Raw genomic sequence first — 220,439 nt, 5'->3', positions numbered from 1 at the left:
GCCGTAGCGCAGGCCGCGCGAGAAGGTGACCTGCTCGCACAGCCGCGCGGTGCCGCCCGCGGTGGTGTCGTTGTCGGTGAGGCCGACCCGGACAACGTCGGATGGCGCGGCCGGCCACATCGGTAGGGGGCCGTGCGCGGAGGCTGCCGTCACGCCCAGGATCAGAAACAATGCGAGGAAATTCTTCATGTCGGTGTTGGCCCTGCGTGCCCTATATGGGCTCGCGCGTTTGGCCCGTCTTTTCAATTCGCCTTATTAGTTAGCTGGTCATGAGGCGATTTCACGGCACCATGGTTCTCTCGGCGCGTCCTCCACGCGTGGATCAATTTCCCGGCTGGAAGGTGCAATCCGCCCCGCTGCCGTCCTTTCGGCGGATGGCATTGGGGTCGATCGTGCAGCTCAGCTTGGTCAGGCTCTCGAAATTCGATCCTGCGGCGCCGTCGGGCGGAATGCCGGCCAGGGCTTCGGTGGCGAAGATCTCGCTGGCCGTGGAGCCATTCACTGTCCTGGTCTTCTTGCCGAAGGTGACCTCGCAGTTCCGCACGGTGATGTCGACATTGCCGGCGCGGCAGACGATTCGATCGGCCGTCACCACGATCGGCTTCTTGTAGGGAATGTCGCTGTTGGCGGCGAACAGCATCGCCATCGCCTTCTTCTCGGCGCCGGACAGGACCGACGACAGCGGCGCGATCACCCCCGCGAGCGCCAGCGCCGTCGAGCCCGAGACTTTTGCGGGCGTCGCGTCGGAGGCATCGGCGACGCCGGAGGCGGTAGCGACAACGAGGCCGCAGGCGAGGATCAATCGACCGGCTTTCATCTTGCCTCCCTGGACCTGCTATCGCGGCTTCCCCTTCGGGCGGCGCGTGGAACCAGTTTAGCATGTAAACGCGAATTAGAAGGCAAGTTCGCCGGGCCTTGCACCTTTGCGCGGTGCGGCTGTTTTGTCCCGAGGTGTCAAACGGTTATGGCGCGCGGCCGAGCCTCGCACCGACACGGCCGTTCTACTGTGCATGGGGTTGTTTTCGCGTTTTTTGTTTTGGCCCGCCTGTCAGGCCTGCTTCATCGTCCGGAAGGTGATGGAATAGCGGCGCGCCTCGACCGGTGGGATGCTGTGCTCCCATTGCGACCGCGCCTCGCCGTCCATCACGTAAAGCGAGCGCGGCCGGGCTTCGAGCGTGTGGCGCTCCCATTTGTCGCCGCTGCGGCGGCGGAAGCGGAATTTGCAGGACGAGCCGAGCGACAGGCCGAGGATCTTGTCGAAATGCGGCTTGTCGCGGTGCCAGCCGATGCCGACGCCGGCCTCGTATTCGGTGCAGAGCACCTGCCGCACGCTGCCGCTGGCGAGGCCCGCCCATGCCTCGACCTGCCGCGCGATGGGGAGGACCCAATCCGGGATCGGCTCGGCCTCGGCCAGCCGCTGCGCTGTGTAATCATAGCGATAGCCGAAGGACGCCACCCGGCGGTTGCCCTCGAAGGCGCCGAACTGGAATCGCTGGAGCGGCAATGCCGCGATGCGGCCGATGAGCGCCTGCTCGGCGGCGGCCTCGACGAAGTCATCGGCATAGCGAAGACCGGCGGGCCCTGCGTGCGGATCGGCGAACAAACCAAGCTGCGTCATTCCTCGCATTTCCGTGATGGAACCTAATGGTGGCTGATGCGACTTACATATGACGCGGAAAGTAACGTGCGAGGCTGTCATGGCAGAGAAGCATACCGCCGATCCGGCAGAGATCATGCGGGCGACCGGTCATCCTGAGCTGGAATACGCCGCCGGCTGGACCATCGCTGGTCTGGTCACCATCGGCACCATCGTGGCCGCCTGGGTGTTCGCGATCTAGCCCATTGGAAACTGCAGCTCGAACGCCGCGCCCTGCTCGGTCGGCTTGAGCCTGATCGAGCCGCCATGGCTCGCCATCACCGCGTGTGCGATCGCGAGCCCCATCCCGGTGCCGCCCTGGTCGCGGCGGGTGGTGAAGAACGCGTCGAAGATCCTGTCGCGGTTCGGCGCCGAGATCGGCTCTCCGTCATTGCTCACAGTCAGACGCAGGGTCGTGCGCTCGTCGATCGCCTCCAGCCTGATTCTCCCAGCCTTGTGCCGCATCGCATTGTCCGCGAGGTGCGACAGCACGATCAGCGCCTTCTCGGCCGACATGCCGATCCTCAGGTCGAGGCTGCCGCTGGCCTCGATCGAGCTCGCCGGAAACCGGCTCCTGAGATCGGCAATTACCGGCGCCAATTCCGTGCGCTCGTTTTGCGGCAGGCCTTCGGCACGCGCGAGTTCGCGCAGCCGCTGCGCCATCGCTTCCAGCCGCTTTGTGTCGGACAGGATGTTGGCGATGAACATCTCCTGCTCGACCAGCGTCAGGCTGCCCGCTTTGCCCTGAACCGAATCCTGCAACAGCTCGGCGGCGCCCTTGATCGAGGTCAGCGGTGATTTCAGTTCGTGGGTGAGGTGGGCCGAGAAGGTCGCGATATAGTCCGAGCGCCGCGCGAGCTGTTCGGCCATGCCGAGGAAACTGTGCGAGAGCTGGGCGAACTCGCGCGTGCCGTAGTGCCGCAACGGCCTGAACGCCTCGCGGTCGCCGCGGCCAATTCTGGTGGCGCGATCGATCAGCTCGCGCATCGGCAGCGTGATGGTGCGCGAGAATACGAGGCCGATCGCGATCGTGCCGAGAACCACGGCAAGACCCGCCAGCACGAACTTGGCCCGCTCCTGGTAGAGATGGTCGAAGATGTTGCTCGGTGTCCGCGTCGTGTAGATCACCCCTGCGACGCGGTTGTTGACGATAACAGGCATGGCCGAAAACACGTGGACGCCGAGGCCGCGGCTGAAGGAATAGATCGACGGCGGCGGCTTGTCGGGCACTCGGTTGCGCAGGGTGGCGCGGTATTGCCCATGCAGCGCGTCGGCGACCTCCTCGATATGGGCGAGCGATTGCCCGACCTCCTGCCGCCCGGCGATCACCACGCCTTGGGGATCTAGGATGCGAAAGCCTGCCAGCGTCACCTTCTGGGTCTCGCGGATGATCGGCGTCAGTCTTGCGCCGATCTCGACATAGACGGGCTGCGCCGGCCGGGTCGCGGCTAGCGCATCCGGCCGCCGCCGCAACAAATCGTTGGCGGTGAGGTCGAGCGCGGGGCGGATCGGGGTGACCTGGTCGCCGGGGTCGGGCAGCACGCCTGATGGTACCTCCGCGCCGAGCGTGAGGCCGCTATCGAGCCTTGCTATGACTTCCTGCGCGTAGATCGTCGCGAGCACGCGGCTCTGCGCGATCAATTCGGCCTGGGTCTGGCGGATCAGCTGGTTGTCGTAGAGACGGAAGAAGAACAGGCCGACCAGCGGCAGCACGCCGACGGTCGCCAGCACCGTGAAGATCACCAGGGTAAGCGATGGCCGCCATTTGTCGGGCGCCGCGCTCATGCCTCTTTCTCGCAGCGGCCGAGCTTGAAGCCGACGCCGTGGATGGTCTCGATGACGTTGTCGCAGGCCTGCGCCGCGAGCTTGGCGCGGATGTTGCGGATGTGGCTGTCGATGGTGCGGTCGGAGACCTGGATGTTGAGCTGGTAGGCCGCTCGCATCAGCTGCTCGCGATTGAACACCGAGGTCGGCCGGGTCAGGAACGCGCGCAAGATGCCGAACTCGATCGCGGTCAGCTTCAGCGGCGTTCCGGCAAAAGACGCGACATGCTGCTCGGGATCGACCATGAGGCCGCCTTGCGCGAGTGCCGACGGCCCCGCCTTGGCCTCGCCATTGCGCGAACCGAGACGGCGCAGGATGACGTTGACCCGCGCCACCAGCTCGCGCGGGCTGAACGGCTTCGTCACGTAGTCGTCGCCGCCGATCTCGAGGCCGAGGATGCGGTCGATCTCCTCGTCGCGGGCCGACAGGAACAGGATCGGCACGTCGGAGGCTTTGCGCACCTCGCGGCAGACGTCGAGGCCGTCGAATTCGGGCATGCCGATGTCGAGTACGATCAGGTCAGGCCTATCGGCGGCAAAGCGGGTCAGCGCCTCCTTGCCGTCGCGCGCCTCGATGACGTCCATGCCGGCTTTCCTCAAAGCGACGCGGATGACCTCGCGGATATGGCCTTCGTCGTCGACGATGAGAATGCGATGCGCCAAGAATCTCTCCGCTGCTTCGTCAGCCCGCCGACCGAGCTTTCGCCAGGGCGTCCAGCCTGCGCTGGAGCCGCCAGTTCCTGAAGCTCCAGCTCCGCCAGGCCAGATCCTGACGGTGGACTTCTACAAGCCGATCGCGCCGCGACACAAGGCAGTTGTCGCCCGGGCGATGAGCGATGACCTTGTCGAGGGCAGGCAGCGCCTGCGGCCCGAGTGTGAGGAGATAGTTGGCGTCGATGCTCAAGCCCTTCCCCGACATTTCGTTGCTGTGGCTCAGATTATAGTCGGCGATGAACGCGTCGAAGTTCACCAGCGAGCAGCCATACAGCGCGATCGTTAACGCGATCAGATTGGCGCCGACGAGCCATTGGTTGGACCTGTCGAGGACGATGCGGGCGACGATCAGGATCAGCCCGAGCGCCACCAGCCCCATCCAGATGAAGGCCGCGATGCGCCAATAGGTCAGCATGTAGATGTCGACGTAAAGGTCGAGGCGAAGGATGGAGGAGGCGACGAGCAGGACGTTCTGTCCCACCCAGAGATACACCAGCGGCCGGATGATCTTCGATTTCTCCGCCGGACCGCCCGGGCGCATCGCCACCAGCACGAAGGCGGCGGCGAGGAGCGCGGTCGCGATCAGCGGATAGGCGCCGCGATGGGCATAGGCCGCATAGGTCAAATTAGTCGGCAGCGCGACATGCCCCCAGAGATAGATACCGTCGAGGATCGATTGCGCAGCGAACAGCAGGTTGAACAGGATCAGCGAGCGCAGGATGGTGGAGGGGCCCAGGAACTGAGCCGAGACTTGGGACGGCAGCGGCGGCGGCACAAAGCCATCGACGACCGTCGTGGTGGGAATCGTCCTGCGCCGCCAGCGCACATGGATGAACGGCCAGACCAGCGCCAGCATCATGGTCCAGAACAGCACGCGCGGGATGCTGACATAGTCGAGGATGAGCTTTGGATCGAGCAGGAACACCCACTGCTCGATCAGCGGATTGGCTGCGGCGAACAGTGCGATGAAGACAGTGCTCAGCACTGCAGGCAGAAGCCAGAGTGCGATGCTCCGAGTGAGTGCGGACATGTTGAAGATTTGAAGTGCTTCGGGGAAGACCCTGAAGGGACCAAACAGGACAAAGTTTCGTAGCGCCCGGGCGCGGTCCGCGAGGTCCGTCGTCTTCGAATTAGTTGCGAGCAGCAGCGCCATCAGCAGCGCCGCGACGAGGATCAGGAAGGACAGCGTGTTGAGCTCCTCTGTCGCCGGCACGAGACCGGCGACGAGAATGGCCGTGCTGGTGATGCCGCGTCGCAGGTCCAGTGCCGCATGATTGAACAGCACCGACACGCAAGCCGTCGCGATCGCAAAGAGGGTCAGCGATAGCCCGATACGCGGGCCATAGAACAGCCAGTCGGCGAGCGCAACCAGTGCCAGTGCGAGGCCAAGCTTGGCAAGAATGGAGGAAGGCCTGATCGGCTGGAGGTCCGCTGCTATCGTCGAAGCCAGGCTCGTCATGTTCAAATGGCCTTTCGTGAATGGTGGCATCACGAAGTCTGAACGTCGTTTGTGCAGAAGGCGGGATCGTCGTCTGCATGGCTTCAGGAGTCTTTTGCAGATTATGTGCAGACGCGCTTTTGGTCCTTACGCGGCGCAGATCGCTTTGATAGGTGCGATGCACACATCACCTTGGGCGTGACGCATCATGCAGCTCCTCAACCGCACCGGTCTCATCCTGCTCTGGCTTGCCGCGCCTCTCGTCGCATTTGCGGCCGCGAACAAGAACGACCCCTATCTTCTCGTGCTGCGCGGCGTCGGAAACATCGCGATTGTCGTCACAAGCATCGTAATCGTCATCGTGCTGCTGCACCGCGGCCGTTGGCGCAGCATCCCGGGCAAGCTGCTCGTCATGCTCTGGTGCGTTCCGCCACTCCTGATGTCGGCGGCGCACCTGAAATTTGAACTGCGCAAGCACGATGTTCTTGCCGCCAGTGCGGCCGAGGCGCGTCAGCTCGGACCTCACTTCATGGTCGGCTATTCCTCTTTTGCCGAGGTCGCGCGTCTTGCCGAGCAGGGCTTGATCGGCGGCGTCTACGTCACCCGGCACAACATCCGGAGCCGGTCCGTCGAGGCGCTGCGTGCCGAGATCGCGGCGCTCCAGGGCAAGCGGCGAGCCGCCGGCCTGCCGCCGCTGGTCGTGGCCGCGGACCAGGAGGGCGGCATCGTCGGGCACCTTGCGCCGCCGCTGACGAAGCTGCCGGCGCTGGCGACGCTTGCCGGGCTTGCCCCCGATGACCAACAGGCCAAAGCGGCAGAGTTCGGCCGCATCCACGGACGTGAACTCGCCGGGCTCGGTGTCAACCTCAATCTCGCGCCGGTGCTCGATCTCAAGCCGCCGGGCCGGCGCAATCGTCTCGACTTCCACACACTCATCGGTCAGCGCGCGATTGCGACCGATCCGGCCGTCGTCGGCGCGATCGCGCGCGCTTATGTGCGCGGGCTGGAGCAATCCGGCGTCGGCGCCACGCTCAAGCATTTTCCCGGCATCGGGCGCGTGCGCACCGACACGCATCATTTCAGCGCCAATCTCGACACGCCGGTGAAGGAGTTGGAAGCAACCGACTGGCTTCCGTTCCGCGAGGTGCTGTCGCATTCGCGCAGCGCGCTCATGGTCGGCCACGTCACGCTCACGGCCGTCGATCCCGATCGCGCCGCCTCGCATTCGAAGCGTGTCGTCGAGGGGATCATTCGCGACAAATGGGGCTATCAGGGCGTCGTCATGACCGACGATCTCGTGATGGGGGCGATCTACCAGCACGACGTCTGCCAGGCCGTCGTGGAAGCCATCAACGCGGGGGTCGACCTGCTGCTGGTTGCCTATGATGGCGCGCAATTCTATCGGATTTTCGCTTGCGCCCTGGATGGATCGCAGCAAGGCAAGCTCGAAACGGCGATGCTGCGCGCGAGCGAGGCGCGGCTCGCGCGGGGGTTCCCGTCCGAGCAGGCGCGCGCCGCCTCACGCACCGTCAGCGTCGCCCGCCAAAACTAGCCCTTCGCGAACTGCCGGTAGTCAGGCTCACGATGAAACCAGAACTCGTAGCCGGTGATGGCCTTCTGCATGGCGACGTCGTGGATCGGCTGGTTGAGCGGAATGACGGGAACATCGCGCATGCAGAGCGCGATGAAATCCTTCACGGCCTTGTCGTACTCGGCAGCATCCGTGGTGAACCGCGCCTTGTCGATCAGCGCGTCCATCTCCTTGTTCTGGTACGAGGAGATGTTGAAGATCGAGTTGTTGCCGTGGAAGTTCCAGTAGAAGTAATACTCGGGATAATCGAGCCAGCCGCTGAAACGATTCAGCGCGAGCGGGAGCTCCTTCTTGTTCAGCGTCGTGCGCCAGTTCGCGCCGGGGATCTTCTCGATCGCCGCCTTGATGCCGATCTTGGCGAGACTTTCCTGGATCAGGATCGCGGTCGGCTCGCCGACCGTGGCGGTGCCGGTGTCGAGCGACAGCGTCGTCTCCAGTCCCGACTCGAAGCCCGCCTCCTTCATCAGGGCTTTGGCCTTGTCGAGATCGGTGACGTACGGAAACGCCTGCGGCCAGACCGGGTTCGAGACGTCTGCTGCTCCGCCATACATGGGAACGGCACGCCCGAAGAATGCGCTGTTCTGGATTTGCTCATACGGCATCGCCCAGGCGACGGCTTGGCGCAGTTTCACATTGTCGAACGGCGGCTTTGCCGTGTTCAGCGCAAGGGACCAGAGCGCATTCGGGATCGGCACGCCCGAGACCTTGACCTTGCCCTCCTTGATGATCTGCTCGAAGTCACGCGGCGCGAAGCCGCTGGAGATATCCGCATCACCCCGCTCCAGCATGGCGCGGCGGGTGCCGGCGGAGGGGACGTCGCGCGCGATCACGCGCTTGAGCTTCGGGAGAGGTCCACACTTCCAATCGTCGAAGCGCGCCAGCACGGTCTCGCTGCCCGGCTTCCAGCTTTCGATCCTGTAAGCGCCGCCGCCGGCCTCGTTGTTCCTGAGCCACGCCAGCGCCCACGGGTCTTCCGCCGTCGCGTTCTTTTTCGCGAGCTCCGCGTTGATGATGAAGGGCACGACCACCGCGACGTTGAACAGCAGCATCTTGTCCTTGCGCACATAGTCGATGCGGAAGGTGTGGTCGTCGACCACGACGAACTGCTCGGGCTTTTCCAGCGATCCCGCCGACATCTGGAAGGTCGGAAAGCCGCCGACCTTCACCGCGCGGTCGAACGACCATTTGACGTCTTTGGCCGTGACTGGCGTACCGTCGTGGAATTTGGCGTCCTTCCGCAATTTGAAAGTGCAGGACATGCCGTCTGCGGCAACCTCCCAGCTCTCGGCGAGTTCAGGTGCGAGCTTCTCGCGGTCATAAGACAGGGTGCCGTCCGGGAGGTTCTTGGAGGCGTAGCTCAGTAGGCGATCGTAGCAATTCCAGGACAGCCCGTTCACGGTCTGGTTGGAGCCGACGCCCTGCATGTCGAGCGAGTTTGGCCCGAGCTCCTGCACCACCAGCAGCGTCTCGGCACGACCCTGCGCCCGGGCGAGACGGGGCGCAACGGCCGCTATTCCGGCGAGGCCGAAGCCACCGAGCACGCTGCGGCGGTTTAGGTCGAAAGATGATGCGCTCATGGGTGCCTCACTCTTGAGAGATTTGCACCATAAAGAGGCAAGGCGCATGCCATCGGCCGCGCTTCACGGCGTCGGATGCTGCGCGGACCTTCAATTCTACGGCGTCACCGCTCCGCGGCCGACGGCGCGCGGGGCTGTCAGCTCTTTCCAGGTGGAATTGGCGACATGCACCGGCGAGAACGCCGGGCGCTCGACATAATGGCCGTCGCCGGCCTCGGCGCGCAGATCGCCATCCTTCCAGACGATTCGGCCGCGCGACAGCGTCGCCGCCGCTCCGCCGGTGCAGGAAAAGCCCTCGAACACGTTGTAGTCGATCCGGCTCATCTGCCGCTTCGCGCTGATGGTCCTGCTCGCCTTGGGATCCCAAACTACAATATCCGCGTCCGAGCCGACGGCGACCGCGCCTTTGCGCGGATAGATGTTGAGGATGCGGGCGATATTCGCCGAGGTCACTGCGACGAATTCTTCCTTCGTCAGCCGTCCCGTGGTGACACCCGCGGTCCATAGCAGCGCGAGGCGATCTTCGAGGCCGCCGGTGCCGTTCGGGATCTTTCTGAAATCGCCGAGCCCGAACCGCTTTTGCTCGGTGGTGAAGGCGCAGTGGTCGGTCGCGACCACCTGCAGCGAGCCGGCTTGCAGGCCGGCCCAAAGACTATTCTGATGCGACCTGTCGCGGAACGGCGGCGACATCACGCGCTGCGCGGAATGATCCCAATCCTTGTTCTGATATTCATCGGCGTCGAGCAGCAAGTGCTGGATCAGCGGCTCGCCATAGACGCGTTTGCCGGTTGCGCGTGCCCGCGCGATCGCCTCATGCGCCTCGCGGCAGCTCGTGTGCACGATGTAGACCGGAGTCCCCGTCATGTCGGCGATCATGATGGCGCGGTTGGTGGCTTCGCCCTCGACCTCCGGTGGCCGCGAGTAGGCGTGTCCTTCGGGCCCGGTGACGCCGCGCGCGATCAGCGCCTCCTGCATCAGGGCGACGACGTCGCCGTTCTCCGCATGCACGACCGGCATGGCGCCGAGATGGGCGCATCGGGCGAACGAGTTGTAGAGCTCGTCGTCGTTCACCATCAGCGCACCCTTGTAGGCCATGAAGTGCTTGAAGGTGTTGATGCCGTAGGTTTTGACCACGGTCTCCATCTCGTCATGGATCTGCTTCGACCAGGATGTTACGGCCATGTGGAAGCCGTAGTCGGAGGCCGCCTTCTCGGATTTGTGTCGCCACTCCTGATAGGCCGCGAGCATCGATTGGCCGGGATCGGGCAGGCAGAAATCCACCACCATGGTGGTGCCACCGGCCAGCGCCGCCTTGGTTCCCGATTCGAAATCGTCCGCGGTGACCGTGCCCATGAACGGCATTTCGAGATGGGTGTGCGGATCGATGCCGCCTGGGATGACGTAGGCGCCGCCGGCATCGATGATCTCGCTGCCGGTGGGCGCATCGAGCGACTGCCCGACCGCGACGACGGTCGCGCCGTCGATCAGCACGTCCGCCCGGCGCGAATGATCATGATTGACGACGGTGCCGCCGCGGATGAGGAGGGGCATTGGAGCTCCGGAGAGAGGCGTAAACCTCGCGAAGCTAAGCGCGCCGCATGCGATGCGACAGGTGAAATTTTAGTCAGGCGCCGCCGACAGTTGAGCCGTGTTCTCTCGGCATCTACGCCGCCCGCGCGATCAGTCCGTCGACCATCGCGCGCACCAGGCCCGCGATTTCCTTCCGGAGCGCCGGCAGCGGTACCGCGACCAGTTTCTGCTCCAGTCCCAGCGCCACCATGCCATGCACCGCCGAGAACAGGCTGCGCGCGGTGATGCCGAGCTCCTCCCGACTGCGTTTTGGAAACAGCGCAGCCAGCGGCTGGTAGACGTGGCGGAACAGCTGCAGCTGGTCGTCGATGGACCAGTCGGGGAGGGGCTTGTCGGCTGCCGTGCGATGCTCGAACAGCGCACGCCATAGTTCGAGATTTTCCGCGGCGAAGTCGCAATAGGCGAGGGCGATCCAGACCAGGGTCTCCTGCGGCGACGGCTCGCCCGCGCTTTCCGCCGTGCTCAGGGCCTCGTCGAGCCGAAGCAGCGTGCGCGAGCCGACGCGCAGGATCAGCTCGTCCACGTCGGCGACGAGATTGTAGACCGCGCCGTTGGCGCAGCCGATCTCGCGGGCGAGATCGCGGGTTTTCAGGCCCGCCAATCCCCTGTCGGCGATCATTCGTTCCGCCGCCAGGATCAGGTCGGATCGAAGTTTCTCTCGGCGTGCCAATGCCTTGGTCATTTCTAATCAAATTTCTGAGCGTTGCTCAAAGATTTCTTGAACGATGTTCAAGTTTTCTGCTACAAACCATGTGTGAGCAACGCTCATAACAGGGAGCTTCAGATGTTCAAGACCGTAGTGACACTTTTCCGCGGCAGCGTGGCCGCCGCGGGCGAGGAGCTGGAAGACCGGACGGCCCTTCTGATCCTCGATCAACAGATGCGCGACGCGGCCGCCGCCCTCGAGCGCGGCAAACGGACCCTGGCGCTGGCGATCGCGCAGGACCAGCAAGAAGGCCGCAAGCTCGAGGCGACCGTCGCCCGCATCGCCGATCTCGAGACCCGCGCGGTTGCGGCGCTCGACGGCGGCCGCGAGGATCTCGCCAACGATGCCGCCGAAGCCATCGCGGGCCTGGAGGCCGATCGCGATGCGGCGCTGACGGCACGCGCGCTGTTCGCAACCGAGATCGCCCGGTTGAAGCGGCACGTCGCAAGCGCGCAAGCCCGCATCACCGAGCTCGACCGCGGCCGCCGTGTCGCCCGTGCCTCGGAGGCGGTGCGCTCGCTTCGCCGCAGCGGCATCGATGCGGCACGCCCCTACGAATCTACGCTGCCGGAGGCGGAGAGCACTTTGAGGCGTCTTCGTGAGCGGCAGATGGAAGCCCAGGCCGCCGACGACGCGCTGGTCGAGCTCGATGCGGCCACCGGTCCGCTCGCCACCGCCGAAAAACTCGCCGAGCAGGGTTTTGGCCCCCGGCTCAAGACGACCGCGGACGACGTGCTGGCGCGGTTGAAGTCCAAGCGCACGCCGACTGTCTGATCCCAAACCTCATCATCGTTCGAACCAGCAGGAGACCATCATGAACCAGAATGGCCAGCCCCACAGCGGCGCCTGGGTGACTTTCACTTACGTGTCCTTCGCAGCCTCCGCCTTCCTCATCGCCATCGGCATCTTCTTCCTGCCGATCGACCTCTGGATGAAGGGTTATCTCACCATGGGCATCGTCATGCTGATCCAGACCTGCATCACCCTGACCAAGACGGTCCGCGACAACCATGAAAGCAGCCGGATGGTGAACCGCATCGAGGATGCCAAGGCGGAACGTCTGCTGATGGAAGTCTCCAAGGCGGCTTGAGAGGCATGACAATACGCAAGGAAGCAGCGGAGCAATTCGCTTCGCTGCTTCGGCGCCGGCACGTATTGCGCCTGCGAAATGCAACCGAGCCATGACGGATCGCGCGGGCGCGCGCCCTTGCGCACCGGCGGCGGCCGGAGCACTCTGCGCGAGCGGCACACAAAGAATGCCGCCAAAAAGATGTGCTTATAATTACCTTGGCGAGGAACCTTATGGCAGCGATGCGGATCGACTGTGACATCCACCCGGCGGTTGGTGGCACGCGCACGACGCTGCTGCCTTATCTCAGCGATCACTGGAAAGAGCAGGTCGTGAGCCGCGCCATCGACGGGCTCGACCTGACCTCCTATCCGCCGGGCATGCCGCTGGCGGGCCGCGCCGACTGGCGGCCGAAGAATGGGGCCAAGCCCGGATCCGATCTCGCGATGGTGCAGAAGGGCGCGTTCGACCAGCTTGGCGCGAGCCACGCGATCCTCAACGTGCTTTATGGTGCGCAGGCCGTGTTCGACCCCTACATGGCGGCCGACTTCTGCAAGGCGATCAACGACTGGATCGCCACTGAGTGGCTGTCGCGCGATTCGCGCTTGCGTGCCTCGATCGTGGTGCCGATGCAGGACCCGGAACTGGCGGTCGAAGAGATCGAGCGCCGCGCCGGTGATCACCGCTTCGTCTCGATCCTCGTGCTGGCGCAAGGCGAGACGCTGCTGGGTCGGCGGCATTTCTGGCCGGTCTATCGGCTCGCGGAAAAGTACAAGCTGCCGCTCGCGATCCACGCCGGCACGCAATATCGGCAGGCGCCGAGCTCGGCCGGCTGGCCGTCGCACCGCTACGAATATTACTTCGTCGAGGCGCAGGCGTTTCAGGCGCAGATCCTGAGCCTGATCTATGAGGGCGTATTCGGCAAGTTTCCGGACCTCAAGGTCGTGCTGATGGAATCCGGCGTGAGCTGGCTGCCGGCCTTCATGTGGCGCGCCAACAAGACCTGGCGCGGGGTGCGCGTCGAGGTGCCCTGGGTCGAGCGCGAGCCGGCTGCGATCATTCGCGACAATTTTCGCGTCACCATGCAGCCGTTCGACGCACCTGGCGACGCGAAAAGCGTCGAGGAGATCATCGAGCAGATCGGTTCTGAGAAGATGTTCCTGTTCGCGTCCGACTATCCGCACTGGCAGTTCGACGGCGACGATCCGATCCCGCCGAACCTGCCGAACAGCATCATCTCGAAGATGTGTGTCGACAACCCGCTGGAGACGTTTCCGCGGCTGTCGCTCGCCAACTGACTTTGGAGGTTCGCATGAGTGAAGTCATCGACCGCCCGCTGGGGGAAGACGAGAAGCCCGCCGCCTCGCGGCTGCGCATCGTCGATTGCGACGTCCATCCGAGCCTGCATTCGCCCGACGATCTCAACGAGTTCCTGCCAAAGCGCTGGCAGCAGCATCTGGAGGAATATGGCAGCCATTTGCGCACGCCGTATCTGTTCACCACGCCTTATCCTCGCTCCTCGCCGTTGATCGCGCGCCGCGATGCCTGGCCGCCGACGGGCGGGCCGCCCGGCTCGGATCTCGCCTTCATGCAGAAGCAGCACCTCGATCCGCTCGACGTCGAGTTCGGGATTTTGCAGGTGCTCGACCTCTTCATCTTCTCGCAGCAGAATCTCGAATTCGGCGCCGCGATCCAGCGTGCGATCAATGACTGGCAGTTGGCGTTCTGGTCACATCGCGACCCGCGCTTGAAGGCTTCGATCCTGGTCGGTCAGGATGGCGTCGATCTCGCCATTGCCGAGATCGAACGCTGCGCGAAAATCGGCGAATATATCCAGATCAACGTCTCGCCGCGCGCCAATGAGCCGCTCGGCCGTCGCCGCTACTGGCCAATCTACGAGCGTGCCCAAGAACTGGACCTGCCGCTGGGCATCCATGTCGGCGGCTATGGCGGGCATGCGCCGACCGGTGGCGGCTGGCCGTCCTTTTATGTCGAGGAGCACCAGTCCAACGCGCACACGATTGCGGCGCAGCTTGCCAGTCTCGTGATCGAGGGCGTGCCGGAGCGCTTCCCAAAATTGAAGTTCGTCTTCATCGAGGGCGGCTTCGGCTGGATCCCGTCCGCGGTGTGGCGAATGGACCAGCATTTTGAGCGCTTCCGCAGCGAGGTGCCGCATCTCAAGCGCAAGCCGTCGGAATACGTCCGTGAGCATTTCTGGTTCACGACGCAACCGATCGACGAACCTGACGAGGCCCGGCACCTGCGCTCGCTGATGGAATGGGTCGGCATCGATCGTCTCTTGTTCTCGTCGGACTATCCGCACTGGGATTTCGACGATCCGCGCTTCGCCTTCAAGACGCCGCTGACAGAAGCCGAGCGAAAGAAGATCTTCAGCAGCAATGCCCGCGCGGTCTACAATTTCTGAGAGGGGTCTGAACGGTATGGCCCGTCACATCGTCGCGTCCATCTCGGAGATCCCACCCGGTGGCAACAAGGTCGTCGATGTCGCCGGCCGCGACATTGTCGTGTTCCACGTCAATGGCGAGTTCTTCGCGCTGCTGAACCGCTGCCCGCACGAAGGCGCGCCGCTGGAGAAAGCGGCCTGCGTGGCGCGGCTGACCTCGCCCGAGCCGGGTATCTATCAGCGCTCGCGCGTCGGCGAGATGCTGCGCTGTCCCTGGCACGGCTGGGAATTCGACATGCGCAACGGCCAGTCCTGGTTCGACCCGAAGCGCGTCAAGATAAGGTCATATCCGGTCGCGGTGGAGCGCGGCGAGGAACTCCAGAAAGGTCCGTATGTTGCCGAGACGTTTCCGGTGCATGTTGAGGACAGCTACGTGATTGTCGAGGTCTGACCAGCCGTTTCGGATTGTGATTTCGCCGCAGGTGGGATAAGCCACGCCCGCATTTATCGCGGAGACGAGCCTTGTCGAAACAATCCCTGCGTGAGGAGGCCGAGCGCCTGATCCGCGAATCGATGGAAAAGAAAACCGTCGTCGTCAAGCAGGGCGATACCCGCATCGAGGCCGTCTGCGGTAAATGCGGCGCCCCGAACCGTGTGCAGGCGCCAAAGGGACAGACCCGCATCAAGTTTGCCTGCAAGAATTGCGGGCACCAGCAAGAGACGCTGTAGAGCGCCCCATGTGTAACCCCTCATCCTGAGAGGGTGAGAATCTTTCGTCTAAACGGGCATTTGCCGTAGCCGCTTTGCTATGATTCGATGACGGGGCGAAGCAGGGGCAGATGATGGCTGACGATCAATTGTTCGAAGACTTGCCCGAGCAGGATAAGCCACTACCCAAGGGACGCGGCGCGGTGCGGTTGCGAGAACCGGAACGCAGCCAGATGAGCATGCAGGTCGCGGCATTGGACGATCTGGTAGGGGATGATCATCCGGTCCGCGCGGTTTGGTCGTTTGTCGAGGGGCTGGATCTGTCGGCGCTGTACGACGTCATCAAGGCGCGGGAGGGCGAGCCCGGACATCCGCCGGCCTCGCCGAAGCTGATGCTGGCGCTTTGGCTCTGGGCCACGATCGATGGAGTGGGCAGCGCTCGCCAACTGGACCGGCTGTGCCGGGATCATCTGATCTATCGTTGGTTGTGCGGCGGAGTGTCGATGAACTATCACAGCCTGTCGAACTTCCGGATCGCCCATATGGCGGTTCTGGAACGGCTGCTGACACAGGGCGTCGCGTCGATGGTGGACGCTGGATTGGTGTCGCTCGACACCTTGGCGCAGGATGGTTTGCGGGTGCGCGCGGCGGCCGGGGCGGGCTCGTTCCGCCGGCGGCCACGGCTTGATGAGTTGAAGACGGCAGCGCAGACGCGGGTGGAGCGCCTGCGCTTTGAAGTCGAGACCGATCCTGCGGCCGATGATCGGCGTCGGCGTGCGGCAAAGGAGCGTGGCGCCCGCGAGCGTGCGGAGCGGATCGCGGCGGCGCAGGAACGCATGAAGGAGCTGGAAGCCGAGCGGGAGCGGCGAGAGAAAACCAACAAGAAAGAGGTGGCCAAGCAGAAGTCGCCGCGCGCTTCCACCACCGATGCCGACGCACGGGTGATGAAGATGGCCGATGGCGGATGGCGCCCGGCCTACAACACACAGATCGTATCGGCTCCGGAACACCAGGTGATCGTTGCGGTCGATATCGATACCAGCGGCTCGGATCGGGGCTTGGCCCAGCCGGGGATCGAGATGGTGCATGCCGAAGGCTACCAACCCTCCAACTATCTGGTCGATGGCGGCTTCACCAAAAACGAAGCCATTGAGTGGGCCCATGCCAACGGTATAAAAGTGTGGTGTCCGCCAGCGCAGACAAAACACGGCACCGACCCTTATGCCCCTAAGAAAGGTGACGGTGTTGGCGTCGCGGACTGGCGTGAACGCATGAAGAGCGACGATGGCAAGGCGTTCTACCGGCTGCGTTGCGAACACGAATGCATCAACGCCCATGCCCGACGCATGGGCCTGCGCCAGTTATCCCTGCGCGGCAAGATCAAGGCCCGCATCCACCTGTTGTGGTTCGCGGTCGCTCACAACATGATGCGCTTCTTCGCCTTACACGCCAAGGCGCAAGCGGCATAAATAGGCGAGCCCGCACCAATAGGCGCCAACAAAGCCCCCATCAGCGGGCCGGTTCAGCTGAAAACCTTGGGGTCACTGCTCTCCAGGCAATGCAAAGCTCTCTCGGCGGGAGCGAAACATTCTCAAGCTCTGAGGAGCCCGCTGCAAGCGGGCGTCTCGAAGGATCGAGGCCCCAACCGGGCCTGCATGGTTCGAGACGCGCGTTCCGCGCTCCTCACCATGAGGATCAACTACTCTCCCTTCACGAACCTCGCGAATGCATCCGCATAATCCGGGTGCCAGCGTGACAGCGGCGGGCGGTTCTCCACGATGTCGCCTGCGGCCCACAGCATGCGCTTTTCGTCGAGCGCGCGCGGAACGTCGTTGTCCGGGCACAGGATGTAGAAATCGCCGTCCTCAAGGCGCGCCAGCATGAAATTCACGGTCTGCTCGGCCGTCCAGGCGCCGGCCGGCTTCTCTGTCCGGCCCTTCGCGGTAAGCCCCGTAAAGACGAAGCCGGGAATCAGCAGATGCGCGGTGATGCGGCAGTCCGCAGTGTTGCGCAGCTCGTACTGGAGCGCTTCGGTAAAAGCCTTCACGCCGGCCTTGGAGACGTTGTAGGCGGGATCGCCGGGCGGGGTGGTGATGCCCTGCTTCGAGCCGGTGTTGATGATGAGCCCGGCCCTGCCGCGCGCGATCATGTTGGGCGCGAAGATGCGCGAGCCGTTGATGATGCCCCACATGTTGACGTCGATGATGCGCTGCCAATTGTCGGGTTCGCCGAACAGCGTGCTGCCGGGCTGGATGCCCGCATTGTTCATGAGGATGTCGGTGCCGCCGAAGCGCTCGCGCACGGCGCGCTCCAGTTCCGTCACGCCCTCGGTCTTGCTGACGTCAATCGCGAAGGTCATCACATGTGTGGCGGACGTGACGGATGAGAGTCTTGTCGCGGCGTCCGCCAGCCGCACCTGATCCACATCGGCGATACACACCTTCATGCCATCGCGCGCGAACGCCAAAGCCGCGGCGAATCCGATCCCGGACGCGCCGCCGGTGATTACGGCAACATTGTCTTTGACGATGGCGGGATGCGGCATGGATCCTTCTCCGGGGGAGGGGGCTCGGTCGTGCTATAACATGGCACTCGCGCGACCCTGCACAAGTCGGCATGGGAGGTCTTCGTTCCGCGCCGACTTTATGCCTTTCCTTTACGCCTGTCCGGCATCGCAGTATTCTATCGACCCAACGATCCCGCCCAGATCGAACCAATCAATCATTTGACAGGGAGTTCAGCCATGGCTGTGTCGCAGGCTATTCCGATCACGCGCCATCCGTTCGCCAATGGGTCCTACAAGCAGATGCTGATCGACGGGAGGTGGGTCGACGCTGCCTCAGGCAAGCGCTTCGAGACCCATAACCCTGCGACCGGTGAGCTGCTCGCAACCGTGGCCGAGGGCGACAAGGAAGATATCGACCGTGCAGTTGCTGCCGCCCGCCGCGCGTTCGAAGGGCCGTGGAGCAAGGTCAAGCCGTTCGAGCGGCAGAACCTGCTCCTGAAGCTTGCAGACCTCGTCGAGAAGAATTTCGACGAATTGTCGCAGCTCGACACGCTCGACATGGGCGCGCCGCTCAGCCGTACCCGCGCCTATCGCCTGCGCGCCGTCGGCATGCTGCGCTATTATGCCGGCCAGACCACCGCGATTCACGGCGAGACCATCGAGAACTCGCTGCCCGGCGAGATCTTCTCCTACACGCTGAAGGAGCCAATCGGCGTCGTCGGCGCCATCATTCCCTGGAACGGTCCGCTGACTGCGACGATCTGGAAGATCGGTCCGGCGATCGCGACCGGCTGCACCGTCGTGCTCAAACCCGCCGAAGAAGCGCCGCTGACCTCGTTGCGCATCGCCGAGCTCGCGATGGAAGCGGGCGTGCCGCCCGGCGTCATCAACGTCGTGCCCGGCTATGGCGAGACCGCGGGCGCGGCGCTTGCCGCGCACCACGACGTCGACAAGGTTGCCTTCACCGGCTCGCATATCACCGGCCAGTCGATCATCCGCGCCTCGGCCGGCAACCTCAAGCGTGTCTCGCTCGAGCTCGGCGGCAAGTCGCCGGACATCGTGTTCGCGGATGCCGATCTCGATGCGGCCGTGCCGGGAGCCGCGATGGCGGTGTTTGCCAATTCGGGGCAAATCTGCAGCGCCGGCACCCGGTTGTTTGTCGAGCAGTCGATCTACGAGGAGTTCGTCGGCCGCGTCGCCGAGTTCGGCAAGAAACTGCAGGTCGGCAACGGCCTCGATCCTAACACCCAGATCGGACCACTGGTGTCCGAGCAACAGCTCGAGCGCGTCACCAGCTATCTCGACATCGGCCAGAAGGAAGGCGCGCGGGCGCTCGCTGGCGGTGGCCGCGTCACCGAAGGCGCGCTTGCAAAAGGCTTCTTCGTGTCGCCAACAGTGTTCGCGGGCGTTCAGGACAATATGCGGATCGCGCAGGAGGAGATTTTTGGTCCCGTCATCTCCGCGATCGCGTTCAAGGACACGGACGAGTTGGTCAAGCGCGCCAACGCCACCACGTTCGGTCTCGGCTCGGGCCTGTGGACGCGGGACGTCAGCAAGGCGCATGCGGTCGCGAAGAGTCTGCGTGCCGGCTCGGTGTGGGTGAACTGCTACCAAGCGATGGACCCGGCCGTCCCCTTCGGTGGCTACAAGATGAGCGGCTACGGCCGCGAATCCGGCAAGCAGCACGTCGAGGAATATCTCAACGTGAAGGCTGTCTGGATCAAGACGGCCTGACGCGCCATCGCGTCCGGACTTCAGTGGTCGAGTCTTGCCTGCGGCGACGCGAGTCCGCTTGCGGCGACCAGAGGTTGTTGCCCGGACGCTACAAGCGGTTTGAAAGCGCGCGTCGTCCGCGATTTTGCAAGACTTGCTATCCCATTTCGAATGTCGGCCGGTTAGTTCTGGTCACCGTCAATCTTCGGAATTGGAATATCGATGATGCTTCGCTTTGCTCCGATCGTGTTTGTGGCTTTGGGCGTCGCCTCGGCGTACCCCGCGCTCGCGGCCGACATGACCGCACGTGCGCCGGCGTACAAGGCCTCGCCACTGCCCGTCGCCTACAACTGGTCGGGCTTCTACGCCGGCGTGAATGTCGGATATGGGTGGGGCGATGGTGCGAACGATCTCGCGCCGCATGATCCGGTCTTCACCGCCGGCGTGCTCGACGTCGCACTGGCGGGCGGCCTTGTCGCTGCCTCGCTCGCAACAAACGCGCGTGGCGTGATGGGCGGCTTGCAGGCCGGCTACAATGTGCAGACGGGCTCGTTGGTGTGGGGCGTCGAAGCCGATATCGCGGCGGCCGACATCAAGGGTAGCTCAACGGTGACCCGAACCTTGCCGGTCTTCCCGACGATCATGACCACGCAAGATCAGAAGGTCGACTGGTTGGGGACCGTGCGAGGCCGGATCGGTGCCACCGTCGTGCCCGACTTGTTGCTGTACGCGACCGGCGGTCTTGCCTATGGGCACGTCAAGGCGTCGACGTCGATCGTGGATCCCACGGGTGCGAGCGGCACGCCCTGCCTCAATGTGATCTGTAGCGCCGGCGCGGTGGAAAGCTGGCGCGTGGGCTGGACGGTCGGCGGCGGTGGCGAGTACCGCTTTGCGTCGAACTGGAGCGTCAAGCTCGAATATCTCTACTACGATCTCGGCAGCGAGAAATACACCATCTTCAATCCGCTGTTCCCGTTCACGCCCGGCCCGGCACGCGGCTTTGACTCAACCGCGAGTTTCTCGGGCCACATCGCGCGCGTCGGTTTGAACTACAAGTTCGGCGCAGGCGCGGTCGTCGCAAAATACTGACCTGCAATTCTGAACAGACTACAAGCCCCGGGCTCGGCCCGGGGCTTTTTTTATTCCCCGCCTCTTTTGGCTGGCCAGCCATTCCCCCATGCAGCTTCCGAGCTGCGAGCCTTTCTCCTATGATCCTCGTCCTCTCATCGTTCATTTTGGGGCCGGCATGAAATTCGAGGCGTTGTTTCAACCGTTGCAGGTCGGGCCGTATAAGCTCGCGCACCGCGTCGCGATGGCGCCGTTGACGCGCATGCGGGCCGAGCGCGAGAGCTTTTCGCCGCGGCCGCTCAACGCCGAATATTACGGTCAGCGCGCCACCCGAGGCGGCCTGCTCATCGCCGAGGCCTCGCCCGTGCTCTCGCACGGCCGCGGCAATCCGGCGACGCCCGGCATCTATTCGGAGACGCAGATCGCGGGGTGGCGCAAGGTCGTCGACGCCGTGCACGCCAAGGGCGGCATCATCTTTCTCCAGCTCTGGCATGTGGGCCGCGTCTCGCATTCCTCCTTCCACGGCGGGGAGCCGCCGGTCTCGGCCTCGGCGATCCCGATCAGGGCCGAAGGCATGAAGGCAATGACCGCCGACGGCAAGATCTCCGACTATGAGACGCCGCGCGCGCTGGAGACGGACGAGGTCAAGGGCATCGTCGAGGCCTTCAGGCAGGGTGCGAAGAACGCGCTGGCCGCCGGCTTCGACGGCGTCGAGATCCACGGCGCCAACGGCTATCTGCTCGAGCAATTCCTGCAATCACGCAGCAACCAGCGCAACGATCAATATGGCGGTTCGATCGAGAACCGCGCGCGGCTTCTGCTCGAAGTGACCCAGGCCGCGATCGACGTCTGGGGCGCGGGCCGCGTCGGCGTGCGGCTGTCGCCCCACGGCATCGCCAATGATTCCGGCGAGCCCGATCCGATGCCGCTCTACACGCACGTGGTGAAGGCGCTCGACAAGCTCGGTCTTGCCTATTTGCATTTCATCGAGCCGCGCTCCAGCGGCTCGGGGCGCGCAGAAGTCAACTGGCAGAACGTGCCGTCGGCAATGCTGCTGTTCCGCCCGCTCTACGGCGGCGTGCTGATGACGGCAGGCGGGTTCACGGGCGAGACCGCGAACGCCGCGATCGCGGAGGGACATGCCGACCTCATCGCCTTCGGCCGCATCTTCATCTCCAACCCCGATCTGCCGCGCCGCCTGCAGCACGATTACTCTCTCACGCCGTATAACCGTGCGACGTTCTACGGTGGCGAGGAAAAGGGATATACGGACTATCCCGCGTATGACGAGCTGACGCCGGTCTGACATTGCTGTAGCCCGGATGAGCGAAGCGATATCCGGGGCCTTCACCCAAGCTCTGGTCTTCCCGGATGTCGCTTCGCTCATCCGGGCTACGGAGTTATCGTGTTGCCCCGACGGACGCCACGAATTCCGTCATTGCGACCGATGGGGGAAGCAACCATGGCCAAAGCCGCAGCCGCCGCAGGAGTTGCAACCGGCCAATGCCTCTGCGGCAAGGTTACCTTCGAGATTGACGTCCCCGCACGCTGGGCCTGGCACGATCATTCCGCCGCCAGCCGTCGCGCCCACGGCGCCGCCTATGCGACCTATGTCGGAAGCTGGAAGAAGCGGTTTCGCATCACCGCAGGCAAGACGGCGCTGACCCGCTACGAGGACAAGGCAACGAAGACCGCGCGCAGCTTCTGTGCGCATTGCGGCACGCCGATCGTATTTGAGCGCCCGCGTGGGCCGCATATGGTCAACATCCCCCGCGCGCTGTTCAGGGAACGCACCGGCCGCCAGCCGCTCTATCACATCGCGATCGAGGAGCTGCAGGAATGGACCTATACCGGCGAGCCGCTGGTACCGCTGAAAGGCTTTCCCGGTGTGGTCTGGCAACGCTCGAAAAAGAAGAAGCGTGCGGGCGGCGAGGATCCGCTCGAGCAGGGGCGGGAGGAGATGTAGCGCTTCGCCCACGCAACGCAGCCATGACCGCGCTTCCTTGCGCGCCTCCCGCGATTTCGGTCATCATGCGCCCGTCCTTGCGGCAACGTCCGCCTCTGGAGGAAACATGAAGAACAAGATCACCGGCCGCTCCGCCTTTCTCGCGCTGCTCAAGGACGAGGGCATCACGCATCTGTTCGGCAACCCCGGCACCACCGAGCTGCCGATCATGCACGCGCTGAAGGACCATCCTGATCTCACCTATGTGATGGCGATGCAGGAGAGCCTGGTGGTGGCGATCGCGGATGGCTACAGCCGCGCCTCCGGAAAGCTCGTCGCCTGCAACGTCCATGTCGCGCCCGGCCTCGGCAACGCGATGGGCTCGCTCTACAACGCCCAGTTCACAGGCACGCCGATGATCCTGACCGCGGGCCAGCAGGAGCAAGGCCACGGCCTGATGGAGCCGGTGCTGTACGGACCGCTGGTGCGCATGGCCGAGCCGCTGGTGAAATGGGCGGTCGAGGTGACGCGGCTCGAGGATCTGCCGCGCATCGTGCGCCGCGCCGCAAAAGTCGCGACCACGCCCCCGACCGGGCCGGTGTTCATTTCGTTGCCCGGCGACATCCTCAACAGCGAGGCCGGGATCGATCTCGGCCGCTCCACTCGCATCGACGCCCGCACAAGGCCGTCGGATGAGGCACTCCAGGCGTTCGCCGCACGTCTGCTGAGGGCTGAGCGTCCCGTGATCGTCACCATGGACGAGGTGGTCAAAAGCGATGCGCTCAAGGAGGCCGCTGAGCTTGCCGAGCTATTGGGTGCATCTGCCTACCAATCCTCGACGCCCTATGGCTCGCACTTCCTCTCGGAGAGCCCGAGCTTCGTCGGCACGCTGGCACGTGTCCAGAAAGTCGCGCGCGAGACGCTTGCGCCGTACGACCTCTTGATCGCGCTCGGCGGCGATCCCTTGCGGATGTCGGTCTACAGCGAGGTCGATGCGCTGCCGGAGGGCCTTGGCATCGTGCAGATCGGTCTCGGCGATTGGGAGATCGCCAAGAACTACGGTGCCGAGATCGCGCTGAAGGCGGATTTGAAGGAAACGCTGCGTGCGCTGATCCCGGTGCTGAAGGAGATCGGCGGCGCTGCCCTGGCGAACCGCGCGAAGCAACGTCTCGCCGAGCTCGCGCCGAAGAACTGGACTGCGCGGCGCACCACGCTGGTCGAGCAGATCGGCAAGGCCGCCGACCGCAGCCCCATCGATCCGGACTGGCTGGTGCTGCAAATGGTCGAGGCCATGCCCGCCAATGCCATCCTCGTGGACGAAGGCCTCACCTCGAGCCGCCAGATCACGGCGCTCCGCGCGCACCGCGACCGCTTCGGCTATCACGGCCTTGCTTCCGGCGGCATCGGCTGGGGCCTGCCGGCTTCCGTCGGCGCCAGCATCGCTAATCCCGATCGCCCCGTGGTCTGCTTCTCCGGCGACGGCAGCGCGATGTATTCGATCCAGTCGCTGTGGACGGCAGCGCATCACAAGCTGCCGCTCAATGTGGTCATTGCCAACAATGGCGGCTACCGCATCATCAAGCAGCGTCTGCTCGCCTTCCATGGCGACGACAATTACGTCGGTATGGATTTTGTCGATCCGCCGGTGGATTTCGCGGGCGTGGCGAAGGCGTTGGGATGCGAGGCGATCAAGGTCAGCGACCCCCGCGAGTTGAAGGCGACGCTGGCGTCGGCGTTTGGCCGGCCCGGGACGAAGCTGATCGAGGTGATGGTGGACGGGAAGGTGTAGCCCTACTGTCGTCCTGGCGAAGGCCAGGACCCATACCGCGTGATCTATCGACTGCGGGTGGTGCCGGTCCCGAACGACCCGTCTTCGCCAAATTGCTTCCCGGGGTTATGGGTCCTGGCTTTCGCCAGGACGACTGCGGTGGCGCTACCCCTTTCTCCCCACCCTGAACCCCGCTGCCGGATGCGGCGCGCCCAGCCTTGCACGTCCGTCACCGAACAGCTTTTCCCGCAGCGTGCCCTTGGCATATTCCGCCTTGTACCGCCCGCGCCGCGTCAGCTCCGGCACCAGCATGTCGGCGATGTCCTCGAAATCGCCGGGCGAGATCGCGAAGGCGACGTTGAGGCCGTCGACATCGGTTGCCTCGAACCACGCCTCGATCTTGTCCGCGACCATCTCCGGCGTGCCGACCACGACGGGACCGGCGCCGCCGACGCCGACATGCTCGATGACATCGCGCACGGTCCAGACGCGATCGGGATCGGCGCGGGTGACGTTATCGAGTGCGCTGCGACCGGCGTCGTTCTGGACATGGCGCACCTGCTGATCGAGCTCGTAGCCGGAGAAGTCGATTCCGGTCCATCCCGACATCAGCGCGAGCGCGCCTTCCGGGCTGATGTGGCGGCGATAGTCGGTGTATTTTTCGTTCGCCTCGGCCTCGGTCCGCCCGAGGATGATCGTCATCATCGAGAACATCAGGATTTCCGCCGGATTGCGGCCGAACGCGGCGGCCTCCTGACGGATCGCCGACACGCGCGGCGCGATCACCTTGGCCGACGGCCCCGACATGAACACGCATTCGGCGTGCCGTGCCGCGAACTGCCGTCCGCGCGGCGAGGTGCCGGCCTGGTACAGCACGGGTGTCCGCTGCGGCGACGGCTCGCTCAGGTGGATGGTGTTGTTGATGCGGTAGTTCGCGCCCTCGTGGTTGACGCGATGGACCTTTGCGGGGTCGGTGAAGATGCCGCGCTTGCGGTCGCGCAGCACGGCGTCGTCCTCCCAGCTCCCTTCCCAGAGCTTGTAGACGACCTCCATATATTCGTCCGCGATCTCGTAGCGGTCGTCGTGCCCGATCTGCTTGTCCTTGCCGGCGCCGCGCGCGGCGCTGTCGAGATAGCCGGTGACAACGTTCCAGCCGATCCGTCCCTCGGTGAGATGATCGAGCGTCGACATCCGCCGCGCGAACGGATAGGGCGGCTCGAAGGAGAGATTGCTGGTGACGCCGAAGCCGAGATTCTGCGTGACCGCGGCCATTGCCGACAGCAGCAGCAGCGGATCGTTCGAGGGCGACTGGGCTGCATTGCGCAAGGCTGCGTCAGGACTGTTGCCGTAGACGTCATAGACGCCGAGCACGTCGGCCAGGAACAGGCCATCGAAACGGCCGCGCTCCAGCGTTTTGGCAAGATCGATCCAGTAGGGCAGGCGATTATATTTGGCAGTGCGGTCGCGCGGATGGGTCCACAATCCCGGTGATTGGTGTGCGACGCAATTCATCGCAAATGCATTGAGCCTGATCTGCTTGGCCATCATGGTCCCCCGGCGCCCTGTACCGGGCACTCTTCGAATGATAGAGCTGCGCCCGAACTTGGCGAAGTTCTTGCATATAGCGCGACGTTGGCAAGGCCAAAATCAGCGGCGCTGCCGCGCTTGGCAAGCCAATCTCAAGAGAGCAAGGACGAAATCCCAAGACTATCGAAGTCCCCGCCACTTTCGGAGGCCTCCCCGTATCGGGTATGCTCCTTCGCCTCGCAACCTAAAAAGAAAATAATGACCAGAGCCGATGCCATCGCCCGCGCCCGCGACGATTTCAAGTCCGGCGCGTTCCTCGCCGAACTCGACCGCCGCGTCGCCTACCGGACCGAGAGCCAGAATCCGAACCGGAGTGTCGAGCTGCGCGCCTATCTGGAACAGGAGATGGTGCCCGCTTTTGCCGCGCTCGATTTCGAAAGCCGGATGATCGAATCTCCCAGCGGCAAGGCGCCGTTCCTGTTCGCCGAGCACCACGAGAGCGAGACGGCGCCGACCGTGCTGATCTACGGCCATGGCGATGTCGTCGACGGCATGGAAAGCGAGTGGCGCGACGGCCGCGATCCCTGGCGCACCACGGTTTCGGGCACGCGTGTCTACGGCCGCGGCACCGCCGACAACAAGGGCCAGCACAGCATCAACATGGCCGCGCTTCGCGCGGTGCGCGAGGCCCGCGGCGGCAGGCTCGGCTTCAACGCCAAGTTCATCCTTGAGATGGGCGAGGAGATCGGCTCGCCGGATCTTGGCAAGATCTGCGATCTCAATCGCGATGCGCTCAAGTCCGATCTGTTCATGGCCTCCGACGGGCCGCGCCTGTCCGCCGACCGTCCGACCCTGTTCCTCGGCTGCCGTGGCGGCATCCGCATTCATCTCGATGTGAACCTTCGCGACGGCGGCCATCACTCCGGCAATTGGGGCGGCGTGCTCGCCAACCCCGCGACCATTCTGGTCAACGCGATCTCGACACTGGTCGACGGCCACGGCCGCCTTCAGCTGGACGCGCTGAAGCCGCCGCGCCTCACCAACCAGATCCGCAGCTATCTTGCGGACGTGCAGGTGGTGCCGACCGAGGACGAGCCGGCGTTGGCCGAGAATTGGGGCGAGGAGGGTCTTTCGGCGGCCGAGCGGCTCTATGCCTGGAACACGCTCGAAGTGCTGGCGATGTCGTCGGGCAATATCGAGAAGCCGGCCAACGCCATTCCCGGCCACGCCAATGCCGTGCTGCAACTGCGTTTCGTGGTCGGCACCAAGGTCGACGGCCTGATCGAAGCCGTCCGTGCGCACCTGGTCGAAAGGGGTTTTCCGATGGTCGAAGTGCGGGCCGCACAGAGCTTCGCGGCATCGCGCACCGATTTCGATAGCCCCTGGATCACATGGGCGGCGAATTCGGTGAAGGAGACCACAGGCAAGCCGCCGGCCGTGCTGCCGAATTTCGGCGGCTCGCTGCCCAATGACGTGTTTTCCGAGATATTGGGCCTGCCGACGATCTGGGTGCCGCACTCCTATCCCGGCTGCTCCCAGCATGCGCCCAATGAGCACATCCTGCTGCCATTGACCGAAGAGGCCTTGACGGTGATGGCCGGCCTGTTCTGGGATCTCGGGGAATTGCCAAGCGCGCTAACAAGCCCGCTAACGCGCCCGCCGGCCTGAGCCGTTAACCGGAGCCGTGATCCAGCCAAAAGTCACATTCTATTCCAATCCAATTTGTGCTTGCATCCCGCCGGCATCATCCTGAAAGGGGACCAAAAAGTGAAACATTTCCGTAGCATCGGCCTCGCGCTCGCCGCGACCTTCGCCGTCAGCCAGGCCGGGGCCGAGGAGCTGACCGGTACGCTGAAGAACATCAAGGACACCGGCGCCATTACGCTCGGCTTCCGCGACTCCTCGATCCCGTTCTCTTATCTCGACGACAACCAGAAGCCCATCGGCTTCGCGATGGACATCTGCTACAAGATCGTCGACGCCGTGAAGAAGGAGCTCAAGCTCGACAAGCTCGAGGTCAAGCTCAACCCGGTGACCTCGGCGACGCGTATTCCGCTGATGGCGAACGGCACCATCGACCTCGAATGCGGCTCGACCACCAACAATGCCGAGCGCCAGAAGCAGGTCGCCTTCACCAACACCCATTATTTGACCGCCAGCCGCTACGTGTTCAAGAAGTCGAGCGGCCTGAAGGCGATCGACGATCTCAAGGGCAAGACGGTGGTCTCGACCGCCGGCACCACCAACATCAAGCAGCTCACCGAGGCCAATGTTGCAAAAAGCCTCGGCGCAAACATCATCCCGGCCAAGGACCACGCCGAAGCCTTCCTGATGGTCGAGACCGACCGCGCTGTGGCTTTCGTGATGGATGACATCCTGCTCGCGAGCCTCGTTGCCGGCTCGAAGTCGCCCGCTGACTACGTCATCTCCAAGGACGCGTTCTCCAAGCCTGAGCCCTACGGCATCATGCTGCGCAAGGACGACGCGGCCTTCAAGAAGGTTGTCGACGCGGCGACAGCTGCGCTCTACACCTCCGGCGAGGGCCAGAAGATCTACGACAAGTGGTTCACGCAGAAGATCCCGCCGAAGGGCCTGAATCTCAACACGCCGATCTCGGCCGAGCTGAAGAACGAATTTGCCAAGCCGACGGACTCGCCGAACCCGGACGATTATAAGTAAGCTACAACCGCGATCTTTCGATCCGGATCGTGTCCGGCCATCTTGACTCCAAGGTGGCCGGACATTTGCATAGGCGCTGGGACATCGATGGCTGGCGCGTTCGCGCGGGGGACACGTGAACTATAACTGGAACTGGGGAATCTTTTTCCAGCCGAACCCGATGGGGACCGGCACCTATCTCGACATGCTGTTGTCGGGCTTGGTGCTGACCCTCAAGACGGGTGCGCTCGCCTGGATCATTGCACTGATCACCGGATCGATCGTCGGCGTGATGCGCACGCTGCCGTCGAAGGGGGCGTACTGGTTCGGCTTTGCCTATGTCGAATTCTTCCGCAACATGCCGCTGCTGGTGCAGCTCTTCCTGTGGTTCTTCGTGCTGCCGGAACTGCTGCCGAGAGCTGCCGGCCTCTGGCTGAAGCAGCTGCCGAATGCGCCGTTCTGGACGGCCGCGATCGGCATCGGGTTCTTCATGTCGGCGCGCGTCGCCGTGCAGTTGCAGGCCGGCATCGGATCGCTCCCGCGCGGGCAGAAGATGGCGGCGACCGCGCTCGGCCTGACGACTTTGCAGGCTTATCGCTACATTTTGCTGCCGATGGCGTTCCGCATCATCCTGCCGCCGCTGACGTCCGAGTTCCTCAACACCATCAAGAACACGGCTGTGGCCATCACCATCGGCTTGCTTGAGTTGACCGGACAGGCGCGCTCGATGCAGGAATTCTCGTTCCAGGTGTTCGAGGCCTTCACGGCCGCGACCCTTCTCTATCTCCTCGTCAACGCCGTCGTCGTGACCGCAATGCGCTTTCTCGAGCGCTACGTCGCGATCCCCGGCTACATCACGGGGAAATAGCACCATGTTCAGCAATTTCGATTTCGAGGTTATCCGTCGCGCACTGCCCTATCTGTTTTACGAGGGCATGACGTTCACGCTGATGCTCACGGGGCTTGCGGCGCTCGGCGGCCTGATCTTCGGCACGGCCATCGCGCTGATGCGGCTGTCGGGCTTCAAGATCCTGGGCCGCATCGCCGGGATCTATGTCGACTTCATGCGATCGCTGCCGCTGGTGCTGGTGATCTTCTGGTTCTACTTCCTGGTGCCCTATATCGGGCAGTGGGTGACCGGCGCGTCGCGCCCGATCAGCGTCGGCGCGTTCGCATCCTCGCTCATCACCTTCATCATGTTCGAGGCCGCATACTTCTCCGAGATCATGCGTGCCGGCATCCAGTCGATCTCGCGCGGCCAGCCGGCCGCAGCCAATGCGCTTGGCCTGACCTACGCCCAGACCATGCGCTACGTTGTGCTGCCGCAGGCCTTCCGCAACATGCTGCCGGTCCTGATCACGCAGACCATCGTGCTGTTCCAGGACACCTCCCTGGTCTACGTGCTGTCGATCACCGATTTCCTCGGTGCGGCAAGCAAGGTCGCGCAGCGCGACGGCCGTCTGGTCGAAATGTATCTGTTCGCAGCAATCGTCTACTTCACCATTTCCTGTGTTGCGTCCTTCGGCGTTCGCCGCCTGCAGGCGCGCATCGCCATCATTCGATAGAGTCTGTCATGATCGAGATCAGCCACGTCGACAAATGGTACAGCCCGAGCTTCCAGGTGCTGACCGACTGCACCACGAGCGTCTCCAAGGGCGAGGTGGTCGTGGTCTGCGGCCCGTCGGGATCAGGCAAGTCGACCCTGATCAAATGCGTCAACGCGCTGGAACCGTTCCAGAAAGGCGACATCAGCGTCGATGGCACCAAGGTCAACGATCCCAAGACCAATCTGCCCAAGCTGCGCTCGCGTGTCGGCATGGTGTTTCAGCACTTCGAGCTGTTTCCGCATCTGAAGATCATCGATAATCTCTGTCTCGCACAGCAGAAGGTGCTCGACCGGTCGCGCGACAAGGCGCTGGCAAAAGGCATGCAACTGCTGGAGCGCGTCGGCCTGAAGGAACAGGCGCAAAAGTATCCCGCGAACCTGTCCGGTGGCCAGCAACAGCGGGTGGCGATCGCTCGCGCGCTCGCAATGGATCCCATTGTCATGCTGTTCGACGAGCCGACCTCGGCGCTCGACCCCGAAATGGTGAGCGAGGTGCTCGACGTCATGGTGGACCTCGCCCATGAGGGCATGACCATGATGGTAGTCACCCACGAGATGGGCTTTGCCCGCAAGGTCGCAAACCGCGTGATCTTCATGGACCGCGGCGAGATCGTCGAGGACGCCCCCAAGGACGATTTCTTCGGCAAGCCCCGCAGCGACCGCGCGCAGAAGTTCTTATCGAAAATTCTGTCGCATTAATCCTGTCGTCACTCCGGGACGCGCCTCTTGGCGCGGTCCGGGAATCCATATCCCCGACTGGTGGTTATGGATTCTCAGATGCGCAATTGCGCATCAAAGCTCGTCGCTTCGCGCCGCCCCGGAATGACGAATAGAGGGGTGATCGGCCGCGGCAACTGGCGTATAAGCGCACAAAATCTTTTCCCCCAGGAGACCTGCCTTGGATCCGATCGCCTATGTCAACGGCTCATTCGTCCCGCTCTCGGACGCCAAAATTTCGGTCCTCGATCGCGGCTTCCTGTTTGCCGACGGTATCTATGAGGTCTCGGCCGTGCTCGACGGCAAGCTGATCGACAATGCCTCGCATTTGACGCGGTTGGAGCGCTCGGTCGGCGAGATCCGGCTGAAGCTGCCCGAGACGGTCGAGCGCATCACCGAACTCCAGAAGGAGCTGATCGCGCGCAACAAGGTCGAGAACGGCCTCGTCTATCTCCAGGTCACCCGCGGCGCCGACAAGGGCCGCGACTTCGCCTTTCCCAAGGGCGACGTCAAGTCGAGCCTGGTGATGTTCACGTCGGAGAAGGACATCATCAACGCAGCCTCGGCCAAGACCGGTATCAACGTGATCACCGTGCCCGACATCCGCTGGGAGCGGCGCGACATCAAGAGCGTGGCACTGCTCGCGCAAGTGCTGGCGAAGCAGGCCGCGGCCGAGGCCGGCGCGGGCGAAGCCTGGATGCTGGAAGACGGCTACGTCACCGAAGGCGGCTCGTCCTCGGCGTTCATTCTCACCAAGGACGACGTCATCGTGACCCGCAAGAATTCCAACGCGATCCTGCCGGGCTGCACCCGCAAGGCGGTGGTGGCGCTGGCGGAAGAGCGTCAGCTCCGCATCGAGGAGCGTTCCTTCACGGTCGCCGAGGCGCTCGCCGCCAAGGAAGCCTTTGCCACCTCGGCATCGCTGTTCGTCCAGCCGGTGGTTGCGATCGACGGCAAGAAGGTCGGCGATGGCAAGCCCGGCCCGATGGCGATGCGGCTGCGCGAGATCTACGTGGAGTTCGCCAAGGCGACGGCGGTTTAAGCCACACGCTCGGTGTCATCGCCCGGCTTGACCGGGCGATCCAGTACTCCGTGACGGGAGTGCTGGACTTGAGAAGCCGCGGCGTACTGGATGCCCCGGTCGAGCCGGGGCATGACAGTCGAATGTATTGAGGCAGTTTGGCCTCATGCGTCAGCACCTCACGCCACCGATGCCTTCACCTTCACCGGATGAACCGCACGGAACGCGATCGCGATTCTGTTCCAGGCATTGATGGCGCCGATCAGCATGGTCAGGTTCACCGTCTCCGCATCGGAGAATTGCGCGCGGACCTGCTCGTAGACGTCATCAGGTGCATGCGTCTCGGAGATCAGCGTCACTGATTCGGTCCAGGCCAGCGCCGCGCGCTCGCGGTCGGTGTAGAGCGGAGACTCGCGCCAGGCGTTGAGCAGATAGATGCGCTGCTCGGTCTCGCCGCGCTTGCGGGCGTCCTCGGTGTGCATATTGATGCAGAAGGCGCAGCCGTTGATCTGCGACGCGCGGATCTTGACGAGCTCGATCAGCGATTTCTCCAGGCCGGTCGACTGGATCTGCTCTTCCAGTGCCATCAGCGCTTTCATCGTGTCGGGTGCGGCCTGATAGAAATTCATGCGGGGTTTCATGGTCGTTCTCCTTGCTTGCTGGGTTGACGTCAGTGGGCGCCGCCGGCCGAGGCGTGGCCGGCCTTCTTCAGGAAGAGGGTGGCGAACAGCGCGACGATCAGTGCCACGCCGAGCAGATAGAAGGTGTCGCTGAAGGCAAGGATATAGGCCTGCTTCTGCACGATGTGGCCGATCGCGACATAGGCGCGATGCGATGCATCCGCCCGGTCGAGAATGCCGTGATTGACGAAGTATTGGGTGAGCTGTTCCAGCCGTGTCCGCGTCGCCTGCTCGAACAGCGAGACCGACTGCATCAGAACGTTTGAGTGATACTGCTCGCGCTTGGTTAGCAAGGTCTGTAACAACGCGATCCCGACGGCACCGCCGAGATTGCGCATCATGTTGAAGAGGCCGGAGGCTGAGCCCGCGTTCTCCGGCTCGATGCCCGCGGTCGCCACCGCAGATAGCGGCGCCATCACCAGCGCCTGGCCGATCGCACGAACCACGTTGGGCCAGAGCAATTGATCGGCGGCATAGTTGCCGGTCATGGTGATGTTCATGAAGTTGGAGGCCGCGAACAGGACGAAGCCGACGCCGATGATGAGCCGCGCATCGAGCTTCTGCATCAGCCGCGGCACCATGGGGATCAGCAGGAGCTGCGGCAGGCCGGTCCATGCCAGCACCATGCCGATCTGCTCGGCATTGTAACCCTGGATGCGGGCCAGATATTGCGGCAGGATGAACACCGAGCCGTAGAGCGCGATTCCCAGCAGGAAATTCGCGAGCATGCCGAAGCCGAAATTGCGGCGGACCAGCAGTCGCAGATTCAGGAGTGGCTTCTTCACGGTCAGCTCGATGATCAGGAAGGCGGTCAGCGCCACGGCCGCGATGACGGACAGCTTGACGATGAAGGGCGAGCCGAACCAGTCGTCCTTGTTGCCTTCCTCGAGCACGGTCTGCAGTGCCGACAGTCCGATCGCCATGGTGATGATGCCGGCCCAGTCACCGTCGCGCAGCAGCGACAGCTTCATGGGCTTTGCATCCAGCGCGTACCAGAGCATGCCGATCATGATCGCGCCGGGGACAACGTTGACGTAGAAGATGTATTGCCAGCCAAAATTCTCGGTGAGATAGCCGCCGATGGTCGGGCCGATCGCGGGCGCGAACGTCGCCGACAGCGCGAACAGCGCAAGGCCCACGGGTTGCTTGGCGCGCGGCAAGAGCGTGATAATCAGCGTGAACGCCATCGGAATCAGCACGCCGCCGGTAAAACCTTGCACTGCGCGCAGCACGATCATCTGCGGCAGATCCTGCGCCAGAGCACAGGCGGCCGACAGGACCAGGAACAGGACCGCGTTGGTGAGGAGATAGATGCGGATCGAGAACACCTGCGCCAGCCAGCCCGAGAGCGGGATCACCACGATCTCCGCGATCAGATAGGAGGTCGAGATCCAGCCGCCGTCATCGATGCCGGCGCCTATCGCGCCCTGGATATCGGCGAGCGAGGCATTGACGATCTGGATGTTCAGCACCGCCATGAAGGCGCCGAGCGTCGCGCCGATCACGGCGATCCAGGTCTTGGCCGAGACGGCGGGCGTTGCGGGGGCCGCGACTGGAGCGGGGATATTGGCCGGGGAGGCGGTATTGACGGTCCGTTGGAGCGTGCTCATGGAAGCCTCGTCTCGGTTACGGAGACAGGATGCATTAGGCGGACGGTTTCGATAATCGACGAAGTTTGGGAAGGATCATCCGGCCTGATTTGATAATCCCGCCGGACCTTTCCGGCTTCAACCGCCGTTCGGACGGGCCGCGTTGTCGGCGAGATGCTTCGCCGTCTCACGCTCGGCCAGCACGGTCTGCTTGGTGTCGACGGTCGGCACCGCGGACATGCCGGGGCGCAGCAGGCCGGTCAGGCTGCGGTCGTCGAGCACGATCTTCACCGGCACCCGTTGAACGATCTTGGTGAAATTGCCGGTGGCGTTGTCGGGCGGCAGCAGTGCGAATTCGAGCCCGCTCGCCGGCGACAGGCTATCGACGTGGCCGCGCAGGGTCTGGTTATGGAAGCTGTCGACGTGCAACTCGACCGGCTGGCCGGCGCGGACATGGGTGAGCTGCGTTTCCTTGAAATTCGCCACGACATAGACCGCATCGAGCGGCACCACTGCCATCAATTGCGTGCCGGCCTGCACGAACTGTCCCACGCGCAGTGAGCGGGCGCCGACCGTGCCGTCGACCGGCGCAGTGATCTCGGTGTAGGAGAGATTCAGGGTCGCCTGCTCCGCGACCGCGCGCGCGTGTTCGAGCTGGGCTGTAGCCTGCGCGCGCTGGGTGGTGAGCACGTCGACCTTGCGTTGCGCGGCCACGAGGCCCGACCTGGCATGTTGCAGCTGCGCGTTGCTGGCGCGCAACGCAGCGTCAGTCTGTTGTGCGCGCTGAATCGTGCCGGAGCCCGACTTCATCAAATCGTCGTAGCGGGCGCGCTCCTCCTGCGCAAATTTCAGATTCGCGTCCGCAGCAGCGACATCGGCCATGCTCTGCTCGATGAGCGGCTGCTGGAGTTCGAGCTGGGCGTCGAGGTTGCGCACCGATGCTTCCGCCGCAGCGACATCGGCGCGGGCCTGGTCGAGCGCCGCTTTGAAGTCGCGGTCGTCGATCTTCGCCAGCACCTGGCCCGCTTTGACCTTTTCGTTGTCGCTGACCAGCACCTTGGCGATGTAGCCCGAGACTTTTGGCGCCACGATCGTGGAGTCGGCCTTCACATAGGCGTCGTCCGTTGTCTCGAGATAACGGCCGTTGACCCAGTAGTCGTGTCCGTAATGGACAATCGCTGCCGTGCCCGCGAGGAACGCGAGTACCAACGCCGCCCGCCGGACCATATTCCGAGCCTGACCACGCACCGGCGCCGTGAGGGAAGCTTGAGTTATCTCAGTCGCTTGCTGGAAGTTTTCGGTGCGGGGCATCTCGGACATGGCAGTCTCCTATCGGCTGGCTGAGACTATCGGTCTTCTTCGCTCGATCGATAATCGGCGAAATACCGGAAGGATTATCCGTTGGGAGTGGATGGTCCGGCCATCTCGCCTTCGCCTAGGGTTTAAGGAGCCGGAGGTCCGGCTGCCCCAGAGCAATTGCCGCGTCTGTCGAGGAATTGCGGCTAACCCATCCGCCATGCGCGGATCAGATGATCTGATGGATAATCCGAGGGAAATCCTTGCGATTGTCGATCAAGAGCGGATAATCAGTCGGCATGGACCGATTGACCAGTCTCGAAGTCTTCAGCCGGGTGGTCGAGACCGGCGGCTTCTCTGCAGCAGCCCGCAAGCTCAACATGTCGACCACCATGGTGAGTAATCACGTCCAGGCGCTGGAAGACCGGCTCGGGGTGAGGCTGCTTCAGCGCACCACGCGCAAGGTCAGCCTCACCGACATCGGCAAGGCCTATTACGACCGCTGCGTCCAGATACTTGCCGAGCTCAAACAGGCCGACGATATCGCGAGCGAATTGCAGTCGGTGCCGCGTGGCACGCTACGAATCCACGTCGCCACGCACATGGTGCCATTCGTCGCGCCGGTGGTGGCGAAACTTCTGTCGGCCTATCCGGAGCTCAAGATCGATCTGCGCATGGGCGAGGCCGACATCGACCTCATCGAAGAAGGCTATGACGTTGCTCTGCGCATGACCTCGCCACCGGATTCGAGCCTGATCGTCCGCAGCCTTGCCACCTGGCGTCACGTGCTGTGCTGCTCGCACGACTATCTCGACAAGCACGGTCGCGTGCAGAAGCTCGGTGAGCTCACCACACACAATTGCGGGCGCCATTTGAATTATCCGTTCGGCGACGATTGGCGCTTCTTCGATCGCAAGGGCGCACCGGCATCGGTGCGCATCTCCGGTAGCTTCATCACCAACAGCGGTGAGGCCTTGCGAAAGGTGGCGCTGGAAGGCGCTGCCGTCTGCCTGATGGCCGGATTTCTGATCCGCAACGATCTCGAGGCCGGTCGGCTGGTGCGCCTCTTGCCCGAATATCGTCCAGTCGAGATGTCGATGAACGCCGTCTATCCACACCGCCATCATCTGTCGGCCAAGGTCAGGACCTTCATCGACATGCTGGTGGAGTACAGCGCCGAACAGCAGAAGCTGATCAATCCGTATTCATGACGGGCGCGGCGGCGGCAATCGCCCGAACACGGCGTCGAGCGCCAAGCCGATCGCAAGCAGCCGGCGATCGCTTCCGGCCGGGCCGTCCAGCTCGAGGCCGACAGGCAATTTGCTGGTGGCGCCGAGCGTGATCGGAATCTGGATGCCGGGAATGCCGGCATTGCTGCCGGGATCGGTGTTCTGGATGAACAGGCCGAAATTATCCAGGCTGCTGGAATCGGGATTGGAGGCAATAGCGACGCGCGGCGTGGTCGGGAAGGCGATGGCATCGAGCCGGTTGTCGGCGAAAGTCCTGCTGTAGAGCGCCTGCAGGGCGGGACGCGCGGACCTGATGGCAGCGTCATAGATCGGCTCGGCATCGACCAGCGTATTGTCTGGACCAGGCAGCTTGCGCGGGATCACGAGGCCGTCATAGGTGCCCTTGACGTCGGGGCTAGCGATCTCCCGCGCCAGTGCGTCGATGGTGATGCCGGTGCCGGTGTGAGCGAGATAGGCCACCATGTCGTCATAGGCCTCGTACAGCGCGACGGGAAAGCCGACCTGGCCGTTGAGTTCGGCCAATTGCGGCATTTCGATCTCGACCACCGTGACGCCCTGCGCCTTCAGTTTCGCGACCGCCGCCTGGAAGGCGGTCTCGGTGTCGGTATCGAGATTGATCAGCATCGACCGCACGATGCCAATTCGCATCTGCTTCAGATCGGCTGCCTGAACGGCTTCGGCACCCGCAATGACGCGGTCGAGCAGCTCGACATCCGCCATGGTCGCTGCCATGGGCCCCGCGGTGTCGCGGGTGTGCGAGATCGGCGCGATGCCGGCTTGCGGGTAGCGTCCGACCGTCGGGCGCAGCGACGCGCATCCGTTCAGTGCGGCGGGGACCCTGACCGATCCGCCAGTGTCGGTGCCGAGCCCGCCCGCGACGATCCGCGCGCCAATCGCCGCGCCCGTTCCGGAGGAGGAGCCGCCCGCGATCAAGGCGCGGTCATAGGCGTTGCGCACGCCGAATTCCGCGCCGGTCTTGAACGCGGTGTTGTAGCCGGAGATGCCGAAGGCGAGCTCGTGCATGCTGGTCTTGCCGATGATGACCGCGCCCGCCGCGCGCAGCTTTGCGACCACCGGCGCGTCCGCCTTCGGAACGTAGTGCTGCAGCGCTGGCGTTCCTGCGCTGCAGGGGAGCCTCGCGACCTCAATATTGTCCTTGATCACGATAGGAACGCCGCCGAGCAGCTTGTCCTTGTTGTCGGCCGCGTCGAATGCGGCCGCAGCCTTCAGGGCACCGGCCTCGTCCAGGGCGATGAAGGCATTCAGATCGGCATTGGCCTCGGCGCGAGCGAGAGCTTCCGTCGTGAGCGCGGTGCTCGTGATTTTTCCGGCGCGGAGGTCGGCCACAGCCTGGGTCAGGGTCAACTGGTCGAAATCCATGAGGCGTCACCCGGTTGCAGGAGCGCCATCAGGGCGCGCCTCGGCTCCAGAGGCTGAAGCCTCGTCGGCGCCCCGTCAACCGTAGGCGCGCATCTTTGCAGGTGATGGCGCATCGAGCTCGGCGAACAGCCGTTCGACCTCCGCCTTCACCTTCCCGATCGCGGCGTCCTTAACCGGCCCGTAGCCCCGGATATCCATCGGCGCTTTTGCAATGGCGACCAGACTTGGCAGATGCGCCGCGTCGAGCCTCCGGAGCAGCCGCTCGACGACGCCATCATACCAGGTGATCAGTTCCCGCTCGGCGCGCCGTTCCGCCGTGTAGCCGAACGGATCGAACGGCGTCCCGCGCAATCCCTTCAATCGCGCCAGCAGCGCAAGCGGCATCTGGATCCACTGCCCGAAGCTGCGTTTGCGCGGACGGCCGCGGGCGTCGCGCTTCGACGGCAGGAACGGAGGGGCAAGGTGATATTGGATGCTGAAGTCGCCTTCGAATTCGTCTTTCAACTCGTCGAGGAACCCACCCTGCATGTGCAGCCGCGCCACCTCGTACTCGTCCTTGTAAGCCATCAGCTTGAACAGCGCGCGCGCGACCGCCTCGGTCAACGCCTCGCTATTCAGTTTGGCTTCGGCATTGCGAACATTTGCAACGAGCGCTCGATAGCGCGCTGCATAGGCATCGTTCTGATAGGCCGTGAGGAAGTCGGCGCGGCGGTCGATCAGCTGGTCGAGGGTCTCGGCCTTCGGCGCTCCGTCCACCTTCGGCAAGAAGTCAGGATCGGCGGCCGCAATCCGGCCCCAGGCAAAAGCCTGCTTGTTGCTGCCAACCGCGACACCGTTGAGCTCGATCGCGCGCAACAGCGCCGACAGCGAGACCGGCAGCAGCCCGTGCTGCCAGGCAAAGCCCAGCATGACGATGTTGGCATAGACGGCATCGCCGAGCAGGCGCTCGGCCAGCGCATTGGCGTTGATGGTGTCGAGATTGCCGTCGCCGATAACCTGGCCGATCGCGCGCAGGCGGGCGGGTGAGGCGAGATCTGCATCGCGGAAGCGGACGACGTCGCCGGTCGGCATCTCTGCGGTGTTGACCGCGGCGCGCGTGCCTTTCCGATAGGTGCCGGACGCCTTCGGCGAGGAGCTGACGACGAGGTCGCAACCGATCAGCGCATCGGCCGCGCCCTGGTCGATACGGACCTGATGCAACGCTTCGGGCGAGGCGGCCAACCGGATGTAGCTCAGCACCGGCCCGAATTTTTGCGCAAAGCCGGTAAAATCCAGCACCGAGACACCGTTTCGTTCGATGTGCGCCGCCATGCCAATCAGCGCGCCGACCGTGATCACGCCGGTGCCGCCGACGCCCGTGATGAGCAGATCATAGGGACGGTCGAGCGTTGCGGGCGCGGGCAAGGGAAGCGTGGCCGCGTGGCCGACCGCGTCGATCCGGCTCGCGCCCTTCTTCCGGCGCTTCGCGCCCTCGATGGTGACGAAGCTCGGGCAGAACCCGTTGAGGCAGGAGAAGTCCTTGTTGCAGGATGAGAGGTTGATCCGGCGCTTCCGGCCAAAGGGCGTCTCCTTGGGCTCGACACTGAGGCAGTTGGATTCGACCGAGCAGTCGCCGCAGCCCTCGCAGACGAGATCGTTGATATAGGCGAAGCGTTTGGGGTCGGCCATCTGTCCACGCTTGCGGCGCCGCCGTTTCTCCGTCGCGCAGGTCTGCTGATAGATAAGCACGGAGACGCCGGGGATATCGCGCAGCTCGCGCTGCACGCTGTCCATCTCTTCGCGCGGATGGATGGACACGCCGACCGGAAGATCGCCTGGCGAAAATTGCGCTGGATCGTCCGACACCAGCGCGACGCGCGCAACGCCCTCGGCGCGGACGCTGTGCGCGATAGCGTGGACGCTGATCGGGCCGTCGACGGGTTGGCCGCCGGTCATCGCGACGGCATCGTTGAACAGAATTTTGTAGGTGATGTTGGCTTTGGCCGCGATCGCCTGCCGGATCGCCATCGAACCCGAATGATAATAGGTGCCTTCGCCGAGATTCTGGAAGACGTGCTTGTTGCCGGTGAAGCGTGACGAGGCGGCCCAGTTCACGCCTTCGCCGCCCATCTGGATCAGGGACGATGTCTCGCGGTCCATCCAGCTCGCCATGAAATGGCAGCCGATGCCGGCCAGCGCCTTCGATCCCTCCGGCACTTTCGTCGATGTGTTGTGCGGGCATCCCGAACAGAAATAGGGCGTGCGCGTTGCACCAGAGACGTTGATCGTGCGCGCGGCCTCGGGCATCAAACCGGCTGCGCGTGCGGCGAGATTAAGGCCTGGGAACATCGGATCGAGCCGGCGTGCGAGTACCCCGGCGAGCGCACGCGGCGACAATTCCCCGATCCAGGAGATCAGCCGTGCGCCGGTCTCGTCGTGCTTGCCGACCATGCGCTCGGGCTTTTCGCCCGGATAATCGTAAAAATATTCCTTGAACTGGCTTTCGATGATGCCGCGCTTCTCCTCGACCACGAGGATCTCGCGCTTGCCCTTCACGAACGCCATCGCGTCATGCAGCGCCAGCGGCCAGACCATGCCGACCTTGTAGATGTCGATGCCGATGCTGCGGCAGGCCGCTTCGTCAAGACCCATCAGCCGCAGTGCTTCCATCAGATCGAGATGTGCCTTGCCTGTGGTGACGATGCCGTAGGTGGCGCCCGGGATGTCGTAGATGTGACGATCGATCGGATTGGCCTTTGCGAAGGCATAGACCGCATGCTTCTTCGCCTCCAACCGCTCTTCGATCTGTGGGCCCGGCAGATCGGGCCAGCGATAGTGCAGGCCGCCTGGCGGCGGCGCGAAGTCCGGCGTGTGGAAGACGCGCGGCGGGCGCAGCGCGACGGAGGCGCCGGATTCCACGATCTCCGAGATCGCCTTGAAGCCGACCCACATGCCGGTGAAGCGGCTCAGAGCGTAGCCATATTCACCGAATTCGAGGTACTCGCTGACGCTTGCGGGGTGGAGTGTCGGCATGAACCAGCTCATGAAGGCGACGTCGGACTGGTGCGGCATCGAGGACGAGACGCAGCCATGGTCGTCGCCGGCAACCACCAGAACGCCGCCATGCGGCGAGGAGCCGTAGGCGTTGCCGTGTTTCAGCGCATCGCCGGAGCGATCGACGCCGGGGCCCTTGCCGTACCAGAGCCCGAACACGCCATCGACCTCGCGGTCAGCCTGCGTCTCGACCTGTTGCGAGCCGAGCACGGCGGTTGCGGCAAGGTCTTCGTTCACTGCGGGGATGAATTCAATGCGGTCCCGCTTCAGTCGCTCCTGGATGCGCCACAGTTCGAGGTCGATGCCGCCGAGCGGCGAGCCGCGATAGCCCGAGATGAAGCCCGCCGTGTTCAGTCCGGCGGCACGGTCGCGCCGCACCTGGTCGAGCGCGATGCGAACGATGGCCTGCGTGCCCGTGAGGAAAACGCGGCCTTCTTGGCGATCGTAGCGGTCGGAAAGCTCATAGGCGTCGAGTGACGATTTGGCGTCCATGCGGACCTCCCGCGGCATCCTTGCCGGATGGGAGAAGGGTAGGCCTGGGCGATTGGTAGGTCTTACCTATCTTTCCGAACATTGCGCCAATTATGGTAGAATTATCCGATCTAATATATATTCAGGTTGAATAATCCATTTTGGTGGTTTCCATGATCGAAGACCAGGATGCGCGGATTCTCGCCTTCCTTCAGAAGGACGGCCGCGCCACCAACCAGCAGCTCGCCGACGCGGTCGGCATGTCCACCTCGGCATGCTGGCGCCGGGTGCGCGCGCTGGAGGAGAGCGGTGCCATCCGGGGCTATGCGGCCCTGGTCGCGCGCGAGCAGGCCGGCTTTGCGATGTCCGCGATCCTCCATGTTTCGCTGGAACGGCACGACGCAAAATTCGTCGACGAGTTCGTCGGGCGGGTGACCACGCGGCGTGAGGTGCTGGAGTGCTTTGCGACCACGGGCGATGCCGATTACCATTTGCGCGTCGTCGTGCAGGACATGGCGGCCTACAACAGATTCCTCGACGACTTCATGTTCCGCATTCCCGGCATTCGTTATGTGAGAAGCAATGTCGTGCTGAAAGAGATCAAGACGGGCGTGGCCCTGCCGTTTTGAGCTGCGACGTGTTCAAATCTGCCGCCTCACCCTGAGGAGGCCGAGTAGCGGCCGTCTTGAAGGGGGAGGCCACAACCGGGCCTTCATCCTTCGAGACGCTTGCTTCGCAAGCTCCTCGGGATGAGGATTACCGCTCTTCCCGCACGAACCTGTTCCGCAGCGTCCCGATACCGGTGATGTCGATCTCCACGACGTCGCCGTGCTTGATGTCAGGCGAGGCTCCGTCCGTGCCCATCCAGATCACATCGCCCGGCCATAGCGTAAAGTATTTGGTCAGCTCGACCAGGAAGGGCACCACGCCAAAGATCATGTCGTTGGTGTGGAAGCGGTTGGTCTCCTTGCCGTTGACCCGGACGATCGTTTCCATCTTGTCGAGGTCGGCTTCGGTCTCGATCCACGGGCCCATCGGCTTGAACGTGTCGGCGTTCTTCGAGCGCCACAGGCTGCGGTCGGCCTTCTGCCAGCTGCGTTCGCTGACGTCGTTGCCGATGGTGTAGCCGAACACGCAATCCATGGCATTCTGTTTGGTGAGATGCTTGACCTTCTTGCCGATGACGACGACGAGTTCGCCTTCGTAGTGGATCTTGTCCGTCGCAAAGGACGGGATCACGACCTCCTCGTCATGTGCGATCAGCGCATTCTGGGCGCGATAGCCGATCTCGGGTCTGTCCGGCACCGCTGGCACCTCGCCGCGCTTGTCGGCGGCCTCCTTCAGGTGCTTCAGATAGTTCAGGCCGACGCAGTAGAAGGTGCGCGGAATCAGCGGCAGCTCGATTCTAACCTGCGACAGCGGATGCGTGCGCGAGGTGCGCTGCCATTCGCCTAAGGGATCGCCATCGACGGCGATGACCTGGTCACTCTCGACGATTCCCCAGGACATCTTGTCCGCGGCGGTGAATTTCAGCCAGCGCATGCCGTGTCTCCGTTGTTATTCCACGGCATCGCGCGGCTCCACTTTCCAGTCGCCGGCAGCCGGCCGCTTGAGCCCGAGATTTTCCCGCAGTGTCTTGCCGCGATATTCCTTCTGGAACAATCCGCGCCGCTGCAATTCCGGGACGATATGTTGCACGAAATCGGCATAGGAGCCGGGCACATAGGTCGCGGCGATGACAAAGCCGTCGCAGCCGCGCTCGACGAACATTTCTTCGAGCTTGTCCGCGATCTCCTTGGGGCCGCCGACCATCGCATCCTGGACCTGGCCGCGGCCGGAGAAGGTGACGAAATCGCGCGCGCTCGGATTGCTCTTGCCGGAGTTCTTGAGCACGCCGTCGCGGATGCCCAGAATGCCCTGCATGCTCTTCAACTCTTCCGTCGTCAGCGGCTCGTCGAGATCCTTGGAGGCGAAATCGTAATTGAGCGCTTCGGCCAGTAGCGACAGCGCGTCGATCTGCAGCGGCAGCTTGTTGACCAGCGCCATCTTGTCTTCGGCCTCGGCCTTGGTCGCGGCGCAGACCGGTGTCGTGAGGTTGCAGAGGAACATCGCCTCCGGATCCCGGCCGGCTTTCGCGGCCTCATTACGCACGGACGCATAGCCTTCCTTGGCGGCGGCGAGGTTGCGTGCGGCGGTAAAGATCACCTCGCCCCATCGTCCTGCAAAGCGTTGCCCGCGGCCGGACGCACCCGCCTGGATGATCACGGGATGGCCCTGATCCGAGCGCGGCACGGTGAAGGGACCGCGCGACTTGTAGAATGGGCCCTTGTGATCGAGCCGCTTCACCTTGGCTGGATCGGCGAAGCGGCCGCTCGTCTTGTCCATTATGAGCGCGCCGTCTTCCCAGGTGTCCCAATGGCCGAGCACGACCTCCATGAACTCGTCGGCACGGTCATAGCGGGCGTCGTGCTCGGGATGAGAATCCCGGCCCATGTTAAAGGCCTCGCCGTCGTTGAGCGAGGTGACGACATTCCACCCGGCGCGTCCGCCGGACATCAGGTCGAGCGTTGCGAAGCGGCGGGCGATGTCGAAAGGTTCGAAATAAGTCGTCGAGCCGGTCGCCCCCAACCCGAGCTTCTCTGTAACCATGCCCATCGTTGTCAGCACGATCAGCGGGTCCATCTTCACGCAGCGGATACCGTATTCGACGGTGTGGGCGTGATCGTTGCCGTAGCGGTCCGGCATCGCCAGCCGGTCGTCGAAGAAGGCCATGTGGAACTTGCCGGCTTCGAGGATTTTGGCGATCTCCTGATAGTAGTCCGCCGACATCGAATCGTCGCGCGAGTCCGGATGGCGCCATGAACTCGGCAAATTCGTGCAGTTCTGGGCCTGAAGGAAGCCGACCAGTACCATCTGCCGCGTCATGCTGCTGTTCTCCGAATTGCGTCAGGCCAGATCAAGGACCGTATCCAGCCTGTACTCGCGCGCCAGCGCGCGCAGTTTTTCCCACGTCGCATCCTCGATCTCGATGCCGTCGCGCCGGCGCTGCTGCTCGCGCACGCCCTCGATCTCTCCGGGATAGAACACGCCTTTGCTGCCCTCGGAGGGCGGGGTCGATTTGAGATAGTGCGCGAACTCGGCAACCTCGCGCTTGAAGTCTTGCAACGGGCGAAATGCGGCGACGTTGAACACGGCCATGAAGCAGCCGTCATTGTGCCGGCCCGTGGGCTCGACGCCGAAACCAAGGCCGGTGAGCAGGCCGCACAGGACCTCGACCATGGCGGCGAGGCCGCTGCCCTTGTAGCCCTCGGTTCCGCCGAGCGGCAGCAGCGCGCCGCCCTTGCGGTATTGGGTCGGATCGGTGGTGTGTCGTCCTTCGGCATCGATGATCCATCCTGTCGGAATCTCCTCGTCGCGGGCGACCGCGAGCTGGATCTTGCCGGCCGCGACCGCAGAGGTCGCCATGTCCAGATAGAACGGCGCATCGAGATCGGACGGCACCGCTATCGAGATCGGATTGGTGCCGAGCCGAGCCTCCTTGCCGCCGAACGGCGCCACGTGCTTCGGCGAGCGGCCGGAATCCGCCGTTGCGATCCCGATCATGCCTTCGCGCATCGCCATCAGCGGATAGGCGGCGAGGCGGCCGACATGGCTTTGCCGGAACACGGTGCAGGCGGCGACATTCGCTGTCTTCGCTTTCTCGATCGTCAGCGCCATCGCCTTGGCGTTGACGTGGAAGCCAAAACCCCACTGGCCGTCAATCACGGTCGTCGTCGGGGATTCCCGGACGATGCTCCATTTGGCGCCGGGCACGATATGGCCGGCCTTGATGCGGTCGATGTAGGTGGGTACGGCGATCACGCCGTGGGAATCGTGGCCGGCGAGATTGGCTTTGACGCAGCCGCCTGCGACCGCGTCGGCCTCTTCCTCGGAAGCTCCGGCGGCACGAAGCAGCGCGGCGCTGATGCGCGTGAGGCGGTCGGCCTGGACGATCGGCATGGCGTTTCCCCGGCTGGTACCCTTAACAGGCTGCTTGTTGGGAGCCATGGTCTCAAAGCGCGGCTGCGATATCAATCTCCCGTAAACCAATACAGGGCTGCAAATTCGTAAACAGAACGCGTGGTCGGTCGAAACTGCCATCCCGTACAGCGGGATTTCGCGCCGGTTGTTCGCAGCTCGTTCACTTTGATTGACGGTTTGCGGGAACCAATAACCCCCACTTAGGCCATCCGCCCTCATAAGCTATCCGGGATAAAATGGCAGAGATGCCGGGGGAGTGAGATCGTGCAGAGGACCCTCGCGCGCACACTTGCAGCGTTGAGCGACATCAACGAAGCGATCCTTTACGCGAAGTCGCCGGACGAGCTGTACCAGAAGGTCTGCGACGCCGGGTTTTCGAGTGGGGACTTCATGGCCGTCGCCGTCTTCCTGGCGGAGCCGGATGGCCAGCGGCTGCGGTTTGCGGCCGGCTGCGGCGACGACGTTGCGCGGCTGCGTGCGATCAAGATCACCACGGCGGCCGGCACGCCGGAGGGATCGGGCGTCGGCGGCGAAGCCTTTCGCAGCCAGGGGATCTGCATCAGCAACGATTACCTGAACGATCCGCGCTCGCTCGCGTGGCGCGAGGGCGCGGCCGGGGCGGGTGTCGGCGCAGCCGCGGCGCTTCCCCTGATCTGCGGCGGTCGCAGTATCGGCGTGTTGTATGTGACCCGCTCGGGGGCAGGCACGCTCGACGAGGCGATGGTCTCGCTGTTCGAGCGGATGTCGAGCAATATCTCACATGCGCTGGAGAATTTCGCGCGCGAGACAGCGCGCGTGGATGGCGAGCGGGCAGTGCGGCGGCTCAACCGCATGTTCGGCGCCCTCACCGCGACCAATGAAGCAATCCTTCACGCGGGCACCGAGCAGGATCTGTACCAGCGGGTCTGCGATGCCGCTGTGTACAGTGGCAAGTCGCTTGCAACTTTCGTTCTGCTGCGCGAGCCGGATTCCGAATGGCTGACGCCGGTGGCAGCGACCGGACAAAATCTGGATCTGATCAGACAGTCGCGCTACTCGATCGATCCGGAGAGTCCCTACGGCAAAGGCATGTCCGGCGAGGTGTTCCGGACGCAGAAAGCGGTCGTCGAGGACGACCTCGTCAATCGTACCAAGGGGACCACCTGGGAGCAGGCCAACGTCAATGCCGGCGCCGTCGCCTGCGTGGCTGCTCCCCTGATCAAGCGTGGTACCAGCATCGGCGTGCTGTTTTTCTTCGTGAGCAAAGCCTGGGCGAAAGACGAAGGCATCGTCGCACTGTTGCTGCGCATGACTGAAACCGTATGCTTTGCGCTCGAGAATTTTGACCGCGACAAGGAGAAGGCCCAGATCGCGCTGGAGGAGGAACGGCTGGCGCGCATGTACGCGGCGCTAAGCGCGACCAACGAGGCCATTCTGCGGGCAAGATCCCGCAGCGAACTGTTTGATCTAGTTTGCGAAGCCACGGTGCAGGGCGCGAAGTTCGCCTCGACCTCGATCGCATTGCTCGACCGCGACACGGGACTGCTTCGCATCGTCGCATCGTTCGGACCGAACGCCGCTGAGGTACGAACCTTCAGGTTGCCGGTCAGCGACGAGGTGCCGGAGGGACGCGGGCTGACCGGCACTGCGTTCCGGACGCGACAGCCTTGTATCAGCAACGACATCCTGGCCGACACTCGCCTCGAGCCTTGGCACGCCAGCGCGCGTCGCAACGGTATTGGGTCGTCAACCGCGCTGCCGCTGTTCAACGGTGACAGGGTCGAGGGCGTATTCCTGTTCAACTCGCGCGAGCGCGGCACTTTCACGGACGAGTTCGTCGAGCTCCTGCGCAAGCTCCAGGCCAACGTCGCCTTCGCGCTGGAGAATTTCGATCGGGCCGACGAAAAAGCGCGGGCCGACAAGCAGCGTGATCGCCTGAGTGGCATGTTCGAGGCGCTGAGCGCCACCAATGAGGCCATCATGCGCGCCAAGACGCGCGAGGAGCTGTTCGAGGTCGCGTGCCAGGCCGCCGTGCTCGGCGGGGTGTTCGCCTCCGCGACAATCGGCACTTTGGACGACAAACGTGAGCTTGTCCGGGTGGTCGCCGTGAAGGGACGCCTGCAGGAACGAATGGTGGGACGCACCTGCCTCGTTTCCGCCGACCATCCTGAGGGCCAGGGGATCATAGGGATATCGCTGCGGACCCGCCGGGCCAGTGTCATCAACGATTATCTGAATGATCCGCGATCGGTGCACTGGCATTCCAAGGCGATCGAGGATGGAACCCGGGCTGCTGCCAGCTTCCCACTGCTGAGGGCCGGCCAGGAGCCGATTGGCATCCTGCTTTTCCTCGCACCAGAAGAGAATACGTTCACACCCGATCTGGTCGAACTGCTCGGACGCCTCGCTGAAAACGTCTCTTTCGCCCTCGACAATTTCGATCGTGCCGAGGAGAAGGCCCGCACCGAGGCGCAGAAGGAACGCCTGACGCGGATGTTTGCGTCGCTGAGCGCCACCAACGAGGCGATCATGCGGGCGAAGTCGCGCGCCGAACTGTTCGACCTCGTCTGCCTTGCCGCCTCGAATGGCGCAAAATTCACCTCGACCACCATTGCACTGTCGAGGGCCGACAGCGACCAGCTGGAGATCGTGTCCAGTGCCGGACCATCGTCTGACACCACGCGCAATGTCCGCCTGTCAATCGACCCCGAACGTCCCGAGGGGCGCGGAATGAGCGGCACGGCGTTCCGCACCCGCCAGCCCTGCATCAGCAACGACTATCTCAACGACGATCGCGTTCGCGCCTTCCATGCAATTGTCCGCAACGACGGCGCGCGGTCGGGCGCGGCTTTTCCGCTCGTCGCGCACGATCAGGCCGTCGGCGTCATGATCTACATGTCCACCGAGCCGGGCACCTTCACGGCCGAGTTCGTTGAGCTGTTGCAGCGCCTCGCCGACAACGTCTCCTTCGCGATGGAGAATTTCGACCGGGCCGACGAGAAAAACGAGGCCGACGAGCGGATCGAATACCTCGCTTCGCACGACAGTCTGACCGACCTGCCGAACCGCGAGACCTTCAACGCGCTGCTGCATGAGGCGATCGACGAAGCGCAGCGCCACGACCACCGCTTTGCGGTGCTGTTCATCGACCTCGACCGTTTCAAGGTCATCAACGATTCGCTGGGCCACGAGGCCGGCGATCTGCTCCTGCTCGAAGTGGCCAACCGGTTGCGTGGTGCGCTGCGCGCAAGCGACGTGGTGGCGCGGCTCGGCGGAGACGAGTTCGTGGTGATCCTCGACCAATGTGGCGAGATCGATGACGTGCAGCGCATCGCGAACGAGCTGTTGACGGCGCTTGCCGAACCGATGGAGCTGGCGGGGCATGAGTGCCACACCACGGCCTCGATCGGCATCGCGATGTATCCGACCAACGGCTCCGACGCACAGACACTGACCAAGAACGCCGACATGGCGATGTATCTCGCCAAGGAAGACGGCAAGAACGGCTACCGCTTCTTCTCCAAGGAAGTGAAGACGCAGTCGATCGAGCGGCTGTCGCTGGAGAGCGCGCTGCGCCGGGCGCTGGAGCGCGATCAATTCACTTTGAACTACCAGCCCAAGGTGGACATGGAGACCGGCCAGATCACGGGCGTGGAAGCCCTGCTGCGCTGGACGCACCCGGATCTCGGCAGCATCTCGCCGGCGCAGTTCATTCCGCTTGCGGAAGAGACCGGATTGATCGTGCCGATCGGCCGCTGGGTGGTGAAGGAGGCCTGCGCGCAGGCCATGGCCTGGCAGCGCCGCGGCCTCTTGCCGGTGTCGATGGCGGTCAACCTGTCACCGCGGCAGTTTGTGGACGAGCATCTGTTGCAGGACGTCGACGAGGCGCTGGCCGCCAGCGGCATGTCACCCGTGCTGCTCCAGTTGGAGGTCACTGAGAGCATGATGATGCGCAACGTCGGGCGCGCGCTCAAGGTGCTCGACGCCATCCAGAGCCGCGGCATTCGCTTGGCGATCGACGATTTCGGCACCGGTTATTCGTCGATGTCACTGATGAAGCATTTTCCGATCGACACTATCAAGATCGACCGCTCTTTCGTGCGCGACTTGCCGCAGGACGCAGAGGATCAGGCGATCGCGCAGGCGATCATCAGCATGGGCAAGGCGCTCGGCATGACCGTGGTTGCGGAAGGCGTCGAAAACGCCGAGCAGGAGGCGTTCCTGCGCACCCATGGCTGCGACGAGATGCAGGGTTTCCTGATCTCCATGCCGCTGCCGGCGCGGGAGATGGCCGAGCTGCTGCGGCCGATGGAGCTGCCCGTCGCGCCGCCGCTCCAGCCGGGGCCGGACCATGTCGCCACCGAGGCCGCGGCGCTACGCTTGAAAAGCGCTGTCGTCTGATGGCTGCGGGTGCAGTTCGCGGACGTCGTCTTCCTTGATTTGCACCTTGCGCGGAAAATCATCCGGCCAGGTCAGCGAGGTTTGCTTGGCGAACAGGGCGAGCAGGGCGTGCGCGCCTTCGGCAAAGCTCGAGTCCTGGCTCAGACCGAGTTCAGAACACCAGGCCTGTCGCATCGGCTCGTGCGTGTCGAGCACCGCCATCGCCGGACCCCACCACCAGGCAGGCGCCGGCGATCGTTCGTCCTCCGGCACGGCATGCCAGAGGACGAGCTCGTCCATCATGCGCTCGAATTGCAGGCTTGCGGCCTGATGCATTCGTTCCGTGCTCCCTTGGGTCGCGCCTGAAAGCAGGCCGATGCGCGGACTCGATCGTGGCCTTCGCTGTGAAAAGCTGGCTCGCACTACTGGCTGAGCCGATTGTGCCGCTTGTGTCAGCGGCCATACAAAACATACGGCGGCCGGGAAAGTTGCCGGCGCCGACCGTGACAGTCTCTTTAGCCGCTTATGAGCCCGACCCGCAAGGCGCAATACCGGCGCCGCTGGCGTTGAGATGGCGCAGTCGGGGCTGATGACCGGCGGGGGTCATGTCGTTCTCTACTCAGCGATTGAAGGGCCGGTTGCGGCTGAACAGCAGATAGATCGCGCGTGGGTTGGTGGTCAAATAGCGCCAGAACAGGCGGCGGGGCTCGAGCAAGGTGCGCCAGGCCCATTCGAGCCCGACCTTCTGCATCCATCGCGGCGCGCGGGCGCGGCTGCCCGACAAAAAGTTGAACAGGCCGCCGGATGTCTTGATGACGCCGACATTGGTGAGATGCGGGGTGAATTCCTCGACGAACGCCTGCTCGTTTGGCACGCCCAGCGCAACCCAGAGATAATCCGGCGCTAGCGCGTTGATCTCGTCGACCTTCGCGCGCAGCGCATCGCCACGGAGATAACCATGGCTGTAGCCGACGATCTTGAGGTTTGGATACATCTTCCGAACGTTCTCGACCGCAGCGGCGTTCTCGTCCTCGCTGGCGCCGAACATATAGAAGGTGCGGCCGACCGCCTCAGCCTTGCGCGCGACGACGTGAAACAGGTCCGTCGTGGCGACGCGCTCGGGCAACGGAAACCAGGATTGCAGCCTGGACGCCGCGACCAGCGGCTGGCCATCGGCGTTGATGAGGTCGGCGCCGCGGAACAGGCGCTCGGTCTCCGGTTCGGTCGAGCACCGCGCCAGCACCTCGCCATTGGCCGAGGTCAGGTGCAGCGGACGGCCGATGCGATGGCGCGGATCGGTCGCCTCGATCATGAAATCTGCGGTCGCTTCCAGGTCGATCGCAGCCATGCGGAGGCCGCCAATGGTGATCCGCGGCACGTCGGCGGTTGCGGCCCGGCCATCGAGATTGATGCGGCGCTCAAGCATATTGTCTGCCTCGTTGGCGAGCTTGGGCCATAGGGGTGAGTTCGTCGAGCACGACGCCGACGAGCTTGCGCTCGGCGCGGCCGAGTGTGCTCAATATCTCTTCCAGGCCGTCGTTGATGTCGAGGCTGGTCGGCAGCACCGCCACCAGCGCGTCGGCATCATCGAGCAGCTTACGGCTGCCGGCCGTGAGTGACGCCGCGGGGCCGTCGAGGACCACAAGGTCATAACCGCCGGCGGAGCGCGCCTGCGCGATGGCCTTGCGGATGGCGTCAGTGGCCTTGGTTGCGTCGCCGTCGACGGCCGGCAATACCGAGATGCCGTTGAGTGTCTTGATCTCGCGTGCGGCCTTGCTGCCGATCGAAAGCCATCCGACCTTGCTCGGCTCGCTCTTGCCGGGACGGTTGACCTTGTTCGAGAGCGGGTGCGCCTGATGGTCGGCATCGATTATCAGCACCCGGGCGCCGTCGCGCGCGGCCGCGAGCGCGAAATTCAGCGCCGTCACGCTGCGCCCGGTGGTCTCGCTGGCACCGACGAGCGCGATGACCGGCATTGTCTTTCCGCCGGCGCGCCGGGCCGCCGTAGCGCGCATGTCGCGCCAGGCGTTGAGCAGCGTCGTCAGTGGAAAGCCGGGGCGCAGCGTCGGCCAGCCCAGCCGGGTGAGGTCGATGCCGCCGCCGCTGGCGAGAATGGCACCGAGCGTGTGGATGACGTCGGCCTCCTGGAGGCGCGCGATCAGCGGCTTTTCGATCAGGGGCTTCTCGACCATCGAAGGTTGCAGCGGCGGGGCGGCGAGTTCCGGCAGTGCCTCCGCGACTTCCGGGGCTCGCGAAACTGGCTGAGGCCGGGGAGTTTCCGGCGCCCTCGAAGGCTCTGGAGCTCGCGGAGCTTGCGGCAACGGAGTGCGATTGGCACGGGCCGGCGCCGGCGCGAACGCACCGGCGAGCAGCAGTTCGGCCGCGACGAACCAGCTCGATGCAGCGATTGCGCCGAAGATGAAACCGATCATGGCGAACAGGCTCATCGCCGGCGGGAACGAGCGCCGCTGCGGCACCGTCGCCTCGCCGATGATTCGGGCCGCCGAGGTGTTCAGCGTCTCCTGCTCCTCGGTCTCGCGCGAGCGCTTGAGGAAGGATTGATAGACGTCACGGCTGGCATCGGCTTCACGCTCGAGCTCGCGCAAGCGCACGGCGGCCTGGCTGAGCTGGACACTCTGCCGCTTCTGCGCCTCCAGCGCCCGGCTGAGCGAGGCTTCAAAGTCGCGGGCGCGCGTCAAATCGTTCTTGGCGGACTGGGCGAAGCGGTCGATCTCTTCGTTGATGGTGCGCTTGAGATCCTCGACCTGCTTCTCGGTCTGGCGCAGCGCCGGATGACGCGGACCGAGCTCGCCGGCCTGCTCCGCATATTTCTTGCGCGCGTCGGCATATTGGGCGCGCAGGTTCGCGATGGTCGGCGATTGCAGCGCCTCGGAGTTCGCGCCTGCATCTGCCGTCGTGCGTCGGCTCGCCTCGATCTGGTCGAGGCGCGCCTGCGCGTCCATCGTCGCGGCGCGGGCGGCGGAAAGCCGCTGGTTGCTGGCGGAAAGCTGCTGGTCGCTGATCAGCGCATCTTGCGTGCCGACGAAATTGTTCTGGGCCTTGTAGGTCGCGAGCACGGTCTCGGCGCTGCGCAGCCGCTCGCGCAGCTCCTTCAGGCGACCGGAGAGGTCGTTGGTGGCGCGCCGGGCGGCGGACGCCTGCGAGTTGCGGGATTCCGCGAGGTAGGCGCTGGTCAGCGTGTTGGCGAGCATCGCCGCTTTCGCCGGATCGGTGGACCAGACCTCGATGTCGACGATGAAGCTCTTCTCGGTCTTGCGGATCGTGATGTGCCGGTTCAGCGCCTCGAGAGCGGCGAGCTGAACTTCCTTTTTCTCCGTGGCGGAGGGCGCGTGGGGCTGAAGGCCGATCAGGCCGAGCAGCGACGACATCACGCCTTTGCCGTCGGCGCCGCCGCCGAATTCGGGATCCTTGTCCAGATCAGCCTGCTGGATCACCTGGAGCAGCACGCTGTTGGAGGTGATCAGGCGCGCCTGGCTCTCGACCACCATCGACATGCCGGAGACGTCCTGCGCGCGGGGCGTTAGCTCGCGGTCGACGAGCTGAAGCTCGCGCGGGTCGACATAGAGCTGGGCGGTGGCGGTGTAGCGGGGCGTCAGGCTCTTGCCCACGGTGACGGCAAGCGTCGCACCGAGCAGCGCGGCAACGGCAATCGCGATCTTCCGCCGCCAGAGCAGGTTGACCAGCTCCAGCACGTTGAAGCCGGCCTGAGGCCGCTGCTGCGGGGCCTCCGGTCTGGCCCGATCTATCGGGTGGTTATAGTCAAGCATGATCCCCAGCTTTCATTCCAAGTGCCGCGTGCTGAGGGGGTACTCTTCGCTCTACGCCACGCACCTCACATATAGGTGCCCACTCAACGCAACAGGGAAAATTAACCATACTCATTGAGGGACTATTCACCGAAATGGCAAACAAAGCGTTTAAGCGCATGCCGCTCTTCGACGCGTCGCCGTGACGCGTGCGATGGCGCGGTCCCTCAGAGATTAACGGTTCGTTACCCCGTGCGGCGTGGCCGCGAGGCTTCGCCGGTCTTGCGATCGGCCGCGCGCGCACCATGGCCGTCAGCTTTTCCGCAGGATGACGTGATAATCGCCGCGGCGGACGTCCGTCCCGCGCGGGAGCACGGCGTTGAGCACGGCGGCAGCGGCGTCGACCAGGGCTGCGAACAGCGGCTTGCGCCGGCGCATCTCGGGATAGCGCGGGCTCTCGACCTCACGGCGGTAGATCATCTCGAGGCCATTGGCGCCGGCGAACGCTTCGAGCCTCGGCAGCGACACCAGGGGATGGAAGAAGGTCGGGAACGGCGGCTCGCCCGGCAAGCCGGCATCCTTGATGCCTCGAATGTGCCGGTAGAACCAGACGTGGAACCAGTGCGGCGAGTATTTGGTGACGACTCCGGACAACGAGCGCGGATTGGGCGCGCCGATCAGGATCATCCCGCCCCGCTTGAGCGCATCGCGGAAATTCAGGAGTGCGGCGTCGACGTTGGGAAGATGTTCGATCACGTTGTAGCAGATCACCAGATCGAAGGTCTCGCGCCCGAAGCGGTAGGTCTGGACGTCACCGAGGATCGCTTCGTCGGCATAGCTGTTGTTGCGAACCTGATCTTCGTCGATGTCGACGACGGTGACCTTGCTGCGGCTCAGCAATTCCGGTGGCAGGACGCTGCACGAGCCGCCTCCGGCTTCGTAGGTGGCAAGCTGGCCTTGCGGCAGTTCGCGACGCAGTACGTCGTGGACGGCGAGCAGGCTGTCGCGGGCTTCACCGGGGACGAGATCGTGCAGCGCCTGAGTGTGTGCAATGGCCGCGGGAATTTGGACCGCCGTGGCTGTCGCGAAATCGATCGTGGCTGGCTTGTTCATTTTTTTCCGACCGCGCTTGTTCGACTTAAATTTACAGGAAAAATCTCGTGTACCCGTAGAGCAAATCCGATGCCGCGACGCTTCACCCGTCGCAGTGCTTACGGTCGGGTTAATGAGCATGTGCGTTAACTACGGTATCTTCCGCGCCAGCCGCCGTCGGCACGGTGGACCGCGAATTGCAGTATCACGCGCGCAAGGTTTGGCAGCAGAAACACCCGAAAGCAGTTAAGTGCATGGATGGCGGAAAATCGGCGGCGTTGTGCCGTCGCGAGGCTCAAACCGGCCGTTCATTTTGGGACGTGCCTGTCCCGCGGCGATGTGCCGTCGCGGGACGACGCTGATCCCCGGGATCGAAGCAGGGCTTTTTCAATCTATCTCGGACATCTAGAACGTCATGACATTGATGCTGACAGACCTGTCCGCCATGCGTATCTCGGATGCCGTGCGCGATCCCAACCGGGAGATCGCGGCCAGCTCCCGGATCATCGACCTGTCGGTTGGTATCGTCGTCTGCATCCCCTGCTTCCGCCGCCCGCAGCATCTGCGGTTGACGCTGGACTCGCTCGCGAGCCAGCGCACCCCGCGCTCCTTCGCCGTCGTCATGGTCGAGAACGATGCGGTCCGGCGCGAAAGCGCGCCCGTTGCCGCGGAATATCTCGCCGATGGCAGGCTTCAGGGTGTCTGCCTGGTCGAGAAACGGCAAGGCAACGTCCAGGCGATCAACGCCGCGTTCGAGACCGCGCTGGCGCTGTTTCCCGCCGCGACCCGGTTCCTGATGATCGACGACGACGAGATCGCCTCGCCCGATTGGCTCGAACTGATGGTCCGCACCGCGGAGGCCACCGGCGCCGATCTGGTCGGCGGGCCGGTGCTGCCGGTCTTCGAGGACCACAGCATGCCCTGGCTTTCGCGCCACCCCGTTTTTTGTCCCGCCTATGATTACAGCGGCGCTGTGCCCCTGATCTACGGCTGCGGCAATTGCCTGATCACGCGTGCGGCATTCGAGAGCTTCGCCCGTCCCGCCTTCGACCCCCGCTTCAACTTCCTCGGCGGCGGTGACTGCGATTTCTTCGTGCGCTGCCGCGATGCCGGCATGACGTTCCACTGGACGGCGGAGGCAGTCATCACCGAGACGGTGCCGCAAAGCCGCACCAGTTTCGGCTGGATCGTGAAGCGCGGCCTGCGCATCGGCGCGATCAATTATCGTGTGCAGTCCAAGGCCGCGCAGGGGGCAGCGGCGCGAGTGTGGGTCTTTGCGCAGATGCTCGCAAGGTTGCCGCTGGCGCTGGTGCGCGCGGCCGGTCTGCTGAAATCGTCGAAGGCCGTCGTCGCGATGCATCCCGTGATGGTCGCGCTCGGCTCGCTGCTCGCCGCGTTCGGCATCGAGCCGAAACCCTATGAGGCCTCGAAAATCGCGTCCTGACGCCGAAGCGGCGGGCTAAATACCAAAGCAGGCGAGGGCGACCCTGACCGCGGAGCGCGGCAGCGATTTGAGCGAGCGGCGCCCGACCATCCCGAGATAGGCCAAGGCCTGGCGATATCTGCCGAAGCGGACCGCTTGCATCGCCGAATACGTGACGAGATGAACCTCGGCGGCCTGGCGCAGTGCGGCCGCCATGCCCGCGGGCAGTCGTGCCATGATCAGCCCGTCGTCGAACACCCGCGCGATGGCCGGAAAGAAATCCTGTGGCGTCCGCACCGCAGCGTTCATGGTGTTGGCCGTATGCAGGCGGTAGTCGAGCAGAAGGTTTGGCGCGAACTCGAATTCGCCGATCGCGGCAAGGCGGCACCAGCAGTGCCAGTCCTCGCAATATCTGAGCGCGACGTCGAAGCCACCGATGGCGCGGAAGGCCTCTGCACGTGCCAGCGCAATGCCGCCATTGACGATGAAGTTGCCGGCCGCGAGGCGCGCCAGTACGTCGCCGGACGGTTTGCGGCGTCCCTTCAGCAGATCCCGACGGCCGATCTGCCGTCCCTCGCTGTCGATCGTGTTGTAGTCGCCGTAGACGAGAACCGCTCGCGGCGCACCCCTCGCAGCCGCCAGCAGCGCCGCGACCGCGCCGGGCCGCAGGCGATCGTCGGCGTCGAGGAAGAGCAGCCATTGGCCGCTCGCATGCTCCGCGCCGAGATTGCGCGCTGCCGATACGCCGGCTGCGCCGTTGGTCATCAGGCGCAGTCGCGGGTCACGAATGGCATGGACGATGGCGGTGGTGCCGTCGGTCGAGCCATCGTCCACGACGATCACTTCGCTGACCTCGGCCTGCGCCAGTGCGCTGGCGAGGGTTTCGCCAATATAGGCCGCAACATTCTTGGCCGGAATGACGACGGACACTGATGTGGTTGAGCCGACCTGCAGCGGGAGGCGCGCCGCTGGAACGACGCGCGATGTGGCGGGCAATTCGAGAATGTCTTCCGCGGTGATCAAGATACGACTGGCCTTTAACCGTCTGTTAACCAGGGCGCGTCTGCGAGTTGGCAATGCGATCGAGCGCAACCTTGGCCGTCGCGAATAATACTCGCATTGGGAAAAAAGCGTCGCCACGAAGGCTGCCGCAGCGTTGGTTTCGTCAATTAGCGTTAAGCCGCCGGCATTAAGCCTGTGGCAAATTTGGAAGAGTGCGACAGCGGGTCCCATGCGAGAATGCGCAACCTGGCTGCCGCGGATGGACTCAGTGCCCGCAAAGACATTCGACTACGATCCCGACGACATGGTCCTCAACCTGTTCTACGAGGACAAGGACGATCGCTGGTTTCCCGGCGATCGGCATCTGCGGCGCATGGCGCGTCGCATGCTGCTCGGCGAGCCGCGCATGAGCGGGCAGCTCCGCGTGTTCCTCAATCTCTGTGCGGGCCTCGATCGGCTCGGTATCCGCTATCGCGTCAACGACTACGGCTACATCGCGCGGCATCCGGGCGAACTCGCCTGCATCATCGGCCGCACCTTCCTGCTCGACAAGTTCGCCTGGAAAAATCCGATCCTGCTCGGCGTCGCCGCCCACAATCATCCGCTCGACGATCCCGACCTGTTCAGGCGCCTACCGGTCAAGAAGGTCGTGGTGCCAGGTCCATGGTACGCCGAGATGTATCGGCCGCATTGGCCCGACACGGAGGCCTGGCCGATCGGCATCGACACGGATCTCTGGGCACCGTCGCCGACGTCGCAAAAGAGCGTCGACGTCCTGATCTACGACAAGGTGCACTGGGACCGCGATCGCTACGCGGCGGAGCTGATCGAACCCGTCCGCGCCCGGCTCACGAGGGAAGGCCGCTCGTTCACCGAGCTGCGTTACGGCAGCTACAAGGAAGAAGACTATCGGGCCGCGCTCGCGCATTCGCGTGCGATGATCTTCCTGTGCCAGAACGAGAGCCAGGGCATCGCCTATCAGCAGGCATTGTCTTGCGGCGTGCCGGTGCTCGCCTGGGATCCCGGCGGCCCCTGGCGGGACCCCGATTATTATCCACATCGCGTCCAGTTCGCACCGGTGTCGTCCGTGCCGTACTGGGACGATCGTTGCGGCGCCAAGTTTGCCGATATCGCGGGATTCGAGGCGGGTTGGAACGAGTTCTGGGCCGGGTGCGCCGCCGACACGTTCGACCCACGCGGTTTCGTGCTCGAAAATCTCACGCTGGAACAGCGCGCGCTTCAATATTACGAGATCGCGCGGAGCATCGTGCGGGAGCAGGCGGTGCCGCAGAGCCCCGCCGGACTGGTTGACGAATGCTTAACAGGGATCGGCTAAGAGTTGGAGCCTCCCCCGGCTTCACCACAGCCTCGAGCCATGGATCGCAGCGGCACTGACATGACCGACGTCGAGGCCCGATCGTTCGGCGACGTCCTGCGCGATGGGTTTGCGGGGGTCAACGCCGTGCGGGCGGCGCGCTGCCTCGTCGCAGTCGCAGCCCTGCTCCTCGTGCTGGTGACGCTCGATCCGTTTCCTGACCTGCGCAACGAGGATGTCACCACCGTCGTCGGCGGACGGATGGCGCTCACTTATGTCTCCTGGGGCCTGCTGGCCGCGATCGCGGTGCTGTTGGTCGCCGCAACGGATGCGCCTGCGCTGAAGACCCTGGTGACGCCGCTGCATCTCTGTTTGGTCGGCTGGCTATTGATCAACATCGCCTTCTCCGAAAATCGCGGAGTTTCGATGCAGCGCTTCGTGCTCGCGGCCAGCGTGATGTCGCTTGCGGTGCTGTTGCCGTTGCTGCCGCCGACGCAGCGCAGCTTCAATCTGTGTCTTGGCGGCGCCGCGCTCGTATTGCTCGCACTCTGCTATCTCGGCGTCATCATGGCCCCGCAATACTCGATGCACACTGCACTCGACGTCACCGAGCCGCAGTTGGCCGGCGACTGGCGCGGCAGCTTTGGCCACAAGAACATCGCCTCGCCGGTGATGACCATCCTGGTCTATGTCGGCATCTACCTGTCCGCCGTCGGTTCGTTCGTGATGGGCCCGGCCATCGCCGCGCTGGCCGGAATCTTCCTGATCTTCACCGGCGGCAAGACGTCGTCGGTGCTGTGTCTTGCAGTCTACGCGCTCGCCTCACTGGTCTGCGTCACGCCGAGCGTGTGGCTGAAGCGGATCATCTGCTTCGTGCCGCTGATCGTGATGAACCTGCTGACGGTCGGCAGCGTCCTGAGCCCGGCGCTCGGGGCGATGACGCGGCTGCTTCCGCTCGATCCCACTTTCACCGGCCGTTCCGCCATCTGGGAGTTCGCGCTTGCAGCTGTCGCCGACAAGCCGATCATCGGCCACGGCTACGCCGCGTTCTGGGACGACGTGACCGCGCGGCAGACCGCGCAGGGCGCCGAATGGGCGACGAGCGCGGCGCACAGCCACAACAGCTATCTCGACCTCGCGGTGACCATCGGCGTGCCGGGGCTGTTGCTGGTGATCCTCATCTTCGTGCTCGCGCCGCTCGGCAATTTCCAGACGGCCCGAACTCACAACCGCAGCGGTGCGTTGGCAAAGCTGTTCCTGACCGTATGGCTGTTCGGCCTGTACTACGGGGCCACCGAGACCTTCCTGCTCGAACGGCAGAATCCGATCTGGTTCATGTTCGCCGTTGCCGTGGCCGGCCTGTACTTCCTGGCCAGGTTCCAATGCGTCGCGGAAACGGAACCGGATGACATGTCGCAGCCGGTGCCGCCGCAGTGGCATCGGCTTAACGATAAGCGGTGAGGTCAGTTGTGGCCGCGACCAAACATAATCTATCCGGAAGCACCCAGTAATCGTATGTCCCGCGGATGACGATCCTCAGCGTCGAGCAACCAGATGGTCTTGCGTCCAGCACGTCGGGAATCGCGGTCGATTTCGTGCGTGACTGGCAGCGGGCCGCATCGCGCCTGAACGCAGGCCATCGCACTGTATTCCAGCATGGCTGCTGGCTCGGCGCCTGGTACGAGGCGTTCCACGATCTCTCGCCGCTGATTGCATTGATCTCCGATGCCACGACCGGCAGGGACATCGCAATGGTGCCGATGATCAGCCACCTCAGGCGCGGCATCCGCATCGTCGAATTCGCCGATTTCGGCGTCTCCGACAACAACGCGCCGATCCTGGCGCTCGATGCCGCGTTGGACGCGGCGGCGGCGGATGCGATCGGTAAGGCGCTGATCGACGCATTGCGCGCATTGCCGGACCGCTTCGATCTGCTCCGCCTGAAGAAGATGCCAGCCCAGATCGGCGGCAGGCCGAACCCGCTGGTGTCGCTCGGCCGGATCGGATCCTGCTCGCTCAACGGCAACCTCGTGCTGACCGGCGACGACTATGAAGATTACCAGGCCTCGATCAAGCGCATGCAGATGCCACGCTGCTGGCGCGTCTTCAATCGTCACGCCGGCGCGCGATTCGAGATCGCCACCGGTGTCGCGCGTGCGCGCGAGCTGCTGGACGTGATGGATGTCCAGCAGCAGGCGCGCATGCGAAAGCTCGGCTCGCGCTTCGTCCTCAACGACGAAACCCATGCGCAGTTTTATCGCGAGGTCGCGCGTCGGGGCGTCGCGAACGGTTACGCCGTCATTTCGGCGCTGGTCTGCGACGAGGCCGTCGTCGCCACCACGCTTGGCGTCAGGTTCGGTGCGACCTATTTTCTCCTGCGCATCAGCCACGCCGGCGATTCATGGTCGAGCTGCTCGCCGGGACTGCTCGTGACCGAGCGCACCATGGCGGCCCTGCATGCGGACGGCGTGCGCCGTTTCGACCTCAGCATCGGCAACCAGGATTACAAGCGCCGCTTCGGCGCCGAGCCGCTGCCGCTGACCGATGTCAGCGTCGCGCTCTCCTGGCGCGGCATGCCCTTCGCGTGGCGTGACCATGTCGCGCAGGGCCTGCGCCGTCACCCCAGGCTTGCCGCCTTTGCGGCGCAGGCGATGGGCAAGAGGGCGCGCTGACGCGCTGCCCTGGATTGTAGGGTCACTCGATTATCGCAATCGCTGTGTTATCGTCGCCTGTTTCCCGGAGGCGACATGGAAGATCGTTCGGCAAAATATCGCGCATTCTATGCGCAATTGATCTGCGCCGCGGCGAGGGCCGCGGACCCCCGTATCGAGGAAGCCTTTCGCACCGTCAGGCGCGAGCCGTTCGTCGGACCTGGACCGTGGTCGATCTCTCTCGGCGGTCACCCCTATGTCGTGACGCCCGATGATGATCCCGCCTACCTCTATCAGAACACGCTGCTTGCGCTCGACAGCACGCGGAGTCTCAACATCGGGATGCCCGGCGCGCACGCCTATTGGCTCAGCGGTTGCGCGGTAAAGGAAGGCGAGACCGTGATCCAGATCGGCGCGGGGAGCGGCTATTACACCGCGATCCTCGCGCATCTCGTCGGCCCCGGCGGCCACGTCCATGCCTACGAGATCGACGAACGTCTGGCGGGACTCGCGCGCGAGAATCTGAAGGAGATCGTTCATGTGGATGTGCGGGAACGTTCGGGCGTGGCGTCCGTTCTGCCCAAAGCCGACGTGGTCTATGTCTGCGCGGGCGCGGCGCAGCCGGCCACCGAATGGCTCGATGCCTTGCTGCCCGGTGGGCGGCTGGTGTTTCCGCTCGCGCCCGAAGGCATGCTCGGCGGCATGCTGATGATCACGCGCCCGGACGACGGTGCGGTCTGGCCCGCCAAATTCCTCGGGCGTGCCCAATTCATCGGCTGCGCGGGGTTGCAGGATGCGGATGCTGCCCGGCGACTGGCCGAGGCGTTCGCAAGGGAATGGGAGGGCGTGCAGTCGTTGCGGAGAGAGGGCGCTCCCGACGAGACGTGCTGGTTCGCCGGTGAAGGCTGGTGGCTGTCGACGGTACCGGCGCCTGTCGCGACTGCGCCCATCAAGCCCAACGCGGACATCACGCAGGCCTAGTGGCTAGAACATCATGACTTCGCGCAGCCGGCACAGTGAAAGCGGCCGCGTGAGGCCCTGAACAGGCTGCGGCAATACCAGCGCCGCGCCAGCGCCTGAGCGGGCCTGCGGATCATCTGCGCGATCAACAAGAGTTCGAAAGCCATTCGTATCGCTTGTCGTGAAATATCCTGGCCACAGAGATGGGCCGGCATCCCCAGAAGAGAGTGCCGCCCAGATCGCACCTGCCATGCAGTGGTTCGGACGTAAAGCTTAACCGCGCTCAGCCGTGCAGCTTCTTGGCTGTCTCCGCGATCTGGCGGCCCTGATAGCGCGCACCGGCGAGCTCGTTGGCGCTGGGCTGGCGGCTGCCGTCGCCGCCGGTGATGGTGGTGGCGCCGTAAGGCGCGCCGCCGGTGACCTCGTCGAGCTTCATCTGGCCGGCAAAACCGTAGTTCAGGCCGACCACGATCATGCCGAAATGCAACAGGTTGGTGATGATCGAGAACAGCGTCGTCTCCTGGCCGCCATGCTGGGTCGCGGTCGCCGTGAAGGCGCCGCCCACCTTGCCGTGCAGCGCGCCTTTGGCCCAGAGCCCACCGGCCTGGTCCAGAAAGTTCGCCATCTGCGAGGCCATGCGGCCGAAGCGGGTGCCGGTACCGACGATGATCGCGTCGTAGTTTGCGAGGTCCTCGATCTTGGCGACGGGGGCGGCCTGGTCGAGCTTGTAATAGGACGCCTTGGCGACCTCGGCCGGCACTAGCTCGGGCACGCGCTTGATGTCGACGGTGGCACCGGCTTCGCGGGCGCCTTCGGCAACGGCATTGGCCATCGCTTCGATGTGGCCATACGCGGAATAATACAGGACGAGAACTTTGGTCATGATGGTCTCCGTTGGATCCAGATTTGATGCGTCGGTGTCGGGAGCGTCATGCCGGGGCAAGCCCGCCATGACGAAGGTGTTGCTAAGCCGCGTCGACGAGCACGATCTCGGAATCTTCCAGTGCCGTGATCTTCAACCTGTCCTCGTCGCGGATCGCGGCGCCGTCGCGGGCGTTGACGCGCACACCGTTGATCTCGACTGACCCCGCCGCGGGCACCAGATAGAGGTGCCGTGACTTGTGCGGCACGTATTCCGCGCTCTCGCCCGCCTTCAATGTGGTGGCGAGCACCCGCGCATCGGCGCGGATCGGCAGCGCGTCCGTATCATGCTCGAAGCCGCTCGCGATGGTGACGAGCTTGCCGGAGCGATCTCCTTTCGGAAACGGCTTCGAGCCCCAGGTCGGCTGTCCCCCGCGTGCGGTCGGCTCGATCCAGATCTGGAAGATGCGTGTCTTGGTCGGCTCGAGATTGTACTCGGAGTGGCGGATGCCGCTGCCGGCGCTCATCACTTGCACGTCGCCCGCTTCGGTGCGTCCCTCGTTCCCGAGGCTGTCCTGATGGGTGATCGCGCCCTCGCGCACATAGGTGATGATTTCCATGTTGGCGTGGGGATGGGCTGGAAAGCCGGTGTTCGGCGCGATCTCGTCGTCGTTCCACACCCGCAAGGCGCCGTGACCCATGTTGTCGGGGTCATAATGGCTTGCGAAGGAGAAATGATGCTTGGCGTTGAGCCAACCGTGATCGGCGCCGCCGAGCTTTGCGAAAGGTCTAAGTTCGATCATCTGCGTGATTCCTTATATTGGGACGGTTGCGCCTAGGCGCCGAAACCGCCGTCGACGTTGAGCACCGTGCCGGTGACGAAGGAGGCTTCCGGGCTTGCGAGGAAGACGATTCCGGCGGCGACTTCCTCGGGGCGACCGAAGCGCTGCAACGCGTGCTGCTTGCGCTGGGTCTCGGCGAACTCGCCGCCGTCCTTCGGGTTCATGTCGGTGTCGATCGAGCCGGGCTGCACCACATTCACTGTGATGCCGCGCGGGCCGAGGTCGCGCGCTGCGCCCTTGGTGTAACCGACCACGGCCGCCTTGGTGGCGACGTAGTCCGCAAGGCCGGGGAACGAGGCGCGGTCGGCGAGCATCGAGCCGACGGTGACGATGCGGCCGCCTTCGCCCATCAATTGCGAAGCGGCACGGATCGCTGCGATCACGCCATGCACGTTGACGGCGTCCTGGCGGGCGAGCGCCTCGGTGTCGGCCTTGGCATCGTCGATCGCGCCGCCGCTCGCGACGCCGGCATTGTTGACGAGGATGTCGAGATGGCCGAACTCCTTTGCGACATCGTTGACGAGCTGCGTCACGTCCTTGGCCGAAGCCTGGTCCGCCCTGAAGGCGCGGGCCTTGACGCCCCGGGCCTTCAACTCGGTGACGACCGCTTCCGCCTTTTCGGGAGAGGCGACATAGCTGATGGCGACATCAGCACCTTCATCGGCGAGGGCGCGGGCAGAGGCCGCGCCGATACCGCGCGAGCCGCCGGTGACGAGGGCAACCTTGCCTGAGAGCTTCTTGGTCATTGGATTTCTCCAGTCCTGAATTTCTGATGACCCTTGGATAAGCCTTCGCCTGTGGTATAGAAATAGAAACTGTCGAAACGCATTGTTTCCTTAAGCAGCCCAATTGGATCCGCTTTCATGGCCAAGCTCCCCGATTTCGAGGCACTCGCGATTTTCGCAAAAGTCGTGGAATTACGGTCGTTTGCGGGGGCCGCGGGCGAGCTCGCGATGTCGAAGGCGACGGTGTCCAAGGCGGTTACGCGCCTCGAAGAGCGGCTCGGCGCCCGGCTGTTCAACCGCACCTCACGCCGGCTCGCGCTGACCGACGCCGGGCACAAGCTCGCCGAGCGTGCGACGCGACTGCTGTCCGACGGCGAGGCGGCGGAGAACGAGGCGCTGGCGCAGTCGGTCGCGCCGCGGGGCCTGGTGCGGCTCGCTGTGCCCATGTCGTTCGGGATCAAGGCGGTGGCGCCGTTGCTGCCGGGGTTCTTCGAGGCTTATCCAGAGGTCTCGGTCGATCTGCATCTGAGCGACGCGACCATCGATTTGATCGGCGAGGGCTTTGACATGGCAGTGCGGATCGCACGGCTACCGGACTCCTCGTTGATTGCGCGGCGGCTCTTCACGATGCCGCGCTTTACGGTAGCTGCGCCGTCCTATCTGAAGCGCGAGGGACGACCGACGCATCCGATGCATCTGGCCGCGCACAAATGCTTCAGCTATACCTATCTCTCTACGCCGAACGTCTGGCACTACACCAATGCGGCCGGCGAGCAGGCGAGTGTACGCCCAGGCGGCCAGCTCCGCGTCAACAACGGCGAAGCGGTGATGCCGGCGCTGATCGCCGGCTTCGGCATCGCAGACCTTCCGGAATTCATCGTCGGTGACGCCATCTCCTCCGGCGACGTCGAGGTGATCCTGAAGGACTGGAAGCAGGCCGAAGGCGCCGTGCATCTGGTGACGCCACCTGGCGGCCCGCGCCCCGCACGCGTCGAGGCGCTCGGCGATTTTCTTGCGGCGAAGCTGCCCGGTACGTGCAAGCAGCGGGCAAAGAAGAGCGAGCGAACAGCGTAGGTGCCGTAGGGTGGGCAAAGCGAAGCGTGCCCACCAATTCATGCGAGGGACCGCAAGTGCCTCAGTATCGCCGAGCGCAAGGCAACATGTTCTTCTTCACCGTCGTGCTAGCCGATCGGTCAAGTACGCTACTCGTCGACCAGGTTGATCGCCTACGCCAGATTTACCGAACGGTCGTGCAACGCCGGCCGTTCGAGACCGTCGCTATCTGTATCTTGCCGGACCACCTCCATGCGATCTGGGCGTTGCCTGAGGATGACGCCGACTTTTCGTCGCGATGGAATCTGATCAAGGGCAGCTTTTCGCGAGGCTTGGAGATCGGCGAGCGTTCAATCAGTAAATCGAGGAAGCGAGAGAAGGGCATTTGGCAACGCCGGTTCTGGGAGCACGCAATTCGCGACGATGCTGACTTGGAGCGGCACGTTGATTACATACATTTCAATCCTGTGAAGCATGGCCTCGTCGCGCGTGTGCGCGATTGGTCTTTCAGCAGCTTCCATCGCTATGTTGATCAAGGCGCCCTTCCTATGGATTGGGGAGGGGATGCGCGTGACATCGCAGGACACTTCGGCGAATGATTGGTGGGCACGGCGCTTTGCGCCTTTGCCCACCCTACGGCATATCGCCCAGTAGTACGACTAAGACACCTTCACGCCATCCTTCGCGACCACGCGCAAGCTCGGCTTCAACGTCTCTTCCAGTTGCGACTTCAATTCATGAACACGCGGGTCGCTCGATCTCTTCGCGCAGACCGCGTATTGATGCACGGATTGCGCCAAGGCGCGGCGCGCTTCCGGCGTTCGCGTCAATTCGGGCTTTGAAAGCCGCAACACGATAGCGGCGAGATTCACCAGCATCTCGTCCAGCGCCACGTCAATGGTCTGAAGTCTATTCATCGCTTCACTCCCTGGGAGGCAACGGTAGAGTCCGGGGGGCGTTCCTGACCGGGCGGAACATGGCTAATGCTTGGTTAATCCCGCCGCGCGGCTTGTTCTTGTGGACGGTCACGCTAGGCTGGCAGCGACACAAGAAAAAACAGGGGGAGGAAGTCTGCCATGGATCGACGCGATGTCCTGCGCGCCGCTGCCGCATTGCCGTTGTTGCCTGTGTTGTCGAGTGCGGCTTTCGCGCAAACCTATCCCTCTCGCAACGTCACCATGATCGTGCCGTTTCCGGCCGGCGGCCAGGCGGACCTCGCGGCCCGCCCCGTCGCACAGGCGCTGGAGCGAATCCTCGGCAAGGCGGTCATCGTCGACAACCGCGCCGGCGGTGGCGGTGGATCCGTCGGCAATGCCGCGGCGGCGCGCGCCGAGCCTGACGGCTACACGCTGCTGATGACGCTGTCCTCTCTTGCAGTGCTGCCCGAGGCCGACCGGCTGTTCGACCGTCCGGTCGCCTACGAGCTCTCGCAGTTCATGCCGATCGCACGGGTGCTGGCCGATCCCACGCTGCTCGCTGTGCCGGCCTCGGCGCCGTGGAAGACGGCGCAGGATTTCGTCGAGGACGCCAGGAAGCGCCCCGGCCAGATCACCTATGGCTCGTCGGGGCCTTACGGCACGCTGCATGTGGCGATGGAGATGTTCGCAAACAGCGCCGACATCAAGCTGCTGCATGTGCCATTTCGCGGCGCAGGTCCCGCACTGACCGCGCTGCTCGGCGGCACCGTGCAGGCGATCGCCGCCGCACCGGGAACGCTGAAGCCGCAAGTGGAGGACGGCAAGCTGCGCGTGCTCGGCAATTGCGGCGCCAAGCGAATCGCAAGCTTCCCCGATGTGCCGACGTTCCAGGAGCTCGGCTACAAGGACGTCGAGATGTACATCTGGGCCGGACTCTTTGCACAGAATGCTCTTCCTGCACCGATCGCGACTCGCCTGCGCGAGGCGATGGCGCAGGTGATGACGAGCCCGGACGTGCTCAAGGCCTTCGAAACGTCGGGCAGTCTCGTCGCTTATCAGGACGCGCCGGCGTTCGCCGAGTTCGTGGCGGTCGACAGCGCGCGGCTGATTACGGCGGTCAAGAAGATCGGCAAGGTCCAATAGGTTCCTGGCCCGTTTTCACAATTTTTTGTTGGTCCAGAACCTCTCCGCGTCTCATTGATTGAACAGAATTTGAGAGACTCGCGAAGGAATCGGACATGCGAACAGAGCGGATTGCGCTGGGTGTGGCGCTTGCGATTGGGGGCATCGTCGCGCAGGGCGTTGCATCCGCTGAAGAGTATCGCGGAACCATGGAGCAGCAGATGGCCTGCACGCCGGATGTGTGGCGGCTGTGTAGCGACCAGATTCCTGACGTGAGCCGCATCACGGCCTGCTTGCGGCAGAACACGCCGCAGCTCTCCAGCGGTTGTCGCGCGGTGTTCCAGTCCAACAACCAGATGCCCTCGCAGCAGCAGGTTCCGGGCAACCGCGTGGCGCCGGCGCCGCGATACAACAATGTGCCGCCACCACCTCCGCAGGCGCAGCCGCGGCCTTATGACGATAGCGACGATTAGTGCTGCCCAAGGCATGATCCGGGCGCCCGCACAGCAGTGGGCGCGAAGATGCGGCCGTGCCGCCTAGTTCAGCGCTCGCCCTTGCCGCCCGACTCAGGTCGATCCCGGAGCGCCGTCCGCATGATGGCGCCGAAGAGCAAAGCTGCCACCGGCCAATGGAACCAGATCTTGTGCATGCCGGTGAAAATATTGATCAGAATCAGAAAGGCCGACACCGTGAGGGCCCCCGCAATCGGGCGGGGCAGCTTCGCCAGCCCGTCTGAAACGAAGCCCATCCAATTGGATGACTCGGATCTGTCGCGGCGCGCGGCGTCAGTTTGCGACCCCGCCATTGCGGTCTGAGACGTCGGGCGTTCGCCAGGCGGAAAGCTCCGTGCTTGAGCGGTTTGGCCGCTCATGGTCACACGATAGCTGGTCACGGGCGCAATGTTTTTCATTGGACGCTGGCCGAGGCAGTCGAAGCCAACAGATAATTTGTTGTGCACCTGATCATAGGCGGAGCTGGAGATCACGATGCCGCCGGGCTCGGCAAGTTCCTGCAGACGCGCCGCGATATTGACCCCGTCTCCGTAGAGTTCGGAACCATCCACCATCACATCGCCGAGATTGATGCCGATGCGAAACCGCATCGGGGGAGGTGGGCCCGCATCCTGGTTGGAAATTTCCTGCTGAATCTCGACCGCACACTGCACGGCTTCGACGACGCTAGCGAATTCGGCGATGACAGCATCGCCCCAGGTATTCACGATCCGGCCGTCATGGCGCTCCACCAATCGCGCGATGGCCGTGCGGTAGCGGCGGAGTGTCTCCAGCGTTCCCGCCTCGTCTGCTTCCATGAGACGAGAATAGCCGTGCACATCAGCGCATAGCACGGTGGTCAGCCGCCGTTTGACCTTATCGTCGGGCATGGTCCGTACATTAGCCTCCCTGACCGGCAAATGCATCAGGCATCCCGCAGCTGCCTTACGGCCTGACCTCGCAGACATCGACCCATTCCGCTGCGGTCAGCTCGGCCATCCGTTCCGGCGTGATGCGCACCGCGCTATGGGTCGAGCCGGCGGCCGGCACCACCACGTCGAAGGCTTTCAGCGAGACGTCGCAATAGACCGGCAGCGGCGCCTTCAGTCCGAACGGACAGACACCGCCGACCTCGTGGCCGGTGACCGCCGCGACCTCTTCCAGCCCCAGCATCTTCGGCTTGCCGCCGAACGCCGCCTTCACCTTCTTGTTGTCCATGCGCGAGGTGCCGGCCGCGACGATCAGGATGACGCGCTCGCCGATCCGCAACGACAGCGTCTTGGCGATCATCCCGGGTTCGACGCCATAGGCTTCGGCGGCCAGCGCCACGGTGGCGGAGCTGATCGGGGATTCGATGACTGATATGTCGGGGGCTTTTTCGGCGAAGAAATCGCGAACGGATTGAAGGCTCATTCAGATCGGCTCATTCCAGACTTATGGGCGGGCGGCGATGCCTAAGCAATCTCTGGCAGCTCCGAGAGCGCCCGGACACGATGATCCGGCGTAAAGCCGAGCTCGTCCATCTGGGTGCGGATCGCCTTGAACATCGTCAGCGGTGCCACGAGTTCGTTCTCGACGCAAGCCAGCGCCATCGCTTCCGGCGTCACCCGTTCGATCCAGGCAACGTTCAGTCCGAATGCTTTCGCGCCCGCGACATCCCAGGGATTGGAGGAGACGAACAGCACTTCATCAGGCGCGGTGCCCAGCACCTCGCCGATCAGCATGTAAGCTTCCGGGCTCGGCTTGAAGATCTTCTTCGCGTCGACGCTGATCGTGGCGTCGAGCAGGGCGTCGAGACCGGAGTTGCGCACGAGCGCATTCAGCATGTCGGGACTTCCGTTGGAGAGGATAGCGAGTTTTCGCGGTTTCAGAGCCGTGAGCGCTGCTGTCGCATCCGGATAGAGATCGAGATGCAGATATTTTTCGATCACGCGCTCGAATGCCTCGTTCTCGTAAGCAAGCCCGAGCACGCGCAGCGTATAGGCAAGCGAGTCGCGCGTGACGGCGGCAAAATCCTGGTAGCGCCCCATCAGCGAGCGCAACCAGGTGTATTCAAGCTGCTTGATCCGCCAGACCTGCGTGATGATCTCGCCATAGCCCGGAAACGCATCCTCGGTGGTCTCGGCGACCGACTGGATGTCGTAGAGCGTTCCGTAGGCGTCGAAGACAACGGCTTTGAGGCTCAATTGACCTGTCCTCCGGGATCGTTGCGGTCCACGGACTATACAAGGCGCCGCGAAATCGGTCCAAGACGCAATAGCGACTTGGGCCTCTGTTTTCTAGAATCTGATCACGATCTTGCCGAAATGTGAGCCGGTCCGCAGGTGCGCATATGCTTCGGGGACGTCGTCGAATTCGTAGATCCGATCGACGATCGGGTGGATCGCATGTTCGGTCAGGAAGCGATTCATCGCGGCAAAGTGTTCCACCGATCCGACGGTGACGCCGATGATGTCGGCATTCTCCCACTGAAGGCGCGCGAGGTCGGGCTTGGGGCCGAAACCCGTCAAAACCCCGATCTGGACGATCTTGCCACCTGAAGCGACCGATCGCAGCGATCGGTCGTAAGTGCCGGGACCGCCGAGTTCGAGGATATGACTGGCCCCTGCGCCATCCGTTGCCTTCATCAGGGCGACATCCCAGTCAGGCGTATCGCGGTAGTTGATGAGGATCGAGCCGCCCAGCGTCTTGGCGCGGGCGAGTTTTTCGTCCGAGGAGGATATCACGATCGCACGCGCTCCCAGGGCGGATGCGAATTGAAGACCGAACAGCGCAACGCCGCCTGTTCCCTGGACCAGCAGCGTGTCGCCTTTGCGCATCCCGCCGCGTGCGATCAGGCCGTGGAAAGCCGTGACGCCGGCGCAGGGCAGGGTCGCGGCCTCCACCGCAGACAAATGTGCCGGCACCGAGACCAGCGCGGTTGCCGGCAGCACGACATACTCAGCCAGCATTCCGTCCATCGTGTTGCCACCGAGGGATGACGGAATATAGCTGGACTTGAACGGCCCCGAGATCCAGTCGCGGAAGAACGATGCAGCGACGCGGTCTCCGAGCCGCCATTGCGCGACGTCGGCGCCGATGGCGTCAACGACACCCGCACCGTCGGAGAGTGGCACGCGGCCGTTGAACTCGCCTTGGCCTGCGCGGTCGAGGATCAGGAGGTCGCGGTAATTCAGACTTGCCGCTTCGACCCGCATGCGGACCTCGCCATTGGCGGGTTCAGGTTTGCTGATTTCGGCGCGCGCAAGGCGGCCAGCACCAGCATTCAAATGGTAGGCTTTCATCGTTGGCTCCCTTCACAAGTGGATTCACTTGGACGAGCAAAGTCTGTAAGGTCTGACAGTGCTGTCAGGGTCAAGAGGCTTCAGATGAAAATCGGCGAACTCTCCCGGCGGACGGGGGTCAGCGTCCGAATGCTGCGCTACTACGAAGGCGACGGACTGCTTGCGCCGCTGCGGACGAACTCCGGCTATCGCGACTATGGCCCGGCCGAAGAGGAAACCGTACGGCGCATCAAGATGCTCGGCGGCGCGGGGATGACACTCGAAACCATCAAGCGCTTGCTTCCCTGCGTCAGGAACAACGATCCAGCTTTCACGCCATGCAACGAGCTGCGAAAAATACTCACGCAGCAGGTCGGCCTGATCGATGAACGTATCGAGACGCTCAGCGAAAGCCGGACAATCTTGGCGGGCTATCTGGCAAGCGTGAACTGATCGCATAACGCGGCCGTCGGATTCAGCGCGTCAAGGCCGCCATCCGCGATTTGGCCCGCAGCTAGGTGCTAGACCTGCGCGGCGGCATCCGCTCAAGTCTTAGGCCTTGAGGGCCTGAGCGTGAGGGCTTCGATAGCAGCGTCGAAGCCCTCGATGCGCTGACGGGATCGCCCCTAGATCCCCAGCAGCTTCCGCGCGTTGGCCTTCAGCACCTTCGGTCGAATTTCGTCGCGGATGTCGATCTTGGCGAAGTCCGACAGCCAGCGGTCCGGTGTGATCACCGGCCAGTCCGAGCCGAACAGCATCTTGTCCTGCAGGATCGAGTTGATGTAGCGCACCAGGATCGGCGGGAAATATTTCGGAGACCAGCCAGAGAGGTCGATATAGACGTTCGGCTTGTGGGTCGCGACCGACAGTGCTTCCTCCTGCCAGGGGAAGGAGGGATGGGCGAGGATGATCTTGAGGTCGGGGAAGTCGGCCGCGACGTCGTCCATGTACATCGGGTTGGAATATTTCAGCCGCATGCCCATGCCGCCGGGCATGCCCGAGCCAACGCCGGTCTGGCCGGTGTGGAACAGCGCGATCGCGCCGCCATTGTTGATTTCTTCGTAGAGCGGATAGGCCATGCGGTCGTTGGCGTAGAAGCCCTGCATGGTCGGGTGGAATTTGAAGCCGCGCACGCCGTATTCCTCGATCAGCTTGCGCGCCTCGCGCACCCCGAGCTTGCCCTTGTGCGGATCGATCGAGACGAAGGGGATGAGGACGTCGAGATGGTCGGAGGCGATCTCCAGCATCTCCTCATTCTTGTAGCGGCGGAAGCCGGTCTCGCGTTCGGCATCGACCGGGAAGATCACGGCGGCGATGTTCTTGGATCGATAGTAGGCGGCGGTCTCCGGCACGGTCGGCGGATGCTTGTGCGGCGACTTGAAATAGTCCGCCATCTGCGCCTGGAAGTCGTCATAGCCGTCGTCGGGGTGGGTGCCGCAGGGCTCCTCGGCGTGGGTGTGGATATCGATGGCGACGACGTCGTCGATATTGGGCAGCTTCAGCTTCGGCATGGGTTTCCTCCCGACGGGTTGTCGAATTGATTATATGATATAACGAACTTGGCAAGGCATTGTGGGATAAGGCGTTGTAGGACCGGCGTCGTCCGAGCCAGATTGGGCCGATCCGGCCGTTTCTACTTTGCATGGGGTTGTTTTCCAGAATTTGGTGGGTGGGATCGGGCCAGTTAACATTGACATCCGGTCCTCCCATGCCTTAAGAACCGCCCCGTCCCGGGCGGTCGGTCCGCCAGCGGGAAAATCTCATTTTGCCTCATTCGCGCGTGCCGAAACGGTAGTGCCGAACACGGCCTTTCGAACGTTCAGGATTCTGCCATGAAGGTCCGTAACTCGCTGAAATCACTGCGCGGTCGCCATCGCGCCAACCGCCTGGTCCGCCGCAAGGGCCGGGTCTATGTGATCAACAAGGTGCAGCGCCGATTCAAGGCGCGTCAGGGCTGATATCGCCCTGCCGGACGCCCGCGCGCGCTCCGCAAGACCACGGTCTCACACGAGTTTGACGCCGCCCTGCTTTGCAAGGGCGGCTTTGCGCGTTTAGACTTCGACCATGGCAGTGAGATTCCTCGTCGCGCGCACCCTGTGTCTGGCCCTTGTGCTGGGAGCCGCCGGCCTCGCTCCGGCGCTGGCGCAGGCTGATCCGCCGGCCCCGCCCGGCAAGCAGAAGAAACTTCCGGAAGCGCCGGCCAAGCTGCCCAAGGTCGATCGCACCAAGAATCTCGATTTCCTGTTCGGCGCGCTGAAAGCTGCGCCCGACGAGGCCAGCGCCAAGCACGTCGAGGCGCGGATCTGGGCGATCTGGATCCAGACCCCGAGCGACACCGCGGCGCTGCTGATGGCGCGGGCCAAGACCGCGGTCGACGCAAAGAAGATCGAGGTTGCGATCAAGCTGCTGGATTCGGTCGTGAAGCTCAGGCCCGATTACATCGAAGCTTGGAATCGTCGCGCGACGCTCTACTACATGCAGAACGACTATGGCCGCTCGCTCGCCGACATTCGCGAGGTGTTGATCCGCGAGCCCCGCCATTTCGGCGCGCTCGCAGGCCTCGGCATGATCATGCAGGAAGTCGGCGACGAAAAGCGTGCGCTTGAGGCCTACCGCAAGGCGCTCGCCGTCAATCCGCACCTCGAGAAGATCCCCGATCAGGTCAAGGCGCTGACCGAGAAGGTCGAAGGCCGCGACATTTAGCGGACAAGTCGATCATTGCTCGAGCGAATGCGGCGCTAGCCGATTAACCACGATGACACGCGCCGCGTTACGAGGGGTATGGGTGGCCCCGCCGCAGGCCTACCTTCATCGCGGGAGCACAGCCATGAAGCGTTTGATCTTTGCAGGTATGTTGCTGTTGGCATCGAGCACGGCGAGCCTTGCCGACGGACTGTTCTGGGTGGTCGGCAATCGCGCCACCGGAAAATGCAACATCGTGACCAGCAATCCCGTGATCATCGGCGACGTCTGGTTCGGTGACGGTCCTTACAAATCGAAGGCCGACGCCAAGCTTGCCCGTTCGACCATCCGCGCCTGTCCCGCACCCACGCCTGACGAGGAAAAGGACGAGGACAGCACGAACTAGGTCGACAGCACCTAGTGCAAAACGCTGCCTTCACGCTCGGCGAGGCCGCGATCGACCGCTGCGGCGTAGGCCTTTGCCAGCTCCGTCTCGAGGTGCTCGTTGATCAGCAGCAGCGCGCGCACGGCACCGCGCAGGTCGCCGTGGCAGCTTGCCACGATCTCGTCGATCGCAGTGTCTTTGGATCTCAGGCTCATCGAAATTCTCCGGTTCAAATCAGGATAAATCCTGCCGGTCTTTCCCGCATCCCCGAGGGTTGCGAGCACGATCGGCGCCCACCCGCGTCTAAATGGCGGAACCGACCGTGGCGATTATAAGGAAGCCGCGATGACGACGGCATGAAGCTGTTTCGAAGCCTGCGTGCTTCGGGGAGCGGTATTGATTTCGTTGCGTTTTTCCCGCTTGAATTATGCACATATCCACAGCCCCGCCATTTCAAGTGGAGCGCGGGGGCTCCCCGGGCGAAACTGCCGCCCGTAAGCCGCGTAACTGCCCTGTGCCCTGGATCGCCCGGATTCCATCCATGATCGTGATGTCAGTCGTGACCGCGCTGGTTGTGCTGGCGCTGGTCACGCAGGCCGGCGTCCTCGCCGTGCAACGCGCCTTTCCACCGCAGGGCCGGATGATCGAGGTCGATGGCGCCGTGCTTCACCTCGTCGATATCGGCCCGCACGATCCGGGCCTGCCGATCGTGATGCTGCACGGCGCGAGCTCCAACCTCGAAGCGATGCGGCGGCCGCTCGGCGACCTCCTTGCCAGGGATCATCGCGTCATCCTGATCGACCGTCCCGGCCACGGCTGGAGCACGCGGGCGCGGCGGCAGGATTCGACGCCGGAGGTGCAGGCGCGGATGATCGATGAGGCGCTTGGCAAGCTCGGGATCGATCGCGCGGTCTTCGTGGTGCATTCCTGGAGCGGCGCGCTCGGCGCGCGGCTGGCGCTCGATCATCCCGGCCGCGTCGCGGGCCTTGTGATGCTCGCGCCCGTCACCCATCCCTGGCGCGGCGGCGTCGGCCGCTACAACGAGATCATCGCAACGCCCGTGATCGGCCCGCTGCTCGCCTACACCATAACCCTGCCGCTGGGCTACTTCCTGAGCGAGCCTGGCGCGCGCAACGTCTTCCTGCCGCAAATGATGCCGGATGGTTTCGTGCAGGACTCCGCGACGCCGCTACTGCTGCGCCCGCGCGAGTTCATCGCCAATGCCTATGATCTGGTGACGCTGAAGGAAGCGGTCGCCGCGCAGGTCGCGCGCTACGGCGAGATATCGGCGCCGGTCACGATCATCGCCGGCGAGCCCGACAAGACGGTGAAGACCGCCATTCACGCGCGCCCGTTCGCCGCCGCCGTGCAGAATGCCAAGCTGATCGTGCTGCCCGATCTCGGCCACATGGTGCAGAACGCGGTGCCGGATCTCGTGAAGACGGAGATCGAGATGATGATCGGGAAAATCGCGCCGGCGCAGGCGGCCGCCGATTAGCGGCCGCCCGTCGCGCGCTTACTGCTTGACCTTCCCGTCCTTGTCGAACTGCGACACGTAGGCCCAGAGATTGTTGATCTCGGTTTCGTTCTTGATGCCGGCGAATGCCATCTTGGTGCCGGGGATCTTGGCCTTGGGGTCCTTGATGTATTCCTTGAACTGCGCCTCGTTCCAGGTGATGCCGGAATTCTTGTTGGCGTCGGAGTAATTGTAGTCCGGCGCGGTGCCGGACTTGCGGCCGTCGAGGCCGTTGAGCTCGGGGCCGACCTTGTTCTTGGCGCCTTCGCCGATCGCGTGACAGGCCAGGCATTTGTTGAACGAAGACTTGCCGGCCGCGGCATCCTGCGCCATCGCGGCAGGTGCGGTGGCAATCGCGGTGAGGATGGTCAAGGCGCCAAAAATCAGTTTTGTCATCGGGTGCTCTTCGTCTCTTCCCTGGGGGCTGGTCAGTTGCATGCCTGATCGGCAATGGTCGGACCTGCCGGTTTTGGCAGGCCTGCTCGGATTGGACAAGCCGCCAAACCATGGCAGGTTTCACGATTTCCTACTTGTCCCAGAGCGAACTCGCGCAAGATCGTCGATCCGACTTTCGGATGGCCTACCCAAACCACCGCGGACGTGGTTGATTTATCGCGACAAATCGATCGTGCGGCCTTGGCCGGAAGGATATGCCATGAAGGAAATGTTATGGCCATCATGATGCCCGCGAGCGACCAGGCCGTGCTTGCGCGCCGCGCTGAGATCGTGGCTGCATTGCGCGCAATCGTGCCGGGCGAAGGCGTGATCGATACGCCTGCCGAGATGCGGGCCTATGAATCCGACGGATTGACGGCCTATCGGCAGCCGCCGATGGTCGTGGTGCTGCCCGACACGACCGAGCAGGTTTCGCTCGTCCTGAAATATTGTGCAGGGCAGGGCATCAAGGTGGTGCCGCGCGGCTCCGGCACCTCGCTGTCCGGCGGCGCGCTGCCGCTGGAAGACGGCGTGCTCCTGGGCCTCGGCAAGTTCAAGCGCATCCGCGAGATCGATTTCGACAACCGCGCCGTCGTCACCGAGCCCGGCGTCACCAACCTCGCGATCAGCCAGGCGGTTGCGCATGCCGGGTTCTACTACGCGCCGGATCCGTCCTCGCAGATCGCCTGCTCGATCGGCGGCAATGTCGCGGAGAATTCCGGCGGCGTGCACTGCCTGAAATACGGCATGACCACCAACAACGTGCTCGGCTGCGAGATCGTGCTGATGAGCGGCGAGATCCTGCGCATCGGCGGCAAATCGACGGAGAATTCCGGCTACGACCTGATGGGCGTCATCACCGGCTCCGAAGGTCTGCTCGGCGTCATCACCGAGATCACGGTGCGCATCCTGCAAAAGCCGGAGACGGCGCGCGCGCTGATGGTCGGCTTCGCGCAAGTCGAGGCGGCCGGCGAATGCGTGGCGCGCATCATCGGCGCCGGCATCATTCCCGGCGGCATGGAGATGATGGACAAGCCGGCAATCCATGCCGCGGAAGCCTTCGTCCACGCCGGCTATCCGCTCGACGTCGAGGCGCTGCTCATCATCGAGCTCGACGGTCCCAAGATCGAGGTCGACGAGCTGATCACGCGGGTCGAGACGATTGCGAACGCTTGCGGCTCGACCACCTGCCAGATCTCGGCCTCGGAGGCCGAGCGCAACCTGTTCTGGGCCGGCCGCAAGGCCGCGTTCCCCGCGGTCGGCCGCATCTCGCCCGACTATCTCTGCATGGACGGTACGATTCCGCGCGGCGCGCTGCCGAAGGCGCTGGCGCGCATCCGCGAGCTATCGGAAAAATACCAGCTCGGCTGCGCCAACGTGTTCCATGCCGGCGACGGCAATCTGCATCCGCTGATCCTCTATGACGCCAACAAGCCCGGCGAGATCGAGCGCGCCGAAGCCTTCGGCGCCGACATCCTGCGCGCCTGCGTCGAGTTCGGCGGCGTGCTCACCGGCGAGCACGGCGTTGGCATCGAGAAGCGGGATCTGATGCCGGAGATGTTCAGCGAGATCGACCTCAATCAGCAGCAGCGCCTGAAATGCGCCTTCGATGCCCAGGGCCTGCTCAATCCCGGAAAGGTGTTTCCGACCCTGCACCGCTGTGCCGAGCTCGGGCGCATGCATGTGCACGCGGGGAGGGTGGCGTTTCCCGACATCCCGCGATTTTAACGTCGCCTCGCTGCAACGCGCCAAATTTGATTTTCGCTGCAAACTTCGTTACCCGCTACAGGCGTGGATACGCTCAAGGTACGAGACGCCAAAGACGTCGAAGAGGTGGTGCGCGCGGCGATTGCCAATGAGCAGCCGCTCGAGATCATCGGCCATGGCTCCAAGCGCGGCATCGGCCATGCGATGGCAACCAACGCCGTGCTCGACGTCTCCGCGCTGAACGCCATCATCGCCTACGAGCCCAACGAACTCATTGTCACGCTCCAGGCCGGGGCGCCGCTGGCCGACGTGCTGTCGCTGATCGATGCCAAGAACCAGCAATTCGCCTTCGAGCCGATGAACACCGCGCCGCTGCTCGGCACGCCCGCGCTCGGCACCATCGGCGGCATGATCGCGGCTGGCCTGGCCGGTCCGCGCCGGATCAAGGCGGGTGGGGCGCGCGACCATCTGCTTGGGGCGCATGCCGTCTCCGGTTTCGGCGACAGCTTCAAGACCGGCGGCAAGGTGGTGAAGAACGTCACCGGCTACGACCTCTGCAAGCTTCTCGCCGGTTCCTGGGGCACGCTGTCGGTCATGACCGAGGTCACGCTGAAGGTGATGCCGAAGCCGGAGGCCGAGCGGACGCTGTTGCTGCGCGGGCTCGACGATGCCGCCGCCAACAAGGCGATGACGGCGGCGCTCGGCTCGCCCTTCGACGTCTCCGGGGCCGCGCACCTGCCGACATCGGCGTTCCGGACCAAGATCGAAGGCCTCGGCGATATCGCAGGTCAAAGCGAGGCGTTGACCATGCTGCGGCTCGAGGGCATTACCGCCTCGGCCGCCCACCGTGCCGGCTCGCTGCGCGAATTGCTGGCGCCGTTCGGAACCGCGACGCTGGTCGAGGACGTCGCGTCAGCGGCGCTGTGGACTACGATCCGCGATGTCCTGCCGTTCGCGGCTGACGGCGCGCTGGGGGCCTGGCCGGTCTGGCGGATCGTCTGTCCGCCGGCGTCGGGCGCGGCGCTCGGGACGCTGCTGGCGCGCGAGACCGGTGGCGAATTGATCTACGATTGGGGTGGTGGACTGGTCTGGGCGGCTTTGCCACCGACGCCGGACGCGCATGCCCCGGCCGTGCGCGAACGTGTCAATGCGGCCGGCGGGCACGCCACGCTGATCCGGGCGGCCGAGGACATCAGGCGCACGATCGATGTATTCCCCCCGCAGGCCCCTGGCCTTGCCGCGTTGAGCGAGCGGGTCCGCGCCAGTTTCGATCCGAAGACCATCCTCAACCGGGGCCGGCTGACGCGGGGCGTTGCGGCATGAAGACCGAATTCTCACTCGCGCAGCTCGCCGATCCCGACATCGCGGAAGCCGACAAGATCCTGCGCGCCTGCGTCCATTGCGGCTTCTGCACCGCAACCTGCCCGACCTATGTGCTGCTTGGCGACGAGCTCGATAGCCCGCGCGGCCGCATCTATCTGATCAAGGAGATGCTGGAGAAGGACCAGACGCCGACGGCCGAAGTTGTCAAACATGTCGACCGCTGCCTGTCGTGCCTGGCCTGTATGACGACCTGCCCCTCGGGGGTGAACTACATGCATCTGGTCGATCAGGCCCGGGTCAGGATCGAGCAGCGTTACGAGCGGCCGCTTGCCGAGCGGTTGCTGCGCCGGGTGCTGGCCTTCGTCCTGCCGGACCCGCAGCGTTTCCGCGCCAGCATGTGGCTGGCGCGGCTGGCCCGCCCGCTGGCCGCGTTCCTGCCGACGCCCCGGCCGTCGGCGACACCCGGCCTGATCCTGCGCCTCAAGGCGATGCTGGCGCTGGCGCCGGACCGGCTGCCGCCACCGGGGCCCGCCGCCGGCAGTGTGTTCGCGGCACTCGGCAAGAAGCGCGGCCGGGTCGCGCTGCTCCAGGGCTGCGCCCAGCAGGTGCTGGCGCCGCGCATCAACCAGGCCGCCATCAGTCTCCTCACGCGCCACGGCATCGAGGTCGTCCTCGTCAGGGACGAGCAGTGCTGCGGCGCGCTGACCCATCACCTCGGCAACGACCAGGACGCATTGGGGCGGGCTCGCGCCAATGTCGCGGCGTGGCGCGCGGAAGCGGCCGGCGAGGGGCTCGACGCCATCCTGGTGACGGCGTCAGGCTGCGGCACCGTGATCAAGGACTACGGCTATCTTCTGCGAGAGGACGCTGCGTTTGCCGCCGATGCGGCGAAGGTCTCTGCGCTCGCCAAGGACATCACTGAATACGTCGCCGGCCTTGGACTCGCGGCCACCGCGCGACAGGACAACATCGTCGTCGCCTATCACTCTGCGTGTTCGTTGCAGCACGGGCAGAAAATCACGGGCCTTCCGAAAGAATTGCTTTCCAATAATGGATTCGTGGTGAAAGATGTGCCGGAGAGCCATTTGTGTTGCGGTTCGGCGGGGACTTACAACATTCTCCAGCCCGAGCTTGCGGGCCGGTTGCGCGATCGCAAGGTCGCCAACATCGCGAGCGTCAAGCCGGACATGATTGCCGCAGGCAATATCGGCTGCATGGTGCAGATTGCCAGTGGCACGTCAGTTCCGGTCGTACACACGATTGAGCTTCTCGATTGGGCTACGGGCGGATCGCGGCCGGCATTGAACGCGCAAGACTGAGCTTTCGAAGACTGAGCTTTCGAGGGCTGAGCTTTCGTCCGGAGGTGACGGTTGAAGACACCCGATCGACCATTGTTCGGCGGCAACAGGAGGACCACGATGGCGAAAGCGAAGAAGAAAAAAAGCAAGAAGGCCAAAAAGGCCAAGAAGGCGGTAGCGGCGAAGAAGACCTCAAAGAAGGCAGCCAAGAAGTCCGCGAAGAAGTCTGCCAAGAAAGCCACAAAGAAATCTGCCAAGAAGGCCGCGCCGAAGAAGGCCGCCAAGAAGTCGGCCAAGAAAGCCGCTAAGCAGGCTGCCCCTAAGAAGGCCGCCAAGAAGGCTGCGAAGAAAGCGACGCCGAAGAAGGCGAAGGCAGCTCCCGCGCCGAAGCCGTCAACGCCGGCAGCTCCGGCTCCCGAGGCCGCCGCCGAGACAAGCTGGGCGATGCCTTCGTCTTCTGCGGACACGACACCGGCCGAAGGACAAGGGTAAGCCCAAGGTCAGGCCGAAGGCTGGATCCCATCCGACGACCACGATCGACAACAGGAAGGCCGCAGCGGTGATGCTGCGGCCTTTTTTGCATCGGCGCGCCGGCGGGCGGAGGATGGTCTTGTCCGAAAGCAGCCTGATTCGTGGTGGGGGCAGCACGGTACCGCAGGACCCGTACTAACCCGGGCCTCCCAGTGCACTTTGGAATGCAAATAATGTGTTCGAGAAGACACACAGGCTGACAACCTTCCGTGGAATCGTCAGAACGCCCAAAAAGTCGGCAGATGCCCGCGTTTTTTGCTTCTCGGTTTACGCCACTGCATCCAGATTGCCGCAGTTACGAAATTTGCAATCAGGTCGTGCGTTCCGGGGGGCTTCCGGGATCCGGCTGGGGTCTTAGAACTGGTGATGGGGATCGAAATGAAAAAAGTGGCTTTGTTGGCAACGGCGCTGGCAATGGTGACGGGCTCGGCTTTCGCGGCAGACATGCATGTGAAGGCACTGAAGGCGCCGCCGCCGCCCGCCTTTGACCCCTGGGATGTCGCCTTCGGTGGCGCGATCATGAGCGACTACGTCTTCCGCGGCATCACCCAGTCGAATCACAAGCCGTCGGTCGCCGCCTATTTCGAGCCGCGCTACAACCTCACCAAGGACCTCCAGCTCTACGTTGGCGTGGCCGGTGAGAGCATCTCGTTCCCGAACCGTGCTGCCGGCGAAATCGACATCTACGGCGGTATCCGCCCGACCTTCGGCGCCTTCGCCTTCGACATCGGCGTCTGGGGCTACTTGTATCCGGGTGGCACCTGCTACTTCGGCGGCACCGGTATCGACAACGCCGGCGTGTTCCAGGGCGCTGGCTGCGCCGAGAAGGCCCTTCTGAACACCAACGTGATCAAGAAGGACCTGAGCTTCTTCGAAGTTTACGGCAAGGCCACCTACACGGTGAACGACAACTGGACGTTCGGCATCACCGAATACTACACCCCGAGCTATCTGAACTCGGGTGCCTGGGGCAACTACGCTTCGGTCACCGGCAAGTACACCGCGCCGTCCACCGTCTTCGGCCCCAGCGGCGTCGGCATGTACGTCTCGGGTGAGTTCGGTCGTCAATGGCTCGGCACCTCCGACAGTTTCTACGGCACTGTCGCTTTCCCGAACGGCATCAAGTATGCCGACTACAACACCTGGAATCTCGGCATCGGCTTCACCTATAAGGTGGCGACGCTGGACCTGCGCTACTCCGACACCAATCTCTCCAAGGGTGATTGCAACGCCTTCACCAGCGACTACGCGGCTCGCGGCAACCTGACCGCTTCGACCGGCACCTTCGTGACCGCGATCAATCCGTCAGGCGTCGGCTCCAACTGGTGCGGCGCGGCCGGCATTGCCAAGCTGTCGTTCGACCTGACGGCGATGAGCAACCTGAAGTAAGCTTCTTCCCGAAGCGACTTGATGAGGGCGGCAGGGCAACCTGCCGCCCTTTTGCTTTTGGGGCTTTGGGGCTTTGGGGCCAGGCCACGGGCCTGCATGGTTCGAGAAGCCCGCCCGGCGGGCTCCTCACCACGAGGGCTCACAGATTTCACCCCGACGACAGACCTCCTCCTGAGAGCCTGCCAAAGGCGGACGTCTCGAAAGATGGCCGCAACGAAGGGCCATAACGTCAGGCTATTCGAGCCGCCTCAACGTGCCGCGCTCGGCTCCTTCTCAACCGGCACGCCAGCGTCACCGAGGACGTGAATCGCGCCGTGCTTCACCATCGTCACCTTGCGGGTATGGAAGGCTTCCAGCGTCGAGCGGTGGCCGATCGAGACGAGGGTGGCCTGTGGCAGCTTCTCCGCCAGCAACCGGTACAGGCGGGCCTCGGACGGCTCGTCCAGCGAGGCCGTGGCCTCGTCCAGGAACAGATAGTCCGGCGCGTGCAGCAGCGCGCGGGCGAGCCCGAGGCGCTGCTGCTCGCCGAGCGACAGCATCCGGTTCCAATGACCGTCCTCCTCAAGCCGCTCGGCGAGGTCGGGCAGCCCGACCGCGATCAACGCATCCCTGACGCGTGAGGTTTCGAACGCGCCCGGCGCGGCCGGGTAGACCACCGCGTCGCGCAGCACGCCGACCGGGAAATAGGGGCGCTGGGGCAGCATCATCAGCTTCGCCTTTTCCGGGACGAAGATGCTGCCGGTGCCGAACGGCCAGATGCCGGCGATGGCCCGGAACAGCGTCGACTTGCCGGAGCCCGATGGTCCGGTCACCAGCACGCGCTCCGGCGTCTGGACGGAGAAGGCGTCGGCGGCGACCAGCGGCGTGCCGCTCGGCAGGTTCACGCAGAGCTGCTCGAGCGCGATATTGCGATTGCCGCCGGCGGCCTTGAGGGCAATCGCAGGCTCGTGCGGCGGCAGGTGCGCGGCCGCATCGACCGACATCTCGAAGCCGTCGAGGCGGGCGACGATCGAGCGCCATTCCGCCAGCGACCGGTAGGCCGTGACGAAGAACGACAATGCGCCCTGTACGCTCGAGAAGGCGGAGGCGGTCTGCATCATGTCGCCAAGCTGGATCTTCTTGGCGAAGAAGGCCGGCGCCACCAGCACGTAGGGAAAGATCACGGCGGCCTGCTGATAGCTCGCGGTGAACGCGGTGAGGCGCTTGGTACGGCTCATGATGGCGTACCAATTGCCAATCACGAAGCCGAAGCGGTCCAGCAGGCGGCCGCGCTCGGCGCCTTCGCCCTTGAGCAGCGCGATCTGCTCGGAATTTTCGCGGACGCGGACGAGGTTGAAGCGGAAGTCGGCTTCATAGCGCTGCTGCTCGAAATTGAGATTGACCAGCGGGGCACCGATCCAGTGCGTCAGCGCGGTGCCGAAGATCGCATAGACCAGCGCGCCCCAGCACAGGTAGCCGGGGATCATGAGATCGGCGCCGAACAGGTGCAACGGCGCGGCGTTGGAAAGGCCCCAGAGGATGATCACGAAGGAGAACAGCGTCACGATCGACGAGAGCAGGCCGAGCCCGATGGTCAGGGTCTGCTCGACGAAATTCTTGACGTCCTCGGTGATGCGCTGGTCCGGGTTGTCGGCCGCATCGCCCTTGAGCTGCATGCGGTAGTGGGTGGCGCCTTGCAGCCATTCGCCCAAATAGTGCCGGGTCAGCCATTGCCGCCAGCGGATCTGGAGCCACTGGTTCAGGTACAGCTTGTAGACCGCCAGCGCGATGAAGGCGGAGGCGAGGCCGATGAAGATCCAGATCTCCCTGACGAAGCTATCCCAGTCACTTGCCTGCAGCGAGCTGTAGAACCGGTTCTGCCATTGATTGACCAGGACGTCGATCGCGACCAGCGCCAGCTCCATTGCGATGACAGCGGCGAGCAGGCCGCGGCCGGCCCATTTGTCCTCCGACCGGAAATACGGGGCGGCGATTCGCCAGACGATCGCGAGCGTGGCGCTGATGTTCTTCACAGAGCTCTGTCTCCTGAGGGGATGTGCACAACTGCCCGGGCCAAAGACCTGGGACGATGGCGGAAATCGGCGCACTTAGACTAAAGTCGCAAGTCCTGCAATTTGCGTTGGCTTGTCGCAGCTTGCAACCCTAGCATGGGCCCATCGGCGCGGGGTGGGGGCCTCCGGGATTTCGCGAGCTTGTGAGCGGACGGGAACCGCTGCATTCGCGAGGAATTCGCGTCCAGCTCGGGGGTTATCGCTTCAGCGTCAAGCAGGATCGGCTGTCCACGCGGGCCGCCTGCAGCACACATGCGTGGGGAGGAAGATCATGTGGAATCAAGTTTATGACCCGTTGCACAGCCCTGTGCTGTCGACGATCGCGGCGGCAGTCCCTGTCGTCACATTGCTGGTCCTGATCGCGAGCGGCCGCGTCCAGGCTCATATCGCGGCGGTCATTGCCGTGATCGTGGCCAATTTGATCACGATCTTCGTCTTCACCATGCCGGCGAACATGTCGATCCGCGCCTCGGTGCTGGGCATCGTCACCGGCTTCTTCCCGATCGGCTGGATCGTTCTCAACGTCATCTTCCTCTACCAGGTGACGGTGACCACCGGACGCTTCGAATTGCTCAAGCGCGCGGTCGGCGGCGTCACCGAGGACCGGCGGTTGCAATTGCTGCTGATCGCATTCTCGTTCGGCGCCTTCTTCGAAGGCGCCTCGGGCTTCGGGACGCCGGTCGCGATCACGGGCGCCGTCCTGATCGGCCTCGGCTTCTCGCCGCTTGCAGCAAGCGGCCTGTCGCTGATCGCCAACACCGCGCCGGTCGCCTATGGCGCGCTGGGTACGCCGATCCAGGGCCTTGCCTCGGTCACCGGGCTTGATCCCTACATCCTCGGCGCGATGGTCGGCCGGCAATTGCCGTTCTTCTCGCTGATCGTGCCGTTCTGGGTGGTGTGGGCGTTCGCGGGCTGGAGGGGCATGAAGGACGTGTGGCCGGCCATCCTGGTCACCGGCGTGTCGTTCGCGGTCCCACAATTCGTGATCTCCAACTACGTCAATCCCTGGATCGTCGACATCGGTGCGTCGCTGATCTCGATGGGGGCGCTGATCCTGTTCCTGAAGGTCTGGCAACCCAGGCAGCTCTGGCTGTCCCCGGCGCTGCGCGGCCGCGATGAATCGGCCGCCACCATGGCCGCGGCAAAACCGATGGACAAGACGCCGCTGACGCAAAGCGAGCTGTTCAGCGCGCTGCTGCCGTGGATCATCGTCTGTATCGTGATGCTGATCTGGGGCAATGGTGGATTCAAGACCTGGGCGAACTCGATCTTCACCTGGAGCTATCCCGTTCCCGAGCTGCATCAGATGATCAACAAGATGCCGCCGGTTGCGCCAGGGCCGACGAAAGAGAGCGCGGTGTTCGGCTTCACCTATCTCTCGTTCACCGGCACGGGCATGCTGATCGCCGCGATCATCTCCGGCTTCCTGATGGGCGTCGGGCCCGGCAAGCTCTTGATCCAGTACGGGCGCACCATCCGGCTGTGTGCGATTTCGCTGATCACGATCTCGGCGATGCTTGCCATCGGCACGCTGACGCGGCTCTCCGGCGTCGACGCGACGCTCGGCCTGGCCTTCGCTGCAACCGGCGTGCTGTATCCCTTCTTCGGCACGCTGCTCGGCTGGTTGGGCGTGGCGCTGACGGGATCGGACACCGCCTCCAACGTGCTGTTCGGAAACCTGCAGAAGATCACCTCCGAGCAACTCGGCCTGTCGCCGATCCTGATGGGCGCGGCGAACTCGTCCGGCGGTGTGATGGGCAAGATGATCGACGCGCAATCGATCGTGGTCGCATCCACGGCCACCAACTGGTACGGCCACGAGGGCACCATCCTGCGCTTCGTGTTCTGGCACTCGATCGTGCTGGCCTGCCTCGTCGGCGTGCTCGTGACGCTACAGGCCTATGTCTATCCGTTCACGGCGATGGTGCTGAAGTAGCACGCCACGCCCGGCTTCAACGCAAATCCCCGCGAGTTGCTGCTCGCGGGGATTTCTGCGTGACGCATGGCGAACCTTCTCAACGGCGCCGCCGTCTTATAGAAGGTGCCGCAAATCAGGTCGGTCGAGAGGTCTCATGGTTTCGTTCAGGCAGACGGTGTGTGCGGCGGTTGCAATGCTCGCGATGTCCACGCTCGCGCGTGCGGAGGACGGTTTTCCGTTCGGCACCGAGATGACGCTGGAGGCGCTGCCGCAGCCGGGCTCGAAGCGGATTCCGAACATCGAGATCGGCGACAATGGCGAGGTCGTGCTGGAGCTCTGGTGCAAGGGCGGCAAGGGCCAGTTCTCGGTCGCCGGCAACACCGTGATCTTCGTCCCCGGCCAGATCCAGGACCGATCCTGCCCACCGGCAAGGGCCCAGGCCGACGACGATCTCGTTGCAGCGCTGGGCAGCGTCGAGACCTGGAAGCGCCAGGGCGACGTGCTCACGCTCGTCGGCCCCAAGCCGCTGCGCTTCCGCGTCAACGGGAATTAGGTCTCGCTCTCGTGTCCCGGACGCGCTGCAGCGTGCACGCTGCTGCGCAGAGCCGGGACCCAGGTATCTGTCGTCGATCTCGTGCGCGGCATCTGGGCCCCGGCTCAGCAGCGCATCACTGACGTGCTGCGCTGCGTCCGGGGCACGAGGGTCTACTTCCACACCGACTTGTCGGCGTCCCAGCGCTGGCCTTTCAGCTCCTTGGCCAGCGCGTCGACCGAACCGTTGTCGTCGGGCTGATCGCCTTCCTCGTCGGCGGTCGCTTCGTCCGAGAGATTGAGCTTGGCGCCGTTGCTCTCGTCGGTGGTCGTGGTCGCGGGACTCCCGACCCAGAGCATGAGCTTGTCGGTCGTGCCGGGCTTGTCGGGCGAGACGAGGCCCGCGACCTCGATCGTGTCGGTGAGCTCGAGCGCGGGAAAGTCCTGGTTCGGCCGCTTGAACACCAGCTTGAGCTTGCCGGTCGCCGGGTTGAAGCTCTGCGAGACCGGCTTTGCAGCGAGCGTCCTGCTCAGCACGCCAGCTACCGCGGCCGCGAGCTTGTCGCGGTTGATCTTGTCGCCGTCGCTCCAGTCGGCGGCGGCAATGCGGATGGTGCGGTCCATCTCGGTCATGCCCGCGGTCCAGCCCGCGGCGGTGACGCCGGGCGTCGCCTTGAATTTTGCCAGCAGCGCGCCGGCGCGCTCCGGATCGACCGACATGTTGATGGTCTGCTCGCCCGCGCGCAGCGCGTCGCAGCCGACGGTGAGGCTCGCCAGCGTCACCTCGACATCCTGGCCCTTCAGGCTCTTGAGGAACTCGGTTGCTGCATCCAGCTTGACCTTGACCGCGATCGCTTCCGGCGAGACGTCGGTGAAATCCTTCGGCTGCGGCGTGATGCCGTCGTCGGAAGTCTGGTTGTCGAGGAATTCCTTCTCGCTGAGATCGGAATTGTCGGGCGAGGTGACCTCGGTCACGGCCTGGCCAATGCTGATCTGGCCGCGGAATTCGAACGTGTCTCCGGCCTGTTTGCGCAGCAGCTTGACGGTGACCGGCGCCTTCGCGCCGAGGCTCTGCGTCGTACCCGTCAGGTTCTGGCCCGCGACTTGGAGATTGACGACGAAGCGGTCCTTGCGGTCGGAATTCTTCGCGACGGGATAACAGACGTCGAGCACGGCTGCGGTGACGGTCTTGCCCTGGCGTGTCTCCTTCAGGATCACATCGGCATTGCCGTCCATCAGCCCGTCGATCGAGGTGAAATAGCGCGTCTCGACGCCGCCGGGCGCCGTGGCCTTCGGCGCCAGCTTCATCTGGGCGGATGCGACCTCAGGCGAAACTGCAAGCAGAGCCGCCAGAACGGCCGTGGAGCAAAACAGAAGCGCGCGCATCGATGAAATCCCCGAGGCAATGGGGCATGATCCGGAAAAATGTGAAGCGGTTTTCCGATCAGATCAGGCCCAAACAATTCGAATCGGGCGTCACCGTAGTGGGTTTTGGCCGCCGGTTGAATTGGAAAGCACGGGCCATGATCGGCAAAAAGAAGGCCGCCCGGAGGCGGCCTTCGCAACACTGTCAGGCGAGGACGGCCTTAGAAGCCGCCCATACCGCCACCGGCCGGCATGCCGGAGGCGGCTTCCTTCTTCGGCGACTCCGCGACCATGGCCTCGGTGGTCACCAGCAGGCCGGCGATCGAGGCGGCGTCCTGGAGCGCGGTGCGCACCACCTTGGCAGGGTCGATGATGCCCTTCTCGACCATGTCGACATACTCCTCGGTCTGGGCGTCGAAGCCGAAGGTCTCGGACTTGTTCTCCAGGATCTTGCCGACGACGATCGAGCCTTCCACGCCCGCGTTCTCGGAGATCTGGCGGATCGGGGCTTCCAGCGCCTTCAGCACGATGTTGATGCCGGCCTGGACGTCGGCATTGGCGTTGGTCAGACGGCCAACCGCCTTCTTGGCGCGGAGCAGCGCGACGCCGCCGCCGGGGACGATGCCTTCCTGCACCGCGGCGCGGGTAGCGTTCAGCGCGTCCTCGACGCGGTCCTTCTTCTCCTTGACCTCGATCTCGGTGGCGCCGCCGACGCGGATCACCGCGACGCCGCCTGCGAGCTTGGCGAGGCGCTCCTGGAGCTTCTCACGGTCGTAATCCGAGGTGGTTTCCTCGATCTGGGCCTTGATCTGGCCGACGCGGGCCTCGATCTCCGGCTTCTTGCCGGCGCCCTTGACGATCGTGGTGTTCTCCTTGTCGATCACCACCTTGCCCGCGCGCCCAAGCATCTTCACCGTGACGTTCTCGAGCTTCATGCCGAGGTCTTCGGAGATCAGCTGGCCGCCGGTGAGGATCGCGAGGTCCTCGAGCATGGCCTTGCGGCGGTCCCCGAAGCCCGGCGCCTTGACGGCGGCGACCTTCAGGCCGCCGCGGAGGCGGTTGACGACCAGGGTGGCCAGCGCCTCGCCCTCGACGTCCTCGGCGATGATGACGAGCGGCTTGCCCGACTGCACCACGGCTTCCAGCACCGGCAGCATGGCCTGCAGGCCGGACAGCTTCTTCTCGTGCAGGAGGATGTAGGCGTCCTCGAGCTCGGCGGTCATCTTCTCGGGGTTGGTGACGAAATAGGGTGACAGATAGCCGCGGTCGAACTTCATGCCCTCGACGATGTCCACCTCGGTGTCGAGCGACTTGTTCTCCTCGACGGTGATGACGCCCTCGTTGCCGACCTTCTGCATCGCCTGCGCGATCATCTTGCCGATGGCGGCGTCGCCGTTGGCCGAGATGGTGCCGACCTGGGCGACCTCGGAAGAGGCGGCGACCGGCTTGGCGCGCTTCTCGATGTCCTTGACGACGGCCGCAACCGCGATGTCGATGCCGCGCTTGAGGTCCATCGGGTTCATGCCGGCGGCAACCGACTTGGCGCCTTCGCGCACGATGGACTGGGCCAGCACGGTCGCGGTGGTGGTGCCGTCGCCGGCGAGATCGTTGGTCTTGGAAGCGACCTCACGCACCATCTGGGCGCCCATGTTCTCGAACTTGTCCTCGAGCTCGATCTCCTTGGCGACGGTGACGCCGTCCTTGGTGATGCGGGGCGCGCCGAACGACTTCTCGATGAGCACGTTGCGGCCCTTCGGGCCGAGCGTCACCTTGACGGCATTGGCGAGAATGTCGACGCCGCGCAGCATGCGATCGCGCGCGTCTCCGGAAAACTTGACGTCTTTGGCAGCCATGGTCTGCAATTCCTCTTCTTTTTCGTGATGTGTCTTGCTTATTGGGTCGCCTCATTCCGGAGTCCGCGATCGAACCCGGCGGAATGATGCATGCCCGGATCGAGTGACCCGGGCATGCATTCAGCGGCCGTTCAGGCGTCTGGCTTTAGGCCATCACGCCCATAATGTCCGACTCCTTCATGATCAGGAGCTCATCGTTGTCGATCTTGACCTCGGTGCCCGACCACTTGCCAAACAGCACACGGTCGCCGACCTTGAGGTCGATCGGGATCAGCTTGCCGGCCTCGTCGCGGCCACCGGGGCCGACGGCGACGACTTCGCCCTGGGACGGCTTTTCCTTGGCCGTGTCCGGAATGATGATGCCGCCCTTGGTCTTTGACTCGGCGTCGATACGTTTGACCACGACACGGTCATGCAGCGGACGAAATTTGGATTTAGTCATGAGGTTTCCCTTTGGAGGCTCGCTTCGGAAGGAGTGAAAGTGGGCGGGCGGCGCTTCCGTCCACCCTTCCCGAGGATCGATCGGCGCGCGTTAGCAATCCATCTTTCAGAGTGCTAATGGTGCGTCCGGGAATATGGCTTGGCCGCGATCCTGTCAAGCAAAGGTGGTTAAGCGATTGGTGAGACGGATATAGGATGGTGACATTGGAAACTTGTTCGGGGCGCCGGCGTATTAAAGGACGTCATTGCTCCGGCAGCGGTTTTGCGCTTGGCTGCGTCAGGGGTGCGGCCATGGTTTTGTCCGGGGGAATGCCATGATCAGTTCAGCTCACGCGCGCACGGTCGCCAATCTGGCGGCGGCTTCTTGCCTGGCGCTGCTGCTTGGCGCCTGCGGCGGCGGCATGAGCCTGCCGTCCTTTTCTTCGTCCTCACCGCCCCCCGAGGCCGAGCCCGGCACCGGTCCGGAAATGCCCGCGTCGATCCGCGCCGACGAGATCGTCGGGCGCTGGGGCCTCGCCTCGTTCCAGAACCCGGCCGACCGCGCCCGCACCGAGGCTGCCGCCCGGGCCCAATGCAAAAATCCTTATGTGATCACCGCCGGCTCCTCCGGCGGCGTGATCATGCATCTGGCGGACCAGGCAACACCGCAGGAGCTGCGGCTGAAGGGTTCGCCCAGCGGAAAGAACTATATCGGACCGGCGGGTCCGACGCCCGGCGAGCAGGACCGCGAGATCGTCTCCTTCGACGGCCGCGTCCTCATCACCCGCTTCATCGACAAGGACGCCGCCACCCGCTACGGCAACATGGTCTACGTCCGCTGCGCGCCGAGGGCGTGATCGCGGCGCCGGCCTAGCCACTCGTCATTGCGAGAAGCGAAGCGACGAAGCAATCCAGGCTGCCTCCGCGGATACAGTCTGGATTGCTTCGCTTCGCTCGCAATGACGAAAAAAACGCCGGCTCTCGCCGGCGTTTTGTTTTTCCGTAGTGTCGCGTCCGCTCAGTCGAACAGCGCGTCGATGTCGTCCTGCGAGGCGTGGCCGACGTCGCCGGCGAGCTTCGGGCCGTTGAGAAGCTTGTCGTCATCGCTGCGGGTGTCGACCTGCGGCACGACGTGGGACTTGATCGCGTCGACGCCGCCCCAGATCTCCATCATGGAATTGATGTGCTGCTCGATGAACTTCATCGTGCTCATGACCTTGCTGATGCGCTGGCCGGTCAGGTCCTGGAAGTTGCAGGCTTCGAAGATCGAGATGACGCGTTCCTGGATATCGTCGGCGAGCCGCTTCTGCTGATCGGCCGATTGCACCTTGGCCATCGCGCTGGCCGCCTGGTCGATCGACTCGGCGGCTTCGAGGATCTGCTGGGTTGCCTGTTCGGTGCCGCCGACGACCGCGCCGAGCTCGCCATTGACCTTGGCCATTTCGCCGCCGTCGAAGCTCTTGCCATGCAGTGTCGCGATCTCGCGCTTGGTACGGTCGATGGCGTCGTGGATGAGGTCGAGCTCGACCTTCAGCTTCTCGCACTGCTCGATCTGCGCCCGGTAGGTATCGAGCATGGTGCGGGCTTCGGAGAGCTCGTGGGCCGTGGAGGCGTCGATCGCCGCCATGGCGGCGCTGCCGGACAAGGGCGCGGTGCCCTTCGCCATCTGTGCACGGATCGCACGCAACTCGGCCATGATCTCGCTATGCATCGGCGCAGCCTCCTCAATCATTTCGGGGCTGGGCATCTCGCCGACAATAGCCTCCTCGACACGAAAACGTTTGCGGTGAATAGCCATCAAGAACTCCCCCCACCTCACTCACGCGTCTTTGTAGGCAGAAGCGATTTAACACGAAGTTCACAGCCGGAACTATCGTCCCGGTTGTGCGCGACAGCTTGCAAACGAGCGATTAACCATGCGTGCGCGGCGTTCATCGAAAATAAACGCTGATCGCCAAATTGCACCGCTGCCGACGACGTGGTGAATCGAAACGGCGTTTCCGTTTACCAAACAAAACGGCTTTTGCTCTTTATTGACCACGTCGCGGGTGCGGATCAGCCATCACCTCGCCACGACGCATGTGATCTAGACGAAACAGTACAGAGTACGTCGATGTTCAAGAAAATGTCTGTTGCGCTGCTTGGCAGCGCTTGCACCTTCATTGCCGGCGCCAACAGCGCCAGCGCCTTCGACAATAGCGTGCCGAACGATCCGCCCGCGGTGCTCTACCAGCCGCAGGTGCCGCCTGCGCCGGTGCGCGTCGCCTCCAATTCGAATATGGGCGGCGGCTTCATCGAGTTCATCTTCGGCGACGGGCCCGGTCGCGGTCCGGCCTACGCTCCGCAGCAGCCGGTGTATCAGCAGCAGCCAGGTTATTACGACCAGCGTCGCCTGCCGCCGATGGGCGAGCCGCAGATGCAGGGCGCAGATCTCCAGCAGGAGGCGGTGGATCCGCGGCAGCGTCAGTTTGACCCGAGATTCGAGAAACAACTCGTTGACTATAGCGGCAACGAAAGCGCCGGCACGATCGTGGTCGATACGCCGAACAAATTCCTCTACCTCGTCGAGGGCAATGGCCGCGCGATGCGCTACGGCATCGGCGTCGGCCGCCCCGGCTTCACCTGGTCCGGCGTGAAGTCGATCACGGCGAAGCGCGAATGGCCGGCGTGGACCCCGCCGGCGGAAATGATCGCGCGCCGTCCTGACCTGCCGAGGCACATGGAAGGCGGCCCGGAAAATCCGCTTGGCGCGCGCGCGATGTATCTGGGCTCCACGCTCTACCGCATCCACGGCTCCAACGAGCCCTGGACCATCGGCACCAACGTCTCCTCAGGCTGCATCCGCATGCGCAACGAGGACGTCATCGACCTCTACGGCCGCGTCAATGTCGGCACCAAGGTCGTGGTGATGTGAGACCTGACGGCATGCTTTGATGCCGGGGAAGTGAACGATCGTGAAGGGATGGCGGACTGGTGCGGCAAGGGCCGAAGCCTAGCTACGCATGGCAAATCAATAGGAGCAATTGCGATGCGTACGATCTTGGCGTTGGGTATCCTTGTCGCCCTGACCGCCTCGGCCAGTGCCGGGACGGCAAATCATAAGCGGCATGTCGCGCCTGCCACACAAAGTTTCGCCCCCCATGTCACGCCGCGTGCGGCTGCGGGCTTTGCCTATGTTCCCTACGCGGCCCCGTACTCGTCATCGGGCGGATACAGCGATCCTTACCAAAGCCAGCACTGGGGCGGCTGACCTCAATTACCCTTTGAAACAAGACGGCCGCTCGATGGGCGGCCGTTTCGCTTTGGAGCAAGAATAAGAAGCGTCAGGCGTAATCGCTGCCGCCATCATCTCCGCCGCCGAAGTCGCTGTCGTCGGCGAAGTCGCCATTGTCGTTCTGATCGCTGTAATTCTGGTCGTCGTTCGAAGCGTGGTCGGCGAAGCCCTGCCGGGACGCATCACCACGGTCGCGGTTCGAGCCGATGTCGTCGAGGCCGGCATCGCGCGCGAGCGAGCCGCCGGACTGATCGCTGCCGCTCCAGGGACCTCCACCAGCGCTGCGATCGCCCAGAGCATTGGTGTCGCCGAAGGCCTGCTGATGCGATCCGCCCATCATGCCGCGAATGCTGGAGAGCAGCAGCGAGCCGCCGACGACGCCGGCCGCGGCTGCCGCCGCCGTGCCGAGGAACGAGCCGCCTCCACCGCCGACCGGCGGCGGCGCGCCATAGCCCTGGCCTGGGCCCTGACCGTATGCCTGCCCATAAGGCGGCTGGCCGTAACCGGGCTGGGTCTGCTGCATCGCCTGGCCGCTGTTCCACACCGGCCGCGAATCACGCGGCGGCACGTTCGGAACCGAGCCGCGCGACGGGGCCCCGCCGAACAGCGTGTCGCGCATGGTGTCCAGGAAACCGCCGGACTGCGCCTGCTCGGGCGCCTGCGCCGCCTCCAGCTCCTGGATGCGATTGTGAGCACGCTTCAGCGCCTCGTCCTGCAACAGCACGGTCTGCACCAGCGCATAGATCGCGCCGGGCGCCTTGCGCAGGCCGTCGGAGATCGCGGCGATCGCGTCGGGATCGCGCGGTGCATTTTCCAGTTTCGAAAGCCGGTCGAAAAGCTCGTCGACGAGTTGGCGTTCCTGCGGCGTCATGGTCAGTCTCCCTCGCGCAAAACAAGCGCGAGGCAGATGTAGGGTTCCATTGTGGCCCCAACAGTGCCGGCTGGATTAAATTTCGGTATGCGACAAGCTGCCTCGCCGGCGGCGTTCTCGCAAACTTCGCCGGTTTCATCCCAGCGTGACGCCGTTGTCCGTCAGCAGGCGCGCGAAGGCATCGCCGGCGAGATAGGCGTGCTCGCGTTCGCGGACATCCGTCATCGGGTCGAGCCCGGTGAGGATGTCGTCGACGAAGCCGGGATGGCACATGATGAGGCCGCCATCCGGCAGGCCTTCGAGGAATTGCCGCATCAGCGCGCCGAAATCGGCCGCCTGCGTGAAATCATAGGCGCCGGCGAAACCGGGATTGAAGCGGAGGCCCGCGCTGCCGGCGCGTCGGCGGAATTGCGCGCTGAGGATATCGAGCACCATGGCTTTCGGTGAGGCCAGCCGCTGCATCAGCGGCAGGTCGCGGCCGCCCTGGCGCACCCAGGCTTTTGGCGCGACTTCGGCGACTGCGTCGACAAAGCCGTCGCGCACCTGCGGGTAGAGCTGCACATGCTGATGACCGTCGACGAAGTCAGGCGCGCGTCCGAACGCTTTCGCGAAGGCTGCCAGCTGCGCCTTGACCTCGTTGCGAAAGAACTCGCGGTCGAGCCTTCGCGCAAGACCCGCGCGCAGCAGCTTCGAAAACGGGAGAAACATGTCGCCGTCGAGCGGGCGGAAATGCATGGTGAGCGGCCGGAACGGTGCCGACAACGTCACGTGCAATCCGATCGCGCAGCGCGGGCTCGCTTGCGCCGCCGTCTGGAGCGCCTCGATCTCGCTGCGCTCGACCGCAGGTCCCACCATCATCACCGAGGTGGCGTTGAGACGGCCGCGTTCGATCAGGTCGCGGATGGCGCGATTGACGCCCGGGCTGATGCCGTAATCGTCGGCGCAGAGCCAGATCCGCCGCGGCGGCGCGGCCGCGCTCATTCGGCCGCCGTCCTCTTCGAGGCGTCCAGGCTTGAAGCGTCCTGGCTTGAAGCGTCCTGGCTTGAAGCATCCTGGGCCTTGTCGGTCTCGAAATGCTTTTCACTGTGCTCGGCGACGAAGTAGATCGGCCGCGCCTTCAGCTCGGACAGGATCTTGCCGATATATTCGCCGACGATGCCGATCATGATGAGCTGCACGCCGCCGATCGTCATCAGGCCGATCACGAGTGAGGGATAGCCGGGCACCTGCTTGCCGGTGGTCAAGACCTCCCACAGGATCGACAGACCGAACAGGAACGCTCCGCCTGCGAGGATCACGCCGAGCAGGCTGGCGAAGCGCAGCGGGGCCACCGAGAACGAGGTGACGCCTTCGATCGAAAGACCAAGCAGACGCGCGGCGCTGAAGGTCGTCACGCCATGGGTGCGCGGCGCGGGCTCGTAATCGACGCGGATCTGGCGGAAGCCGATCCAGCTCGCGAGGCCCTTGAAGAAGCGGTTGCGCTCCGGCAACTGCCTCAGCGCTGCGACCGCGCGCGGCGACAGCAGGCGGAAGTCGCCGGCGTCTTCGGGAATCTTCTGGCGTGCGCCCCAATTGATCAGCGCATAGAAGCCGCGGCCGGCAAGCCGCCGCAGGAACGGTTCGTTGTCGCGATGCGCCTTGGCAGTATAGACGACGTCGTAGCCGTCCTCGATCCAGTGCCGCACCAGTCGCTCGACCAGCGACGGCGGATGCTGGCCGTCGCCGTCCATGAATAGCACCGCGCCGAGCTTGGCATGGTCGAGGCCGGCCATCAGCGCGGCCTCCTTGCCGAAATTACGCGACAGCGACACCACCTGGACGTCGACCGCGTCGGCCGGCAGTGAGCGGGCGATCGACAGCGTCGCGTCCGCACTGCCGTCGTCGACATAGACGATCTCGCAAGCCAAGCGATAGCGCTGCCGCAAGGTCTTTGCGAGATCGCAGATGCGCTGGTGCAAGGCGGCGAGACCGGCCGCTTCGTTGTAGAGCGGGACGACAATCGACAGTCCCTTCGCGGCGGCGCTTGCCGCGGTGGTCGTCATGCCGGAAACGTCAGAGCCCAGCGTCATCGATCAAGGTTCCAGAGGCGATCAGGTTTTCTTGCAAGGTCATCTCAACAGCATATGGTAGCTGCCGTTTGCTGTCGCTACGCTGAACGGAATTGCTCAACAAGCTTTGGGCTCACTGCCGCAGGAACGCCTCGAGCCTGGCGAACAGCGGGTTCTCCCGGTCGAACACGTAATCCAGCGAAACCACCGAGACGGTCTCGGCGCCATGCCCGCGCAGGAAGCTCGCGAGTGCATAGAGCTGGCCCGGCGGGCAGTGCAGCGTGAGCATGCCTGACGAGGTCGGCCCGCCGAACGGGGCTTCGACGCCGAAGCGCTCGTGGGCCTCGGTGAGCATGGCCGCGTCGCACTGGCGGAAGCGGGTGCGGACTTCCCGGTATTTGTTGGCCCGCGCCCGCGCCGCGATGTGATCGAGGATGATTCGCGCGGTCTCCCGCGCTTGCGGCGACCAATCGGCGTCCCTTGAGGCGACCAGATTGGCCTGGCTGCGCAGGATCACGCCGTCGTCGAGCACCCGCAATCCGTTGGCGGCGAGCGTCGCGCCGGTCGTGGTGATGTCGACGATCAACTCTGCACTGCCGGCGGCCGGTGCGCCTTCGGTCGCGCCCGTGCTTTCGACGATGCGGTAATCGGTGATGCCCTGGCTCTGGAAGAAGGCGCGGGTGAGATTGATGAACTTGGTCGCGACCCGCATCCGCATGTGATGCTGCTCGCGGAAGCCGGTGGTGACATCGTCGAGGTCGGCCATGGTGCGGACGTCGATCCACGCCTGCGGCACCGCGACGACGACGTCGGCATAGCCGAAGCCGAGGCCTTCGATCAGGGAGACGCGCTTGTCGGCGTCCGCGATGGTCTCGCGCACCAGATCCTCGCCGGTGACGCCGAGATGCGCCGAGCCGCGGGACAGTTGCGAGGCGATCTCGCTCGCCGAGAGATAGGCGACCTCGACATTGTCGAGGCCCGCGAGCGTGCCGCGATAGTCGCGGGCGCCGCCCGCCTTCGCCAGCTTGAGCCCGGCGCGGGCGAAGAAGGCCTCGGTGTTTTCCTGCAGGCGGCCCTTGGAGGGAACGGCCAGAACGAATGGCGCGCTCATGACTTAAGCTCCCACCTTGCGGCCGATCCGGGTCAGCGCATCCACCCAGACCGAAAAACCGACCGCGGGAATCGGCTCGGCCGATCCAAGCTGGGTCATCAGCCCGTCATAGCGGCCGCCGGCAACCAGCGGCTCGGCGCCGTTGCCGCGATGATGCAGCTCGAATTCGAAGCCGGTGTAGTAGTCGAGCCCGCGTCCGAACGCGGTCGAAAAGCGCGTCGCCTTCACATCGATGCCGCGCGCCGCCATGAAGCCGACCCGGCTTTCGAACTGGTCGACCGCAGCACTGAGGTCGAGCTTCGCGTCATTGGTGAGCGCGCGCAGCTCGGCGACGGCGTCATCGGGGTTACCCGATATCGACAGGAAACGCTTGAGCACGGCGATGGCCTCGCGCGGCAGCGCGCCGCCCTTCAGCGTCGACTGCTCGAGGAAGCGGTCGGCAATCTCGGCGGTGGTGCGGCCGCCGACATTGGTGGTGCCGGCGATCGACATCAGATCGGTAACGAAAGCGAGCGCCGCCTTGCGGTCGGAGCCGGCGAGCGCCGCAAGCACGCCCTCATATTCGCTGCGGGTCGCGGTGGTCGCGGCTGCCAGCCGCTCCAGATCCTGCTCTAGGCTGATCTTGCGGTTGAAATCCTTGACCAGGCGGCGGCGCCAGACTGGATAGAGGTCGAGCGCGTCGAGCAGCGCGTTGAACAGCGCCACGTCGCCGGTGCGGATCTCGACGTCGCGGACCCCGAAGGCGGCGGTCGCCTCCAGCGCCAGTGCCAGCATCTCGGCATCGGCCGCGGCGCGGTCCTGGCGGCCGAACGATTCGATGCCGGCCTGCAGGAATTCGCTGCTCTGGCCGTTGCGGTAGCGGAACACCGGACCGAGATAACTGAACCCGGCCGGCTGCCCGGCACGGCCAGAGCTGAGGTAATCGCGGGCCACCGGAATGGTCAGATCCGGGCGCAGGCAGAGCTCCTCGCCGGAGAGGTCCGTGGTCAGGTACAGGCTCTTGCGGATGTCCTCGCCGGAGAGATCAAGGAACGGTTCGGCCGGCTGCAGGATGGCAGGCTCGGCCCTGACATAGCCGGCCTGCGCGAACGACAGCAGCAGCGTGTCCGCCCAGGCGGCGGAGCCGGCAGCATTTGAGGTGGCAGTCGGAGTCATCTCGGGGTCCATCATCCCGGTGGAACCGGGCAGGGCAAGCAAGGGAAGCGAATTGCCGCAGGCCTTAGCATGGCCCGAAAGCGGTTTCGACCTCCAAAGGATCAATCGCTTAACAGTGTCGGAGCGACGCGCAGTCATCACAGGAGGCGAAGCTTAAATTAGGTCTCGCGCCAACTCAGGTAATATAATACCTTATTATCCCGCTGCATCGACCCAGATGGACAGGGAGGCCTCACCCTCATTCATTTCGGGGCAGGGACGTCTCCGGGGCGCTTCCATGGGTCGCCTGGGGCGGAAAGCTCGGCCGCCTCCTCCGCAACTCATCCGCGAGCTGCTCGGCCCGTTTGAGAACGCTCCACAGGTCGCATACTCAATTTGGGTAGGGGGACGATCCGTTCGCGGAACCTTCGTTTACAATGCGAAAGTTGGTTTCCGATTCATACGCAACGCAACAGATGTTATCCGTTCGGTCTCGTGACACGCGCTGGCCGCTGATTTCGATCTGCAAGACGTTCCGGCACTACGACGAATTCGATCCGCTCGACCTTCTGATCGTTCATGCCACTCTCAATGCCGCGCGACCTGCGGCGCGCCGGCGTCAACGAGCCGAATGATTTGCGTGGCCCTAAGTCGCCGTTTCCAAGAAGAAGCCTAGGTAAGCAGCAGAACATGGATCAAAGCCGTCTAGTCCCTGCTCGCGAGGGAATGCAAAAGAGTGCGGCGGATCGCTTGATGTCGTTCCAGGATCTCAAGCCGTCCTCGGCGCTCGAGCTCAAATCGTATGACATTGATCATTTCGGCGAGACCGAGAAATACGCCGGCGCATCGAGCATGCCGTTGTCGGCCGGGGCGACCGCGATCATGCGTGCCCGGCTCACCTTGCCGACCCTGACCCTGTCGCTGTTGAAAACCTTCCCCCGCATCATTCGCGGCTATCAGCTCACCAATGCTGCCGCAGTGGTGGTCCCGATGGATCACGTGACCTCTGCCCGCATCAACGGGCATGCGATCGGCGGCTCTGTCATCATTCTAAAAGGAGGTTCAGATTGCCTGGTGCATGAGCCGGAGGGGCGTCTGCTGGCTGTCGTCTACTTCAGCCCATCCGGGCGTGAGCCATTGCCTGAATTAGGCGATGGATGCCATTTGCTGAATCCGGCGCCGGACGTGCTTGCCTCGCTGCGCCGTCTGATCTCGATATCGCTTGAAACCGCAGCAAATGACCCAGACTTCCTGAACGAGCCGGCTTCGCAAACGATTGTCGAACAGTCACTGCTCAGCACGATGGATGCGGCGATCTGGTCCAGCGTCGCAAGCGGACCTGTGTCATCCACCACCGAGCATTATCGGCGGATCGTAGCCGATATGGAGAAACTGATCCGGCGCGATCTGATGATCTGGCACAAGACGACCGAACTGGCGGAACAGGCGGGCGTGTCGGTCCGGACTCTCCAGAGTGCGACACGGGCCATCTGCGGCATGAGCCCACATCGCTATAGCCGAGTCTTACGCCTCTGGTCGGTGCGCAAGCAACTGCGCACCGGTCGAGTAGGCCGGAGTGTGAAGTCCTGTGCGCTTGCGCATGGTTTCTGGCATCTCAGCGAGTTCGCAGCCAGCTACAGAGAGGCTTTCGGAGAGTTGCCTTCCGAGACTCTGAACCGATCGCTACGAGGCGAATAGCAAGGTGCGGTCGCCCTCTACCTGGTTCGGTGGCCTTGGGCTGCTCGGATGATCGGCAGCTGAAGGCCAACCAAATATTGCCTTAGCCGCGTTCACCACCCCAGTCGCCCAGCACCGCCTGCACCAGCGCCAGCGCGGCCACCGCGGCCGTGTCGGCCCGCATAATCCGGGGTCCCAGCGCCAGCCGCAGGATTTTCGGCTGCCGCAGCAGCAGCGCCCGCTCTTCCTCGGCAAAGCCGCCTTCGGGGCCGATCAGCACGTCGATGCCCTCCGCCGTGCCTGCGCCTTGCAGGCTTCGAACGGGGTTTTCGAGCTCCGCCGCCTCGTCGCAGAAGATCAGCAGCCTGCCGACGGCGCGCTGGCTGAGGAAGCGCTCCAGCGGCATCGGTTCGGCAACGGTGGCGATGCTGAGAATGCCGCATTGCTCGGCCGCCTCGACGACATTGGCGCGCATCCGCTCGGTATTGACGCGGGAAGCCTGGGTAAACCGGGTCAGCACCGGCTGAAGGCTGGCGGCGCCCATCTCGATGGCCTTCTGCACCATGTAGTCGAGCCGGGCATGCTTGAGCGGGGCGAAGACGTAGGCGAGGTCGGGCAGCCGGTCCTGCGGCCGGGTCTGCTGGAGGATGACGAGGCCGTCCGGCCGCTTGCGGCCTTCAATGGCGGCCTGCCATTCGCCGTCGCGGCCGTTGAACGCCAAAACCTCGGCCCCGGCGGTAAGCCGCAGTACATTGCCGAGATAATTGCTCTGGTCGCGGTCGAGCTCGACCCTGCCGTCCTGGGCCAGGGGGGCATCAACGAACAGGCGGGGGCCGCGGAAATCGTAGGAAGGCATTGTCAAAGGTCCGATTTGCCGCCGTTCTTAACCGAAAGCAGTACTTTCGGGGTAAATTTTGCCAAAACGGTGCGTCGGCGCGCCGCGCTCTCGCCCTATTCAACGGGTTGTTAAGGGCCGGCGGGAATCGTAAAATCGCGAGCACGCTGGTTGCGCTTCTATTGGGAAGACGCCGAACCCCGCAAGCTCCTGCCGGAGAGACTGCCTTGATGATCCGTCATTTGATGGTTCCGATCACTGCCGCCATGGTCACGATGGGCGCCGTTGGTGCCTATGCGCAGGGTTTCCCCGCGCCGCTGCCGAGCCAGGCCCAAACGAGTTCCGCCTTCCCGCCCGTGAATGGCTCGGCGCCCGTCGCCTCTGTCGGCGGCGCGCCGCAATCGTCCTTTCCCGTGAACGGCGCCGCACCGGTCGGTGGCGCCGGCGCCTTCAGCGCGGCCCCGCCGACGCAAGCCGGTCCCAGCGAGGACTGCATGAAGGCCTTCATGCCTCTGCGCGAGGATGCCGAAAAGCGCGGCAAGCTGATCAAGGCCGCGAGCGACCGTCACGCCCCGCCCGACGAGGCCTGCAAGCTGATCCGCAATTTCAGCCACGCTGAGACCAAGATGATCAAGTTCATCGAGGCCAACGCCTCGAAGTGCGGGATTCCGGCGCAGGTCGGCGCGCAGATGAAGGACGGCCACAAGAACACCGAAACCATGGCGGCGAAGGTCTGCAATGTTGCGCAGCAGATGCAGAACCAGCCGCGCGGTCCGGCCGGTCCGTCGCTGAGCGAAGTGCTGGGTTCGGGCTCGGCGCCCGAGGCCAATGCGGGCAAGAAGGGCGGCAGCACCTTCGATACACTCAACGGCAACGTCCTGACCCGATGATACACGTGCCGCCGATTTGAAGTTCCTACGGTGCCTGCCGCGAGATCCTCTTAGGAACTTCAAATCGATAAGCGGCACGTGAATTATAATTTCTTGCTAGTGCCCTTGTAGTTTTCGAAGTTCGTACCGGAATACGCCGCGATGGAATACGAACTTCGAAAACTGGGCACTAGCACATCCGCCCGCGTTGCCGATTCTACCGGCAACTGGGTTGATACGCGCGCACCGCAATGGGCGCGACCTTATCTGCGCTTGTCCCGCTTCGATCGTCCGATCGGCTCCTGGCTTCTGTTGATGCCGTGCTGGTGGTCGGCGGCGCTCGCCGCCGGAATGGCGCATGACGTCCGCGGCCTGCCGCTCACCATCATCCTTTTCTTCATCGGCGCCTTCGTGATGCGAGGGGCAGGCTGTACCTGGAACGACATCACCGACCGTGACCTCGACGACAAGGTCGAGCGCACCCGCTCGCGGCCGCTGCCGTCGGGCCAGGTGAGCGCGAAGCAGGCGCTGGCCTTCATGGTCGCGCAAGCGCTGATCGGGCTCGTGGTGTTGCTGCAGTTCAACCGCTTTGCGATCCTGACCGGCATTGCCTCGCTGCTGATCGTCGCGATCTACCCGTTCATGAAGCGCATCACCTGGTGGCCGCAGATCGTGCTCGGGCTCGCGTTCTCCTGGGGCGCCCTGATGGGATTTGCCGTCACCTTCGGACGGATCGACGTCACCGCGCTCGTGCTCTATGCCGGCGCGATTTCCTGGGTGATCGGTTACGACACGATCTACGCGCATCAGGACGCCGAGGACGATGCGCTGATCGGCATCAAGTCCACCGCGCGCCTGTTCGGCACGCATACGCACCAGGCGCTGATCCTGTTCTACGGCCTGGCGGTGCTGCTGATCGGCGTGGCGCTGGCGTCGGGCGATGCGCGCTGGCCGGCCTGGCTCGGACTTGGGGCCTTCGCCGTGCATCTGGCCTCGCAGATCGCGCGGCTGAATATCAGCGACGGCGATCTCTGCAAGCGCCTGTTCTATTCGAACCGAGATGCGGGATTTCTGCTGTTTGCGGGTTTGCTGGCCGACGCGGTGATACGGGCGGCTTAAGTCCGGGCGATGATCTCGTGCTCATCGCGATGCACCGACAACTCCCGTGCGACACCGGTGCGGCGACGCATCAGAAATTTTGGACGGCGGTCGCGGATCGCGTTGGCGCGGCGACGGCGCGGCGCGGGTTTGCGTGCGCCTTCGTCGAGCTGCGGAAGCGCGAACAGCTCGCTCCAGATCGCCCAGGCTTCAACGAGTTCGTCACCATCGGCGCTGACCAGCAGCGGAATGGAGAGCGAGGGATCGCGATGCACGAGGACGAGGGTCTGGGCCTCGTCGTTGCCGCGCAGCGCGACGCCGGTGAAGTCGCTGACGCGGACGTTGATCGCCATCCGCATGCCGCGGACGGCACGGTGCAGCACGACACGTTCGCGATGAAGTTCGATCTGCCGGACATATCCGTCGGCGCGCGGATCATGCGCATCGAAGCGGACCGGAAGGGAAAGGGGGTCGAGCCGCAGGGAGCGGCTCGACCCGGCGGGAGCGATCCCGCTTGTTGCTGTTTGACGCCTCACGGCTTTCGTTCTCCCCGCCGGGATTATGTTCCCGGTCGATGTGAGGACCTTAGCGCGCGCCTTTCCGAAACCGCTTAAAAAGGCTGGTTAATCCAACCTCACCGCCGCGCATGATTGACAAGACCTTGGCGCGCATGATTGACGAGACGTTGCGCGCAAGGTGCGAATCTGAGCTTTTGGTGGGCTGAAAATGCTTGAAGTCCGCGCGATCAGGGCACATCTGTGGGTTCCGGTCCCGCAGCCCGCCCCAACAGGATTTCGTTTGTGAACCCTTCACCAAGCTCGACGCTTTCGCCCAAGGATTCGTCCACAGCCAGCCGCGACCTGTTCGACCAGTCTGCGCTCTCCGATCTCGCGCAGCGGCTGGTGGAGGCTGCCAGGCGCGCCGGCGCGGATGCGGCCGATGCGGTCGCCGTGCGTGGCGTCTCGCAAGGTGTCGAGGTGCGCGACGGCCGGGTCGAGGAATCCGAACGTTCCGAGGGCGATGATGTCGGCTTGCGCGTGCTGGTCGGCCGGCGCCAGGCGGTGGTCTCGACCAACGACGCCAGCGGCGATGCCGTGACCAAGCTTGCCGAGCGAGCGGTTGCGATGGCGCGCGTTGCGCCCGACGACAAATATGTCGGCCTTGCCGATCCCGCACTGCTCGCGCGCGACTTCCCCGATCTCGATCTGCTCGACCCCGACGTGCCCGCGACCTCGGAGCTCGAGCGCCGCGCGCTCGAAGCCGAGGCTGCGGCGCTCGGTGTGAAGGGCGTGACCAAATCCGGCGGCGCCTCGGCCTCCGCCGGCATGGGCGGCATGGTGCTCGTCACCAGCACCGGCTTCCACGGCTCGTATCTGCGTTCCAGCCAGGGCATCTCCGCCACCGCCATTGTCGGCGACGGCACCGGCATGGAGCGCGACTACGACTTCACCTCGGCGCCGCATGGTGCCGACCTCTTGTCGCCGGAGATCGTCGGCCGATCCGCGGGCGAGCGCACCGTCGCTCGCGCCAATCCACGCAAGGTCGAGACCTGCAAGGTGCCCGTGGTGTTCGATCCGCGCGTCGCGGGCTCGCTGGTCGGCCACGTCGTCGGCGCCATCAATGGCGCTTCGATCGCGCGCAAGACCAGCTTCCTGAAGGACAAGCTCGGCCAGCAGCTGTTCGCCAAGAACATCCGCATCATCGACGATCCCCTGCGCAAACGCGGCCTGCGCTCGCAGACGTTCGACGCGGAAGGTGTTGCCGTGAAGAAGATCGCGCTGATCGACGAAGGCGTGCTGACGACCTGGCTGCTCGATTGCGCCACCGCGCGTGAGCTCGGTCTCACCACCACCGGCCATGCCCATCGCGGCGTCTCCTCCTCGCCGTCGCCCGGGCCGTATAATCTGCATCTCGAACCCGGCACGCCGACCCCGGCCGAGCTGATCTCCGACATCAAGCAGGGGTTCTACGTCACCGATCTGATCGGCTCGGGCGTCAACGGCGTGACCGGCGATTACAGCCGCGGCGCCTCCGGCTTCTGGATCGAGAACGGTGAACTCACCTATCCCGTGAGCGAGGTGACGATCGCCGGCCATCTGTTCGAGATATTCAAGTCGATGCAGCCGGCGAACAATCTCGAGTTCCGCTACGGCGTCAATGCACCGACGGTGCGCATCGAGGGTTTGACGCTTGGCGGACGTTGACGCGAACGCGACAGGTGAAGCCATCCTGACGCGCGACGCGGCGCTGCTGCAAGACACGGTGCGGGAGGCGGGCGCACTCGCGCAGTCGATGTTCCGCACCGAGCTGAAGAAGTGGACCAAGGGCGCGTCCTCGCCGGTCTCGGAAGCCGACATTGCCGTCAACGATCTCCTGGAAGCGCGCCTGCGCGCGGCGACGCCCGACTATGGCTGGCTGTCGGAGGAGAGCGCCGACGACGAGGTGCGGCTGACGCGGCGCCTGACCTGGATCGTCGATCCCATCGACGGCACCCGCAACTACCTCAACGGCCACGACGAATGGTGTGTCAGCGTCGCGCTGGTCGAGGATGCCTCGCCTGTTCTCGCCGCGGTGTTCGCGCCGACGAGCGACGAGTTCTTCTTCGCCGCCCGCGGCCAGGGCACGACCCTCAACGATGTGCCGGTGTGGGCGACGGCTGGGTCCGAGCTCGACTTCTCGCGTGTCGCGGGTCCCAAGCCCCTGGTCGAGCGCCTGAAGCCGTCACTGGGCGAGATCAAGCTGCATCCGCGAATCGGTTCGCTCGCGCTGCGTCTGTGCCGGGTCGCCCATGGCGCGCTGGATGCGGCTTTTGCGGGCGGCAACAGTCATGATTGGGACCTTGCGGCGGCCGATTTGATCGTGCAGGAAGCCGATGGTAGGATGAGCGATCTCTCCGGAGATCCCATCCTCTATAACCGCCGGCAAGTCACGCATGGGGTGCTGGTGGCAGCGGGTCGCGATCGTCATGCGAGCATTGTCTCGCATTTTCGAAACCGCCCCTTGCCGTGAAGCGCTTTCTCGTGCTTGTCGAACACTGCTTTGCCGGGCAGCCCGTTAGGAACAGAACCGATGCCAGATAGTGCCCCGCAACAACTGCTCCACCTCGTCGTCGGCGGCGAGCTCGTCGATCTCGAGCACAACACCTTCAAGAATCTCGACGACGTCGAGATCGTCGGCCTGTATCCGAACTATGCGACCGCGCACGCCGCCTGGCGGGCCAAGGCGCAGAGCACGGTCGACAACGCGCAGATGCGCTATTTCATCGTCCATCTCCACCGGCTGCTCGACCCGAATCAAGAACCGGCGCGTTGAAAAAGCTGCTTCGCAATACGCTGAGGAGCAGCTTCGTTCAGCGTGCCGTCGGAATCCTGGCGGCGGAATATCTGCGTCTGGTCTGGTGGACGAACAAATTCACGTTCGATCCACCTGACGTCTATGACCGCGTCGAGCCGCAGATCCCGGCGATCTTCGCCTTTTGGCACGGCCAGCATTTCCTCACCCCCTTCATCAAGAACAAGGACTGGTACAAGGCCAGGGTCCTGATCTCCCGTCACCGCGACGGCGAGTTCAACGCGATTGCCGCCGAGCGGCTCGGCATCGGCACCATCCGCGGGTCCGGCGACCATGGCGGCGCGTTTCATCGCAAAGGCGGGGTCGGTGCCTTCAAGGAAATGGTGCGGACGCTCCAGGACGGTTGTAATGTCGCGCTGACCGCCGACGTCCCCAAGCGCTCGCGCGTGGCCGGGCTCGGCATCATCATGCTGGCACGGGAATCGGGGCGGCCGATCATGCCTTTTGCGATGGCGACCAGCCGCTTCGTCCGGCTCAAGAACTGGGACCGCACCACCATCAACCTGCCGTTCGGGCGGGGCGCATTGGTCGGCATCAAGGAAATCCACGTTCCGCCGGATGCGAACGCCGCCACCATGGAAGCGCTGCGGCTCGAGCTGGAAGAGACCTTGAACGAGGCGACCCGCCGCGCCTATGCGCAACTCGGCCGGCCGGGACCTGCAGATGCCTAAATCGCTGCCCGGCTCGCTGCCGTTGACGCTGCGGATGTACCGGCGCCTGGCGCGCGGCCTGGTGCCGCTCGCGCCTGTGCTAATCAAGCGGCGCCTGAAGCAGGGCAAGGAAGATCCCGCGCGCGTCGGCGAACGACGCGGCCTGTCCCGGGACGTGCGGCCGCACGGTCCGCTGGTCTGGATTCACGGCGCCAGCGTCGGCGAGGTCCTCGCCGCGGCGGCACTGATCGAGCGCCTGCGCGATCTGAACCTGCGCATTCTGCTCACCTCGGGCACCGTCACGTCGGCCGCAATTGTCGCAAAGCGCTTTCCACCCGACGTCATCCATCAATACGTGCCGTATGATTCCCCGCGTTATGTCGCGCGCTTCCTCGACCATTGGAAGCCGTCGCTGGCGCTGTTCATCGAATCCGATCTGTGGCCGAACCTGATCCTGGCCGGCGCCGCGCGCCGCGTGCCGATGGTGCTGATCAACGGGCGGATGTCGCCGCGCTCGTTCCCGCGCTGGCGCCGCATGCAAGGCACCATCTCGGCGCTGCTGTCGCGTTTCGACATTTGTCTGGCGCAGTCGAAGACCGATGCCGCGCGATTCTCGGCGCTCGGCGGCCGCGACGTCGTCACCACGGGCAATCTCAAGCTCGACGTGCCGGCGCCCCCGGCCGATCCCGCCAAGCTCGAACGGCTGATGGCGATGACGCGCGGGCGTCCGATCATCGTCGCGGCCTCGACCCATCCGGGCGAGGAGGAGATGCTGGTGGCGGCGCATCGCAGCCTCAGCGGTTTCTTCCCGCAGCTCCTGACCGTGATCGTGCCGCGCCATCCGGATCGCGGCTCCTCGATCACGGGCCTGATCACGGCGTCGGGCCTGAAGCCGGCCCTGCGCTCGCGCGACGAATTGCCGACGGCGACCACCGACGTTTATATCGCCGACACCATGGGCGAGCTCGGCCTGTTCTACCGCCTCTCGGAGATCGTGTTCATGGGCGGATCGCTGATCCACCATGGCGGCCAGAATCCGATCGAAGCGATCAAGCTCGGCGCGGCCATTGTCCATGGTCCGCACGTCTTCAATTTCGCCGATGTCTACGAGGCGCTCGATCACAGCGGCGGCGCGCGCCAGGCCGACACGCAGGAACTGCTGATCAAGCAGCTCGGCCAGCTGCTGGCCGATCCTGCCCTGCGCCAGAAGATCCACCAGTCGGGCGCCGGCGTGGTCGAGGATCTCGGTGGCGCACTCAACCGCACCATGACCGCGCTCGAGCCTTATCTTCTGCAGTTGCGGATTGAGATGGGGGCCGCCAATGCGTGAGCCGGCCTTCTGGTACCGGCCACGTTCCCTCGAATCCTACGCATTGGGGCCACTGGGTGCGCTCTATGGCGCGATCACGGAACGGCGGATGCTGCGCGAGGGCGTCGACGCCGGCATCCCCGTGATCTGCGTCGGCAACTACCATGTCGGCGGCGCCGGCAAGACGCCGACCGTGCTGGCGCTGACCAAGCTCTTGCGCGAGCTCGGCGAGACGCCGGTGGTGCTCAGCCGCGGCTATGGCGGCAGCCTCAAGGGCCCGGTGATGGTCGACCGGATGCGTCACACCGCGTCCGATATCGGCGACGAGCCGCTGATGATGGCGCGCGACGTCTCTGTCACGGTCGCGCGCGACCGCCTCGACGGCGTCGTGCTGGCGAAGTCGCAAGGCGCCACCGTGATCCTGATGGACGACGGTTTCCAGAACCCGCGCCTTCTCAAGGACACCTCGCTGATCGTGATCGACAGCGAACGCGGCCTCGGCAACGGCAAGGTGTTTCCGGCCGGCCCGCTGCGTGCGCCGCTGAAGGCGCAGCTCGCGCGCACCGACGCGCTGGTGATCATCGGCGGCGGCCGCGCCGCCGATGATGTCGCGGCCGAGCTTGCCGGGCGCAACAAGCCGGCGCTGCGCGCGCGGCTGAAACCGGATGCCGGGTCGGTTGCGAGACTGTTGGGCAAGCCGGTGTTCGCGTTCGCCGGCATCGGCGATCCCGAGCGGTTCTTCCGCAGCTTGCGCGCCGGCGGCATCGATGTCGCGGCTACGCGTGCCTTCGCCGATCATCACATGTTTTCGAACGACGAGATCGCAGCCCTCGCCGCGGAGGCGCGGCGCGAGCAGCTGATGCTGGTGACCACGGAAAAAGATCTCGCGCGCCTGCACGGCCGCGAAGGCGTGCCGGACGACATCGTGCCGTTCGCCGTCCAGCTCGAGTTCGACGACCCGGCTGCGCTCAAGCAACTGATCAGCGATCATCTCTACAAGGCGCGGGAACGGCGGTTCTCAAGGCGCTGAAACCCACTGTCGTCCTGGCGAACGCCAGGACCCATTGCCACCGAATTTAGTTTTGCGATTCACTGTGGCTCCCGCTTTGCCTCACACGCGCTCGCGGGGTAATGGGCCCTGGCTTTCGCCAGGGCGACGAGGACATTCACGCGACGTTCATCGCAAAACGCCTACCGGTTTGAACCGCTCAGGAGAATGCGATGAAGTTGTTGCCCCCGGCCTCACGCTTGCGGCTTGGGCGCGCCCGGGTAATGCCGCTCGAGCACGGCGGCGGGCGTGGCGTAGGCTTCCTGCAAATCCACGCTCCAGTATTTCAACTCGTCGAGCGGGATGCGCGTATCGGTGATCGCGCAACGCACGAAGGTCCCCGGCGAGATCACGCGGAAATCGCCGTCGAGATACTGCACCTGCGCTTCGCCATGGCCCGAGGGGCCGAACTTGTTCAGCACGGTCGAAAGTCTCCGTGGAAGGCCGCTCCGGAATCACATGGGAGGGCGCGATGTGTTGGACGGGATGTAGCATAGATAGGGTGGCTTGTCCGCCCGGTAAACCCACCGGTTTGTGATGTTTTGGCGCCATTTCCGCATGATAGTGCTTGAGCGAAGGATCCAACGGCAAAGTTCGATGCGCCTTCCGTTCACCGCCCTGTTCCTGACGCTCCTGATGTCGGCCGCGCAAGGCTCGCCGGCGCCGCAGCCGGTCGAGATTCCGCTTGTCTCCGGCGTGCTGCATGCGCAGCTCTACAAGCCCGAGGGCACGGGGCCGTTTCCGACCGTGATCGCGCTGCACGGCTGCGGCGGCCTCGGTGGCCATTCCGATTCTGTCCTGCCGCGCTATCGCGAATGGGCCGAGCGGCTGCTCAGATCCGGCAACGCCGTCCTGCTCCCTGACAGCTACGGCTCGCGCGAGCTCGGGCCGCAATGCCGCGTCAAGGAGATGCACGTCAAGGCGCGGCGCGAACGCGTCACCGACATCGCAGCGTCGCGCGCCTGGTTGATGCGGCAGAGTTGGGTTGCGCGCGACCGCGTCAGCCTGATGGGCTGGGCCAATGGCGCCAGCGCGCTGCTCTGGGCCGTGCGTCCGCAGAGCCTTGCGCGCGATGTCGGCCCGGATTTCCGCGCCGCGATCGCGTTCTATCCGGACTGCAGGATTTCCGCAGGCCTTGGCTGGAGCACACGGGTGCCGACGCTGGTGCTGATCGGCGGCAATGACGACGTCTCGTCGCCGCCGGCCTGCCGCCAGATGGTCGATGGTGCGCATGGCCGCAGCGCGCTCGCGCGGATCGTGGTCTATCCCGGCGCCTATCACGATTTCGACCGCGCCAACACGCCGGTGCATGCCGCGAGCGGCAGCCTTGATGCCGCCGCACCCGAGCACGGCCATCTCGGGACGGATGCGCAGGCGCGCGCGGAGTCGCAGAAAGAGGTCGTCGAGTGGCTGGCGCGGTAATGGCAGTGCCGTAGCCCGGATGGAGCGAAGCGCAATCCGGGGAGGTCGGTTGTGTGTGGCGCGAACCCCGGATTACGCTCCGCTCCATCCGGGCTACACGCTCCACCGCAGCGGGGCCGACCGTGAATCTACGGATCGCACGCCCTGATGGTTTCAACCCGTGGCAACGCCATCATTCGACCACGATGTCGATTAAACGCAATCCCATGCGCAACCGCTTCGCCCTGTTCTCCTCCGCCCTGATCGTCTTCACCGTCGCGGTCTTCCTGTTCGAAGCCCATTCCTTCGAAGCCCATGCCGGCGCGCCGGAGCATTGCGGCTTCTGGACCACGATCGACGCGGGATTGTCCTGCCGCTGAGACGCGCAGTCTGGTAGCCCGGATGAGCGTAGCGATATCCGGGGCCGCTGGTCCCGCATGTCGCTACGCTCATGCGGGCTACGACGGCTGAGCACAACGACGGACGTGTGAGGCGCACTCTCTTCCAGCGTCGTCCTGGCGAAAGCCAGGACCCATTACCCCAGGGAGTGGTTTTGCGAAGACTGGTCGTTCGGGATTGGCACCGCGCGTACCCGATAGACCTCGCGGTATGGGTCCTGGCTTTCGCCAGGACGACGGCGAGAATGTTGCGCCTCTCCCCGCCTCAGAACAAATTCCCCTGATCCACCGGCTTGCCGACGCGCTTCGGCGCGGGCTTTGCCTCTTGCGCCGCCGCCTTGGCTTGCGATGGCGCGCGCTTCGCCGCAGTCGCAGGCCGATCCGCATCCGCGGTCGCACCCACGCGGCCATCCGCAAATTCGATCTCGACCCGTGCACCAGGCCCGATCGCGTCCGCCGCATGTACGGGATGGCCGGCTTCGTCCCGCACCAGCGCAAAGCCGCGCGCGAGCACGCCGCGATAGGACAGAGCGGAGAGCAGCTTGCCGCTGTTCTCGACGCGGGCATCGAGCCGCTGCAACAGCGTCACCAGCGCGCGGCCCGCGCGCTCGGCAAGGCGATGCGTGCGCTCGCGCTGGCGCGCGATCGCGTTGCGCTGCGCCTGCGCATTGGAGAGTCTTGAGGCGCGCAAGCGCACTTCCAGCCCGGCGAAACGATCGCGCCGCCGCCGCAGCAGCGAGCGCGTGGACAGCCCGAGCCGCTCGCCGCACACGGTGAGGCGATGATCGGCCTGCGCGATCTGGCCGTGCAGCACCCGCAGCGTCAGCTTGGCACTCGCCGCGGTAAACCTTCGGAAATGCGCGTGGGTGTTGGCCTTGAGGCAGCGGGGCAGGGACGCCCCCGCCGAATCCAGCCGCTGCCGCGGGATCGCCAGCAGATCGCCGGCCGCCGGCAGCGCGCGCGCGGCCGCACGCAGCTCGCTGCGACGGCTCTCCTGGCCGCGTTGCCAGCAGGACCGGGTGCGTCGCCCGAGATCGCCGACCTCGACAAAGAGATCGCTGCGCACCGGCACGGCCATCTCGGCCGCCGCCGTCGGCGTCGGCGCGCGCTTGTCGGCGACGAAATCGATCAGCGTGATGTCGGTCTCATGCCCCACCGCCGAGATCAGCGGGATCATGCTCTCGGCCGCGGCGCGCACCACGATCTCCTCGTTGAACGACCACAGGTCCTCCAGCGAGCCGCCGCCGCGCGCGACGATCAGCACGTCGGGGCGCGGAATCTTGCCGCCCGGGGCAATCGCGTTGAAGCCGCGGATGGCTGCCGCGACCTGCTCGGCCGAGCCTTCGCCCTGAACTTTCACCGGCCACACCAGCACGTGGCGGGGAAAGCGGTCCTCCAGCCGATGCAGGATGTCGCGGATCACGGCGCCGGTCGGCGATGTCACCACGCCGATCACCTCGGGCAGCCACGGCAGCAGCTGCTTGCGCGCCTCGTCAAACAGGCCTTCGGCGGCGAGCTTCCTCTTGCGCTCCTCCATCAGCGCCATCAGCGCGCCGATGCCGGCCGGCTCCAGCGCCTCGATCACGATCTGGTATTTCGAGGAGCCCGGATAGGTCGTGAGCTTGCCGGTGGCGATGACCTCGAGCCCCTCCTGGGGCTTGAAGCGCATGCGGCCGTGCACGCCCTTCCAGATCACCGCCTCGATCTTGGCGCTCTCGTCCTTGAGCGCGAAATAGCAATGGCCGGAGGAATGGGCGCCGCGGAAGCCCGAGATCTCGCCGCGGACCCGGACATGGCCATAGGTGTCCTCGACCGTCCGCTTCAGGGACTGCGAGAGCTCGGAAACGGTGAATTCGGGTGTGTTGAGCAGGGGTTCCGCTGAAGGCATCGGCAAACGATTCGGCATGTGGGGATCAGACCCGACGTTAAGGATTTTTGCAGCGCCGCGCCAATCCGGGGATTGATCAGAAGAGTACTCTGCACTATAGAGTTCTCTATATTTGATCAGTTTGAGGGGAGTGGATCATGGCAATTCGACTGTTGCGCGGCGTCTTGAGCGGGCTGAAATGGGCCCTGTGTGCGGTTGGCGGCGTGGCGCTGATCTTGGCCGCCATGATCGCGACCCCGCTCGAGCGCCCACCGGAGATGAAATCGGTCTCCGACTCCGCCAAGGGCATCGACTGGACCACCCTCCCGCCCCTGGAGCGCTTCCAGGCCCGCGACGGCACCTGGATCGGCTTCCGCCACTACGCTGCCAAAGCGTTTTCAAGCGAAGTGGAAGCCGGTTCGCGTGAAGAAAACGCGTCAAAACAAGAATCCGGAGCCCCGTTCCGATCCCATCGGAACGGAAATGGCTCCGGTCCTGTGACCGGCCGCGGCGCGATCTTCATCCACGGCTCGTCCGGCTCCAGCGGCACCGTCAATCATGCCCTGACCCATGCGATCGCCTCGCGCGGGGTGGAGACCTGGGCGCTCGACATCCGCGGCCATGGCGGCTCTGGCACGCGCGGCGATATCGGCTATGTCGGCCAGCTCGAGGACGACCTCGTCGATTTCGTCGCTCAAATCCGCAAGACCGCACCGGAACTGCCGCTCACCTTGATCGGCCATTCCGCCGGCGCCGGCTTCTCGCTGCGCGTCGCCGCGACGCCGATCATGCAGGACATGTTCGTGCGCACCGTGCTGCTCGCGCCCTATCTCGGCTATGACGCGCCGACCAACAAGCCGCATTCCGGCGGCTGGGCCAATGCCGACCTGCCGCGCCTCTTCGCGCTCGCCGCACTGCGCAAGCTCGGCATCGACTGCTGTTCGCAGCTTCCGGTGCTCGCGCTCGCCGTGCCGGCGACGTCGGCAAAGTACCTCGTCGCCACCTATTCCGACCGCCTGACGCGCAATTTCGCGACGCGCGGCTATCGTATCGATCTTCCGGCGACGACCCGTCCGGTCACGATCTTCGGCGGCGCCGAGGACGAGATGATGATCTCGGATAAGTATGCGGAGACCGTGCAGGCCATCAAACCCGCGGTCGACGTCAAGGTCATCGACGGCATCAACCACATGGGCATCGTCACCAACCCGAAGGCAATCTCGGTCATCGCCGACGATGTGGCGACGCGCGGGGCAGGGCAGTCATGATGCGCCCCGCTGATGACAGGGTAACCGCATATGAGAGCGAACGATGGAGCGGCATCGGCGGTAGGTTTCCTCCCCCGCTTGCGGGGGAGGGCTGGGGAGAGGGCTGTCGCCGCAATGGGATCGTCGAGAATTGCGGAAAAAATCCCCAAGTGGAGAGAGCCCTCACCCGCCGCGCGCGGGACGATGCTGGCGCATCGCCCGGGTCGCGTCGGCCTCTCCCGCAAGCGGGAGAGGCCGGAGCAAGCCGCCCAGTCCGCCTGTCGTCTCGAAGGACGAGGCGCTTGCTCAGCTGTCACCGAGCGTCATACGAGATAGCCCAAGGACAGAAAGGGACGACATGATCGACAGCAAGGAAGCCTCCGCCGCGCTGGCCGATATCGACGACATCGTCCAGCGCGTGAAGCAATCGCAGCTCTACGAGCTGGCGAGCCACGCCGCCGTCTGGTGGGGCGTCCTGGTGTTCGCGGCCAATCTCGTGACCTGGCTTTGGCCGGTCTATGCGGTCTACGCCTGGGTTGCCGCGGACGCTTTGGGCGCCGGCGGCCTGGTGGCGCTGCGCATTTTCAATCCGCCGCACCACTCCCATGGCGCCGGCTTCAATGTCAGACTGCTTCTGGTGTTCGTGCTGTTCTTCGCCTTCGGTTATCTCTGCACCAATTTGCTCGGTCATTTCGGTCCGCGCCAGCTGGGCACGTTCTGGCCGCTGTACTTCATGCTGTTCTATTCGCTGGCGGGTCTCTGGTTCGGCTATGCCTTCATCGCGATCGGCCTCGGCATCTCCGCGCTGACGCTGATCGGTTATTTCTACATCGGCGAGGCGTTTCCGCTCTGGATGGCCTTCGTCAATGGCGGAGGCCTGATCCTCGGCGGCCTCTGGATGCGGCGGATCTGATGGCCGAGCTCGACGACATCATCCACCAGCCGTTGCGGCTGAAGATCATGGCGGCGCTGAACGCGCTGCCGCAGTCGGCCGGCCTGGAGTTCTCGCGGCTGAAAAAGCTCACCGGCGCCACCGACGGCAATCTCGGCGCGCATATCGAGACGCTGGCCAAGGCCGGCTATGTCTCGGTGGACAAAGCGTTCGTGGGGAAGAAGCCGCAGACCACGGTCACCGCGACCGCAGCGGGCCGCGGCGCCTTTGCGCGGCATGTTGCGACATTGCAGGAGATCATTGCGGGGAAGCAGGGGTAGCGGTCGCCGTCGTGACAAGGCGCGCCCATCTCTCCTCCGTTATTCCGGGGCGGTGCGAAGCGACCAGCTCGGAATCCACTCATCCACCGACGACTTAGCCCGAGGGATTCTCAGGTGCCCAATTGCGCACAATAGCTCGCGCTATGCGCGCCCCGGAATGACGGGGAGGGAGGCACCAGCCCCCAAATTTCGAAAGCAACCTTCGCAAGACAAGGCGCGGCAACGAACCCCGCCGTCACTGCAATTATCGTGTCTCACTTCAGGCGTGCAGTCCAGCAATGTCACCGTAATTTGCGCGATCTTAGCTTAGCTCCCGATGTCATACTGCACGCATCGATGCCTCAAGCACTGCCTCAGCACGACCGAGTGCCGCCCCAAGCCGTGGATCGCGCGCTTTCATGACTTCCATGACCTTACGCATCTCCAGCAAATTATTGGTCGGCATTGCGTAAGCGAAGCGCGCAGCAAGCGCGGCAATCTCACGGTAGTAGGTTGCTGGTTCGCGGTACGCACCGTATGCACGCATTGATATGAGGAGAAGCCGCAGGTTGATATCGGGGGACAGCCGTGACGATAGGAGGCGCAGGCATCGTGTTCCAACCGCCTTCGCGAGATCGTCATTGCGAGTTGTCGATGCGACATAAGCACAACAGCGTAGAATATGGTCAGCCGTCTTGGCCTTCGCCAGTTGCTCGTCAGAGGCGTTTAGAAGACGAAAGATTTCTTCAGTAAGGCGATCATCAATCGCCCCAGCGTAGGCCAGAATGATTAGGCCTGGCGCCCGCTTAAAGGAAGATTGACGCTTCAGCAGAGATCGCACCTGCTCAATTTCGTGCTCCGCCTGGATCGGAGAGGCGAAAGGAAAAAATCCATCCATGGGACCAGGGAAAAAAGCCTCAAGGGGTGTGTTGAGCTTCTTCAAAGCGGTAATGACGAGCTTTTCCCAAGTTTTCGGCCGCTTTTTGGGCGGAAGTTGCACTACGGCATTTTGGCAGCGGCCCAAGATCTCCGCTTTGAGCGCCTGCGGCGAAATCCAATCGCACTCCCACCGTGGCTCTTCGCGAACGTCGACGACGTTGTGCCATAGATAACTGCTACCATACTCGGTTGCGGCCCATCGATGAAAGTCGGAAGTTTTCTTTATGCCTCGAAGAGCATCGGTTAGAACACCTGCGTGGGTGAGAATCGCTAGCCGATACCAATATAGCGGTGGAGCAGGGTCATTTACCTCTGGCCGGAAGCTCACGCTAGCGATGACGGCACAAGCTGAGTAGATTTCAAGAATGCGTTGTAACCAATCTGCGTCTCCCAGAAGACGCTTGAGAAAACGGGCACCCAACGCTACCGCAGCCTTTTCTCCTCGCTTTACCCCGTCTTGGCAAAGTTCAAGGCCGAACAGGAGGCTGAACGGATCTTCACAAGAGATAAGCTGCTCAATCTCTGAAAGAGGCAAGTTGGCGAATTCTTCAAAGCAGATGGTCGAACGCGAAATGGCGGCGTAGGCGAGCCGTCTCAGGCCAATTTGACCGCGGGAGAGAAGAAGAGAACGGTGAGCCTGCTGCTCATGTTCAATATAGTCTCCAAAGCTTGAGCACTTCGGCACTGGACCAACGAGCCGGACGTAGTACGAGCTTTCCTTAGGAACCAGCTTGTCTGCGTTAAGGGTTTGAGGTGCTCCCAGATACCCCTTCATATGTTCAGGCGTACCGCGTAGCTGCCTAAGTAAATCAGCGAAATCCTCTGCTGAGAAGGAAGAGCAAGCAGCTTTGGCAAACCAATCCTTTTCCTCACCACCTGACAACGGTCTCTGTGAGAACAACCGAGTAAGCGCTCGCTTGCGTCCGCTCTTTGTCCCACTAAGCAGGTCAGATTCCGCGATCGGAAAGGCAGCATCTGGGAACTGAATCGTCACAGTACCAGGTGCCGCATACTTCAACCGTACGTCCGCCTTTGCCCCATCGGCCATTGCCAAAGTGGCAGTGCTCTTTTTTGCCAGACCGAGCCTAAGGGTCTCGACCAGGCTGTCTAGAACAATTGCGTGGGTGTTGTTGAGCGTTAGTACCGGCGTCGATTTTAGTCCGACAGCCGGGCCGAGTTGGCTGGTATCCAGGACTCGGGTTTCAACTTCGGGAGGAAGATTCCTTATCAGTTCACCCACAATCGCCCTGCGCAACTTCGCTGGTATATCGTCTTTAACCTGAACGAGCTTCGCAAAGAAATCTGATAGCGAGTTGATTGACTGTCGGAAAAGAGCAGGTTGGTTCACTCGTAGCGAGGCGCCAAGACGCCCTTCAACCCAGTTAGAATATTCTCGCAGACGTTCCCTGGGGGCAAAGGGCGGTGCCAGCATAAGGCTCATGAAAGAGGCCGCTTTTTGCGACGCCGAATCCCATTGCGCATCGTCTGATGGTGCTCGGAGCAGTCCGATGGGACTAGGAAGACTTGCCAGCAACCAGTCAGCCCGCGGGATGATCGAAGCTGCGGGTGCGCTGTCAGTCCAGAGCTGTCGAAGCGAGTGCATAATGGTCGCGCGAGTATAGTCAACCCACGGCATTTCGAGAGCGGAGTGCATGCGAGAGCGTAAGGCGATAGTTGTGTTCGTCCTTATGGCGGACAACTCCCGCGATTCTACGAGTCGGCCATCTTCTACGGTTGATCGGTTTAGCTCACGCAGCAGCTCCGCGGTGTCAGTCGGAACGGTGTAGTAGCCACCTTCACGCAGTTCGTGGAGAAGGCCGTACTTCTGGGACTCCGAGATGACGCCACGACTGTTAAGCGCGACGATGATTTCCAGAGTGCTTATGCAAGGGATGCGGTGGTTACCGTCGGTCCAAAATCCCTCTTTGTTCAGAAACCTGTCATCGATGGCTATGGCATCTGCCCCTGACAAATCGGACAGGATGTCCATGGTCGGAAACTCGACATTAAGTTCATCTTCGGCGGAGCCTTCGCTGTCCGATTGCGGTCTGCGGCGCGCAGAGAACGTGACTGTGCCTTTCTCAAGTGCGGTGCTTAGGGTTGAGCGGACGCGCTCAACCGCATTGACCAGATCAGCCGCGAAATCGTCTCCTCGAAGCACCGCATCCGCATGCGTCTCGACGTCTTGGGCAACGTAGACGTTCGCCACTGAGTCAACGAATGCTTCTAGAACTCCGACGTGATGCAGGTAGGTGACAGCTAGCTGATCGATGTAGACGGTTGAACTCTTGGTCAGGTTCGCTTGCTTTGGCCACCCCTTGTCGACCTGAGAAAGATACGTGGAAGCGCTGGCTTCCATCTGTGCGGTAATCTTGTTGCGGACCAGCGACAGGACTGCCCGCGTGTCTGACAAGACGTTCTCATAAGACCTAAGATCGACCTCCTCCTCCATGAAGGAGCGCAGCTTGTAAACCGGCGCGCTTCGCACGACGACGCCCTTCTTGGCCTTGGCTGCGTCTAGAAGCGTTTGGAGGTCGGGATCAATATCTAGAGCAGCCACCTCCGCATCAGTTCTAAGGGCCTTCAAAACGGATAGCTTGCCGTTTCCCAGGAGCTTCTTTATCGCTTTGGCCTTCGTCACCTCAGAAGGCTGCTGAAACCGGATAAATTGGCGGTCCGCAAATAAGGAGCTTAGGGTCGATGGAGAGATGATTACTTGGTCGAAGGCGTCAATGGTTTTTTGGAGCAGTCCGAGGAATTCAAGCGTAAGAAGCGTAGTTATGTCGAGCGCCAATCTGCGCACGCCGCTGAGGTCGAACAACGGTCTTGAGCCGGAGAAGGCGAGTACGGGAAATTGCTGAGCGGGTTGAGTGGACCTAGAATTGCGAATGGCCGTTCCTAGAAAGAAGTCTAGGGGTTGACGGTTTAGGGCGCGGGCCGCGAGGTAGAGCGGTATCTTTACCTCCGCGAGCATACTATCGATATTATCAACTCTCTGATTCCAGCCGCTGGTTCTGTCGATGACGTCCTTAAGCTTGACAGTTTGAACAGGCCCGTCGGTGCCGGAAAGTACTACCGCCTTCTGGAACCATTCATGAGCTCGGCTTTCTTGATACTCTTCGCCTCTCTCAAGGGACATATGATAGGCCGCTAGGAAGATCTCGGGGGAATCAGGAGCGCGCTCGATGGCAGCATCCCGAAATCTGTCGACGTAGAGGCTCCCGCTTTCAAAGGCGATGCGCGCGAGCCGGATTAGGACCTTGGCATCAAGTTTGTCGAGCCTCGTGACCTCCCTGGCGACAATCGCCTGAAGATGACTCCAATCCCCGGACTCGATCGCGGTGTTTATGTCGAGTTCACGGTCACTGGACTCATCACGTCGCGCAACTAGGGTTCGGGCGATTGTGCGAGCCTGCATGACCTTACCGAGATGGAAATGCGCCCATCCTTCCATCGCTAAGAAGTCATCCCTTAGTCTATGAAGTTCCGGGTATTCGGTAGCGAGTTCGATAAGCTCAGAGTACTTTCCGCTGGCATAGAGAGCCTTCTGCGACAGATCGTAATCTTCGACCCTCTGACTCTCCTTCAACAGTTTAGGTGCATAGATCGAAAGCTGGCGGTGGTCCCCCTTCTTGACCAAAGCGCCAATCAATAGGCGGAGGTGCGGAAGCTCGGCGTCGGTTTCGTAGAGCTTGCGGAGGCGTTCGGCCTCGTCCCCTTGTTCAAGAGAAGCGATAAGCTCTTCCATCTGAACGGCCGTTTTTTCGTCAATGATGGTGCCGCGGCCTGATGCCAATCTTTTTCGGGCATCCTCAAAACGTCCGGCGCGGCTAAGTGCTTCAACTTCGATGCCGAGAAGACTTGCCCGATCCAATTGACCCTGACTGGCGAGCTCTTCGCCGTAAGTGTCAAAGAAATTTGCTAGCTCGCCTAGGTTATTGCCGTGCCACGCTAGGAGAAACGCTGCAAATTGCTCCTCTGTAGTCCATTTGCCGACTCTCCTGTCTGCTTCGAGCTTGCGCTTGAGTGCGTCACGGTTGAAGGGAACATCGTAAGCAAGAGCCAAACGAACACGTCGCAGAGTATGCTTGGCATCGTTTATTTCATCTGCGATCTGTCGCTTCGCGGACTCTCGTGTCGTTTGATCCTCAAGCCGCAGCCACAGAATTTGCTCTTCTAGCAGCTGAGCGACTTTCGTAAGCGCCAAACTGCAGACGATCGGGAGGGTTGCTTCCAGCTCGGTGCGGGCTCTTCCAAGTTTGGCGGGGGTTGTTCCTAAGCTATTGAACTGGAGCACACGAGGCGTGATCGGCAATCCCTGGAAGGGCACGCTCTTTTGATCTTTGGGAAGCAATGAGGCAAGTAGCAGGCCGGATTTCACCAGTCGCAAGGCAGGTAGCGCCGCAAACTGAGCGTCAGTCAGAGTTTCCGCATCTTTGAGGGCATTTTCGTATTCCCCATTCTCAATCCTTTGAAGCAATAGGTTTAAGGCGCCTGGAGGATCTAAGTCTAAGATCTCAATACCAGTCGTTTTCACCCAATCGAGAGCTTTCTCCTTTCCATCCTTTTGGATCAGGTGCCGGAATATCGCACCTCTTGCCTCAGGGGAGCTGAGCCGTCGTAGTAAACGTAAGGTCTGATCGATATCTCCCTCGGCAGCCGGCAGAAGGGCGTCATAGAGTGACGTATCGAGCTTCGAGTCCCGCTTCAACGCTTCCGCATGAAAGAATTTGGCAGAGCGTAGCGTTTCCGGCGCCACGTGTGAGCGTGCTGCGCGTTCGAGCGCGCTCGCTTGCGAACCTCCTGAGGCCCTCCGCAGGTCACCTTTGAGGATACGATCGGCGAGGGCCGCGAATTCTTCGGGCGGCTTAGCTTCAAGAAAGCCGCGCCGTTTGTTGATCCTCTCAACTTCCAGTGCCAATTCTCGGTCGGCTGCAGCTGGTGGCAGGCTGTCAGCCGCGACGACATTACTCACTTGGTCACTGAGTGCAGCAATGTCCGCAGTTGTCGCCTGTTGCGCCTGTCTCTTTGTGATGTGGTCGAGTCTGCCCCTTATTTCTTTGACCGCTGGGCTCGCGCCCGGATCAAAGGCTTCCTTTGCCCCTGGATGGCTGTCAATCAGATCCTCAAGGGTATCCCATCCCCAGACCTGGATCTTTATTCTTCTGCCTTTGTCCCGCTGCTGTTTCGTCAGCTGGCTTGCGAGCTGATCTAGATTGGTGTCGTCTTCGGCGGTCGTTACTATGATGTATTCTGTCAGACGAGGATTGTATTTTAGGGCCTTGCGTACTTCGGTTCGGACCTCGGTCGTCGTGAGCTTGCTGTTCGGCTTCTTTTTCTTGCATTGAATTCCGACGAGCTTCTTTGTGTCGGCTTTGCGGTATCCAAGCAGATCGATGCCGTATTGTTTTTGGCCAGAGCGGCCTAAACGTTTGACAGTCGGGTCTTGCAAAAGCTCCTCAAAGAGAATGACGCATTTGCGCTCGAAATCGGCGTGGTTCTTGGGAATAGCAATATGAGTGGGCGAGTATCCTGACATTGGGCGCAGCTTCCCGATCTAGGAGAATGGGCCCCCGTGAGAGGGAGACCTTCTGCTCACGATTCCTCCATTTGATCTTTTGACGAAGGGTCTCACAACCTGAAGTTAATCACTAGGCTGTTGATATCCATCGGTAATTGGTGCGGGCGGCCGGACTCGAACGGGAACAGGCCTTTCGGCCCCACGGATTTTCTCACCACTTCCGCTTTCGCCGCCGCTCATCCGGCGTTCGTGGTCAGGACTATCCCTTCACCTTGGCGCTTTCCGCTGTAGGTGCTGCCCGTCTAGTCCTCTGAGTTCGCCACAGGATGCATGCGGACCATCAAAGCACAGCGCAAGCTATTACGAAACGCCCTCTCCAAGGGAGGGGATATGATTGCGGACATGGGGCTTCGCCAGTCTAGCATGGTTGAGAAGCTCACCCTCCTCCCCCTTCACACCCGCCCCGATTTATGCGACCTCGGCGCCATCCAAACCCCCTCATCCCCGAGCCCCTTATGCACATTCTCCTCCTTGGTTCCGGCGGCCGCGAACATGCTCTGGCGTGGAAGATCGCAGCCTCTCCCCTGGTGACCAAATTCTGGTGCGCGCCGGGCAATGCCGGGATCGCGCGCGAGGCGGAATGCGTGGCGCTCGACGTTACCGACCATGCCGCCGTGATCGCCTTCTGCAAGACGAATGCGGTCGAGCTCGTGGTGGTCGGCCCGGAGACGCCGCTGGCCGCCGGCATCGTCGATGACCTCACCGCCGCCGGCATCAAGGCGTTCGGGCCGGACAGGATCCCCGCCCAGCTCGAAAGCTCGAAGGGCTTTACCAAGGCGCTGTGCACCGAATTCGGCATTCCGACCGGCGCCTACAAGCGATTCACCAACGCCGCCGATGCGCGTGCTTACGTCCAGAGCCAGGGCGCGCCGATCGTGGTCAAGGCCGACGGTCTTGCCGCCGGCAAGGGCGTCGTCGTCGCCAAGTCGGTGCGCGAGGCGGAGGACGCCATCGCCATGATGTTCGAGGGCGCCTTTGGCGAGGCCGGCGCCGAGGTCGTCATCGAGGAGTTTTTGCCGGGCCGCGAGATCAGCTTCTTCGCGCTGTGCGACGGCGAGACCGCCATTCCGCTGGCGTCCGCGCAGGACCACAAGCGCGTGTTCGACCATGACGTCGGCCCGAACACCGGCGGCATGGGCGCCTATTCGCCGACGCCGCTGGTGACGCCGGCGATCCATGACGCGATCATGGCCAAGATCGTCAGGCCTACGGTATCAGGCATGAAGCAGCGCGGCACGCCGTTTCGCGGCATCCTCTACGCCGGCATCATGCTGACGACGCAGGGCCCGAAACTGTTCGAGTTCAACGTGCGCTTCGGCGATCCCGAGTGCCAGGTGCTGATGCTCAGGATGATGTCGGACATCGTGCCGGCCTTCCTCGCCGCCTGCGACGGGCAGCTGAAGAATTTTGACCTGCGCTGGCATCCGGAGGCCGCGCTCACGGTGGTGATGGCGGCGAAGGGCTATCCCGGCGACTATCAGAAAGGCACGCGGATCGAGGGGCTCGACGACGCGGCGAAGGTCGAGACCGCCGAGATCTTCCACGCCGGCACGGTCGAGAAGGACGGCGCCATCCTCGCCAATGGCGGCCGCGTGCTCAATGTCTGCGCGCTCGGCAAGACCGTGACGGAAGCGCAGGTGCGCGCTTACCAGGCCGTCGACCGCATCAACTGGCCGGAAGGTTTCTGCCGCCGCGACATCGGCTGGCAGGCGGTGGACGCCGAGAAGGCCAAGGGCTGACAGGCTTTTTTCGCGCGCCCGCGCAATTTCGGTCCTGCCCGTCGGCACTTCGAAATTATGTAGGCGCCAGTTGAACTTAGCTACTGTGCATGGGGTTGTTTTTCGACTTTTTGTTTTGGGGCACCTCAAGACCGAGCAGATCCCGCGCTGACAGATAAGGATGCAGAAGATGTCCGATCTCGCCGACCTCTATCCCGGCTTCGCCTCCGAATGGATCAACACCTCGTTCGGCCGCATCTTCGCCCGCGTCGGCGGCAAGGGACCGCCGCTGTTGCTGCTGCACGGCTTCTCCGAGACCAACGTGATGTGGCACCGCGTCGCGCCGCAGCTGGCCGACCGGTTCACGCTGATCATCGCCGACCTGCCCGGCTATGGCTGGTCCGACATGCCCGAGAGCGATGCGCTGCACATGCCCTACAGCAAGCGCGCAATGGCGAAGGCGATGGTCGAGGCGATGGAGCAACTCGGCCACGTGCACTTCGCGCTCGCCGGCCACGATCGCGGCGGCCGCGTCTCCTATCGCCTGGCGCTCGATCATCCCGGCCGGCTGTCGAAGCTTGCGGTGCTCGATATCCTGCCGACCTATAGTTACTGGGAGCGGATGAACCGCGCCTACGCGCTGAAGATCTATCACTGGACTTTTCTGGCGCAGCCCGCGCCGTTGCCGGAGACGCTGATTGCGAGCAACGGCGAGTTCTTCCTGCGCTTCAAGATGGCGAGCCAGACCAAATCGAAGACGCTGGACGCCATCGACGCGCGCGCGCTCGAACACTACATCGCCCCGTTCCGCGATCCCGCCCGCGTCCACGCGATGTGCGAGGATTACCGCGCCGGCGCCTATGTCGACTACGATCTCGACAAGGCCGATTTCGAGGCCGGCAACAAGATCACCATTCCGATGCTGGCGCTGTGGGGCAATGCCGGCATCGCGCAAGCCGCCGCCACCCCGCTCGACATCTGGAAGCAATGGGCGACCAACGTCGTGGGCCAGCCCGTGGACTCCGGCCACTTCCTCACCGAGGAGAACCCCGACGTCACCGCAAAAGCGCTGCGCGCGTTCTTCTCGGTCTAGGCCACGCTGTTCGCCACACACTCAACTGTCATCGCCCGGCTTGACCGGGCGATCCAGTACGCCGAGACGGTCATGATTGAGTTGGCAGGCCTCGGCGTACTGGATGCCCCGGTCAAGCCGGGGCATGACAGCGGAGTGTGGAGCAATCAGCGCCGCTCCCGGAAGAAGTCCTTGAGCAGCCGCGCCGCCTCGCTTTCGCCGACCCCGGAATAGACATCCGGCACGTGATGGCAGGTCGGCGAGGTGAAGAACCGCACGCCTGATTCAACCGCGCCGCCCTTGGGGTCGGCGGCGCCGTAATACAGGCGCCTCACCCTTGCAAACGAGATCGCGCCCGCACACATGGTGCAGGGCTCCAGCGTCACGTAGAGGTCGCAGTCGACCAGGCGCTCGCTGCCGATTTTTTTGGCCGCCTCGCGCAGCGCAACGATCTCGGCATGCGCTGTGGGGTCGTAATCGGTTAACGTCCGGTTCGCCGCGGTGGCGATCACCTCGTAATTGCGGACCACGACGCATCCGATCGGAACTTCGCCCGCCTTTCCGGCGTTTTCGGCCGTTTTGAGCGCCAAATCCATGAAAGAGGGGGCTTTCAAGCCTCGTATCATCGCCAGAAACCTGCTAGTAGCTGCGCCTTCAGCAGAAGTGCTTACCGAATTTGCCTGAGCATGCGGCTCGAGACGAGCGCGCACAATGCTTTCTGGCCACCCCCTGAGTGAGATTATTCATGCCTCGCGACAGCGACAAAGACAACGATTCCCGCGGCCGGCGTGATCGCGGCCCGGCCAAGGGCGGCCCGGCCAAGGGCCGCTCCGGCAAGCCCCGCGGGCCCGGCAAGAAGTTCGCCAAGCGCGGCTTCGAGGGCAAGGGCGATGCCCGCCCGCCCCGAGGCGACCGCGACAGCCGTCCGGTCCGCCGCCGCGAGGAGGGTGATGCGCCCCGCCGCGACTTCAGCGACCGCCCGAAGTTCAATCGCGAAGACCGGCCGCGCCAAGACCGGCCGCGCGAAGACCGGCCGCGCGGCGAGGATCGTGGCGAGCGCAGCTTCAAGCCGCGTGGCGATCGGCCCTTCAAGCCGCGTGAAGACCGTCCGTTTTCCGATCGTCCGTCGCGCGACGGCGAGAAGCGGCCGTTCAAGCCGCGTGGCGACCGCCCATTTTCTGATCGCTCCTCGCGCGATGGCGAGAAGCGGCCGTTCAAGCCGCGCGGTGATCGCCCGTCCTATGGGCGTGATGACCGTCCGCCGCGCAGGGATCGCGACGAGTCCCGTCCGGCCGGCCGAACCGGTGACGCGAAGTTTGGCGACAAGCGAGCTTACGCGCCGCGTGGCGACCGTCCGGAACGCAAGTTCGACGGCGAGCGGAAGTTTTCGCGCGGCGCACCGGACCGCAATCGCAGCGAGCGCAGCGATTCAAATCCCTGGCAGAAGCGCGATGCGGCTCCGCGCGGCGACCGGCCGCCGCGCAAGGACTTCAGCAAGGGTCCGCGCAAGGATTTTGGCGGCAGCGACCGCGGTCAGGACAAGCCCTGGCAGAAGCGTGAGGATCGGCAAGGCGGCGGCGAAGACCGTCCGCGCTTTTCGCGTTCGCGCGACGATCGTCCATCGGGTGATCGTCCGTTCCGCGAGCGGCCCAAATTCGATCGGCCCAAGTTCGATCGTCCACGCGATGATCGTCCGAGGTTCGATCGCGGCGGCGACCGCCCGAAATTCGATCGTCCGCGCGAGCGCTCCGAGGGCCGCTCCGACTGGCACGAGCATCCCCGCAGCGAAGCTCGCTCCGGTGATCGTCCACGCCGCGAAAACGAGGATGACAGCAGGATCTTCGAGAAGCGTCCGGCCTTCGGTGGCCGCGGCGCTTATCGCGAGCGCGATCGTGATTCCGAGCGGCGGCCGCGCCGCGAGGAAGAGGTCAAGCCGAAGAAAGCCGGCGAGCGTATCGCCAAGGTGCTGTCGCGCGCGGGCCTCGCCTCGCGCCGCGATGCCGAGGAGATGGTCACGCAGGGCCGCGTCAGCGTCAACGGCCGGGTGATCAATTCGCCGGCGCTCGACATCACCTCGAACGATGTCGTCACCATCGACGGCAAGCCGTTGCCGGAGCGCGAGCGCACGCGGCTGTTCCTCTATCACAAGCCGCGCGGTCTGATGACGACGCATGACGATCCCGAGGGGCGTCCGACCGTGTTCGACAATCTGCCCGAAGGCCTGCCGCGGCTGATCTCGATCGGCCGGCTCGACTTCAACACCGAAGGCCTGCTGCTGCTCACCAATGATGGCGGGCTCGCGCGCACGCTCGAGCTGCCGGACACCGGCTGGCTGCGCCGCTACCGTGTCCGCGCCCATGGCGAGGTCACGCAGGCGCAGCTCGACGAGCTGAAGAATGGTATCGAGATCGAGGGCGTCAAATATGGTCCGATCGACGCCACGCTGGAGCGTGACCAGGGCGCCAATGTCTGGCTGGTGTTCGCGATTCGGGAGGGCAAGAACCGCGAAGTGCGCAACGTCTGCGCCCATCTCGGACTCGAGGTGAACCGGCTGATCCGGGTGTCCTACGGCCCGTTCCAGCTCGGCGAGGTCCCCGAAGGTCAGGTCGAGGAGATCAAGTCCCGCGTGCTGCGCGACCAGCTCGGCGAAAAGATCATCGAGAAATCGGGCGCGCAGTTCGACGTGCCGCAGAAATCGGCCTCGCATGAGGGGGACGACGCGCCGCGCGAGAAGAAGCCGGCGAGCAAGCGCGGCGTGATCAATGACCGCAAGGGCCGTCGCGTACTGGTGCAACGCACCGGCAGCGAGGAAGCGCGCGAGCGTAACGAGGCTGAGGCGAGCGGCTACGGTCCGCCGCGCCGTCCCAAGCGCGGCTATCACGGCAAGCGCGATCTGGCGCCGAAGGAGGACTGACGTTGCGCGTCGTCGGCGGTCGATTGAAGGGGCGCAATCTGGCCTCACCGTCCTCGCGCGACATCCGCCCCACGGCGGACCGCCTGCGCGAGTCCGTGTTCAACATCCTCGTGCACGCCTATGACGATCCGATTGCGGATGCGCGCGTGCTCGATCTCTTCGCCGGCACCGGCGCGCTCGGCATCGAGGCGTCGTCTCGCGGCGCGAAATTCGTGCTGTTCGTCGACAACTGCGCGGAAGCGCGCGCCCTGCTGCGGAATAATGTCGAGACGCTGGGCCTGGGCGGCGTGACAAAAGTCTATCGTCGTGATGCCACCGATCTCGGCCCTGCCCATCCGGTCGAGCCTTTCTCGCTGGTGTTCCTCGATCCGCCCTATGGCAAGGGGTTTGCGGAGAAGGCGCTCGCGAGCTTGCGCGACGGCAGCTGGCTGACGCCGGGCGCGCTGCTCGTGGTGGAAGAGGCGAAGGCTGCGCAATTCGTCACGCCGGAAGGCTTCGAGGAATTGGAGCGGCGCGCTTATGACGACACGGAGTTCGTGTTTTTGAGGCGGCCGTAGTCTCGCTGCCGTAGGGTGGGCAAAGCGAAGCGTGCCCACCAACTCTGTTGGGATCGTGGATAGATGGTGGGCACGTTGCTGCGCGCCTTTGCCCACCCTACGGCACTGTCACCTCCGCCCGAACAGCTTCTCCACGTCGCTCAGCTTCAGCTCGACATAGGTCGGGCGGCCGTGATTGCACTGGCCGGAGTTCGGGGTGTCCTCCATCTCGCGGAGCAGGGCGTTCATCTCCTCCGGCCGCAGCCTTCGGCCGGCGCGCACCGAGCCGTGGCAGGCCATGGTGGCGGCGACGTGCATCAGGCGGCGCTCCAGCGGCAGCGCCTCGTCCCACTCGGCCATGTGCTCGGAAAGATCGCGCAACAGCCCGCCGGCGTCGGCCTTGCCCAGCAGCGACGGCGTCTCGCGCACCGCGACCGCGCCGGGGCCGAAGGACTCGATCGCAAGGCCAAACGACGCCAGCTCCTCGCTGCGCTCGAGCAGGCGCTCCACCGTGGCCTCGTCCATATCGACGATCTCGGGGATCAGCAGGATCTGCCGCTGCACGCCGTTGGCAGCCAGCGAGGCCTTCAGCCGCTCGTAGACGATGCGTTCATGCGCGGCATGCTGGTCGACGATGATCAAGCCGTCGCGGGTCTGCGAGACGATATAGGTCTCGTGGATCTGGGTGCGTGCCGCGCCGAGCGGACGGTCGACCAGGTCGCCGACGGGCTGGCTCTCGATCCGCACGTCCGCACTGGGCGCGCCGACGTCGAACGCGGACTGTGCGCGCTCGGCGAAGGCGGGCGCAGCGGAGCCTTCGAATGATGGCATCGGCGCCACCGGGGCGGATGGCGACGCCCGCCAGTCCCAGCTTGCCGGGCGCGGCGTGAATGCGGGTCGGAACGAAGACAGCGCGCTTTCGCCGCTGTTGGCGGCGGTGCGCCGGCCCTCCCGCGCAAGCCCTTCCTTCAATCCGTGCACGATCAGCGCGCGTACCAGGCCGGCGTTGCGAAACCGCACCTCGGTCTTGGCCGGATGCACATTGGCGTCGACCTCGCGCGGATCGAGCGTGACGAACAGCGCCAGCACCGGATGACGGTCGCGCGGCAGATAGTCGGCATAGGCACCGCGCACCGCCCCGAGGATCAGCTTGTCGCGCACTGGGCGGCCGTTGACGAAGAGATATTGCCCGAGCGCGTTGGCTTTAGTCAGCGCGGGTCCTGCGGCATAGCCGGCGACCACCACGCCCTCGCGCTCGGCGTGGACCTCGATGGCATGGCTGCGGAACTCTGCCCCCAGGATGTCGCCGAGACGCGTGAGGCGACCGGCGACGCCGGGCAGTGCCGCAGCCCAGGTCACCGGCGCGCGCTCTTCGCCCGCCAGCGTGAAGGCGATTTCGGGCCGCGCCATCGCGAGGCGCCGCACCACCTCACGGATCGCTTCCGCCTCGGTCCGGTCGGTCTTCAAGAACTTCAGCCGCGCCGGCGTCGCGTAGAAGAGGTCGTTGACCTCGACCCGCGTGCCGTGCGCGAGCGCGGCCGGCATGATCTCGGACTTCTCGCCGCCCTCGACATTGAGCGCCCAGGCGTGCGGCTCGCTGGCATGCCGCGTGGTGATGGAGAGCCGCGCCACAGAGCCGATCGAGGGCAGCGCCTCGCCGCGGAATCCAAGCGTTCGGATCTGCAGCAAGTCCTCATCATCGAGCTTGGAGGTGGCGTGACGCTCGACCGCCAGTGACAGGTCCCTGGCGGTCATGCCGCCGCCGTCGTCGGTGATGCCGATCCGCCGACGCCCGCCGCCATCGGTAAAGACGTCGATCCGGCTTGCGCCGGCATCGATGGCGTTCTCGACCAGTTCCTTGACTACGCTCGCGGGACGTTCGACCACCTCGCCGGCGGCGATGCGGTTGACGACCTGTTCGGGCAATTGGCGGACGGGCATGAAGGAACTCAAGGCGGTGTTCAGGCGCCCAATCTAGCCGCTCAAGCCGCCAAATGCATGGGCCAGGTCCGGACTACCCACATGACACACCGCGCCCACCGAGCAGGCTCTCTCAGTCGTCGATGCCACGGCCGCCGCCCCGTTTGGACTTGATGTCGCTGCGGCGCTTCTTGCCCTCGAGCCGGCGCTGCTTGGAGCCAAAGGTCGGCTTTGTCGCGCGCCGCGGCTTGGGCCGGATCATGGCCTCGCCAAGCATCTCCGTAAGCCGGTCGATGGCGTCCTGGCGGTTGCGCTCCTGGGTGCGGAAGCGTTGGGCCTGGATCACGATCACGCCGTCCTTGGTCATGCGTTGCCCTGCGAGCCGGGCGAGGCGCAACGCGGCATCCTCCGGCAGCGTCAGCTTGCGGGTGTCGAAGCGCAATTGCGCAGAGGTCGCGACCTTGTTGACGTTCTGCCCGCCCGGGCCGGAGGCGCGGACAAAGCCGATCTCGATGTCGTCCTCGTCGATGACGAGATCGCGGGATATCCGCAGCATGGTGGCACCAGGAAAAGGATTCGCGCGCGCAACATTATCTGCTTTGAGCGAAATTTGCCGCGCTCTATCCGTTCCCTCCCCCCTTGTGGGGGAGGGGCAGGGAGGGGGGTAGCCACCGGCGAGAGCAGAGTTCGTGGCTACCCCTCTCCCCAACCCTCCCCCACAAGGGGGGAGGGAGCGCAGCCGTGCCCTGTGCGAGAATGGTCGCTACGGCCAGTCAGTTCGACTTCGTCGCCGGTGCGGCTACCGGTTGTGCCGCGGCCTGTGGGGCGCGGCCGACGACGACGGTCAGGAGGCCCTGGCCCCAGAGGCGCCTTGCGGCCGCCTTGGCGTCGTCCATGGTGACCGCATCGACGACGGCGTTGCGCTTCTCGATATAGTCGATCGGCAGCTTGTCCTGTTGATATTGCAGCAGCGCCTGCGCGAGCTTCGAGGAGGTGTCGAGCGCCAGCATCTGCGAGCCCTTGAGGTAGGACTTGGCCTCGTCGAGCTCCTTCTGCGTCGGGCCTTCTTCGGCGATCCGGCGCACTTCCTTGTCGATGGCGTCGATGGTGTCGCCTGCGCGGTCGGCGCGGGTGCCGGTATTGCCGATGAAGACCGCCGAATGCTCCATCCAGAGCAGCGATTCGAACACAGAATAGGCCAGCCCGCGCTTCTCGCGCACCTCGCGATAGAGCCGCGAGGACAACCCGCCGCCGCCGAGGATGTGGTTGACGACATAGGCTGCCATGAAGTTCGGATCGCTGCGCTTCACCCCGGGGCCGCCAAAGGTGATCACGGTCTGGGGCACGTCGAGCGTCACGAAGGCGCGTTGCGGCGGCTTGGCGGCCTCGACGTCGGGGACCGGCACGAGGTTGGCCTTGGCGGGCAGGCTGCCAAATGTGTGGTCGAGCAGCTTGCCGAGCGTATCGGGATCCACGTCGCCAACCACCGCGATCTTGAGCGTGTCCTTGGCGAGCACGCGGCCAACATAGTCCTTCATATCGGCAACCGTGATGGTCGGAACGCTGTCGAGGTTGCCGTTGGACTGCCGACCGTAGGGATGACCGCCGAAGGCAACCTCGAGGAATTTGCGGCTCGCCAGCGAGGTCGGGTTGGTGGTCTCACGGCGCAGGGCCGAGATTACCTGCGAGCGAATGCGTTCGACGTCGGCAGTTTCGAAATGCGGCGAGGTCAGCGCGCTTCGCAGCAGGTCGAAGGCCTCGTCCTTGTTGTCGCGCAGCATGCGCAGGCTGCCGCGGAAGGTGTCGCGGGTTGCGCTGAAAGAGAGCTCGATGGCGCGGCGATCGAGTCGCTCATGGAAGGTCTTGGAATCGAGATCGCCGGAGCCTTCGTCGAGGAGATCGCCGACCAGATTGGCGACGCCCGACTTGTCCTTGGGATCCTGGGCCGAGCCGCCGGCAAAGGAATATTCCATGGCGATCAACGGAACGGTCGCATCCTGCACGAACCAGGCCTCGATGCCACCCGGCGAGGTCAAGTGCTGGATCTTTGCGGCCGCCTGCGACGGCGAAACGGTAGCGAGCGCGAGTGCTGCGCCGGTGGCAAAGGAGAATGCAACGCGTCGAAGGAAGGGATGGGTCACGAACGCTTCTCCTCGCGCTTGGCGGCGCCGGTGTCCTTGATCAGATAGCCCGTCACCGAGCGCTTCTTCTCGAGCCATTTCTGCGCGACGGTGCGGACCTGCTCGGCGGTGACGGCGCGGATGCGATCTGGCCAGCTCCGGATGTCCTCGATCGACAGGCCCGTGGTCAATGCACCGCCATACCAGCGCGCCAGCACCGCCTGGTTGTCCTGAGCGTAGATCGCCTCGGCGATGAGCTGGGTCTTGACCCGCTCGAGATCCTCGGCACGGATCGGATTCTGCGCGATGTCGGCAATGACGCCGTCGATCACCTGCTCGACCTCGGCGAAGCTGACGCCGGATTTGGGGGAAGCCGAGATCGCGAACTGGGTCGGGTCGAGCGAGATGCTCGAATAGCTGGCGCTGGCGGAGACCGCGAGCGGCTTGTCGACCACGAGCGCGCGGTAGAGATAGGAATTGCTGCCGCTGCCCATCAGCTGCGCCAGCACGTCGAGGGCCGCGCTTTCGCCGGCCGCGGCCGTGGTCGCCGAGGGCACCAGGTAATAGCGTCGCAAGCCGGGTTGCTCGACGCGCGGATCGGCCAGGGTCACGGAGCGCGGCGCCGCGGGCTCCGGCTCCTGCGGGCGGACGCGGCGCGCCGGGATTGCGGGCTGGGCCGGGATGGAGCCGAAATTGCGCTCGACCAGCGGGCGGATGTCGGCGGGCTCGACGTCGCCGGCGATCACCAGGGTCGCGTTGTTCGGCGCATAGAAGCGGCGGTAGAAGGCGAGCGCATCCTCGCGGTCGAGCTTCTCGATCTCCTGATGCCAGCCGATCACCGGCCGGCCGTAGGGATGATTGAGATAGAGCGCCGCCATGATCTGCTCGTTCAGCCGCGCGTCCGGATTGTTGGCGACGCGCATGTTGTATTCTTCGAGCACGACGTCACGCTCGGGCAGCACGTTCTCGTCCTTGAGGATCAGGCCGGTCATCCGATCGGCCTCGAACTCCATCATCTTCGGCAGCTGCTCTTTCGGTACCCGCTGGTAATAGTTGGTGTAGTCCACCGAGGTCGAGGCGTTCTCGTTGCCGCCGACGCGGAGCACGGTCTGGGAGAATTCGCCGACCGGATGCTTCGATGTGCCCTTGAACATCAGGTGCTCGAGGAAGTGCGCGAGCCCGGACTTGCCCGGCGTCTCGTCCGCCGAGCCGACCTTGTACCAGATCATCTCCGTGACCACGGGCGTGCGATGGTCGGGGATCACCACGACCTGGAGACCGTTGCTGAGCGTGAAACTGGCGGGCGGCGCAGACGTGACGGTCGTCTGGGCGAGTGCGCTGCCGACGTCGAGGGCAGATGTCGAGAGCAGCGCGGCGAAGAGGCAGGCAACCGATCGGTGTGAGGACATCACGATCCTTGTGAAAGCCCGGACTCCGATGTCCGGGCGTGAAAACGCGGCATGCTACACCGCGCGACTTTGAGCTTCGGGTCACGAAGCAGAGAACGCGGTCAAGTTGTACTTAAAAATAGGTCATCTGCCGTGTCCGGCCTACACCGTACGATTGCGGCGGGTCTACGCCTGGTTGCGACGGGCAAGGAGCCTATTGCTCCCTTTCCTTACCCGACCTGACGTCGAAATAGGTCCGCCGCGACTTATCCTCGCCGGTACCATAGGCATAGCTCGACGAAGGCGTCTGATATCCCGGCGGCGGCTCGGTCAGAGACTGACGCGGCGGCTCGGACGTAAATGGCTTGTTCTCGCTCTTGTTGTTCGAAAGCATGTTCCACAGACCGCCGGTATAACCGAGCTCGGCCGGGCTCATCGTCGGGTGGTTGACATCGCCGCCCGGCGCGACCGGATCCCTGCTGGTCTTTTCGGCGGCGGCCGTCTTGCTGGCGCTCAACTCGGCGGGCGACAGCGGCTGGGCGTTTTTCCAGTACTCCTCTGCCCCGTTGCGGCCGCCCTTTTTCCGCTGAGCGATGGCCTCCTTGCGGCGCCTCACGTCCGGATCCTTCGGCCAGTTCGGTGCGTTGGCGGCGTCGGCGCTGGCGGGCGGCGGCAAATCGAGCTTCGGCGGCACCACCAGCGGCGACCGCTCGCGGTACTCGATGCCCTTCTTTTCCATGCCCTTGGCGCCAATACCGGACATCAGATTGTCGATGAGCTTCTCTTCGAAGGTCATGTCGTCGTCGTCCTCGCCGTCGTCACCGGCGCGGGCGGCGCCAGCCGACATGACGAGACCGATGCCGAGCGCGACAGCGGACAATTTCAACGCCCGCCAGAACCCCTGCCGGAGGTCTCCAACCATCGAACTGCTGGTCTTCGAGCTGCGCATCACTGTACCTGTTCCAAATTGTGGCAGTTTGCCGCTCTCGCGCGGCATAATCCCTCGCAAAAGCAAGGTTCCGCCTGCCGGTCCGTATCGGCCGGGATCAGGGCGCTTTTGCGGCGGGTACCCCCAGGAAGGAATCATACAATAGCGCCGCCACGCCAGCAACGATGGCCACGTCCGCGAGGTTGAACACGTACCAATTATAGGTCTTTCCGCCGATCTCGATGTGGAACAGGGCGAAATCGACCACCGCGCCATAGGCCAGGCGGTCGATGCCATTGCCGATCGCGCCGCCGATGATCAGGCCGAGCGCGATGGTTGCCAGCAGGGTGTGCGAGCGGGCCATCCAGATCGCCAGCGCGACCACGGCGAGGACCTTGACTGCCATCAGCGCCATTTGCGCGGCCTGACCGTCGTTCTGGAGCCAGCCGAAGCTGATGCCGATGTTCCAGGCCAGCACCAGGTCGAAGAACGGGGTCACGGTCACCGCGCCGCGACGGGCGAGGTCGAACATGTTCAGCAGCCAGAGCTTTGAGGCCTGGTCGGCCACGAGCGTGACCACGGCCGTGAGGATGCCGGCGCGAAGCGGGGTCATGGGCGGGTGATCTCTGTCGCCACCACAAGCACCGCCGTCGTCCCGGCGAACGCCGGGACCCATACTCCGAGGCGATCATTGTTTGAAAGACTCGTGGTCATCAGCCTTCGCTGCAATCGGCGGTGGTGGTTATGGGTCCCGGCCTTCGCCGGGACGACGCAGAGTTAAACGCTGACCCCCAGCGCTTTCCATTCGCGCAGCGCCTTGGCGTCGCGCGGGGTGACGTCGGGGTATTCGGGGTCTTCACCCACCGTCGGCGAAATCTTCCAGGAACGGGCGCATTTGGTGCCGACCGCCTTTTCCACCACAACCGCCACGCCTGGAACCGCATCGAGACGGAAGGCGGAAGCCGGCGCCTCGCCCTCGCGCACCTCGTAGTTCGAGGTGATACAGATCTCGGCGAGGTCGGTGTCGAACAGGGTTGCAAGCATGTCGCGGTCGGCGACATAGATGACCGGCGATGCCTCCAGCGACGAGCCGATGTTCTTGGCGGCGCGTTCGAGCTCCAGCGCACCGGTGACGACGCGGCGGACGTTGCGGATCGCTTCCCACTTCGCGGCGAGCTTGTCGTCGCGCAGGCTTTCGAGGTCGTCGGGAAACTGCGTCAGGTGAACCGAGGGCTCGGCGTTGGGCCTGTACATGCGCCAGGCTTCCTCCGCGGTGAAGCTGAGGATCGGCGCCAGCCATTTCAGGATCGAGCTGCACAACAGATCGATCGTGGTCAGCGCCGCCTTGCGCGTCGGCGAGGACGGCGGATCGCAATACAGCGTGTCCTTGCGGATGTCGAAATAGAACGCGGAGAGCTCACTGTTCAGGAAGGCGGACAAGGTTGCGACCACGGTCTTGTAGTCGAACTCCTGATAGGCCTTGCGGACGACGGCAGCACGGACCGCGAGCTCGTGCAGCATCAGCCGTTCGAGCTCGGGCATGTCGGCGGGCGCGACTGCGTCGGCCGGCTTGTAGTGATCCAGCGTTCCCAGCATCCAGCGCACGGTGTTGCGCAGCTTGCGATAGGTCTCGATGGTGTTCTTCAGGATCTCCGGACCGATGCGCTGGTCGTCGGCATAATCGGTGGCGCAGACCCACAGGCGCAGGATATCCGCGCCCGAATCCTTGATCACCTTTTGCGGCTCGACGGTGTTGCCGATCGACTTCGACATCTTGCGGCCATTCTCGTCGAGCGTGAAGCCGTGGGTGAGCACGATGTCGTAGGGCGCGCGGCCGCGCGTGCCCGCGCTTTCCAGCAGCGAGGAATGAAACCAGCCGCGATGCTGGTCGCTGCCTTCCAGATACATCACGGTGTCGTCGCCGCCATCGACCTTGCGGACGATATTGCCGAGCTGCGGGAAGTTCTGGCGATCCTCGAGCACGAAGGCATGTGTGGAGCCGGAATCGAACCAGACGTCGCAGATGTCGTCGATCTTCTTCCAGTCTTCCTTCGCGCGCGATCCAAGGAAGCGCTCGCGGGCGCCTTCCATGTACCAGGCGTCGGCGCCTTCCTCCATGAAAGCCTCGGTGATGCGCTGATTGACGATCTCGTCCTGCAGGATCTCGGCCGAGCCGTCGCTCTTCTCGCGCACGAACACGGCGATCGGAACGCCCCAGGCGCGCTGGCGCGAGATCACCCAGTCCGGACGGTTGGCGATCATGCCGTTGATGCGGTTCTCACCCGACGGCGGCACCCATTGCGTGACCGAGATCGCATGCAGCGCGCGGGCCCGCAGTGTATCGCCCTTCTTGGCGTGGCCATCTTCGCTGATGTCCTTGTCCATCGCGATGAACCATTGCGGCGTGTTGCGGAAGATCACCGGCTTCTTCGAGCGCCATGAATGCGGATATTGGTGCTTGAGGCGGCCGCGCGCGAGCAGCTTGCCGGCCTCGACCAGCGCCTTGATCACGGCCTCATTGGCATCGCCCTTCTCGCCCTTGTCGTTGAGCACGCGCTTGCCGGTGAAGCCGGGGGCCTGCCCGGTATAGGCGCCGTTCTCATCGACAGTGTAGGGGATAGCGGTCGAGATGCCGCGCTCATCGAGCTCGCGGGTGTTGGCCATCCAGACGTCGAAGTCCTCGCGGCCGTGGCTCGGCGCGGTGTGCACGAAGCCGGTGCCGGTATCGTCGGTGACATGCTCGCCGGCGAGCAGCGGCACGATGAATTCGTAGCCGCCATCGAGGCCGCGCAAGGGATGGGCGCACTCCACGGCGTCCAAGGTGTCGCCGGGAATGTCGCGCAGCTTCTCATAGGCCGTGACGCGCGCCTGCTTGAATACCTCTGCGGCGAGCGCATCGGCCAGGATCAGGAGATCGCCGGTCTTCGCCCAATTGTCTGCGGCCGCATCCGTCACCTTGTAGAGGCCGTAGGCGATCTTCGGCGAGAACGAGATCGCGCGGTTGCCGGGCAGTGTCCAGGGCGTGGTGGTCCAGATCACGACCGAAGCATTGGCGAGCGCACCATGTGCCGGGGACGTGACGGGAAACTTCACCCACACCATGTCGGAGGTGTAGTCCTCGTACTCGACCTCGGCCTCGGCGAGCGCGGTCTTCTCGACCACGCTCCACATCACCGGCTTGGAGCCGCGATACAGCGTGCCGTTGGCGGCAAACTTCATCAGCTCGCGGGCGATCTGCGCTTCGGCCGGATAGCTCATCGTCTGATAAGGATGATTCCAGTCGCCGATGATGCCGAGCCGCTTGAACTCCTCGCGCTGCACGTTGATCCAGTGTGTCGCATAGGCGCGGCATTCCTTGCGGAATGCCACCATCGCGGCGGAGTCGCGGAAGTCGGGCTTCTGCTTGCCCTTGGAGCGGTAGTTCTCCTCCTCGATCTTCCATTCGATCGGCAGGCCGTGGCAGTCCCAGCCGGGCACATAGTTGGAGTCGAAGCCGAGCATCTGCTGGCTCTTGGTCACGACGTCCTTGAGGATCTTGTTCAGCGCGTGCCCGATATGGATGTTGCCGTTGGCGTAGGGCGGGCCGTCATGCAGCACGAATTTGGCGCGGCCCTGGGCTTCCTGGCGCAGCTTGTCGTAAAGGCCGATGTCGTTCCAGTATTTCAGCAGCTCCGGCTCGCGCTGCGGCAGTCCGGCGCGCATCGGGAATTCGGTCTGCGGCAGGAACAGGGTTTTCGAATAGTCTTTGGCTTCGGATTTTTGGGACTTTTGTGGCTTGTCGGACATGAGGCTGACTGGCTCGGAAGGGCGCGGGAACGGATGGCGATGCGGAATCGCGGGTGAAACGACAACATCCCGGTCTTGCGCCGAGCCGAATGCTCAGGCGGAAGCCGGGCCGCTAATCCCTATGATGCGCCGCGCAAACATGGGCTCTCCATAGCAGGGGGCCAAGGGAAGCGCAAAAGGTTCGGCGCGCCCGTTTTCGGCCTCAGTCGATCGTCCCAAGCCTCGGAAACGCGTCCGGGGCGGCGGCGAGCATGGCGCGGGCACGGGCGGAATCGTCGTCCATCTGGCGGATCAGGGCCTCCAGGCTGTCGAATTTCAGCTCCTCGCGGATGAAGCCGATAAAGGCGCAGTCGAGCGTCTGTCCGTAAAGATCGCCCTTGAAGTCGAACAGGAAGATTTCCAGCAGCGGCGCACCATTATCAAACGTCGGGCGGCGGCCGAAGCTTGCCACCCCGTCCAGCCGCTCCGCGCCGCGGCCGACCCGCACCGCGTAGATGCCGTGCTTGAGGCCACAATTGGCATCGAGGCGGATATTGGCGGTGGGATAACCGAGGTCGCGGCCGCGCTTCTCGCCGTGGATGACCTCGCCGGTGATGAACCAGGGCGCGCCGAGCATGGCCGTGGCCTCGTCGAGTTGGCCTTCGGCGAGCGCGATCCGGATCGCGCTGGACGAGACCGGCCGCTCGTCGATATCGACATGCGGCTGCACGTCGACCTCGATGCCGAGCCGGGGCGCCTCGTTGACGAGGAGGCTCGGCGAGCCGACCCGACCCTTGCCGAAATGGAAGTCGTAGCCGACGGCGATTCCGCCGATGCCCAGGCGCCCGATCAGGTCGTGGTGAATGAAGTCTTGCGCGCTGGTCCCGGCGCGGGACTTGTCGAAGGTCATGACCACGGCGCCGTCAAGTCCGGTGCCGGCCAGAAGCCGTAGCTTGGCACGCTCGTCCGTCAGGCGGAATTGCGGGGTGTTGGGGCTGAAAAACCGGCGCGGATGCGGCTCGAAGGTCAATGCCAGCGCAGGGCGGCCATGTATCCGGCCCATTTCCAGGGCTGCGGCGATCACGGCGCGATGGCCGAGATGAACGCCGTCGAAATTGCCCATGGCGACCACGGCCCCCCTTGCAATGGCGGAGTCCGGCGTGGTGTCGCGGATAACGGTAAAATGCGGAGCCATCAGGGGAATCTCGAGCCGGCGGGACCGGCCGGGACCGTGGCGCGACGGGCCGGATGAAGTCAAGCGGGAGGGGGCGGCCGCATCGAATGCGATTTCAGTCCATCGGGGGCGATCCCAGTTAACGCGCTGTTTAACGCCTTGGTGCTAGTCCTTGGGCATGGAACCGCGGGGCTCCGGCCCGGCTGGTCCGATCGTAATATTTCCTGGTTTGCGTTTGGGGGAGTCGAGATGGCGGTTGATTTGTCGATGTCGGTTCTGGTGGTTGACGACTACAGCACCATGATCCGTATCATCAGGAACCTCCTGAAGCAGCTTGGCTTCGAGAATATCGATGATGCAAGCGACGGTTCGGCAGCGCTGAACAAGATGCGCGGCAAGAAGTACGGGCTCGTGATTTCCGACTGGAACATGGAGCCGATGACGGGTTACGACCTGCTGCGCGAAGTGCGCGCGGATCCGAACCTCGCCACCACGCCCTTCATCATGATCACGGCCGAATCGAAGACCGAGAACGTGATCGCGGCCAAGAAGGCCGGTGTGAACAACTACATCGTCAAGCCGTTCAACGCGGCGACGCTGAAGACCAAGATCGAGGCGGTCTTCCCGGACATGGCGAGCGCGTAAGGCGCGATCGAAGCCATCGGTTGAATTCGGAAGGCCCGGGCGATTGTCCCGGGCTTTCTGCGTCGGGTTCGTCGTTCCGGATTCGATGCCCCAAATCAACCGGGAACGACGATCAGCCTCGCTACCACTTCAGTTCGCGCATCAGCGCCTTCGGTGGATGGCCGAACAATTCCAGCACCGAAGCCGGGTCGAGCTGGTCGAGACCCTCGAACTCCTCGGCATGGATGCCGCGGGTCACGAACAGGCAATCGATGCCGAACGCGCGCGCGCCGGTGAGGTCGGTCCGGACGGAATCGCCGATCGCGAGCACCTTTTTGCGGTCGATCTGGTGGCCCTGGCGTTCGCCGGCGAGCGCCATCGCGCGCTCGTAGATCGGCCGGTGCGGCTTGCCGTAGAAGATCACCTCGCCGCCGAGCTCGCGATAGAGCTCCGCGATCGCGCCGGCGCAATAGATCAGCCGGTCGCCGCGTTCCACCACGATGTCGGGGTTGGCACAAACCAGCGTCAGCTTGCGCTCGCGCGCCTTCAGCATCATGCCGCGATAGTCTTCCGCCGTCTCGGTCTCGTCGTCATAGAGGCCGGTGCAGACGATGTAATCGGCTTCCTCCAGCGGCGCGGTCGCCGCATCGAGGCCGCGATAGATCGAGTTGTCGCGCTCGGGGCCAAGCCAGAACATCTTGCGGCCGGGATGGTCGGCGACATAGAGCCGCGTCAGGTCGCCCGAGGACACGATCGCGTCATAGGTCTCGTCGGCGACGCCGAGCTTGCGCAATTGCCGCTGCACGGAGTCGGCCGGGCGCGGCGCGTTGGTGATCAGGATGACCGTACCGCCGTGGCTGCGGTAGGTGTGCAGCGCCTCGCAGGCTTCGGGGAAGGATTCGAGACCGTTATGGACCACGCCCCAGATGTCGCTGAGCACGACGTCCACGCCAGCCACGAGTTCACGCAGGCTTTCGGCGAAATGCAGCGTGGTCATGATGCGCGCGGCCGATCAGATGCGGCGCGCGAGCGCGGCGTTGCCGGTGACGCGCTGTGGTGCGGACGCAGCCGACGTCGCGCCTGAGCTGGGTGTGCCGGAGCCATTGGATCCCTGAGTGTCCTGTGCCTGGTTCGGCGCGGCGGTAGCAGATGACCCCTCCGGCCGCAATGGCCGGGGCGGCGCGAACAGGAATCCCTGGCCGAACCGCACGTCATAGTCGAGCAGGTCGATCACGGCGCGCTCGCCCTCGATCCGCTCGGCGATCAGATCGATGCCGAAGCGGCCGAGCAGGTCGGAGAGATCGGACGGGTGGATGTCCGAGGCCGAAGCCTGCCTGGGGTCGAGCAGGAGCGAGGCCGGCACCTTGATGAAGCGCACGCCGCGATCGGCGAGCTCGCGCGGTTCGATACGCAAATCGGTGACATGGTCGATCGAGAAACGGAAGCCGCGCTGGGCGAGCGCGGCGAGATTCTCGGTCTCGGCCGGGCCGAGATTGCGGAAGGTCGATTGCTTGAATTCCAGCACCAGCGAGGGCGCCAGCGCCCGATTGGCTTCGAGGAAATCGAGGTATTGCGCGAAGGTCGTGGAATTGCCGAGCGTGGAAGCCGCGACGTTGCAGAACACGCCGACCTCCTTGTTGCGTACCATCAGGCGTCGCAGCACCTGCACGCAGCGCAGCATCACCATGTTGTCGATGCGCCCGATCAGGCCGGACGCCTCCGCGATGCTGATGAACTCCTCGGCCGCCACCAGCTGGTCGCGCTCGTCGCGCAGGCGCGTCACGGCCTCGTAGAAGCGGACCTTGCGCTGCGGCAGCGTCACCATCGGCTGGAGGAAGATGTCGATGCGGTTCTCGTCGATCGCGTTGCGGAGCGTCGGGTTGCGGCCGTTGGCGGTCTGAACCGGATTGGCGTTCTGGGTCTGGATTGACGGTGGTGCCGGCCGTGGCGGCGGCGCGGGCGCCGGGGGAGGGGTGGCCGGCCGCTCCTCCTCGAATGAAGCCATCAGGTCGAGCGGCGCGTCCGGCTCCAGCCTCGCGACCGGAGCGGGGGCCGTCGCCGGCGCGTTGCCGGCCATCAGATCCTCATGCGCCGATACGGTGGTGGCGAGCTGCCTGACCAATCCGCCGAGCTCGTTGATCTCTCCGACCACCGACTGGATGCGGTCGGAGTTGGTTGAATTGGAGGAGGCGATGCGTGCTTCGATCGTGGCAAGCCGGCGGCCGAACTCGGCGACCTGGCGGGCGAGGTCGGCGGTGCCGCGCGAAAGATCGGTGATCTGGCCGCCGACGTCGCTGCGGTCGCGCAGTCGCATCGACACTGCATTGTAGAGGATCAGGAAGGTCAGCGCCGTCAGCGCCACGATCGCGGATTCAGTTCCGCTGATGCCGGCGACCGCGTAGAGCACGAGCCCGAGCGAGGCGGCGACCAGAACCATGCAGATGGCGATGAAGATCGTCGAGATACGAATCATGCCGCGCGTTACGCCTCAAGAGCTGACTGCCTGACCGGGAAAACACGGGTGGCGTCTCGAACCCGTCACGCCGCATGCTCCCCCAAGCGGCATGAGCTTAACATCATTGTTGATTCGAGGGGATAGCGGCTCTCTTGCGGCTCAAGTCAGGCCGGCCCGGCGAAAACCTTCCAGATAGCGCTCGCAGTCGGGGTTGAGCTTGATCGGCATGAACTCTGCGATCCAGGCGAGCGAGACGTTCGGCTGGGCGCGGCGGAGTTCCTTCAGCGCCGCACGGGCAATCTCACCGTGACCCGCCATGCCGGCGGCCGCAGTCAGCACCCGGTGCGCGCCGACGAAGTCGCTACGCTGGCGCAAGGCCTCCTGGGCGAGCCGGATGGCCTCCTCGTCGTCGCCGCCAAGAAAACGGGCATAGGCGGCGATGCCGAAATAGACGGGAGCATAGGGGTCGCGCGGACTGAGACGGATGGCGCGGCGCGCGGCCTCGTCGGCATCCTGCCAGCGCCCGCAATAGCTCAGCGCCAGGCCATAATAGCCCTGCGCCAGCGCAAAGTTTGGATTGAGCCGCAGCGCGGTCTCGAATTCGGCAAGCGAATCGTCGAATCGCCGCGCGAACAGATCGACATGGCCGAGCGCATTATGGGCCCAGGCATCCTCGTCGTCGGCGCGAATCGCGGCCCGCGCCGCACGCTCGGCGGCCGGCATTGCCGTGGTCATATCCATCCAGCCCATATGCGCCGTGAACATGTAGCTGGTGCCGAGCAGTCCGAGCGCCTTGCCGTAGTTGGGGTCGAGTGCGATGGCCTTTTCGAGCAGGGCCTGTGCGACCAGGTGGTCCTGCCGTGTCACGCGCCAATAGTGGGAGAGCGCGCGCATCAGCAGATCCCAGGCATCCATGCTCTCGGGCGCCTTGCGCTGGGCGCGAAAATTTTCCGCAGCGTAGAGCTGCGGCTCGATCGCGGCGACGATGTGTTCGGTGATCTCGTCCTGCACGGCGAAGACATCGGCGAGCTGGCGGTCGTAGCGTTCGGCCCAGAGATGGCTGCCGGTGGCGGTGTCGTTGAGCTGCGCGGTGATGCGGACGCGGTCGCCCTCCTTGCGAACGCTGCCCTCCACGACATAACGCACGCCGAGCTCCTCGGCGATTTGTCGCAGGTGAACCGTGCGGCCCTTGTAGATGAACGAGGAGTTGCGCGCGATGACGAAGAACCATCGCAGCTTGGACAGCGCCGTGATGACGTCCTCGCTGATGCCGTCGGAAAAATAATCCTGCTCGGCCTCGCCGCTCATATTGGTGAAGGGCAGGACGGCGATCGCGGGGCGGTCGGGCAGCGGCAAGCCCGCCGGTGTCGGAGCAGCCGGCTTGATCGCACCAGCCGGGTTTGTCGCCCCGGTGAGCTCAGTCACCTCGCCGACGAACCGCACGCCCTTGCGCGCAATGGTGCGGATCAACCGCTGCTGCTCGCCAGTGTCGTCGACCGCGCGCCGCGCAGCGTTGATCCGGCTGGTCAGTGTCGATTCCGAGACGACGCGGCCGTTCCAAATCGCATCGAGCAGATTGTCCCGCGTCACCACGCGCTCGCGGTTGCGGACCAGATAGAGCAGAAGGTCGAACACCTGGGGCTCAAGGGAGACGAGCGCACCCGACCGCCGCAGCTCGCGGCGCTCGGGATCGAGCATGAAATCCTCAAATTGAAACGCCACGCTGCGCCCCGGTCCACAATCGGAAATCAAGGTGCTCTCAGCCTAAAATAACGCCGGTCTCAAGGCCAGAAGGCCACATCCGCCCTATCGTCCCGGCGTTTTCAACCGCAGGAGATTGCCATGTCGACATCCGCCGCCCTCAAGCCGACCGCCGTCCAACCCGATCTTGCTGCCGTCAAGCAGCGTCAGCATGTTGCGTGGTCGTCCGGCGACTATGCCATCGTCGGCACCACCTTGCAGATCGTCGGCGAGCAGCTCTGTGAAGCCTTGGATTTGCGTGCCGGCAGCAAGGTGCTGGACGTCGCCGCCGGCAATGGCAATGCGACGCTGGCCGCCGCACGACGCTGGTGCGACGTTACATCCACCGATTACGTGCCAGCGCTGCTCGAGCGTGGACAGGAGCGGGCGGCGGCGGACCATCTGACGGTCGAATTTCGCGAAGCGGACGCCGAAGCGCTCCCCTTTGCCGATGCGAGCTACGATGTCGTGCTCTCGACCTTCGGAGTGATGTTCACGCCTGACCAGGACCAGGCGGCCTCCGAGCTCGCGCGGGTCTGCAAATCCGGCGGCAAGATCGGCCTTGCCAACTGGACGCCGCAGGGCTTCATCGGCCAGCTGTTCAAGATCATCGGCAAGCACTTGCCGCCGCCGGCCGGTGTGAAGTCTCCGGCGCTGTGGGGCACGCAGGCTCGACTTGAGGAAATGTTCGGCGGCGCGGCCTCGGAGATCTCAGCCGAGCCGCGCATGTTCGTGTTCCGCTATCGCTCGCCCGACCACTGGCTCGACGTCTTCAAATCCTACTATGGCCCGATGCTGAAGGCCTTTGCGGCGCTCGACGAGACCAGCCAGGCCGCGCTGCGGCACGATCTCATGACCCTGCTCGGTGAGTTCAATCATGCCGATGACGGCACGGTGGTCGTGCACAGCGAATATCTGGAGGCGGTGATCACCAAGCGTTGATTGTGGTCGAGACATGGTCAGGCCGGCTCCGGCCTGACCATCGCGTCAGGATGGCACTGCGGCGCCGACCGTGTCGGCCGAGACGGCCTGGCGGGTGCCAAGCGGCTTGGGCGCCCCCGTGGTCGTGTCGCGCAGGGTCTGCCGTTCGATCTCCGAATTCAGCTCGGCCCCGAACATGATGACGATGGCCGACATCCACATCCACATCATCAAACCGATCGCAGCGCCGAGCGAGCCGTAGGTCGCATTGTAATTGGCGAATTCCGAGAGATACCATGACAGCAGTGCCGAGCCGGCGATCCAGAGGATCGCGGCCGCCACCGCGCCGACGCTCAGCCATTGCCAGCGCGGGGCGTCGCGGCTGGGCGCGAAGCGGTAGAGGACGGCGAGCGCCGCAAGAAGAATGACGAAGAGCACCGGCCATCGCGCCAGCGCCACGATCGTCTTGCTTTCGGGCGCCATGCCGAGGTGATTGAGCGCGAGCGGGAAGGCAACGACGGCGCCCACCATCAGCAGCAGGGCAACGATGCCACCGACCGTGAAAGCCAGTGAGACTGAGTTCAGCCGGATGAAGCTGCGCTTTTCACGCTCTTCATAGGCGACGTTGATGGCGTCGAAGATGGCCTTGACGCCGGCATTGGCGCTCCAGATCGCGAGTACGAGGCCAAACAGGAAAGTGAAACCAAGGGTCGCGCCGCCGTTCGACACGACCCGGGCGACCTGGTCCTCGACGATCTGGAACGCGCCTTCGGGCAGCATCATCGCGAGCGACTGCAGGTTGGAACTGATCGTCGAGGGGTCGGCGAAGAGGCCATAGAACGAAACCAGAGCCGTGATCGCGGGAAAGATCGCGAGCAGCCCGAAAAAGACGACGCCGCCGGCGGTCGCGAGCAGGCGATCGTCGTCGATGCGCTGATAGGTGCGCCAGAAGACGTCCTTCCAGCCTGCCCAAGGGATCGCGAACGGGCTTTTCGCGCGGCGGCCGCGGCCGGGCTGCGAGGCGGCACCCGTCGGGCTCGTTTCCGGCGAATTCGCCTCGCCTTTGCGGTGGTCTTGCGGAGGTCCCGGCCGGACCATGCCGGAATCCTGGAAATACCGTTCCGCGGTGAGCACGAACACGGTCGTGGCTGCCACTAACAGCCAGCTGTCAAATTGTTCGGCGCGCCGCATAGGCATTCAGGTCTCCGCTCCGTGGCCGTGACGCCGCCGGCGCGCGGCCGTGAGCCCGACCAGCCCAACGGCCGCGAGCATCAGCCCGAGTTGCACGGGCCGGTTGGACCGAGCCGGCCACGTGCTGCCGCCATGTCCTGGTTGATGTCCTCGTTCGCCCGGCGCGAGCGGCGCCAGGGGAATTGTCGTGGCGACCTCTTTCACCGCCTGTTTCACCGTTCCGCGCGGGATGCGCGGGGTGGCGATCGCCACGCGCAGGCGGCTGGCGAGCGGCACGATCGGCTTGGTCTTGCGCTTCATCTGGGCCATGGCCACGCCGGCGCAGGAGGCGGCCAGGATCAGAAGCACGCCGCCAACGGCGCCGAACCCCCAGAATTGCCCGTAATGGATTGCAACCCAGCGGTACAGCGCGATCAGGCCGACGAAGAAGGCTGCGACGACGAACAAGCCCGCAACCGCGAGAAGTCCGGCCGCAGTCGCGTACGACGTCATGCGCCCTGTGGCTTGATTGCTCCGGTCACGGGCATAGGATTGGGCGGCGCGCTTGAGATGGTTGAGCTTGAGCGCGACGCCGGCGCGCAGCAATTCGCCCGATGGCGCAAGCATGCGGTTATCCTCCGAGTGCGAGAAAATTCGTCGGGGGATGAACGTGGCGGTATTTGACTTGTTCCGAACGAGGTCGGCCGCCGCAATGGATCAGCCGAGATCGGCTGCCGCGATCCAGAACACTTCGCCCTCGGAGTCCTCGGTGTCGAGCCAGAGCAGCGGCAGTTCGGGAAAGGCCTCGTCGACCAGTTCGCGGCCGCGGCCGATCTCGCAGATCAGCCCGCCATCCGGCGTCAGGTGGTCGGGCGTGTCGCGCAGGATCCGGCGCACCACGTCGAGACCGTCGGCGCCGCCGTCAAAGGCGAGCTTCGGCTCGGCCCGGCACTCCGGCGGCAGCGCCGCCATGCCTTCGGCATCGACATAAGGCGGGTTGGTGATGATCAGGTCGTATTTGGCGTCACCGAGCGTGGCGAACAGGTCGCCGCGATGCAGGCTGATGCGGTCATCGAGCCCGTATTCGCCGACATTTCGTCTGGCGACGTCGATCGCGCCCTTCGAGATATCGACGGCGTCGATCGTAGCGTTCGGAAAATGATGCGCGGCCAGAATCGCGAGGCATCCCGATCCCGTGCAGAGATCGAGCACCCGCTCGACCGCGCTGGGGTCGTCGATCAGCGAGCCGGCCTCGCCGTCGCCGCCGAAATGGGACTCCAGCAACTCGCCGATGAAGGAGCGGGGAACGATGACGCGCTCGTCGACATAGAACGGCAGGCCGCGCATGTAGATCTTGTTGACGAGATACGCGGCCGGTCTGCGGGTGGTGACGCGCTGATGGATGAGATCGACAATGGTCCTGCCCTCGGCGGCCGTGACGCGCGCTTTGGCAAAGATCTCGAACTGCTCGGGATGCAGATGCAGGGCTTCACAGACCAGGAAGGCCGCTTCCGCGACCGGATCGGGCGTGCCATGGGCAAAGGCGAGCTTGGCCTCATTGAAGCGGCTGACCGCATAGCGGACGAAATCAATCAGCGTGAGAAGCTCGCCGCGGCCCACTTTCGCGAGCTTTGGCGCGGCGCGGCCGCGCACGGTCTTTTTGGATGTTGTTGCCATCAGGATCGGGTCCAGCGTGCGGCGGCTTCGTCGTCGCGGGCCTGGGCCTCGACCCAGCCGGTGCCGGTGGCGCTCTCTTCCTTCTTCCAGAACGGCGCGTTGGTCTTGAGATAATCCATCAGGAACTCGGCTGCCTGGAACGCTGCCTGGCGGTGCTGCGAGGCGGTCAGCACCAGCACGATGTTCTGGCCGGGCATGAAACGGCCGACGCGATGGATCACCGTGACCCCGTTGAGGGGCCAGCGCGAGGTGGCCTCGTCGGCATGGCGCCTGATCTCTTCCTCGGCCATGCCCGGATAGTGCTCGAGCGAGAGCGCGGCGATCTTCGCGCTGTCCTCGTCGCCGCGGCAGATGCCCGAAAAGCTCACGACCGCACCGATGTCGGTGCGGTTCCCGGTCAGCACCGCGATCTCGCGCGCGATGTCGAAATCGTCTTGCTGGATACGGATGGTGACCGGGCAGGTGGTGACGGGCATGGCCTAGCCGCCGGTCATCGGCGGGAAGAACGCGATCTCGCGAGCGCCCGCGATCGCGGCGTCCGACTTGACGTGAGCATGGTCGATCGCGGCGCGGATCACCTTCGGCTTCTCGAATGCGTAGGCGTAGGCTTCGCTTTGGCCGGATAGCCAGGCGATCAGCTCTTCCACGGTGCGCACGGTCGCGGGCGGCTCGATGGTCTCCTCGGCCTTGCCGATGCGCTCGCGCACCCAGGCGAAGTACTTCACCTTCATCCCTCATCCTCCTTGATGAGGTGATGGATGCCGGCGCCGAAATAATCGTAGCCGGTGTACATGGTGAGGATCGCCGAGGCCCAGAGCAGCGCCAGTCCGATCATCGAGACCATGGGCACGACCTCATCGCCGGCCGGACCAGCCAGCAGGAAGCCGATGGCGATGAGCTGAACCGTCGTCTTCCATTTCGCAAGCTTGGTCACGGGCACGCTGACGCGCAACGCGGCAAGATATTCGCGCAGGCCCGAGACCAGGATCTCGCGGCACAGGATCACGATGGCGGCCCACAGCGACCAGCCGTGAATGATGCCGTCGGCGGCCAGCATCAGCAGGCACGAGGCGACCAGAAGCTTGTCGGCGATCGGATCGAGCATCCGGCCGAACGCCGATTGTTGATTCCAGATCCGCGCGTAATAGCCGTCGAGGTAGTCGGTGACCGCAGCCGCGATGAAAATGGCGACCGCGACCCAGCGCAGCCACAGTGGGCCGTCCATGATCGACTGTGCGTAGATGCACCCGACCACGACCGGGATCGCGGCGATCCGGCCGTAGGTCAGGATGTTCGGGAGGGACATCGCGCGGCTGGTCGTCCCTCGTGTCGTGGCGATGTTCATCCGTCCTACCAATACCGCTGCAGCCTGAAGGTCAACCGTTCCGCTCCCAAATGGGGTGCGGGATGCGACGACCATATGACCGCGGCCCCCCTTTATTTCACCCCGGCTGGGGATGGAAGTACTCGAAAATCCTGCGAGCGCTCTCGGCGCTCACCCCCGGAACCTTGCCGAGATCGGTGATTGAAGCCCGTTCGATCTCCTTCAGGGTTCCAAAATGATGCAGCAAGGCACGTTTGCGTGACGGACCGATGCCCGGAATCTCCTGCAAGCCGGCCTCGCGGATGTCCTTCTTGCGCAGCTTGCGGTGTGAGCCGATGACGAAGCGGTGCGCCTCGTCCCGCAGCCGTTGGATGAAATAGAGCACGGGGTCGCGCGGCTCCAGCTTTATCGCCTCGCGCTCCGGCATGAACAGGGTCTCGCGGCCGGCATCCCGGTCCGGCCCCTTGGCCACCGACATCAGCGCCACCTGGGTCAGGCCGAGATTTGCAAAGATTTCCCGGACCGCGTTGAGCTGGCCGCGGCCGCCGTCGATGATCACGAGATCGGGCCATTGCGGGAAGTCGTCGTCCTTGGTTTTGGCCGCGCCCTCTTCGGGCGGATTGATCAGGCGCTTGAAACGGCGCTCGAGCACCTCGCGCATCATGGCGAAGTCGTCGCCCGGCGTGATCCCTTCCGACTTGATGTTGAACTTGCGGTACTGGTTTTTCACAAAACCGTCCGGGCCGGCGACGATCATGGCGCCGACCGCGTTGGTGCCCTGGATGTGGCTGTTGTCGTAGACTTCGATCCGCTTCGGCGAATGCGTCAGGTTCAGGGTCGTGGCCATGGCGTCCAGCAGACGGCTCTGTGTCGCGGTGTCCGCGAGCTTGCGGCCCAAGGCCTCGCGCGCGTTGGTGAGCGCGTGGGTGACGAGCTCCTTCTTCTCGCCGCGCTTCGGCGTGGACACCTCGACCTTGCGGCCGGCCTTGATCGACAGCGCGTTGCCGAGCAGCTCGCTCTCCTCGATCTCGTGCGAGAGCAGGATGTTCCTCGGCGGCGGCTTGTCGTCATAGAACTGGGCGAGGAAGGAGCCGAGCACCTCTTCCGGCGTATACGTCTTCTCCGCGCGCGGGAAATAGGCGCGGTTGCCCCAGTTCTGCCCGGTGCGGAAGAAGAACACCTCGACGCATGAGAAGCCGCCCTCCTGGTGGATGGCGAACACGTCGGCTTCTTCCACCGTGCGCGGATTGATGCCCTGCTGCGACTGGATCGCGGACAACGCAGCGAGGCGGTCGCGGTAGAGCGCGGCGCTCTCGAATTCGAGCTCGCCGGAGGCCTTCTCCATCTCGCTAGCAAGCTCCTGTTTCACCGCATGGCTCCTGCCGGACAGGAAGTCGCTCGCCTCGCGCACCAGGGTCGTGTAGCCGGGGAAGTCGATCTCGCGGGTGCAGGGGCCGGCGCAACGGCGGATCTGGTAGAGCAGGCAGGGCCGCGACCGGCTCTCGAAGAAGGAATCCGTGCAGGAGCGGATCAGGAACGCGCGCTGAAGTGCGGTGATGGTGCGGTTGACGGCGCCGGCCGAGGCGAACGGGCCGAAATAGCGACCGGGCCGCGTCTGCGCGCCGCGATGCTTCAGGATCTGCGGCGCCCAATGGTCGCCCGTGATCAGGATATAGGGAAACGACTTGTCGTCGCGCAGCTGCACGTTGAAGCGCGGCCGAAGCTGCTTGATGAGGTTGGCTTCCAGCAGCAGCGCTTCGGTCTCGGTGTGGGTCGAGATGATTTCCACGGTCACCGTGGCGGCGATCATGCGCAGGATGCGCGCCGGCTGCGGCGCACTCTGGCGCGCATAGTTCGACAGGCGCTTTTTGACGTTCTTGGCCTTGCCGACATAGAGCACGTCGGCGTTCGCATTGAGCATGCGGTAGACGCCGGGCGAGGTGGGGGCGAGGCGGACCGCGCGTTCGATCGCCTCGTGCCCGGTCGCCAGCGGCTCTTCGCCGACGGTGCCGCTCTCTTCCAGGATGTCCGGCAGCCGCGCATCGTCCTCGTCGTCGCCGTTCGCGGTGGCGGGATCGAGGTCGGGCGCCGCTTCCGTTTCCTGGGGCGGGACGTCGGGCGCGTTGCCGCGCACGGGTTTGCGCGCGCGTGCGTCGTCCGGATTGTCGGGGGAATCGTGAACCATGGTGCGAATTTAGGCGCTGCGGGTGCCGATTTGAAGTTCCGGCCGTGCCGCACGCACAGGATGGCGCAGTTCCCGGTAACGCTTGCTTAAGCCTGTTAACAGCGCGGTAACCCGGCTTAACAGGCCTTTAACTTAAAACTCTCGATAAATCTTACGCGAAAAAGGGATGGTTCCGTAACCATGCGGTTTTGCCTCGCGCGGCGGCGTGGGCACCGCAGCGGTGACGGCAGTTGCGTTGGAGTGTGTGATGAAGGGGCTCGTTGTGGGCGCAGCCGCGTTGGCTGCAGTCGGCTGGACGGCTTCGGCAGAGGCCGCCGATCTCAATTACGGGCAGCGTGCGCCTTACACGGTCAATCAGCCGCTCAATGCCTATAGCTGGGCTGGTCCGTATCTTGGCGCCAATCTCGGCTACGAATGGGGTTCGGTGAGCAACAATCCCGCAAAGCCGTCAGGCTTCGTCGGCGGCGTTCAGGCCGGCTACAATTTCCAGAACGGCCCATGGGTGTTCGGTGTCGAGGGCGACATCCAGGCCGCCGGTGCCGACGACACCTTCGCGCCGTGGAAGTTCTCCAATCCGTGGTTCGGCACCCTGCGTGGCCGCGCCGGCTACGCCTTCAGCAACGTGCTGTTCTACGGCACGGCGGGCCTCGCCTTCGGCGAGCTGCGCGCGCAGACGTTCGGCTGGACCGAGTCGCACACCAGCGCCGGTTGGACCATCGGTGCCGGCGCGGAAGTCGGGTTCGCGCCGAACTGGAGCGCCAAGCTCGAATATCTCTATATCGATCTGTCGACGAGCCAGTTCGCGATTACGGGCGTGTCAAACGGCTATAGCGCCAGCGTTGTGCGCGCAGGCGTGAACTATCGCTTCTGATAGCTAAGAAGAAAATACCGGACCAACCTCCCGGCCGCTTGCGGCCGGGATTTTTTTCGCCAGGCGCTCTAGGGAAGGATGACCAAATCGACCGCCTTCGGCCCCTTGCCCTTCTTGTCCGGTTCGACTTCGAAAGTAATACGCTGTCCTTCGGCGAGGTCCTTCAGTCCGGCCCGCTCCACAGCAGTAATATGCACGAAGACGTCGCGGCCCCCGTCGTCCGGTTTGATGAATCCGTAGCCGCGCTCACCGTTGAAAAACTTGACCGTTCCCGTCATGGCCATCGGGAAACTCCCCCTCATTGCTCCTCCGTCGTGACGCAGACGCACGTCACGACATGACCGGGCCTTACGAAGCCCGGGAGCTGGCCATCCTTGGGCAGACCATTCGGTCCGACTGGATCTTTCTTAGGCCTTCACTCCGCCGCAACCATTCGCGGAAGCGGAACGTAAAGCCAGTCACTGCAACAGCATAATACGGTTCTCTGCAGATTGACTACCGCTCCTGCATATTTTTCCCAAGATGCCGGAGTGTTACGGTCTCGGCACCTCTAATCGGAATCTGGCAGCGCCACCCTGGCCGAGCGGCATTTCCAGCTCCGGCAGGATCGTCTTGAGTTCGCCCTGCAGCGTGTAAGGAGGATTGACGATCAAGAGCCCGCTGGACGTGAGGGCTGCGCCGTCGGCTTGCGGCGCCACGCTGAATTCGAGGCGCAGGCATTTTCCTGGCGGTTTTGCTGCGGCTGCGAGCCGCGCCACTGATTGCACCAGCGTGTCGGTGGCGCGCCGGCTCTTGGCGGGATACCAGATTACATAGATACCGGTCGGCCATTTCGCGAAAGCCGCCGAGAAGGCCTCGCCGAGCTTTTCGAACTCGTCCTTGGCCTCGAACGGCGGGTCGATCAGCACGAGCCCACGCCGTTCCTTCGGCGGCACGAAAGCCGGCAGCGCCATCCAGCCGTCGAGGTCGACCACGCGGGCCTGTTCGTCGCGGCGCAGCACGCCGATCAGCGCCTTGCGCGCCTTCGGCTCGAGCTCGCAGAGCAAGAGGCGGTCCTGCGGCCTGAGCAGGCCGCGCGCGATCAGCGGCGAGCCCGGATAGGCCTTGAGCTCGCCTTTCGGATTGAAGGCGCGGACGATGTCGAGATAGGGCTTGGTCAGCGCCATGGCGTCGTTCGACAGCCGCGCCTGCATCAGCCGCGCAATGCCCGTCAGCCACTCGCCGCCGCGGCGCGCCTCGTCGCTTTCGAGATCGTAGAGGCCGGCGCCGGCATGGGTGTCGATGACGCGGAACGCGCCCGGCTTGTCCTGGAGATAGGTGATGATGCGCGCCAGCACGATGTGCTTGATGACATCGGCGAAGCTGCCGGCATGGAAGGCGTGGCGGTAATTCATGCAAGAGCACTACGCCACGTGACGGCCTGAGCAAAGAGGCACGACGCCCGGGCTACCCGCCCCGGATCGGCGGCATCGTCACCTGGTCGCGGCGGCAGGCGCGGCGGTCGATCTCCTCGCAGGCGCGGAATTGCAGGTCCTTGCTGAGGCAGATGCGGACTTCCGATAGTCGCGTCCGGTTGCAGGTGATCGAGACAGCGGCATTGCTGAGGCCCGGATTCGCCTTGATGAAGGCTTCCTCCACCTCCGCCGGCGCCACCGTCTTGGCCTGCGACAAATCGAGATATTCGGCCGGAATCTTGATCGCGGCGCGCGCCTTCCGGATCGTCTCGAAATAGCTGCGGTCGGCGAGCCCCGAGCAGGTGCCGTGCTTGTCCCACTCGTTGAAGATCAGCCCCGGCGCCGGCATCAAATCGAGCATGGAGGAAACGATGCTGCGGTTCAGCCGCGGCGACGGCCGCTGGCAATATTCCGGGAAACCGTTCTCATATTGCGGCCACAGACCATGGACCACGAAAGCGTAGGGCCGTCCGCTGCACTGGATCTGCGAGCGGCCGCCGCGCTCCGCCGCCTCTTCGCAGAAGGAGGGCGACCACGACAGCGACAGCACATAAAAATCGAATTCGCCGGGCGTGTTCTGCCGCTTGTCCTGGGCCTTGGCGCCACCGGCCAATACAGCCAGCCCGGCCGCAAGCGTCAGCGAGATCATCAGGCGGGAGAACGAATGCAATCTGGAATGAAACATGGCGACGCCCCTCAACTAGACTGTGCAGACGAGCCTAGCAGGCGATAGGAACATTTCAAGAACAAAATGCGGGCGACCGTCGGTCGGCCGCCTGATCGGTCCGGATCAGAGCAATTATTGCTTGGCGGCGCGGCAGGCCGGGTTGTAGGCCCAGTTGCGGTCGAGCCCGACCACGCACCATTCGACGCCCTGGCCGTAGCCGGCGAAGCCGCCATCCTCGACGATCGAGAAATGCACCTTGCGCAGCTTGCCATCGGTGAGCATGGCTTCGCCGGTGCAATAGCGGCGGGGAATATTGTCGGACGCCCAGGGCCGGAACGCAGTCTCGTGAACCGCGGAGAAGCCGGTGATCTTCAACGAGGAATTCCAGAACGAGCTTTCCTTCTCCCAGAACTGGGTGGCGATCGTCGGCAGCGCCCTGTCGCATTCGGAGACGTTGCCGTCATAGCGCGGCCCGCTCAGCCAGAAATTCAGCTCCAGCGGATTGGCGGCCCTGGCCTCGCCGAGCGACAGCGCCCCGAACAGAAGGCCGAGCACGGCGGCAAAGCGGAGCGATTTCAGGAAGGTCGAGGCGCGCATGGGCAATCCAGACAGCATGATCTGCGAGGGTCGGACGGTGCCGCGAAGGCCGGGGGAGGTCAAGTGCAGCGCGGCAACACTTGCCGACGAGTTGACCGCAATGCTGCGTTAGAGGGGTCTTCCGTTCTTTCCACCGCCGCGCCGGCACCGTAAACTGCCGCCAACCAATCGGAGTGACGGGAATGCGAATCATTGCGGCCGCGGGCCTACTTGCCCTGGGTATGTTGGCGAGCCAGTCGGCGCGCGCCGATCTCCTTCCGGTGCCTCCGTTCAAGGGCAACGACACCGGCGGCATCATCGCCTATTCAATGGCAACCCAGGTCGATGCGCGGCAGGTCGCGGTCGATCACTGTGCGCGCTATGGCAAGGTCGCCAAATTCCTGGCGATGCAGGCCTATGAGGGCGGCTACATCTCGTTCTCCTGCCGCTGGGTGCCCTATGGCGCCGCCGACCAGCCGATCCGCACGCTCTACTGAGGCGCTTTCGCAACGCCGCTATCTCGCAGCCGGGAGCTTCCCACATGACGCGCAAACTCGCTTTGCTCGGCTCCGCCCTTTGCCTCGTCTTGTCGGCAGGCAGCGCCCGGGCTGACGACCTGCCGGTGCGCAAGGCGGGCCTGTGGGAATTGAAGATGATCAGGACCGGCACGCCGGTGCCCGAGATGACCATGCAGCACTGCACCGACGAGACCGTCGACAAGGAGATGAACAACAACGTCTCCCCGATGGCCAAGCAGATCTGCGCCAAGCAGGACATCAAGAAGACCGCAACCGGCTATGTCAGCGATTCCGAATGCAATGTCGCCGGCATCAGCACGACCTCGCATGCTGAGATCACCGGCGATTTCAATTCGGCCTATACGGTGAAGACGTCGTCGCACGCGCAAGGCGGCGCCGCCGGCACGGCAGGCCGCGACACGAGCATGCAGCTCGAAGCGAAATGGCTGGGGGCCTGCAAGCCGGACCAGAAGCCCGGCGATATCGTGATGCCCGGCGGCTTCAAGATGAACGTACGCGACATGGACAAGCTCAAGGCGCTGTTGCCGAAATAGGGTGAGATCGTAGCCCGGATGGAGCGAAGCGAAATCCGGGACCGGTGCGTCGATCGCGAAGAAGGAATCCCGGATTGCGCTTCGCTCCATCCGGGCTACATCAGCTACACCGGTATCCGCACGCTCGCCCTTAATCCCCCCATCGGGCTGTCGCCAAGCGTGATGTCGCCGCCATGCGAACGGGCGATGTCGCGGGCGATCGCGAGGCCGAGGCCGGTGCCGCCTTCGTCCTGGTTGCGGGCGTTGTCCAGCCGCAGGAACGGCTTGAAAACCTCTTCGCGCAGATGGGCGGGAATGCCCGGCCCGTCGTCGTCGACCGTCACTGTCAAATAACGGTGATCGCGCTGGCCGGTGATGGCGATGCTCTTGCCATAGCGAGCGGCGTTGGTGACGAGGTTGGCGAGGCAGCGCTTGAACGAGGCCGGCTTCACCGTGACCACGGGCAGTCCGTTGAACGCGACGGTCGCAATGTGGCCGTGGCGCTCGGCGTCGCTGCGCAGCTCCTCGAGCGCCTGCGCCATGTCGGTTGGCTGCGACTGCTCGCCGGAATCGCCGCGGGCAAACGCGAGGTAGTCCTCGAGCATCATCGACATCTCGTCGACGTCCTTGCGCATGCCCTCCATCTCGGGGCTGTCGCCGATCAGCGCCAGCTCGAGCTTGAACCGCGTCAGGATCGTGCGCAGATCGTGGCTGACGCCGGCGAGCATCGCGGTGCGCTGCTCCATCGTCCGCTCGATGCGCGATTTCATTTCGAGGAAGGCGACCGACGCGCGCCGCACCTCGCGCGCGCCGCGCGGGCGGAAATTCGGCGCCTCCCGGCCCTTGCCAAAACTTTCGGCGGCGTCGGCAAGTCGCAGGATCGGCTTGATCTGGTTGCGCAGGAATAGCACCGCGACGATCAGCAGGATCGAGGACGTTCCGACCATCCAGAACAGGAAGATCTCCGAGTTCGAGGCATAGGCGGCGCTGCGCTGCGCGAACACGCGCATCACGGCGTCGTCGAGCTGGATCCGGATCTCGACGAGGTTGGAGCGGCCGACCGTGTCGATCCAGAAGGAGCGCCCGATCTGGCGGCCGAGCTGCACCGACAGCGTCTGGTCGAGCAGCGAGAAGAACGGCTTTGGTCCCGGCGGCGGCATGTCGCCGGCCGGGAGGAAATCGACGACGAGGCCGAGGCGCTGCTGCGCGATGCGGCGGATCTGGTCACGATCCTTGTCTTGCGGATAGCCCTTGTAGACGTCGATCAGCGCGGCGATGTCCTGCACTACGGCGGCCGACAGGCGCCGTGTCACCGTGTTCCAGTGCCGCTCCATGAACACGAAGGCGACGACCGATTGCAGGATCACCATCGGCACGATCATGATCAGCAGCGCACGCGCGTAGAGGCCGGTCGGCATCCAGCCCTTGAACGCGTTGCCCATCCAGCCATTGGCGGCGGAGACGCGGCCGGCGGCGCTCTTCAAAAGCGTCAGGCCGGTATCGATCGTGCTCATCGGTGGCGCTTCACTCTTTATGGCGAGGCTACCAGCCGGTAGCCGATGCCGCGCACGGCCTGGAGGAATAGCGGATTGGCGGGATCGGTCTCGATCTTGCGCCGCAGGCGGTTGATCTGCACGTCGACGGCGCGCTCGTTGACGCTGCCATTGCCGGTCAGCGCGCTGCGCGGCACGGTCTCGCCCGGTGTCTCCGACAGAATCCGCAGCATCTCGCGCTCGCGGTCGGTCAGGTGAATGACGTCTTCGCCCTGGCGCAGTTCACCGCGCTCGAGGTGATAAATGTACGGGCCAAACGCGATCTTCTCCACCGCAGCGGCCTGTGGCGGCGGCGCGGCGCGCTTGAGGATGTTGTTGATGCGCAGCGCAAGCTCGCGCGGCTCGAACGGCTTTGCGACGTAATCGTCGGCGCCGATCTGCAGGCCCTCGATGCGCGCCTCGGCTTCGTGCCGCGCCGTCAGCATCACGATCGGCACTGAGGACGAGGTGCGGATGAAACGGGCGAGATCGAAGCCGGTCTCGCCGGGCATCATGACATCCAGGATCAAGAGGTCGAAGTTCAGGCCCAAAAGCTTGGAACGGGCGTCGCTGGCGCTGGCGGCGGTCGAGACGCGATAGCCTTCGCCGGCAAGGAAGCGCGAGAGCAGATCGCGGATACGGCGGTCGTCGTCGACCAGGAGGAGATGCGGGGCATCGTCGGCGGGACGTGCCGGCGGGCGTGCGAGCGTGGCAGCGAGCGGCACGGTCACTCCTTGTCTTGATTGACGGTGGCAAAGATCGTCTCCAGCACCTTGTCCGGATCGTCGCGGTCGATCATCGCGCGCAGGAAGCGCTTGACGGTCTCGGCATCCTGCGGCGCCATCTCGGCAAGCGCCTTGGTGATGCGCGTGGTCTGGAGGCCGGCGAGCTTCTGCACCAGCGCCTCGCCCTTCGGTGTCGCAAACAGCAGGCGTTGGCGGCGATCATTGTCGCCGGTCTTCTGCACGATATAGCCCTCGTCCAGGAGCTGCTTGAGTACCCGGCCGAGCGATTGCTTGGTGATGCGCAGGACGTCGAGGAGGTCGGCGACCTTGAGGCCGGGATAACGATAGACAAAGTGCATGACGCGGTGATGGGCCCGGCCGAAGCCGAACGCCTCCAGCTCCTGGTCGGGATCGCCGACGAAATCGCGATAGGCGAAGAACAGCAGTTCGATGATATCCCAGCGCAAATTGCCTCCGTCGTCTGCGGCCGGCCGCGGCCCGGCAGCGTCTTGAGAAGGAGTCGCGAAATTTATGTCAGGCATATTGACGTATCTTGGGTTCAATGTTACAAAACGATCAGCCCGTACGAAATTTTAGATCGTTTCGCGTCGGGTGGGGCATCGAAGCACGGCGGCCGCAGTGGGCCGGACAGGCGGAGACGGCCGGAGCAGATCTACCGTGCGATTGTCGAACGGCATTTCGGCAAAACATACTGGACTTCCGTCTTCCGCAAAAGCATGTCCTCGGTGACATGCTGGCCACGGAAACCGGCCGTAACAAGGCTGGCGGCGGTCCGGCCAGAAACCAATCGAGCCAGCCGGGCCCAAATCAGGGCAGGCGGGTGCCACAACGGCGCCGCCACCGGCAGCGGGAGGCAAGGACATGAGCATGAAATTCGACATCCAGCCCGCATCCAATCCGACCCCCGAGAAGGATCGGGTCGCCAAGCTGGTTGACCCCGGTTTCGGGCGGGTCTTCACCGACCACATGGCAGTGGTCCGCTACAACCAGGCCAAGGGCGGCTGGTACGAGGCGCGTGTCGAGGCGCGCACCAATTTCCAGCTCGATCCGGCCGGCGCCGTCCTGCACTACGCCCAGGAAATCTTTGAAGGCCTCAAGGCCTACAAGCGCGATGACGGCGGCGTGAACCTGTTTCGCCCCGACGCCAATGCACGGCGCTTCAAGGACTCGGCCGACCGCATGGCGATGGCGCAGCTCCCTGAAGACGTCTTCATCGAGGCGGTCGAGCAAATCGTGCGCATCGACCGCGCCTGGATGCCCGGCGGCGAAGGCAGCCTCTACCTGCGCCCCTTCATGATCGCGAGCGAAACCTTCCTCGGCGTCAAGCCGTCGTCCGAATACATCTTCGCGGTGATCGCCTCACCGGTCGGCTCCTACTTCAAGGGCGGCCCCGCGCCGGTCTCGATCTGGGTGTCCGAGAATTACACGCGCGCTGCCGTCGGCGGCACCGGCGCCGTCAAATGCGGCGGCAACTATGCCGCAAGCCTGCGCGCCCAGGCCGAAGCGATCCAGCACGGCTGCGACCAGGTCGTGTTCCTCGATGCGATCGAGCGCCGCTATATCGAGGAGCTCGGCGGCATGAACGTGTTCTTCGTGTTCGACGACGGCTCGCTGTCGACGCCGCCGCTCGGCACGATCCTGCCCGGCATCACCCGCGATTCGATCATCGCGCTGGCCAAAGACGCCGGCAAGACCGTGCGCGAGGAGCCGTACTCGCTCGACCAGTGGCGCAAGGATGCGGCAAGCGGCAAGCTGAAGGAAGCGTTTGCCTGCGGCACCGCGGCCGTGATCTCGCCGATCGGCACGGTGCGGTCGGTGAGCGGCGATTTCGAGATCAGCGGCGGCGCCGCGGGCCCCGTTGCCATGGGGCTGCGCAAGCAGCTCGTCGACATCCAGTACGGCCGCACCAACGATCCGCACAACTGGATACGGAAGGTGGATTGAGGCTTCGTGTTCCGGGCAGAGTGCCGGACCCAAGCTCGCTAAACGGAAACGCAGCGCAACTTGCTTGGAAGGAGCTGCGCTGCGTTTGCACGAATGGCGCTGACCTTTAGTTGTTGAATCCATCGGTGCAACTGTGCGACAATGACTAGGACATCAAGCTTCACGTTGCGACATGCCTGCCAATCTCTCTCAGCCAATCAAATGGGCCGTATCCGCTGTCGTCACGGCGGTCGCTCTCTTCGGCATTCTAACATTGAGGCCTGGACCGGCGGTCGAGGTGGCGGACCGGGTCATCAGCGTGGCCGACACCGACGCCGAGATGAATGCCGCGATCGCTCGCGCACGCGCTACCTTGCCTGTCTTCTGGGCTTCCTATGAAGCGCCAAAGCGAACGGAGACGGAGCACGCTCTCAAGGTTCGATTTCCGAGCACCGGGAACGACGAGCACATCTGGATGAGTGAAGTGAAGAAGCTTCCGGGTGGGGAATATGCAGCGCGGTTTGGGGATACGCCGCGAAATCTGCCAGGAAAGCGGTTGGGAGACCTCGCCGCGTTCAAGGATGCCGACATCTCGGACTGGATGTTCATGCGCAACGGCAAGATCGTCGGCGGCGAAACCATCAGGCCGCTGCTGAAATCCATGCCGAAGGCGGATGCCGACGCGCTCCGGGCGCGGATGGAGCAGCCGTAAGGGCCTACCCGGCAGTTGCCGCCTCGCGCGTCGGCTGGTAAATGCCGCGCATGGCCGAAAAACCCAAAAAATCGCCGAAACTGAAGGCGCGCCTGCCGCGCGGGCTCGAGGATCGCGATCCCGCCGCGATCCGGGCCACGCGCGAGATGGTGGAGAATATCCGCGCCGTCTACGAGCTCTACGGATTCGAGCCCGTGGAAACGCCGGCGATGGAATACACCGACGCGCTCGGTAAATTCCTGCCCGACCAGGATCGTCCGAACGAGGGCGTGTTCTCGTTCCAGGACGACGACGAGCAGTGGATCTCGCTGCGTTATGATCTAACCGCGCCGCTCGCGCGCTACGTCGGCGAGCGATACGGGACCGATGGTCTGGTCCTGCCCTATCGCAGCTACCGCGTCGGCTACGTGTTCCGCAACGAGAAGCCCGGCCCCGGCCGCTTCCGTCAGTTCATGCAGTTCGACGCCGACACGGTCGGCTCGGCGACGCCGGCGGCGGACGCGGAGATCTGCATGATGGCCGCGGACACGATGGAGGCGCTCGGCATCGCGCGTGGCTCCTATGTCGTGAAGGTCAACAACCGAAAAGTGCTCGACGGCGTTCTGGAAGCGATCGGGCTCGGCGGCGAAGAGAACGCAGCGCGCAGACTGACCGTGCTGCGTGCCATTGACAAGCTCGACAAATTTCCTGCCGAGGAAGTTCGCAAGCTCCTCGGTCCCGGCAGATGGGATGGCGGCGAAGAGGGCAAGGGCGACTTCACGAAGGGCGCCAACCTGAACGCGTCGGAGGCTGACGTCGTTCTTGCCATCACCAAGCCGCGCGACGATTGGAAAGAGGCCATTGCCGCCGCGGAAACCTATCTCGCCAAGAGCGAAGTCGGTCAGGCCGGCGTGAGCGAGCTGGAAGAGATCGCCAAACTGGTGACGGCGTCGGGGTACGGCGCAGACCGCATCAAGATTGATCCGTCCGTCGTGCGCGGCCTCGAATATTATACCGGCCCCGTCTACGAGGTCGAACTGCTGCTCGACACCAAGGACGAAAAAGGCCGCCCGGTCCGTTTCGGCTCGGTCGGCGGTGGCGGCCGCTATGATGGTCTCGTCTCGCGCTTCCGCGGCGAGCCGGTGCCGGCGACTGGATTTTCCATCGGCGTGTCGCGCCTTCAGGCCGCGCTGACGCTGCTCGGCAAGCTCGACACGAGGCCCGGCTTCGGCCCCGTCGTCGTCACCGTGTTCGACCGCGATCGCGTCGCCGACTACCAGAAGATGGTTGCATCGTTGCGAACCGCAGGCATTCGCGCCGAGCTCTATCTCGGCAATCCCAAGAACATGGGCAACCAACTCAAATATGCCGACCGCCGCAATGCGCCTTGCGTCATCATCCAGGGCTCGGATGAAAAAGCGCGTGGCGAGGTGCAGATCAAGGATCTGATCGAGGGCGCGAAGGCGGCGGCCGCGATCGCTTCCAACCAGGAATGGCGCGAGAGCCGCCCGGCGCAGTTCTCGTGCAGCGAGGCCGACCTCGTCGCCAAAGTGCGCGAGGTGTTGGCGCGCCATGACGTGAGTTGGGGCTAGCCATTCGCTGACGCCGCCATGCCCGGGCTTGTCCCGGGCATCCACGTCCTGTTTGATGACGACCGTCAATGGCCGGTGTTCGGCCCCAAGGGAGAGAAAAATGCCTGAGATCACTGTCAGCATGGCCGTGGGCCGCACCGACGAGCAGAAGGCCGGCATGATGCGCGACATCACCCAGGCGCTGGTGAAGAATCTTGGCGTCGATGCCGACGCCGTTGTCATCCAGATCAACGAAGCCCCGCTCGCCCACAAGATGAAGGGCGGCAAGACGTTCGTGGAGCGCGCGGCGGCTGCGAAGAAGTAGCTACCGCTGCAGCTGCAAGCGCAACTGTCGTCCTGGCCTAGTGCGCAATTGCGCACGGGGGCCAGGACCCATTACCCCAAGCGGCAGTTGTTGCAGCAGGTCGTGGTTTCGGCCGCGCATGACAATGTTCAGTCGGGGTAATGGGTCCTGGATCGGCGCTCGCTTTGCTCGCTTGTCCAGGACGACGGGGGAGGCTCCATGGACGCACGCGACTTCATCAAGGTCGGCATGAGCGCCGAGCGCACGCTGGTGGTGCCGGTGGAGCGCACGGTCGGGCATTTCGTGCCCGGCATGCCGATGGTCTATGCGACGCCGATGATGATTCTGGAAATGGAGATGACGTCGGGCGATGCGATTCGTGCCGCGCTTCAGCCCGGCTGGGTCACCGTCGGCACCGAGGTCGATATCCGCCATCTTGCGGCAGCTTTGGTCGGTGCGACGGTGCGGACCAGCGCGAAGGTTTTCGCGGTCGAGCGCCGCGTCATCCGCTTCGAGGTCGAGGCCTTCGAGGGCTCCCGAAAGCTCGGCGAAGGCCGCCACGCGCGCGGGCTCGTCAATGTCGAGATGTTCAACAAGCGGCTGGGGGCGAGCTAGAAGCCGCTTGCTCTGCCCTCATCCTGAGGAGACCGCGCAGCGGTCGTCTCGAAGGATCGCCCCGGGCGAGAGCGGGGCCTGCATGGTTCGAGACGGCGCTTCGCGCCTCCTCACCATGAGGAGATAGCTTCCTTACTTCGCCAATTCCTTCGACCGCTGCGTCGCCGCCGCGATCGCGCGGATCATCAGATCGCGCAGGCCGGGCTCGCCCATCAGCACGCCGAGCGCTGCGGCCGTGGTGCCGCCGGGCGAGGTGACGTTCTGGCGCAGCGTGCTCGACGGCAGATCCGATTGGTGGAGAAGTTCACCCGAGCCGGCGACGGTTTCGTGCGCGAGTTTTGTCGCCAGCGCCTCGGGCAAGCCGGCCTCGACGCCGGCGCGCGCGAGCTCTTCCGCCAGCAAAAACACATAGGCCGGGCCGGAGCCGGACACCGCGGTCACCGCGTCCATCAGGCTCTCATCGTCGACCCATTCGACCGAGCCGGTGGCCCGTAGCAGCGCATCGGCCACCGCGCGTTGCGGCGCGCTGACGCTGTTCGCGGCGACAGCGACCGTGATGCCGCGACCGATCGCGGCCGGCGTGTTCGGCATCGCGCGCACCACCGCGCCGCCGCAGACCTCCTCGAGCGAGGCGATGGTGGTTCCCGCCATGATCGACACCACCGCGGTCTTGTCGGAGACGAACGGCTTCAGCTTGGCGCCGGCCTCGCGGAACATCTGCGGCTTCACCGCGACCACGAGCGTCTCGACCTGGCCCGCCGTCGTCACATCAGGATTGAGCGCGACGCCCTTGGCGGCAAGTGCGGTGATCTCGGCCGAGATGTGCGGATCGATCACCGCGACCCGGCGCGGATCGAGCCCGCCCGAAAGCCATCCGGTCAACATTGCGCCGCCCATCTTGCCGGCGCCGGCGAGCAGGATGGTGCCGGTGATGTTTTCGAGAGTGCTGTTCGCCATCGCTGTCGCCACCGCCGTCGTCCTGGCCTAGTGCGCAATTGCGCACGGGGGCCCAGGACCCATTACCCCGGCTGGTTCTAGTGGAAGGATGGCAGGGCAACAAGCATCGCGAGCTACACAAAGACCTCGCGGTATGGGTCCTGGCTTTCGCCAGGACGACGGTGGAAGAAAGCCGGGCTCGCTCGCCGCCTCGAGAGTGCGCTTACGCCTCGCCCACCGTATCGAACATCGCCGCGTCCATGGCTTCCGTCGTGGACTTGCCCGCCCACACCACGAACTGGAACGCCGGGAAATAGCGTTCGCAGGCGTGGATGGCGCCGGCGAGCATGGCTTCGCATTGCCCAGTGGAGGCGATGAGCCCGCCCGGTAGCACCAGGGCCTGCCGGTGCATGATCATGCCGGTGGTGGTCCACAGGTCGAAGTGCCCGACCCACAATTGCTCGTTGACCGCGGCGACGAGCCGCTGGACCTCCGATCGCCGCGCAACCGGAATCTTCATGTCGAAGGCGCAGGCCAGATGCAGCGCCTCGATCTCGCCCATCCAGGTGAAGGAGATCTGGTAGTCGGTCCATTGTCCCTTGGAGACAATCGTGAGTTCGTCTTCGCCGGAGCGTTCGAACGGCCAGTTGTTGCTGGCAGCGATATCCTCGACCACCGCGAGCGGATGGTTTTTGGAATCGATGGTGCCTTCGAGCAGGGACATGCCGTCTCGACCTCTTGCCTTTTTGTTGTCTTTGATACGCACGCGGTTGGTCCGGCGCGCGCTCCCTTTAAATTCGTTAAGGCGATCCGTTCGGATCAGCGCGGGCTTGTCGCGGATCAACTGATGTGATTTGCGGAATCTGCGCAACTGGCTGCCGAGTCCGTCCACAAGTCAGGACTCGTTCGTCCACAGCTCATCTCCGCCACAATTATTAACGGGAAGAACAAATCGGAATCGGATTCGATGGCCCGCCAATCGTTAATTCCGTCCCGTGCCCCTGGACCGCCATGGCGGCATGGGACCATGCAGTTTTCCCATGCGGAACCCGCTTGCCGCGGCCCCGAACCGGCGTCATATTTCGGTTTAGGCCGTTCATTCCGGACGGCCGATGTTCTCAGGGCGGGGTGAAAGTCCCCACCGGCGGTAAGGGCCGTAAGGCCCAAGCCCGCGAGCGCCTTCCTCAAAGCCTTGCTGAGGGGAAGGGTCAGCAGATTCGGTGCAACTCCGAAGCCGACGGTTAAAGTCCGGATGAAAGAGAACGGTCGGTGGCAGACGCATCGGAGGATGCGGCTGTTTGTCGTTCCGTGTGCCCTGATTCTGGTCCTTAACTGAGGAAAGCCATGAATCAGATGTTGCAAGATACCCAAGCCGAAACCTCCCAACCAACCCAAACGCCACCGCCGGTTCCACACGAGCCGATGCCCGACCATCCGCGCTTCGCGAAACCGCAGCGGGTGGCCTTCGTGCAGGCCTGCTGGCACCGCGACGTGGTCGAGGAGGCCCGTATCGCCTTCGTGAGGGAGGCGGAAGCACGCCACCTCAATCATGTCGACGTGTTCGAGGTGCCGGGCTCGTTCGAGATCCCGCTGCATGCGCAGATCCTCGCCAAGACACGGCGCTACACCGCGATCGTCGCGGCCGGCCTCGTCGTCGACGGCGGCATCTACCGCCATGAGTTCGTCGCCGACACCGTGATCAAGGCGTTGATGGACGTGCAGCTGCGTACCGAGGTGCCTGTGTTCTCAGCGGTGCTGACGCCGCAGCAATTCCACGAGACCGAGGTGCACTACGATTTCTTCCGCAGGCATTTTGCGATCAAGGGCGTCGAGGTGGCGGCCGCCTGTGCGGAGACATTGCTCGGGCTCGAACGCCTGCGCGGCCAGGTCGCCGCGGGAATCGTGTAACGCGGCGCAACGACCATCCCTCATCCCGAGGGGCGCCAAGCGCGTCTCGAAGGATGAGGGGCGATCGCACCCGTCATCACCCCAATGATACCCCCGCCTTGGCGCGGCTGATCCCGAGCGCCAGGATGCGCTGCAGGAGAGCCGGGTATTTGAGCCCGGCATGTAGAGCCGCCGTGGCGAACTCCTGGCTCTTGGCGATCTCGGGATTGGGATTGGCTTCGATGAAATACGGCGTGCCGTCGGCGGTGAGACGAAAATCGATGCGCGCGTAGCCGTCGAGGCCAAGCACCCGATAGATGCGTTTCGCGGCCCGCTGGATCCTGGCGGTCACTTCCGGCGCCAGATCCTTCGCAGGCCCGTCGACGATGCCGACCTTCTCCTGATAGTCGGTGTCGTGCTTGGCCTTCTCCGTGGCGATGTGCCGTGACGAGCGGCCGCCCATGCTGCCGAATTTCAACTCCCAGACCGGCAGAACGCGTAAGCGGTTGTTGCCGAGCACGCCGACGTAAAGCTCTCGCCCCTCGATGAACTGCTCGGCGATGGCGGCGGATTCAACCCGCTCGTGGATGAAGGCGACCCGCTCCGCCAGCTTCTCGTCGGTATCGACGATCGAGGCTTGCGAGATGCCGAACGAGCCATCCATGTTCAGGCTCTTGACGATCAGCGGCAGCGCAAGACGCGTCGGGCGTTTCACCTTGCGGCGCATCGGGAAGACGGCAAAGGCCGGCGCCGCGATCCGGCGGTGATGCACCAGCGTCTTGGACAAATCCTTGCCGCGGGCCAAGGTCAGGCCGCGCGGATTGCACCCGGTATAAGGGACCTTCATCAGCTCGAGATAGCTCGCGATGTGCTGGTCGAACGCGACGTTGTTGTGGAATTCCTCCAGCAGCGTGAAAACCACGTGCGGCTTGAACTCCTCGATCGCTTCGCGCACCGGCTTGATTTCCTCCTGCGCGCCGAGTGGTCGAACCTCGTGGCCGGCCGCGCGCAAGGTACTCACCACGTCGTACTCGGTTTTCCACGCGTTGATTTCCTGCGCGGTGTGCCCGTCGCTGGAGTCCGGCGGCACGAAGTCCGGATGCATGAGGACCAGAATGCGCAGACGTCTCATAGCGCGATCCATTTTCGTCGAGACGGGCCAAACATCGTGTGCATCGTCTTGGCGGTGACGAGGACGATGAAGTCGAGAACGAGCTTCTGTTCGGGACCGGCGGCGCGCAGATCGAGCTCGCGACAACGAGAGATCATCTCGTCAAGCACGGCATCGAGCGTAAGCTGATTCTCGCCGGTCCATCGGGAGACCAATTGCCTGATCTGGGAGCGGTGGCGCCTGATCAGGGCTGAAGCCGGCTTTGAGCGGTGATGCCGTGGATCGGCCGAAAACAGCCGGGAGAGATCGCGGTCGTAGGTCTTGGGGGGCGTGAAGGCGTAGAACGCCTGCTTCTTCTTGTAGTGCTCTTCGAGCGTCTGGCTGAGCCGACCCAGCGTATCGACACGCTCCCGTGTCGTGATCGGCGGTCGCTTGCCCGCGATCTCGCCCATCAGCTCGTCGACATATTCGAGCTTCTTCAGCGCCGGCCAGCCGGCATATCGCGTCCGCCAGTTCGAGCGCGGCCGCAGCCACACCGCAAAGGTCTCGGCGAAATCCTCGTCCGGATGGCTCTGCGCATACCACAGCCGCAGATGCTGGACGTAACGCCGGCTCGCCGGATTGGGCCGGTAATAGCGCGGATAATGTTTCGACGACGGGCCGAACAGTTGCTGCCAGCGCCGGCGGCGCTGCAACTGGAAGCCGTGCTGTATGGCGTGGCCCGCTTCGTGACGGAGGATGGCCATGCATTCGCGCCAGGTTCCGCCCTCGACGTCGAACATCATCTTCTTCTCGAGCTTTATCAGGCGCGGATGAGCGAGATAGAACGGAATGGCGATGCCGGGAACGCCGCCCGGACTGAACCATTCGCTCGACATCCAGGTGTGCGGCCGCAGCCGGATGCCGCGCTCCTCGAGCTCCTCGTACAGCGTGCTGACGCAGTCCTCGAGCCAGGTGCCTTCGACCGTAACCCTCAGGCTGGAGAGGCGTTGCTTGAGCAACTCGTCATCCGACAGCTTCTCCCAGGCAAATTTCCGGCGTGGCATCGGGCATCCAGAGGGCAGAGATGACTCGGGATTCGGATGATGTCATGGGCGCTCGTTGGCAACAACCCGCGCCTTGCGCGTGAGGGAGCCGTAGGGTGGGTTAGGCGCAGCCGTAACCCACCTCTTACTTTCCGCGGGGGCAGAAGTGGTGGGTTACGCCGAGCGGTCTGCGCTTCGCGCAGTCCGCAGGGCTAACCCACCCTACGAGGTCAGCGTGCTTAGTCGAACAGGCTCGACACCGACTCTTCCGCGGCGGTGCGCGCGATCGCGTCCGAGATCAGGCTGGCGATCGGCAGCGTGCGGATGTTCGGGGCCTTGCTCACGGCATCCGTCGGCAGGATCGAGTCGGTGATCACCAGCTCCTTCAGCCTGGAGTTCGTGATTCGGGCCGCCGCGCCGCCGGAGAGCACGCCGTGGGTGATGTAGGCGTAGACGTCCTTGGCGCCCTTGGCGATCAGCGCGTCGGCGGCGTTCACCAGCGTGCCGCCGGAGTCCACGATGTCGTCGATCAGGATGCAGGTGTAACCGGCGACGTCGCCGATCACGTTCATGACCTCGGATTCACCCGCCCTCTCGCGGCGCTTGTCGACGATCGCGAGCGGGGTGTTGATGCGCTTGGCGAGACCGCGTGCGCGCGCCACGCCGCCGACGTCGGGCGAGATCACCATCGTCCTGGAGAGATCGAACTTGTCCTTGATGTCGCGCACCATCAGCGGTGCCGCGTAGAGGTTGTCGGTCGGGATATCGAAGAAGCCCTGGATCTGGCCGGCATGCAGGTCGAGCGTCATGACGCGGTCGACGCCGGCCTGCGTGATCAGATTGGCGACGAGTTTTGCCGAGATCGGCGTGCGCGAACCCGATTTGCGGTCCTGCCGGGCGTAGCCGAAATAGGGCAGCACCGCGGTGATGCGGCGCGCCGAGGAGCGGCGCAGTGCGTCGGTGATGATCAGCAATTCCATCAGATGGTCGTTCGCCGGGAACGAGGTCGACTGGATGACGAACGCATCCGAGCCGCGCACGTTCTCCTGGATCTCGACGAAGATCTCCATGTCGGCGAAGCGCCGTACCACCGCCTTGGTCAGCGGCAGGTCGAGACCCTGCGCGATGGCCTGCGCGAGAGCCGGATTGGAGTTGCCGGCGACGAGCTTGATGGAGCCGTTCTTGGCCGACATGGACGCTTCCTCCCGCGCTTTGCTGGACACGATGTTCAACATCAAACAATACCCACTGGAAGCACGGTTACGACGGGCGAGGAAATATCAGGCCGGAGGCTGCAATGGCAACCCGGGACGCTACGTTTTCCCTGCGAAATCCCGAGTCCGGCCAACGGTTTGGCCGGAAGTTGGGGCCGTGGTTTCGCGGGGGTTATCGCTCGGCATAGCCCAGCGCCGAGGCCGGCATCTCGGCCGCCGGAGCCTCCGGTATCACGCTCGCCACGGCCGGCCCGCGCAAGCCAGGAGCCGAGTTCGGCGCATCCGGCGTGCCGTTGATCATGTTGGAAAGTCCGCTGAATCCGGCCTGGGCGATCTTGCGCAGCACGAGGTCGTCGGCAGCGCTCCAAGGGTCTCGGCCGCCCTTGGCCGCCGTCGGTTCCTCGCCGGAAAGGCGCAGCGCCCGCTGCTGGTTGGCGTCGTAGACGTCCCAGACCCAGGCGATCACGGTCTTGCCGCGCACGATCTGGGCGGAGAGGTAGCTGCGCACGCGGTAGGCAGCCGTCCCCTCGCGGGAGACCACGGACAGGCTGCGCAGCTTGGATTCGCTGTCGAGCACGCCGACCATGCGGTCGAACACTTGCGGCGGCGGTCCGTCGATCGATTCGAACGCGACCGTCGCCCCGGAGCCGGCGCTCGGCGCCATCGCATAGGAGTTCGCGGCACCACCGCCACCGGCACAGCCGCCAAGCGCGGCCGCAGCCGTCAGCAGCATGACCGCCAGCACGCGCGAACCCGCGCGGCGCAAGATGAATGACGCATCCCTCATTATGGAGGGCAGCGATATCGTTAAAACGCATTAACGTCTAGGGTGGGGGCGCCACAGCCCACTGTCATCGCGCGCAGGCATCGCCCCGGAATGATACGGGTTGCCCTTGTGTTCACGCTTCGAGCGCGATTGCGTGAACGTGGCGGCCGTAATCCGGCTCCTTGCGATGCACCGAGCGGCGGTAGCTGAAGAAGCGTTCGTCGGCATAGGTGTCCAGACCGAGATCGTCGATCATCAGGATGCCCGCGGCTTCCAGGCGCTTCCGGATGAAGCCGGCGAGATCGAACATCGCGTGTCCATCGCGCACCGATGGGATGAAGAACATGGCGTTGTCCGCATCCGCCTCGATGAAGCGCGCCACGAACTCGTTGCCGACTTCATAACTGTCCTGGCGGATCAGCGGGCCGATCGCGGCGATGATGCGGCTCCGCGAGGCGCCCAGCTTTTCCATCGCCGAGATCGTCGACTCGAGCACGCCGGTGAGCGCGCCCTTCCAGCCGGCATGCGCGCCCCCGATCACGCCCGCGTCGGGATCGACGAACAGCACCGGCCCGCAATCGGCGGTGGAGACGCCGAGCGCGACGCCGGGCACCTTCGTCACCAGCGCATCGCCCTTCGGCCGCGGCCCGCTCGGCCAAGGCGTCTCGGCTATGAGGACGTCCGGCGAGTGGATCTGGTGCAGGCTGAGAAAGCGTTCCGGTGCGACGCCGACATGCTCGGCCATGCGGCGGCGATTCTCCGCGACAAGGGCTTGATCGTCGTTGGAGCCGAGCCCGCCGTTCAGCGCGGAATAGATGCCGCCCGAGACGCCGCCCTCGCGGGTGAAGAAGGCGTGGCGCAGGCCGGGCACCGCCGACAGCAGCGAGGAGGCAAGCGTCATGAACCGTCTCCGGCGCGTTCGAGATCGCTGAGGCCGGCAAGGCCCGTCAACCGCGGCTCGGAGATGCCGAGCACCTTGAACATCGAACCCATGCCGCTGCGCCCGGTTTCGGTCAGGCGCTTGAGCGCGATCGAAATGTCGGTGGCGACGTCAGGCGCTGCCTTCTGCATCAAGGCGGCTGCACGGGTCTCGATGCCGACGCGCTTGAGGAAATCACCCTGCGTCACCGGCCCGTGCACGCGGGCACCGACGTCCTCCGCCCCGCGCGCGAGCGCCTGGAAGTCGACATGGGCTGTGACGTCGGCCTGGCCCGGCGCCTTCAGGGGATCGGTGAAGGTATGGCGCGCGATCGCCTGGAAGGTGTCGCCGGCATCGCTGCGCAGATGGCCGTAATCGATGATCAGCGCCGCGCCGTCCTGGTCGCGCACGCGGCTGGCGAGCTTCATGATCTCCGCATCGGGCCGCCATTCGAACACGGCACCGACGGGCGCGGCGCGCACCAGAGGCGGCAGCAGCACCTCGAAGCGCGGCGTCGGCTCCGCCGCCGCGCCGAATTGAAGTTTTCCGTTGGCGTCGACCTCGATCACGCGCTCGTGCCAGCCGTTCTCGTGACGGACCATCTGGTGGATCGGCAGCACGTCGAAATATTCGTTGGCGAGGATGATGCTCGGTCCCTCAGGCACGTCGTCGATGCTGTCGTGCCAGGCGATGTTGCGCACGCCCGACAGCGTCGCACTCTGCCGTTCGCGCAGGACCGGATTGACCTCGACCATGTGGATGTGGAGCGCCTGGTAGAGCGGCGGCAGCACGCGGAGCGCCCGCAGCGCATCGGCCATCATGGTGCCGCGGCCGGGGCCGAGCTCGATCAGCCGCAGGAATTGCGGTGCCCCCATCTGCTTCCACACCGAGGCGGTCCACAGGCCCAAGAGCTCGCCGAACATCTGGCTGACCTCGGGCGCTGTGGTGAAATCGCCTTCTCGTCCCAACGGATCGCGCGAGACGTAATAGCCGTAGCGGGGATGCATCAGGCACAGTTCCATGTACCGCCAGACCGGCATGGGGCCTGAGGATTTGATCAGCGCCTTGATCTCGTCGAGTAACGGCTGGTCGGTCACGGCCTATCTTCTCAAAAGGAATTAACGAATAGCCCCTGCGGGCTCAGGCGAACCGCGCCTGACTGCCAATACAATAAGTATGCCGCCCACAATAAGCATCGGGATCGACAACAGCATGCCCATGGTTAATCCGCCCCAGAGGAAGCCGAGCTGGACGTCCGGTTCGCGGAAATGCTCGCCGGCGATCCGGCTCAATCCATAGATCAGGATAAAGGCGCCGAGGATCATGCCCGGCCGCTTCAGGGCACCGAAGCGGATCATGACCGCGAGGACCGCAAACAGCAAAATGCCCTCCATGCCGGCCTCGTAGAGCTGACTCGGATGGCGCGGCAGCTGGGTGGGATCGTTGGGGAAGATCATCGCCCAGGGCAGCTCCGGGTCGGCGGCGCGGCCCCACAATTCGCCATTGATGAAATTGGCGATGCGGCCGAGCAGCAATCCGACCGGGGCGACGGCGGTGGTGATGTCGCCGAGCGACAGGATCGAGATGCGGTTGCGATAGGCGAACCACATCACCGCGACGACGCAGCCGAGGAAGCCGCCGTGGAAGGACATGCCGCCTTCCCACAGCCTGAGGATCGCAGCGGGATGGTCGATGAAGAAGGGCAGATTGTAGAACAGCACATAGCCGGTGCGACCGCCGAGGATGATGCCAAGCGTGACCCACAGGATGAAGTCGTCGATCTGGACCAGCGACATCGGTGCCGGGCCGCCCCACAGCCGCTCTTTCTTCAGGAGCGAGCGCGCATAGAGCCAGCCGAACACGATGCCGCAGATATAGGCCAGCGCATACCAGCGGATCGCGAACGGACCGATCTCGATCGCGATCGGCTTGAAGGCGGGAAAGTCGATGAGAAGAAGTTGCATCGCGCCTTCTATGACTAGACGAGATTGCGGCGATAGAGCGCCAGCAGACGCTCCCAATGCCGCTCGGCGGCGTCGCGATCATAGACCGGACGCTTGGGGAAGGCGAAGCCGTGATGGGTGCCGGGATAGATTTCGACTTCGGCTTTGGCGCCGCTCATGCCCTGCTTCACCTTCTCGATGATCTCGGCGGGCGCGTAGATGTCGGTCTCGGCGCAGGCGAAGTAGAGCTCGGCCTTGGTCTTGGCCGCCGCGAGATGCGGGCTGTCGTCCTGGTCGGTTGCGAGCTGCGTGCCGTAGACCGAAGCGGCGGCCTTGACGCGATCGGGGAAATGCGTGGCGGCGTTGACGGCGTAGCGGCCGCTCATGCAGTAGCCGACGGTGCCGACCAGCTTGGTGTTCGCGGCCGCCTGGCCCTCGGCATAGGTGAGCAGTGCCCGCGTGTCGTCCATGATCATGGGGATCGTGAGCGATCCCATCAGCGCGAACATGCGCTTGCGCTCCGGCGCGTTCGGATCGGCCGGAAGCGCGCCGAGCTCCATCACCCCGGAGCGGTAATAGAGGTTCGGCAGCATCACGTAATAGCCTGATGTCGCGAGCCGGCGCGCCATGTCGCGCAGCTCTTCGCGGATCGCCGGCGCGTCCATGTAGAACAGGACGACCGGAAACGGCCCGCCGCGCTCGGGATGGCTGATGAAGGTTGCGGTGTGGCCGTCCTTGGTGGGGATCGCGATCTGCTGGTCGATCATCTCGAGCGCCTTTTGTGATTCTTCTTATGCAGGGACGTTGAATACGATTGCAAGGAAACCGGGGCATGACAAGGATACCGCCGATCGGCTCTTGAACCGGCCCAAACGGATTGCCATTGTCTTCCCGCGCGTTCGCGCAGAGTTCATCGAAAGCCGCCAGGAGACCGACATGACCCAGACCAACAACCGGTTTTTCGACGAGATCGGCCGCCTGATGAACGATGCCGCCGGTGCCGCGCAGGGTGTCAAGCGCGAGTTCGACACGGTGATGCGCACCCAGGCCGAAAAATTCCTGCGCGACATGGACCTGGTCAAGCGCGAGGAGTTCGAGGCGGTCAAGGACATGGCGCGCCTGGCGCGTGAGGAGAACGAGGCTCTGAAGGCGCGCATCGCGGCGCTGGAGGCCAAGCTCGGCGGGTAGCTCGGCCGGCTCCATCCGGGCGATCGGGTTCCGCCCGGTAGCCCATTCTCCTTGTCATTTCCGCGTCTTCCGGGTAAAAGCCCGCCACGTCCGCAGCCCCCGCACCCCTGGAGGCTTGCTGCGGCGTATGCCATGGGCCGCGTTGCGGCCCATTAACTTTTGCAAAAACAAGGACTTAACGTTATGGCGACCGTCAAGGAATTGAAGGCGACCGCACGTCCGAAGAGCGGCAAGGGGGCCGCCCGGGCTGAGCGTCGCGCCGGGAGAGTGCCCGGAGTGATCTACGGCAACAACCAGCCCCCGCTGACCATCTCGGTTGACGATCGCGAACTGCGCTCGCGCATCCTCGCCGGCCGGTTCCTGACCACGCTGGTCGATATCGATCTCGAGGGCAACAAGCACCGCGTGATTCCGCGCGACTACCACCTCGATCCGGTCAAGGATTTCCCGATCCACGTCGACTTCATGCGGCTCGGCGAAGGCGCCACCATCCGCATCAGCGTTCCCTTGCACGTGGTGAAGGCTGAAGGTTCGCCCGGCGTGAAGCGCGGCGGCGCCGTCAACATCGTTGCGCATGCGATCGAGCTCGAGTGCGGCGTGGAGAACATCCCGCAGTTCATCGAGGCTGACGTCGGTTCGCTCGAAATCGGCCACTCGCTGCATCTCTCCGACATCAAGCTGCCGGCCGGCGTGAAGGCGCTGACCGCCGAGGACGCGACCCTCGTCACCATCGTGCCGCCGTCCGGCTACGCCGAAGAGCTGAAGGCCGCGGCTGCTGCTCCGGCTGCGGGTGCTGCTGCTCCGGCGGCTGGTGCCGCTCCGGCTGCTGGTGCTGCTGCTCCGGCAGCGGCTGCCAAGGCCCCGGCTGCCAAGGCTCCCGCCGGCGGCGACAAGAAGAAGTAATCTCTCAAAGCTGGCGCGCGGTCCCTGACCGCGCGCCGAGCGAGGGGCGCGCCGCGTCATGCGACTCTTTGTTGGGCTCGGCAATCCCGGCCCGAAATTCGCACGTAACCGGCACAATGTCGGCTTCATGGCCGTCGACGAGATCGCGCGGCGTCATGGGTTTGCGCCCTGGCGCCGCAGGTTTCAGGGCGAGACCTCGGAAGGCACGCTCGGCACCGAGCGCGTGATCCTGCTCAAGCCGATGACCTACATGAACGAGTCCGGCCGCAGCGTTCAGGAAGCGGCAAGCTTCTTCAAGATCGCGCCGGGCGACGTCACCGTATTCCATGACGAACTCGAACTGCCGCCGGGCAAGGTGCGGGTGAAGATCGGCGGCGGCATCGCCGGCCACAACGGCCTGCGTTCGATCTCCGCCCATATCGGCAACGAGTACCGCCGGGTGCGGCTCGGCATCGGTCATCCCGGCGTCAAGGAGTTGGTGCACGGCCACGTGCTGTCGGACTTCGCCAAAGCGGACAACGACTGGGTGGCGACGCTCTGCGACGCGGTGGCCGAGCACGCGGCACTGGTTGCCAAAGGCACGGACGCGACCTTCGCCAACAGGGTGCACCTCGCCATGCAGGCGAAGGGATTTTTGACCAAGGACGACAACGGCAAGGAATAACGCTCGTGGGATTTAAATGCGGGATCGTCGGGTTGCCCAATGTCGGCAAATCGACCTTGTTCAACGCGCTGACCGAGACGGCCGCGGCGCAGGCGGCGAACTATCCGTTCTGCACGATCGAGCCGAATGTCGGCGAGGTCGCGGTGCCGGATCCGCGGCTCGATAAGCTCGCAGCGATCGCCAAGTCGGGCCAGATCATCCCGACCCGGCTGACCTTCGTGGACATCGCCGGCCTCGTGCGCGGTGCGTCCAAGGGTGAAGGCCTCGGCAACCAGTTCCTCGCCAACATCCGCGAGGTCGACGCCATCGCGCATGTCGTGCGCTGCTTCGAGGATTCCGACATCACCCATGTCGAGGGCAAGATCGCCCCGCTCGCCGACATCGAGACCATCGAGACCGAGCTGATGCTCGCGGATCTCGACAGTCTCGAGAAGCGCGTCGACAATTTGTCCAAGAAGGCCAAGGGCAACGACAAGGACGCCAAGGAGCAGCTCGACCTCGTCAATCGCACCCTGGTGCTGCTGCGCGAGGGCAAGCCCGCGCGCCTCGTCGAGCGCAAGGCGGAGGAGGAGCGTGCCTTCGGGATGCTCGGCCTGCTGTCGTCCAAGCCCGTGCTCTACGTCTGCAACGTCGAGGAAGGCTCGGCCGCGACTGGCAATTCGTTCTCGAAGGCGGTGCAGGACCAGGCCGCCAAGGAAGGCGCCATTGCCGTCGTCATCTCGGCAAAAATCGAATCCGAGATCGCCACCATCTCACGTGACGAACGCGCCGACTTCCTGGAGACGCTGGGTCTCGAAGAGGCCGGCCTCGATCGCCTGATCCGCGCCGGCTACACGCTGCTCGACCTCATCACCTATTTCACGGTGGGCCCGAAGGAAGCGCGCGCCTGGACCATCTATCGCGGCACCAAGGCGCCCGGCGCGGCCGGTGTGATCCACACCGACTTCGAGAAGGGCTTTATCCGCGCCGAGACCATCGCGTATGAGGACTACGTCGCGCTCGGCGGCGAAGCCGGCGCCCGCGATGCCGGCAAGCTCCGCCTCGAAGGCAAGGAATACGTCGTCGCCGACGGCGACGTGATGCATTTCAGGTTCAATACGTAAGCTGACGTTGTCATTCCGGGGCGCGCGAAGCGCGAGCCCGGAATCCATTCATCCACTTGTCCTGAGGCTCGATGGATTCCGCGCTCGCCTCTGCGAGGCGCCCCGGAATGACGGGCCTCACCGCACCCCGCCGCCCTGATCCCTGATCGCGCCGAGATGCTCGTTGATGCGGAAGATGATCAGGATCAACTCGGCGATGATACGCGAGAACACGATCCCGACGACGACGCTCGCGATCGACGACAGCAGCATCAGGAATCCGCCGAACGGGCTGATCGCCATCATCGCGAGGCCGGAGAAGATGCCGGAGAGGCCGAACAGGCAGATCAGCGCGATCACCAGCCAGTAGAAGGTCTTGATGATCGTCGGCGTGATAAAGCGGTCCCATTGAAACAGGTCGCTGAATGAAAACATTGCTCTCCCCAGGGCAATTCAGGTGTTGTCGGGTCTTGCAAATGGATCGTGGCCCCTGATCGATCCGACTCAAGACCGACGCCGGCGCGCCGAATGTAGCACGAGCCATGCGGGCCGGCGGGTTGAGATTGCCGCAAAGTGCGGCCACAATCTGTCATTCCCTCAAACCTTTCCCAAGATGACCCTGACCTTCGAAGATTTCCCGCCCGGCCGGTTCGGAACATTCGGCCCGCGCCATGTCACCCGCGACGAGATCGTGGCCTTTGCCGCCGAGTTCGATCCGCAGCCGATGCACCTCGACGAGGAGGCCGCCGGCAAAAGCATGCTGCGCGGCCTGTCCGGCTCGGGCTGGCATCTCTGCTCGCTGATGATGCGGATGATGGCCGACGGTTTCATCACCCGCGCCGCTTCGCTGGGATCTCCCGGCGTCGATGAAGTGCGCTGGCTGTCGCCGCTCAGACCCGGCGACGACCTCCTGCTCGACGTTGACGTCGTTGAGGCCCGCACCTCGAAGAGCCGCCCGGAGCTCGGCATCGTCAAGTTCAAATGCACCGTGCGTAACGCCGGGGGTGATGCGCTGTGCGAGATGACGTCGCCGATCCTGATCAAGCGGCGCGAGGGGGCGGTCTGATGCCGTTTTTCGAGGAGATCGAGATTGGGCATCGCCGCGAGATCGGCGCCTATACGTTCACGGCCGACTCGATCAAGACATTCGCCGCAAAATTCGATCCGCAGCGCTTTCACCTCGACGAGGAGGAGGGCAAGAACTCGCTGTTTGGCGGGCTCGCGGCCTCGGGCTGGCATGTCGGCTCGGCCTGCATGAGCCTGCTTGTCGCCGACGGCCAGCGCCTGGCGCGGGAAGCCGCTTCGCGCGGCGAGGAGGTCGCGGTGTGGGGCCCGTCGCCGGGCTTTCGCGACCTGCGCTGGATCAGGCCCGTGCTCGCCGGCGACATCGTCACCTACGTGAACGTCGTCATCGACAAGCGCAGCTCCGCCTCGCGACCCGGCTGGGGCATCCTGACCGCGCGCACCACCGGCACCAACCAGCGCGGCGAGGACGTCTACGCCATCACCGCCAGTGCCTTCGTGCCGATGCGTGTGAACGTCGGTTAGATTCGTTCTAGGATGAACGGCAAAAACAGCGTGCGAGTGTTGCTTCCGCGCTATGGACGCGATTCCGGGCGGCTGCCATAAGCCTGCGCAACATGGTTTTCCCGCGAAGCAGTTGGCGGAACCATCGAGTTGCTAACCAATTATGAACCTGTCGCTGTCTATTTGAACGAACTGGGCAGAGTACAGGGGACGAGGACCATGGCAGACCGCGGCGCACTCAAGCTGGTCGGATTCATCTTTGCTACCGCGACGCTGGCCGTGATGCTGGTCGCCGGCATGGTGGTGAAGGGCTATGCCGACGGCGCCTACACCCTGGAAGCCTCGACCGTGGAAGCCACCCGGTAAGACTTCGTTAACTCCGCACGGCCGCAACGCGGCCTCCGCCCTCAGCGGCTATAGACGAACGCCAATATCGCGATCGCAACCGCCAGCAATCCGACAAAACGCAGCATGATCGTGCCGAACTGGTTCGGCGCGGGCCGCAGCGGTATCGGGTCGGTGGTGTCGGGCCGAATGCTTTCCATGAACTGTCCCCGGGCCCGCCGCGATGGCAGGAGCGCTTGGCGTTAGTCGCCGGGGGGATGCGGGAAGTTCAAAGGGGTGACCTTCACCTCGCCCCGCTTGCGGGGAGAGGTCGGATCGCACAGCGATCCGGGTGAGGGGGACTCTCCGCGAGTCCATCTGTCACCGAATTTTCTGAAGCAGCCCCTCACCCCAACCCTCTCCCCGTAAGAACGGGGCGAGGGAGAGCACACACACCAGAATCAAAACCGCCGCGCTCCTTGCGGAACGCGGCGGTTGGTGATGCGGGATCCAGCGATCAGCTGTTGCGCAGGCCGTCGGCGGCGCGCTTCCACTGCGAGACGTTGTCCGCGATCATGCGGGTCGACTTCATCGCGGCCTGGCTGAGCTGGGCGTAGCCGGAGATCTCGCGCTGGACGCGCTGGCCTTCGGCGTGGAGCAGGTCGCGCAGGCTCTCGAGCTCGGAGATCAAGTTCTCGATCTCGGCGAGCGAGGTGCCGGCGACGCGCTGGATCAGCGAGTTGACGTTGGTGACGGTGGCCTCCGCGCTCGGATCGAGCGGCGGCGCGTCGGTGGCGGTCGCTGCCGGACGGCGCAGATAGGCGATGTCGTTACGGACGAAGTCACGGATGCCGGCTTCGACTTCCGTCACGGCGGCGAGGTTGGTGTCGATGGTCTCGGTCTCGGTGCCTTCGGTCTTTTCCGGGCGCATGGCGTTCATCGTTATTCCCCTGTTCGCGTTGAGCGCAGCGCGAGTGTCCCCCGCACGACGACGTCAGTCTGGGACTAGGGCGTCGGATTTTGGCCGCAACTTGGCCGAGGTGCGGCAAGGGCGGTCCATTCGGGGGCTTTGCCGTGGCGTATGGTTACGGAAGTCTGAACGCCGCCGCGCTGAACTTTCTAGTTCCTCATGGTGAGGAGCGCGAAGCGCGTCTCGAACCATGCAGGCCCGGCTCTCGCAGGGGGCCTCGATCCTTCGAGACGCGCTCCGTTGGAGCGCTCCTCAGGATGAGGGGAGAGAGTGCACCTACCAGCTCTTCTTGAAACCCGCCGTCAGGCTCTTGTTGATCGCCCCTTGCGAGGTTTCGCCGACCGAGCCGGAGACGGTGACGTTGTCGAAGAGCTTTTGCTCGGCGCCGACCTTGCGCAGCCATTTGTCGTCGGTGGTCGACAGCGACTGGCCCGCGGTGATGCTGGTGCCGGTGTCGGTGAGAGTGACCTTGGCCGACTGGTCGGTCTCGTAATTGCGCGTGATGTGACCGCCGACGCCGGGGAGCGCCGTGGTGCCCTGCTGGTTGACGCTGTAGCCGTTCTGCAGCGTCAGCGACGTGTCGCCCGACAGCGGCACCGACTTGATCAGTGAGGCCCCGAGTTTGCTCTGCTCGGCGCCGGGATCGACGCGGGCCTCCACCGCGGTCTTGTCCCAGATCGCGCCTGCGCCCGGCGCGGTCGCGGCCGCCCAGGCGCTGCCGGACGACTGAGGCACGCTGCCGCCATTGGTCGCCTTCTGCGCCAGGAGCTCCGACATCGTCCGCGGCTCGCTCGTCACCGTCATGTCGGCGCCGATGCGGGCGTCCCAGAATGAGGATACCGACTGCTTCACAGTCACCGCCGAGGAGCCGTTGGCGTTGGCGTTCGTCGTCCAGTTCAGCCCGTCCTTGGCGGCGGCCTGCGCACGCTTCTTGGCGGCGACGATGTCGTTGAGCGTGCCGGCGTCGATCGCGAGCTGCCCCCAGTCGAGCTTGTCGACGTCGATGCCACGGAGCACGTCGGGGTCGTTGACATCAGCGGCCTCCGCCGTTTCGGCGTCCTCGTCGGGCACCGCGGCCGGGCCGGGGGAGAAGGGCGGAATGATCTGCGCCGAAACCGTCAGCACCGATCCCAGGATGAAAGCGGCCGCCAGCATCGGCAGCCTGGTCCAGCCAAACCCTGTCGCGAATTCCATCGTCCTGCCCGTCAGCCCAGTTCCCGCCGAGGATGCGGAACCATCGTTGCGAAATTGTGGCGGTTCCATCGAACGCGAACCAACGGGCCGCGCGAAAGGCGCGCGCCCGATGACGAGCTTCTCCACGATTGCATCCGGCGGGGCTGGAGGCCAGGACGCGTCGCGGGGAGCATCAGCCTTCGGTCCCGAAGTGCGGGGCCCGTTGGTGTTCCGTTCAGCCGACGCTGGTCATCTTCGGCAGATGAATGGCGCGGCCAAGTGCCTGTTCGACCAGATCAAACGTGTCGATCAGCACGCGCATGCTGGTGAGCTTGCCCGCCCTGAACTGGGCGAACTGCGCGACCCGCAAGCTGATCGGCTTGCTGGAATCCAAGGCGGTCAGCGAATAGCGCAGCATCGAGGCGGCGGAATCGACGCCGAGCATGATGCTCTCGCGGTCGAAGCGGCGAACCTGGAAATTGTCCGCGAGCTGGTGGATGACGTCGAGCACGGCGTCCTTGCCCTGGCGCGCGCCGAGGAACGGAAACATGTCGATCGGGCCGTAGAGCGCCCACTCGACGTCCTCGTCGATGAGGGCCTCGATGTCCTCGAAATGCCGGTCGTTGATCGCGCGGTGCAATGCGCGCGAGAAACGCCAGAGGCTGTGCTCTGTCATCTTGGGCAGTCCTGAAGCTGGCTTGCGATAAAAACGAAAAACAACCCCAAGCGCACAGGATAGGTGCCGCGGGGTCGCTCAACTCATTTGTATACGAACAAAATACGCCAATTCGGCCAAAACGCAATTCACGTTTTCGCAATGCACAATTGATCCCTGCGTGTGAGATTTACAATAGAACTCCGTATTTTCCCGGTTCGGGCCGGTCTGGAGAGAGCTAGCCCCCGTCCGCCCGCTCGCCCACGATCAGCGGGCCGATCTCGCGTTCCAGCACCTGCTGCACCAAATCGTAGGAATCGATGATCTCGCGGATCTGCGCCACCTGGCCGTTGCGGAAAGTGTAGAACACGGCCATGTCGACCTGAATGATGCGGTCGTTGCTGCGCTTCCTGAAGAACACGCGCAAATAGGCCGCGACCGCGTCGCCCTCGGCGACGATCTGCGGCACCTCGTAGCGGATCTCGGCGTATCGCTCCTGCACGGTGCGCCAGAATTCGCCGAGTTCCTCCTTGCCGTGGCAGGGGCCCATGTGGGGCAGCACGTCGATTGGCGCGTGGGTGAGGAAATCGACGTCGTCGGTGCAGCACGACAGCGCGGCCTCGAGATCGCTGCGCGCGATGGCGTCGAGCAGATGCAGTACGCGCTGGCGATTGAGCTTCTCGACCGTCATTCCGCCCGTCCCTCGTTGGCCGTGTGGAGTTCGCGCAAAGCTAGCGCGCGGCCTCGGACACCGGCAATCCGCAAAACCACAGGGGATATTGCTGACGTATGACGCGCAAGCGCAATGCCAGGTTCATGGCTGCAATTAAAGGTTGAGCGAACGCGTCCCTGCACGAATTCGCGTGGCGTTCGGCTGCATGGGCGCGCGAAGCAAAGGGGCGCGTGGGAAGCACTGGGTGCGGCCGCGCGCGGCAGCGAAGGCGGGGAACCCTGACAGGCCCGCGCCCGTTGAGAGCGCGACACCGCCTTCGGAGACATCGATCCATGAAATCCCTCGCCGCCATCGCCGCCGCACTTCTCATCTGTGGCGCGACCTCCGCCGCCAACGCCAAGGGCTGCATCAAGGGCGCCGTCGTCGGCGGCGTCGCCGGCCACTATGCCGGCCATCACGGCGTCCTCGGCGCAGCCGCCGGCTGCCTCTACGGCCGCCATCATGCCAAGGAGCAGCAAGAGCAGGAGAGGCAGCGGCAACAGCAGAGCCGGGTGAACGGGCAGGGCAAGCTGTAATCCTTCGTCATTCCGGGCGCGCCCCTTGTTCCCGCAGAGGAAATGGGCGTGACGCATCTCACATCAGGCCTCCCTGATGGCGGCTAGATTCATCCGCATGTCATCAGGGAGACGTGCCATGGCCGCCATCGCCAGAGTCAGAAAGTCCAACCTGCACAACGCGCTCGAAGGCCTCGCGCTGACCGCGACGCTGCAGAGCTTCCCGACCTTCGCCGCCGCCGCCTTCCTGCTCAAGCTGGTCGGCAATCACGACCTGGTCGGCGATCCCGGCGTCGCCATCTTCGTCGCCATCGCCTCGCTCGCCCATGCGCTGCTTGCGGTGACGTTCGGGCCGAGCTTCCCGCACCTCTTCAAGACCATCTACGAACCGAAGTTCTTCGAGGCCCATCTGTCGCTCGCCGACAAGATCACCGCATGGCGCACCCAGCCGGTCGCGTCGCTGCAACTGATGACCATCGTGCTGCTGCTGTCGGTGATGGCCGTGGTGACGGCGAGCGTGGGGTGATCGCATCATGCCCTTCATCACCGCGTCGAAATCTGGCCCGCTCAACTGGCTCGAAGGCTTTGCGCTCACCGCGATCCTGCAGGGCTTCCCGATCTTCGCCGCGGCGTCGCTGATGGTGAAGCTGCTGGGACATGACCGCGGTGGCAATCATGTCCTCACCATCGCGATGGCGTCGATTTTCTACAGCTGTCTCGCCACCTGGGCGGGATCGACATTCCCGAGCTTTGCAAAGAACGCCTACGAACCGCTGTTCTTCGACGCCAGCATGTCCTTCTCCGACAAGATCGCCCGCTGGCGCGCCAAGCCGGCGACGTCGATGCAACTGGTGGCCTCAGTGCTGCTGCTGTCGCTGCTGGCGGCAAGCGTGGGGTGAGTTCGGACGCCGCCATCAATAACCATGGGCGGCGCCGGCGCTCCGCGCCCCTACCTCTTCTTCCACCCACCTCTATGCCCCGGCGCCCCTCCGCTCGACCGCGGCGATGGCCCGAACTCCGGGCCCGACTGCCGCGAGTCCGTCGGCTGGATGATCCGGCTCTCGCCGCCGAACGGCTTTGAGGGCAGCGCGCGGTCGCCGCGATAGGGCAGGGATTCCGGGCCGTGCATCTCGTCGAGATGGGGCTTGTGCACCTTCGAGCCGCTGCCGCCGCCGCTCGCCTTCAGCGCGGAGCTCACGGTTTTCTTCTTCATGGCGCTGACCGGCAAATTGGCCGCGTCGCCGTATTTCTTCGCGCCCGCATACGCGCCGGCCTTGCCCTGCACCGTTCGCTGCTTGACCGTGGGATCGTCGACCACCGCGAGCTCGGTGGCGCGCAGGCGCTTGACCTCGTCGCGCAGCCGCGCGGCTTCCTCGAAGTTCAAATCGGCGGCGGCCTCGCGCATTCTCGTCTCGAGATCGCCGAGCACGGCCTCGAAATTGTGGCCGATCGAGATGACGTCGTCGGTCATGTCGTGGCCGCCGATCTCGACCAGCACATGATCGCGTTCGTAGACGCTGTTCATGATGTCGCCGATCGACTTCTTGATGCTCTCCGGCGTGATGCCGTGCGCCGTGTTGTACTCGACCTGCTTCTCGCGGCGGCGGTCGGTTTCGGCGATGGCGCGCTCCATCGAGCCGGTCATCTGGTCGGCATAGAGGATCACCTTGCCGTCGACGTTGCGCGCGGCGCGGCCGATGGTCTGGATCAGCGAGGTCTCGCTGCGCAAGAAGCCTTCCTTGTCGGCGTCGAGGATCGCGACCAGCGCGCATTCGGGAATGTCGAGGCCTTCGCGCAGCAAATTGATGCCGACCAGGGCGTCGAACGCGCCGAGGCGCAGATCGCGGATGATCTCGATGCGTTCGATGGTGTCGATATCGCTGTGCATGTAGCGGACGCGAATGCCCTGCTCATGCAGATATTCGGTGAGGTCCTCCGCCATGCGCTTGGTCAGCACCGTGATCAGCGAGCGATAGCCGGCCTGGGCTGTGGCGCGGACCTCGCCGACGAGATCGTCGACCTGGGTGCGGGCCGGGCGGATGTTCACGGGCGGATCAATCAGGCCGGTCGGCCGGATCACCTGCTCGACGAACACGCCGCCGCTCTCGTTGATCTCCCAGGCGCTGGGCGTGGCCGAGACCGCGATCGTCTGCGGCCGCATCATGTCCCATTCCTCGAAGCGCAGCGGGCGGTTGTCCATGCAGGAGGGCAGCCGGAAGCCATATTCGGCGAGGGTCGCCTTGCGGCGGAAGTCGCCGCGGAACATGCCGCCGATCTGGGGCACCGTGACGTGGCTCTCGTCGGCGAACACCAGCGCGTTGTCGGGCACGTATTCGAACAGCGTCGGCGGCGGCTCGCCGGGCAGGCGCCCGGTGAGATAGCGCGAATAGTTCTCGATGCCGGCGCAGCTTCCGGTCGCCTCCATCATCTCGAGATCGAAGGTGGTGCGTTGCTCCAGCCGCTGCGCTTCCAGCAGGCGGCCCTGGTCGTGGAGCTGGTCCAGCCGCATCTTCAATTCGGACTTGATCGACTTGATCGCCTGCACCAGCGTCGGGCGTGGCGTCACATAGTGCGAGTTGGCATAGATCTTGATGAATTCGAGCTCGTCCTGCTTGTGGCCGGTGAGCGGGTCGAACTCCTCGATGGTCTCGACGGTGTCGCCGAACAGGTTCACGCGCCAGGCGCGGTCCTCATAGTGCGCCGGGAAGATGTCGATGACGTCGCCGCGCACGCGAAATGTGCCGCGGGTAAAATCGGCCTGGGTGCGCTTGTACTGCAGGGCGACGAGGTCGGCGATCAGCTGGCGCTGGTCGATGCGCTCGCCCTTCTTCAGGGCAAAGGTCATCGCGGTGTAGGTTTCGACCGAGCCGATACCGTAGATGCAGGACACCGACGCGACGATGATGACGTCGTCGCGTTCGAGCAGCGCGCGCGTCGCCGAATGGCGCATGCGGTCGATCTGCTCGTTGATCGAGGAGTCCTTTTCTATGTAGGTGTCGGTGCGAGGGACATACGCTTCCGGCTGGTAATAGTCGTAATAGCTGACGAAATATTCGACCGCGTTGTCGGGGAAGAAGCTCTTGAACTCGCCATAGAGCTGGGCGGCGAGCGTCTTGTTCGGCGCCAGGATGATGGCGGGGCGCTGCGTCGCCTCGATCACCTTGGCCATGGTGTAGGTCTTGCCGGAGCCGGTGACGCCGAGCAGCACCTGCGAGCGGTCGTTGCGATTGATGCCCTCGACCAGCTCGGCGATCGCGGTCGGCTGGTCGCCGCGCGGCTCGTAATGCGACTTGATCTCGAAGCGCACGCCGCCTTCGGACTTCTCCGGGCGCGGCGGCCGATGCGGGGTCCACACCCTCGTGGAGCCGTCGTCCTTGCGGAACTCCGGCCGGCCCTCGCGGATCAGCGATTCCAGCGCGTCGGCCGTCGCCTTGACGCCGAGCGCCTCCATCTTGCTGCGCGGCGGGCGCGCCAGGGCTTCGGCATCGTCCTCTTCGGTGGGAAGGCCGAGCTGACGGGCCAGTTCGGGATCGAGCGTCGGGATCGTGGCCGCGGTTCCGTAATTGGCCTGCGGCGCCTCGCCAAAGCCCGCGTCGCGGGCGCCGGGCGGCTGCGGATTGGGCCGCAGCGGCATCGGCCTCGTATTGTCCTGCGGAAACTCCTTCGGCGTCGAAGCGCGCGCGCGATGCGCGGCGGCCTCGCCCCCGGAGCGGCGGTCGCGCGAATTGTCCGGCGGCGGCTGCAGGCCGGTGCCCGATCCGAGCCCGGCATCGCCGCGATTGATCGCGGGATTGAGCAACTCGGCCAGCGCCGGCCCGATCGGCTGCACGTCGGGGCGAGACGCCTTGGAATTTGGCGCCTTCGCTTTCGGAGCCTTGGTCTTGGGGGATTTGCCGGATTTTTCATAGGATGCAGGTTTCTTCGCCATGCCCCGAATATGGGGCGAGTCCGCCTCTCAGGAAAGGGCGAAAGCCCTTCCCGGATCAGACTGCTGACAGCAGGTTGGCAGCAGCCTTGGGATCACGGATATTGCGGTTCACGCCGCCGGCGACGGTCCCTCATTGTCCCCGGCTGCCTGATGCGGCTCGAGGATGTCGAGATGGATGCCGCCGCAATCGGTGCAGCGCATGGCCCAATACTCGCATCCGGCACGGCCGCCGATCACGCGGAGCACCGTGAGATCGCCGTCGCATTCCGGGCAGCTGGACAACACATTGCGGGTGTAAATCCTCGGCCGCGACGTGTCTTCGAATTCGATGACTGACATGACCGGTCTCCCCCTTTGACCCTGCGCCGTTCCTTGGTTCGCCTGCAGTCCCGCTCGCTTATTCGTCGTCGCTGTCGTCGGCCCGCCGGCGGAAGCGATCGATGTGATGCTTGGCATGGGCAATCGCGGCATCGGGATCGGGCCAGGCGAAGCCGACTTCCATGGCCGGAAACAGCACGCCGTCGATGGCAACCGGGCTGAAATCGGCACGCCGGATACGGGCGTGCCACAGCCCCTTGCCAGCTTCGAAGGATTCGATGTCAAAGCCGTCGTAGAGGGTCGTCATTGCAGTCCCCAAAATGTTTTGTTCGAGCGCCTTGTTGGAGGGTCAGGGGACCACGTTTGCGGATTCTGGGATGTGAAGCCGTTCACAAGCGGCCGGCTTTTTTGCCCAAGGTCCGGTCGCAGCGTCAGTTCCGCGCGCCGGTGCGGCCGGTCCGCCGGACGGGACGGGCGGCGGGTTCCGACGCCGCGCGCATGATCCAGCGGCGGAACGCGGCAAAGTCGCGTTGCTCGGTCTGGAAGCTGCGATAGAGCAGGTACCAGCGCATGCCCTTGGGCACCGAGAGCTCGAATGGCGCCACCAGCCGGCCGGCGGCGAGATCGTCGTCGATATAGGGCCGGATGCCCATGGCGATGCCGAGCCCGTCGGCGGCGGCCTGAAGCGCCTGGCCGTAGAACTGGAACTCCGGCCCCCGCGCGTTGATGCGCGCGAGGTTCGCGGCCCTGAGCCAGATCGGCCAGTCCTCGGGCGAATGCGCAACCCGGATCAGGCTCGGTCCCCTAAGATCGGCCGGGCGCTTCAGCGAGGAGGCGAGGCGGGGCACGCAGACCGGCGTAAGGTCGCCGGCGAACAGCGGCTCGGCCACCAGCCCCGGCCAGTCGCCGGTGCCGAGCTGGATGCCGCAGCTCCAGTCCTCGCCGAACGGCACCGACGCACCGCCGGTGGTGAAGCGTACCTCGATGTCGGGCTCCTCGTTGCGAAACTCCGACAGGCGCGGGATCAGCCAGCGCATCGCGAAGGTGTGGCCGATGCCGATGGTGAGCACGCGGACGCTCGAGGGCGCCGTCACCTGGGCCGTGAGGCTCGCGAGCGCGTCGAAAATCGGCGTCAGCCCGCTCTGATAGGCGCGGCCCGCCTGCGTGAGCAGCAGCCTGTTGGCCTTGCGCTCGAACAGCGCGACGCCGAGCCGTTCTTCCAGGATGTGCACCATGCGGCTGACGGCGGCTGCCGATACGCTCAGCTCGAGGCCGGCCGCGGCAAAGCTCCCGGCCCGCGCGGCGGCTTCGAATGCCTTGATGCCGTTGAGAAACAGCAAGCGCCGCAAATGACCGACCCTCAGGAAAGCTGATGCCAGGCCAAGATAACTCAGTTTGCGTAGACGGGGCAAGCGGGGCAGAAATATCGGCGTAATCCAGGCTGATTTGCTGAAGCGGAGGCGGTGCCCTTCGCCTCTCCCCGCGTGCGGGGAGAGGTCGGAATCCAAGCGCAGCTTGGATTCCGGGTGAGGGGGACTCTCCGCGAGTCCCACTGCTGGCTCCCTTGCGGAGACTCCCCCTCACCCCACCCTCTCCCCGCGTGCGGGGAGAGGGAGTGAAGCACCTTTGCGTCCGTTACATGCCACCACCGGAGACATCGCGTGACGCCCATCATGATCGCTGCCCTTGGATTGCTGATGGTCGGCACCGCGTTCCTGTCGGGGCTGTTCGGCATGGCGGGCGGGCTGATCCTGATCGGCGTGTTGCTGGCCTTGATGCCGCTGCCGACCGCGATGGTGTTGCATGCGATCACGCAGATGGCCTCCAACGGCTGGCGGGCGTTCCTCTGGCGCGCGCATATCCGCTGGCGGCCGGTCGCGAACTATATGGCCGGCGCGGCCGTCGCGCTCGCGGCGTGGTCGCTCACCCGCTACGTGCCGGACAAGCCGGTCGCGCTGCTGCTGCTCGGCATCACGCCGTTCATGGCGCGGTTGCTCCCCGCCAACATCAAGCCGGATCCCGATCGACTCTGGCAGGGCACCGTCTACGGCACGATCTGCATGGGCCTCATGCTGATGACCGGCGTGTCGGGACCGCTGCTCGACACCTTCTTCCTCGGTGGCGATTTCGGCCGGCGCGAGAAGGTAGCGACCAAGGCGATGTGCCAGCTCGTCAGCCATTTCATCAAACTGATCTATTTCGGCGGCGTGATCGACCAGGCCGCGACGCTCGATCCCGTGATCGCGGCCGTCGCGATCGCAGCATCCATGCTCGGCACCACGCTGGCGCGGCGCATCCTCGAAGCCATGACCGACCAGCAATTCGTGGCCTGGTCGATGAAGCTGATCACCACCATCGCCTGCTACTATATCGCCTATGGCAGCTGGCTGCTGGTCCGCACGCCCGTGCTGGCAGCCTTCGACAAGGGAGGTTTGCAATGAGCGAGACTGCCGACCCGCTGGTGCTGGACTTCGTCGAATGGGTTGCGCGCGAGCCGCGCGCCTATGCCGAGGTGATCGCGACCTGGAAAACCTCGTGCCCTCGCCTCACCATCTGGGAAGACGCCGCCGACCGCGGCTACGTCGCGCGCGAGACGATTGCCGGCCTCGGGCTGGTCATCGCGGTGACGGAGGACGGCGAGAAGTTATTGCGCGCGCACGGGCGCCAATAGGCGGACGCCGGAGATCCGCGGTGAGGGCTGAACCGTGAGGGCCTAACGCTGCGGCATCGCGAGCCGCGGCCGGATGATTTCGACCATGCGTTCGGCCGATGTGCCCGGCGGAAAAAATCCGAGATACTTTCCGTCGCGATCCATCAGGTAGATATAGGCGGTGTGGTCGACGGTGTAGTCGTCGGCATTCTTGCCGTTCGCCACCTTGGCAAAATAGACCTTGTAAGCATCCGCCGCTGTCCCGATTGCGTCAAGGCTGCCGGTCAGCCCGAGCAGCCGCGGGTGAAACAGCGGCACGTATTCGGCAAGATGCTCGGCTGTGTCGCGTTCGGGGTCGAGTGTGATGAAGACCGGCTGCACGGCGTCGGCATCCGGACCGAGCCGCTCGAGCGCCTGTCCGATCGCCATCAGGTCGGTCGGACACACATCAGGGCAGTAGGTGAAGCCGAAATAGACCAGCATCAGCATCCCTCGGAAATCGCGGTCGGTGCGTGGCTTTCCGGCATGATCGGTGAGCGCGAACGGCCCGCCGACCGGCTCCCTGTTCCACATCAGGATGTCCATCGTCTCCGCGGCCGAGCGTGCCGCCGCAGCACCCGCGCAGGCTGGCGCGAGCGCCAGCCCCAGGCCGAGCCAGCAGGCAAAGCGCAGCATCACAGCCCGAAGGTGAGGCGGCTGCCGGTCGTCGTCACCACCACCCTGTCGGACATCTGGGCGCTCGCCTCCTGCACGAAGTTGAGCCCGCTGCAATGCATGGGCACGACGACATCGGGGTTGAGCGCCTTGATCTCGCCGACGACCTGCGTGAGATAGTCCTTCGGCGCCGGCCCGAGATGGAAGCCGCCGACGATGGCGTGCACCTTCTGGATGCCGGAGACCTCCTGCGCCTGCTTCACCGAATTGACGATGCCGACATGGCCGCAGGACGAGATGACGACGAGGCCCAAATCCTTGACGTTGAAGCAGGTCGCGTGCTCGTGGATGTGTTCGTCTGCGACGATCTTGCCGTCCATCTCGGCCGGCAGGTAGTGCCCTACGCTGCAGCCAAGACCGTCCTTGATGCCGAATTCGACCAGCGTGTTCGGCAGCACGCGCTCCGAACTGCGGCGGGTGATCTTGCCCGTCGTGAAAGCGTGGCCGGCGATCACCGTCGGCGTCGCGCACAGTACGGTCGTCACCTTCTGCGCCGCGAGCTGGCGGCGGTCCAGCGTTCCGAAATCAGAAAACTGGCCCTGTGCGGGGGTCGGGTTGACGCGGTGGCAGAAATTGTCCTCGCCGCCGGCATAGAGCCTCACCTCGGCGGGAAGCTTGTCACGGAATTTGTCGAGGAAGCCGTTGAGGCCACCGAAATGATCGTAATGGCCGTGGCTGACGATCAGCGCGTCGAGCTTGCTGGGGTCGACACCGATCAGTGCCATGTTGTTGAGCAGCACTTCCGGCGTATAGCCGTAATCCAGCATCAGCGTGCGCTGGTTGCCGCCGCCCTGCGACTCCAGCCACAGCGACAGGCCCCATTCATTATGCAGCGATTTGCGGAAGTCGGCCGATCGCGCCGCGGGCGCAACGGCGACGCCGTTGATCTTCTTGGGACGGAAGAACAGGTCGTAGCTGGAATCGACCAGCACCTGGATCGACAGCTTGTCGACCGTCGGCACCTCGATCGGCGCCGCGCTCGCGATCTCGACACAAGTGAAAGTGTTTGTTGCGGCCGCGCCGGCCAGTGCCGCCGCGCTCAGAAGGAAGTCACGTCGTGCAATACTGCTCATCAGAAACCCCTCGCCAATATCATGATCCTCGAAATGGCCTGAGCTTAGGTCCGATATGCGGCAGGCACAACGTGCGAGGCCGGGGTGCTGCGGAGAATTTTACGTCATGCGGCGTGAGGCCGGTCCGATTGACAGGCGTGCGGGATGGTGAACTTCATGCAAGTGCATCGTCGGTGGTGCGGTCGAGCTATCTCCACATCGTCGTTGCGGGCGCCGGCGAGGCAATCCAAAATGCCGCCGCGGCGGCAGTCTGGATTGCTTTGCTGCGCTCGCAATGACGGAGCATGAGGAGGCCGCCAACCATGTCACTCAAACTGTTCGAACTCGTCGGCACCGACACCTCGCGACCGTTCAGCCCGTTCTGCTGGCGCACGCGGATGGCGCTGGCGCACAAGGGGCTGGCGGCGGAATCGCTGCCCTGGCGCTTCACCGAGAAGAGCGCAATCGCGCCGCACGGTTCGGAGAAGGTCCCGGTACTGCTGCACCAAGACAAGCCGGTGGTCGATTCCTGGACAATTGCCAACTATCTCGAGGATACATTTCCGGACCGTCCGTCGCTGTTCGGCGGCGAGGGCGGCCGCGCCATGGCGCGCATGATCAACGCCTGGGGCGACATCGCCATCGTCGGCGGCATCTTTCCGCTGATCGTCGCCGACATTCCAAAGAATCTGGCGGAGGTCGACGCTGCCTATTTCCGCCAGTCGCGCGAGGCGCGTTTCGGCGGCAAGAGCCTGGAAGAGGTGATGGCGGGCCGCGATGCCGGCGTAGTCGCCTTCCGCAAATCGCTCGAGGTGATGCGGCAGACCCTCAAGAAGCAGCCCTTCATCGGCGGCGCCGCACCGAACTATACCGACTACATCGTGTTCGGTGGATTTCAGTGGGCGCGCGTGACGAGCCCGTTCAAGCTGCTGGAAGCGGACGACCCGGTCTACGCCTGGCGCGAAAAGCTGCTGAATGCGTTCGACGGAATGGCGCGGAAATCGCCGGGGCACGCGGTGTAGTTGTCCGAGCCGTCTCTCCTCAACGTCGTCCTGGCGAAAGCCAGGACCCATACCGCGGACTCTATCGATAGCGTTCGATAGACGTCCCGAACGACGAGTATTCGCCAAACAGCCCCTTGGGGTAATGGGTCCTGGCTTTCGCCAGGACGACGCGGAGGATTACGCTTGCGCTCCATCCGGGCTACGCATCGCCGCCGCCTCGCGCAAGCAAACCCGGCACAGGCAATCCTCGCCCTTGACCGGCATCGGCAGCCGTGCCGGCTCTTCCGCGCACCAGCACGTGCCGGAGAGGTCGCAGCCGAACTCAGCGCCGCAGCGGGAACAGGCGAGGCGGCGCGGTTCCTGCACTGGAATGTCTTGCGGATTTGTCATGATTTGCGCAAAAGCTGGGCTGTCATTTTCATGCCGGGTTCACCTCCCGCTGCGGTATATTATGCCTCGCGCACGTATCAGGAAAGCGGTTGGCAACGCGCGGAGGACATATCGATGGCCCGCGATTCGCAAGCCGCGCTCGTCGCGCTCAACCGTTTCGGCTTCGGCGCCCGCGGCGGCGCATCCGGCGATCTCATCAACGCGGCCTCCGATCCTCGCGGTTTTGTGAAGGCGGAACTGGCTCGTCCCAACGCTGTGTTGCTGGAGGCGCCGGGCCTGCAATCCACGCCGCAACTCGGGCAGGCCGTGTTCGCCTATCAGGATCAGGTCAAGCAGGCGCGCGAGGCCGCCGCCAAAGCCGGCGCGCCGACTGAAGCCCCGGCCGATCAGAAGCCCGGACCGCGCCGCAATCTCTCGCTGAACGCCGTGGCAACCGAGATCGCCGGCCAGATGGCCGAGGCCAAACCTACTGACAACAAGCCGGCGGACAACGCGGCCAAGCCGGACACCATGCAGCCCAACGCGGCCGCGCCGGCTGCCGCAAAACCCGCCCCGCAGCCGCTCAACGTCATTCAAAAGACCTTTCGCGCCGAGGCGTTGGCGCGGTTGCAGCGCGCGACCCTGGTCGAGTGCGGCTTCACCGAACGTCTGGTCGTGTTCTGGTCCAACCATTTCTGCATCTCCGCCAGCAAGGGCGAGCTGGCGCGGATATGGGCGGGCGCCTTCGAGCGCGAGGCGATCAGGCCGCACGTGCTCGGGCGTTTCGCCGACATGCTGAAAGCAGTGGAGCAGCATCCGGCGATGCTGTTCTTCCTCGACAACCAGCAATCGCTCGGTCCGGACTCGCGCGCGGGCCAGAACCGCAAGCGCGGGCTGAACGAAAATCTCGCGCGCGAGATCATGGAGCTGCATACGCTCGGTGTCGGCGGCGGCTACACGCAGGACGACGTCACCTCGCTCGCGCGCATCATTACCGGCTGGACCTTTGCCGGCCGGCAGGGACAGCTGGGAGCGCCCGGTTCTTTCGTGTTCAACGTCAATGCGCACCAGCCCGGGCCGCAAATGCTGCTCGGCAAGAGCTACGAGCCGACCGGCCTTGCGCAAGGCGAAGCCGCGCTCGCCGACATCGCGCACCATCCCTCGACTGCGAACTTCATCGCCACCAAATTCGTCCGCCACTTCGTTGCCGACGATCCGCCGCCGGCGCTGGTGGCGCGATTGCGCGACGTGTTCATCAAGACCGACGGCGATCTCAAGGCGCTTGCAACGGCACTGGTCGATTCCGACGAGGCGTGGAAGGCGCCGCTGACCAAGATGCGCAGCCCCTATGATTTCCTGGTCGCGAGCGGCCGGCTGCTCGCGCGCGTGCCGGAGGATCCCGGCGCCTATCTCAACAACCTCAATATGCTGGGCCAGCCGCTGTGGTCGCCGGCCGGCCCGAATGGTTTTCCCGACACCAGCGCCGCCTGGGCTGCGCCCGAAGGCATCAAGCTCCGGCTCGATATTGCCGCGCAAATGGGCGCGCGGCTCGGGCCCAACATCGACCCGCTCGATTTGTTGGAATTTGCCGCCGCAGATGCGACCTCGATCGAAACGCGGCGCACCATCGAGCGCGCCGAGTCACGGCAGCAGGCGCTGGCACTGCTGTTGATGTCGCCGGAAATGCAGAGGAGATGATGATGATCGACTGCGTCGAGAACCGGCTCCTCACCTCGCGCCGCGGCCTCCTGCTCGGCGGCGCCTCCTTCGCGGCCTGGGCTTATTTGCCGAAATTCGCACGCGCGGCTGACGGTCGCGATCCCCGGCTGATCGTCGTGATTCTGCGCGGCGCGCTTGATGGGCTTTCGACCGTCGCGCCGGTCGGCGATCCCGATTATGCCGGCCTGCACGGGGCGATCGCGCTGACGGCGGACGGCGCCCATCCCGCGATCATGCTCGATACTTTCTTTGCGCTGCATCCGGCGATGCCTGAGTTCGCACGCATGTATCGCGATAGGCACGCCGCGGTGATCCACGCGGTGGCGACGCCCTATCGCGACCGCTCGCATTTCGACGGCCAGGACGTGCTCGAAAGCGGCTATGCCGGGCCCGGTCGCGTGCAATCCGGCTGGCTCAACCGCGCGCTGGAGGCGCTGCCGCGCGGCGAGCGGGTGTCGAGTGCTCTTGCCGTCGGCCCGACCACGCCGCTGGTGCTGCGCGGCAATGCGCCGACCGTCGGCTGGGCGCCGGTGGCGCTGCCGCAGGCCGATGACGACACCGCGATGCGCCTGGTCGAGCTCTACCGCCATCGCGATCCCGCGCTGGCGGCCGTGCTGTCGCAGGGTCTTCAGCTGGAAAAGGCCGCGAGCGGCGCCGACATGAAGCCGAAGCCGGGCAACGCGGTCGCGCAGATGCGCCAGGTCGCGCGCGGCGCCGCAAAACTGATGGCGTCCGACGACGGCCCGCGCATCGCGGCGCTCGCGTTCGATGGCTGGGACACGCACGCCAATGAAGGCGGGCCGGTGGGTCGCCTCGCCTTCCTGCTCGGCGGGCTCGACGGTGCGCTCGCCGAAATCGAAAGCGGCCTCGGCGACCGCTGGCGCGACACCGCCGTGGTGGTCGCGACCGAGTTTGGCCGCACCGCGCGCATCAACGGTACCGACGGCACCGATCACGGCACGGGAACGATCGCGCTGCTCGCCGGCGGCGCGGTGAAGGGCGGCCGCGTCATCGCCGACTGGCCCGGCCTCAAGCCCGCCAACCTCTTCGAGGCCCGCGATCTCAAGCCCACCACCGATCTGCGCTCCGTGATCAAGGGCGTGCTGCAGGGACAGTTCGGCCTGTCGGATCGCGTGCTGGCCGAGACGGTGTTCCCGGATAGTGCAAGCGCACGTCCGATGAAGGGGCTGGTTACTTAGGCTGCGATTCCAGGGCCCGCGCCTTGCGGCGCGTCCCGGAATGACGACATGATCGGCCGAACATCAGGAGATCATCCCCATGTACATCGCCATGAACCGCTTCCGCGTCGCCAAGGGCTCTGAATCCGCTTTCGAGCAGGTCTGGCTTTCGCGCGATACCCATTTGGACAAGGTGCCGGGCTTCGTCGAGTTTCATCTGCTGCGTGGCCCCGAGCTCGAGGACCACACGCTGTACGCCTCGCACACGGTGTGGGCGAACCATGGGGCGTTCGAGGCCTGGACCAAATCGGATGCTTTTCGTGCCGCGCATGCGCGGGCCGGCGACACCAAGCCGACCTATCTCGGCCATCCCCAGTTCGAGGGCTTCGAGGTGATGCAGACGGTGGGGCGCGGCGCCAAGTAGCGCGCCACGCTTCAGGCGTCAGCCCAGCGTGATCTTGTCGATCTCCGCCATCTCCTCCGCACCGAGCTTCCACGCAATCGCCTTCACGTTCTCCTCGACCTGCGCGACGCGGGTGGCGCCGGCAATCACGCTCGATACTTGCGGGCGCGCGGCGAGCCAGGAGAAGGCGAGCTCGAGCATGCTGTGCCCGCGCGCTTTCGCGAAGGCCGTGAGCCTCTCGACGATGTCCTCGTTGCGCGGCGTGACATAACGGTCGCGTAACGCCGGTACCTTGCCGAAGCGCGTGTCGGTCGGGGCGGTCGCACCGCGCTGGTACTTGCCGGTGAGGAGCCCGCTTGCGAGCGGGAAGAACGGCAGGAGGCCGAGCTCGTACTCCTGTGCGGCCGGCAGCAGGTCCTTTTCGATGTCGCGCACCAGCAGGCTGTATTCGTCCTGGCAGGAGACGAAGCGGCTGACATTCATCGCGCGTGCGGTGAACTCGGCTTCCGGCAGGCGCCAGGCCGGAAAATTGGAATTGCCGATGTAGCGCACCTTGCCTTGACGGACGAGATCGTCGAGCGCGCGCAGCGTCTCTTCCATCGGCGTCAGCGGGTCGTAATCGTGCTGCTGGTAGAGATCGATGTAGTCGGTCTTGAGCCGCGTCAGGCTCGCCTCGACCGCGTTCATGATGTAGCGGCGCGAAGCGCCCTGCTTGGTTCCGTCGGTCGCCATCGGCTTGGAATATTTGGTGGCGAGCACGATCTCCTTGCGGCGGTCGCCGAGCACGGTGCCGAGCACCGTTTCCGAACCGCCCATGCCGGCATAGATGTCGGCGGTGTCGAACAGCGTGATGCCGAGATCGAGCGCGCGATGGATCACCTTGCGCGAGGTCTCCAAATCCGTGCGCTGGCCGAAATTGTTGCAGCCGAGGCCGACCGCAGACACGCGCAGGCCGGAGGCGCCGAGATTACGAATTTCCATGGGAGATCCCTGTCGGAGATGGCAGGGGCGTATTGTGACTGCGGTGCGCCGCCGCAGCAAGCCGCGCGCCGCGTTGCTGCCATGTCGATAAGGAGCTGCCGACCAAGGAGCTGTCGACAAGGACTGCCGACAAAAAAATGCGGCCCCTGTCAGACGCGGCGACTGACGGGGACCGCTTTGGGGCGTTTGATCGGTGACGGGGGCTGACCAGACGCAGCTGCAGCCTAGTCGCGCTATGTTACGCGGGGGTGACAGGCAGAGTTATCCACAGGCCTCGCGATCGCGAGGATCAGAATATCTTGCGATAGACGATGAACCCGGAACGCTCGGCGACCCTGTCGTACAGGCGCTGCGCCGTCACGTTGGTCTCATGCGTCTGCCAGTAGACGCGCGGCGAGCCTGCGAGCTTCGCGCGCTCGTAGACGCCGTGGATCAGCGCCGAGCCGACGCCCTTGCCGCGTGCGGCCTCGGTCGTGAACAGGTCCTGGAGATAGCAGGACGGCTCGATCGCGGTGGTGCTGCGGTGAAACAGATAATTCGTCATCCCGAGCAGGCGGCCGTCGCTCTCGGCGACCAATCCGTGCACCGGCTCATAGGCATCGAAAAAACGCTGCCACGTCACGCGCGTGATTTCGGGCGCGAGCGCGGTCGGGCCGGAGCGGCCGTAGAAGGCGTTGTAGCCGTCCCACAACGGCAGCCATTGTTCGTAGTCCTGCCTGGTGACGGAGCGAATGGTGAGCGACATATGAATTCCCGCGATCGATGAGGCGTCCTTCATACGTGATGAGGGAGGTCCTGATCAATTGTCTTACGAGTCGGATGGATATCCAGTCATGGCAACGGTGTGCCATGCCCCTCACCCGGATCGCTCAGGCGCGCACTTGCGCGCCAAAGCGATCCGACCTCTCCCCGCAGAAGAGCGGGGAGAGGTTGAGACGCGCAGCTCGCAGTGATGTCCTAAGTGAGGGACGCACTGTTCTCTCGCTCCCTCGCCCCGTTCTTACGGGGAGAGGGTGGGGTGAGGGGCTGTCTCCGCGAGCGCCCGCTCGCAATCGCATCACTCCGCGACGCGCAGATACCGGATCAGCTTGCGGCCCGCGGGATCGCGCAGCGAGCGGTAGTAGTCGGCGCGGGACGGCGCATCGGTGTGGCGCACGAGGTCGGTCACGGGCGTGTAGCTCAGCATGCGCCCGCCATCGGGCAGCGCGGCACAGACGAAGCGCAACACCTCGCCATTGCGCAAGGCGATGTTGATCGGCGTGGCATCGCCGATCCGCACCATCTCCATGCGCTGTGCGATGAAGGTGCCGAGCTCGTCCGCCGGCAATTCGAACGCGCCGGTGTCGCGGCCGTGATACATCAGCGCGATGAACGGCGGCTTGCCGTCGGCGATGTCGTCCGGCACCGCAAAATAATCGCGGAACGCCCGGTTGATGAATTCGGCGCGCGTCTCGGCATCGAGCAGCACGATGCCGATATCGACCTGGTCGAGCGCCGCCGACAGCCGCGCGGCGGTGGCGTGGCTCCGGCGTTCGGCGGCAAACGTGCCGAGCAGCCGCTGGCGCATCAAGCCGGTGATGCCTGCGGTGCCCGCGGCCGTCGCGGCCAGGAGGCCGAGCTGGATCATATCCGCCGTGGTCAGGCCTGCAACGCCGTGCCGACTGAGGAGCAGCAGTGCCGCGCCGATGACGGCGATGGCTACGCTGGCGACGGCGGAAGCGGGACCCGAGAGCGCGCCGGCGAGCGCCACGATGCAGACGAGCAGTGGCGCGGGCGAGGGAACGGGGACGAAGCGATCGAAAAACATCGTCAGCAGCAAAGTCGCTGCCGTCAGCGCCGGACCGGAGATCGCACGCCATCCCAACCGCATGGGCCTGTCTCGCTCCTCCCTGGACGAGGTAAGGCGGCAACACTGACCGAACATTGCGCCATTGCGATGCGGTTTCGCGCGGTGTGCTTAAGGTGCGCTTTGGTTCATGCGCAAAGCTTTCGGATGATTTTAGACCAAGTGCGCGTGCTTGAGACGTTGTTGCAGCGAGGGCGCATTCAGCGTCGACGTCCCCTGGCCCTTGCGCGTGCCGACGAAGATCAACAGCGATGCCGCGACCAGGATGGCCGCGGCCAGGGTGATTGCAACGATGACCACAGGTGATTTCATCGAAATCCTGTCGCGATGCCGGTCGGCGCGGGCCACGCGGCGCCTTGAAGGCGGGTCCAGGATGAAGCGGGAATCAGACCGGCAGGCCCATCGCCATGGTAGCCTTGGTCGACAGCACCGTCAGGGTGACGATCAGGCACAGCGAGAGCGCGGCGACGGCGAGCGAGGCCGCGACCGCGTTGGTCAGCCGGGAAGACGAAACGGTAGCGGGTGGGCCCTGAAAGCCTGCCGTGCCGGACGCCCGAATCATGGTCTAAATCCTTCAACGCGCGAGCGAATCACCCACGACATCGAACAATTTCACTGTTGCAATCGGCAATATTGCGGCGGCCAATCGCGCGAAAATGGCGAGATTGCGGCAATGGCGACCCTTATGCCCGCTATCCGCCAGCGCGCGATCGCCCCTCAGGCACCAGCGGCGATGCTGGCGGGGTCCTCGATGTCGGCCGGCCGCCAGTCCATGGCGACGAAGCCGGGGGCCGCTTCCACGCGCTTCAGCCAGTCCCGGATGGCCGGGAAGGTCGAGAGGTCGAAGTCGCAGCGGTCGGCGAGGTGGGTGTAGCCGTACAGCGCGATGTCGGCGACCGTGAGCTGGCGGGCGGCGAAATAGTCGTTGGTCTTGAGGTGATTCTCCATCACCTGGAGCGCGCCATAGCCGCGCTCCATCCAATCCTCCAGCGAATGAGTCTGGAGGTCGCGGCCACCCCTCACCAGCGACAGCCAGAAATAGGCCGCGCCGATGTTCGGCTCCAGCGCGTGCTGCTCGAAGAACATCCATTGCAGCGCGTCGGCGCGATCGATGCGGTTCTCCGGCGCGAGTGGCGTGCCGACGGCGACATACCACAGGATGGCGTTGGACTCGGCGAGATAGCGGTCGTCGCCGACCTCGAGCAGCGGCACCTGACCGGATGGGTTCTTGGCCAGGAAGTCCGGGGTGCGGCTCTCGCCGCGCAGAATGTCCACCTCGACCGCTTCGTAAGGCAAGTTCAGCAGCGCCAGCGCAAGGCGGACCTTGTAGCTGTTGCCCGAGCGCTGCATCGAATAGAGCTTGTACATTCTGAGGATGATTCCGGAAGACGGGAGGGCGCGGCGCTTGTTGCCCCGCAACGCGGCTAAACAATGATGCCGATGCGAATCCGCCGCAAGACCCGGCCAATAGAAAAACTCGAAAACCCTACCGCATTGCAATGCGGCGGAAGATCATTTCCGTGCGACCATCCAACTCAGTTCACGCTTGCGTCAACGCGCAAGTGCGTTGCGCGACGCGATCGTGTGCGAGAAGCGGCGGTCGCGTTTTGGGCACTGAAGCTTCCGCATCGTCATGGCCCTCGAAGGCGCCAAAATTGCTCCGAGGACACGCCTTGTCGGATATGTGGGATTTGCCTGGCAAAGTTGCGGAATATTGCGGGAAATCGCGGCTTGATGCGCGTCAGACACGTAAACTTTTGCGGGATCGGGCCGAAGTTTCTTGCGGTGCAACGGCACTCGTTTTAGGGTGGATCATTCCCACAATCGGAGTCGTGAAGCCAAAGGGTTCACGACGCTTGTCAGGAGATGACGATGTCCTTCCTTGCCGCTGCGCTCGACCGTGTGAAGCCGTCCGCGACCATCGCGGTCACGGATAAAGCACGTGCGCTGAAAGCGGCGGGCCGCAACGTCATCGGCTTAGGTGCCGGCGAGCCCGACTTCGACACGCCCGCCAACATCAAGCTGGCCGCGATCCACGCCATCGAAGCCGGCAAGACCAAGTACACCGCCGTCGACGGCATTCCCGAGTTGAAGGAAGCCATCATCGCCAAGTTTCAGCGCGAGAACGGCGTCGTCTACAAGGCGAACCAGATCATCGTCGGCACCGGCGGCAAGCAGGTGCTCTACAACGCGCTGATGGCAACCATGAATCCGGGCGACGAGGTGATCATCCCCGCGCCGTACTGGGTCAGCTATCCCGAGATGGTGGCGCTCGCCGGCGGCGAGCCGGTGCCGGTGGTCTGCACCGCCGCGACCGGCTTCAAGCTCCAGGCCGAGGCGCTCGAGCGCGCGATCACGCCGAAGACCAAATGGGTGATCCTGTGCTCGCCCTCGAACCCGACCGGAGCTGCCTACACCAGGACCGAGCTGAAGGCGCTGACCGACGTGCTCGTGAAGCATCCGCACGTCTGGGTCATGACCGACGACATGTACGAGCATCTCGTCTATGACGACTTCCAGTTCACCACGGTCGCGCAGGTCGAGCCGAAACTCTACGACCGCACGCTCACCGTGAACGGCGTGTCGAAGGCCTATTGCATGACCGGCTGGCGTATCGGCTATGCCGGCGGCCCGGCGCAGCTCATCAAGGCGATGTCGACGATCCAGTCGCAGTCGACCTCGAACCCGTCGTCGATTGCGCAATGGGCCGCGGTTGAGGCGCTGAACGGTCCGCAGGACTTCATCCCCGCCAACAACAAGGTCTTCAAGGAGCGCCGCGACCTCGTCGTCTCCATGCTGAATCAGGCCAAGGGCATCGAGTGCCCGCGGCCCGAGGGCGCCTTCTACGTCTATCCGTCCTGCGCCGGCACCATCGGCAAGACCGCGCCGTCGGGCAAGGTGATCGACAATGACGAGACGTTCGTCACCGAACTGCTGGAGACCGAAGGCGTCGCCGTGGTGCAGGGCTCGGCCTTCGGCCTCGGCCCCGCGTTCCGCATCTCCTACGCGACCAAGACCTCGGACCTCGAAGACGCCTGCAAGCGCATCCAGCGCTTCTGCGGCAATCTTCGGTAAGGCTATCGCCGCAGTGCAAATTGGAAGGGCCCGCTTCGCGCGGGCCTTTTTTATGAGTGCTTCGATGAGTGAAGTTGGATGGACGAATGCTTGGGCCGATGCTGTGCCATGCCCCTCACCCGGATCGCTCAGGCGCGCACTTGCGCGCCAAAGCGATCCGACCTCTCCCCGCAAAAGAGCGGGGAGAGGTTTAAGTAACGCCTGGCCGTTGTTCATCGTAAGGGGCGCGCCGACCTCTCACTCCCTCGCCCCGTTCTTACGGGGAGAGGGTGGGGTGAGGGGCTCCCTCCGCGAGTTCGGTTTTGGACGTGTTCGTTCTGGCACGCACAGAACTCTTGTGGCATAGACCATCGCGCATCACGGGTAGGGCGCTCTCTCTGCTCGCATCACATTCATCGCCGGAGATATTCATGCGCCGTTCACTCCTCCTCGCCGGGCTTGCCGTTGCGAGCCTCGTTGCCTCCGTTGCGGGCGCCGGCGCGCAGTCCCGGATGGTGCAGGTGGGCGTGCTCGAATGCCGCGGCGGTGCCAGCGTCGGCTTCATCGTGGGATCGGTGACCCATCTCGGCTGCGTGCTGCGAGTCGATGGTCTGCCGGACGACCGTTACGTCGCGACGATCCGCAAGGTCGGCCTCGACCTCGGCATCACCCAGGAAACGGCACTCGCCTGGGGCGTGTTCGCGCCGGTGAACCGGCTCGGACCGGGCGACCTCGCCGGCACCTATGCCGGCGCGCAGGGCAGCGCCTCGGTCGGCGTCGGCCTCGGCGGCAACGTGCTGGTCGGCGGCTCCAACAATTCGATCGCGCTCCAGCCGCTCAGCGTGCAGGGCCAGGTCGGCCTCAACGTCGCCGCCGGCCTCGAGAGCCTGGAACTCCGCCCGGGCCGTTAACAACCCCGTGTGCGAATCGCGTCGCTCCGACGCGATTCCGGCAACGACGCACCGCAGCGACGTTTGATGCTTGCCAAATCTCGGGGACGGGCAGAGCATCGGCGTTTGCCGACCCAATCATGGGCCGAGCTCCACACCAAGGAGGCGGCGAATGGGACAAGACGTCAGAAGTCCCCGAGGTCCACGGTGCATCGCGCTGGTGGGCCCCTTCCAAAGCGGTAAAACCACACTTCTCGAAGCCATCATGGCACGAACCGGCGCAATCCCCCGCGCCGGCAGCGTCGATGCCGGAACCTCCGTCGGCGACGCCACGCCAGAGGCCCGTCATCACAAGATGACCGTCGGGCTGACGGCCGTCACCACCAGTTTCATGGGCGACAGCTACACCTTCCTCGATTGTCCCGGTTCCGTCGAATTTGCCCACGACATGCGCGCCGCGCTGCCTGCGGTCGATGCCGCGATCGTGGTCTGCGAGGCCGACGAGAAGAAGCTGCCGCAGCTTCAGATCATTCTGCGCGAGCTGGAGGAGCTGAAGATTCCGCGCTTCCTGTTCCTCAACAAGATCGACCGCGCCAACAAGCGCATCCGCGAGACGCTCGAGATGCTGCAGCCCGCCTCGCGCGTGCCGCTGGTGTTGCGCCAGATCCCGATCTGGAAGGACGAGCTGATCGAGGGCTTCGTCGATCTCGCGCTGGAGCGCGCGTTCATTTACCGCGAGCACAAGGCCTCCGAAGTGGTCGCGCTCCAAGGCGGCGATCTCGATCGCGAGAAGGAGGCCCGCTTCTCGATGCTGGAGAAGCTCGCCGATCACGACGATGCGCTGATGGAGCAGCTGCTCGAGGACATCCAGCCGCCGCGTGATGCCATATTCGACGATCTCGCCCGCGAATTGCGCGATGGCCTGATCTGCCCCGTGCTGCTCGGCGCCGCCGCACGCGAAAACGGCGTGCTGCGCTTGATGAAAGCGTTGCGCCACGAGGCGCCCGGTATAGCGGAGACCGCAAAACGTCTCGGCGTTCCCGAGACCAGGGACGCCCTCGGCTTCGTCTTCAAGACGCTGCATTCGCAGCACGGCGGAAAGCTGTCGCTGACACGGATGCTCGCCGGTCATCTCGACGACGGTGCCACGCTGCAATCCTCCTCCGGCGGAGCCAGCCGCATCTCCGGCATCCTCGCCGTCACCGGGGCCTACGACACCAAGCGTGCCGCGGCGGAAGCCGGCGACACGGTGGCGCTCGCCAAGCTCGACCCGATCAAGACCGGCGACACGGTCTCGAACGGCAAGACCCCGCCGGCAGCGCTTGCCGCCAGCGAGCCCACTCCGCCGGTGCTCGCGATCTCGGTTGCGGCCACCGACCGCAAGGACGACGTCAAGCTCGGCCAGGCGCTGATGCGGCTGCACGAGGAGGATCCCTCGCTCGTCTTCGTGATGAACGCGCAGACCCACGACACCGTGCTGTGGGGGCAGGGCGAGATGCATTTGCGCGTCGCGAGCGAGCGGCTGCGCGATCGTTTCGGCGTCAAGGTCGCCTCGCATCCTCCCGCGATCGGCTATCAGGAAACCATCCGCAAGCCGATCGTCCAGCGCGGCCGCCACAAGAAGCAGTCCGGCGGCCATGGCCAGTTCGGCGATGTCGTGCTCGACATCAGGCCGCTGCCGCGCGGCGAGGGCTTCAAGTTCGCCGAGAAGGTGGTCGGCGGCGCGGTGCCGCGCAACTACATCGGCGCGGTGGAAGAAGGCGTCGTCGATGGGCTCGCACGCGGTCCGCTCGGTTTCCCGGTCACCGATTTGCAGGTGACGCTGACCGACGGCTCCTATCACAGCGTCGATTCCTCCGACCTCGCCTTCCGCACCGCGGCGCGGGTCGGGCTCAACGAAGGCCTGCCGCTATGCCAGTCTGTGTTGCTGGAGCCGATCCACGTGGTCGAGATCGTCTGCCCGACCGACGCTACCGCCAAGATCAACGCGATCCTGTCGGCACGGCGCGGCCAGATCCTCGGCTTCGACACCCGCGACGGCTGGAGCGGATGGGACTGCGTCCGCGCCATGATGCCGGAAGCCGAGATCGGCGAATTGATCGTCGAGCTGCGCTCGGCCACGGCAGGCGCCGGCAGCTTCACCCGCCAGTTCGACCACATGGCCGAAGTCACGGGGCGCGCCGCCGACCAGATCATCGCAGCGCATCAGCACGCGGCGTGATCGGTCTGCCGAAGTAAGGGACGCACCGCTCTCTCCCTCCCTCTCCCCGTTCTTTACGGGGAGAGGGTGGGGTGAGGGGCTGCGCCCTCCCACGCCTGATCGTGAGCGCAGCAAGGCTCTAACTCCGTCATCCTGAGAGGGTGAGAATCTTTCGTCTAAACGGGCATTTGCCGTAGCCGCTTTGCTATGATTCGATGACGGGGCGAAGCAGGGGCAGATGATGGCTGACGATCAATTGTTCGAAGACTTGCCCGAGCAGGATAAGCCACTACCCAAGGGACGCGGCGCGGTGCGGTTGCGAGAACCGGAACGCAGCCAGATGAGCATGCAGGTCGCGGCATTGGACGATCTGGTAGGGGATGATCATCCGGTCCGCGCGGTTTGGTCGTTTGTCGAGGGGCTGGATCTGTCGGCGCTGTACGACGTCATCAAGGCGCGGGAGGGCGAGCCCGGACATCCGCCGGCCTCGCCGAAGCTGATGCTGGCGCTTTGGCTCTGGGCCACGATCGATGGAGTGGGCAGCGCTCGCCAACTGGACCGGCTGTGCCGGGATCATCTGATCTATCGTTGGTTGTGCGGCGGAGTGTCGATGAACTATCACAGCCTGTCGAACTTCCGGATCGCCCATATGGCGGTTCTGGAACGGCTGCTGACACAGGGCGTCGCGTCGATGGTGGACGCTGGATTGGTGTCGCTCGACACCTTGGCGCAGGATGGTTTGCGGGTGCGCGCGGCGGCCGGAGCGGGCTCGTTCCGCCGGCGGCCACGGCTTGATGAGTTGAAGACGGCAGCGCAGACGCGGGTGGAGCGCCTGCGCTTTGAAGTCGAGACCGATCCTGCGGCCGATGATCGGCGTCGGCGTGCGGCAAAGGAGCGTGGCGCCCGCGAGCGTGCGGAGCGGATCGCGGCGGCGCAGGAACGCATGAAGGAGCTGGAAGCCGAGCGGGAGCGGCGAGAGAAAACCAACAAGAAAGAGGTGGCCAAGCAGAAGTCGCCGCGCGCTTCCACCACCGATGCCGACGCACGGGTGATGAAGATGGCCGATGGCGGATGGCGCCCGGCCTACAACACACAGATCGTATCGGCTCCGGAACACCAGGTGATCGTTGCGGTCGATATCGATACCAGCGGCTCGGATCGGGGCTTGGCCCAGCCGGGGATCGAGATGGTGCATGCCGAAGGCTACCAACCCTCCAACTATCTGGTCGATGGCGGCTTCACCAAAAACGAAGCCATTGAGTGGGCCCATGCCAACGGTATAAAAGTGTGGTGTCCGCCAGCGCAGACAAAACACGGCACCGACCCTTATGCCCCTAAGAAAGGTGACGGTGTTGGCGTCGCGGACTGGCGTGAACGCATGAAGAGCGACGATGGCAAGGCGTTCTACCGGCTGCGTTGCGAACACGAATGCATCAACGCCCATGCCCGACGCATGGGCCTGCGCCAGTTATCCCTGCGCGGCAAGATCAAGGCCCGCATCCACCTGTTGTGGTTCGCGGTCGCTCACAACATGATGCGCTTCTTCGCCTTACACGCCAAGGCGCAAGCGGCATAAATAGGCGAGCCCGCACCAATAGGCGCCAACAAAGCCCCCATCAGCGGGCCGGTTCAGCTGAAAACCTTGGGGTCACTGCTCTCCAGGCAATGCAAAGCTCTCTCGGCGGGAGCGAAACATTCTCAAGCTCTGAGGTGCGAGTTGCGCAGTGCATTTGCACTGCGCGGCGAGCCTCGAAGGATGCGCGGCCCCGTTGCTGCAGCCGGGCCGTCGCCCTTAGAGGGCCGCTAAAGAAGCGGCCACCTCAGGGTGACGGTCAGGGAACAAGTGCTCGCTATGGCAGAGGGGCGGACGGGCCCGCGGGAGGCCCCCCTTGCGCTTCTTCGGATATGATGTATTTAACATCATTGTGCATGCTCTAGACATCACTTATAATCGTTCATACGTGAGGCCGAGGTGATCACGTCGTTCCAGATGCGGGCAGCGCGCGCGCTGCTCGGCATTGACCAGAGGGCCTTGGCGGAGCTTGCAGGCGTATCGCTGCCGACCATTCAGCGGATGGAGGCGAGCACCGGCAACGTTCGCGGCGTGGTCGAGACCTTGATGAAGGTGGTCGAAGCCTTTGATCGGGCCGGCGTCGAGCTGATCGGCGAGCAGGCGCGCAGCGAAGGCGGCGGACGTGGCGTTCGGCTCAAGGAGCCGGGGCCGCCGCGGCGGGTGGGAGCATGATCACGCAATGATCATGCTCGGAAGCAGACTTAACTAACGCACCGTCGCGCCCCGATACGCGGCCGCACGATGCATCGGAGCGTCGTGGGCAGCGGAGCATTTTGCTGAAATGAGCATTACAGGCGAACACGCAGGCAAGCTGCACCAGCTTCGTCGGCCGACCTTTACCGAACTGTATCTGCCAAAGCTCGTCACCGTGTGGCGTGAGGGCTATGGCTGGTCGGATTTCCGCGCCGATGTGTTCGCGGGCCTTACGGTCGCGATCGTCGCGCTGCCGCTGTCGATGGCGATCGCGATCGCCTCGGGCGTGACGCCGGATCGCGGACTCTACACCGCTGTTGTCGGCGGCTTCATTGCGTCACTGCTCGGCGGCAGCCGGTTCCAGATCGGCGGTCCCGCCGGCGCCTTCATTGTGCTGGTTGCGGCGACCGCCGACCGTCACGGGGTCGACGGCGTGATCCTGGCTACGCTGATGGCGGGCCTGTTCCTGATCGCTGCGGGCTTCCTGCGGATCGGCACCTATATCAAGTTCATTCCGTATCCGGTGACGGTCGGCTTCACGGCCGGCATCGCCGTCATCATCTTCGCCAGCCAGCTGCGCGATCTCGGCGGGATCACGCTCCTCGCGAAGGAGCCGAGCGAATTCGTTCCGAAACTCGTCGCGCTCGCCGGCGGCCTGCACACCGTCAATCCGTCGGCCGTCGCGGTCGCTATCGTCAGCATCGCCATCATCGCCGGCCTGCGGCGCTGGCGCCCGTCCTGGCCGGGCATCCTGATCGCGGTCGTGCTCGCGGCGGTCGCATGTGCCGTGCTGTCGCTGCCGGTCGAGACTGTCGGATCGCGCTTCGGCGGCATTCCGCGCGAGCTGCCCTCGCCGGCCTTGCCTGCGTTCTCGCTCGCGAAGGCGACCGCCGTGTTGCCCGATGCGATCTCCTTCGCGCTGCTCGCGGCAATCGAATCGCTGCTGTCGGCGGTGGTGGCCGACGGCATGACCGGACGCCGTCACCGCTCCAATTGCGAGCTGGTGGCGCAAGGCGCCGCCAATGTCGGCGCGGCGCTGTTCGGCGGCATCTGCGTCACGGGGCTGATCGCGCGCACCGCGACCAACATCCGCGCCGGCGCGCGGGGGCCGCTCGCGGGCATGCTGCATTCGGTCTTCCTGCTGCTGTTCATGCTGATCGCAGCGCCGCTCGCGAGCTACATCCCGCTGGCCGCGCTCGCCGCCGTGCTCGTCGTCGTGGCCTGGACCATGGCGGAGAAGCACGAATTCGCGACGCTGCTGCGTTCGTCATGGGGCGATGCCGTCGTGCTGCTCGCAACCTTCCTGCTCACCATCTTCCGCGATCTGACCGAAGGCATTTTGGTCGGCTTCGCGCTTGGTGCGGTCCTGTTCATCCATCGCATGGCGGAAATGACCGGTATCGAGGAACGTTCGCCGCTGGTCGCCGCCGATCGTCCCGATGACGATAATGGCGGGCGCGTGCCTTACGACCCCGCGCTCGCGGTGGATCGCGACGTGCTGGTCTATCGCATCACCGGTGCGTTCTTCTTCGGCGCGGCCTCGGCGATCGGCAGCGTGCTCGACGGCATCGCCGGCAAGCGCAAGGGGCTTGTGGTCGATTTCGCCGACGTGCCGTTCCTGGATTCGACCGCGGCCAACGTGCTCGGCCGCGTCGCCGCCAAGGCCCACCGCCAGGGTATCCGGCTGTTCATCACGGGGGCATCGCCAACGGTTCGCCGCGCGCTCCTCACCCACGGCGTCGCGCCGCCACGCGCGCGCTATCGCGAGACCATCGCGCGTGCGGTCGCCGACATCAAGGGCGGTGCGGCGCACCCCGCGGCCGGTGAGGCGGGCACGACCTGACGTCGAGCCTCTCCCGAGAGGGCCCGCGCGCTTGACAGGGCCTGCGGGACGCGAAATGGATCGCCTCCGAAACGATCCCAGGGGAAGATGACCGTGACCAAGGCTCCCGCAGCCTGTCTGATTGGATGGCCGGCTGCGCATTCGCGCTCGCCGCTGATCCATCGTTACTGGCTGCGCACGCTCGGGATCGAGGGCGGCTATGTCATCGAGGCGGTTCCACCGGATAATTTGCGCGACTTCGTGTTGCGGCTGTCGCTGCGCGGCTTCGTCGGCGCCAACGTCACCATCCCCCACAAGGAGGGCGTGCTCGAGCTCTCGACGCCCGATGCCCGCGCGCGAGCGGTCGGTGCGGCCAACACGCTGTGGTTTGCTGACGGCGAGCTGCGCTCGACCAACACCGACGTCGAAGGCTTTATCGGCAATCTCGATGCCAGCGCGCCCGGCTGGGACGCAGCCAGCGAGGCGCTGGTGCTCGGCGCCGGCGGCTCCGCGCGCGCCATCGTGTTCGGGTTGCTCGAACGCGGCATCAGCTGCGTGCATCTCGCCAATCGCACCATCGGCCGGGCCGAGATGCTTGCAAGGCAGTTCGGGCCGAAGGTGCATCCTGTTGCCTGGGACGACATCGACGACGTCCTGCCGCGCGCAAAACTTCTCGTGAACACGACCTCGCTCGGCATGCACGGTCAGCCTTCACTCGACCTTGAAGTGGCGCGCCTGCCGGATGGTGCCGTGGTCGCCGATCTCGTCTATGTCCCGTTGGTGACGCCGCTGCTCGCGGCCGCAAAGGCGCGCGGGCTGAAGACCGCCGACGGGCTCGGCATGCTGCTGCATCAGGCGGTCCGCGGCTTCGAGCTGTGGTTTGGCCAGCGACCGCAGGTCACGGCAGAGCTGCGTGCGCTGGTCGAGGCCGATCTCACAAAGACTTGAGAGAATAGCGCGTAACCTCCGGAGTTCTATGTCCGTAAGGGCGATAGGGACAATCGGAGACCATCATGTCTGTTCAACGTGCAACTTTCACACGTCCGCTCATCGCCGTCGCGATGGTGGCCGTCTCGACCCTCTCGGCACTTGCGCAAAGGGCGCCGGTGCCGACGCGCGTGCGCGGCACGATCGAAAGCGTCAACGGTGACACGATGGAGGTCAAGGCGCGCAGCGGCGAGGATGTCAAGCTGCACATCGCCTCCGACGTGAACGTGTCGGGCATTACCAGGATTTCACTTGCCGACATCAAGCCCGGCTCCTTCGTCGGCGCCACCACCGTGCCGGGACCGGACGGCGGCGCGAACGCGGTCGAGGTCCACGTGTTTCCGGAGAGCATGCGCGGCACCGGCGAGGGCTCGCGCCCCTATGACCTCAAGCCCAATTCCAGCATGACCAATGCGACCGTCGCGGAGAGCGTGGTCGGCAATGACGGCCATACGCTGCTGGTCAAGTACAAGGACGGCGAGAAGAAGGTGTTCGTTGCCGACAATACGCCGGTGGTGACCTTCGTGCCCGGCGACAAATCCGATCTCAAGGCCGGCGCCAAGGTGATCGCCTTCATGAAGCAGCTGCCGGACGGCTCGTTCGAAACCAACCGCGTCAGTGTCGGCCGCGACGGCCTGACGCCGCCGATGTGAGCGGAGAATAACAACATGTCGAAGAGAACCTGGATATCACGTATTGGCGTGGCCGCATTCGCCGCCTGCATCGTTACGTCATCCGCCCTGGCGCAGCAGCCGTCGACGGTCCGCATCCGCGGCGCCATCGAGAGCGTCGACGGCAACACGCTCGGCATCAAGACCCGCGAAGGCAGCGACGTGAAGGTGCGCATGACCGACAACGTCGCCGTCTTCGCGGTGGTGAAGACGTCGTTGTCGGAGATCAAGGACGGCTCCTATATCGGCGTCACCGGCCTGCCCGAGCCCGACGGCACCCAGAAGGCGATCGCGGTGCACATCTTCCCCGAAAACCAGCGCGGCGCGGCCGAAGGTTTTCGTCCCTGGGATGCGCGCGCCAACTCGACCATGACCAACGCCACCGTGGCGCAGACGGTGAAGGGCACCGACGGCCAGAACATCACGGTGAAGTACAAGGACGGTGAGAAGAAAGTCGTGGTGCCCCCGGACACGCCGATCGTCACCTTCGTCGCCAGCGACAAATCCGAGCTCAAGCCGGGAGCCAAGCTGATCATTTTCGGTGCGGTGAAGAAGGACGATGGTTCGCTGGAAGCCAACCGCGTCAACGTCGGCAGGGATGGGGTGACGCCGCCGATGTGAGGCGAGAAATATAGAGCGCAACTGCCGCAACAAATTCCACTGTCGTCCCGGACAAGCGTAAGCGCAGATCCGGGACCCATAACCACAGGGAGAAGTTGTTGCGCGATGCAGGTTGCTCCGAGTCCCCCGTAACCACGCTTCCCTGTGGTTATGGGTCCCGGATCAGCGCTCCGCTTCGCTGCGCTTGTCCGGGACGACAGCTGTTATTGCAGCTGCATCCCGGTAGACGCTCACATCGCGATGATATGTTCGTCGATCTCGTCAATCCTGTTGACGCCGCACAGGCCCATGGTGGTGAGCAGCTCCTTCTGGATGATGTCGATCGCCTTGGCGACGCCGGCCTGGCCGCCGGCGCCAAGGCCATAGGCGTAGGCGCGGCCGATCATGCAGGACCTTGCGCCGAGCGCGAGCGCGCGCATCACGTCCTGGCCGGAGCGGATGCCGCCGTCGAACATGATCTCCATCCTGTCACCGACCGCCTCGGCGATCTCGGGCAGCACCTCGATGGATGACGGCGCGCCGTCGAGCTGACGGCCGCCATGGTTCGACACGACGAGGGCCTGCGCGCCGGTCTTCGCGGCTTCCTCGGCGTCCTCGACGTCCAGAATGCCCTTGATGATCAGCTTGCCCGGCCAGATGCTACGGACCCACTCGACGTCCTTCCAGTTCAGGGACGTATCGAACTGCGAGGCCGTCCACTCCGCGAGGCGATTGAGGTCCCCGGTGTTCTTCACATGGCCGGCGATGTTGCCGAAGGTGCGACGCTTGCCTTGCAGCACGCCGGAGACCCAGGTGGGCTTGCTGGCGAAATCCAACAGCTTCGAGAGCGACCATTCCGGTGGAACCGTCATGCCGTTCTTGATGTCGGCGTGGCGCTGGCCGATCACTTGCAGGTCAACGGTCAGCACCAGCGCGGAGCATTTCGCCGCGATCGCGCGCTGGATCAATTCCTTGATGAAGCCGCGGTCTTTCATCACGTAGAGCTGGAACCAGAACGGCTTCTCGACACTGGCCGCGATGTCCTCGATCGAGCAGATCGACATCGTCGACTGCGTGAACGGGATACCGGCGGCTTGCGCGGCGCGGCAGGCATGGATCTCACCATCGCCATGCTGCATGCCGAGCAGGCCCACCGGCGCGAGTATCAGCGGCATGGTCGAGGGCTCGCCGAGGATCGTGGTGGAAGTGTCGCGTTTGGAGACGTCGACCAGGATGCGCTGGCGGAACTTGATCGCCTGCATGTCTTCGCGGTTGGCGCGCAGCGTTTCCTCGGCGTAGGAGCCGCGGTCGCAATAATCGAAGAACGCCTTCGGCACGCGGCGCTGATGCAGTGTGCGAAGATCGTCGATACAGGTGATGTGCTTCATGAACGTTTCCCCGGCCCGTCTCGTACTGGAAGAGTCTTGCATCGGAAGACTCTTGCATCGGAAGATCGAGGGGTCATCTAGCATGGTTGGATGCAGAGCCAAATCGTTTGCAAATCCTTTGTGGAGAGGAGGGCACCATGACCAGGCCGCACACCGGACCGACGCCGGAGGAGATCAAGGAGAAGCATGATCTCGAGGACGCGCTGGAAGAAGGTCTGGAAGAGACCTTTCCGGGCTCCGATCCCGTCAATGTCACCCAGCCGGCGCCGAGCCGCGCCGACGGCCATGTGAAGCGCTCGGACTAGGCGCGGGTTCCGCCCTGTTCCGGCGTCCTCGCTGGAAATATAGTGTTAACAACACGTTACCGGCACCGGGGTACGCCCGGTTCCGTAATGATTCATCATATTTTTTGAAGCCAAGTTAGCCGCGATGGCTTTATAAGACCTCAGCAAATCAGGGATGCGGGTCCCGCCAGGGCACCCGCAGGTTGTATTGGGGATCCCTGGTTGTCGCGTGGGGGACGAGATGAGCCGCAAATATTTCGGGACGGACGGGATCCGGGGCCGCGCCAACGGACTGATCACGCCGGAGCTCGCGCTCAAGGTCGGGCAGGCCGCAGGCCTGGCGTTTCAGCGCGGTGACCACCGCCACAGGGTCGTGATCGGCAAGGACACCCGCCTGTCCGGCTACATGATCGAATACGCCATGGTGGCGGGCTTCACCTCCGTCGGCATGGATGTGCTGCTGGTCGGCCCGATGCCGACGCCGGCGGTCGCGATGCTGACCAAGTCGATGCGCGCCGATCTCGGCGTGATGATCTCCGCCTCGCACAATCTGTTCGAGGACAACGGCATCAAGCTGTTCGGCCCGCAGGGATTCAAGCTCTCCGACGATGTCGAGAAGCAGATCGAGCAGCTGCTCGACGAGCCCATCGACAAGCGTCTCGCCCAGAGCGCCAGTCTCGGCCGCGCCCGCCGCATCGACGGCGTGCATGACCGCTACATCGAATTCGCCAAGCGCACGCTGCCGCGCGATCTGTCGCTCGACGGCTTGCGCGTCGTGGTCGATTGCGCCAATGGCGCCGCCTACAAGGTGGTGCCGGAAGCGCTGTGGGAGCTGGGCGCCGACGTGATTCCGATCGGCGTCGAGCCCGACGGCTTCAACATCAACAAGGAATGCGGCTCCACCTCGCCCGAAGCGCTGTCGAAGAAGGTCCGCGAGATGCGCGCCGACATCGGCATCGCGCTCGACGGTGACGCCGATCGCGTCATCCTGGTCGATGAGCGCGGCCACGTCGTCGACGGCGACCAGCTGCTCGCGGTGATCGCGCAGAGCTGGAAGGAAGACGGTCGGCTGTCGCGATCGGGCATCGTCGCCACCGTGATGTCGAATCTCGGGCTCGAGCGCTTCCTCAATGCGCAAGGGCTCGATCTCGTGCGCACGCCGGTCGGCGATCGCTACGTGCTCGAGCAGATGCTGAACGGCGGCTACAATCTCGGAGGCGAGCAGTCCGGCCACATCATCCTGTCCGACTACGCCACCACCGGCGACGGCTTCGTCGCCGCATTGCAGGTGCTTGCCGTCGTGCAGAAGTTGCGCCGGCCGGTGTCGGAAGTCTGCCACCGCTTCGATCCGCTGCCGCAGATCCTGAAGAACGTCCGTCACAAGGGCGGCAAGCCGCTCGACAATTCCGACGTCAAGTCGGCGATCTCCGACGGCGAGCAGCGGCTCAACGGCCACGGCCGCCTGCTGATCCGCTCCTCCGGCACCGAGCCGGTGATCCGCGTCATGGGCGAGGGCGAGGATCGCATCCTGGTCGAGGACGTCGTCGATACCATCGTCTCCGCACTCGGGCAGGCCGCGGCCTGAGGCGCTACGCGAGAACGATCGTAGCCCGGATGGAGCGCAGCGAAATCCGGGAATCCTGCAACAAGCGAACGGCCCCGGATTGCGCTTCGCTCCATCCGGACTACGAACTCCCGCAAGGGATGGAGCGAAGCGCATCCCAGCCATGGGGGTTTGGCGGTGGATCGGTCGCCGCGTGCATCGTAATCAGCTTGTCGCAGCAATCTGCCGCGCCCGCCGGGATGCTCCATTGAACAAGCCTGTCGTCGTCTCAGAGGAAACACTGACCGAGCCCGTCATCGTCGGTGACGTCGCGCCCGCCGCCAAAGGTGCCGCGGGGCCGGCTTATGTCGTGCTGGCCGGCATCAGCTTCTCGCACTTCCTCAACGACACCATGCAGTCGCTGATCGCTTCCGTGTATCCGATCCTGAAGGACACCTACGCGCTCGACTTCGCGCAGATCGGCATGATCACGCTGGCCTTCCAGTTCACGGCCTCGCTGCTCCAGCCGGTGGTCGGCCACTATACCGACAAGAAGGCGCAGCCCTATTCGTTGTCGATCGGCATGGCCTCGACCTTCTTCGGTCTGTTGCTGCTCAGTGCCGCCCACCAATATCTGGTCATCCTCGTCGCCGCCGCGCTGGTCGGCCTCGGCTCGGCGGTGTTTCACCCGGAGTCGGCGCGCATCGCGCGGCTCGCCTCCGGCGGCCGCTACGGTTTTGCGCAATCGGTGTTCCAGCTCGGCGGCAGTTTTGGCACCTCGATGGGACCGGTGCTCGCCGCGCTCATCGTCGTGCCGTTCGGGCAGGGCAGCATCGCCTGGTTCTCCTCGATCGCCTTCCTCGCGATCCTCATCCTCTGGCGCATCGGCCGCTGGTACGAACCGCAGATCAAGGCGAAGAAGACCGCGATGGCTCAAGCCCATCCCGATTCGCCGAACTCGCGTCGCGTCGTCGTTGCGCTCCTCGTGCTGGTCGCGCTGCTGTTCTCGAAACAGCTCTATGTCTCGAGCCTGTCGAGCTACTACATCTTCTATCTGATCGACCGCTTTGGCGTGTCGACCCGGGCGGCGCAGATGTATCTCTTCATTTTCCTCGCGGCGAACGCGGTCGGCGCTTTTCTCGGTGGTCCCTTGGGTGATCGCTTTGGCCGCAAGATCGTGATCTGGATTTCGATCCTGGGGGCGCTGCCGTTCACGCTGGCGCTGCCCTATGCCGGGCTCTATGCGAGCGCGGTGCTGTCCGTGGTCATCGGCCTGATCATCTCCTCGACGACGTCGTCGATCATCGTGTTCGCGCAGGAGCTGGTACCGCATCGCTTCGGCATGATCTCCGGCGTGTTCTTCGGTGTCGCGTTCGGCATCGGCGGCCTGGGCGCCGCCGTGCTCGGCAAACTCGCCGACCACACCTCGATCGCCTTCGTCTACCAGGTCTGCGCTTACCTCCCGGCGATTGGCCTGCTTGCGGTGTTCCTGCCCAAGCTGCCGCGGCACGGGCGTTAACATATCCTGTCTTGCTGCAACGCGGCTTCATACATCGTTAGGAAATGCGGCGACGGCGTCGCATTTGGCGCTGCATTTTTGCAACGCTCGCGCCGCACGCGCGTGTGCGCTTAGAAAAAATCAACCTTAAAAATTAGGGTTAAGTGGCGCTTAAACATTTGCTGGCATCGTCCGGGACGTGAGTTTCCAGAACGTGAGGCGCCGTATTTGCCTCACCGGCCAAAAGGACGAAGCCAATGCGTAGCGTTAAGTCTCTCCTTGCCGCGGGTGCGGCAACCCTGATCTCCTCGATGGCGTTCGCCGCCGACATGCCGATCGCGGCGCCCCCTCCGATGTACGCTCCCCCGGCTCCGCCCGCCGACTTCGGCGGCTGGTATCTGCGCGGCGACGTCGGCATGACCAACCAGCGCGCCAAGAGCATCGAGGGCGCCGTAGCGCCTGGGTTTACGAAGACGACGGAGGGACTCGGCTTCGACTCGGCGACGCTGTTCGATCTCGGTGTCGGCTACCGCTTCAACAACTGGTTCCGTGGCGACGTGATCGGCCAGTACCGGGGCAGGGCCAATCTGCACGGCAGCGACAACGTCATTGGACCCGGCTTCGTCGGCGTCAACAATTACAGCGGCAGCAAGTCCGAGTGGGTCGTCATGGCGAATGCCTATGTCGATCTCGGCACCTGGTGGTGCATCACCCCGTTCATCGGCGCCGGTGTCGGCGGCTCCTACAACAAGATTAGCGGCTTCCGCGACGACGGCGTGTCGTACAGCCCGCTGCTCAACAACAGCGTCGCCTACTTCGCCGACAACGGAAAGTGGAACCTCGCCTGGGCCGCCCACGCCGGTCTCGCCTACAAGGTCAATCCCGGGTTCACCGTCGAACTGGCCTACAGCTACATGAACCTCGGCGATGCGGCGCCCGGCAACTACCGCTTGTTCGACAACAGCGCCTCGGGTCCGTCCACGATCAAGATCAAGGAGCTCACCTCGCACGACATCAAACTCGGCGTGCGCTGGGATCTCAGCAGCCCGCCGGCCTACATGCCGCCGCTCGTCACCAAGGGCTGATCGGCAGCCTGATTGGTTAGGACTTCTTAACGGCGCGGGATCATCCCGCGCCGTTTTGCTTTGCGTATTTTTCATGGCGCGCGGCGACGAAAGGCTCCGGCGCAACCATTGGTTAAGGTTAACGAGCCATGATCACGAGCGAAAGTTCGAGTTCGATGGAGCGTTCGATGCGTAGGCTTTTGTTGGCGGCGGCGATGTTGGGGACGGTCTCTGCGGCGCACGCGGCCGATCTCTCCGACTTGCCCATACTGCGCGGCAGCTTCACCGACGGCCTGAGCAAGTCCGGCGTCAACTGGCAGGGAAGCTATATCGGCGTTCAGGGCGGCTACGGCTCGTCGGACGAGAACTTCAAGGGCTCGACCAGCAACATGATGGCGGCGTTGTTGGCCGATACCTTGATCGAAAGCGAGATGGGCGTATCGCAGTGGAATCTCGGACTTGGCAAGGCGTCGCAGCGCACCAGCGGCTACGGCGCTTTCGTCGGCTACAATGCCCAGTGGGACGATGTCGTACTCGGCCTTGAATTCAGCTACCTGCACGGCAAGTTCGGTGGAAGCGCGTCAGCCTCGGAGCGCCGCGTCAGCGCCGTCGCCCTGTCCGACGGCAATTTTCACGACGTCACGGCGACCTCCACGTCATCGATCAACATCAACGACATGGCGACATTCCGCGGCCGCGCGGCTTACGCCTGGGGATGCTTTCTGCCCTACATGTTCGCGGGTCTCGCACTCGGAAATGCCGACATCATCCGCACGGTCAGTGCGCAGGACCGCATCAGCGCGACCCTGATAGGCCCTTATACTACACTCGCGCCGCTGAGCTCGACGGACGCCCAGCATAACCATTTGATCTACGGCTACAGCGCCGGTCTTGGTGTTGACGTCAATCTGGTCGGTGGCCTGTTCTTCCGCGGTGAGTACGAATACATCCGCTTCAGCTCGGCGGTCGACACCAGCATCAATACCGTCCGCGCGGGCCTCGGCTATAAATTCTGACGCGCCAGCGCGGGCCGATTGACAGGCCGCCTCCGTCCTGATGCTCTGTCGCCGAATGCGCGGGGGCAGCGATGCGGATCTACGGCGATACCAATTCCGGCAATTGTCTGAAGGTGAGGTGGGTCTGCGACAAGCTCGCGCTGCCCTATCACTGGATCGAGATCGACACCCGCAAGGGCGAGAGCCGCACGTCGCAATTCCTCGAGATGAACGGTGCCGGCCAGGTGCCCACCGTCGCCTTCGACGACGGTCGCACGCTGGCGCAATCCAATGCCATCATTCGCTATCTCGCGCGCGACAGTGCGCTCATTCCGCGCGATGCCTTCACTGCCGCGAAGATGGACGAATGGCTGTTCTGGGAACAATACAGCCACGAGCCCTATATCGCGGTGTGCCGCTTCCAGCTCGTCTATCTCGGCAAGGACGCCTCCGAGCTCGACCCCGAAAAGGTCAAGCGCGGCTATGCGGCGCTCGATCGCATGGAGCAGCATCTGGCGGCAAACCGCTTCTTCGCCGGTGATGACGTTTCGCTTGCCGACGTCTCGCTGCTTGCCTATACGCGCGTCGCGCATGAAGGCGGCTTCGATCTCGGTCGTTATGCCGCCATCCGCCGCTGGATCGGCGAAGCCGAGACCTTTCTCGGGCTTCCCAAGGTGCGCTAAGGCGCGCTGAGACAGGAGTAACTTAATGAACGCCGAATCCGTCTTCATTCGTCCCGCGCGCCGCGAGGATGTTGCTGCGATCGTGGCGATGCTCGCCGACGATCGGCTCGGCAGCGCACGCGAGCGCGTGGAAGACCCGTTGCCTGCGTCCTATTACGAGGCATTCGCGCGGGTCGAGCGCGATCAAAATCTCCAGCTCGTGGTTGCCGAGAACGAGGGCAGGGTGGTCGGCTGCCTGCAGCTCGCGATCCTGCCGGGTCTCAGCTCGCAAGGCGGCTTGCGCGGTCTGCTCGAAGACGTTCGCGTTGCTTCCGATTGCCGCAGCCGCGGCATCGGCGAGCAATTGGTGCAATGGGCGGTGACGGAAGCGAAAGCGCGTGGCTGCAATCTGGTCGAACTGCTGACGCATCAGACGCGAACGGATGCGCAGCGCTTCTACAAGCGGCTTGGGTTCACGGCGAGTCACGTCGGCATGACTGTCCGCTTTTGACGCAGCACGCTATGCGCCTTGCGCGGTCAACGAAATCCGATCGCGC

213 protein-coding genes and 1 riboswitch (1 of these 214 running past the window's edge) are annotated in these 220,439 nt (G+C 64.3%); of the genes, 107 read left to right on the top strand and 106 right to left on the bottom strand.

The features are described 5' to 3' along the window. The 3 genes from BRA471DRAFT_RS32575 to BRA471DRAFT_RS32565 form a co-directional block, all read right to left on the bottom strand. A protein-coding gene (locus BRA471DRAFT_RS32575) for an alpha/beta hydrolase (protein ID WP_007615109.1) crosses the window boundary here: on the bottom strand, positions 1-189 show its beginning. It extends 741 nt beyond the left edge of the window; only the first 189 of its 930 coding nucleotides appear in the window; its start codon is at positions 187-189; the stop codon falls past the left edge of the window. Between the two features lie 133 nt (positions 190-322). Then, positions 323-817 carry a hypothetical protein gene (locus tag BRA471DRAFT_RS32570; protein WP_007615108.1) on the bottom strand — a complete coding sequence of 165 codons (495 nt, stop codon included), beginning with the start codon at positions 815-817 and terminating at the stop codon, positions 323-325. A gap of 231 nt (positions 818-1,048) precedes the next feature. Further along, entirely contained in the window at positions 1,049-1,618 is a 570-nt protein-coding gene (locus BRA471DRAFT_RS32565) for an alpha-ketoglutarate-dependent dioxygenase AlkB (RefSeq protein ID WP_007615107.1), read from the bottom strand. Between the two features lie 79 nt (positions 1,619-1,697). Here BRA471DRAFT_RS32565 and BRA471DRAFT_RS39200 point away from each other — a divergent pair, with 79 nt between their 5' ends. After that, on the top strand, positions 1,698-1,838 hold the full coding sequence (locus BRA471DRAFT_RS39200) for a hypothetical protein (protein WP_007597071.1): 141 nt from the start codon (positions 1,698-1,700) through the stop codon (positions 1,836-1,838). Here BRA471DRAFT_RS39200 and BRA471DRAFT_RS32560 read toward each other — a convergent pair. Genes BRA471DRAFT_RS32560 through BRA471DRAFT_RS32550 form a run of 3 tightly spaced genes read right to left on the bottom strand, consistent with a single transcriptional unit; the run spans position 1,835 to position 5,632 of the window. Beyond that, positions 1,835-3,421 (bottom strand): ATP-binding protein, encoded by a 1,587-nt coding sequence (locus BRA471DRAFT_RS32560; protein WP_007615106.1) that lies wholly within the window; start codon positions 3,419-3,421, stop codon positions 1,835-1,837. The genes BRA471DRAFT_RS39200 and BRA471DRAFT_RS32560 overlap by 4 nt on opposite strands. Continuing rightward, positions 3,418-4,122, bottom strand: a complete 705-nt coding sequence (locus BRA471DRAFT_RS32555) for a response regulator transcription factor (protein WP_007615105.1) — start codon at positions 4,120-4,122, stop codon at positions 3,418-3,420. The genes BRA471DRAFT_RS32560 and BRA471DRAFT_RS32555 overlap by 4 nt, the downstream gene beginning before the upstream one ends. Before the next feature lie 19 nt (positions 4,123-4,141). After that, positions 4,142-5,632, bottom strand: a complete 1,491-nt coding sequence (locus BRA471DRAFT_RS32550; protein ID WP_007615104.1) for a DUF4173 domain-containing protein — start codon at positions 5,630-5,632, stop codon at positions 4,142-4,144. A 187-nt stretch (positions 5,633-5,819) separates the two neighbouring features. On the opposite strand from BRA471DRAFT_RS32550, the gene BRA471DRAFT_RS32545 reads away from it, so the two are divergent. Then, on the top strand, positions 5,820-7,163 hold the full coding sequence (locus BRA471DRAFT_RS32545) for a glycoside hydrolase family 3 N-terminal domain-containing protein (protein ID WP_007615103.1): 1,344 nt from the start codon (positions 5,820-5,822) through the stop codon (positions 7,161-7,163). Here BRA471DRAFT_RS32545 and BRA471DRAFT_RS32540 read toward each other — a convergent pair. The 3 genes from BRA471DRAFT_RS32540 to BRA471DRAFT_RS32530 all read right to left on the bottom strand — a co-directional run bounded on the left by BRA471DRAFT_RS32540 (position 7,160) and on the right by BRA471DRAFT_RS32530 (position 11,051). After that, entirely contained in the window at positions 7,160-8,779 is a 1,620-nt protein-coding gene (locus BRA471DRAFT_RS32540) for an ABC transporter substrate-binding protein (protein WP_007615102.1), read from the bottom strand. The genes BRA471DRAFT_RS32545 and BRA471DRAFT_RS32540 overlap by 4 nt on opposite strands. 96 nt (positions 8,780-8,875) lie before the next feature. Beyond that, positions 8,876-10,330, bottom strand: a complete 1,455-nt coding sequence (hydA, locus tag BRA471DRAFT_RS32535) for a dihydropyrimidinase (RefSeq protein WP_007615101.1) — start codon at positions 10,328-10,330, stop codon at positions 8,876-8,878. A gap of 112 nt (positions 10,331-10,442) precedes the next feature. Then, entirely contained in the window at positions 10,443-11,051 is a 609-nt protein-coding gene (locus BRA471DRAFT_RS32530; protein WP_007615100.1) for a TetR/AcrR family transcriptional regulator, read from the bottom strand. Between the two features lie 102 nt (positions 11,052-11,153). Here BRA471DRAFT_RS32530 and BRA471DRAFT_RS32525 point away from each other — a divergent pair, with 102 nt between their 5' ends. The 7 genes from BRA471DRAFT_RS32525 to BRA471DRAFT_RS32495 all read left to right on the top strand — a co-directional run bounded on the left by BRA471DRAFT_RS32525 (position 11,154) and on the right by BRA471DRAFT_RS32495 (position 16,725). Next, the gene (locus BRA471DRAFT_RS32525) at positions 11,154-11,849 is read left to right on the top strand and encodes a PspA/IM30 family protein (protein ID WP_007615099.1); all 696 of its coding nucleotides are present in this window, start codon (positions 11,154-11,156) and stop codon (positions 11,847-11,849) included. 40 nt (positions 11,850-11,889) lie between these two features. Then, positions 11,890-12,165: a YiaA/YiaB family inner membrane protein gene (locus BRA471DRAFT_RS32520; RefSeq protein WP_007615098.1), complete on the top strand. Its 276-nt coding sequence runs from the start codon at positions 11,890-11,892 to the stop codon at positions 12,163-12,165. A 212-nt stretch (positions 12,166-12,377) separates the two neighbouring features. Continuing rightward, the gene (locus BRA471DRAFT_RS32515; protein WP_007615097.1) at positions 12,378-13,442 is read left to right on the top strand and encodes an amidohydrolase family protein; all 1,065 of its coding nucleotides are present in this window, start codon (positions 12,378-12,380) and stop codon (positions 13,440-13,442) included. A 14-nt stretch (positions 13,443-13,456) separates the two neighbouring features. Next, a complete protein-coding gene (locus BRA471DRAFT_RS32510; protein ID WP_007615096.1) occupies positions 13,457-14,569 on the top strand; it encodes an amidohydrolase family protein in 1,113 nt (370 codons plus the stop codon). 16 nt (positions 14,570-14,585) lie between these two features. Further along, positions 14,586-14,999: a Rieske (2Fe-2S) protein gene (locus BRA471DRAFT_RS32505; protein ID WP_007615093.1), complete on the top strand. Its 414-nt coding sequence runs from the start codon at positions 14,586-14,588 to the stop codon at positions 14,997-14,999. A 71-nt stretch (positions 15,000-15,070) separates the two neighbouring features. After that, a complete protein-coding gene (locus BRA471DRAFT_RS32500; RefSeq protein WP_007615092.1) occupies positions 15,071-15,277 on the top strand; it encodes a hypothetical protein in 207 nt (68 codons plus the stop codon). A gap of 110 nt (positions 15,278-15,387) precedes the next feature. Next, on the top strand, positions 15,388-16,725 hold the full coding sequence (locus tag BRA471DRAFT_RS32495) for an IS1182-like element ISBrsp10 family transposase (protein WP_007610752.1): 1,338 nt from the start codon (positions 15,388-15,390) through the stop codon (positions 16,723-16,725). 230 nt (positions 16,726-16,955) lie between these two features. Here BRA471DRAFT_RS32495 and BRA471DRAFT_RS32490 read toward each other — a convergent pair whose 3' ends face one another. After that, complete coding sequence (locus BRA471DRAFT_RS32490) at positions 16,956-17,801, bottom strand: SDR family oxidoreductase (RefSeq protein WP_007615091.1); 846 nt, start codon at positions 17,799-17,801, stop codon at positions 16,956-16,958. Positions 17,802-17,999: 198 nt separating this feature from the next. On the opposite strand from BRA471DRAFT_RS32490, the gene BRA471DRAFT_RS32485 reads away from it, so the two are divergent. The 5 genes from BRA471DRAFT_RS32485 (at position 18,000) to BRA471DRAFT_RS32465 (ending at position 24,277) form a co-directional block, all read left to right on the top strand. After that, complete coding sequence (locus BRA471DRAFT_RS32485) at positions 18,000-19,496, top strand: aldehyde dehydrogenase family protein (RefSeq protein ID WP_007615090.1); 1,497 nt, start codon at positions 18,000-18,002, stop codon at positions 19,494-19,496. 201 nt (positions 19,497-19,697) lie between these two features. Next, positions 19,698-20,564, top strand: coding sequence for an outer membrane protein (locus BRA471DRAFT_RS32480; RefSeq protein ID WP_007615089.1), 867 nt, complete (start codon positions 19,698-19,700; stop codon positions 20,562-20,564). Positions 20,565-20,721: 157 nt separating this feature from the next. Next, entirely contained in the window at positions 20,722-21,849 is a 1,128-nt protein-coding gene (locus BRA471DRAFT_RS32475) for an alkene reductase (protein WP_007615088.1), read from the top strand. Between the two features lie 156 nt (positions 21,850-22,005). After that, positions 22,006-22,509 carry a GFA family protein gene (locus tag BRA471DRAFT_RS32470; protein WP_007615087.1) on the top strand — a complete coding sequence of 168 codons (504 nt, stop codon included), beginning with the start codon at positions 22,006-22,008 and terminating at the stop codon, positions 22,507-22,509. A 106-nt stretch (positions 22,510-22,615) separates the two neighbouring features. Continuing rightward, positions 22,616-24,277: a thiamine pyrophosphate-binding protein gene (locus BRA471DRAFT_RS32465; RefSeq protein WP_007615085.1), complete on the top strand. Its 1,662-nt coding sequence runs from the start codon at positions 22,616-22,618 to the stop codon at positions 24,275-24,277. A gap of 144 nt (positions 24,278-24,421) precedes the next feature. Here the strand turns inward: BRA471DRAFT_RS32465 and BRA471DRAFT_RS32460 are convergent, their stop codons facing one another. Beyond that, complete coding sequence (locus tag BRA471DRAFT_RS32460) at positions 24,422-25,801, bottom strand: LLM class flavin-dependent oxidoreductase (protein ID WP_007615084.1); 1,380 nt, start codon at positions 25,799-25,801, stop codon at positions 24,422-24,424. A gap of 240 nt (positions 25,802-26,041) precedes the next feature. On the opposite strand from BRA471DRAFT_RS32460, the gene BRA471DRAFT_RS32455 reads away from it, so the two are divergent. From BRA471DRAFT_RS32455 to BRA471DRAFT_RS32430, 6 genes are all read left to right on the top strand, one after another. Further along, positions 26,042-27,451, top strand: a complete 1,410-nt coding sequence (locus BRA471DRAFT_RS32455; RefSeq protein ID WP_007615082.1) for a M20 family metallopeptidase — start codon at positions 26,042-26,044, stop codon at positions 27,449-27,451. A 99-nt stretch (positions 27,452-27,550) separates the two neighbouring features. Further along, positions 27,551-28,462, top strand: coding sequence for an amino acid ABC transporter substrate-binding protein (locus BRA471DRAFT_RS32450; RefSeq protein ID WP_035975248.1), 912 nt, complete (start codon positions 27,551-27,553; stop codon positions 28,460-28,462). Between the two features lie 115 nt (positions 28,463-28,577). Further along, on the top strand, positions 28,578-29,309 hold the full coding sequence (locus tag BRA471DRAFT_RS32445; protein ID WP_007615077.1) for an amino acid ABC transporter permease: 732 nt from the start codon (positions 28,578-28,580) through the stop codon (positions 29,307-29,309). A gap of 4 nt (positions 29,310-29,313) precedes the next feature. Next, positions 29,314-30,006 (top strand): amino acid ABC transporter permease, encoded by a 693-nt coding sequence (locus BRA471DRAFT_RS32440; RefSeq protein ID WP_007615076.1) that lies wholly within the window; start codon positions 29,314-29,316, stop codon positions 30,004-30,006. 8 nt (positions 30,007-30,014) lie between these two features. Then, positions 30,015-30,746, top strand: coding sequence for an amino acid ABC transporter ATP-binding protein (locus tag BRA471DRAFT_RS32435; RefSeq protein ID WP_007615073.1), 732 nt, complete (start codon positions 30,015-30,017; stop codon positions 30,744-30,746). Between the two features lie 199 nt (positions 30,747-30,945). Continuing rightward, positions 30,946-31,806: a D-amino-acid transaminase gene (locus BRA471DRAFT_RS32430; RefSeq protein ID WP_007615072.1), complete on the top strand. Its 861-nt coding sequence runs from the start codon at positions 30,946-30,948 to the stop codon at positions 31,804-31,806. Between the two features lie 158 nt (positions 31,807-31,964). On the opposite strand, the gene BRA471DRAFT_RS32425 is transcribed toward BRA471DRAFT_RS32430, so the two are convergent. From BRA471DRAFT_RS32425 to BRA471DRAFT_RS32415, 3 genes are all read right to left on the bottom strand, one after another. Further along, a complete protein-coding gene (locus BRA471DRAFT_RS32425; RefSeq protein ID WP_007615070.1) occupies positions 31,965-32,426 on the bottom strand; it encodes a carboxymuconolactone decarboxylase family protein in 462 nt (153 codons plus the stop codon). Positions 32,427-32,455: 29 nt separating this feature from the next. After that, complete coding sequence (locus BRA471DRAFT_RS32420; protein ID WP_007615068.1) at positions 32,456-34,075, bottom strand: MDR family MFS transporter; 1,620 nt, start codon at positions 34,073-34,075, stop codon at positions 32,456-32,458. Between the two features lie 117 nt (positions 34,076-34,192). Beyond that, positions 34,193-35,374 (bottom strand): HlyD family secretion protein, encoded by a 1,182-nt coding sequence (locus tag BRA471DRAFT_RS32415; RefSeq protein ID WP_007615066.1) that lies wholly within the window; start codon positions 35,372-35,374, stop codon positions 34,193-34,195. A 275-nt stretch (positions 35,375-35,649) separates the two neighbouring features. Between BRA471DRAFT_RS32415 and BRA471DRAFT_RS32410 the strand changes: the two genes are divergently transcribed. Then, complete coding sequence (locus tag BRA471DRAFT_RS32410) at positions 35,650-36,561, top strand: LysR family transcriptional regulator (RefSeq protein WP_007615059.1); 912 nt, start codon at positions 35,650-35,652, stop codon at positions 36,559-36,561. Here the strand turns inward: BRA471DRAFT_RS32410 and iaaH are convergent. Together iaaH and BRA471DRAFT_RS32400 are read right to left on the bottom strand one after the other, a co-directional pair. Next, the gene (iaaH, locus tag BRA471DRAFT_RS32405; RefSeq protein ID WP_007615058.1) at positions 36,556-37,980 is read right to left on the bottom strand and encodes an indoleacetamide hydrolase; all 1,425 of its coding nucleotides are present in this window, start codon (positions 37,978-37,980) and stop codon (positions 36,556-36,558) included. The genes BRA471DRAFT_RS32410 and iaaH overlap by 6 nt on opposite strands. Positions 37,981-38,055: 75 nt before the next feature. Further along, positions 38,056-41,505: an indolepyruvate ferredoxin oxidoreductase family protein gene (locus BRA471DRAFT_RS32400; RefSeq protein ID WP_007615057.1), complete on the bottom strand. Its 3,450-nt coding sequence runs from the start codon at positions 41,503-41,505 to the stop codon at positions 38,056-38,058. 152 nt (positions 41,506-41,657) lie between these two features. On the opposite strand from BRA471DRAFT_RS32400, the gene BRA471DRAFT_RS32395 reads away from it, so the two are divergent. Beyond that, a complete protein-coding gene (locus BRA471DRAFT_RS32395; protein WP_007615056.1) occupies positions 41,658-42,113 on the top strand; it encodes an Lrp/AsnC family transcriptional regulator in 456 nt (151 codons plus the stop codon). 127 nt (positions 42,114-42,240) lie between these two features. Here BRA471DRAFT_RS32395 and BRA471DRAFT_RS32390 read toward each other — a convergent pair whose 3' ends face one another. The 3 genes from BRA471DRAFT_RS32390 to BRA471DRAFT_RS32380 are packed head-to-tail and all read right to left on the bottom strand — an operon-like array spanning position 42,241 to position 45,483. Beyond that, positions 42,241-43,026: a fumarylacetoacetate hydrolase family protein gene (locus BRA471DRAFT_RS32390; protein WP_007615055.1), complete on the bottom strand. Its 786-nt coding sequence runs from the start codon at positions 43,024-43,026 to the stop codon at positions 42,241-42,243. A gap of 15 nt (positions 43,027-43,041) precedes the next feature. Further along, entirely contained in the window at positions 43,042-44,409 is a 1,368-nt protein-coding gene (locus BRA471DRAFT_RS32385) for an LLM class flavin-dependent oxidoreductase (RefSeq protein WP_007615054.1), read from the bottom strand. A 21-nt stretch (positions 44,410-44,430) separates the two neighbouring features. Continuing rightward, complete coding sequence (locus BRA471DRAFT_RS32380; RefSeq protein WP_035974470.1) at positions 44,431-45,483, bottom strand: Ldh family oxidoreductase; 1,053 nt, start codon at positions 45,481-45,483, stop codon at positions 44,431-44,433. Positions 45,484-45,768: 285 nt separating this feature from the next. Here BRA471DRAFT_RS32380 and BRA471DRAFT_RS32375 point away from each other — a divergent pair, with 285 nt between their 5' ends. Further along, positions 45,769-49,884, top strand: coding sequence for a GAF domain-containing protein (locus BRA471DRAFT_RS32375; RefSeq protein WP_007615052.1), 4,116 nt, complete (start codon positions 45,769-45,771; stop codon positions 49,882-49,884). Here BRA471DRAFT_RS32375 and BRA471DRAFT_RS32370 read toward each other — a convergent pair. The 4 genes from BRA471DRAFT_RS32370 to BRA471DRAFT_RS32355 all read right to left on the bottom strand — a co-directional run bounded on the left by BRA471DRAFT_RS32370 (position 49,858) and on the right by BRA471DRAFT_RS32355 (position 54,743). Further along, positions 49,858-50,199, bottom strand: a complete 342-nt coding sequence (locus BRA471DRAFT_RS32370) for a hypothetical protein (RefSeq protein WP_007615051.1) — start codon at positions 50,197-50,199, stop codon at positions 49,858-49,860. The two genes, BRA471DRAFT_RS32375 and BRA471DRAFT_RS32370, sit on opposite strands and share 27 nt — an antisense overlap. Positions 50,200-50,482: 283 nt before the next feature. Next, positions 50,483-51,289, bottom strand: a complete 807-nt coding sequence (locus BRA471DRAFT_RS32365) for a WecB/TagA/CpsF family glycosyltransferase (protein WP_007615050.1) — start codon at positions 51,287-51,289, stop codon at positions 50,483-50,485. Then, positions 51,282-53,651 (bottom strand): exopolysaccharide transport family protein, encoded by a 2,370-nt coding sequence (locus BRA471DRAFT_RS32360; RefSeq protein WP_007615049.1) that lies wholly within the window; start codon positions 53,649-53,651, stop codon positions 51,282-51,284. The genes BRA471DRAFT_RS32365 and BRA471DRAFT_RS32360 overlap by 8 nt, the downstream gene beginning before the upstream one ends. 291 nt (positions 53,652-53,942) lie before the next feature. Continuing rightward, on the bottom strand, positions 53,943-54,743 hold the full coding sequence (locus BRA471DRAFT_RS32355; RefSeq protein ID WP_007615047.1) for a bifunctional 2-polyprenyl-6-hydroxyphenol methylase/3-demethylubiquinol 3-O-methyltransferase UbiG: 801 nt from the start codon (positions 54,741-54,743) through the stop codon (positions 53,943-53,945). A gap of 394 nt (positions 54,744-55,137) precedes the next feature. Here BRA471DRAFT_RS32355 and BRA471DRAFT_RS32350 point away from each other — a divergent pair, with 394 nt between their 5' ends. Next, positions 55,138-56,166 (top strand): glycosyltransferase family 2 protein, encoded by a 1,029-nt coding sequence (locus BRA471DRAFT_RS32350; protein WP_007615046.1) that lies wholly within the window; start codon positions 55,138-55,140, stop codon positions 56,164-56,166. 15 nt (positions 56,167-56,181) lie between these two features. Here the strand turns inward: BRA471DRAFT_RS32350 and BRA471DRAFT_RS32345 are convergent, their stop codons facing one another. Beyond that, on the bottom strand, positions 56,182-57,168 hold the full coding sequence (locus BRA471DRAFT_RS32345; RefSeq protein ID WP_007615044.1) for a glycosyltransferase: 987 nt from the start codon (positions 57,166-57,168) through the stop codon (positions 56,182-56,184). A gap of 247 nt (positions 57,169-57,415) precedes the next feature. Here BRA471DRAFT_RS32345 and BRA471DRAFT_RS32340 point away from each other — a divergent pair, with 247 nt between their 5' ends. The 4 genes from BRA471DRAFT_RS32340 (at position 57,416) to BRA471DRAFT_RS32325 (ending at position 62,094) form a co-directional block, all read left to right on the top strand. After that, positions 57,416-58,483: a glycosyltransferase gene (locus BRA471DRAFT_RS32340; RefSeq protein WP_035975246.1), complete on the top strand. Its 1,068-nt coding sequence runs from the start codon at positions 57,416-57,418 to the stop codon at positions 58,481-58,483. A 39-nt stretch (positions 58,484-58,522) separates the two neighbouring features. Further along, the gene (locus tag BRA471DRAFT_RS32335) at positions 58,523-59,923 is read left to right on the top strand and encodes an O-antigen ligase (protein ID WP_007615041.1); all 1,401 of its coding nucleotides are present in this window, start codon (positions 58,523-58,525) and stop codon (positions 59,921-59,923) included. Positions 59,924-59,988: 65 nt separating this feature from the next. Next, positions 59,989-61,134 carry a GNAT family N-acetyltransferase gene (locus tag BRA471DRAFT_RS39195; RefSeq protein WP_007615032.1) on the top strand — a complete coding sequence of 382 codons (1,146 nt, stop codon included), beginning with the start codon at positions 59,989-59,991 and terminating at the stop codon, positions 61,132-61,134. 75 nt (positions 61,135-61,209) lie between these two features. Further along, on the top strand, positions 61,210-62,094 hold the full coding sequence (locus BRA471DRAFT_RS32325) for a protein-L-isoaspartate O-methyltransferase (protein ID WP_007615030.1): 885 nt from the start codon (positions 61,210-61,212) through the stop codon (positions 62,092-62,094). Between the two features lie 262 nt (positions 62,095-62,356). Here BRA471DRAFT_RS32325 and wrbA read toward each other — a convergent pair whose 3' ends face one another. The 3 genes from wrbA to BRA471DRAFT_RS32310 all read right to left on the bottom strand — a co-directional run bounded on the left by wrbA (position 62,357) and on the right by BRA471DRAFT_RS32310 (position 64,522). After that, a complete protein-coding gene (gene wrbA / locus BRA471DRAFT_RS32320; RefSeq protein WP_007615029.1) occupies positions 62,357-62,956 on the bottom strand; it encodes an NAD(P)H:quinone oxidoreductase in 600 nt (199 codons plus the stop codon). An 82-nt stretch (positions 62,957-63,038) separates the two neighbouring features. Further along, positions 63,039-63,737 carry a pirin family protein gene (locus BRA471DRAFT_RS32315; protein WP_007615027.1) on the bottom strand — a complete coding sequence of 233 codons (699 nt, stop codon included), beginning with the start codon at positions 63,735-63,737 and terminating at the stop codon, positions 63,039-63,041. Positions 63,738-63,769: 32 nt separating this feature from the next. After that, the gene (locus tag BRA471DRAFT_RS32310) at positions 63,770-64,522 is read right to left on the bottom strand and encodes an SDR family NAD(P)-dependent oxidoreductase (protein ID WP_007615026.1); all 753 of its coding nucleotides are present in this window, start codon (positions 64,520-64,522) and stop codon (positions 63,770-63,772) included. Between the two features lie 117 nt (positions 64,523-64,639). On the opposite strand from BRA471DRAFT_RS32310, the gene BRA471DRAFT_RS32305 reads away from it, so the two are divergent. Next, positions 64,640-65,575 carry a LysR family transcriptional regulator gene (locus BRA471DRAFT_RS32305; protein WP_007615025.1) on the top strand — a complete coding sequence of 312 codons (936 nt, stop codon included), beginning with the start codon at positions 64,640-64,642 and terminating at the stop codon, positions 65,573-65,575. An 86-nt stretch (positions 65,576-65,661) separates the two neighbouring features. Next, entirely contained in the window at positions 65,662-66,153 is a 492-nt protein-coding gene (locus BRA471DRAFT_RS32300; RefSeq protein WP_035974468.1) for a transposase, read from the top strand. 60 nt (positions 66,154-66,213) lie between these two features. On the opposite strand, the gene BRA471DRAFT_RS32295 is transcribed toward BRA471DRAFT_RS32300, so the two are convergent. Continuing rightward, positions 66,214-66,471 (bottom strand): hypothetical protein, encoded by a 258-nt coding sequence (locus BRA471DRAFT_RS32295; RefSeq protein ID WP_007615018.1) that lies wholly within the window; start codon positions 66,469-66,471, stop codon positions 66,214-66,216. Positions 66,472-66,630: 159 nt separating this feature from the next. Between BRA471DRAFT_RS32295 and BRA471DRAFT_RS32290 the strand changes: the two genes are divergently transcribed. Together BRA471DRAFT_RS32290 and BRA471DRAFT_RS32285 are read left to right on the top strand one after the other, a co-directional pair. Beyond that, complete coding sequence (locus BRA471DRAFT_RS32290; protein ID WP_007615015.1) at positions 66,631-67,614, top strand: tripartite tricarboxylate transporter substrate binding protein; 984 nt, start codon at positions 66,631-66,633, stop codon at positions 67,612-67,614. Positions 67,615-67,709: 95 nt separating this feature from the next. After that, positions 67,710-68,066, top strand: coding sequence for a hypothetical protein (locus tag BRA471DRAFT_RS32285; RefSeq protein WP_007615013.1), 357 nt, complete (start codon positions 67,710-67,712; stop codon positions 68,064-68,066). A gap of 68 nt (positions 68,067-68,134) precedes the next feature. Here the strand turns inward: BRA471DRAFT_RS32285 and BRA471DRAFT_RS32280 are convergent, their stop codons facing one another. From BRA471DRAFT_RS32280 to BRA471DRAFT_RS32265, 4 genes are all read right to left on the bottom strand, one after another. Continuing rightward, positions 68,135-68,974 carry an adenylate/guanylate cyclase domain-containing protein gene (locus BRA471DRAFT_RS32280; protein WP_007615012.1) on the bottom strand — a complete coding sequence of 280 codons (840 nt, stop codon included), beginning with the start codon at positions 68,972-68,974 and terminating at the stop codon, positions 68,135-68,137. Between the two features lie 55 nt (positions 68,975-69,029). After that, positions 69,030-69,497, bottom strand: coding sequence for a YbaK/EbsC family protein (locus BRA471DRAFT_RS32275; RefSeq protein WP_007615011.1), 468 nt, complete (start codon positions 69,495-69,497; stop codon positions 69,030-69,032). Between the two features lie 41 nt (positions 69,498-69,538). Then, a complete protein-coding gene (locus tag BRA471DRAFT_RS32270) occupies positions 69,539-70,270 on the bottom strand; it encodes a haloacid dehalogenase type II (protein WP_007615009.1) in 732 nt (243 codons plus the stop codon). 93 nt (positions 70,271-70,363) lie between these two features. Continuing rightward, a complete protein-coding gene (locus tag BRA471DRAFT_RS32265) occupies positions 70,364-71,368 on the bottom strand; it encodes an NAD(P)-dependent alcohol dehydrogenase (protein ID WP_007615007.1) in 1,005 nt (334 codons plus the stop codon). Between the two features lie 84 nt (positions 71,369-71,452). Between BRA471DRAFT_RS32265 and BRA471DRAFT_RS32260 the strand changes: the two genes are divergently transcribed. Beyond that, on the top strand, positions 71,453-71,800 hold the full coding sequence (locus BRA471DRAFT_RS32260) for a MerR family transcriptional regulator (RefSeq protein WP_007615006.1): 348 nt from the start codon (positions 71,453-71,455) through the stop codon (positions 71,798-71,800). Between the two features lie 173 nt (positions 71,801-71,973). On the opposite strand, the gene BRA471DRAFT_RS32255 is transcribed toward BRA471DRAFT_RS32260, so the two are convergent. Then, entirely contained in the window at positions 71,974-72,858 is an 885-nt protein-coding gene (locus BRA471DRAFT_RS32255) for a 4-hydroxyphenyl-beta-ketoacyl-CoA hydrolase (protein WP_007596981.1), read from the bottom strand. A 321-nt stretch (positions 72,859-73,179) separates the two neighbouring features. Between BRA471DRAFT_RS32255 and ykgO the strand changes: the two genes are divergently transcribed. From ykgO to BRA471DRAFT_RS32240, 3 genes are all read left to right on the top strand, one after another. Beyond that, a complete protein-coding gene (gene ykgO / locus BRA471DRAFT_RS32250; RefSeq protein WP_006611362.1) occupies positions 73,180-73,305 on the top strand; it encodes a type B 50S ribosomal protein L36 in 126 nt (41 codons plus the stop codon). Between the two features lie 106 nt (positions 73,306-73,411). Then, positions 73,412-74,050, top strand: a complete 639-nt coding sequence (locus BRA471DRAFT_RS32245; RefSeq protein WP_007615005.1) for a tetratricopeptide repeat protein — start codon at positions 73,412-73,414, stop codon at positions 74,048-74,050. A 124-nt stretch (positions 74,051-74,174) separates the two neighbouring features. Next, positions 74,175-74,435 (top strand): hypothetical protein, encoded by a 261-nt coding sequence (locus BRA471DRAFT_RS32240; protein WP_007615004.1) that lies wholly within the window; start codon positions 74,175-74,177, stop codon positions 74,433-74,435. A gap of 11 nt (positions 74,436-74,446) precedes the next feature. On the opposite strand, the gene BRA471DRAFT_RS32235 is transcribed toward BRA471DRAFT_RS32240, so the two are convergent. Beyond that, a complete protein-coding gene (locus tag BRA471DRAFT_RS32235) occupies positions 74,447-74,629 on the bottom strand; it encodes a hypothetical protein (protein ID WP_007596968.1) in 183 nt (60 codons plus the stop codon). A 326-nt stretch (positions 74,630-74,955) separates the two neighbouring features. Between BRA471DRAFT_RS32235 and BRA471DRAFT_RS32230 the strand changes: the two genes are divergently transcribed. Beyond that, positions 74,956-75,912 (top strand): alpha/beta fold hydrolase, encoded by a 957-nt coding sequence (locus BRA471DRAFT_RS32230; protein WP_007615003.1) that lies wholly within the window; start codon positions 74,956-74,958, stop codon positions 75,910-75,912. 18 nt (positions 75,913-75,930) lie between these two features. On the opposite strand, the gene cycA is transcribed toward BRA471DRAFT_RS32230, so the two are convergent. Further along, positions 75,931-76,326 (bottom strand): cytochrome c-550 CycA, encoded by a 396-nt coding sequence (gene cycA / locus BRA471DRAFT_RS32225; protein WP_007615001.1) that lies wholly within the window; start codon positions 76,324-76,326, stop codon positions 75,931-75,933. A gap of 273 nt (positions 76,327-76,599) precedes the next feature. Here cycA and BRA471DRAFT_RS32220 point away from each other — a divergent pair, with 273 nt between their 5' ends. The 5 genes from BRA471DRAFT_RS32220 to BRA471DRAFT_RS32200 all read left to right on the top strand — a co-directional run bounded on the left by BRA471DRAFT_RS32220 (position 76,600) and on the right by BRA471DRAFT_RS32200 (position 82,613). Next, on the top strand, positions 76,600-78,093 hold the full coding sequence (locus tag BRA471DRAFT_RS32220) for an FAD-linked oxidase C-terminal domain-containing protein (RefSeq protein ID WP_007614999.1): 1,494 nt from the start codon (positions 76,600-76,602) through the stop codon (positions 78,091-78,093). Between the two features lie 63 nt (positions 78,094-78,156). Further along, the gene (locus BRA471DRAFT_RS32215; RefSeq protein ID WP_007614997.1) at positions 78,157-79,395 is read left to right on the top strand and encodes an FAD-binding protein; all 1,239 of its coding nucleotides are present in this window, start codon (positions 78,157-78,159) and stop codon (positions 79,393-79,395) included. Next, on the top strand, positions 79,392-80,714 hold the full coding sequence (gene glcF / locus BRA471DRAFT_RS32210; RefSeq protein WP_007614996.1) for a glycolate oxidase subunit GlcF: 1,323 nt from the start codon (positions 79,392-79,394) through the stop codon (positions 80,712-80,714). Before BRA471DRAFT_RS32215 ends, glcF begins: the two co-directional genes overlap by 4 nt. 99 nt (positions 80,715-80,813) lie before the next feature. Then, positions 80,814-81,185 carry a hypothetical protein gene (locus BRA471DRAFT_RS32205; protein WP_007614995.1) on the top strand — a complete coding sequence of 124 codons (372 nt, stop codon included), beginning with the start codon at positions 80,814-80,816 and terminating at the stop codon, positions 81,183-81,185. Between the two features lie 417 nt (positions 81,186-81,602). Further along, positions 81,603-82,613: a TorF family putative porin gene (locus BRA471DRAFT_RS32200; protein WP_007614994.1), complete on the top strand. Its 1,011-nt coding sequence runs from the start codon at positions 81,603-81,605 to the stop codon at positions 82,611-82,613. Positions 82,614-82,861: 248 nt separating this feature from the next. Here the strand turns inward: BRA471DRAFT_RS32200 and BRA471DRAFT_RS32195 are convergent, their stop codons facing one another. After that, entirely contained in the window at positions 82,862-84,625 is a 1,764-nt protein-coding gene (locus BRA471DRAFT_RS32195; protein ID WP_007614992.1) for an ABC transporter ATP-binding protein/permease, read from the bottom strand. Between the two features lie 310 nt (positions 84,626-84,935). Here BRA471DRAFT_RS32195 and BRA471DRAFT_RS32190 point away from each other — a divergent pair, with 310 nt between their 5' ends. Together BRA471DRAFT_RS32190 and BRA471DRAFT_RS32185 are read left to right on the top strand one after the other, a co-directional pair. Continuing rightward, entirely contained in the window at positions 84,936-86,600 is a 1,665-nt protein-coding gene (locus BRA471DRAFT_RS32190) for an L-lactate permease (protein WP_007614990.1), read from the top strand. A 136-nt stretch (positions 86,601-86,736) separates the two neighbouring features. Further along, the gene (locus tag BRA471DRAFT_RS32185; RefSeq protein WP_007614988.1) at positions 86,737-87,135 is read left to right on the top strand and encodes an META domain-containing protein; all 399 of its coding nucleotides are present in this window, start codon (positions 86,737-86,739) and stop codon (positions 87,133-87,135) included. A 152-nt stretch (positions 87,136-87,287) separates the two neighbouring features. On the opposite strand, the gene BRA471DRAFT_RS32180 is transcribed toward BRA471DRAFT_RS32185, so the two are convergent. The 3 genes from BRA471DRAFT_RS32180 to groES all read right to left on the bottom strand — a co-directional run bounded on the left by BRA471DRAFT_RS32180 (position 87,288) and on the right by groES (position 90,773). Beyond that, a complete protein-coding gene (locus tag BRA471DRAFT_RS32180; RefSeq protein WP_007614986.1) occupies positions 87,288-88,499 on the bottom strand; it encodes a hypothetical protein in 1,212 nt (403 codons plus the stop codon). Positions 88,500-88,699: 200 nt separating this feature from the next. After that, positions 88,700-90,331, bottom strand: coding sequence for a chaperonin GroEL (gene groL, locus BRA471DRAFT_RS32175; protein ID WP_007614985.1), 1,632 nt, complete (start codon positions 90,329-90,331; stop codon positions 88,700-88,702). Between the two features lie 145 nt (positions 90,332-90,476). After that, positions 90,477-90,773 (bottom strand): co-chaperone GroES, encoded by a 297-nt coding sequence (gene groES / locus BRA471DRAFT_RS32170; RefSeq protein WP_007596954.1) that lies wholly within the window; start codon positions 90,771-90,773, stop codon positions 90,477-90,479. Between the two features lie 313 nt (positions 90,774-91,086). Between groES and BRA471DRAFT_RS32165 the strand changes: the two genes are divergently transcribed. Further along, positions 91,087-91,608, top strand: coding sequence for a hypothetical protein (locus BRA471DRAFT_RS32165; RefSeq protein ID WP_007596953.1), 522 nt, complete (start codon positions 91,087-91,089; stop codon positions 91,606-91,608). Between the two features lie 161 nt (positions 91,609-91,769). Here BRA471DRAFT_RS32165 and BRA471DRAFT_RS32160 read toward each other — a convergent pair whose 3' ends face one another. Then, positions 91,770-92,549 carry a protein phosphatase CheZ gene (locus tag BRA471DRAFT_RS32160; RefSeq protein ID WP_007614982.1) on the bottom strand — a complete coding sequence of 260 codons (780 nt, stop codon included), beginning with the start codon at positions 92,547-92,549 and terminating at the stop codon, positions 91,770-91,772. 315 nt (positions 92,550-92,864) lie between these two features. Between BRA471DRAFT_RS32160 and BRA471DRAFT_RS32155 the strand changes: the two genes are divergently transcribed. Then, positions 92,865-93,665 carry a L,D-transpeptidase gene (locus BRA471DRAFT_RS32155; RefSeq protein ID WP_007614981.1) on the top strand — a complete coding sequence of 267 codons (801 nt, stop codon included), beginning with the start codon at positions 92,865-92,867 and terminating at the stop codon, positions 93,663-93,665. A 409-nt stretch (positions 93,666-94,074) separates the two neighbouring features. On the opposite strand, the gene BRA471DRAFT_RS32150 is transcribed toward BRA471DRAFT_RS32155, so the two are convergent. The 5 genes from BRA471DRAFT_RS32150 to BRA471DRAFT_RS32130 all read right to left on the bottom strand — a co-directional run bounded on the left by BRA471DRAFT_RS32150 (position 94,075) and on the right by BRA471DRAFT_RS32130 (position 99,210). Continuing rightward, positions 94,075-94,896 carry a DUF2076 domain-containing protein gene (locus tag BRA471DRAFT_RS32150; protein WP_007614972.1) on the bottom strand — a complete coding sequence of 274 codons (822 nt, stop codon included), beginning with the start codon at positions 94,894-94,896 and terminating at the stop codon, positions 94,075-94,077. A 135-nt stretch (positions 94,897-95,031) separates the two neighbouring features. Continuing rightward, a complete protein-coding gene (locus tag BRA471DRAFT_RS32145; protein WP_007614970.1) occupies positions 95,032-95,877 on the bottom strand; it encodes a ChbG/HpnK family deacetylase in 846 nt (281 codons plus the stop codon). Further along, entirely contained in the window at positions 95,874-96,965 is a 1,092-nt protein-coding gene (locus tag BRA471DRAFT_RS32140) for a glycosyltransferase family 2 protein (RefSeq protein WP_007614968.1), read from the bottom strand. The genes BRA471DRAFT_RS32145 and BRA471DRAFT_RS32140 overlap by 4 nt, the downstream gene beginning before the upstream one ends. Positions 96,966-97,077: 112 nt before the next feature. Beyond that, positions 97,078-98,055, bottom strand: coding sequence for an ATP phosphoribosyltransferase (gene hisG, locus BRA471DRAFT_RS32135; RefSeq protein WP_007614966.1), 978 nt, complete (start codon positions 98,053-98,055; stop codon positions 97,078-97,080). A 3-nt stretch (positions 98,056-98,058) separates the two neighbouring features. Next, entirely contained in the window at positions 98,059-99,210 is a 1,152-nt protein-coding gene (locus BRA471DRAFT_RS32130; protein ID WP_035975244.1) for an ATP phosphoribosyltransferase regulatory subunit, read from the bottom strand. Positions 99,211-99,780: 570 nt separating this feature from the next. Here BRA471DRAFT_RS32130 and BRA471DRAFT_RS32125 point away from each other — a divergent pair. After that, complete coding sequence (locus BRA471DRAFT_RS32125; protein WP_283848235.1) at positions 99,781-100,887, top strand: helix-turn-helix domain-containing protein; 1,107 nt, start codon at positions 99,781-99,783, stop codon at positions 100,885-100,887. A gap of 82 nt (positions 100,888-100,969) precedes the next feature. Here the strand turns inward: BRA471DRAFT_RS32125 and BRA471DRAFT_RS32120 are convergent, their stop codons facing one another. Next, positions 100,970-101,722 (bottom strand): 16S rRNA (uracil(1498)-N(3))-methyltransferase, encoded by a 753-nt coding sequence (locus BRA471DRAFT_RS32120; protein WP_007614960.1) that lies wholly within the window; start codon positions 101,720-101,722, stop codon positions 100,970-100,972. A 209-nt stretch (positions 101,723-101,931) separates the two neighbouring features. Between BRA471DRAFT_RS32120 and BRA471DRAFT_RS32115 the strand changes: the two genes are divergently transcribed. Both BRA471DRAFT_RS32115 and ubiA read left to right on the top strand, forming a co-directional pair. Then, positions 101,932-102,591 (top strand): hypothetical protein, encoded by a 660-nt coding sequence (locus tag BRA471DRAFT_RS32115; protein ID WP_007614958.1) that lies wholly within the window; start codon positions 101,932-101,934, stop codon positions 102,589-102,591. 141 nt (positions 102,592-102,732) lie between these two features. Then, a complete protein-coding gene (ubiA, locus tag BRA471DRAFT_RS32110; RefSeq protein ID WP_007614955.1) occupies positions 102,733-103,689 on the top strand; it encodes a 4-hydroxybenzoate octaprenyltransferase in 957 nt (318 codons plus the stop codon). Here ubiA and BRA471DRAFT_RS32105 read toward each other — a convergent pair. After that, positions 103,686-104,204, bottom strand: a complete 519-nt coding sequence (locus BRA471DRAFT_RS32105; protein ID WP_007614953.1) for a DUF6101 family protein — start codon at positions 104,202-104,204, stop codon at positions 103,686-103,688. The two genes, ubiA and BRA471DRAFT_RS32105, sit on opposite strands and share 4 nt — an antisense overlap. Before the next feature lie 264 nt (positions 104,205-104,468). Between BRA471DRAFT_RS32105 and BRA471DRAFT_RS32100 the strand changes: the two genes are divergently transcribed. From BRA471DRAFT_RS32100 to lpxK, 6 genes are read left to right on the top strand one after another with little or no spacing between them, the layout of a single operon-like run. After that, positions 104,469-105,872 carry a TldD/PmbA family protein gene (locus tag BRA471DRAFT_RS32100; protein WP_007614951.1) on the top strand — a complete coding sequence of 468 codons (1,404 nt, stop codon included), beginning with the start codon at positions 104,469-104,471 and terminating at the stop codon, positions 105,870-105,872. Next, positions 105,859-106,677, top strand: coding sequence for a 3'(2'),5'-bisphosphate nucleotidase CysQ (locus BRA471DRAFT_RS32095; RefSeq protein ID WP_007614950.1), 819 nt, complete (start codon positions 105,859-105,861; stop codon positions 106,675-106,677). Before BRA471DRAFT_RS32100 ends, BRA471DRAFT_RS32095 begins: the two co-directional genes overlap by 14 nt. Before the next feature lie 60 nt (positions 106,678-106,737). Then, complete coding sequence (locus tag BRA471DRAFT_RS32090) at positions 106,738-106,980, top strand: DUF4170 domain-containing protein (RefSeq protein ID WP_007596929.1); 243 nt, start codon at positions 106,738-106,740, stop codon at positions 106,978-106,980. Beyond that, entirely contained in the window at positions 106,977-107,690 is a 714-nt protein-coding gene (locus BRA471DRAFT_RS32085; protein WP_007614948.1) for a lysophospholipid acyltransferase family protein, read from the top strand. Before BRA471DRAFT_RS32090 ends, BRA471DRAFT_RS32085 begins: the two co-directional genes overlap by 4 nt. Then, the gene (locus BRA471DRAFT_RS32080) at positions 107,653-108,999 is read left to right on the top strand and encodes a 3-deoxy-D-manno-octulosonic acid transferase (RefSeq protein WP_088931238.1); all 1,347 of its coding nucleotides are present in this window, start codon (positions 107,653-107,655) and stop codon (positions 108,997-108,999) included. Before BRA471DRAFT_RS32085 ends, BRA471DRAFT_RS32080 begins: the two co-directional genes overlap by 38 nt. Next, positions 108,992-110,008 (top strand): tetraacyldisaccharide 4'-kinase, encoded by a 1,017-nt coding sequence (gene lpxK, locus BRA471DRAFT_RS32075; RefSeq protein ID WP_007614941.1) that lies wholly within the window; start codon positions 108,992-108,994, stop codon positions 110,006-110,008. Before BRA471DRAFT_RS32080 ends, lpxK begins: the two co-directional genes overlap by 8 nt. A gap of 212 nt (positions 110,009-110,220) precedes the next feature. Here lpxK and BRA471DRAFT_RS32070 read toward each other — a convergent pair whose 3' ends face one another. After that, on the bottom strand, positions 110,221-110,448 hold the full coding sequence (locus tag BRA471DRAFT_RS32070; protein WP_007596922.1) for a DUF2093 domain-containing protein: 228 nt from the start codon (positions 110,446-110,448) through the stop codon (positions 110,221-110,223). 175 nt (positions 110,449-110,623) lie between these two features. Between BRA471DRAFT_RS32070 and BRA471DRAFT_RS32065 the strand changes: the two genes are divergently transcribed. Together BRA471DRAFT_RS32065 and BRA471DRAFT_RS39190 are read left to right on the top strand one after the other, a co-directional pair. Further along, the gene (locus BRA471DRAFT_RS32065; RefSeq protein WP_007614939.1) at positions 110,624-111,448 is read left to right on the top strand and encodes a dienelactone hydrolase family protein; all 825 of its coding nucleotides are present in this window, start codon (positions 110,624-110,626) and stop codon (positions 111,446-111,448) included. A 122-nt stretch (positions 111,449-111,570) separates the two neighbouring features. Next, a complete protein-coding gene (locus tag BRA471DRAFT_RS39190) occupies positions 111,571-111,807 on the top strand; it encodes a hypothetical protein (RefSeq protein ID WP_198287917.1) in 237 nt (78 codons plus the stop codon). 283 nt (positions 111,808-112,090) lie between these two features. Here BRA471DRAFT_RS39190 and xseA read toward each other — a convergent pair whose 3' ends face one another. Next, the gene (gene xseA, locus BRA471DRAFT_RS32060; RefSeq protein ID WP_007614935.1) at positions 112,091-113,713 is read right to left on the bottom strand and encodes an exodeoxyribonuclease VII large subunit; all 1,623 of its coding nucleotides are present in this window, start codon (positions 113,711-113,713) and stop codon (positions 112,091-112,093) included. A gap of 137 nt (positions 113,714-113,850) precedes the next feature. Here xseA and BRA471DRAFT_RS32055 point away from each other — a divergent pair, with 137 nt between their 5' ends. The 3 genes from BRA471DRAFT_RS32055 (at position 113,851) to BRA471DRAFT_RS32045 (ending at position 116,151) form a co-directional block, all read left to right on the top strand. Continuing rightward, positions 113,851-114,960, top strand: a complete 1,110-nt coding sequence (locus BRA471DRAFT_RS32055) for an alpha/beta hydrolase (RefSeq protein ID WP_007614933.1) — start codon at positions 113,851-113,853, stop codon at positions 114,958-114,960. 337 nt (positions 114,961-115,297) lie between these two features. Then, complete coding sequence (locus BRA471DRAFT_RS32050; RefSeq protein ID WP_007614931.1) at positions 115,298-115,852, top strand: hypothetical protein; 555 nt, start codon at positions 115,298-115,300, stop codon at positions 115,850-115,852. Next, positions 115,852-116,151 (top strand): transcriptional regulator, encoded by a 300-nt coding sequence (locus BRA471DRAFT_RS32045; RefSeq protein ID WP_007614928.1) that lies wholly within the window; start codon positions 115,852-115,854, stop codon positions 116,149-116,151. The genes BRA471DRAFT_RS32050 and BRA471DRAFT_RS32045 overlap by 1 nt, the downstream gene beginning before the upstream one ends. Positions 116,152-116,470: 319 nt before the next feature. Here the strand turns inward: BRA471DRAFT_RS32045 and BRA471DRAFT_RS32040 are convergent, their stop codons facing one another. Further along, a complete protein-coding gene (locus BRA471DRAFT_RS32040) occupies positions 116,471-122,608 on the bottom strand; it encodes a restriction endonuclease (protein ID WP_007614925.1) in 6,138 nt (2,045 codons plus the stop codon). A 497-nt stretch (positions 122,609-123,105) separates the two neighbouring features. Here BRA471DRAFT_RS32040 and purD point away from each other — a divergent pair, with 497 nt between their 5' ends. Next, positions 123,106-124,389, top strand: a complete 1,284-nt coding sequence (purD, locus tag BRA471DRAFT_RS32035) for a phosphoribosylamine--glycine ligase (RefSeq protein ID WP_007614924.1) — start codon at positions 123,106-123,108, stop codon at positions 124,387-124,389. A 169-nt stretch (positions 124,390-124,558) separates the two neighbouring features. Continuing rightward, complete coding sequence (locus BRA471DRAFT_RS32030; protein ID WP_007614923.1) at positions 124,559-125,461, top strand: alpha/beta fold hydrolase; 903 nt, start codon at positions 124,559-124,561, stop codon at positions 125,459-125,461. Between the two features lie 146 nt (positions 125,462-125,607). Here the strand turns inward: BRA471DRAFT_RS32030 and BRA471DRAFT_RS32025 are convergent, their stop codons facing one another. After that, entirely contained in the window at positions 125,608-126,066 is a 459-nt protein-coding gene (locus BRA471DRAFT_RS32025; protein ID WP_007596901.1) for a nucleoside deaminase, read from the bottom strand. 119 nt (positions 126,067-126,185) lie between these two features. Here BRA471DRAFT_RS32025 and BRA471DRAFT_RS32020 point away from each other — a divergent pair, with 119 nt between their 5' ends. Together BRA471DRAFT_RS32020 and rsmD are read left to right on the top strand one after the other, a co-directional pair. Beyond that, the gene (locus tag BRA471DRAFT_RS32020) at positions 126,186-128,354 is read left to right on the top strand and encodes a pseudouridine synthase (RefSeq protein ID WP_007614921.1); all 2,169 of its coding nucleotides are present in this window, start codon (positions 126,186-126,188) and stop codon (positions 128,352-128,354) included. A gap of 2 nt (positions 128,355-128,356) precedes the next feature. Continuing rightward, positions 128,357-128,911 carry a 16S rRNA (guanine(966)-N(2))-methyltransferase RsmD gene (rsmD, locus tag BRA471DRAFT_RS32015; RefSeq protein ID WP_007614920.1) on the top strand — a complete coding sequence of 185 codons (555 nt, stop codon included), beginning with the start codon at positions 128,357-128,359 and terminating at the stop codon, positions 128,909-128,911. Positions 128,912-129,019: 108 nt separating this feature from the next. On the opposite strand, the gene mutL is transcribed toward rsmD, so the two are convergent. From mutL to BRA471DRAFT_RS31975, 8 genes are all read right to left on the bottom strand, one after another. Beyond that, on the bottom strand, positions 129,020-130,831 hold the full coding sequence (mutL, locus tag BRA471DRAFT_RS32010) for a DNA mismatch repair endonuclease MutL (RefSeq protein ID WP_007614919.1): 1,812 nt from the start codon (positions 130,829-130,831) through the stop codon (positions 129,020-129,022). A 112-nt stretch (positions 130,832-130,943) separates the two neighbouring features. Then, a complete protein-coding gene (gene arfB, locus BRA471DRAFT_RS32005; RefSeq protein ID WP_007614918.1) occupies positions 130,944-131,366 on the bottom strand; it encodes an alternative ribosome rescue aminoacyl-tRNA hydrolase ArfB in 423 nt (140 codons plus the stop codon). A gap of 217 nt (positions 131,367-131,583) precedes the next feature. Then, entirely contained in the window at positions 131,584-132,951 is a 1,368-nt protein-coding gene (locus BRA471DRAFT_RS32000) for a pitrilysin family protein (protein WP_007614916.1), read from the bottom strand. After that, positions 132,948-134,339: a pitrilysin family protein gene (locus tag BRA471DRAFT_RS31995; protein WP_007614914.1), complete on the bottom strand. Its 1,392-nt coding sequence runs from the start codon at positions 134,337-134,339 to the stop codon at positions 132,948-132,950. Before BRA471DRAFT_RS31995 ends, BRA471DRAFT_RS32000 begins: the two co-directional genes overlap by 4 nt. 193 nt (positions 134,340-134,532) lie before the next feature. Next, the gene (locus tag BRA471DRAFT_RS31990) at positions 134,533-135,267 is read right to left on the bottom strand and encodes a hypothetical protein (protein WP_007614912.1); all 735 of its coding nucleotides are present in this window, start codon (positions 135,265-135,267) and stop codon (positions 134,533-134,535) included. A gap of 97 nt (positions 135,268-135,364) precedes the next feature. Next, positions 135,365-135,859, bottom strand: coding sequence for a signal peptidase II (gene lspA / locus BRA471DRAFT_RS31985; protein ID WP_007614911.1), 495 nt, complete (start codon positions 135,857-135,859; stop codon positions 135,365-135,367). Positions 135,860-136,023: 164 nt separating this feature from the next. After that, on the bottom strand, positions 136,024-139,032 hold the full coding sequence (ileS, locus tag BRA471DRAFT_RS31980; protein WP_007614909.1) for an isoleucine--tRNA ligase: 3,009 nt from the start codon (positions 139,030-139,032) through the stop codon (positions 136,024-136,026). Between the two features lie 202 nt (positions 139,033-139,234). Continuing rightward, on the bottom strand, positions 139,235-140,206 hold the full coding sequence (locus tag BRA471DRAFT_RS31975) for a bifunctional riboflavin kinase/FAD synthetase (protein ID WP_007614906.1): 972 nt from the start codon (positions 140,204-140,206) through the stop codon (positions 139,235-139,237). 228 nt (positions 140,207-140,434) lie between these two features. Here BRA471DRAFT_RS31975 and BRA471DRAFT_RS31970 point away from each other — a divergent pair, with 228 nt between their 5' ends. Further along, a complete protein-coding gene (locus BRA471DRAFT_RS31970) occupies positions 140,435-140,830 on the top strand; it encodes a response regulator (protein ID WP_007596883.1) in 396 nt (131 codons plus the stop codon). 121 nt (positions 140,831-140,951) lie between these two features. Here the strand turns inward: BRA471DRAFT_RS31970 and BRA471DRAFT_RS31965 are convergent, their stop codons facing one another. From BRA471DRAFT_RS31965 to BRA471DRAFT_RS31955, 3 genes are all read right to left on the bottom strand, one after another. Further along, positions 140,952-141,806 (bottom strand): TIGR01459 family HAD-type hydrolase, encoded by an 855-nt coding sequence (locus tag BRA471DRAFT_RS31965; protein WP_007614903.1) that lies wholly within the window; start codon positions 141,804-141,806, stop codon positions 140,952-140,954. Positions 141,807-141,821: 15 nt separating this feature from the next. Then, positions 141,822-143,282, bottom strand: a complete 1,461-nt coding sequence (locus BRA471DRAFT_RS31960; protein ID WP_007614901.1) for an EAL domain-containing protein — start codon at positions 143,280-143,282, stop codon at positions 141,822-141,824. Between the two features lie 141 nt (positions 143,283-143,423). Further along, positions 143,424-144,986 carry a winged helix-turn-helix domain-containing tetratricopeptide repeat protein gene (locus tag BRA471DRAFT_RS31955; RefSeq protein WP_035974464.1) on the bottom strand — a complete coding sequence of 521 codons (1,563 nt, stop codon included), beginning with the start codon at positions 144,984-144,986 and terminating at the stop codon, positions 143,424-143,426. Positions 144,987-145,106: 120 nt separating this feature from the next. Here BRA471DRAFT_RS31955 and BRA471DRAFT_RS31950 point away from each other — a divergent pair, with 120 nt between their 5' ends. Continuing rightward, positions 145,107-145,946, top strand: coding sequence for a class I SAM-dependent methyltransferase (locus BRA471DRAFT_RS31950; RefSeq protein ID WP_007614897.1), 840 nt, complete (start codon positions 145,107-145,109; stop codon positions 145,944-145,946). Positions 145,947-145,991: 45 nt separating this feature from the next. Here the strand turns inward: BRA471DRAFT_RS31950 and BRA471DRAFT_RS31945 are convergent, their stop codons facing one another. The 7 genes from BRA471DRAFT_RS31945 to uvrC all read right to left on the bottom strand — a co-directional run bounded on the left by BRA471DRAFT_RS31945 (position 145,992) and on the right by uvrC (position 152,281). Continuing rightward, on the bottom strand, positions 145,992-147,122 hold the full coding sequence (locus BRA471DRAFT_RS31945) for a YihY/virulence factor BrkB family protein (protein WP_007614890.1): 1,131 nt from the start codon (positions 147,120-147,122) through the stop codon (positions 145,992-145,994). After that, the gene (locus BRA471DRAFT_RS31940; protein WP_007614887.1) at positions 147,123-147,722 is read right to left on the bottom strand and encodes a phage holin family protein; all 600 of its coding nucleotides are present in this window, start codon (positions 147,720-147,722) and stop codon (positions 147,123-147,125) included. Positions 147,723-147,812: 90 nt separating this feature from the next. Beyond that, positions 147,813-148,772, bottom strand: coding sequence for a 50S ribosomal protein L3 N(5)-glutamine methyltransferase (prmB, locus tag BRA471DRAFT_RS31935; RefSeq protein WP_007614885.1), 960 nt, complete (start codon positions 148,770-148,772; stop codon positions 147,813-147,815). Next, positions 148,772-149,248, bottom strand: a complete 477-nt coding sequence (locus tag BRA471DRAFT_RS31930; RefSeq protein WP_007614883.1) for a molybdenum cofactor biosynthesis protein MoaE — start codon at positions 149,246-149,248, stop codon at positions 148,772-148,774. Before BRA471DRAFT_RS31930 ends, prmB begins: the two co-directional genes overlap by 1 nt. 3 nt (positions 149,249-149,251) lie before the next feature. Continuing rightward, positions 149,252-149,503 (bottom strand): molybdopterin converting factor subunit 1, encoded by a 252-nt coding sequence (moaD, locus tag BRA471DRAFT_RS31925; protein WP_007614873.1) that lies wholly within the window; start codon positions 149,501-149,503, stop codon positions 149,252-149,254. Next, positions 149,500-150,117, bottom strand: coding sequence for a CDP-diacylglycerol--glycerol-3-phosphate 3-phosphatidyltransferase (gene pgsA / locus BRA471DRAFT_RS31920; RefSeq protein ID WP_007596859.1), 618 nt, complete (start codon positions 150,115-150,117; stop codon positions 149,500-149,502). The genes moaD and pgsA overlap by 4 nt, the downstream gene beginning before the upstream one ends. A gap of 97 nt (positions 150,118-150,214) precedes the next feature. Further along, entirely contained in the window at positions 150,215-152,281 is a 2,067-nt protein-coding gene (gene uvrC / locus BRA471DRAFT_RS31915; RefSeq protein ID WP_007614869.1) for an excinuclease ABC subunit UvrC, read from the bottom strand. A 247-nt stretch (positions 152,282-152,528) separates the two neighbouring features. On the opposite strand from uvrC, the gene BRA471DRAFT_RS31910 reads away from it, so the two are divergent. Then, positions 152,529-153,152 carry an outer membrane protein gene (locus tag BRA471DRAFT_RS31910; RefSeq protein ID WP_007614867.1) on the top strand — a complete coding sequence of 208 codons (624 nt, stop codon included), beginning with the start codon at positions 152,529-152,531 and terminating at the stop codon, positions 153,150-153,152. A gap of 68 nt (positions 153,153-153,220) precedes the next feature. On the opposite strand, the gene BRA471DRAFT_RS31905 is transcribed toward BRA471DRAFT_RS31910, so the two are convergent. The 4 genes from BRA471DRAFT_RS31905 to BRA471DRAFT_RS31890 form a co-directional block, all read right to left on the bottom strand. Continuing rightward, positions 153,221-153,436 carry a cold-shock protein gene (locus BRA471DRAFT_RS31905; protein WP_007614865.1) on the bottom strand — a complete coding sequence of 72 codons (216 nt, stop codon included), beginning with the start codon at positions 153,434-153,436 and terminating at the stop codon, positions 153,221-153,223. Between the two features lie 249 nt (positions 153,437-153,685). Then, the gene (locus tag BRA471DRAFT_RS31900; RefSeq protein WP_007614863.1) at positions 153,686-154,546 is read right to left on the bottom strand and encodes a 23S rRNA (adenine(2030)-N(6))-methyltransferase RlmJ; all 861 of its coding nucleotides are present in this window, start codon (positions 154,544-154,546) and stop codon (positions 153,686-153,688) included. Between the two features lie 52 nt (positions 154,547-154,598). Further along, on the bottom strand, positions 154,599-155,291 hold the full coding sequence (locus BRA471DRAFT_RS31895; RefSeq protein WP_007614861.1) for a ribonuclease T2: 693 nt from the start codon (positions 155,289-155,291) through the stop codon (positions 154,599-154,601). Between the two features lie 114 nt (positions 155,292-155,405). Next, positions 155,406-155,870, bottom strand: a complete 465-nt coding sequence (locus BRA471DRAFT_RS31890; protein ID WP_007614859.1) for a hypothetical protein — start codon at positions 155,868-155,870, stop codon at positions 155,406-155,408. Positions 155,871-156,052: 182 nt separating this feature from the next. On the opposite strand from BRA471DRAFT_RS31890, the gene BRA471DRAFT_RS31885 reads away from it, so the two are divergent. Together BRA471DRAFT_RS31885 and BRA471DRAFT_RS31880 are read left to right on the top strand one after the other, a co-directional pair. Then, positions 156,053-156,346: a hypothetical protein gene (locus tag BRA471DRAFT_RS31885; protein ID WP_007614858.1), complete on the top strand. Its 294-nt coding sequence runs from the start codon at positions 156,053-156,055 to the stop codon at positions 156,344-156,346. 44 nt (positions 156,347-156,390) lie between these two features. After that, complete coding sequence (locus tag BRA471DRAFT_RS31880; RefSeq protein WP_007614857.1) at positions 156,391-156,921, top strand: DUF3617 family protein; 531 nt, start codon at positions 156,391-156,393, stop codon at positions 156,919-156,921. A 104-nt stretch (positions 156,922-157,025) separates the two neighbouring features. On the opposite strand, the gene BRA471DRAFT_RS31875 is transcribed toward BRA471DRAFT_RS31880, so the two are convergent. From BRA471DRAFT_RS31875 to BRA471DRAFT_RS31865, 3 genes are read right to left on the bottom strand one after another with little or no spacing between them, the layout of a single operon-like run. Beyond that, positions 157,026-158,414: an ATP-binding protein gene (locus BRA471DRAFT_RS31875; RefSeq protein WP_007614856.1), complete on the bottom strand. Its 1,389-nt coding sequence runs from the start codon at positions 158,412-158,414 to the stop codon at positions 157,026-157,028. Positions 158,415-158,431: 17 nt separating this feature from the next. Next, the gene (locus tag BRA471DRAFT_RS31870) at positions 158,432-159,163 is read right to left on the bottom strand and encodes a response regulator (RefSeq protein ID WP_035974455.1); all 732 of its coding nucleotides are present in this window, start codon (positions 159,161-159,163) and stop codon (positions 158,432-158,434) included. Then, positions 159,160-159,699: a MarR family winged helix-turn-helix transcriptional regulator gene (locus tag BRA471DRAFT_RS31865; RefSeq protein WP_007596846.1), complete on the bottom strand. Its 540-nt coding sequence runs from the start codon at positions 159,697-159,699 to the stop codon at positions 159,160-159,162. The genes BRA471DRAFT_RS31870 and BRA471DRAFT_RS31865 overlap by 4 nt, the downstream gene beginning before the upstream one ends. 340 nt (positions 159,700-160,039) lie before the next feature. On the opposite strand from BRA471DRAFT_RS31865, the gene BRA471DRAFT_RS31860 reads away from it, so the two are divergent. The 5 genes from BRA471DRAFT_RS31860 to BRA471DRAFT_RS31840 all read left to right on the top strand — a co-directional run bounded on the left by BRA471DRAFT_RS31860 (position 160,040) and on the right by BRA471DRAFT_RS31840 (position 164,282). Further along, positions 160,040-161,122, top strand: coding sequence for a branched-chain amino acid aminotransferase (locus tag BRA471DRAFT_RS31860; protein WP_007614854.1), 1,083 nt, complete (start codon positions 160,040-160,042; stop codon positions 161,120-161,122). Positions 161,123-161,294: 172 nt separating this feature from the next. Continuing rightward, the gene (locus BRA471DRAFT_RS31855) at positions 161,295-161,813 is read left to right on the top strand and encodes a YegJ family protein (protein ID WP_007614853.1); all 519 of its coding nucleotides are present in this window, start codon (positions 161,295-161,297) and stop codon (positions 161,811-161,813) included. Between the two features lie 50 nt (positions 161,814-161,863). Beyond that, on the top strand, positions 161,864-163,384 hold the full coding sequence (gene hisS / locus BRA471DRAFT_RS31850; RefSeq protein ID WP_088931437.1) for a histidine--tRNA ligase: 1,521 nt from the start codon (positions 161,864-161,866) through the stop codon (positions 163,382-163,384). 55 nt (positions 163,385-163,439) lie between these two features. Then, the gene (locus BRA471DRAFT_RS31845; RefSeq protein WP_088931232.1) at positions 163,440-163,688 is read left to right on the top strand and encodes a tautomerase family protein; all 249 of its coding nucleotides are present in this window, start codon (positions 163,440-163,442) and stop codon (positions 163,686-163,688) included. A 198-nt stretch (positions 163,689-163,886) separates the two neighbouring features. Beyond that, positions 163,887-164,282, top strand: coding sequence for a thioesterase family protein (locus tag BRA471DRAFT_RS31840; RefSeq protein ID WP_007614848.1), 396 nt, complete (start codon positions 163,887-163,889; stop codon positions 164,280-164,282). Between the two features lie 132 nt (positions 164,283-164,414). On the opposite strand, the gene proC is transcribed toward BRA471DRAFT_RS31840, so the two are convergent. Both proC and BRA471DRAFT_RS31830 read right to left on the bottom strand, forming a co-directional pair. Further along, entirely contained in the window at positions 164,415-165,239 is an 825-nt protein-coding gene (proC, locus tag BRA471DRAFT_RS31835; RefSeq protein WP_007614847.1) for a pyrroline-5-carboxylate reductase, read from the bottom strand. 202 nt (positions 165,240-165,441) lie between these two features. Then, positions 165,442-165,942 carry a YbjN domain-containing protein gene (locus tag BRA471DRAFT_RS31830; protein WP_007614845.1) on the bottom strand — a complete coding sequence of 167 codons (501 nt, stop codon included), beginning with the start codon at positions 165,940-165,942 and terminating at the stop codon, positions 165,442-165,444. A 386-nt stretch (positions 165,943-166,328) separates the two neighbouring features. Then, positions 166,329-166,486, top strand: a riboswitch (FMN riboswitch). Between the two features lie 76 nt (positions 166,487-166,562). Here BRA471DRAFT_RS31830 and BRA471DRAFT_RS31825 point away from each other — a divergent pair. After that, positions 166,563-167,126 carry a 6,7-dimethyl-8-ribityllumazine synthase gene (locus BRA471DRAFT_RS31825; protein ID WP_007614843.1) on the top strand — a complete coding sequence of 188 codons (564 nt, stop codon included), beginning with the start codon at positions 166,563-166,565 and terminating at the stop codon, positions 167,124-167,126. Positions 167,127-167,202: 76 nt separating this feature from the next. Here BRA471DRAFT_RS31825 and BRA471DRAFT_RS31820 read toward each other — a convergent pair whose 3' ends face one another. From BRA471DRAFT_RS31820 to BRA471DRAFT_RS31785, 8 genes are all read right to left on the bottom strand, one after another. After that, positions 167,203-168,237, bottom strand: a complete 1,035-nt coding sequence (locus BRA471DRAFT_RS31820; RefSeq protein WP_007614841.1) for an ATP-grasp domain-containing protein — start codon at positions 168,235-168,237, stop codon at positions 167,203-167,205. Beyond that, positions 168,234-169,262 carry a putative zinc-binding metallopeptidase gene (locus BRA471DRAFT_RS31815; RefSeq protein ID WP_007614839.1) on the bottom strand — a complete coding sequence of 343 codons (1,029 nt, stop codon included), beginning with the start codon at positions 169,260-169,262 and terminating at the stop codon, positions 168,234-168,236. The genes BRA471DRAFT_RS31820 and BRA471DRAFT_RS31815 overlap by 4 nt, the downstream gene beginning before the upstream one ends. Positions 169,263-169,480: 218 nt before the next feature. Continuing rightward, the gene (locus tag BRA471DRAFT_RS31810; protein ID WP_007614838.1) at positions 169,481-170,434 is read right to left on the bottom strand and encodes a ribose-phosphate pyrophosphokinase; all 954 of its coding nucleotides are present in this window, start codon (positions 170,432-170,434) and stop codon (positions 169,481-169,483) included. Between the two features lie 193 nt (positions 170,435-170,627). Next, positions 170,628-171,242, bottom strand: a complete 615-nt coding sequence (locus tag BRA471DRAFT_RS31805) for a hypothetical protein (RefSeq protein WP_007614837.1) — start codon at positions 171,240-171,242, stop codon at positions 170,628-170,630. A gap of 112 nt (positions 171,243-171,354) precedes the next feature. Continuing rightward, positions 171,355-172,122 carry a peptidoglycan editing factor PgeF gene (pgeF, locus tag BRA471DRAFT_RS31800; protein WP_007614836.1) on the bottom strand — a complete coding sequence of 256 codons (768 nt, stop codon included), beginning with the start codon at positions 172,120-172,122 and terminating at the stop codon, positions 171,355-171,357. After that, the gene (locus tag BRA471DRAFT_RS31795) at positions 172,119-173,237 is read right to left on the bottom strand and encodes a class I SAM-dependent methyltransferase (RefSeq protein WP_007614835.1); all 1,119 of its coding nucleotides are present in this window, start codon (positions 173,235-173,237) and stop codon (positions 172,119-172,121) included. The genes pgeF and BRA471DRAFT_RS31795 overlap by 4 nt, the downstream gene beginning before the upstream one ends. Positions 173,238-173,258: 21 nt before the next feature. Then, the gene (gene lgt, locus BRA471DRAFT_RS31790; protein ID WP_007614834.1) at positions 173,259-174,104 is read right to left on the bottom strand and encodes a prolipoprotein diacylglyceryl transferase; all 846 of its coding nucleotides are present in this window, start codon (positions 174,102-174,104) and stop codon (positions 173,259-173,261) included. Between the two features lie 14 nt (positions 174,105-174,118). Further along, positions 174,119-174,850, bottom strand: coding sequence for a dienelactone hydrolase family protein (locus BRA471DRAFT_RS31785; protein WP_007614833.1), 732 nt, complete (start codon positions 174,848-174,850; stop codon positions 174,119-174,121). Positions 174,851-175,019: 169 nt separating this feature from the next. On the opposite strand from BRA471DRAFT_RS31785, the gene BRA471DRAFT_RS31780 reads away from it, so the two are divergent. The 4 genes from BRA471DRAFT_RS31780 (at position 175,020) to ychF (ending at position 177,941) form a co-directional block, all read left to right on the top strand. Then, positions 175,020-175,271: an accessory factor UbiK family protein gene (locus BRA471DRAFT_RS31780; protein WP_007596812.1), complete on the top strand. Its 252-nt coding sequence runs from the start codon at positions 175,020-175,022 to the stop codon at positions 175,269-175,271. Between the two features lie 183 nt (positions 175,272-175,454). Next, a complete protein-coding gene (locus tag BRA471DRAFT_RS31775) occupies positions 175,455-176,174 on the top strand; it encodes a 50S ribosomal protein L25/general stress protein Ctc (protein WP_007614832.1) in 720 nt (239 codons plus the stop codon). Positions 176,175-176,232: 58 nt separating this feature from the next. Continuing rightward, a complete protein-coding gene (pth, locus tag BRA471DRAFT_RS31770) occupies positions 176,233-176,838 on the top strand; it encodes an aminoacyl-tRNA hydrolase (RefSeq protein WP_007614831.1) in 606 nt (201 codons plus the stop codon). A 5-nt stretch (positions 176,839-176,843) separates the two neighbouring features. After that, positions 176,844-177,941, top strand: coding sequence for a redox-regulated ATPase YchF (ychF, locus tag BRA471DRAFT_RS31765; RefSeq protein WP_007614830.1), 1,098 nt, complete (start codon positions 176,844-176,846; stop codon positions 177,939-177,941). A gap of 117 nt (positions 177,942-178,058) precedes the next feature. Here ychF and BRA471DRAFT_RS31760 read toward each other — a convergent pair whose 3' ends face one another. Continuing rightward, entirely contained in the window at positions 178,059-178,355 is a 297-nt protein-coding gene (locus tag BRA471DRAFT_RS31760; RefSeq protein WP_007596805.1) for a DUF4282 domain-containing protein, read from the bottom strand. 178 nt (positions 178,356-178,533) lie between these two features. On the opposite strand from BRA471DRAFT_RS31760, the gene BRA471DRAFT_RS31755 reads away from it, so the two are divergent. From BRA471DRAFT_RS31755 to BRA471DRAFT_RS39185, 3 genes are all read left to right on the top strand, one after another. Beyond that, entirely contained in the window at positions 178,534-178,986 is a 453-nt protein-coding gene (locus tag BRA471DRAFT_RS31755) for a MaoC family dehydratase (RefSeq protein ID WP_007614829.1), read from the top strand. Continuing rightward, positions 178,986-179,468, top strand: a complete 483-nt coding sequence (locus BRA471DRAFT_RS31750) for a MaoC family dehydratase (RefSeq protein ID WP_007614828.1) — start codon at positions 178,986-178,988, stop codon at positions 179,466-179,468. Before BRA471DRAFT_RS31755 ends, BRA471DRAFT_RS31750 begins: the two co-directional genes overlap by 1 nt. Before the next feature lie 198 nt (positions 179,469-179,666). After that, the gene (locus BRA471DRAFT_RS39185) at positions 179,667-179,813 is read left to right on the top strand and encodes a hypothetical protein (protein WP_007614826.1); all 147 of its coding nucleotides are present in this window, start codon (positions 179,667-179,669) and stop codon (positions 179,811-179,813) included. Positions 179,814-179,854: 41 nt separating this feature from the next. Here the strand turns inward: BRA471DRAFT_RS39185 and BRA471DRAFT_RS39180 are convergent, their stop codons facing one another. The 5 genes from BRA471DRAFT_RS39180 to BRA471DRAFT_RS31725 all read right to left on the bottom strand — a co-directional run bounded on the left by BRA471DRAFT_RS39180 (position 179,855) and on the right by BRA471DRAFT_RS31725 (position 183,260). Beyond that, positions 179,855-179,992, bottom strand: coding sequence for a hypothetical protein (locus BRA471DRAFT_RS39180; protein ID WP_007614812.1), 138 nt, complete (start codon positions 179,990-179,992; stop codon positions 179,855-179,857). Between the two features lie 296 nt (positions 179,993-180,288). Beyond that, positions 180,289-180,711: a hypothetical protein gene (locus tag BRA471DRAFT_RS31740; RefSeq protein ID WP_007614810.1), complete on the bottom strand. Its 423-nt coding sequence runs from the start codon at positions 180,709-180,711 to the stop codon at positions 180,289-180,291. Between the two features lie 306 nt (positions 180,712-181,017). After that, positions 181,018-181,935 carry a hypothetical protein gene (locus BRA471DRAFT_RS31735; protein ID WP_198287844.1) on the bottom strand — a complete coding sequence of 306 codons (918 nt, stop codon included), beginning with the start codon at positions 181,933-181,935 and terminating at the stop codon, positions 181,018-181,020. Between the two features lie 214 nt (positions 181,936-182,149). Next, positions 182,150-182,590, bottom strand: coding sequence for a nuclear transport factor 2 family protein (locus BRA471DRAFT_RS31730; RefSeq protein ID WP_007614806.1), 441 nt, complete (start codon positions 182,588-182,590; stop codon positions 182,150-182,152). 217 nt (positions 182,591-182,807) lie between these two features. After that, a complete protein-coding gene (locus BRA471DRAFT_RS31725; RefSeq protein ID WP_007614804.1) occupies positions 182,808-183,260 on the bottom strand; it encodes a nuclear transport factor 2 family protein in 453 nt (150 codons plus the stop codon). 314 nt (positions 183,261-183,574) lie between these two features. On the opposite strand from BRA471DRAFT_RS31725, the gene BRA471DRAFT_RS31720 reads away from it, so the two are divergent. The 3 genes from BRA471DRAFT_RS31720 to BRA471DRAFT_RS31710 all read left to right on the top strand — a co-directional run bounded on the left by BRA471DRAFT_RS31720 (position 183,575) and on the right by BRA471DRAFT_RS31710 (position 184,695). Next, positions 183,575-183,817, top strand: coding sequence for a hypothetical protein (locus BRA471DRAFT_RS31720; RefSeq protein WP_007614802.1), 243 nt, complete (start codon positions 183,575-183,577; stop codon positions 183,815-183,817). Positions 183,818-183,935: 118 nt separating this feature from the next. Beyond that, entirely contained in the window at positions 183,936-184,322 is a 387-nt protein-coding gene (locus BRA471DRAFT_RS31715) for a hypothetical protein (RefSeq protein WP_007614801.1), read from the top strand. Between the two features lie 7 nt (positions 184,323-184,329). Next, on the top strand, positions 184,330-184,695 hold the full coding sequence (locus BRA471DRAFT_RS31710) for a hypothetical protein (protein ID WP_007614799.1): 366 nt from the start codon (positions 184,330-184,332) through the stop codon (positions 184,693-184,695). A gap of 50 nt (positions 184,696-184,745) precedes the next feature. Here BRA471DRAFT_RS31710 and uvrB read toward each other — a convergent pair whose 3' ends face one another. From uvrB to BRA471DRAFT_RS31690, 4 genes are all read right to left on the bottom strand, one after another. Then, the gene (gene uvrB, locus BRA471DRAFT_RS31705; protein WP_007614798.1) at positions 184,746-187,724 is read right to left on the bottom strand and encodes an excinuclease ABC subunit UvrB; all 2,979 of its coding nucleotides are present in this window, start codon (positions 187,722-187,724) and stop codon (positions 184,746-184,748) included. A gap of 108 nt (positions 187,725-187,832) precedes the next feature. Further along, positions 187,833-188,063, bottom strand: coding sequence for a hypothetical protein (locus BRA471DRAFT_RS31700; RefSeq protein WP_007614797.1), 231 nt, complete (start codon positions 188,061-188,063; stop codon positions 187,833-187,835). A 58-nt stretch (positions 188,064-188,121) separates the two neighbouring features. After that, on the bottom strand, positions 188,122-188,349 hold the full coding sequence (locus BRA471DRAFT_RS31695) for a hypothetical protein (RefSeq protein WP_007614796.1): 228 nt from the start codon (positions 188,347-188,349) through the stop codon (positions 188,122-188,124). A 124-nt stretch (positions 188,350-188,473) separates the two neighbouring features. Next, positions 188,474-189,391 carry a LysR substrate-binding domain-containing protein gene (locus BRA471DRAFT_RS31690; RefSeq protein ID WP_035974450.1) on the bottom strand — a complete coding sequence of 306 codons (918 nt, stop codon included), beginning with the start codon at positions 189,389-189,391 and terminating at the stop codon, positions 188,474-188,476. A 312-nt stretch (positions 189,392-189,703) separates the two neighbouring features. Between BRA471DRAFT_RS31690 and BRA471DRAFT_RS31685 the strand changes: the two genes are divergently transcribed. Together BRA471DRAFT_RS31685 and BRA471DRAFT_RS31680 are read left to right on the top strand one after the other, a co-directional pair. Next, on the top strand, positions 189,704-190,483 hold the full coding sequence (locus BRA471DRAFT_RS31685; RefSeq protein ID WP_007614794.1) for a TSUP family transporter: 780 nt from the start codon (positions 189,704-189,706) through the stop codon (positions 190,481-190,483). Beyond that, entirely contained in the window at positions 190,480-190,713 is a 234-nt protein-coding gene (locus BRA471DRAFT_RS31680) for a hypothetical protein (protein WP_007614791.1), read from the top strand. The genes BRA471DRAFT_RS31685 and BRA471DRAFT_RS31680 overlap by 4 nt, the downstream gene beginning before the upstream one ends. A gap of 42 nt (positions 190,714-190,755) precedes the next feature. Here the strand turns inward: BRA471DRAFT_RS31680 and BRA471DRAFT_RS31675 are convergent, their stop codons facing one another. Both BRA471DRAFT_RS31675 and BRA471DRAFT_RS31670 read right to left on the bottom strand, forming a co-directional pair. Further along, positions 190,756-191,367 carry an SCO family protein gene (locus BRA471DRAFT_RS31675; RefSeq protein WP_007614783.1) on the bottom strand — a complete coding sequence of 204 codons (612 nt, stop codon included), beginning with the start codon at positions 191,365-191,367 and terminating at the stop codon, positions 190,756-190,758. Next, positions 191,367-192,482 (bottom strand): MBL fold metallo-hydrolase, encoded by a 1,116-nt coding sequence (locus BRA471DRAFT_RS31670; RefSeq protein WP_088931230.1) that lies wholly within the window; start codon positions 192,480-192,482, stop codon positions 191,367-191,369. The genes BRA471DRAFT_RS31675 and BRA471DRAFT_RS31670 overlap by 1 nt, the downstream gene beginning before the upstream one ends. A gap of 299 nt (positions 192,483-192,781) precedes the next feature. Between BRA471DRAFT_RS31670 and BRA471DRAFT_RS31665 the strand changes: the two genes are divergently transcribed. Beyond that, positions 192,782-193,480: a glutathione S-transferase family protein gene (locus BRA471DRAFT_RS31665; RefSeq protein ID WP_007614779.1), complete on the top strand. Its 699-nt coding sequence runs from the start codon at positions 192,782-192,784 to the stop codon at positions 193,478-193,480. Positions 193,481-193,639: 159 nt separating this feature from the next. Here BRA471DRAFT_RS31665 and BRA471DRAFT_RS39875 read toward each other — a convergent pair whose 3' ends face one another. Continuing rightward, positions 193,640-193,852, bottom strand: a complete 213-nt coding sequence (locus tag BRA471DRAFT_RS39875) for a cysteine-rich CWC family protein (RefSeq protein ID WP_007614777.1) — start codon at positions 193,850-193,852, stop codon at positions 193,640-193,642. A 114-nt stretch (positions 193,853-193,966) separates the two neighbouring features. Between BRA471DRAFT_RS39875 and BRA471DRAFT_RS31660 the strand changes: the two genes are divergently transcribed. The 3 genes from BRA471DRAFT_RS31660 (at position 193,967) to BRA471DRAFT_RS31650 (ending at position 197,152) form a co-directional block, all read left to right on the top strand. After that, the gene (locus tag BRA471DRAFT_RS31660; protein WP_007614775.1) at positions 193,967-195,529 is read left to right on the top strand and encodes a DUF1800 family protein; all 1,563 of its coding nucleotides are present in this window, start codon (positions 193,967-193,969) and stop codon (positions 195,527-195,529) included. Between the two features lie 2 nt (positions 195,530-195,531). Next, on the top strand, positions 195,532-196,749 hold the full coding sequence (locus BRA471DRAFT_RS31655; RefSeq protein WP_007614773.1) for a DUF1501 domain-containing protein: 1,218 nt from the start codon (positions 195,532-195,534) through the stop codon (positions 196,747-196,749). A gap of 79 nt (positions 196,750-196,828) precedes the next feature. Continuing rightward, entirely contained in the window at positions 196,829-197,152 is a 324-nt protein-coding gene (locus BRA471DRAFT_RS31650; protein WP_007614772.1) for an antibiotic biosynthesis monooxygenase, read from the top strand. An 18-nt stretch (positions 197,153-197,170) separates the two neighbouring features. On the opposite strand, the gene BRA471DRAFT_RS31645 is transcribed toward BRA471DRAFT_RS31650, so the two are convergent. From BRA471DRAFT_RS31645 to BRA471DRAFT_RS31625, 6 genes are all read right to left on the bottom strand, one after another. Further along, positions 197,171-198,112 (bottom strand): aldo/keto reductase, encoded by a 942-nt coding sequence (locus tag BRA471DRAFT_RS31645; RefSeq protein ID WP_007614771.1) that lies wholly within the window; start codon positions 198,110-198,112, stop codon positions 197,171-197,173. 289 nt (positions 198,113-198,401) lie between these two features. Next, entirely contained in the window at positions 198,402-198,857 is a 456-nt protein-coding gene (locus BRA471DRAFT_RS31640) for a GNAT family N-acetyltransferase (RefSeq protein WP_007614770.1), read from the bottom strand. A 312-nt stretch (positions 198,858-199,169) separates the two neighbouring features. Further along, entirely contained in the window at positions 199,170-199,982 is an 813-nt protein-coding gene (locus BRA471DRAFT_RS31635) for a PAS-domain containing protein (RefSeq protein ID WP_007614769.1), read from the bottom strand. A 129-nt stretch (positions 199,983-200,111) separates the two neighbouring features. Next, a complete protein-coding gene (locus BRA471DRAFT_RS31630) occupies positions 200,112-200,306 on the bottom strand; it encodes a hypothetical protein (protein WP_035974447.1) in 195 nt (64 codons plus the stop codon). A 37-nt stretch (positions 200,307-200,343) separates the two neighbouring features. Then, entirely contained in the window at positions 200,344-200,520 is a 177-nt protein-coding gene (locus BRA471DRAFT_RS39175) for a hypothetical protein (protein ID WP_007614766.1), read from the bottom strand. A gap of 155 nt (positions 200,521-200,675) precedes the next feature. Next, on the bottom strand, positions 200,676-201,326 hold the full coding sequence (locus tag BRA471DRAFT_RS31625; protein WP_007614765.1) for a glutathione S-transferase family protein: 651 nt from the start codon (positions 201,324-201,326) through the stop codon (positions 200,676-200,678). Between the two features lie 504 nt (positions 201,327-201,830). On the opposite strand from BRA471DRAFT_RS31625, the gene BRA471DRAFT_RS31620 reads away from it, so the two are divergent. The 9 genes from BRA471DRAFT_RS31620 (at position 201,831) to BRA471DRAFT_RS31580 (ending at position 212,469) form a co-directional block, all read left to right on the top strand. Then, complete coding sequence (locus BRA471DRAFT_RS31620) at positions 201,831-203,033, top strand: pyridoxal phosphate-dependent aminotransferase (protein WP_007614764.1); 1,203 nt, start codon at positions 201,831-201,833, stop codon at positions 203,031-203,033. Positions 203,034-203,443: 410 nt separating this feature from the next. Then, entirely contained in the window at positions 203,444-203,923 is a 480-nt protein-coding gene (locus BRA471DRAFT_RS31615; RefSeq protein ID WP_007614763.1) for a DUF992 domain-containing protein, read from the top strand. Positions 203,924-204,074: 151 nt separating this feature from the next. After that, positions 204,075-206,123 carry an elongation factor G gene (locus BRA471DRAFT_RS31610; protein WP_007614762.1) on the top strand — a complete coding sequence of 683 codons (2,049 nt, stop codon included), beginning with the start codon at positions 204,075-204,077 and terminating at the stop codon, positions 206,121-206,123. A 217-nt stretch (positions 206,124-206,340) separates the two neighbouring features. Beyond that, positions 206,341-207,678, top strand: a complete 1,338-nt coding sequence (locus BRA471DRAFT_RS31605) for an IS1182-like element ISBrsp10 family transposase (RefSeq protein ID WP_007610752.1) — start codon at positions 206,341-206,343, stop codon at positions 207,676-207,678. A 396-nt stretch (positions 207,679-208,074) separates the two neighbouring features. Continuing rightward, positions 208,075-208,347, top strand: a complete 273-nt coding sequence (locus tag BRA471DRAFT_RS31600) for a helix-turn-helix domain-containing protein (protein WP_007614761.1) — start codon at positions 208,075-208,077, stop codon at positions 208,345-208,347. Between the two features lie 109 nt (positions 208,348-208,456). Continuing rightward, positions 208,457-210,211, top strand: a complete 1,755-nt coding sequence (locus tag BRA471DRAFT_RS31595) for a SulP family inorganic anion transporter (protein ID WP_007614760.1) — start codon at positions 208,457-208,459, stop codon at positions 210,209-210,211. Positions 210,212-210,298: 87 nt separating this feature from the next. Further along, positions 210,299-211,138: a shikimate dehydrogenase gene (locus tag BRA471DRAFT_RS31590; RefSeq protein WP_007614759.1), complete on the top strand. Its 840-nt coding sequence runs from the start codon at positions 210,299-210,301 to the stop codon at positions 211,136-211,138. A gap of 65 nt (positions 211,139-211,203) precedes the next feature. Further along, positions 211,204-211,830 carry a hypothetical protein gene (locus tag BRA471DRAFT_RS31585; RefSeq protein ID WP_007614758.1) on the top strand — a complete coding sequence of 209 codons (627 nt, stop codon included), beginning with the start codon at positions 211,204-211,206 and terminating at the stop codon, positions 211,828-211,830. A 15-nt stretch (positions 211,831-211,845) separates the two neighbouring features. Beyond that, a complete protein-coding gene (locus BRA471DRAFT_RS31580; protein WP_007614757.1) occupies positions 211,846-212,469 on the top strand; it encodes a hypothetical protein in 624 nt (207 codons plus the stop codon). A 230-nt stretch (positions 212,470-212,699) separates the two neighbouring features. Here BRA471DRAFT_RS31580 and BRA471DRAFT_RS31575 read toward each other — a convergent pair whose 3' ends face one another. Further along, complete coding sequence (locus BRA471DRAFT_RS31575; protein ID WP_007614755.1) at positions 212,700-213,836, bottom strand: alpha-hydroxy acid oxidase; 1,137 nt, start codon at positions 213,834-213,836, stop codon at positions 212,700-212,702. A 137-nt stretch (positions 213,837-213,973) separates the two neighbouring features. Between BRA471DRAFT_RS31575 and BRA471DRAFT_RS39170 the strand changes: the two genes are divergently transcribed. From BRA471DRAFT_RS39170 to BRA471DRAFT_RS31545, 7 genes are all read left to right on the top strand, one after another. After that, a complete protein-coding gene (locus BRA471DRAFT_RS39170) occupies positions 213,974-214,141 on the top strand; it encodes a hypothetical protein (protein WP_007614753.1) in 168 nt (55 codons plus the stop codon). A gap of 220 nt (positions 214,142-214,361) precedes the next feature. Then, positions 214,362-215,705 carry a phosphoglucosamine mutase gene (gene glmM / locus BRA471DRAFT_RS31570; RefSeq protein WP_007614751.1) on the top strand — a complete coding sequence of 448 codons (1,344 nt, stop codon included), beginning with the start codon at positions 214,362-214,364 and terminating at the stop codon, positions 215,703-215,705. 226 nt (positions 215,706-215,931) lie between these two features. Further along, the gene (locus BRA471DRAFT_RS31565) at positions 215,932-217,182 is read left to right on the top strand and encodes an MFS transporter (RefSeq protein WP_007614749.1); all 1,251 of its coding nucleotides are present in this window, start codon (positions 215,932-215,934) and stop codon (positions 217,180-217,182) included. 236 nt (positions 217,183-217,418) lie between these two features. Then, positions 217,419-218,246, top strand: a complete 828-nt coding sequence (locus BRA471DRAFT_RS31560; protein WP_007614746.1) for an outer membrane protein — start codon at positions 217,419-217,421, stop codon at positions 218,244-218,246. A gap of 167 nt (positions 218,247-218,413) precedes the next feature. Beyond that, positions 218,414-219,241, top strand: a complete 828-nt coding sequence (locus BRA471DRAFT_RS31555; protein ID WP_007614744.1) for an outer membrane protein — start codon at positions 218,414-218,416, stop codon at positions 219,239-219,241. Between the two features lie 71 nt (positions 219,242-219,312). Then, the gene (locus BRA471DRAFT_RS31550) at positions 219,313-219,903 is read left to right on the top strand and encodes a glutathione S-transferase family protein (protein ID WP_007614742.1); all 591 of its coding nucleotides are present in this window, start codon (positions 219,313-219,315) and stop codon (positions 219,901-219,903) included. A gap of 25 nt (positions 219,904-219,928) precedes the next feature. After that, entirely contained in the window at positions 219,929-220,393 is a 465-nt protein-coding gene (locus BRA471DRAFT_RS31545; protein ID WP_007614737.1) for a GNAT family N-acetyltransferase, read from the top strand. Positions 220,394-220,439: the final 46 nt, after the last annotated feature.

The sequence above is a fragment of the Bradyrhizobium sp. WSM471 genome, from assembly GCF_000244915.1.
In the GTDB taxonomy this organism is placed as follows: Bacteria; Pseudomonadota; Alphaproteobacteria; order Rhizobiales; family Xanthobacteraceae; genus Bradyrhizobium.
This window is presented reverse-complemented; position numbering and strand designations above follow the sequence as displayed.

What these genes read in the sequence shown, in the direction of transcription:
- BRA471DRAFT_RS32570 (WP_007615108.1), bottom strand. Translation starts at nt 817, where the DNA reads ATGAAAGCCGGTCGATTGATCCTCGCCTGCGGCCTCGTTGTCGCTACC.
- BRA471DRAFT_RS32565 (WP_007615107.1), bottom strand. Translation starts at nt 1,618, where the DNA reads ATGACGCAGCTTGGTTTGTTCGCCGATCCGCACGCAGGGCCCGCCGGT.
- BRA471DRAFT_RS39200 (WP_007597071.1), top strand. Translation starts at nt 1,698, where the DNA reads ATGGCAGAGAAGCATACCGCCGATCCGGCAGAGATCATGCGGGCGACC.
- BRA471DRAFT_RS32560 (WP_007615106.1), bottom strand. Translation starts at nt 3,421, where the DNA reads ATGAGCGCGGCGCCCGACAAATGGCGGCCATCGCTTACCCTGGTGATC.
- BRA471DRAFT_RS32550 (WP_007615104.1), bottom strand. Translation starts at nt 5,632, where the DNA reads ATGACGAGCCTGGCTTCGACGATAGCAGCGGACCTCCAGCCGATCAGG.
- BRA471DRAFT_RS32545 (WP_007615103.1), top strand. Translation starts at nt 5,820, where the DNA reads ATGCAGCTCCTCAACCGCACCGGTCTCATCCTGCTCTGGCTTGCCGCG.
- BRA471DRAFT_RS32540 (WP_007615102.1), bottom strand. Translation starts at nt 8,779, where the DNA reads ATGAGCGCATCATCTTTCGACCTAAACCGCCGCAGCGTGCTCGGTGGC.
- hydA (WP_007615101.1), bottom strand. Translation starts at nt 10,330, where the DNA reads ATGCCCCTCCTCATCCGCGGCGGCACCGTCGTCAATCATGATCATTCG.
- BRA471DRAFT_RS32530 (WP_007615100.1), bottom strand. Translation starts at nt 11,051, where the DNA reads ATGACCAAGGCATTGGCACGCCGAGAGAAACTTCGATCCGACCTGATC.
- BRA471DRAFT_RS32525 (WP_007615099.1), top strand. Translation starts at nt 11,154, where the DNA reads ATGTTCAAGACCGTAGTGACACTTTTCCGCGGCAGCGTGGCCGCCGCG.
- BRA471DRAFT_RS32520 (WP_007615098.1), top strand. Translation starts at nt 11,890, where the DNA reads ATGAACCAGAATGGCCAGCCCCACAGCGGCGCCTGGGTGACTTTCACT.
- BRA471DRAFT_RS32515 (WP_007615097.1), top strand. Translation starts at nt 12,378, where the DNA reads ATGGCAGCGATGCGGATCGACTGTGACATCCACCCGGCGGTTGGTGGC.
- BRA471DRAFT_RS32510 (WP_007615096.1), top strand. Translation starts at nt 13,457, where the DNA reads ATGAGTGAAGTCATCGACCGCCCGCTGGGGGAAGACGAGAAGCCCGCC.
- BRA471DRAFT_RS32505 (WP_007615093.1), top strand. Translation starts at nt 14,586, where the DNA reads ATGGCCCGTCACATCGTCGCGTCCATCTCGGAGATCCCACCCGGTGGC.
- BRA471DRAFT_RS32495 (WP_007610752.1), top strand. Translation starts at nt 15,388, where the DNA reads ATGATGGCTGACGATCAATTGTTCGAAGACTTGCCCGAGCAGGATAAG.
- BRA471DRAFT_RS32490 (WP_007615091.1), bottom strand. Translation starts at nt 17,801, where the DNA reads ATGCCGCATCCCGCCATCGTCAAAGACAATGTTGCCGTAATCACCGGC.
- BRA471DRAFT_RS32485 (WP_007615090.1), top strand. Translation starts at nt 18,000, where the DNA reads ATGGCTGTGTCGCAGGCTATTCCGATCACGCGCCATCCGTTCGCCAAT.
- BRA471DRAFT_RS32480 (WP_007615089.1), top strand. Translation starts at nt 19,698, where the DNA reads ATGATGCTTCGCTTTGCTCCGATCGTGTTTGTGGCTTTGGGCGTCGCC.
- BRA471DRAFT_RS32475 (WP_007615088.1), top strand. Translation starts at nt 20,722, where the DNA reads ATGAAATTCGAGGCGTTGTTTCAACCGTTGCAGGTCGGGCCGTATAAG.
- BRA471DRAFT_RS32470 (WP_007615087.1), top strand. Translation starts at nt 22,006, where the DNA reads ATGGCCAAAGCCGCAGCCGCCGCAGGAGTTGCAACCGGCCAATGCCTC.
- BRA471DRAFT_RS32465 (WP_007615085.1), top strand. Translation starts at nt 22,616, where the DNA reads ATGAAGAACAAGATCACCGGCCGCTCCGCCTTTCTCGCGCTGCTCAAG.
- BRA471DRAFT_RS32460 (WP_007615084.1), bottom strand. Translation starts at nt 25,801, where the DNA reads ATGGCCAAGCAGATCAGGCTCAATGCATTTGCGATGAATTGCGTCGCA.
- BRA471DRAFT_RS32455 (WP_007615082.1), top strand. Translation starts at nt 26,042, where the DNA reads ATGACCAGAGCCGATGCCATCGCCCGCGCCCGCGACGATTTCAAGTCC.
- BRA471DRAFT_RS32440 (WP_007615076.1), top strand. Translation starts at nt 29,314, where the DNA reads ATGTTCAGCAATTTCGATTTCGAGGTTATCCGTCGCGCACTGCCCTAT.
- BRA471DRAFT_RS32435 (WP_007615073.1), top strand. Translation starts at nt 30,015, where the DNA reads ATGATCGAGATCAGCCACGTCGACAAATGGTACAGCCCGAGCTTCCAG.
- BRA471DRAFT_RS32425 (WP_007615070.1), bottom strand. Translation starts at nt 32,426, where the DNA reads ATGAAACCCCGCATGAATTTCTATCAGGCCGCACCCGACACGATGAAA.
- BRA471DRAFT_RS32420 (WP_007615068.1), bottom strand. Translation starts at nt 34,075, where the DNA reads ATGAGCACGCTCCAACGGACCGTCAATACCGCCTCCCCGGCCAATATC.
- BRA471DRAFT_RS32415 (WP_007615066.1), bottom strand. Translation starts at nt 35,374, where the DNA reads ATGTCCGAGATGCCCCGCACCGAAAACTTCCAGCAAGCGACTGAGATA.
- BRA471DRAFT_RS32410 (WP_007615059.1), top strand. Translation starts at nt 35,650, where the DNA reads ATGGACCGATTGACCAGTCTCGAAGTCTTCAGCCGGGTGGTCGAGACC.
- iaaH (WP_007615058.1), bottom strand. Translation starts at nt 37,980, where the DNA reads ATGGATTTCGACCAGTTGACCCTGACCCAGGCTGTGGCCGACCTCCGC.
- BRA471DRAFT_RS32400 (WP_007615057.1), bottom strand. Translation starts at nt 41,505, where the DNA reads ATGGACGCCAAATCGTCACTCGACGCCTATGAGCTTTCCGACCGCTAC.
- BRA471DRAFT_RS32395 (WP_007615056.1), top strand. Translation starts at nt 41,658, where the DNA reads ATGATCGAAGACCAGGATGCGCGGATTCTCGCCTTCCTTCAGAAGGAC.
- BRA471DRAFT_RS32390 (WP_007615055.1), bottom strand. Translation starts at nt 43,026, where the DNA reads ATGCGCTGGCTGAAATTCACCGCCGCGGACAAGATGTCCTGGGGAATC.
- BRA471DRAFT_RS32385 (WP_007615054.1), bottom strand. Translation starts at nt 44,409, where the DNA reads ATGACGCGGCAGATGGTACTGGTCGGCTTCCTTCAGGCCCAGAACTGC.
- BRA471DRAFT_RS32380 (WP_035974470.1), bottom strand. Translation starts at nt 45,483, where the DNA reads ATGCCGATCGTCCAGGCCGACCGCCTCACGCGCATCAGCGCCGCGCTG.
- BRA471DRAFT_RS32370 (WP_007615051.1), bottom strand. Translation starts at nt 50,199, where the DNA reads ATGCATCAGGCCGCAAGCCTGCAATTCGAGCGCATGATGGACGAGCTC.
- BRA471DRAFT_RS32365 (WP_007615050.1), bottom strand. Translation starts at nt 51,289, where the DNA reads ATGCTTGAGCGCCGCATCAATCTCGATGGCCGGGCCGCAACCGCCGAC.
- BRA471DRAFT_RS32360 (WP_007615049.1), bottom strand. Translation starts at nt 53,651, where the DNA reads ATGCTTGACTATAACCACCCGATAGATCGGGCCAGACCGGAGGCCCCG.
- BRA471DRAFT_RS32355 (WP_007615047.1), bottom strand. Translation starts at nt 54,743, where the DNA reads ATGAACAAGCCAGCCACGATCGATTTCGCGACAGCCACGGCGGTCCAA.
- BRA471DRAFT_RS32350 (WP_007615046.1), top strand. Translation starts at nt 55,138, where the DNA reads ATGACATTGATGCTGACAGACCTGTCCGCCATGCGTATCTCGGATGCC.
- BRA471DRAFT_RS32335 (WP_007615041.1), top strand. Translation starts at nt 58,523, where the DNA reads ATGGATCGCAGCGGCACTGACATGACCGACGTCGAGGCCCGATCGTTC.
- BRA471DRAFT_RS39195 (WP_007615032.1), top strand. Translation starts at nt 59,989, where the DNA reads ATGACGATCCTCAGCGTCGAGCAACCAGATGGTCTTGCGTCCAGCACG.
- BRA471DRAFT_RS32325 (WP_007615030.1), top strand. Translation starts at nt 61,210, where the DNA reads ATGGAAGATCGTTCGGCAAAATATCGCGCATTCTATGCGCAATTGATC.
- wrbA (WP_007615029.1), bottom strand. Translation starts at nt 62,956, where the DNA reads ATGACCAAAGTTCTCGTCCTGTATTATTCCGCGTATGGCCACATCGAA.
- BRA471DRAFT_RS32315 (WP_007615027.1), bottom strand. Translation starts at nt 63,737, where the DNA reads ATGATCGAACTTAGACCTTTCGCAAAGCTCGGCGGCGCCGATCACGGT.
- BRA471DRAFT_RS32310 (WP_007615026.1), bottom strand. Translation starts at nt 64,522, where the DNA reads ATGACCAAGAAGCTCTCAGGCAAGGTTGCCCTCGTCACCGGCGGCTCG.
- BRA471DRAFT_RS32305 (WP_007615025.1), top strand. Translation starts at nt 64,640, where the DNA reads ATGGCCAAGCTCCCCGATTTCGAGGCACTCGCGATTTTCGCAAAAGTC.
- BRA471DRAFT_RS32300 (WP_035974468.1), top strand. Translation starts at nt 65,662, where the DNA reads ATGTTCTTCTTCACCGTCGTGCTAGCCGATCGGTCAAGTACGCTACTC.
- BRA471DRAFT_RS32295 (WP_007615018.1), bottom strand. Translation starts at nt 66,471, where the DNA reads ATGAATAGACTTCAGACCATTGACGTGGCGCTGGACGAGATGCTGGTG.
- BRA471DRAFT_RS32290 (WP_007615015.1), top strand. Translation starts at nt 66,631, where the DNA reads ATGGATCGACGCGATGTCCTGCGCGCCGCTGCCGCATTGCCGTTGTTG.
- BRA471DRAFT_RS32285 (WP_007615013.1), top strand. Translation starts at nt 67,710, where the DNA reads ATGCGAACAGAGCGGATTGCGCTGGGTGTGGCGCTTGCGATTGGGGGC.
- BRA471DRAFT_RS32280 (WP_007615012.1), bottom strand. Translation starts at nt 68,974, where the DNA reads ATGCCCGACGATAAGGTCAAACGGCGGCTGACCACCGTGCTATGCGCT.
- BRA471DRAFT_RS32275 (WP_007615011.1), bottom strand. Translation starts at nt 69,497, where the DNA reads ATGAGCCTTCAATCCGTTCGCGATTTCTTCGCCGAAAAAGCCCCCGAC.
- BRA471DRAFT_RS32265 (WP_007615007.1), bottom strand. Translation starts at nt 71,368, where the DNA reads ATGAAAGCCTACCATTTGAATGCTGGTGCTGGCCGCCTTGCGCGCGCC.
- BRA471DRAFT_RS32260 (WP_007615006.1), top strand. Translation starts at nt 71,453, where the DNA reads ATGAAAATCGGCGAACTCTCCCGGCGGACGGGGGTCAGCGTCCGAATG.
- BRA471DRAFT_RS32255 (WP_007596981.1), bottom strand. Translation starts at nt 72,858, where the DNA reads ATGCCGAAGCTGAAGCTGCCCAATATCGACGACGTCGTCGCCATCGAT.
- ykgO (WP_006611362.1), top strand. Translation starts at nt 73,180, where the DNA reads ATGAAGGTCCGTAACTCGCTGAAATCACTGCGCGGTCGCCATCGCGCC.
- BRA471DRAFT_RS32245 (WP_007615005.1), top strand. Translation starts at nt 73,412, where the DNA reads ATGGCAGTGAGATTCCTCGTCGCGCGCACCCTGTGTCTGGCCCTTGTG.
- BRA471DRAFT_RS32240 (WP_007615004.1), top strand. Translation starts at nt 74,175, where the DNA reads ATGAAGCGTTTGATCTTTGCAGGTATGTTGCTGTTGGCATCGAGCACG.
- BRA471DRAFT_RS32235 (WP_007596968.1), bottom strand. Translation starts at nt 74,629, where the DNA reads ATGAGCCTGAGATCCAAAGACACTGCGATCGACGAGATCGTGGCAAGC.
- BRA471DRAFT_RS32230 (WP_007615003.1), top strand. Translation starts at nt 74,956, where the DNA reads ATGATCGTGATGTCAGTCGTGACCGCGCTGGTTGTGCTGGCGCTGGTC.
- cycA (WP_007615001.1), bottom strand. Translation starts at nt 76,326, where the DNA reads ATGACAAAACTGATTTTTGGCGCCTTGACCATCCTCACCGCGATTGCC.
- BRA471DRAFT_RS32220 (WP_007614999.1), top strand. Translation starts at nt 76,600, where the DNA reads ATGGCCATCATGATGCCCGCGAGCGACCAGGCCGTGCTTGCGCGCCGC.
- glcF (WP_007614996.1), top strand. Translation starts at nt 79,392, where the DNA reads ATGAAGACCGAATTCTCACTCGCGCAGCTCGCCGATCCCGACATCGCG.
- BRA471DRAFT_RS32205 (WP_007614995.1), top strand. Translation starts at nt 80,814, where the DNA reads ATGGCGAAAGCGAAGAAGAAAAAAAGCAAGAAGGCCAAAAAGGCCAAG.
- BRA471DRAFT_RS32200 (WP_007614994.1), top strand. Translation starts at nt 81,603, where the DNA reads ATGAAAAAAGTGGCTTTGTTGGCAACGGCGCTGGCAATGGTGACGGGC.
- BRA471DRAFT_RS32190 (WP_007614990.1), top strand. Translation starts at nt 84,936, where the DNA reads ATGTGGAATCAAGTTTATGACCCGTTGCACAGCCCTGTGCTGTCGACG.
- BRA471DRAFT_RS32185 (WP_007614988.1), top strand. Translation starts at nt 86,737, where the DNA reads ATGGTTTCGTTCAGGCAGACGGTGTGTGCGGCGGTTGCAATGCTCGCG.
- BRA471DRAFT_RS32180 (WP_007614986.1), bottom strand. Translation starts at nt 88,499, where the DNA reads ATGCGCGCGCTTCTGTTTTGCTCCACGGCCGTTCTGGCGGCTCTGCTT.
- groL (WP_007614985.1), bottom strand. Translation starts at nt 90,331, where the DNA reads ATGGCTGCCAAAGACGTCAAGTTTTCCGGAGACGCGCGCGATCGCATG.
- groES (WP_007596954.1), bottom strand. Translation starts at nt 90,773, where the DNA reads ATGACTAAATCCAAATTTCGTCCGCTGCATGACCGTGTCGTGGTCAAA.
- BRA471DRAFT_RS32165 (WP_007596953.1), top strand. Translation starts at nt 91,087, where the DNA reads ATGATCAGTTCAGCTCACGCGCGCACGGTCGCCAATCTGGCGGCGGCT.
- BRA471DRAFT_RS32160 (WP_007614982.1), bottom strand. Translation starts at nt 92,549, where the DNA reads ATGGCTATTCACCGCAAACGTTTTCGTGTCGAGGAGGCTATTGTCGGC.
- BRA471DRAFT_RS32155 (WP_007614981.1), top strand. Translation starts at nt 92,865, where the DNA reads ATGTTCAAGAAAATGTCTGTTGCGCTGCTTGGCAGCGCTTGCACCTTC.
- BRA471DRAFT_RS32150 (WP_007614972.1), bottom strand. Translation starts at nt 94,896, where the DNA reads ATGACGCCGCAGGAACGCCAACTCGTCGACGAGCTTTTCGACCGGCTT.
- BRA471DRAFT_RS32145 (WP_007614970.1), bottom strand. Translation starts at nt 95,877, where the DNA reads ATGAGCGCGGCCGCGCCGCCGCGGCGGATCTGGCTCTGCGCCGACGAT.
- BRA471DRAFT_RS32140 (WP_007614968.1), bottom strand. Translation starts at nt 96,965, where the DNA reads ATGACGCTGGGCTCTGACGTTTCCGGCATGACGACCACCGCGGCAAGC.
- hisG (WP_007614966.1), bottom strand. Translation starts at nt 98,055, where the DNA reads ATGAGCGCGCCATTCGTTCTGGCCGTTCCCTCCAAGGGCCGCCTGCAG.
- BRA471DRAFT_RS32130 (WP_035975244.1), bottom strand. Translation starts at nt 99,210, where the DNA reads ATGACTCCGACTGCCACCTCAAATGCTGCCGGCTCCGCCGCCTGGGCG.
- BRA471DRAFT_RS32125 (WP_283848235.1), top strand. Translation starts at nt 99,781, where the DNA reads ATGCCGCGCGACCTGCGGCGCGCCGGCGTCAACGAGCCGAATGATTTG.
- BRA471DRAFT_RS32120 (WP_007614960.1), bottom strand. Translation starts at nt 101,722, where the DNA reads ATGCCTTCCTACGATTTCCGCGGCCCCCGCCTGTTCGTTGATGCCCCC.
- BRA471DRAFT_RS32115 (WP_007614958.1), top strand. Translation starts at nt 101,932, where the DNA reads ATGATCCGTCATTTGATGGTTCCGATCACTGCCGCCATGGTCACGATG.
- ubiA (WP_007614955.1), top strand. Translation starts at nt 102,733, where the DNA reads ATGGAATACGAACTTCGAAAACTGGGCACTAGCACATCCGCCCGCGTT.
- BRA471DRAFT_RS32090 (WP_007596929.1), top strand. Translation starts at nt 106,738, where the DNA reads ATGCCAGATAGTGCCCCGCAACAACTGCTCCACCTCGTCGTCGGCGGC.
- BRA471DRAFT_RS32080 (WP_088931238.1), top strand. Translation starts at nt 107,653, where the DNA reads ATGCGCAACTCGGCCGGCCGGGACCTGCAGATGCCTAAATCGCTGCCC.
- lpxK (WP_007614941.1), top strand. Translation starts at nt 108,992, where the DNA reads ATGCGTGAGCCGGCCTTCTGGTACCGGCCACGTTCCCTCGAATCCTAC.
- BRA471DRAFT_RS32065 (WP_007614939.1), top strand. Translation starts at nt 110,624, where the DNA reads ATGCGCCTTCCGTTCACCGCCCTGTTCCTGACGCTCCTGATGTCGGCC.
- xseA (WP_007614935.1), bottom strand. Translation starts at nt 113,713, where the DNA reads ATGCCTTCAGCGGAACCCCTGCTCAACACACCCGAATTCACCGTTTCC.
- BRA471DRAFT_RS32055 (WP_007614933.1), top strand. Translation starts at nt 113,851, where the DNA reads ATGGCAATTCGACTGTTGCGCGGCGTCTTGAGCGGGCTGAAATGGGCC.
- BRA471DRAFT_RS32050 (WP_007614931.1), top strand. Translation starts at nt 115,298, where the DNA reads ATGATCGACAGCAAGGAAGCCTCCGCCGCGCTGGCCGATATCGACGAC.
- BRA471DRAFT_RS32045 (WP_007614928.1), top strand. Translation starts at nt 115,852, where the DNA reads ATGGCCGAGCTCGACGACATCATCCACCAGCCGTTGCGGCTGAAGATC.
- BRA471DRAFT_RS32040 (WP_007614925.1), bottom strand. Translation starts at nt 122,608, where the DNA reads ATGTCAGGATACTCGCCCACTCATATTGCTATTCCCAAGAACCACGCC.
- purD (WP_007614924.1), top strand. Translation starts at nt 123,106, where the DNA reads ATGCACATTCTCCTCCTTGGTTCCGGCGGCCGCGAACATGCTCTGGCG.
- BRA471DRAFT_RS32030 (WP_007614923.1), top strand. Translation starts at nt 124,559, where the DNA reads ATGTCCGATCTCGCCGACCTCTATCCCGGCTTCGCCTCCGAATGGATC.
- BRA471DRAFT_RS32025 (WP_007596901.1), bottom strand. Translation starts at nt 126,066, where the DNA reads ATGATACGAGGCTTGAAAGCCCCCTCTTTCATGGATTTGGCGCTCAAA.
- BRA471DRAFT_RS32020 (WP_007614921.1), top strand. Translation starts at nt 126,186, where the DNA reads ATGCCTCGCGACAGCGACAAAGACAACGATTCCCGCGGCCGGCGTGAT.
- mutL (WP_007614919.1), bottom strand. Translation starts at nt 130,831, where the DNA reads ATGCCCGTCCGCCAATTGCCCGAACAGGTCGTCAACCGCATCGCCGCC.
- arfB (WP_007614918.1), bottom strand. Translation starts at nt 131,366, where the DNA reads ATGCTGCGGATATCCCGCGATCTCGTCATCGACGAGGACGACATCGAG.
- BRA471DRAFT_RS31995 (WP_007614914.1), bottom strand. Translation starts at nt 134,339, where the DNA reads ATGTCCTCACACCGATCGGTTGCCTGCCTCTTCGCCGCGCTGCTCTCG.
- BRA471DRAFT_RS31990 (WP_007614912.1), bottom strand. Translation starts at nt 135,267, where the DNA reads ATGCGCAGCTCGAAGACCAGCAGTTCGATGGTTGGAGACCTCCGGCAG.
- lspA (WP_007614911.1), bottom strand. Translation starts at nt 135,859, where the DNA reads ATGACCCCGCTTCGCGCCGGCATCCTCACGGCCGTGGTCACGCTCGTG.
- ileS (WP_007614909.1), bottom strand. Translation starts at nt 139,032, where the DNA reads ATGTCCGACAAGCCACAAAAGTCCCAAAAATCCGAAGCCAAAGACTAT.
- BRA471DRAFT_RS31975 (WP_007614906.1), bottom strand. Translation starts at nt 140,206, where the DNA reads ATGGCTCCGCATTTTACCGTTATCCGCGACACCACGCCGGACTCCGCC.
- BRA471DRAFT_RS31970 (WP_007596883.1), top strand. Translation starts at nt 140,435, where the DNA reads ATGGCGGTTGATTTGTCGATGTCGGTTCTGGTGGTTGACGACTACAGC.
- BRA471DRAFT_RS31965 (WP_007614903.1), bottom strand. Translation starts at nt 141,806, where the DNA reads ATGACCACGCTGCATTTCGCCGAAAGCCTGCGTGAACTCGTGGCTGGC.
- BRA471DRAFT_RS31960 (WP_007614901.1), bottom strand. Translation starts at nt 143,282, where the DNA reads ATGATTCGTATCTCGACGATCTTCATCGCCATCTGCATGGTTCTGGTC.
- BRA471DRAFT_RS31950 (WP_007614897.1), top strand. Translation starts at nt 145,107, where the DNA reads ATGTCGACATCCGCCGCCCTCAAGCCGACCGCCGTCCAACCCGATCTT.
- BRA471DRAFT_RS31945 (WP_007614890.1), bottom strand. Translation starts at nt 147,122, where the DNA reads ATGCCTATGCGGCGCGCCGAACAATTTGACAGCTGGCTGTTAGTGGCA.
- BRA471DRAFT_RS31940 (WP_007614887.1), bottom strand. Translation starts at nt 147,722, where the DNA reads ATGCTTGCGCCATCGGGCGAATTGCTGCGCGCCGGCGTCGCGCTCAAG.
- prmB (WP_007614885.1), bottom strand. Translation starts at nt 148,772, where the DNA reads ATGGCAACAACATCCAAAAAGACCGTGCGCGGCCGCGCCGCGCCAAAG.
- BRA471DRAFT_RS31930 (WP_007614883.1), bottom strand. Translation starts at nt 149,248, where the DNA reads ATGCCCGTCACCACCTGCCCGGTCACCATCCGTATCCAGCAAGACGAT.
- moaD (WP_007614873.1), bottom strand. Translation starts at nt 149,503, where the DNA reads ATGAAGGTGAAGTACTTCGCCTGGGTGCGCGAGCGCATCGGCAAGGCC.
- pgsA (WP_007596859.1), bottom strand. Translation starts at nt 150,117, where the DNA reads ATGAACATCGCCACGACACGAGGGACGACCAGCCGCGCGATGTCCCTC.
- uvrC (WP_007614869.1), bottom strand. Translation starts at nt 152,281, where the DNA reads ATGGTTCACGATTCCCCCGACAATCCGGACGACGCACGCGCGCGCAAA.
- BRA471DRAFT_RS31910 (WP_007614867.1), top strand. Translation starts at nt 152,529, where the DNA reads ATGAAGGGGCTCGTTGTGGGCGCAGCCGCGTTGGCTGCAGTCGGCTGG.
- BRA471DRAFT_RS31905 (WP_007614865.1), bottom strand. Translation starts at nt 153,436, where the DNA reads ATGGCCATGACGGGAACGGTCAAGTTTTTCAACGGTGAGCGCGGCTAC.
- BRA471DRAFT_RS31900 (WP_007614863.1), bottom strand. Translation starts at nt 154,546, where the DNA reads ATGAATTACCGCCACGCCTTCCATGCCGGCAGCTTCGCCGATGTCATC.
- BRA471DRAFT_RS31895 (WP_007614861.1), bottom strand. Translation starts at nt 155,291, where the DNA reads ATGTTTCATTCCAGATTGCATTCGTTCTCCCGCCTGATGATCTCGCTG.
- BRA471DRAFT_RS31890 (WP_007614859.1), bottom strand. Translation starts at nt 155,870, where the DNA reads ATGCGCGCCTCGACCTTCCTGAAATCGCTCCGCTTTGCCGCCGTGCTC.
- BRA471DRAFT_RS31885 (WP_007614858.1), top strand. Translation starts at nt 156,053, where the DNA reads ATGCGAATCATTGCGGCCGCGGGCCTACTTGCCCTGGGTATGTTGGCG.
- BRA471DRAFT_RS31880 (WP_007614857.1), top strand. Translation starts at nt 156,391, where the DNA reads ATGACGCGCAAACTCGCTTTGCTCGGCTCCGCCCTTTGCCTCGTCTTG.
- BRA471DRAFT_RS31875 (WP_007614856.1), bottom strand. Translation starts at nt 158,414, where the DNA reads ATGAGCACGATCGATACCGGCCTGACGCTTTTGAAGAGCGCCGCCGGC.
- BRA471DRAFT_RS31865 (WP_007596846.1), bottom strand. Translation starts at nt 159,699, where the DNA reads ATGCCTGACATAAATTTCGCGACTCCTTCTCAAGACGCTGCCGGGCCG.
- BRA471DRAFT_RS31860 (WP_007614854.1), top strand. Translation starts at nt 160,040, where the DNA reads ATGAGCATGAAATTCGACATCCAGCCCGCATCCAATCCGACCCCCGAG.
- BRA471DRAFT_RS31855 (WP_007614853.1), top strand. Translation starts at nt 161,295, where the DNA reads ATGCCTGCCAATCTCTCTCAGCCAATCAAATGGGCCGTATCCGCTGTC.
- hisS (WP_088931437.1), top strand. Translation starts at nt 161,864, where the DNA reads ATGGCCGAAAAACCCAAAAAATCGCCGAAACTGAAGGCGCGCCTGCCG.
- BRA471DRAFT_RS31845 (WP_088931232.1), top strand. Translation starts at nt 163,440, where the DNA reads ATGACGACCGTCAATGGCCGGTGTTCGGCCCCAAGGGAGAGAAAAATG.
- BRA471DRAFT_RS31840 (WP_007614848.1), top strand. Translation starts at nt 163,887, where the DNA reads ATGGACGCACGCGACTTCATCAAGGTCGGCATGAGCGCCGAGCGCACG.
- proC (WP_007614847.1), bottom strand. Translation starts at nt 165,239, where the DNA reads ATGGCGAACAGCACTCTCGAAAACATCACCGGCACCATCCTGCTCGCC.
- BRA471DRAFT_RS31830 (WP_007614845.1), bottom strand. Translation starts at nt 165,942, where the DNA reads ATGTCCCTGCTCGAAGGCACCATCGATTCCAAAAACCATCCGCTCGCG.
- BRA471DRAFT_RS31825 (WP_007614843.1), top strand. Translation starts at nt 166,563, where the DNA reads ATGAATCAGATGTTGCAAGATACCCAAGCCGAAACCTCCCAACCAACC.
- BRA471DRAFT_RS31820 (WP_007614841.1), bottom strand. Translation starts at nt 168,237, where the DNA reads ATGAGACGTCTGCGCATTCTGGTCCTCATGCATCCGGACTTCGTGCCG.
- BRA471DRAFT_RS31815 (WP_007614839.1), bottom strand. Translation starts at nt 169,262, where the DNA reads ATGCCACGCCGGAAATTTGCCTGGGAGAAGCTGTCGGATGACGAGTTG.
- BRA471DRAFT_RS31810 (WP_007614838.1), bottom strand. Translation starts at nt 170,434, where the DNA reads ATGTCGGCCAAGAACGGCTCCATCAAGCTCGTCGCCGGCAACTCCAAT.
- BRA471DRAFT_RS31805 (WP_007614837.1), bottom strand. Translation starts at nt 171,242, where the DNA reads ATGAGGGATGCGTCATTCATCTTGCGCCGCGCGGGTTCGCGCGTGCTG.
- pgeF (WP_007614836.1), bottom strand. Translation starts at nt 172,122, where the DNA reads ATGACGCTTGCCTCCTCGCTGCTGTCGGCGGTGCCCGGCCTGCGCCAC.
- lgt (WP_007614834.1), bottom strand. Translation starts at nt 174,104, where the DNA reads ATGCAACTTCTTCTCATCGACTTTCCCGCCTTCAAGCCGATCGCGATC.
- BRA471DRAFT_RS31785 (WP_007614833.1), bottom strand. Translation starts at nt 174,850, where the DNA reads ATGATCGACCAGCAGATCGCGATCCCCACCAAGGACGGCCACACCGCA.
- BRA471DRAFT_RS31780 (WP_007596812.1), top strand. Translation starts at nt 175,020, where the DNA reads ATGACCCAGACCAACAACCGGTTTTTCGACGAGATCGGCCGCCTGATG.
- BRA471DRAFT_RS31775 (WP_007614832.1), top strand. Translation starts at nt 175,455, where the DNA reads ATGGCGACCGTCAAGGAATTGAAGGCGACCGCACGTCCGAAGAGCGGC.
- pth (WP_007614831.1), top strand. Translation starts at nt 176,233, where the DNA reads ATGCGACTCTTTGTTGGGCTCGGCAATCCCGGCCCGAAATTCGCACGT.
- BRA471DRAFT_RS31760 (WP_007596805.1), bottom strand. Translation starts at nt 178,355, where the DNA reads ATGTTTTCATTCAGCGACCTGTTTCAATGGGACCGCTTTATCACGCCG.
- BRA471DRAFT_RS31755 (WP_007614829.1), top strand. Translation starts at nt 178,534, where the DNA reads ATGACCCTGACCTTCGAAGATTTCCCGCCCGGCCGGTTCGGAACATTC.
- BRA471DRAFT_RS31750 (WP_007614828.1), top strand. Translation starts at nt 178,986, where the DNA reads ATGCCGTTTTTCGAGGAGATCGAGATTGGGCATCGCCGCGAGATCGGC.
- BRA471DRAFT_RS39185 (WP_007614826.1), top strand. Translation starts at nt 179,667, where the DNA reads ATGGCAGACCGCGGCGCACTCAAGCTGGTCGGATTCATCTTTGCTACC.
- BRA471DRAFT_RS39180 (WP_007614812.1), bottom strand. Translation starts at nt 179,992, where the DNA reads ATGGAAAGCATTCGGCCCGACACCACCGACCCGATACCGCTGCGGCCC.
- BRA471DRAFT_RS31740 (WP_007614810.1), bottom strand. Translation starts at nt 180,711, where the DNA reads ATGAACGCCATGCGCCCGGAAAAGACCGAAGGCACCGAGACCGAGACC.
- BRA471DRAFT_RS31735 (WP_198287844.1), bottom strand. Translation starts at nt 181,935, where the DNA reads ATGGAATTCGCGACAGGGTTTGGCTGGACCAGGCTGCCGATGCTGGCG.
- BRA471DRAFT_RS31730 (WP_007614806.1), bottom strand. Translation starts at nt 182,590, where the DNA reads ATGACAGAGCACAGCCTCTGGCGTTTCTCGCGCGCATTGCACCGCGCG.
- BRA471DRAFT_RS31725 (WP_007614804.1), bottom strand. Translation starts at nt 183,260, where the DNA reads ATGACGGTCGAGAAGCTCAATCGCCAGCGCGTACTGCATCTGCTCGAC.
- BRA471DRAFT_RS31720 (WP_007614802.1), top strand. Translation starts at nt 183,575, where the DNA reads ATGAAATCCCTCGCCGCCATCGCCGCCGCACTTCTCATCTGTGGCGCG.
- BRA471DRAFT_RS31715 (WP_007614801.1), top strand. Translation starts at nt 183,936, where the DNA reads ATGGCCGCCATCGCCAGAGTCAGAAAGTCCAACCTGCACAACGCGCTC.
- BRA471DRAFT_RS31710 (WP_007614799.1), top strand. Translation starts at nt 184,330, where the DNA reads ATGCCCTTCATCACCGCGTCGAAATCTGGCCCGCTCAACTGGCTCGAA.
- uvrB (WP_007614798.1), bottom strand. Translation starts at nt 187,724, where the DNA reads ATGGCGAAGAAACCTGCATCCTATGAAAAATCCGGCAAATCCCCCAAG.
- BRA471DRAFT_RS31700 (WP_007614797.1), bottom strand. Translation starts at nt 188,063, where the DNA reads ATGTCAGTCATCGAATTCGAAGACACGTCGCGGCCGAGGATTTACACC.
- BRA471DRAFT_RS31695 (WP_007614796.1), bottom strand. Translation starts at nt 188,349, where the DNA reads ATGACGACCCTCTACGACGGCTTTGACATCGAATCCTTCGAAGCTGGC.
- BRA471DRAFT_RS31680 (WP_007614791.1), top strand. Translation starts at nt 190,480, where the DNA reads ATGAGCGAGACTGCCGACCCGCTGGTGCTGGACTTCGTCGAATGGGTT.
- BRA471DRAFT_RS31675 (WP_007614783.1), bottom strand. Translation starts at nt 191,367, where the DNA reads ATGCTGCGCTTTGCCTGCTGGCTCGGCCTGGGGCTGGCGCTCGCGCCA.
- BRA471DRAFT_RS31665 (WP_007614779.1), top strand. Translation starts at nt 192,782, where the DNA reads ATGTCACTCAAACTGTTCGAACTCGTCGGCACCGACACCTCGCGACCG.
- BRA471DRAFT_RS39875 (WP_007614777.1), bottom strand. Translation starts at nt 193,852, where the DNA reads ATGACAAATCCGCAAGACATTCCAGTGCAGGAACCGCGCCGCCTCGCC.
- BRA471DRAFT_RS31660 (WP_007614775.1), top strand. Translation starts at nt 193,967, where the DNA reads ATGGCCCGCGATTCGCAAGCCGCGCTCGTCGCGCTCAACCGTTTCGGC.
- BRA471DRAFT_RS31655 (WP_007614773.1), top strand. Translation starts at nt 195,532, where the DNA reads ATGATCGACTGCGTCGAGAACCGGCTCCTCACCTCGCGCCGCGGCCTC.
- BRA471DRAFT_RS31650 (WP_007614772.1), top strand. Translation starts at nt 196,829, where the DNA reads ATGTACATCGCCATGAACCGCTTCCGCGTCGCCAAGGGCTCTGAATCC.
- BRA471DRAFT_RS31645 (WP_007614771.1), bottom strand. Translation starts at nt 198,112, where the DNA reads ATGGAAATTCGTAATCTCGGCGCCTCCGGCCTGCGCGTGTCTGCGGTC.
- BRA471DRAFT_RS31640 (WP_007614770.1), bottom strand. Translation starts at nt 198,857, where the DNA reads ATGTCGCTCACCATTCGCTCCGTCACCAGGCAGGACTACGAACAATGG.
- BRA471DRAFT_RS31635 (WP_007614769.1), bottom strand. Translation starts at nt 199,982, where the DNA reads ATGCGGTTGGGATGGCGTGCGATCTCCGGTCCGGCGCTGACGGCAGCG.
- BRA471DRAFT_RS39175 (WP_007614766.1), bottom strand. Translation starts at nt 200,520, where the DNA reads ATGATTCGGGCGTCCGGCACGGCAGGCTTTCAGGGCCCACCCGCTACC.
- BRA471DRAFT_RS31625 (WP_007614765.1), bottom strand. Translation starts at nt 201,326, where the DNA reads ATGTACAAGCTCTATTCGATGCAGCGCTCGGGCAACAGCTACAAGGTC.
- BRA471DRAFT_RS31620 (WP_007614764.1), top strand. Translation starts at nt 201,831, where the DNA reads ATGTCCTTCCTTGCCGCTGCGCTCGACCGTGTGAAGCCGTCCGCGACC.
- BRA471DRAFT_RS31615 (WP_007614763.1), top strand. Translation starts at nt 203,444, where the DNA reads ATGCGCCGTTCACTCCTCCTCGCCGGGCTTGCCGTTGCGAGCCTCGTT.
- BRA471DRAFT_RS31610 (WP_007614762.1), top strand. Translation starts at nt 204,075, where the DNA reads ATGGGACAAGACGTCAGAAGTCCCCGAGGTCCACGGTGCATCGCGCTG.
- BRA471DRAFT_RS31605 (WP_007610752.1), top strand. Translation starts at nt 206,341, where the DNA reads ATGATGGCTGACGATCAATTGTTCGAAGACTTGCCCGAGCAGGATAAG.
- BRA471DRAFT_RS31595 (WP_007614760.1), top strand. Translation starts at nt 208,457, where the DNA reads ATGAGCATTACAGGCGAACACGCAGGCAAGCTGCACCAGCTTCGTCGG.
- BRA471DRAFT_RS31590 (WP_007614759.1), top strand. Translation starts at nt 210,299, where the DNA reads ATGACCGTGACCAAGGCTCCCGCAGCCTGTCTGATTGGATGGCCGGCT.
- BRA471DRAFT_RS31585 (WP_007614758.1), top strand. Translation starts at nt 211,204, where the DNA reads ATGTCTGTTCAACGTGCAACTTTCACACGTCCGCTCATCGCCGTCGCG.
- BRA471DRAFT_RS31580 (WP_007614757.1), top strand. Translation starts at nt 211,846, where the DNA reads ATGTCGAAGAGAACCTGGATATCACGTATTGGCGTGGCCGCATTCGCC.
- BRA471DRAFT_RS31575 (WP_007614755.1), bottom strand. Translation starts at nt 213,836, where the DNA reads ATGAAGCACATCACCTGTATCGACGATCTTCGCACACTGCATCAGCGC.
- BRA471DRAFT_RS39170 (WP_007614753.1), top strand. Translation starts at nt 213,974, where the DNA reads ATGACCAGGCCGCACACCGGACCGACGCCGGAGGAGATCAAGGAGAAG.
- glmM (WP_007614751.1), top strand. Translation starts at nt 214,362, where the DNA reads ATGAGCCGCAAATATTTCGGGACGGACGGGATCCGGGGCCGCGCCAAC.
- BRA471DRAFT_RS31560 (WP_007614746.1), top strand. Translation starts at nt 217,419, where the DNA reads ATGCGTAGCGTTAAGTCTCTCCTTGCCGCGGGTGCGGCAACCCTGATC.
- BRA471DRAFT_RS31555 (WP_007614744.1), top strand. Translation starts at nt 218,414, where the DNA reads ATGCGTAGGCTTTTGTTGGCGGCGGCGATGTTGGGGACGGTCTCTGCG.
- BRA471DRAFT_RS31550 (WP_007614742.1), top strand. Translation starts at nt 219,313, where the DNA reads ATGCGGATCTACGGCGATACCAATTCCGGCAATTGTCTGAAGGTGAGG.
- BRA471DRAFT_RS31545 (WP_007614737.1), top strand. Translation starts at nt 219,929, where the DNA reads ATGAACGCCGAATCCGTCTTCATTCGTCCCGCGCGCCGCGAGGATGTT.